187 protein-coding genes, 1 other RNA gene, 2 pseudogenes and 1 riboswitch (1 of these 191 cut by a window edge) are annotated in these 230,686 nt (G+C 67.7%); of the genes and pseudogenes, 85 read left to right on the forward strand and 105 right to left on the reverse strand.

Annotated elements, in window-relative coordinates; all coding sequences use genetic code 11:
- The 5 genes and pseudogenes from FHW78_RS13130 to FHW78_RS13150 form a co-directional block, all read right to left on the reverse strand.
- Positions 1–239: pseudogene (locus FHW78_RS13130) on the reverse strand (hypothetical protein); the annotation flags it as partial.
- A gap of 166 nt (positions 240–405) precedes the next feature.
- Complete coding sequence (locus FHW78_RS13135; RefSeq protein WP_183641446.1) at positions 406–13,974, reverse strand: filamentous haemagglutinin family protein; 13,569 nt, start codon at positions 13,972–13,974, stop codon at positions 406–408.
- Between the two features lie 398 nt (positions 13,975–14,372).
- Entirely contained in the window at positions 14,373–15,413 is a 1,041-nt protein-coding gene (locus FHW78_RS13140; RefSeq protein WP_183641449.1) for a DUF4880 domain-containing protein, read from the reverse strand.
- The gene (locus tag FHW78_RS13145) at positions 15,413–15,949 is read right to left on the reverse strand and encodes an RNA polymerase sigma factor (protein WP_183641452.1); all 537 of its coding nucleotides are present in this window, start codon (positions 15,947–15,949) and stop codon (positions 15,413–15,415) included. The genes FHW78_RS13140 and FHW78_RS13145 overlap by 1 nt, the downstream gene beginning before the upstream one ends.
- On the reverse strand, positions 15,946–16,614 hold the full coding sequence (locus FHW78_RS13150) for a secretin and TonB N terminus short domain protein (protein ID WP_183641455.1): 669 nt from the start codon (positions 16,612–16,614) through the stop codon (positions 15,946–15,948). Before FHW78_RS13150 ends, FHW78_RS13145 begins: the two co-directional genes overlap by 4 nt.
- Between FHW78_RS13150 and FHW78_RS13155 the strand changes: the two genes are divergently transcribed.
- On the forward strand, positions 16,604–16,765 hold the full coding sequence (locus FHW78_RS13155) for a hypothetical protein (protein ID WP_183641458.1): 162 nt from the start codon (positions 16,604–16,606) through the stop codon (positions 16,763–16,765). The two genes, FHW78_RS13150 and FHW78_RS13155, sit on opposite strands and share 11 nt — an antisense overlap.
- 6 nt (positions 16,766–16,771) lie before the next feature.
- Positions 16,772–17,209 (forward strand): hypothetical protein, encoded by a 438-nt coding sequence (locus tag FHW78_RS13160; protein ID WP_183641460.1) that lies wholly within the window; start codon positions 16,772–16,774, stop codon positions 17,207–17,209.
- 34 nt (positions 17,210–17,243) lie between these two features.
- On the opposite strand, the gene FHW78_RS13165 is transcribed toward FHW78_RS13160, so the two are convergent.
- Positions 17,244–17,783 carry a hypothetical protein gene (locus FHW78_RS13165; RefSeq protein ID WP_183641463.1) on the reverse strand — a complete coding sequence of 180 codons (540 nt, stop codon included), beginning with the start codon at positions 17,781–17,783 and terminating at the stop codon, positions 17,244–17,246.
- A 191-nt stretch (positions 17,784–17,974) separates the two neighbouring features.
- Between FHW78_RS13165 and FHW78_RS13170 the strand changes: the two genes are divergently transcribed.
- Positions 17,975–19,627 carry a GMC family oxidoreductase gene (locus tag FHW78_RS13170; RefSeq protein ID WP_318289023.1) on the forward strand — a complete coding sequence of 551 codons (1,653 nt, stop codon included), beginning with the start codon at positions 17,975–17,977 and terminating at the stop codon, positions 19,625–19,627.
- A 15-nt stretch (positions 19,628–19,642) separates the two neighbouring features.
- Here FHW78_RS13170 and FHW78_RS13175 read toward each other — a convergent pair whose 3' ends face one another.
- The 5 genes from FHW78_RS13175 to FHW78_RS13195 form a co-directional block, all read right to left on the reverse strand.
- Positions 19,643–21,007 carry an acetate kinase gene (locus FHW78_RS13175; protein ID WP_183641466.1) on the reverse strand — a complete coding sequence of 455 codons (1,365 nt, stop codon included), beginning with the start codon at positions 21,005–21,007 and terminating at the stop codon, positions 19,643–19,645.
- A gap of 26 nt (positions 21,008–21,033) precedes the next feature.
- Positions 21,034–21,543: a hypothetical protein gene (locus FHW78_RS13180; RefSeq protein WP_183641469.1), complete on the reverse strand. Its 510-nt coding sequence runs from the start codon at positions 21,541–21,543 to the stop codon at positions 21,034–21,036.
- Between the two features lies 1 nt (position 21,544).
- Positions 21,545–22,237 carry a C39 family peptidase gene (locus FHW78_RS13185; protein ID WP_328805227.1) on the reverse strand — a complete coding sequence of 231 codons (693 nt, stop codon included), beginning with the start codon at positions 22,235–22,237 and terminating at the stop codon, positions 21,545–21,547.
- Positions 22,234–22,716: a hypothetical protein gene (locus tag FHW78_RS19990; protein ID WP_225562229.1), complete on the reverse strand. Its 483-nt coding sequence runs from the start codon at positions 22,714–22,716 to the stop codon at positions 22,234–22,236. Before FHW78_RS19990 ends, FHW78_RS13185 begins: the two co-directional genes overlap by 4 nt.
- 135 nt (positions 22,717–22,851) lie before the next feature.
- The gene (locus FHW78_RS13195) at positions 22,852–24,030 is read right to left on the reverse strand and encodes a hypothetical protein (protein ID WP_218533993.1); all 1,179 of its coding nucleotides are present in this window, start codon (positions 24,028–24,030) and stop codon (positions 22,852–22,854) included.
- Between the two features lie 366 nt (positions 24,031–24,396).
- A riboswitch (Fluoride riboswitch) is annotated at positions 24,397–24,462 on the forward strand.
- A 49-nt stretch (positions 24,463–24,511) separates the two neighbouring features.
- On the opposite strand from FHW78_RS13195, the gene crcB reads away from it, so the two are divergent.
- Positions 24,512–24,904 (forward strand): fluoride efflux transporter CrcB, encoded by a 393-nt coding sequence (gene crcB / locus FHW78_RS13200; protein WP_218533992.1) that lies wholly within the window; start codon positions 24,512–24,514, stop codon positions 24,902–24,904.
- Between the two features lie 33 nt (positions 24,905–24,937).
- Here crcB and FHW78_RS13205 read toward each other — a convergent pair whose 3' ends face one another.
- From FHW78_RS13205 to FHW78_RS13215, 3 genes are all read right to left on the reverse strand, one after another.
- Complete coding sequence (locus FHW78_RS13205) at positions 24,938–26,239, reverse strand: replication-associated recombination protein A (protein WP_183644648.1); 1,302 nt, start codon at positions 26,237–26,239, stop codon at positions 24,938–24,940.
- A 198-nt stretch (positions 26,240–26,437) separates the two neighbouring features.
- The gene (gene lolA, locus FHW78_RS13210; protein ID WP_183641475.1) at positions 26,438–27,064 is read right to left on the reverse strand and encodes an outer membrane lipoprotein chaperone LolA; all 627 of its coding nucleotides are present in this window, start codon (positions 27,062–27,064) and stop codon (positions 26,438–26,440) included.
- A 139-nt stretch (positions 27,065–27,203) separates the two neighbouring features.
- Positions 27,204–29,570: a DNA translocase FtsK gene (locus tag FHW78_RS13215; RefSeq protein WP_318289015.1), complete on the reverse strand. Its 2,367-nt coding sequence runs from the start codon at positions 29,568–29,570 to the stop codon at positions 27,204–27,206.
- A 321-nt stretch (positions 29,571–29,891) separates the two neighbouring features.
- Here FHW78_RS13215 and trxB point away from each other — a divergent pair, with 321 nt between their 5' ends.
- The 5 genes from trxB (at position 29,892) to infA (ending at position 33,507) form a co-directional block, all read left to right on the forward strand.
- Complete coding sequence (gene trxB, locus FHW78_RS13220) at positions 29,892–30,845, forward strand: thioredoxin-disulfide reductase (RefSeq protein ID WP_141452944.1); 954 nt, start codon at positions 29,892–29,894, stop codon at positions 30,843–30,845.
- A complete protein-coding gene (locus FHW78_RS13225) occupies positions 30,845–31,264 on the forward strand; it encodes a GNAT family N-acetyltransferase (protein ID WP_183641485.1) in 420 nt (139 codons plus the stop codon). The genes trxB and FHW78_RS13225 overlap by 1 nt, the downstream gene beginning before the upstream one ends.
- Positions 31,265–31,268: 4 nt before the next feature.
- The gene (locus tag FHW78_RS13230; protein ID WP_183641487.1) at positions 31,269–32,408 is read left to right on the forward strand and encodes a GNAT family N-acetyltransferase; all 1,140 of its coding nucleotides are present in this window, start codon (positions 31,269–31,271) and stop codon (positions 32,406–32,408) included.
- Positions 32,409–32,455: 47 nt separating this feature from the next.
- Positions 32,456–33,202, forward strand: a complete 747-nt coding sequence (gene aat, locus FHW78_RS13235) for a leucyl/phenylalanyl-tRNA--protein transferase (RefSeq protein WP_183641489.1) — start codon at positions 32,456–32,458, stop codon at positions 33,200–33,202.
- Between the two features lie 86 nt (positions 33,203–33,288).
- Complete coding sequence (gene infA / locus FHW78_RS13240; RefSeq protein WP_079726088.1) at positions 33,289–33,507, forward strand: translation initiation factor IF-1; 219 nt, start codon at positions 33,289–33,291, stop codon at positions 33,505–33,507.
- Positions 33,508–33,677: 170 nt separating this feature from the next.
- Here infA and clpA read toward each other — a convergent pair whose 3' ends face one another.
- Positions 33,678–35,960 (reverse strand): ATP-dependent Clp protease ATP-binding subunit ClpA, encoded by a 2,283-nt coding sequence (gene clpA / locus FHW78_RS13245; protein WP_183641491.1) that lies wholly within the window; start codon positions 35,958–35,960, stop codon positions 33,678–33,680.
- 124 nt (positions 35,961–36,084) lie between these two features.
- Positions 36,085–36,405 carry an ATP-dependent Clp protease adapter ClpS gene (clpS, locus tag FHW78_RS13250; RefSeq protein WP_141452949.1) on the reverse strand — a complete coding sequence of 107 codons (321 nt, stop codon included), beginning with the start codon at positions 36,403–36,405 and terminating at the stop codon, positions 36,085–36,087.
- A gap of 77 nt (positions 36,406–36,482) precedes the next feature.
- On the opposite strand from clpS, the gene FHW78_RS13255 reads away from it, so the two are divergent.
- Genes FHW78_RS13255 through hflD form a run of 4 tightly spaced genes read left to right on the forward strand, consistent with a single transcriptional unit; the run spans position 36,483 to position 39,171 of the window.
- Positions 36,483–36,968, forward strand: a complete 486-nt coding sequence (locus tag FHW78_RS13255) for a hypothetical protein (protein ID WP_183641493.1) — start codon at positions 36,483–36,485, stop codon at positions 36,966–36,968.
- Positions 36,969–36,983: 15 nt separating this feature from the next.
- Positions 36,984–37,448, forward strand: coding sequence for an NUDIX hydrolase (locus tag FHW78_RS13260; protein ID WP_183641496.1), 465 nt, complete (start codon positions 36,984–36,986; stop codon positions 37,446–37,448).
- Positions 37,445–38,563: a tRNA 2-thiouridine(34) synthase MnmA gene (mnmA, locus tag FHW78_RS13265; protein WP_183641498.1), complete on the forward strand. Its 1,119-nt coding sequence runs from the start codon at positions 37,445–37,447 to the stop codon at positions 38,561–38,563. The genes FHW78_RS13260 and mnmA overlap by 4 nt, the downstream gene beginning before the upstream one ends.
- Complete coding sequence (gene hflD / locus FHW78_RS13270) at positions 38,560–39,171, forward strand: high frequency lysogenization protein HflD (protein ID WP_183641499.1); 612 nt, start codon at positions 38,560–38,562, stop codon at positions 39,169–39,171. Before mnmA ends, hflD begins: the two co-directional genes overlap by 4 nt.
- A 29-nt stretch (positions 39,172–39,200) precedes the next feature.
- On the opposite strand, the gene FHW78_RS13275 is transcribed toward hflD, so the two are convergent.
- Positions 39,201–40,709 (reverse strand): MFS transporter, encoded by a 1,509-nt coding sequence (locus tag FHW78_RS13275; RefSeq protein ID WP_183641501.1) that lies wholly within the window; start codon positions 40,707–40,709, stop codon positions 39,201–39,203.
- Between the two features lie 148 nt (positions 40,710–40,857).
- Between FHW78_RS13275 and FHW78_RS13280 the strand changes: the two genes are divergently transcribed.
- Positions 40,858–41,700, forward strand: a complete 843-nt coding sequence (locus tag FHW78_RS13280; protein WP_183641503.1) for a LysR family transcriptional regulator — start codon at positions 40,858–40,860, stop codon at positions 41,698–41,700.
- A 96-nt stretch (positions 41,701–41,796) separates the two neighbouring features.
- On the opposite strand, the gene acnB is transcribed toward FHW78_RS13280, so the two are convergent.
- The 8 genes from acnB to FHW78_RS13320 all read right to left on the reverse strand — a co-directional run bounded on the left by acnB (position 41,797) and on the right by FHW78_RS13320 (position 50,612).
- On the reverse strand, positions 41,797–44,400 hold the full coding sequence (gene acnB / locus FHW78_RS13285) for a bifunctional aconitate hydratase 2/2-methylisocitrate dehydratase (RefSeq protein ID WP_183641505.1): 2,604 nt from the start codon (positions 44,398–44,400) through the stop codon (positions 41,797–41,799).
- A 46-nt stretch (positions 44,401–44,446) separates the two neighbouring features.
- The gene (locus FHW78_RS13290) at positions 44,447–44,851 is read right to left on the reverse strand and encodes a type II toxin-antitoxin system VapC family toxin (protein ID WP_141452957.1); all 405 of its coding nucleotides are present in this window, start codon (positions 44,849–44,851) and stop codon (positions 44,447–44,449) included.
- Between the two features lie 10 nt (positions 44,852–44,861).
- The gene (locus FHW78_RS13295) at positions 44,862–45,107 is read right to left on the reverse strand and encodes an AbrB/MazE/SpoVT family DNA-binding domain-containing protein (RefSeq protein ID WP_183641508.1); all 246 of its coding nucleotides are present in this window, start codon (positions 45,105–45,107) and stop codon (positions 44,862–44,864) included.
- 113 nt (positions 45,108–45,220) lie between these two features.
- Positions 45,221–46,663, reverse strand: coding sequence for a porin (locus FHW78_RS13300; protein WP_183641510.1), 1,443 nt, complete (start codon positions 46,661–46,663; stop codon positions 45,221–45,223).
- 99 nt (positions 46,664–46,762) lie between these two features.
- Positions 46,763–47,536, reverse strand: a complete 774-nt coding sequence (locus FHW78_RS13305; protein WP_183641513.1) for an ABC transporter permease — start codon at positions 47,534–47,536, stop codon at positions 46,763–46,765.
- Positions 47,520–48,368, reverse strand: a complete 849-nt coding sequence (locus FHW78_RS13310) for an ABC transporter ATP-binding protein (protein ID WP_218533991.1) — start codon at positions 48,366–48,368, stop codon at positions 47,520–47,522. The genes FHW78_RS13305 and FHW78_RS13310 overlap by 17 nt, the downstream gene beginning before the upstream one ends.
- Positions 48,369–48,393: 25 nt before the next feature.
- Positions 48,394–49,443 (reverse strand): ABC transporter substrate-binding protein, encoded by a 1,050-nt coding sequence (locus FHW78_RS13315; RefSeq protein WP_255443297.1) that lies wholly within the window; start codon positions 49,441–49,443, stop codon positions 48,394–48,396.
- 53 nt (positions 49,444–49,496) lie between these two features.
- Positions 49,497–50,612 (reverse strand): 4-oxalomesaconate tautomerase, encoded by a 1,116-nt coding sequence (locus tag FHW78_RS13320; RefSeq protein ID WP_183641515.1) that lies wholly within the window; start codon positions 50,610–50,612, stop codon positions 49,497–49,499.
- Positions 50,613–50,703: 91 nt separating this feature from the next.
- On the opposite strand from FHW78_RS13320, the gene FHW78_RS13325 reads away from it, so the two are divergent.
- The 3 genes from FHW78_RS13325 to FHW78_RS13335 all read left to right on the forward strand — a co-directional run bounded on the left by FHW78_RS13325 (position 50,704) and on the right by FHW78_RS13335 (position 55,715).
- Positions 50,704–51,603, forward strand: a complete 900-nt coding sequence (locus tag FHW78_RS13325) for a LysR family transcriptional regulator (protein ID WP_183641518.1) — start codon at positions 50,704–50,706, stop codon at positions 51,601–51,603.
- A gap of 213 nt (positions 51,604–51,816) precedes the next feature.
- A complete protein-coding gene (acnA, locus tag FHW78_RS13330; RefSeq protein WP_183641521.1) occupies positions 51,817–54,576 on the forward strand; it encodes an aconitate hydratase AcnA in 2,760 nt (919 codons plus the stop codon).
- 698 nt (positions 54,577–55,274) lie between these two features.
- Complete coding sequence (locus FHW78_RS13335) at positions 55,275–55,715, forward strand: hypothetical protein (RefSeq protein WP_183641523.1); 441 nt, start codon at positions 55,275–55,277, stop codon at positions 55,713–55,715.
- Between the two features lie 10 nt (positions 55,716–55,725).
- Here FHW78_RS13335 and FHW78_RS13340 read toward each other — a convergent pair whose 3' ends face one another.
- Positions 55,726–56,178: a nuclear transport factor 2 family protein gene (locus FHW78_RS13340; protein ID WP_225562227.1), complete on the reverse strand. Its 453-nt coding sequence runs from the start codon at positions 56,176–56,178 to the stop codon at positions 55,726–55,728.
- A 132-nt stretch (positions 56,179–56,310) separates the two neighbouring features.
- Here FHW78_RS13340 and FHW78_RS13345 point away from each other — a divergent pair, with 132 nt between their 5' ends.
- Both FHW78_RS13345 and FHW78_RS13350 read left to right on the forward strand, forming a co-directional pair.
- Positions 56,311–58,002: a long-chain fatty acid--CoA ligase gene (locus tag FHW78_RS13345; RefSeq protein WP_183641525.1), complete on the forward strand. Its 1,692-nt coding sequence runs from the start codon at positions 56,311–56,313 to the stop codon at positions 58,000–58,002.
- 232 nt (positions 58,003–58,234) lie between these two features.
- The gene (locus FHW78_RS13350) at positions 58,235–59,101 is read left to right on the forward strand and encodes a crotonase/enoyl-CoA hydratase family protein (protein WP_183641527.1); all 867 of its coding nucleotides are present in this window, start codon (positions 58,235–58,237) and stop codon (positions 59,099–59,101) included.
- 120 nt (positions 59,102–59,221) lie between these two features.
- Here the strand turns inward: FHW78_RS13350 and FHW78_RS13355 are convergent, their stop codons facing one another.
- The 4 genes from FHW78_RS13355 to prfB all read right to left on the reverse strand — a co-directional run bounded on the left by FHW78_RS13355 (position 59,222) and on the right by prfB (position 65,616).
- Positions 59,222–61,414 carry an ATP-binding protein gene (locus FHW78_RS13355; protein WP_183641529.1) on the reverse strand — a complete coding sequence of 731 codons (2,193 nt, stop codon included), beginning with the start codon at positions 61,412–61,414 and terminating at the stop codon, positions 59,222–59,224.
- A gap of 3 nt (positions 61,415–61,417) precedes the next feature.
- Complete coding sequence (locus FHW78_RS13360) at positions 61,418–62,503, reverse strand: two-component system response regulator (protein ID WP_225562299.1); 1,086 nt, start codon at positions 62,501–62,503, stop codon at positions 61,418–61,420.
- Positions 62,504–62,883: 380 nt separating this feature from the next.
- Positions 62,884–64,407 carry a lysine--tRNA ligase gene (gene lysS, locus FHW78_RS13365; protein WP_183641534.1) on the reverse strand — a complete coding sequence of 508 codons (1,524 nt, stop codon included), beginning with the start codon at positions 64,405–64,407 and terminating at the stop codon, positions 62,884–62,886.
- Between the two features lie 83 nt (positions 64,408–64,490).
- A protein-coding gene (gene prfB / locus FHW78_RS13370; RefSeq protein WP_183641536.1) for a peptide chain release factor 2 occupies positions 64,491–65,616 on the reverse strand; the annotation gives its coding sequence in 2 pieces (ribosomal slippage) (positions 64,491–65,540 and positions 65,542–65,616; 1,125 coding nt in all).
- A gap of 158 nt (positions 65,617–65,774) precedes the next feature.
- On the opposite strand from prfB, the gene FHW78_RS13375 reads away from it, so the two are divergent.
- Positions 65,775–66,410, forward strand: coding sequence for a hypothetical protein (locus tag FHW78_RS13375; RefSeq protein WP_183641538.1), 636 nt, complete (start codon positions 65,775–65,777; stop codon positions 66,408–66,410).
- A 102-nt stretch (positions 66,411–66,512) separates the two neighbouring features.
- Here the strand turns inward: FHW78_RS13375 and FHW78_RS13380 are convergent, their stop codons facing one another.
- A complete protein-coding gene (locus FHW78_RS13380) occupies positions 66,513–68,420 on the reverse strand; it encodes a S8 family peptidase (protein ID WP_183641540.1) in 1,908 nt (635 codons plus the stop codon).
- A 117-nt stretch (positions 68,421–68,537) separates the two neighbouring features.
- Positions 68,538–73,436: an ESPR-type extended signal peptide-containing protein gene (locus FHW78_RS13385; RefSeq protein WP_183641541.1), complete on the reverse strand. Its 4,899-nt coding sequence runs from the start codon at positions 73,434–73,436 to the stop codon at positions 68,538–68,540.
- A gap of 293 nt (positions 73,437–73,729) precedes the next feature.
- Here FHW78_RS13385 and FHW78_RS13390 point away from each other — a divergent pair, with 293 nt between their 5' ends.
- Positions 73,730–75,133 (forward strand): ATP-binding protein, encoded by a 1,404-nt coding sequence (locus FHW78_RS13390; RefSeq protein WP_183641543.1) that lies wholly within the window; start codon positions 73,730–73,732, stop codon positions 75,131–75,133.
- A 45-nt stretch (positions 75,134–75,178) separates the two neighbouring features.
- Here FHW78_RS13390 and FHW78_RS13395 read toward each other — a convergent pair whose 3' ends face one another.
- From FHW78_RS13395 to hrcA, 23 genes are all read right to left on the reverse strand, one after another.
- Positions 75,179–75,874, reverse strand: coding sequence for a response regulator transcription factor (locus FHW78_RS13395; RefSeq protein WP_255443298.1), 696 nt, complete (start codon positions 75,872–75,874; stop codon positions 75,179–75,181).
- A 242-nt stretch (positions 75,875–76,116) separates the two neighbouring features.
- Positions 76,117–76,998 carry a LytTR family DNA-binding domain-containing protein gene (locus FHW78_RS13400; protein WP_183641545.1) on the reverse strand — a complete coding sequence of 294 codons (882 nt, stop codon included), beginning with the start codon at positions 76,996–76,998 and terminating at the stop codon, positions 76,117–76,119.
- 37 nt (positions 76,999–77,035) lie between these two features.
- Positions 77,036–78,760: a single-stranded-DNA-specific exonuclease RecJ gene (recJ, locus tag FHW78_RS13405; RefSeq protein WP_183641547.1), complete on the reverse strand. Its 1,725-nt coding sequence runs from the start codon at positions 78,758–78,760 to the stop codon at positions 77,036–77,038.
- A complete protein-coding gene (locus tag FHW78_RS13410) occupies positions 78,757–79,701 on the reverse strand; it encodes a phosphoglycerate mutase (RefSeq protein WP_183641549.1) in 945 nt (314 codons plus the stop codon). The genes recJ and FHW78_RS13410 overlap by 4 nt, the downstream gene beginning before the upstream one ends.
- 8 nt (positions 79,702–79,709) lie before the next feature.
- On the reverse strand, positions 79,710–80,174 hold the full coding sequence (gene greA / locus FHW78_RS13415) for a transcription elongation factor GreA (protein WP_181444083.1): 465 nt from the start codon (positions 80,172–80,174) through the stop codon (positions 79,710–79,712).
- Positions 80,175–80,182: 8 nt separating this feature from the next.
- Positions 80,183–83,425: a carbamoyl-phosphate synthase large subunit gene (gene carB / locus FHW78_RS13420; RefSeq protein ID WP_183641557.1), complete on the reverse strand. Its 3,243-nt coding sequence runs from the start codon at positions 83,423–83,425 to the stop codon at positions 80,183–80,185.
- Between the two features lie 4 nt (positions 83,426–83,429).
- Positions 83,430–84,041, reverse strand: coding sequence for a hypothetical protein (locus FHW78_RS13425; protein ID WP_183641559.1), 612 nt, complete (start codon positions 84,039–84,041; stop codon positions 83,430–83,432).
- Positions 84,038–85,165 (reverse strand): glutamine-hydrolyzing carbamoyl-phosphate synthase small subunit, encoded by a 1,128-nt coding sequence (carA, locus tag FHW78_RS13430; RefSeq protein WP_183641569.1) that lies wholly within the window; start codon positions 85,163–85,165, stop codon positions 84,038–84,040. Before carA ends, FHW78_RS13425 begins: the two co-directional genes overlap by 4 nt.
- Positions 85,166–85,405: 240 nt before the next feature.
- Positions 85,406–87,259 (reverse strand): carboxypeptidase regulatory-like domain-containing protein, encoded by a 1,854-nt coding sequence (locus FHW78_RS13435; RefSeq protein ID WP_183641571.1) that lies wholly within the window; start codon positions 87,257–87,259, stop codon positions 85,406–85,408.
- A complete protein-coding gene (locus tag FHW78_RS13440) occupies positions 87,256–89,403 on the reverse strand; it encodes a DUF4175 domain-containing protein (protein WP_183641573.1) in 2,148 nt (715 codons plus the stop codon). Before FHW78_RS13440 ends, FHW78_RS13435 begins: the two co-directional genes overlap by 4 nt.
- Positions 89,400–90,563 (reverse strand): BatA domain-containing protein, encoded by a 1,164-nt coding sequence (locus FHW78_RS13445; protein ID WP_183641575.1) that lies wholly within the window; start codon positions 90,561–90,563, stop codon positions 89,400–89,402. Before FHW78_RS13445 ends, FHW78_RS13440 begins: the two co-directional genes overlap by 4 nt.
- Positions 90,560–91,456 (reverse strand): DUF58 domain-containing protein, encoded by an 897-nt coding sequence (locus tag FHW78_RS13450; RefSeq protein WP_183641577.1) that lies wholly within the window; start codon positions 91,454–91,456, stop codon positions 90,560–90,562. Before FHW78_RS13450 ends, FHW78_RS13445 begins: the two co-directional genes overlap by 4 nt.
- A gap of 13 nt (positions 91,457–91,469) precedes the next feature.
- On the reverse strand, positions 91,470–92,465 hold the full coding sequence (locus FHW78_RS13455; protein WP_183641579.1) for a MoxR family ATPase: 996 nt from the start codon (positions 92,463–92,465) through the stop codon (positions 91,470–91,472).
- Between the two features lie 61 nt (positions 92,466–92,526).
- A complete protein-coding gene (locus tag FHW78_RS13460) occupies positions 92,527–93,231 on the reverse strand; it encodes a DUF4159 domain-containing protein (RefSeq protein ID WP_183641581.1) in 705 nt (234 codons plus the stop codon).
- Between the two features lie 190 nt (positions 93,232–93,421).
- Positions 93,422–94,756, reverse strand: coding sequence for a TldD/PmbA family protein (locus tag FHW78_RS13465; protein ID WP_183641584.1), 1,335 nt, complete (start codon positions 94,754–94,756; stop codon positions 93,422–93,424).
- Between the two features lie 97 nt (positions 94,757–94,853).
- A complete protein-coding gene (locus FHW78_RS13470) occupies positions 94,854–96,488 on the reverse strand; it encodes a TldD/PmbA family protein (RefSeq protein ID WP_183641586.1) in 1,635 nt (544 codons plus the stop codon).
- 374 nt (positions 96,489–96,862) lie between these two features.
- A complete protein-coding gene (dapB, locus tag FHW78_RS13475) occupies positions 96,863–97,582 on the reverse strand; it encodes a 4-hydroxy-tetrahydrodipicolinate reductase (RefSeq protein ID WP_183641588.1) in 720 nt (239 codons plus the stop codon).
- A 146-nt stretch (positions 97,583–97,728) separates the two neighbouring features.
- A complete protein-coding gene (locus tag FHW78_RS13480) occupies positions 97,729–98,922 on the reverse strand; it encodes a PLP-dependent aminotransferase family protein (protein WP_183641590.1) in 1,194 nt (397 codons plus the stop codon).
- A 67-nt stretch (positions 98,923–98,989) separates the two neighbouring features.
- A complete protein-coding gene (locus FHW78_RS13485; protein ID WP_183641593.1) occupies positions 98,990–100,105 on the reverse strand; it encodes a prephenate dehydrogenase in 1,116 nt (371 codons plus the stop codon).
- Positions 100,106–100,158: 53 nt separating this feature from the next.
- Positions 100,159–101,274, reverse strand: a complete 1,116-nt coding sequence (gene dnaJ, locus FHW78_RS13490; protein ID WP_183641595.1) for a molecular chaperone DnaJ — start codon at positions 101,272–101,274, stop codon at positions 100,159–100,161.
- A gap of 129 nt (positions 101,275–101,403) precedes the next feature.
- Complete coding sequence (gene dnaK / locus FHW78_RS13495) at positions 101,404–103,326, reverse strand: molecular chaperone DnaK (protein ID WP_141452993.1); 1,923 nt, start codon at positions 103,324–103,326, stop codon at positions 101,404–101,406.
- Positions 103,327–103,434: 108 nt separating this feature from the next.
- Positions 103,435–103,953: a nucleotide exchange factor GrpE gene (gene grpE / locus FHW78_RS13500; protein ID WP_183641597.1), complete on the reverse strand. Its 519-nt coding sequence runs from the start codon at positions 103,951–103,953 to the stop codon at positions 103,435–103,437.
- A 42-nt stretch (positions 103,954–103,995) separates the two neighbouring features.
- Complete coding sequence (hrcA, locus tag FHW78_RS13505; RefSeq protein ID WP_183641599.1) at positions 103,996–105,048, reverse strand: heat-inducible transcriptional repressor HrcA; 1,053 nt, start codon at positions 105,046–105,048, stop codon at positions 103,996–103,998.
- Between the two features lie 121 nt (positions 105,049–105,169).
- Between hrcA and FHW78_RS13510 the strand changes: the two genes are divergently transcribed.
- Entirely contained in the window at positions 105,170–105,628 is a 459-nt protein-coding gene (locus tag FHW78_RS13510) for a DUF2269 family protein (protein WP_183641601.1), read from the forward strand.
- A gap of 82 nt (positions 105,629–105,710) precedes the next feature.
- Complete coding sequence (gene recN, locus FHW78_RS13515) at positions 105,711–107,381, forward strand: DNA repair protein RecN (RefSeq protein WP_183641603.1); 1,671 nt, start codon at positions 105,711–105,713, stop codon at positions 107,379–107,381.
- 118 nt (positions 107,382–107,499) lie between these two features.
- Here recN and fur read toward each other — a convergent pair whose 3' ends face one another.
- Complete coding sequence (gene fur / locus FHW78_RS13520) at positions 107,500–107,904, reverse strand: ferric iron uptake transcriptional regulator (protein ID WP_181444074.1); 405 nt, start codon at positions 107,902–107,904, stop codon at positions 107,500–107,502.
- A gap of 105 nt (positions 107,905–108,009) precedes the next feature.
- On the opposite strand from fur, the gene bamE reads away from it, so the two are divergent.
- The gene (gene bamE, locus FHW78_RS13525; protein ID WP_141452999.1) at positions 108,010–108,408 is read left to right on the forward strand and encodes an outer membrane protein assembly factor BamE; all 399 of its coding nucleotides are present in this window, start codon (positions 108,010–108,012) and stop codon (positions 108,406–108,408) included.
- 12 nt (positions 108,409–108,420) lie between these two features.
- On the opposite strand, the gene FHW78_RS13530 is transcribed toward bamE, so the two are convergent.
- Positions 108,421–108,675 (reverse strand): RnfH family protein, encoded by a 255-nt coding sequence (locus FHW78_RS13530; protein WP_183641605.1) that lies wholly within the window; start codon positions 108,673–108,675, stop codon positions 108,421–108,423.
- A gap of 1 nt (position 108,676) precedes the next feature.
- Positions 108,677–109,105, reverse strand: coding sequence for a type II toxin-antitoxin system RatA family toxin (locus tag FHW78_RS13535; RefSeq protein ID WP_141453001.1), 429 nt, complete (start codon positions 109,103–109,105; stop codon positions 108,677–108,679).
- Positions 109,106–109,145: 40 nt separating this feature from the next.
- On the opposite strand from FHW78_RS13535, the gene smpB reads away from it, so the two are divergent.
- A complete protein-coding gene (smpB, locus tag FHW78_RS13540) occupies positions 109,146–109,634 on the forward strand; it encodes an SsrA-binding protein SmpB (RefSeq protein WP_141453002.1) in 489 nt (162 codons plus the stop codon).
- 258 nt (positions 109,635–109,892) lie between these two features.
- Positions 109,893–110,246, forward strand: a transfer-messenger RNA (tmRNA) gene (gene ssrA / locus FHW78_RS13545).
- Positions 110,247–110,300: 54 nt separating this feature from the next.
- On the opposite strand, the gene FHW78_RS13550 is transcribed toward ssrA, so the two are convergent.
- The 3 genes from FHW78_RS13550 to FHW78_RS13560 all read right to left on the reverse strand — a co-directional run bounded on the left by FHW78_RS13550 (position 110,301) and on the right by FHW78_RS13560 (position 112,344).
- Positions 110,301–110,717, reverse strand: a complete 417-nt coding sequence (locus FHW78_RS13550) for a low affinity iron permease family protein (RefSeq protein ID WP_183641607.1) — start codon at positions 110,715–110,717, stop codon at positions 110,301–110,303.
- Between the two features lie 141 nt (positions 110,718–110,858).
- Positions 110,859–111,656: a nucleotidyltransferase domain-containing protein gene (locus tag FHW78_RS13555; RefSeq protein WP_183641609.1), complete on the reverse strand. Its 798-nt coding sequence runs from the start codon at positions 111,654–111,656 to the stop codon at positions 110,859–110,861.
- A 40-nt stretch (positions 111,657–111,696) separates the two neighbouring features.
- A complete protein-coding gene (locus FHW78_RS13560; protein WP_255443299.1) occupies positions 111,697–112,344 on the reverse strand; it encodes a DUF2306 domain-containing protein in 648 nt (215 codons plus the stop codon).
- A 255-nt stretch (positions 112,345–112,599) separates the two neighbouring features.
- On the opposite strand from FHW78_RS13560, the gene FHW78_RS13565 reads away from it, so the two are divergent.
- Positions 112,600–112,986, forward strand: coding sequence for a hypothetical protein (locus FHW78_RS13565; RefSeq protein WP_183641611.1), 387 nt, complete (start codon positions 112,600–112,602; stop codon positions 112,984–112,986).
- 34 nt (positions 112,987–113,020) lie between these two features.
- Here the strand turns inward: FHW78_RS13565 and FHW78_RS13570 are convergent, their stop codons facing one another.
- From FHW78_RS13570 to FHW78_RS13585, 4 genes are all read right to left on the reverse strand, one after another.
- Positions 113,021–113,359 carry a hypothetical protein gene (locus FHW78_RS13570; RefSeq protein WP_183641613.1) on the reverse strand — a complete coding sequence of 113 codons (339 nt, stop codon included), beginning with the start codon at positions 113,357–113,359 and terminating at the stop codon, positions 113,021–113,023.
- Positions 113,360–113,599: 240 nt separating this feature from the next.
- Positions 113,600–113,875 (reverse strand): chaperone modulator CbpM, encoded by a 276-nt coding sequence (locus FHW78_RS13575; protein ID WP_218533989.1) that lies wholly within the window; start codon positions 113,873–113,875, stop codon positions 113,600–113,602.
- Positions 113,872–114,786, reverse strand: a complete 915-nt coding sequence (locus FHW78_RS20185) for a DnaJ C-terminal domain-containing protein (protein WP_183641614.1) — start codon at positions 114,784–114,786, stop codon at positions 113,872–113,874. The genes FHW78_RS13575 and FHW78_RS20185 overlap by 4 nt, the downstream gene beginning before the upstream one ends.
- Positions 114,783–117,089: an FdhF/YdeP family oxidoreductase gene (locus FHW78_RS13585; RefSeq protein ID WP_183641616.1), complete on the reverse strand. Its 2,307-nt coding sequence runs from the start codon at positions 117,087–117,089 to the stop codon at positions 114,783–114,785. Before FHW78_RS13585 ends, FHW78_RS20185 begins: the two co-directional genes overlap by 4 nt.
- Before the next feature lie 177 nt (positions 117,090–117,266).
- Between FHW78_RS13585 and fdhD the strand changes: the two genes are divergently transcribed.
- Positions 117,267–118,106 carry a formate dehydrogenase accessory sulfurtransferase FdhD gene (gene fdhD, locus FHW78_RS13590; protein ID WP_183641619.1) on the forward strand — a complete coding sequence of 280 codons (840 nt, stop codon included), beginning with the start codon at positions 117,267–117,269 and terminating at the stop codon, positions 118,104–118,106.
- Positions 118,107–118,137: 31 nt separating this feature from the next.
- A complete protein-coding gene (locus tag FHW78_RS13595) occupies positions 118,138–119,073 on the forward strand; it encodes a Dyp-type peroxidase (RefSeq protein WP_183641621.1) in 936 nt (311 codons plus the stop codon).
- Positions 119,074–119,088: 15 nt separating this feature from the next.
- Here the strand turns inward: FHW78_RS13595 and FHW78_RS13600 are convergent, their stop codons facing one another.
- Positions 119,089–119,463, reverse strand: a complete 375-nt coding sequence (locus FHW78_RS13600) for a cupin domain-containing protein (RefSeq protein WP_183641623.1) — start codon at positions 119,461–119,463, stop codon at positions 119,089–119,091.
- A gap of 78 nt (positions 119,464–119,541) precedes the next feature.
- Here FHW78_RS13600 and FHW78_RS13605 point away from each other — a divergent pair, with 78 nt between their 5' ends.
- Positions 119,542–120,171, forward strand: coding sequence for a TetR/AcrR family transcriptional regulator (locus FHW78_RS13605; protein ID WP_183641625.1), 630 nt, complete (start codon positions 119,542–119,544; stop codon positions 120,169–120,171).
- A gap of 3 nt (positions 120,172–120,174) precedes the next feature.
- On the opposite strand, the gene FHW78_RS13610 is transcribed toward FHW78_RS13605, so the two are convergent.
- The 8 genes from FHW78_RS13610 to FHW78_RS13645 form a co-directional block, all read right to left on the reverse strand.
- Entirely contained in the window at positions 120,175–120,711 is a 537-nt protein-coding gene (locus FHW78_RS13610) for a DUF4199 domain-containing protein (protein ID WP_183641627.1), read from the reverse strand.
- Between the two features lie 119 nt (positions 120,712–120,830).
- Entirely contained in the window at positions 120,831–121,259 is a 429-nt protein-coding gene (locus FHW78_RS20105) for a response regulator transcription factor (protein WP_305076300.1), read from the reverse strand.
- Positions 121,260–121,330: 71 nt separating this feature from the next.
- Complete coding sequence (locus FHW78_RS13620) at positions 121,331–121,897, reverse strand: alpha-ketoglutarate-dependent dioxygenase AlkB (protein ID WP_183641632.1); 567 nt, start codon at positions 121,895–121,897, stop codon at positions 121,331–121,333.
- Position 121,898: 1 nt separating this feature from the next.
- Complete coding sequence (locus FHW78_RS13625; RefSeq protein ID WP_183641634.1) at positions 121,899–125,135, reverse strand: error-prone DNA polymerase; 3,237 nt, start codon at positions 125,133–125,135, stop codon at positions 121,899–121,901.
- Positions 125,132–126,553, reverse strand: a complete 1,422-nt coding sequence (locus tag FHW78_RS13630; RefSeq protein WP_183641636.1) for a DNA polymerase Y family protein — start codon at positions 126,551–126,553, stop codon at positions 125,132–125,134. The genes FHW78_RS13625 and FHW78_RS13630 overlap by 4 nt, the downstream gene beginning before the upstream one ends.
- A 7-nt stretch (positions 126,554–126,560) precedes the next feature.
- On the reverse strand, positions 126,561–127,214 hold the full coding sequence (gene imuA, locus FHW78_RS13635; protein ID WP_183644668.1) for a translesion DNA synthesis-associated protein ImuA: 654 nt from the start codon (positions 127,212–127,214) through the stop codon (positions 126,561–126,563).
- Positions 127,190–127,807 carry a transcriptional repressor LexA gene (gene lexA, locus FHW78_RS13640; RefSeq protein WP_183641638.1) on the reverse strand — a complete coding sequence of 206 codons (618 nt, stop codon included), beginning with the start codon at positions 127,805–127,807 and terminating at the stop codon, positions 127,190–127,192. Before lexA ends, imuA begins: the two co-directional genes overlap by 25 nt.
- Before the next feature lie 69 nt (positions 127,808–127,876).
- Positions 127,877–128,803: a LysR family transcriptional regulator gene (locus tag FHW78_RS13645; RefSeq protein WP_183641640.1), complete on the reverse strand. Its 927-nt coding sequence runs from the start codon at positions 128,801–128,803 to the stop codon at positions 127,877–127,879.
- A gap of 104 nt (positions 128,804–128,907) precedes the next feature.
- On the opposite strand from FHW78_RS13645, the gene FHW78_RS13650 reads away from it, so the two are divergent.
- Genes FHW78_RS13650 through FHW78_RS13660 form a run of 3 tightly spaced genes read left to right on the forward strand, consistent with a single transcriptional unit; the run spans position 128,908 to position 130,945 of the window.
- The gene (locus FHW78_RS13650; RefSeq protein WP_183641642.1) at positions 128,908–129,543 is read left to right on the forward strand and encodes an NAD(P)H-binding protein; all 636 of its coding nucleotides are present in this window, start codon (positions 128,908–128,910) and stop codon (positions 129,541–129,543) included.
- Positions 129,544–129,569: 26 nt separating this feature from the next.
- Positions 129,570–129,977 (forward strand): hypothetical protein, encoded by a 408-nt coding sequence (locus tag FHW78_RS13655; RefSeq protein WP_183641644.1) that lies wholly within the window; start codon positions 129,570–129,572, stop codon positions 129,975–129,977.
- 29 nt (positions 129,978–130,006) lie between these two features.
- Positions 130,007–130,945 (forward strand): MBL fold metallo-hydrolase, encoded by a 939-nt coding sequence (locus FHW78_RS13660; protein ID WP_183641646.1) that lies wholly within the window; start codon positions 130,007–130,009, stop codon positions 130,943–130,945.
- A gap of 623 nt (positions 130,946–131,568) precedes the next feature.
- On the opposite strand, the gene FHW78_RS13665 is transcribed toward FHW78_RS13660, so the two are convergent.
- Entirely contained in the window at positions 131,569–133,941 is a 2,373-nt protein-coding gene (locus FHW78_RS13665; protein ID WP_183641648.1) for a Tex family protein, read from the reverse strand.
- 160 nt (positions 133,942–134,101) lie between these two features.
- Here FHW78_RS13665 and pip point away from each other — a divergent pair, with 160 nt between their 5' ends.
- On the forward strand, positions 134,102–135,055 hold the full coding sequence (gene pip / locus FHW78_RS13670; protein WP_183641651.1) for a prolyl aminopeptidase: 954 nt from the start codon (positions 134,102–134,104) through the stop codon (positions 135,053–135,055).
- Positions 135,056–135,060: 5 nt separating this feature from the next.
- On the forward strand, positions 135,061–135,546 hold the full coding sequence (locus FHW78_RS13675) for a hypothetical protein (protein ID WP_183641655.1): 486 nt from the start codon (positions 135,061–135,063) through the stop codon (positions 135,544–135,546).
- A 96-nt stretch (positions 135,547–135,642) separates the two neighbouring features.
- Here the strand turns inward: FHW78_RS13675 and FHW78_RS13680 are convergent, their stop codons facing one another.
- From FHW78_RS13680 to FHW78_RS13720, 9 genes are all read right to left on the reverse strand, one after another.
- Complete coding sequence (locus tag FHW78_RS13680) at positions 135,643–136,320, reverse strand: OmpA family protein (protein ID WP_183641658.1); 678 nt, start codon at positions 136,318–136,320, stop codon at positions 135,643–135,645.
- A 125-nt stretch (positions 136,321–136,445) separates the two neighbouring features.
- Positions 136,446–137,924 (reverse strand): wax ester/triacylglycerol synthase family O-acyltransferase, encoded by a 1,479-nt coding sequence (locus tag FHW78_RS13685; protein ID WP_183641661.1) that lies wholly within the window; start codon positions 137,922–137,924, stop codon positions 136,446–136,448.
- Between the two features lie 59 nt (positions 137,925–137,983).
- Complete coding sequence (locus FHW78_RS13690; protein ID WP_183641663.1) at positions 137,984–139,414, reverse strand: deoxyribodipyrimidine photo-lyase; 1,431 nt, start codon at positions 139,412–139,414, stop codon at positions 137,984–137,986.
- 8 nt (positions 139,415–139,422) lie between these two features.
- Positions 139,423–140,820 (reverse strand): replicative DNA helicase, encoded by a 1,398-nt coding sequence (locus FHW78_RS13695; protein ID WP_183641666.1) that lies wholly within the window; start codon positions 140,818–140,820, stop codon positions 139,423–139,425.
- A gap of 276 nt (positions 140,821–141,096) precedes the next feature.
- The gene (rplI, locus tag FHW78_RS13700; protein WP_183641669.1) at positions 141,097–141,546 is read right to left on the reverse strand and encodes a 50S ribosomal protein L9; all 450 of its coding nucleotides are present in this window, start codon (positions 141,544–141,546) and stop codon (positions 141,097–141,099) included.
- Positions 141,547–141,672: 126 nt separating this feature from the next.
- On the reverse strand, positions 141,673–141,903 hold the full coding sequence (gene rpsR, locus FHW78_RS13705; RefSeq protein ID WP_079726029.1) for a 30S ribosomal protein S18: 231 nt from the start codon (positions 141,901–141,903) through the stop codon (positions 141,673–141,675).
- 11 nt (positions 141,904–141,914) lie between these two features.
- Positions 141,915–142,343: a 30S ribosomal protein S6 gene (gene rpsF / locus FHW78_RS13710; RefSeq protein ID WP_141453032.1), complete on the reverse strand. Its 429-nt coding sequence runs from the start codon at positions 142,341–142,343 to the stop codon at positions 141,915–141,917.
- 343 nt (positions 142,344–142,686) lie between these two features.
- Entirely contained in the window at positions 142,687–144,495 is a 1,809-nt protein-coding gene (locus FHW78_RS13715; protein ID WP_183641672.1) for a DUF885 domain-containing protein, read from the reverse strand.
- 91 nt (positions 144,496–144,586) lie between these two features.
- On the reverse strand, positions 144,587–144,925 hold the full coding sequence (locus FHW78_RS13720) for an iron-sulfur cluster assembly accessory protein (protein WP_183641675.1): 339 nt from the start codon (positions 144,923–144,925) through the stop codon (positions 144,587–144,589).
- A gap of 111 nt (positions 144,926–145,036) precedes the next feature.
- Here FHW78_RS13720 and asnS point away from each other — a divergent pair, with 111 nt between their 5' ends.
- The 16 genes from asnS to FHW78_RS13800 all read left to right on the forward strand — a co-directional run bounded on the left by asnS (position 145,037) and on the right by FHW78_RS13800 (position 158,632).
- Positions 145,037–146,437 (forward strand): asparagine--tRNA ligase, encoded by a 1,401-nt coding sequence (asnS, locus tag FHW78_RS13725; RefSeq protein WP_183641678.1) that lies wholly within the window; start codon positions 145,037–145,039, stop codon positions 146,435–146,437.
- A gap of 19 nt (positions 146,438–146,456) precedes the next feature.
- Positions 146,457–146,762, forward strand: coding sequence for a hypothetical protein (locus FHW78_RS13730; RefSeq protein WP_183641680.1), 306 nt, complete (start codon positions 146,457–146,459; stop codon positions 146,760–146,762).
- A complete protein-coding gene (locus tag FHW78_RS13735; protein WP_183641684.1) occupies positions 146,759–147,067 on the forward strand; it encodes a hypothetical protein in 309 nt (102 codons plus the stop codon). Before FHW78_RS13730 ends, FHW78_RS13735 begins: the two co-directional genes overlap by 4 nt.
- A 10-nt stretch (positions 147,068–147,077) precedes the next feature.
- A complete protein-coding gene (locus tag FHW78_RS13740; RefSeq protein WP_183641687.1) occupies positions 147,078–147,710 on the forward strand; it encodes an FMN-binding negative transcriptional regulator in 633 nt (210 codons plus the stop codon).
- Positions 147,711–147,870: 160 nt separating this feature from the next.
- The gene (locus FHW78_RS13745; RefSeq protein WP_183641690.1) at positions 147,871–148,659 is read left to right on the forward strand and encodes an SDR family oxidoreductase; all 789 of its coding nucleotides are present in this window, start codon (positions 147,871–147,873) and stop codon (positions 148,657–148,659) included.
- A 73-nt stretch (positions 148,660–148,732) separates the two neighbouring features.
- Positions 148,733–150,160: an aldehyde dehydrogenase gene (locus FHW78_RS13750; RefSeq protein ID WP_183641693.1), complete on the forward strand. Its 1,428-nt coding sequence runs from the start codon at positions 148,733–148,735 to the stop codon at positions 150,158–150,160.
- A 120-nt stretch (positions 150,161–150,280) separates the two neighbouring features.
- The gene (gene can, locus FHW78_RS13755) at positions 150,281–150,955 is read left to right on the forward strand and encodes a carbonate dehydratase (protein WP_192197748.1); all 675 of its coding nucleotides are present in this window, start codon (positions 150,281–150,283) and stop codon (positions 150,953–150,955) included.
- The gene (locus FHW78_RS13760; protein ID WP_183641695.1) at positions 150,948–151,379 is read left to right on the forward strand and encodes a RidA family protein; all 432 of its coding nucleotides are present in this window, start codon (positions 150,948–150,950) and stop codon (positions 151,377–151,379) included. Before can ends, FHW78_RS13760 begins: the two co-directional genes overlap by 8 nt.
- 1 nt (position 151,380) lies before the next feature.
- A complete protein-coding gene (locus tag FHW78_RS13765) occupies positions 151,381–151,911 on the forward strand; it encodes a 3-hydroxyanthranilate 3,4-dioxygenase (protein ID WP_183641700.1) in 531 nt (176 codons plus the stop codon).
- A 7-nt stretch (positions 151,912–151,918) separates the two neighbouring features.
- The gene (locus tag FHW78_RS13770; RefSeq protein ID WP_183641703.1) at positions 151,919–152,929 is read left to right on the forward strand and encodes an amidohydrolase family protein; all 1,011 of its coding nucleotides are present in this window, start codon (positions 151,919–151,921) and stop codon (positions 152,927–152,929) included.
- Positions 152,930–152,932: 3 nt separating this feature from the next.
- Positions 152,933–153,310 (forward strand): 5-carboxymethyl-2-hydroxymuconate Delta-isomerase, encoded by a 378-nt coding sequence (locus FHW78_RS13775; RefSeq protein ID WP_183641707.1) that lies wholly within the window; start codon positions 152,933–152,935, stop codon positions 153,308–153,310.
- The gene (gene kynU, locus FHW78_RS13780) at positions 153,307–154,581 is read left to right on the forward strand and encodes a kynureninase (protein WP_183641710.1); all 1,275 of its coding nucleotides are present in this window, start codon (positions 153,307–153,309) and stop codon (positions 154,579–154,581) included. Before FHW78_RS13775 ends, kynU begins: the two co-directional genes overlap by 4 nt.
- 13 nt (positions 154,582–154,594) lie before the next feature.
- Positions 154,595–155,965: an NAD(P)/FAD-dependent oxidoreductase gene (locus FHW78_RS13785; protein ID WP_183641712.1), complete on the forward strand. Its 1,371-nt coding sequence runs from the start codon at positions 154,595–154,597 to the stop codon at positions 155,963–155,965.
- The gene (gene sbcB / locus FHW78_RS13790; protein ID WP_183641715.1) at positions 155,962–157,401 is read left to right on the forward strand and encodes an exodeoxyribonuclease I; all 1,440 of its coding nucleotides are present in this window, start codon (positions 155,962–155,964) and stop codon (positions 157,399–157,401) included. Before FHW78_RS13785 ends, sbcB begins: the two co-directional genes overlap by 4 nt.
- A complete protein-coding gene (locus FHW78_RS13795; RefSeq protein WP_183641718.1) occupies positions 157,398–158,084 on the forward strand; it encodes a DUF2461 domain-containing protein in 687 nt (228 codons plus the stop codon). The genes sbcB and FHW78_RS13795 overlap by 4 nt, the downstream gene beginning before the upstream one ends.
- A 2-nt stretch (positions 158,085–158,086) precedes the next feature.
- Positions 158,087–158,632 carry a DUF2939 domain-containing protein gene (locus tag FHW78_RS13800; RefSeq protein ID WP_183641721.1) on the forward strand — a complete coding sequence of 182 codons (546 nt, stop codon included), beginning with the start codon at positions 158,087–158,089 and terminating at the stop codon, positions 158,630–158,632.
- Positions 158,633–159,163: 531 nt separating this feature from the next.
- Here the strand turns inward: FHW78_RS13800 and FHW78_RS13805 are convergent.
- From FHW78_RS13805 to FHW78_RS13825, 5 genes are all read right to left on the reverse strand, one after another.
- Positions 159,164–159,892, reverse strand: a complete 729-nt coding sequence (locus FHW78_RS13805) for a transferase (RefSeq protein WP_343205570.1) — start codon at positions 159,890–159,892, stop codon at positions 159,164–159,166.
- Positions 159,889–160,806: a 5'-nucleotidase gene (locus FHW78_RS13810; protein ID WP_183641724.1), complete on the reverse strand. Its 918-nt coding sequence runs from the start codon at positions 160,804–160,806 to the stop codon at positions 159,889–159,891. Before FHW78_RS13810 ends, FHW78_RS13805 begins: the two co-directional genes overlap by 4 nt.
- A 62-nt stretch (positions 160,807–160,868) precedes the next feature.
- Positions 160,869–161,363, reverse strand: a complete 495-nt coding sequence (locus FHW78_RS13815; RefSeq protein WP_183641726.1) for a hypothetical protein — start codon at positions 161,361–161,363, stop codon at positions 160,869–160,871.
- Positions 161,364–161,478: 115 nt separating this feature from the next.
- On the reverse strand, positions 161,479–162,249 hold the full coding sequence (locus tag FHW78_RS13820; RefSeq protein WP_183641728.1) for an NAD kinase: 771 nt from the start codon (positions 162,247–162,249) through the stop codon (positions 161,479–161,481).
- A 138-nt stretch (positions 162,250–162,387) separates the two neighbouring features.
- On the reverse strand, positions 162,388–167,514 hold the full coding sequence (locus tag FHW78_RS13825) for an NAD-glutamate dehydrogenase domain-containing protein (protein WP_183641730.1): 5,127 nt from the start codon (positions 167,512–167,514) through the stop codon (positions 162,388–162,390).
- Positions 167,515–167,804: 290 nt separating this feature from the next.
- Here FHW78_RS13825 and FHW78_RS13830 point away from each other — a divergent pair, with 290 nt between their 5' ends.
- From FHW78_RS13830 to FHW78_RS13855, 6 genes are all read left to right on the forward strand, one after another.
- Positions 167,805–168,479 (forward strand): TetR/AcrR family transcriptional regulator, encoded by a 675-nt coding sequence (locus FHW78_RS13830; RefSeq protein WP_183641732.1) that lies wholly within the window; start codon positions 167,805–167,807, stop codon positions 168,477–168,479.
- A 15-nt stretch (positions 168,480–168,494) separates the two neighbouring features.
- Complete coding sequence (locus FHW78_RS13835; RefSeq protein ID WP_183641734.1) at positions 168,495–169,700, forward strand: efflux RND transporter periplasmic adaptor subunit; 1,206 nt, start codon at positions 168,495–168,497, stop codon at positions 169,698–169,700.
- Between the two features lie 12 nt (positions 169,701–169,712).
- The gene (locus FHW78_RS13840; RefSeq protein ID WP_183641737.1) at positions 169,713–172,877 is read left to right on the forward strand and encodes a multidrug efflux RND transporter permease subunit; all 3,165 of its coding nucleotides are present in this window, start codon (positions 169,713–169,715) and stop codon (positions 172,875–172,877) included.
- Between the two features lie 249 nt (positions 172,878–173,126).
- On the forward strand, positions 173,127–174,320 hold the full coding sequence (locus FHW78_RS13845) for an efflux RND transporter periplasmic adaptor subunit (RefSeq protein WP_183641740.1): 1,194 nt from the start codon (positions 173,127–173,129) through the stop codon (positions 174,318–174,320).
- Between the two features lie 13 nt (positions 174,321–174,333).
- Positions 174,334–177,507 (forward strand): efflux RND transporter permease subunit, encoded by a 3,174-nt coding sequence (locus tag FHW78_RS13850; RefSeq protein WP_183641743.1) that lies wholly within the window; start codon positions 174,334–174,336, stop codon positions 177,505–177,507.
- Between the two features lie 164 nt (positions 177,508–177,671).
- Positions 177,672–178,451, forward strand: coding sequence for a hypothetical protein (locus FHW78_RS13855; protein WP_183641746.1), 780 nt, complete (start codon positions 177,672–177,674; stop codon positions 178,449–178,451).
- 133 nt (positions 178,452–178,584) lie between these two features.
- Here FHW78_RS13855 and FHW78_RS13860 read toward each other — a convergent pair whose 3' ends face one another.
- Positions 178,585–179,733 carry an acyl-CoA dehydrogenase family protein gene (locus FHW78_RS13860; RefSeq protein ID WP_183641749.1) on the reverse strand — a complete coding sequence of 383 codons (1,149 nt, stop codon included), beginning with the start codon at positions 179,731–179,733 and terminating at the stop codon, positions 178,585–178,587.
- Between the two features lie 139 nt (positions 179,734–179,872).
- Between FHW78_RS13860 and FHW78_RS13865 the strand changes: the two genes are divergently transcribed.
- The 6 genes from FHW78_RS13865 (at position 179,873) to FHW78_RS13890 (ending at position 187,417) form a co-directional block, all read left to right on the forward strand.
- The gene (locus tag FHW78_RS13865) at positions 179,873–180,802 is read left to right on the forward strand and encodes a metalloregulator ArsR/SmtB family transcription factor (RefSeq protein ID WP_183641752.1); all 930 of its coding nucleotides are present in this window, start codon (positions 179,873–179,875) and stop codon (positions 180,800–180,802) included.
- Positions 180,799–181,887, forward strand: a complete 1,089-nt coding sequence (locus FHW78_RS13870; RefSeq protein WP_183641755.1) for a homocysteine S-methyltransferase family protein — start codon at positions 180,799–180,801, stop codon at positions 181,885–181,887. Before FHW78_RS13865 ends, FHW78_RS13870 begins: the two co-directional genes overlap by 4 nt.
- 8 nt (positions 181,888–181,895) lie before the next feature.
- Positions 181,896–182,495: a short chain dehydrogenase gene (locus FHW78_RS13875; RefSeq protein ID WP_183641758.1), complete on the forward strand. Its 600-nt coding sequence runs from the start codon at positions 181,896–181,898 to the stop codon at positions 182,493–182,495.
- A complete protein-coding gene (gene metH / locus FHW78_RS13880; protein WP_183641761.1) occupies positions 182,495–185,191 on the forward strand; it encodes a methionine synthase in 2,697 nt (898 codons plus the stop codon). Before FHW78_RS13875 ends, metH begins: the two co-directional genes overlap by 1 nt.
- 358 nt (positions 185,192–185,549) lie before the next feature.
- On the forward strand, positions 185,550–186,242 hold the full coding sequence (locus FHW78_RS13885) for a hypothetical protein (protein WP_183641764.1): 693 nt from the start codon (positions 185,550–185,552) through the stop codon (positions 186,240–186,242).
- 20 nt (positions 186,243–186,262) lie between these two features.
- Positions 186,263–187,417, forward strand: coding sequence for an MFS transporter (locus FHW78_RS13890; RefSeq protein WP_183644677.1), 1,155 nt, complete (start codon positions 186,263–186,265; stop codon positions 187,415–187,417).
- Here FHW78_RS13890 and FHW78_RS13895 read toward each other — a convergent pair.
- From FHW78_RS13895 to FHW78_RS13920, 6 genes are all read right to left on the reverse strand, one after another.
- Entirely contained in the window at positions 187,414–188,121 is a 708-nt protein-coding gene (locus FHW78_RS13895) for an alpha/beta hydrolase (protein WP_183641767.1), read from the reverse strand. The two genes, FHW78_RS13890 and FHW78_RS13895, sit on opposite strands and share 4 nt — an antisense overlap.
- An 8-nt stretch (positions 188,122–188,129) precedes the next feature.
- Complete coding sequence (locus FHW78_RS13900) at positions 188,130–188,762, reverse strand: DUF2058 family protein (RefSeq protein WP_183641770.1); 633 nt, start codon at positions 188,760–188,762, stop codon at positions 188,130–188,132.
- A 57-nt stretch (positions 188,763–188,819) separates the two neighbouring features.
- The gene (locus tag FHW78_RS13905; protein ID WP_141453069.1) at positions 188,820–189,053 is read right to left on the reverse strand and encodes a SlyX family protein; all 234 of its coding nucleotides are present in this window, start codon (positions 189,051–189,053) and stop codon (positions 188,820–188,822) included.
- A complete protein-coding gene (locus FHW78_RS13910; RefSeq protein ID WP_183641773.1) occupies positions 189,043–190,395 on the reverse strand; it encodes a UDP-glucose/GDP-mannose dehydrogenase family protein in 1,353 nt (450 codons plus the stop codon). The genes FHW78_RS13905 and FHW78_RS13910 overlap by 11 nt, the downstream gene beginning before the upstream one ends.
- Before the next feature lie 31 nt (positions 190,396–190,426).
- Entirely contained in the window at positions 190,427–191,362 is a 936-nt protein-coding gene (locus FHW78_RS13915; protein WP_183641776.1) for an FKBP-type peptidyl-prolyl cis-trans isomerase, read from the reverse strand.
- 79 nt (positions 191,363–191,441) lie between these two features.
- Complete coding sequence (locus FHW78_RS13920) at positions 191,442–191,975, reverse strand: glutathione peroxidase (RefSeq protein WP_183644681.1); 534 nt, start codon at positions 191,973–191,975, stop codon at positions 191,442–191,444.
- A gap of 159 nt (positions 191,976–192,134) precedes the next feature.
- On the opposite strand from FHW78_RS13920, the gene FHW78_RS13925 reads away from it, so the two are divergent.
- The 8 genes from FHW78_RS13925 to FHW78_RS13960 all read left to right on the forward strand — a co-directional run bounded on the left by FHW78_RS13925 (position 192,135) and on the right by FHW78_RS13960 (position 198,326).
- Entirely contained in the window at positions 192,135–192,389 is a 255-nt protein-coding gene (locus FHW78_RS13925) for a hypothetical protein (protein WP_183641779.1), read from the forward strand.
- Between the two features lie 3 nt (positions 192,390–192,392).
- Positions 192,393–192,755: a GntR family transcriptional regulator gene (locus FHW78_RS13930; protein WP_183641782.1), complete on the forward strand. Its 363-nt coding sequence runs from the start codon at positions 192,393–192,395 to the stop codon at positions 192,753–192,755.
- Positions 192,755–193,630: an ABC transporter ATP-binding protein gene (locus FHW78_RS13935; protein WP_183641784.1), complete on the forward strand. Its 876-nt coding sequence runs from the start codon at positions 192,755–192,757 to the stop codon at positions 193,628–193,630. The genes FHW78_RS13930 and FHW78_RS13935 overlap by 1 nt, the downstream gene beginning before the upstream one ends.
- Positions 193,627–194,622 carry an ABC-2 transporter permease gene (locus tag FHW78_RS13940; RefSeq protein WP_183641789.1) on the forward strand — a complete coding sequence of 332 codons (996 nt, stop codon included), beginning with the start codon at positions 193,627–193,629 and terminating at the stop codon, positions 194,620–194,622. Before FHW78_RS13935 ends, FHW78_RS13940 begins: the two co-directional genes overlap by 4 nt.
- A gap of 71 nt (positions 194,623–194,693) precedes the next feature.
- On the forward strand, positions 194,694–195,536 hold the full coding sequence (locus FHW78_RS13945) for a hypothetical protein (protein ID WP_183641792.1): 843 nt from the start codon (positions 194,694–194,696) through the stop codon (positions 195,534–195,536).
- Between the two features lie 11 nt (positions 195,537–195,547).
- Positions 195,548–196,087 carry a DUF2884 family protein gene (locus FHW78_RS13950; protein WP_183641795.1) on the forward strand — a complete coding sequence of 180 codons (540 nt, stop codon included), beginning with the start codon at positions 195,548–195,550 and terminating at the stop codon, positions 196,085–196,087.
- A gap of 81 nt (positions 196,088–196,168) precedes the next feature.
- Positions 196,169–197,395, forward strand: a complete 1,227-nt coding sequence (locus FHW78_RS13955) for a serine hydrolase domain-containing protein (protein WP_225562224.1) — start codon at positions 196,169–196,171, stop codon at positions 197,393–197,395.
- Positions 197,396–197,480: 85 nt separating this feature from the next.
- Positions 197,481–198,326, forward strand: coding sequence for a DUF2268 domain-containing putative Zn-dependent protease (locus FHW78_RS13960; protein ID WP_183641798.1), 846 nt, complete (start codon positions 197,481–197,483; stop codon positions 198,324–198,326).
- Positions 198,327–198,420: 94 nt separating this feature from the next.
- On the opposite strand, the pseudogene FHW78_RS13965 reads toward FHW78_RS13960, so the two are convergent.
- A pseudogene (locus FHW78_RS13965) lies at positions 198,421–199,866 on the reverse strand (class II fumarate hydratase); the annotation flags it as partial.
- A 139-nt stretch (positions 199,867–200,005) separates the two neighbouring features.
- Between FHW78_RS13965 and purB the strand changes: the two are divergent.
- The 12 genes from purB to pilH all read left to right on the forward strand — a co-directional run bounded on the left by purB (position 200,006) and on the right by pilH (position 213,247).
- Positions 200,006–201,373 carry an adenylosuccinate lyase gene (purB, locus tag FHW78_RS13970; protein WP_183641804.1) on the forward strand — a complete coding sequence of 456 codons (1,368 nt, stop codon included), beginning with the start codon at positions 200,006–200,008 and terminating at the stop codon, positions 201,371–201,373.
- A 42-nt stretch (positions 201,374–201,415) separates the two neighbouring features.
- A complete protein-coding gene (locus tag FHW78_RS13975; RefSeq protein WP_183641808.1) occupies positions 201,416–201,814 on the forward strand; it encodes a VOC family protein in 399 nt (132 codons plus the stop codon).
- Positions 201,811–202,731 carry a subclass B3 metallo-beta-lactamase gene (gene bla, locus FHW78_RS13980; RefSeq protein ID WP_183641811.1) on the forward strand — a complete coding sequence of 307 codons (921 nt, stop codon included), beginning with the start codon at positions 201,811–201,813 and terminating at the stop codon, positions 202,729–202,731. The genes FHW78_RS13975 and bla overlap by 4 nt, the downstream gene beginning before the upstream one ends.
- Positions 202,728–203,906: a cupin domain-containing protein gene (locus FHW78_RS13985; protein WP_183641814.1), complete on the forward strand. Its 1,179-nt coding sequence runs from the start codon at positions 202,728–202,730 to the stop codon at positions 203,904–203,906. The genes bla and FHW78_RS13985 overlap by 4 nt, the downstream gene beginning before the upstream one ends.
- A gap of 38 nt (positions 203,907–203,944) precedes the next feature.
- Positions 203,945–204,811 (forward strand): GNAT family N-acetyltransferase, encoded by an 867-nt coding sequence (locus FHW78_RS13990; RefSeq protein WP_255443360.1) that lies wholly within the window; start codon positions 203,945–203,947, stop codon positions 204,809–204,811.
- Between the two features lie 222 nt (positions 204,812–205,033).
- Complete coding sequence (locus FHW78_RS13995; protein WP_183641817.1) at positions 205,034–207,865, forward strand: 2-oxoglutarate dehydrogenase E1 component; 2,832 nt, start codon at positions 205,034–205,036, stop codon at positions 207,863–207,865.
- Positions 207,866–207,925: 60 nt separating this feature from the next.
- On the forward strand, positions 207,926–209,140 hold the full coding sequence (gene sucB, locus FHW78_RS14000; protein WP_183641820.1) for a dihydrolipoyllysine-residue succinyltransferase: 1,215 nt from the start codon (positions 207,926–207,928) through the stop codon (positions 209,138–209,140).
- A 109-nt stretch (positions 209,141–209,249) separates the two neighbouring features.
- On the forward strand, positions 209,250–210,686 hold the full coding sequence (lpdA, locus tag FHW78_RS14005; protein WP_183641823.1) for a dihydrolipoyl dehydrogenase: 1,437 nt from the start codon (positions 209,250–209,252) through the stop codon (positions 210,684–210,686).
- A gap of 135 nt (positions 210,687–210,821) precedes the next feature.
- The gene (locus tag FHW78_RS14010) at positions 210,822–211,415 is read left to right on the forward strand and encodes a TIGR00730 family Rossman fold protein (protein WP_183641826.1); all 594 of its coding nucleotides are present in this window, start codon (positions 210,822–210,824) and stop codon (positions 211,413–211,415) included.
- Positions 211,416–211,487: 72 nt separating this feature from the next.
- Positions 211,488–211,631 (forward strand): hypothetical protein, encoded by a 144-nt coding sequence (locus tag FHW78_RS20190; protein WP_343205571.1) that lies wholly within the window; start codon positions 211,488–211,490, stop codon positions 211,629–211,631.
- Positions 211,632–211,752: 121 nt separating this feature from the next.
- Positions 211,753–212,745: a YhdH/YhfP family quinone oxidoreductase gene (locus tag FHW78_RS14015; RefSeq protein WP_183641828.1), complete on the forward strand. Its 993-nt coding sequence runs from the start codon at positions 211,753–211,755 to the stop codon at positions 212,743–212,745.
- A gap of 109 nt (positions 212,746–212,854) precedes the next feature.
- Positions 212,855–213,247, forward strand: coding sequence for a twitching motility response regulator PilH (gene pilH, locus FHW78_RS14020; protein ID WP_141453090.1), 393 nt, complete (start codon positions 212,855–212,857; stop codon positions 213,245–213,247).
- A 164-nt stretch (positions 213,248–213,411) separates the two neighbouring features.
- On the opposite strand, the gene FHW78_RS14025 is transcribed toward pilH, so the two are convergent.
- Positions 213,412–214,299, reverse strand: a complete 888-nt coding sequence (locus tag FHW78_RS14025) for a DnaJ C-terminal domain-containing protein (protein WP_183641831.1) — start codon at positions 214,297–214,299, stop codon at positions 213,412–213,414.
- Between the two features lie 241 nt (positions 214,300–214,540).
- Between FHW78_RS14025 and FHW78_RS14030 the strand changes: the two genes are divergently transcribed.
- Together FHW78_RS14030 and FHW78_RS14035 are read left to right on the forward strand one after the other, a co-directional pair.
- Positions 214,541–215,020, forward strand: coding sequence for a peroxiredoxin (locus tag FHW78_RS14030; RefSeq protein WP_183641834.1), 480 nt, complete (start codon positions 214,541–214,543; stop codon positions 215,018–215,020).
- 8 nt (positions 215,021–215,028) lie between these two features.
- Positions 215,029–215,757 carry a hypothetical protein gene (locus FHW78_RS14035; RefSeq protein ID WP_183641838.1) on the forward strand — a complete coding sequence of 243 codons (729 nt, stop codon included), beginning with the start codon at positions 215,029–215,031 and terminating at the stop codon, positions 215,755–215,757.
- 31 nt (positions 215,758–215,788) lie between these two features.
- Here FHW78_RS14035 and pbpC read toward each other — a convergent pair whose 3' ends face one another.
- From pbpC to ligA, 7 genes are all read right to left on the reverse strand, one after another.
- Positions 215,789–218,161, reverse strand: coding sequence for a penicillin-binding protein 1C (gene pbpC / locus FHW78_RS14040; protein WP_255443302.1), 2,373 nt, complete (start codon positions 218,159–218,161; stop codon positions 215,789–215,791).
- Positions 218,162–218,333: 172 nt separating this feature from the next.
- Positions 218,334–223,268 (reverse strand): alpha-2-macroglobulin, encoded by a 4,935-nt coding sequence (locus FHW78_RS14045; RefSeq protein ID WP_183641843.1) that lies wholly within the window; start codon positions 223,266–223,268, stop codon positions 218,334–218,336.
- A gap of 125 nt (positions 223,269–223,393) precedes the next feature.
- A complete protein-coding gene (gene gyrA / locus FHW78_RS14050; protein ID WP_183641846.1) occupies positions 223,394–226,090 on the reverse strand; it encodes a DNA gyrase subunit A in 2,697 nt (898 codons plus the stop codon).
- 276 nt (positions 226,091–226,366) lie between these two features.
- Positions 226,367–227,422: an S-methyl-5-thioribose-1-phosphate isomerase gene (gene mtnA, locus FHW78_RS14055; RefSeq protein WP_183641849.1), complete on the reverse strand. Its 1,056-nt coding sequence runs from the start codon at positions 227,420–227,422 to the stop codon at positions 226,367–226,369.
- Positions 227,423–227,515: 93 nt separating this feature from the next.
- Positions 227,516–228,307, reverse strand: a complete 792-nt coding sequence (locus tag FHW78_RS14060) for a DUF3011 domain-containing protein (RefSeq protein WP_225562222.1) — start codon at positions 228,305–228,307, stop codon at positions 227,516–227,518.
- Between the two features lie 111 nt (positions 228,308–228,418).
- Positions 228,419–229,387: an EF-P lysine aminoacylase EpmA gene (gene epmA / locus FHW78_RS14065; protein ID WP_183641852.1), complete on the reverse strand. Its 969-nt coding sequence runs from the start codon at positions 229,385–229,387 to the stop codon at positions 228,419–228,421.
- On the reverse strand, positions 229,384–230,686 hold the 3' portion of the coding sequence (ligA, locus tag FHW78_RS14070; RefSeq protein ID WP_183641855.1) for an NAD-dependent DNA ligase LigA. Its footprint extends 1,043 nt past the window's final position; the window shows 1,303 of its 2,346 coding nt (coding positions 1,044–2,346); the start codon falls outside the window, past its right edge; its stop codon occupies positions 229,384–229,386. Before ligA ends, epmA begins: the two co-directional genes overlap by 4 nt.

Here is a 230,686-nt window from a genome sequence, read left to right on the forward strand (position 1 = left end):
CCCGGGCCCAGGTACGGCATCACCGCCTGCTCAATCTCCCGCGCCGCCAGCACGCTGTTGCCGCGCACCCGGTACTCCTGGATGCTCACCCGCTGCGGCGGCGCGCTCGACGACGCCGGTGCCTCTGACGCGGTGGGTACAGCGGACGGCGTCGGATCCTGCGCGACCGCGGATGTGCTGGCGGCCAGCAGGCACAGGGTCAACGGCGCCAGCCTCGGCGCCTTCTTGTCTGGGAACATCGGTCGGGTTCTCAATGCGTAAGGAAGGGCGAAAGCGAATCGGCAGCGACCTTCATCCGATGACGCCGCTGCATGGGCGGTGGCGTCATCGAGACCAGCGGCAGCGGGATTGCCGGATTGCGGAGCGTGCGGACGAATCCGGTCCCCATCGGGCGTCGTTTCATTCTCAATGCCGTCCTTGACGCGGGTTTGACGGTGCCGGGCGCTTGCGCGGTTCCACCGCGGGATCGCCCATGCTCACCTGCACCACGCTGTTGGCGTCGTAGTCCTCGCCTTCGCCACCGCGCGGCGCGGCGCCGCTGGCGTCGGCGCCGAAGCCGAGCACCTGCACGCTGATCACCGACGGACGATTCCGCGCGTTCTGCCGCTTGACCACGTCCTGCGCCGCCTGCACCGCGCTGGTGGCGGCAGAACTGGCGTTGGACAGCGCGCTGACGTTCACCGCCGCAACCACCGGGATACCCTTGGCCTCGCCCTGCACCTGGATGTTCTCGGCGTTGACCACCCGCAGCGCGGCCAGGTTGACGTTGCCGGAAACGCGGATGCCCGCCTCGCCCGCGTCGATGGTGCCCAGCGGCGCGATCAGATCCACGTCGCCGGGCGGCACTTCCGCGATCGGATTGAGCGTGGCGATGCCCGCGCCGGTGTTCGGCGTGGTGGGCGACAGCGAAACATTGCCGATGGCGTCATAGGCGCGACGCTGCGGCGTGTACACGATGGTGGTCTTGCTGCCGCGGCCGGCGTTGATGTCGCCCTCCGCCGACCACGCCAGGATGTTGCCGCCGAAGGTGGTGAAGATGCGACTCTGGCCCAGCAGGATGCTGCCCTGCGAGTACATGTTGATGTCGCCATCGCCCTGGGTCAGCACGCCGGAACCTTCCGCCGGGGTGAATCCGCCATCCACGCCGACCAGCGTGCGGCCGCCGGGCACCAGCAGGTTGATGTCGCCGCCGAAGTCGGTATGGATGCCGGCATCGAGGACCTTGTAGAACGGCACGCTGCCGGGACGGCCGCGCGCGAACCATTCGTCCTCGCGGATGTAGCTCTGGCCCGGCCGGGGGCGTGCGGAGGGCGTCTCGCCGAAGGTCTCGTAGTACAAGGCGCTGCTGAACATCGTCAGGCCACCCTCGTAACGGATGGCGTTGCCGGCACTGTCCTTCGCCGGCAGCAGCGTGGCGATCGCCTCGCGTCCGCGCAGGTAGCTGCCTTCGCGCGGGCCGCCGTCCTGGTTGTACTCGCGACCGGCCGTCTTCAGTTCGTTGTAATAGGCATTGCGCAGGAACACGCGTTGCTGCTCCGGCGGCAACGCGGCGAAGAAGGCGCGCGCGTCCATGCCGGCGGCGTCGAAGTGCAGGCCCAGGCCGTTGGCGCCGCCGAAACGCGCGGTGAGCCAGTTGACCAGGTGCAGATCGCTCTCGCGCTGGAACTCGCGCGTCAGGTTGCGGTTGCTTGCGCTCTTGCCTGCTGCCAGCGCGGTGTTGCGGACCTGATCCAGCTCGGCCTGCTTTTCGAGCATGAATGTTGTCGCGCCGGCCTCGTCTCCGGTGTAGCCGAACTCGCGCGCCAGCCACTGCGCCAGGGTCAGGCTGCCGTCGTAGATGCGCACCGCCTTGCCGGACTGATCGCCCAGCGGGCGTTCCGGATCGGCCTGGTTCGCCGGGTCCAGGTAGCGCGCCGCGAAGGCCGCCCAGTCCGCACCGTGCTCGCCTACCCCGGCCATGACGGTGATGCCGGCGCCGCTGCCCCGATCACCCGGAGTAACGTTGTAGACCGGCCCGATGCTGCGCAATTCGGCCTTGTCGGCCATGTACACGTCGCGGCCGGCGGTGAGTTCCAATTCGCCGGGGCCGGCGATGTAGAAGGAGCTGAAGCGGATGTCCCGTCCCGCCTCGACCACCGACACGTCGTCGGCGCTGGTGTGCACGATCAGATTGCCGCGCGAGGTGCCGGTGCCGACGTAATTCGGCTTGTGTGGCGCGGAAAGGTCGAGGGTCGTCGGGACACCGAACCAGCCGAGCGCGCCCGTCTCCTGCCCGTAGTTCTGGCCAAGCGTATCGAACTGGCCCAACTGGGTGCCCGCGTTGACGATGTCGCGGCCGGCGCGGACCGCGACCGCGCCACCGCCGTCGTACCAGGACGGATAGTTGCCGCGCTCCCCGGTATGCAGGCCACGATAGACGATGCCGCCAAGCTGCAGCCCCACCAGATCCCCTTCCACCGCGTAGTAACGCGCGGGCTGGCGACCCGCGTACACATGGCCCGACGCGGTGGGCGGCGTGAACGAGAACAGCGGATAGGCCTGCGAAGTACCGAGCGGCCCGTCGTGACCGAAGGCGAACAGTGCCGACGGTGCCAGCGCATCGGGACTGACGTTGTGCCAGACGCGACGCCCGTACCAGACGTTGTCATCAAAGCCGACGAAACCGGGATTGAAGGGGCTGGGCAAGCGGGTCGGATCCGCACCCGACACCGAGAAGCCATTGCCGCCCGCGTAGATGGAATCGCGCGCCAGCAATTCGAGCTGGCCGGCGCTTTCGACCACGAAACGCCCGTCCACCGGCGAAGGCGCCAGGACCACGCCGTTGGCGAGGCCGTTGATGCCATAGAACAGACTGCCGCTGGCGGCGACCGCACGCACGGTCGAGGGATAGATGAAATTGCCGTCGGTGGCCTGGAAGTCACTGAAGCTGCCGCGATCCAGTTCACCCAGGGTCGGGGTCAGGTTGCCGCCGGCGGCGAACAGGTCGACCGCGGTGGAAGGTGTCCACAGCGAGAACCAGTTCCAGCCGCCACCATCGTGCAGCGTGTCGTTGATCCGGTACGGGGATCCGCCGTGGAACTGCGGCACCCGGCCACCGTCGGCGGCGCCGGTCAGGACCAGATCGCCGCGCGTATCGATGCGCGCGGTGGCGTCGCCCAGCACCAGCAACGGACCGCCACCGGAGGTCGCCGCCGTCGCGGTGTACACGTCGTTGGCGCGCGACTCCTTGGGATCCATGCCGCCATGGCGAAGTTCGACGCCGCCGACCGCTCCGGCTTCCATGCGCAGCGCGCCGCGCAGGTTGGTGAAGCTGCCGTTGAGGTCCAGGCGGTGGACGTTGTTGGCCGGGAAGGTATTGGCTTCCGGAACCAGGTTGCCGACGGGGAAGCTGCGCTCGTACGGATCAGGGTTCAGGCCCCCGCCGATGCGGATATCCAGATCGCCACCGCCGGTCTGTACCAGTTCACCGGACGCGGTCACCCGACCGGTGCTGGCCACCGCCAGGTTCACGCCCTGGCTGCGGGCGATCACGTAGCCCTTGTCGCCGCGTCCCTGAAGCATGCCGGCGTCACCGCCGGTTTCCAGCAGCAGGTTGCCGCCTCCCAGCGTGCCGAAACCGGTGAACGCCATCATTCGTGGCATGCCTTCGAATCCGGACATGCCGTTATCCCGGTTCGACGCGATGTAGGTGCCGAAGTTGATCCACCATGCCGTGGCCACGTTGCCGCCGGCATCGCCGACGCTGCCGCTGCCCTGCCGCCACAGCCAGTTGCCGATCGATGCGCTGCCGGTGAGCGGGCCATTCCGGTAACCGAGCGCATCCGGGCGAATCACGGCCGTTGTTTTGCCGACGCTGTCGCCCATGATGTCCCCGCGTGCGCGCAGCAGCAGGTTGCCACCGGCCTCCGGGAACCACGCCTGGTACAGACTCTGGCTGCCGCCGTCGACCAGATGTTCGAACAGGTCGCCGCCACTTGGCCCCAGGATGGTCCCATCCACGACCGCGCCCCGCGGCAGGTTGAACGGCTCGCTGCCATCGGCCGCGGTGATGCGCGCCGACGGCGTGCCGGCGGTGTAGACGCCGTACAGCGACGTGGTCAGGATGTCGTCGCCGGACACCAGCTTCAGATCACCGGTGCCGGTGCGCACCACACTGGCCAGTTGCTCGCGCACCGGCAACGTGTAGTAATCCATGTCCGGCGGCGTGGCAGGCGTGACCAGCGCGGAGAGATCGCCATAACCCCAGAGGTTCAGCTCGCCCGCGTCGACACCGATGATGCCCAGCAGCTGAAGTTCCTCGACTTCCGCGGGCGTAATCACCGCGCCGGCGATGATCGGGAACGAGTAACCGAACATCGACAGCAGGTCGACGAATTCCTGGTGGGGCGCATCGCCCCAGCGATACACCGCCGGAGAACCCGTACCCGGTACCGGCAACTGCTGCATGCCCATGCCGTAATGGTTGTCGGACAGACGCAGACCGCCGGTTCGCTCACGCGCGACCGCCAGGCGGTCCGCCGCATCCGGATCGGCGCCACCCACCAGGGTGATGTCCCAGGACTGCGATCCGGCCGCGAGCATCGGCGCCAGTGCCCATTGGAGTCCCTGATGGCCATCCGCGTCCTTGTCGCGCAGGTCGACGGTTTGCACGTCACCCGGCAACTTGACTTCGGTCTCGCTGGGGATGAAAGCCCCCTTGGCCAGCGCCAGATCGGCGGCCAGTGCCACGCCGGAACCGCGCGAAGGCGCCGGCAGCGCGATACCGGCCGGCCAGATCATTTCGCCCAGTCGCGCCGCCGTCGGCAGTCGCAGGCCCGCGCCGAGGTGGGTATTGGCCGGCAACGTGACCGTGTCGGCCAGCACCGTGCCCGCCGCGTACAGCAGAGTGCCGCCGGCATCGAACACGGGGCCGCCCAGCACGGTGCCGCGCGCCAGCGTCAACGGCTGCGCCAGCGTCGCTTCCGCTGGCAGTTGGGTGCCCGCGGCCACTTCCATGCCGACGATGCGCACGTCGTAATTGAGCACTTTGCCGGAGGGGAACACAGTACCGGCCACCAGCGTGACCTTGCCGCCATGCGGCACGACCACGTCGGCGCCGTGCGGCTGCCGCCCCTTGGTCAGGATCCAGCCCTGATCGTCGAAGCCGGGGCTCAGGCGCGAGCCGTCGAAGCCGTCGCTGATGCTGCCGAACACTTCCAGATCGCCGCGCGCGCGGATCACCAGCGCGCCGGCTTCGCCGGAACCGCGCGTGGCGGTCTGCTGCGAATGCGGATTGACGCTGGCGTAGCGGTAGCCGGACAGATCCAGATCGCCATCCACGTGCAGGTTGCCATCCGGATTGATGGCCGGATCCGTGCTGCTGACGATCTGCACGCCCGGGCGCAGATGGAACTGATCGCGATAGCCACGCAGGCCGGCCAGGCGATGCTCCATCAGATCCGCGTTGCCGAGGGCGGCGGTGATGAATGCCGTGTTCTGCCCGTGCAGGCGGTCCAGATAGTCCTGGTCGATGATCTGGTAGCTGCCGCCGTCGGTGGTGGCATCCACGCCGGGCCGGGCGCTGTCGTCACTGGTGAAAGCGTTGACGGTGATGGTCTTGGCGCCTTCGATGGCGATGTCGCCGCGGGCATCGATGGCGACATCGTCGCCGCCGATGCGCGGCGCGTTGAGCGCCACCGTGCCATAGCCACGATCGGCACCTGCCACCCGCAGATCCATACGTGCGCCGCTGTCGATCCGCAACAGGCCGGCACCGGAATCCACCTCGATGACCGCGCGGTTGGGCGCCTCGATGACCTGACCGTAGCTGTCCCGGCGCAGCACGTCGGCACTGGCATCCAGCACCGCGCCGCCGGTCAGGGTGACGCCATCGCGCGCGGCCAGGCGGATGCTGCCCGCCTGTTCGCCGCTGGCATCGATGACGCCATCGACCGTGAGATGCCCTTTGTCGAGCGAGACATTGACTTCATGGGCCTTGATCTCGTTGCCCACGACCAGATCACCCTCGCCCAGCCGGAAGCTGCGCGCACCGGTGACGCCATCGGCGGTCAGCCGCGCGTTGAGCCCGCCGAAATCTGCGATGTGCAGGCCATGCACGTCGATGCGACCGGCCATGAACGGCACCTCGGTGCCACCGGCGTCGTAGTGGCCGCTGCTGGCGCCGAGGATGCGACCGGCCAGGTCCACCGTGCCGGCCTGGGCGAACGCGCCCAGCTTGCCGGCGCGATTGAAGCGCGCCGACAGATCGATCTGCGCACCCGCGGACTGGCGGACGTCACCGGTGCGGCTTTCCAGCACCACGTCGCCGCCCCAGCTGTACTTGCTGACATCGAAGAATTCGAGCTTGCGTCCGGCCAGATCAAGCCGTGCGGCATCCCCCAGCACCACGTCGTCCTGCGCGCTCAGGGTGAGCTTGCCGCTCGGCAGCCACGCCAGTCCGTCGAACAGCAGCCGGCCGCCGCGGCTGTCCAGCGCGATCTCGGCGCCGAGCGCATCGCTGGCCACTGCCGGCGCCACGCCACCAGTTCCGGTCACGCGCACATCGCCACCGGCGGTGATCCGGTTGACCGAACCCGCCGCGCCGGTCAACAGCGGCGTGCTGATGTTGAGATCACCGCCGTGATAGGTGAACGCCTTGGCGGCCGGATCCCACGCGCCCTGCGACTGGTACACCGACAGCGTCCCCTTGTGCGAGGCGGTGACCCGTTCACTCGCGTTGAGGTTCACGCCGGCGAAGCCAAGCGTCATCCGGTCGTAGCTGCGCACCGTATCCGGCTGGCTCTTGGTCGCATGGCCGAAGTCGATCACCCGCGCATCGACCGTCAGCTGCCCGCTGCCAGTGCCGGGGCCCTGCGCGACCACGTTGCCACCCGCCAGCCGCGATCCGGTCCAGACCAGGGTGTCGGTATGGATGCGCGCCACGTCGCCGGCATCGCCGTAGCCGTAGATCGCCGGTGCACCGAGGACCAGTTGCTCCAGCGCGGACTTGCCGGTGACCGGATTGAAGGTGGACAGGCTGACCGACCCGTAGAAGTTGATCGATTCGCGCACCGTCAGCGCAAGGTTCTGCAACGCGGGCGCGCCATTGCGGGTATCGCCGAGCAGCAACCGGTCCAGGACCTGCTGGTTGAGGGTCATGCCGGCGGGCAGCGCGCCGCGCGCCGCGGCGTCGGCCAGCGCGGCCTGGCTGCCCACATTGATGCCGCCCACCGCCAGCACCAGGTTGCGGGTCCCGTAGCGCACCTCGTCGCCCAGCACGAAGCGGTTGTCGGTCGCGGTGGCGATCGTGCCTTCGGAATAGAGCCGGGTTTCACCCGCGCAGCTTCCCCCCGCCGCGCACACGCCAATCTCGATCGCGCCGGCGCCGCCGCCGTCCGAATTGGGCGCGTCCGGTGCCAGCAGGTCGAGCGCACCATTGGAAACCGCCAGCACGGAGTTCTGGCCGGGGGTATACACGTAGCCCTGTTCGGCTCCCAGCGTCGAAGCTCCCTTGCCGAGCGTATTGATGCCGGCGCCCTGCTCCAGCGTGATCGCGCCGTCCACCCGGCTGCTGATCAGGAAGACGTCGGTGCCCTCCAGCACCGCGCCCTCGCGCAGCACGATGTTTGCCGTCGAGTTGCCGAAGATGCCGATCTGGTTGGCCCGCTGCTGGCTGCCGGTGTGATCCCGCTGCGTGCTGGTCAGGCGTCCGCCAATGACCAGGCGCGCGCCACCGAGGGCGTTGAGTTCGCTGGCATGGATCGAAACGCCGGTGAAGCCCTCGGTGGGCGCGGCGCCGTCGGCCAGGATTTCATAGTTCCGCGCGTACCAGAGATTGGTCAGGCTGCCGTGCCCGCCCTGCTCGGGCTTTGCCAGCACGGTGGCGTCAAAGCGCAGCGAGGGTTCGCCGCGCGAACCTTCCTCGCTTCGTTCGATCAGGCGCAGGCTGATGGCCTTGGCATCGCGCTCCAGCAGCGCACGCGGGACTCCGTCGCGCGCGGCGCTGTCGATGGCGAATTGCGCGTAGCTGGTCTCGTTGTATTGCGAATAGCTGCGCAGGGTGTCGGCCGAGGTCAGGATGACCTGGGTCGGCAGCACGTCGCGCAGGCCGGTATTGGCGGTTCCCAGCTGCGCCGCCGCGCTCCAGGAGCCGTTGCGCATCGCGGTGGTGCTGCCGAACGAGGCCGCGGAATTGGCCAAGCCGTTGATCTCGACACGGAAAGCGCCCGGCAGCAACGCATAGGTCGAAGGCAGCAGCGTGTAGGTGCCCGGCGGCAGGCCAGGCACGCCGGCACCGATGGTGATCTGGCGACCCAGCGCCGGCGCACCGGCGCCCTGCTCTCCTCCCACCGGGGCCTGTCCCGCCTGCACGCCCGGGACGATCGCATAGACCGGATTGGTCGACAGGCCCGGCAAGGTGAAACCGCTGCCATCGGCGGCCATCTGCACCAACGGATGCAGGCGCGCGTCGGTGGAGCCGCCACGGCCGGACAGGAATGCGGCACCGGCAAGTTCACCGCCACCGGACAGATCCACCGTTGCCCCGGCCTGTGCGTTCACCGCATGGCTCTGGAACTCGACCTTCGGCTCGTTGCCGAGTCCGCGGAATTCGACGTCGGTGCCTTCGTACTGATAGACCAATCCATCGACGGTGCCGCCGTAGGGCATGATCAGGCCGCGTGCGCTGACCGAGGTGACGCTGCCTGGCAACAGGTTGACCAGACCTGTCTTGCCGTTGCTGTCCGCACTGCCGAGCGTAATGCTGCCCAGCGGTGCCCGCAGCACGCCGCCCTGGTTGACGGTGGCGGCGGCGAAGCTCATGGCGCCGAACACGCTGTAAGGCATTGGCGGCAGTTCGCTGCCGACCCGGGCGATGTCGAGACGACTGTCCGGGTCGTAGTACTGCTCCAGATTGTTCCACTGGTTGACACGGCTGCGCAGGCCGACGACGACGTTGCCATTGCCGTAGATCTGGCGGGCTTCCAGCAAGGTGTCGCCGGGCGAGAACAGCTTGGCGCCGCGCAGGCGCAGGTCGCCGCGGCTGTGCAGTTGCAGCGCCTCGAACGCGTCGCGCCGGACTTCCAGCGGCGTGCCGCTGTTGTGGATGATCGCGCCATTGGCGCCCATGCCGACTTCGCCGACGATGTCGATCAGATCCGCATCCAGGCGCAGCGCGGAGCCTTCGGCGATGCCGGGCACGCCCAGGGTGCCATTGCCGGCGCTGATGTTGCGCGAACCGAACACTGGATTCGGCATCATCTCGCCATCGCCCTGGCGGCGCGTGGAGCCGGACAGTCGCAGGTACGGCGCGGCGAGGGTCACCCGGCTGTCGCGGGCGGCATCGGCACCCAGTCCGATGCCGCTGGCAGTGAGATACAGGGCTTGCCGCATGCGCAGGTCAATGTCGCCGGCGAAGCTCAGCAAGCCGTTGACGTGCAGCGCGGTGGTGTCGAATCCGCCCGCGTGGATCGCGTCCACGCCATAGCGGGCCCGGCCATAGACCAGACTCTCGTGCATCTGCCCGACTTCGGCGTCGTCGGCCAGTCCGCTGCCGCCGTAGTTCTGCTCCAGCAGCAGCTCGCGCGGCACGCGCACGGCGTCGTCGACGTCATCCCCCAGGTAATCCCAGCGCCCCACTTCGCGGTAAAGCGGGGTTTCCAGATTCAGTGCGAGAGTACCGCCGGCCGCACCGGCACCGCCCGCGGCCGCGCGCAGTTGGCCGTCGATATACAGGCCATTGCTCGCGCTCAGCGCGATCACGCCGCCATGACTGGGAATCAGTGTGCCGCCGAGGCCGGGCAGATCCAGCGTCGCCTGGGCACCGGACGCCTCCAGTCGCGCGCCGCGACGCACCACCAGGAACGCGTCCACAGCGTTGAATTCGCGCGCCTCCAGGTCATGGCGCGCGCCGATTTCGATGGTGCCGCCGTCGAGCACCTGGCCGAAGCGGCGCCCGTTCGCGTCGACGCCGGTGTAGGCGCGTCCGGACACATCCAGGACCGCGTCGTCGCCGATCCAGATCGAGCGTCCGTTCGGCTTCCCGTTCGGCCGGTTCCTGTCGAGGCCCTGCCCCCACGCGCCGGGCAGGATGGAAATGCGCCCGCCATGCGCCCGCAGTTCGCCCTCGATGGTGATCTGGTCGTTGCCGGTCAAGGTGATCGATTGCCCCGGATCCACCTCGATGCGGCTGTCCTTGCCCATCTCCAGCACGCCATTGGCGTAGATCGAACCGGCCGTGAGCGACAGGCTCGCGCCCCGGCGCAGCGTGGTCCGGCCCTGGTCGGGATCGTCGGCCTGCGTCGGCGGCAGCCATACCGACAGCGCTTCCGAGGGGTCCGCGCCGCTCGCGATCCGGCGCGCGGTGTCGCGGTCGTAGTCAAGCAGCGGCATCAGCACCGACAGTTCGGTGCCCGGCTGCACCAAAACACCGTCGCGACCATGGATCGCATAGGCACCAAAACCGGACTGGAACAGCGCCCCGTCCAATGCCAGGAAGGACTGCACTTCGACGGTCTCGGGCCAGGCGGTGCCGGGCGGAATGCGCTGGCCGCGCGGCACCACGATGTCGGTGGCGGCGATGCTGCCGCCCTGGTACGTCGCCGTATACGCGGTGATCGGCAAGCCATCCGGGAACACGTCGCGCGGCACCACGTAGCCCGCTTCCAGTTCGGTGATGGCGTGCAGCACGGTGCCGGCGGGCAGCACGGTGCCGGCGTACTGGTAGGTGCCATTGGCGAGCAGCACCGCGGTCGGCAAGCGCCACTCGGCCTGCAACGTCACCGGATTGGCTTCGCTGATCAGCGGGCGGGTGCGCACCGGCACCGGCTGGTCGCCCAGCACGCGGGTCATGACGACCGAGAAGTCCATCGGAATCGGCTGCCCGGCCGGGATCACGTAGTCGTTTGCCAGGCGCAGCGGCAGATCGCTGGTTTCACCGGCCTCCAACTGCTCGATGATCTGCGGGACGCCGTCACCGATGCTGACCAGGGTGCCATGCTCGATGTCGAGCCGACCGCCGCCCTTGACGCCATGGCCCCGTAAGCTGCCGTCGAGCGACAACACGCCGGCGCCGCCGGTCAGGCCGGCCGCCAGGCTCACGTTGCCGCCGCGACCGCCATGCAGGCGGTCGTCCGCGCCCAGGGTGGCGCCGGACGAAACGTCGATCAGGCTGTCCTTGCCCAGCACCACGTTGCCGTCGCTGCGCAACGACACGCTGCCGCCATCCACGTACGGCAGGCCGCCGATGGCGAGAGGATCGTGCTGGCGGTTGTTCCACAGGCCGCGTGCGTCCAGGGTGACTCCGTCGGCCAGGTTCGTCTGGCGCGCATAACCGGGCGGCGTGACTTCGCTGATCGCGGTTTCCTGCCAGCTGCCGCCCTCGGCGCTGATGTGGCGGACGACCATGTTGCCCAGGCGGATGCTGCCGCTGCGTGCGGTCAGGTCCGCATTGACGTCCACCTGGCTGGCGTGCAGCGCGATTTCGCCGCCGGGCGATACGGTCAGGGCTTCGTCCACGCGCACGCCACCGCGCGCATAGACCTCCAGCCCCCCCAATCCCTGACGGTTCAACCAGTCCGCGTCCAGCGCGATCCGGCCCGCCTCCGGTTCGGCGCCCGATGCCGCTTCGCCGATCGTCACCGCGCTGACCACCGCGTCGGGCGAATAGCGCAGATCGCCGGTGTCCTTGTCGTACACCGGGCGATGGCTGCCGATGATCAGGCTGGCGCCGCGTGCGGCGGCGGTCTGCGCCTGCTGGTAACCATCCAGCGTCGCATCACGCGCCCGCTGCTGGCGATCGCCCTGGAAGGTGGTGCCTTCGACGTCGCCTTCGAGTACCGCGCCCCGGGTCGCGACCACCAGCTTGCCGGCGTCGCGTCCCACCACGTAGCCGCCTTCCAGGCGCGTCCGCGGTGCGATCAGCGGGTTGTAGTAGTAGGACGTGGTCTGCGAACCCCAGCGTTCGTGCAGATCCTCGAAGCCCTTGTACAGGCCGGTGTAGAGAAGATCACCCGGCGCGTTCGACGCGTTGTAGAGCTTGCCGTCGGCGCCCTTGAGGAAGGTCTGGTTGACCCAGCCGGTCTGCACGTCCAGGGTGCCGCCGGACAGGTTGATGTGCGAACCCTGGCGGGTCACCATCTCGCCGCCGCTGAATTGCACGGTGCCACCCTGCGCCGACCATTCACCGATGCCGTGGCCGGTGACGCCCAGGTAGCCGCCGACTTCCAGCAGGCCGCCGGCGGTGTACCAGCGATCGGTTTCGTAGCCGTTGGTGCCGGCCGGCACCAGCACCAGATCGCGCCGATCCAGCCAGATGTTGCTGTTGTTGAGGCTCTTGTCGTCGCGGTTGCCGGACGCGTCGCGCTGCTCGTTGCCCTGTACGTTGATCAGGACATTGTTGGCTTCCATCGCGATGCGCACGCCGACCGCGCCGGACACGTCGATGCGCGCGCCATCGGCGACGGTCGACCGGCCCGCCGCGTCCACCAGCACCTGGCCACCGGTGGCCAGGGTCAGCGACTGGCCCTGGAAATCGACGTCGCCACCGGAACTGATCCGGATCAGCGACTGGTCGCGTCGGTGGGTGGCATTGCCGTCCGGCTTGTCGGTGTCCCGCACGAGGGTTTCGCGCTGCACGTCCAGGGCGGTGGTCGCGCTTTCGTCCAGCACCACCGCGGTGGTGCTGTCCTTGTCCAGGACGATGCGGCTGTCTGCGTCGGTGGCATCGCTGGTCAAATGGACCGTGCCGCGGGTGTGCACGGAAGTGGTCGCGATCACCGCGCCCTGCTGGCGGACTTCGTGGCCGACCAGGCTGATGTCGCCGGTGGTGGCCTGGATCAGACCGGTGTTGGTGACCATGCCGGTCGCTGGCGCACTGCCCTCGGTGCCGGTGCCGGAAGTTGCCGGCAGGCGCAGGGTCGAGACCAGATTGCCGCGCGTGGTCGAGGCCTGGTTGCCATCGGTGTCCATGCCCTTGCGGATGACGAACGCGTCGCCCGCGGCCAGCGTGGTCTGGCCGTTGGCGGTGGCGATCTGCCCATGGTTTTGCACCTGCTGGCCCACCAGCAGCACGTAGCCGCCGCCTTCGGTCACCGAAGTGGGCACATGCGTGCTGATCCGCGCACCTTGCTCCACGGTGACGGCACCGGTTGCCGCACCATGCTGGAAACTGCTGGCGGTGGAGGTCAGATCGTTGGCGAAGGTGGGAATGAAGTCCTTGCCCTGCGCCTGGCTGTACAGCCCGCTGCGGAACTGCGCATCGGTCATGCCGACCGCGGACGCGGCCAGGTTCTTGACGTTCACCTGGCTGGTGCCGTTGAACACCACGCCATTGCGGTTGATCAGGAACACCGTGCCATCGGCCTTGATCTGGCCCTGGATCTGCGACGGCCGCGCACTTGGATCGTTGATCCGGTTGAGCACCGACCACGCCGCATCCTGCTTGAAATCGACAGTGGTGTTGCGGCCGACGTTGAAGGTCTCCCAGTTGAGGATGGCCTTATCGGCGGTCTGCTCGATGGTGACGGTGGTCTTGCCGTCCGCCACCTGCTGGGTCGGATCCTTGGCGTTGTGCCAGCCGCGGGTCAGCGCGTCCTGATCAACCTTCAGCCCCCCCTCGCCCAGACCGTCGGGAACGGTGGGCGCGCGCAGGCTGGCGGCGTCGCGCGCCGCCTGCTGCAGCCGCTGCTGCATGGCGATGGCCTGCGCGGCGGTGGCCAGGTTCTCGATCGAGGTCTTGAGCTTGTCGCGCGCCTCGCGGTTCTGTTGTTCCGGCCGCGGCAGGTTGCTCGGCTGCCCGTTGGGAAGGCGCCCGGACTGGGCCGCCGACTGCTGGTTGGCCCCCTTGTTGGCGAACCAGGCCGCGCTGAACGCCTGCTGCGCACTGGCGGTTCCGATCATGCCGCCGGCGACCAGCAACGCGGTGATCGCGTGCGCCAGCGGCTTGATGCCCAAGCCATCGACCGTGGAAGGAGTGCGCGTGCGCTGCGGCTGATTCACCATTGTTTCCACCCGTGGAATGTCGTTCGCTGGATGCACTTCCCGCCTTCCCGCGTCCGTCTCCGGATCATCGCGTTGGAATGGGTTGTGCTCGTTACGATGGGTAAGACCGACGGGGCCGGTGACGACTGAACTGCTGAAACAAAAAATTCATGCACGCGAAAATGGGCGGCAACTCGCCGGATGAATTTCATGTTTCTGTCATCTACACCTGCTAATGACTGCATTGGGTAGACGCGCACGATGATCGTCCGCGAAAGATGCATGGCTTCGAATGGGCCCGTGCGGACGAGCGAATCGGCGTGCACGCGAGCGCGCCACGCCCTCGATGCAGGCGCATTCGTGGATTCGAGCGCGGAATTAGAAAGGCGCGGCATCACCGTCGCCCGGCCATGCGTTCAGCCCAACAGGGTCACGCCAGCAGGCATCTGCACCACCCGCGCGCCGTAGACGTCCTTGACCAGATCGAGGAAGGTGTCGGCCTGCCGGATCGGAATGCGCGCCTGCACGGTGCGCCGGCCCAGTTCGGCGCGGGTGATGAGGATTCGGCCCGGCCGGTAGCGGTTGATCTCGTCGACCACCCGCGCCAGCGGTTCGTTGTCGAACACTAGGAAACCATGCCGCCATGCGTCCACCCGCAACGTGTCCACCGGCGCCACCGACGCGATCCGGCGTTCCGCCAGCCGCGCCTGCCACGAGGGACCCAGCACCACTGCGCGTCCGCCCTGCTCCACCCGCGCCTGTCCGGACAGGCAGGTGATTCGACGATCCTCGGCGACACAACGCAGGTTGACGCGCGATCCCGGCGCCAGCGTGACCAGGCCATCGCCAACCCGCACGCGCAGCGGCGAGGCCGGTGATTCGGGCGTGCGGAATTGTGCTTCGCCCTGGACCAGTTCCAGCAGTTCGTTGCCGGCGCCGCCTTCGCGGCTGAGCGCGGTGCGCGCGCCCATCGCCACCTTCACTCCGGCCATGTCGATGTCACGCAATTCGCCCACGGCGGTGCGATAGTCGGCGGCGGCTTCCTCCCAGCCCGGCCACAGGCCAAGCGGCGGACGCGCGATCAACCAGCCCGCCGTGGCCGCCACCGCGCCGCCCAGGAACGCACGCCGGCCCATCCGCATCGCGCGCGGACGCCGGCCATCGCGATGCGTGCCGGCAGGCGGCAATGCCGCGACGCCCGCGCTGTTCGCTTCGACTGCCGCGGGCACCGTCATGGCGGTGGTGGCCGCCAATGCCGCGGCCGGCGCCAGCGCGTTCCATAGCCGGCGCGCCTCGGTGAACGCACGCACGTGCGCCGGCTCGGCCTTGCACCATTGGCGGAACGCATCGGCGTCGGCGGCCGTGGCCTGGCCGGACTGGAGGCGCAGCAGCCACGCCTGCGCCTGTTCGCGCAGTTCGCATTCCCGGGAAGCGGATTCGACCGGTTTCATATTCATCACGACTGTTTTCCCGCGCCGGGACCGAACCGCTGCACGACCCGGCGGTCCAGCCGGTCCGCGCAGTGCTGCAACGCCTTCTTCAGATCCTTGCCGACCATGCGCAGGGAAATGCCGTGGCGGGCGGCGATGGCGTCGAGCGGTTCCTGTTCCACCCGCGCTGCCAGCAGGATCGCCCGCTGGCGGCGCGGCAACTCCTGCAAGGCTTCCGCCAGCGCGGCGATATCGGCCTGGCCCAGCGCGACGATCGCCGGATCCTGCTCGTCGATCACTTCGTCCATCAAGGCGTCGATTTCCAACCCGGTCAGGATCCGCGACTGCGCCACGCGCTGATCGGCGGCGGCGTTGATCGCCATCCGGAACAGGTAGGCCATGGGATTGCGTTCCGGCTGCGCGGCCTCGCGCATCCGTTCCACCCGCAGCCAGGTTTCCTGCAGGGCATCCAGCGCCAGATCGTCCGAACCCAGCCGCCGACGCAACCGCCGACGGAATTCCTCGTAGTGATCCAGCAACAGTACCCGCAGACCGGCACTCATCGTTCCCGCCCCCGGCATGGCGGCGTGGACTGGCCGGTTTCCGGCAACAGGGTCAGGGTGATCGGTTGCGGCAGATCCGGCGGCAGGCCGATCAACGTAAGATCCGCCAGGCGTGCCAGGATCGCGGCGTCGCGAAGGACATCGCCACTGGATTCGCTGATTTCCGCTTGCCGGATGCGGCCGCTCGCATCGAGCCGGAACCGGATCGCGGCGCGATAGCCGCCGGGCCGGGTCGATTCGTCGCCGCACAGCGCGTCTTCCAGCGAGCGCTGGAGAATGCGCGCGCCACGGCGGCGCGCGGCGGCGTCCTGGTTGTCGGTGGCCGCCGGCGCGATGGTTTCCGGCGCGGGCTCGTCCATCGCGGCGTCGGCACCCGACATCACCAGGGTAAACGCATCGTCGCCGACGAAGCGCGGGGTCAATCCGGTTCCCACCAGCATCCTCCGCAGGGCCTCGTCATCGCGATAGCGGCCAATCACTTCTGCCGAATGCAGATTGGCCAGCAGTCGCGCATCGACCAGCACCGCCAGCCCGGTGATCCGTCCGTAGGCCTGCAAGGCGCGATCCAGCGGCTGCGCCGACACATTGAAGTCATGCGATGCGTCCGGTCCCCTCGCCGCCGCGCCGAACGATGCCAGCGCGGCGGCCAGCAGCATGGCAAGCATCGGCATTCGCCGCGCGGTCGGCGCGCGCACGCAGGCGGCGAAGGGTTCAGCGGTCGTTCCGCAAGTAGCTGTCATCAAACTGCAGGCAGAACGCGCCAGTATCGAAACGCCGAGCACGGCACACTATTCCGCCTTCGTTGCAGTCCGGTGACACGCCATGAATCCGCTCCGGCCCCGTCTTTCCCCGCATCGCCTGTTGCCATTCGCGGCGGCGCTGCTCGTTTCCTCCGCGCTGGCCGCCGAACCGCAGGCGACGCAGATACCCGCCACGCCACCGGCGACCGACTCCGCATCGACACCGGCGCCCGCCAAATCCGCCAAGCCCGCCGACACCCGCTGCGTCGACGTGGAAGTGAATGGCGAGCGCGTGCCCGACTACGCGTGCCTGGGACAACTGATGACCTCGCCCACGCCGCCCGCCTCCCCCGATGCGAACCTCACCGGTTCCGAGCGCATCGTGCGCCAGCCGCCCACCAAGCTAGGCCTGGCCAATCGCGCCGCCACCCAGCAGCGGATGGGCAACACTTTCGGCACGTCGACCCAGCCGCAGCGACCACCGCCGCCGTCGCCCAAGCCGGTGATTCCCGGACGCTGAGCGATTGCGCCAGGCAAGCGACGCGACGGATGCCTCAGAGTGAGGTGCCGCTGGTGCCCGCGTGGGCACCCGGCCCCGCCGGCTCCATCGGTTCCGCCGATTCGCGCAGCGACAGGCCCAGTACCAACGGCTGGCGCATGTCGGCGGGCGGTTGCGCCAGCGGCGGCTGCAACAACGATTCGAGCGCGGCGTCCGCTTCCGCGTCGCCCAGCGAGGTGAACTCGCTGCGGATGATTCGGCCATTGGCCGCGATCCACAGCTTCACCACCACCGGATCCTGCCGCTGCGGCAGGCTGGCGGAACGTTCCATCCAGTCGTGCAATTGATTGGCGGGAACGCTGTCCTCGCCCAGCCTACGTTGCAGTTCGGTGCCGGCTTGCTGCGCATACGCCAGCCAGTGCTGGGGAACCGGATCCTGTGCGGCGGCCCCGACCGTGGCGCCAAGCGTGGTCCAGGCTATGGCCGCACCCAGCAGGCGCCGCAGCCAGCCGCCCGTTCCGTTTCGCGTCGTGTCGGCACCCGCCTGCGGTTGCGGCGTCGGCCGGTCTTTCCTTTCGTCTTGCAGGCCGTTCATCGGCGGATTCCCGTTCCAAACCCAATGACTCTGCCTGCCTTGCATGACAGGGAGATGGCGGCCAGGAATCGACGCGGTGGCCTGCCTTTGCCGCACTTCGCGTAACAGTCCTAGTGTGCCGGCCCTTCCCGGCTGGTCGAGGCGATTCCGATGAGGAAGCCACGCAACCGTCGCAAGCGGAAGGCCCGGGCGTGTTGATCGACTATCGCCACGCCGCGACGCCCGACGACTTCGATGCTCACCTGTGCATCGTGGGCGCCGGACCCGCCGGCATCGCCATCGCGCGCCACTACCTCGACACGGCGGTCCGTGTCTGCCTGCTGGTGGGCGGCGGCATGGCCGGCGATGCCGAGACCCAGGACCTCTACGCGGGCGATTCGATCGGCAATCCGCAACTGGATCCCGCCGCCAGCCGCCTGCGCGCATTCGGTGGCAGTACCAATGCCTGGGGCGGCGGTTGCATCCCGTTGAGCCGGATGGATCTCGCCGCGCGTGATTGGGTGCCGCACAGCGGCTGGCCGATCTCCTATGCCGAACTGGAACCCCATTACGCCCGCGCGCGCGATCTGCTCGCCATCGACGGGCACGACTTCGAGGCGGGCGGTTTCCTGAGCGCACCGGCGCGGCGCCCGCCAAGTTTCAAGGGCGATCGCCTGGTCAACCGCAATTTCGTGCTCAGTCCGGTATTTTTCGGGCAAGCCTATCGCGCCGAACTGGAGCGCGCGCCCAACATCCAGGTGGTACTGCACGCCAACGTGCTGGAACTGCTGTCCGATGCGGGTGGCGAGCACGTGCATGCCGCCCGCATCGGCTCACTGCAAGGCAAGCGCGGCCAGGTGCGCGCGCATCGCTACGTGTTGGCCTGCGGCGGCATCGAGAACGCGCGCCTGCTGCTGTTGTCGAACTCGTCCGTGCCGCACGGGTTGGGCAACGAACAGGACCTGGTCGGACGCTACTTCATGGATCACCCACGTGGCCGGCTGGGCACGCTGCATGCGCGCGCGGTCACCCCGCTTACCCGTCCCTACGATCGTTCCGGGGGCAAGGGTCCCACGCCGGTATTCCCCGAACTGTGCCTGTCCGAGGACGCGATGCGTGCCCATCGCATGCTCAGCGGACGCGTGCGGCCGGTGGCGGTGGAAGGCCAGGTGCCGCGCGGCATCCACGCGGCGCGGCGATTGCGTTCGGCGCTGCGCAAACCACGTCCCGACGAGGGAGGTTCGCTGGAAGGCCAGATGTCGCAGGCGCTGCGCTTCGGCAGCGGCAACGAGGCACCGCCGCCTCCTCAGGAGAACCTCGCCCGCCTCGCCCTGCAACTGGCGCCAGGCATGGGCGATCTGGCGCGCGGCATGTTCAACCGGCTGACCGATCGCCCGATCGTTCCGCCCGACCATGTCGATGTCGTCGGCTATTTCGAACAGGCGCCCAATCCCGACAGCCGGGTGCGCCTGGGCGACGATCTGGACCCGCTCGGTCAACGCCGCGTGCGCGTGGACTGGCGGCTGACGCCGCTCGACTGGCACACCTACCGGACCGCCACGCACCTGTTCGGCGAGGAACTGGCGCGGGCCTGTGGCGGACGTTTCCAGGCCGACGCCTGGCTGCACGACGAACGCGCGCCGCAGTTGCAGGGCACCGCCCACCACATGGGCACCACCCGCATGGCCGATGACCCCGCCGATGGCGTGGTCGATCGGAACCTGCGCGTGCATGGCGTGGACAATCTGCACGTCGCCGGCAGTTCGGTGTTTCCGACCGGTGGCTGGGCCTTTCCCACCTTCACCCTGGTCGCGCTCAGCATGCGCCTGGCCGAACACCTGCGCGACTGCCTGTTCCTGCTGTAGCCGTCCGACCCGTACTCAGAAGGTAATCGGCACGCGCGCGGTGAAGCTCACATCCGGCGTGTCCCGGGTCAGTCCGGCGCCCAGCGCGACATTGAGCGAAACCCTGTCGCTGAAGCGATAGGTGCCGCCGAGCAGCAACGTGGCCAGGGTCACCCGCACCGCGCCGGCCACGTCGCGGCCGTTCTGCTGGGTCTTGCCGACCACGTTCATGTCGTAACCGATACTGATGGCGGCTTTCTCGTTGAGCGCCAGGCCCATGCCCAGGTTGAAACCGATGATGTCGCCGGCTTCGATGTCGCCCAGCGGCTCGCGCTGTCCGTCGACGAGCAGGCGCGAGACATTGCGCCGCTTGAAATTGTGCAGGTAGCTCAAGCTGCCGAAGAACACCACCGGGTCCGAGGGATACAGCCAGGTCACGCCCGGCTGCAGCGCTTCGAAACCGCTGCCGGTGGGAAGCTCCAGCGGCAGGCCGGTGCCGGTGGTGTTGCCCACGCAACGGGTCACGCAATCGGTGACCACGTCGAACAGGTCCTTGCCGGTGCGACTTTTGTAGCGCAGCCAGCCGATGTAGAACGCCTTGTCCGGGCCACCGCGGTTGATCTGGTAGCGCGCGGTCAGTTCGGCATCGCCGATGCCATTGCCGCTGGCGTTGAACACGCGGTCCTGCGCCGATCCGGTGAAGATTTCGCGACTGACGGTGTCGCCGTCGAGGTAGACATACGGCAGCTTGGCTTCCAGCTCGAAGCGCCGGTTGAGGCCGTAGCGTCCGGTCAGGGTCGCCACCGCGGTGGTGGTCTTGACCTGGCGCACGTCGATCAGCCCGATCAGGATCGCGGGAATCACGGTGTAACCGACCAGTGCGACGCGATCGTTCGCCGAATAGCCGTACTGCAGGGAGGGTTCCAGCACGAACTTTCCGGGCGGCGTCAGCACGCCGGGCTGGTCGAAGATCTGCGCCACCTCCGGCGGACGCGAATCGGATTCGGGGGCCTGCCCCACCGGCTGCGGGGCGGGCCGCGCGGCCGGGGTGGCCTGCGCCGGCGCGCTCTGCGCGGCGAGCACCGGTGCCTGTCCGAGCACCGGCATCACCGCCGGCGCGGGGGCGCCGCGCGCACGCGCGTTCGCCAGGACTTCCTCGTTGAGCGCCGACTGCAATTGAGCCAGCGCCTGCTGCTGTTGCTCAAGCGCCCGCCGGGTCTGCTCCAGCTGGCGCGTCTGTTCGTTGATCTGGCGTTGCAGGCCATCCAGCCGCTCCTCGCCATCGCCGGGTGGTTGCGCGCCCGTGACGGGGGCCTCCTGCGCCCAGGCCGTACCGCCCGTCAACGCGAGGACCAGGGCAAGAACCAGCGGCTTGCGGCGAGCATTCGACGTCCGTTTCATCGGGTGTCTCCTTGGCGATGGTGGTTTCAGCGCGTACCGGCCGTGCCGTTGAGGGCGTCCTGCAGTGCTCCCCCGGCGTTGATGCCCTGGAAGGCACCCAGCACCGGGCTGTCGATCTCCAGGCGGGTGATGGTGGTGATGCGCTGGTCATCCAGGGTGTTCTGGATCACCACGCCGCCGGGCAGGCGCATCGGCTCGAAACGGTTGCCGTCGCCGCGCTGGATCACGATGCCCTGGCTGAACTCGCCCAACGCGCGCGCCTCCTCCGCACTCAGCCGCGACAGATCGGCCACCCGCACCGCGGTGCTGGCCGCCAGTTCACCGTTGACGTACACCACCCGCTCGATACCGAACGACAGGGTCGCGCCGGACGGCAACTGGAAGCCGCCGCGCATGCCGTCCAGCCGCGCCGGATCGATCGGTGTCCACTCGGCGCCCAAGCCATTCCCGTCATCGCCGCGCGCGCCCAGCGGCGCGGCCGCCGCGGGCAGCAGCACGGCCAGCGCGAGCAGGCTCGAAAACAATGCTCTGTCCATGTCAGATGTCTCCCGGACCGCGTCGTGGCACCGCGATGCCGCGCAGGCCATCGCGCTGGATACCGATATCCAGCGGGGCCGGCGGGGCTGTGCGCCAGTCGCGTTCCTGGTTGAAGCGCGCCTGCGCGCGCCGGTTGTGGATGACGAACAGCACGCGGTTGTCCCACAGCGCCTCGAACCGCGACTTGGGCATCGCCCGCGTGCCGCGTGCCGGATCACCCAGCAGCACGCGTCCGTTCTTCAATCCCTTGACCACCACGAAATGGCGATAGCCGCGATCGTTCAACAGCACGATCGCCGGCACGCCTTCCTCCTGCAGTTTCTCCAGCGGCAGTTCGAAACCGTCCGCCTCGAATCCCTGCGACTGCAGATAGCGGCGCATGTCCAGCAGCGAGAAACCCTCCTTGCGGATGCGCGCCTGGTCGCCGTAGGTGTACATGCGCACGAACACGTCCTGTTCGCTGACCGCATGGCCATACTGGAACGTCAGCAGGGTCGCGGTCGCCGCCGAACCGCAACTGAAATCGAACTGCTGGGGGATGGTGGTGCGGAAGCGGGCTTCCTTCAGGCTGGTCACCCGCACCTGGTACGCACCACCTGGCGCGCGCACGTCCATGTCCGCCGCGGCCGCCGGCGCGCCGCCACAAGCCAATGCGGCGATGGCCAGCGCCACGGCGGCGCGGGCGGCGTTCACCGCGCGGGATCCGCGAAATTCACTGTCACCACCATCGCGTTCTGGATGAGCACGTTGGTGCCGGTGTTCTGGATGACCGTGTTGATGCCGTTGGCATTGTCGAAGGCGCCCTGGGTGATGGTGTTTCCACCGCTGTCGATGTGATGCGCGGTGTTGCCGTCGACGGTGCCGTCGACATCGATGACGACCACACTGCCGTGGTCATCCTCGCCACCGCGCATGCCGGCCAGTCGCGCCACGTCCACCGGTGCGCCGATGTCACTGACCGGACGCGGTTTCACCACCAGCCAGCTCGCCGGCGGGTCGATGGCCGAGACCGGAATTTCCGGCATCGCCGGGGCGGTTCCGGTTGCAGGGGCGACGGGTTCATCCGCCGCGGCCCTGCCGCTTCCTCCGGCGAAAAGCGCGAACAACACGAACAGCAAGGCGGGTGCGGCGCGCTGGCGCCGCACGAAGCGATATCGGGTCTGCATGGTCATGCTCCCTTGCCATGCGTTCCATCCAGGCACGCCCTTGCCACGCGCCCCCTGTCGATCCCGCCGCGGGGGCGGCGGGATCGTCCTGCGCATGGCACGCGGAGCCGCCGAAGCGGCCCCGGCGCGCCCGGGGAGCGCTTACGGACCTACGGTCAGGTTGGCCTGCACGGTGATGCCCTGCTGGATCAGCGACGCGACGCCGCTGTTCTGCGCAGCCACCATCACACCGGCGGCCGATTGGCCGACGCTGCTCATGGTGTTGGACATGTTGAAGGTGCCCGCGTCGTTGGCGACGGAGCCACCCATGCCGCCGGCACCGCCGGTCGCACCGTTGCCGACGCCGCCGTTGCCGACACCGCCGTTGCCATCGCCGCCCGTGCCGCCTTCGGCACCGACCGCGCCCATCGCGCCGTCGCCGGCGGTGGCGTCGCCATTGCTGGCCGTGGACGAAGCGCTGCCATTGGTGGCGTCGCCGTTGGTGGCCGAGCCGCCCGCACCGCCGTCACCCGCGGTCGCGGTCAGGCTGCCGCCCGCGCCACCGGTCGCGGTGCCGTCGCCGCCGGTACCGGTGGCCGAACCACCCGTACCCGCGCCCGCCGTCGCGCTGCTGGATCCACCCGTCGCGGTCGCACCACCGGAGGTGCCGTCGCCGCCGGTCGCCGTGCTGGTGCCACCCGTGGCCGCACCCGCGCCGCGCTCGCGCACGCGTCCGGCATTGGAGCTGGCATCGCCACCCGCCGCGCCATCGGCCGCGAGCGTGTCGCCGCTGCCGCTGGCGGCATCGCCGCCCCAGCCGCCGCTGGCGCCACCGCCCCAGCCACCGGCCGCACCGGCGTCGCCGCCACGGCCGCCGCGGTTGTGATCGGCGCGTCCGCCGTTGCCGCCATTGCCGGCCACCGCGTCACCGACCGACGCGCCGCCGTTGCTGACATCGCCGGCGCTGGCGCTGCCGTTGATGGCATCGCCACCGCTGCCGCCGCTGCCGCCGGCACCGCCGTTGCCGCCGCGTCCGCCGTTGCCTTCACCGCCATAACCGTCACCACCGTAACCAGCGCCACCGCGTCCGCCACTTCCACCGTTGGCATCGCCCCAGTTCTTGGCGACGTTGCCGATGTCATGCACGGTCACCCCGCTGACGGAGCCGATGAGCTTGGTTTCGGCCACCGCCTTGCTGTGGTTGAACGCGTTGGAGAAAGTGGCGGTCGCCGTCCCGCCATTGTTGGCGGCGGCCGTGCCGTAGCCATCGGCATACGCCACGCCGTCGTTGTTGCGATTGTCGCCGTCGTGGGTGCTGCTGTCGGTGGCGTCGAAGTCCACCGCGACGAGCGTATCGGCCCCAGGTCCGTTTTCCGTGTTGGTTGCCTGTGCGAAAGCCTGTCCCGTGAGACCAAGTCCGAGTAACACTGCAGATGCAATGAGAGTCTTACGCGTGCACATGATTTATCTCCTGAGTCGTTCTGGCGCCCAGGGGAGGCGCTAAAAAACGACGTTGGTCACGCTCACACAGGAAACGTTAGTCAGCCGGGGGGTGTTTGTTAGGGTTTCGTTAACCGTCATGCCGCTCGTCTGCCGCCGAATACGCCCCCTGACGCGCCGACAATCGGTTGCCGGATCAAGCCGATAGGCGCCGTTCTTGCGTATCGTCCGAAGTCTTCGACGGACCTCGGCGGCGATGCTAGGCTGTGCGCCCCGGGAGATGGCATGCCTCCCCGAACCGCCGGCGCGCCGGCTGATGATGCCTACCGAAACCCGCAATCCGGGGCGGTGGGCATGCGCCATCGCTCCCTTTCTGGAGAAGTTGGCGATGCATTCCTTCCTGGCCGTTGCAGTGGGCGCCGCGCTCGGCGCGTGGGCGCGTTGGGGCCTGAGCGTCTGGCTCAATCCGCAGCATGCGCAGATGCCGCTCGGCACGCTCGCCGCCAACCTGATCGGCGGCTACGCGATCGGCGTGGCGATGGGCTGGCTGGCCCACCATCCGGCGCTGGCGCCGGAATGGCGCCTGTTCGTGATCACCGGTCTGCTCGGTGGACTGACCACCTTCTCCAGTTTTTCCGCCGAAGCCATGCAGCTGATCCTGCGGCTGCAGTACGGCTGGGCGTTCGCCCTCATCGCCGTGCACGTGCTGGGTTCGTTGCTGATGACCGGCCTGGGGTTGGTGACGGTGCGGCTGCTGCGCGGCTTGACGGGTTGATTCCCCACATCCGGACAATGCATTCCCGCCCGCTTACTTGCGGGGTTTGCCCGCCCTCGCCTCGCGCCTGGCCTCGCGCAGGCGATCGAGTTTTTCCTTGAGTTTGATTTCCAGCCCGCGTTCGACCGGTTCGTAGTACACGCGCTCCCCCATCGCATCGGGAAACGCGGTCTGGTCCAGCGCGATGCCGCCTTCGGCATCGTGGTCGTACTGGTAGCCGCCGCCGTAGCCAAGCTGCTTCATCAGTTTGGTCGGGGCGTTGCGCAGGTGCAGCGGCACCTCCTGGGTGCCGTGTTCGCGCACGTCCTGCCTGGCCATCCCGAAGGCCTTGTAGCCGGCGTTCGATTTGGCCGTGCTGGCCAGGTAGATCGCCACCTGCGCCAGCGCCAGATCGCCTTCCGGACTGCCCAATCGCTCATAGGTGTCCCAAGCATCCACCGCCATCTGCAGCGCGCGCGGATCCGCCAGGCCGATGTCCTCCACCGCCATCCGGGTCAACCGCCGCGCCAGATAGACCGGGTCGCAACCACCGTCCAGCATCCGCGCCAGCCAGTACAGCGCGCCATCCGGATTGGAACTGCGGATGGATTTGTGCAGTGCCGAGATCTGGTCGTAGAACTGCTCGCCACCCTTGTCGAAACGGCGCGTGCGATCGGCCAGCACCTGCTGCAGGGTCTGCGGGGTGATGGTGTTGTCCTCGCCCGTCGCCAGTTCGGCGGCGATCTCCAGCAGGGTCAGCGCGCGGCGCACGTCGCCATCGGCGGCGCCGGCGATTTCACCCAGCGCCTCATCGCTGGCCTGCAGGTCCTGCCCGCCCAGGCCGCGTTCCCCGTCATCCACCGCCCGCCGCAGCGCGTGGCGGATGTCATCGGCCGAGACCGCCTCCATCACGTGCACGCGGCAGCGCGAGAGCAATGCCGAGTTCAGTTCGAAGGACGGGTTCTCGGTGGTCGCGCCGACGAACAGGATGGTGCCGCGCTCGATGTGCGGCAGGAACGCGTCCTGCTGGCCCTTGTTGAAGCGGTGCACCTCGTCCACGAACAGCACGGTGCGCCGCCCTTCGGCGAAACGCTGCGCCGCCTCGGCCAGCACCGCGCGCACGTCCGGCAACCCGGACAGCACAGCGGAAATGGCCTGGAACTCGGCATCGGCGTACTGCGCCAGCAGCAGCGCCAGGGTGGTCTTGCCGCAGCCCGGCGGTCCCCACAGGATCATCGAATGCACGCGCCCGGACTCGACCGCGCGGCGCAGCGCGCTGCCGGGCGCGAGCAGCCGGCGCTGCCCGACCATCTCGTCCAGGGTGCGTGGCCGCATGCGTTCGGCCAGCGGCCGCATCGCCGAGCGATCGACGCTCAGCAGATCCGCTTCCTGCGGGAACGGATTTCGTGTTTTCGGGGATCGTGCCACCCGCCGATTCTACCGTCCGCGCGGCGCATTCGCGCCGTTGAATCGGCCGGTGAAAATGAAAGGACCGGATTCCCGATGGGAACCCGGTCCTGGATGGTCCGGCGGATGCGTGCTTGCGGTAGCGGCTCAGGAACCGCCAACGACGTCCACGCCCGGACCCGGCGCGTACTTGAAGGTGCCGCCGGGGAACGACGGATTGCGCTTCCAGCCACTGAACTTGATGGTGGTGCGCTGGCCGACCGCGTCGATCACTTCCATCTGCGCCAGGCCCTTCCCATCAAAACCCAGCCGCGCGGACTGGAAGTTGGCGTCGCCTTCGCGCTTGGGGGTCAGGGTCAGCCATTCCAGGCCGCCCTGGTTGCCGGTTTCCTTGACGTTGAACTGCTGGTCCAGCTTGCCGGGATCGATCAGCGCCGACAGCGGGCTGTTCTGCTCCTCGATGCCCTGCTCGCGCACGGTGGCCTGCTTCAGATCCGGATCGTAGACCCACACCTGCTTGCCGTCGGCGACGATCAACTGCTCGTAGGGCTTGTTGTATTCCCAGCGGAACAGGCGCGGCGCGGACAGCGCGACGCGGCCATTGGAGGTTTCCTTGAGCTTGCCGCCGCCGTCATGGACCTGCTGGACGAACTGGCCGTCCAGGCCCTTGAGTCCGGTGGTGAAGGCCTTGAGCTGGTCGCGGGCGCCGGCGAAGGCGTTGCCGGCGAACAGCGCGGCGGCGATGAGGACGGCGGGACGGGCGATTCGAATCATGGCGTCTGCAAGGTCTGGGGTTCGGATTCGGCGCCGAGTGTGCCCCGGCGAGTCTGAATGAGGCGCATCGCGTTGGCCCGGATTCCGCACGCCATGAACCGGCGTTCAGGCTGCCGGCGCGCGAAGGTTTCCCGGCGCATCAACGGGGCGGCGGCGGCGCCAGCACCTGGCGATCGCCGTTGTGTTCCGGTGGCGACACCACCCCGGCCGCCTCCATCGCCTCGATCAGGCGGGCGGCGCGGTTGTAACCGATCTTCAGCCGGCGCTGCACGCCGGAGATGGACGCGCGCCGGCTCTCGGTGACGATGCGCACCGCCTCGTCGTAGAGCGGGTCGCTCTCGTCGCCGCCACCGCTGCTGGTTTCCGGCAGGCCGGTCGGTCCGACCACCACGCCATCGCCCATCGTCTGGATCTCCTCCAGCACGCCCTCGATGTAGTCGGCGGTGCCGGTGGCCTTGAGGTGCTCGACGACGCGGTGCACCTCGTCGTCGCTGACGAAGGCGCCGTGGATGCGCTCGGGCATCGCGGTGCCCGGCGGCAGGTACAGCATGTCGCCGTGGCCCAGCAGGGTCTCCGCGCCGGACTGGTCCAGGATGGTGCGCGAGTCGATTTTCGAGCTGACCTGGAACGCGATGCGGGTCGGGATGTTGGCCTTGATCAGGCCGGTGATCACGTCCACCGACGGACGCTGGGTGGCCAGGATCAAGTGGATGCCGGCGGCGCGCGCCTTCTGCGCCAGGCGGGCGATCAGTTCCTCGACCTTCTTGCCGACGATCATCATCATGTCGGCGAATTCGTCGATGAAGATGACGATGAACGGCAGCGGTTCCAGCGGGCGCGGCGCCTCCTCCAGATCCGGATTGGGCTTGAACAGCGGATCCATCAACGGCTGGCCGGCGTCCTGCGCGTCCTTGACCTTCTTGTTGAAGCCGGCCAGGTTGCGCACGCCCACCGCGCTCATCAGCTTGTAGCGGCGCTCCATCTCCGCCACGCACCAGCGCAGGCCGTTGGCGGCCTCCTTCATGTCGGTGACCACCGGCGCCAGCAGGTGCGGGATGCCCTGGTAGACGCTGAGTTCCAGCATCTTCGGGTCGATCATCAGCATCCGCAGTTCTTTCGGCGAGGCCTTGTACAGCAGGCTCAGCACCATCGCGTTGACCGCCACCGACTTGCCCGAGCCGGTGGTGCCGGCGACCAGCAGGTGCGGCATGCGCGCCAGGTCGGCCACGGTCGGGCGGCCGGCGATGTCCTTGCCCAGCGCCAGGGTCAGCGCGCTGCCGGACTTGTCGTATTCCTTCGAACGCAGCAGCTCGCTGAGGAAGATCATCTCGCGGCTGGTGTTGGGGATTTCCAGGCCGATCACCGACTTGCCCGGAATCACGTCGACCACGCGTACCGACTTCACGCTCAGGCCGCGAGCGATGTCCTTGTCCAGCGAACTGATCTGACTGACCTTCACGCCCGGCGCCGGTTCCATCTCGAAGCGGGTGATCACCGGGCCCGGATAGGCGCCGACCACCTGCGCGTCGATGCGGAAGTCCTTGAGCTTGAATTCGATCTGGCGCGACAGGGTTTCCAGGGTTTCCTCGGAATAGCCCTTGGTCTGCGGCTTGGGATCGTCCAGCAGCGACAACGGCGGCAAGCCGGAGGCGTCCCCGCCCGTACCATGGAACAGCGGGATCTGCTGCTCGCGCTTGGCCCGCTCGCTCTTCTCGATCACCGGTGCCGGCGGCGGTTCGATCTTCACCGGCTCGCGCTTGGCGCGCAGCACCGCGTCGGCGCGGCGCACTTCCTCGCGCTCTTCGCGCATCACCCGGGTCTGCTGCCATTCGGCGGCCTGCTGGCTGCCCTTGCGGAACATGCCCGGCAGCGCCAGCACGCCCTTGCCGATGCGCTCCATCACCGCGAACCAGGACAGGCCGGTGGCCAGGGTCACCGAGACCAGGAACAGCGCCAGCAGAAACAGGTTGCCGCCCAATCCACCGAAGCCGCTGAGCAGCGACTTGCCGACCAGGGTGCCGAGGATGCCGCCCGGCCCGTCGGAGAAATGCTGGGCCGGCACCCCGCGCAGGAACAGCAGGCCGGTGGAGGAAATCAGGAAGCCGACCATGCCGACCAGCCGCAGCGCCGGCCCCAGATCCGCTTCGCCGTCACCATCGGTGTCCATGCCGAACAACGCGATCCAGGCGACCGCGCCGAGGATCACCGGCAGCAGGAACGCGACATAACCGCACAACGACAGCAGCAGCGCCGACAGCCATGCGCCGACCTTGCCGCCCCAGTTCTGGATCGGCGCGGTGACGCTGCCCGCCTGCGACCAGCTGGGATCGTCCGGCGAATACGAGAACAGGCTGGCGAAGAGATAGAGCAGCAGCGGCGCGATCACGATCAACGCGAGATCGCGCCACAGGCGTTGCCGGCGCGGATTCGCCGTCGCGGTTGCCTGCTTGCGCGCGGCCGCGTTGGCGCCCTTGCCCTTGCCGTTTTCGGATGCTGGTTTCGCCACCTTTCGATGAGACCTTAGGAATATGCCATTAGTCTTTGATAATAAACGAAACATTGGCAGATTTCAGCCCTCGGAATCACGCCGTCTCGGCGTCCGGCCCGGGAAAGCCCGCAGAAAAAAAGGCGCTACCGTGGCGCCCTGTCGCTGATCGCCAGCCTGTCGCCGGGCCGTGGCCCGCGTGCCGCTCGCGTGTTGTTGCGCATCACCGCATTCCATCCGCGCGCCTTGATCGAACCTGATCACACCCGCACTCTATGTCGCCTGCGACGGCGTGCCAGCCGTTGCAATCGCAAGGCCAATCCACCTTCTCCGCGAGTATACATGAGCACTTCGAAGCACTGCCGCCTGTTGATCCTGGGCTCCGGCCCGGCCGGCTGGACCGCCGCCGTCTACGCGGCCCGCGCCAACCTCAAGCCCGTCGTCATCACCGGTCTGCAGCAGGGCGGCCAGCTGATGACCACCACCGAGGTGGACAACTGGCCCGGCGACGCCCACGGCCTGATGGGTCCGGACCTGATGGCGCGCATGCAGGCCCACGCCGAGCGCTTCGACACCGAAGTCATCTTCGACCACATCCACACCGCCGACCTGGGCCAGCGTCCGTTCAAGCTCATCGGCGACAACGGCGAATACACCGCCGACGCGCTCATCCTGGCCACCGGCGCCACCGCCAAGTACCTGGGCCTGCCTTCGGAAGAGGCCTTCAAGGGCCGCGGCGTGTCCGCCTGCGCCACCTGCGACGGCTTCTTCTACCGCGACCAGGACGTGGCCGTGGTCGGCGGCGGCAACACCGCCGTCGAGGAAGCCCTGTACCTGGCCAACATCGCCCGCAAGGTCTACCTGGTGCATCGCCGCGACACCCTGCGCGCGGAGAAAATCATGCAGGACAAGCTGTTCGCCAAAATCCAGGCCGGCAAGATTGAGCCGGTCTGGCACCACACCGTGGACGAGGTGCTGGGCAACGAGGCCGGCGTGACCGGCCTGCGGGTCAAGTCGGTGCAGGACGGCAGCACCCGCGACCTGGACGTGCACGGCTTCTTCGTGGCGATCGGCCACACCCCCAACACCAGCCTGTTCGAGGGCCAGTTGGGGATGAACAACGGCTACCTGACCATCAAGTCGGGGCTGGACGGCGGCGCCACCGCCACCACCGTGCCGGGCGTGTTCGCCGCCGGCGACGTGGCCGACCAGCACTACCGCCAGGCGATCACCTCGGCCGGCTTCGGCTGCATGGCCGCGCTGGACGCCGAGCGGTTCCTCGACAAGGACGCCTGATGCTGCGCATCAGCGCGGACCCGGCGGAGCTGGATTTCGAACGGGTCCACGCGTTCCTGCGCGATTCCTACTGGGCGGCGGGCATTCCCGCCGCCACCCTGCGCCGTGCGCTGGATCACTCGATCTGCTATTGCGGTTTCCTCGACGGCTCGCAGATCGCCTTCGCGCGCGCGGTGACCGATCAGGCCACCTTCGCGTACCTCGCCGACGTGTTCGTCGACGAGGCCCATCGCGGCCAGGGTCATGGCCGCGCCATCGTGCGCGCACTGCTGGATGATCCGCGCCTGCAAGGGCTGCGCCGGCTGCACCTGGTCACCCGCGACATGCAGCCGCTGTACGCCGGATTCGGATTCGAGGCGCTGAGCCAGCCGGAGCGGCACATGCAGAAGCACGATCCGGACGTCTACCGCGGCGGCTGAAACCGTGTCCGCCCCTCCCCGTCTCCGCCTGCTCGAGGATCTGTCGGCGATTCCCGCCGCCGCGTGGGACGCGCTGCACGATGGCCGCAATCCGTTCGTCTCGCACGCATTTCTGGCCGGGCTGGAACGGCACGGCTGCGTGCGCGCGGACTGGGGCTGGACGCCACGCCACGCGACGCTGTGGGAAGGCGACACGCTGGTCGCGGCGGCACCGGCGTACCTGAAGGACAATTCGCACGGCGAGTTCGTGTTCGATCATGCCTGGGCACAGGCGTACGCGCGCTATGGACGCGATTACTTCCCAAAGTGGCTGTGCGCGGTGCCCTATTCGCCCGTGACCGGCCCGCGCCTGCTGGCGCCCACCGCCGCCTCGCGCCGGCAATTGATCGACGCACTGGCCGAACGCGCGGACGAGGACGGGCTGTCCTCGGTGCATGTCAATTTCCATCCGCAGGCGGAAGACGCCGCGTTCGACCCGACCTGGCTGTCCCGCACCGACGTGCAGTACCACTGGCGCAACGACGCCGGCTGGACGGATTTCGACGCCTTCCTGGCCGCCTTCGACCACAAGCACCGCAAGAACATCCGCCAGGAGCGCGCGCGGGTCGCGCGTGCCGGCGTGACCTTCCGGACCGTCCATGGCGGCGATGCCAATGACGCCGAGCTGGACGCCATGTTCGGCTTCTACCTGCAGACCTTCCACGACTACGGCAATTCGCCCGCGCTGACCGGCGAGTTCTTCCACCATCTGGCCCGGGCCCTGCCACGCCAACTGGTGCTGTTCCTGGCCGAACGCGACGGCGAAGCCATCGCCGGTGCGCTGTGCCTGCGCGGCGGCGACACCCTGTACGGGCGCTACTGGGGCTGCCGCCAGAACCTGCCGGGCCTGCATTTCGAGACCTGCTACTACCAGGGCATCGAATACTGCCTGCGCGAGGGCCTGCGGGTGTTCGAACCCGGCGCGCAGGGCGAGCACAAGATCGCGCGCGGCTTCCTGCCGGTGTTCGTGCGCAGCCGCCACCGCATCGCCGATCCTGCGTTCGCCGAGGCGCTGGGCCGCTGGTGCGAGGAGGAAACCCTGGCGGTGCGCCGTTACGCCGCCACCCTGGCCGCGCATTCGCCATTCAAGGCCAGCGCGCGCTGAACCCGACCACGTGGCGACATGCCGCGCCCGATGCCGATAATGTCGCGATGAGCCAGCGTCCCTTCCTGCTCGCGCCCGAACCCGACGCGCCGTTTCCGCCGGCGGAGCTCGCCCTGCGCCAACCCGACGGCCTGCTGGCGGTCGGCGGCGACCTGAGCCTGCCGCGGCTGCTCAACGCCTACCGCGGCGGCATCTTTCCCTGGTTCTCGGAGGGCCAGCCGCTGCTGTGGTGGTCGCCGGACCCGCGCATGGTGTTCCGCACCGACCGGCTGCATCTCGCCTCGCGGTTCCGGCGCGGCCTGCGCCGCTCGACCTGGCGGGTCCGCGCCGATACCGCCTTCGAGTCGGTGATCGCCGAGTGCGCCACCCGTCCGCGTCCGGGCCAGGATGGCACCTGGATCACTCCATCCATGCAGGACGCCTACGTGGCCCTGCACCGGGCGGGCCATGCGCATTCCATCGAGGTGTTCGACGGCGCCCGCCTGGTCGGTGGCCTGTACGGGGTGGCCATCGGCCGGATGTTCTTCGGCGAGAGCATGTTCAGCGCGGACAGCGGCGGTTCCAAGGTCGCCATCGCCGCACTCGCCCATACCCTGCACGGCTGGGGCTGGCCGCTGATCGATGCGCAGGTGGAGAACCCGCACCTGTTGAGCCTGGGCGCCGAGCGTCTCCCGCGCGCCGGGTTCCTGCACCAGATCCGCGGCCTGGTGGACCAGCCCGAGCCGACGGCGGCCTGGACCACTCGCTTTGGCGAGTTTCCCGCCGCCCGAATGGCGGACGCCACCGGGCATTAACGGTATTTTTGCGCGCGGCGCCTCAGCGGCGTACAATGGCGGACTTTATCGCCCTGGCCGTCTCCGGCCGCACAGCACAGGTCTGCATGTCGAAAGACGACTCCATCGAATTTGAAGGCACCGTTACCGAAACGCTGCCCAACACCATGTTCCGGGTCAAGCTGGAAAACGGGCATGAAATCATCGCCCACATTTCCGGTCGCATGCGCAAGAACTACATCCGCATCCTGACCGGCGACAAGGTCAAGGTCGAAATGACCCCCTATGACCTGACCAAGGGTCGCATCACGTATCGCATGAAGTAATTACGATAAGCTTTTGATTAAAAAGGGCGCCTTTGGCGCCCTTTTTGTTTTTGACGTCTGGCGCATCGGCGGCGGCCCGGTCCCCCGCCCCGCACCCGGCAACAAAAAAGCCGGAGCGTGGCCGCTCCGGCTTCGAACGAGCCATCCCGTCACCGGGACGGACTCCGGCCTCAGACCGTCACCGGCAACAGCTTCTCCGGTTCGGCCTGGGTTTCCACCACCAGTTCGCCGTCGCGCACGTCGATGCTGACCCGGCCGCCGTTGATCAGCTTGCCGAACAACAGTTCGTCCGCCAGCGGGCGCTTGACCTTGTCCTGGATCAGGCGCGCCATCGGGCGCGCGCCCATCAGCGGATCGAAACCGTGCTGGGCCAGCCAGTCGCGCGCCGCCGGCGTCGCCGACAGGCTGACGTGCTTCTCCTGCAGCAACATCTCCAGTTCGATCAGGAACTTGTCCACCACCCGCAGGATGTGGTCGAAGCCCAGCGCCTGGAACTGCACCACCGCGTCGAGGCGGTTGCGGAATTCCGGGGTGAAGCTGCGGCGGATGACCTCCATCGCGTCGGTCGAATGATCCTGCTGGGTGAAGCCGATCGAACGCCGCGAGGCCTGGGTCGCGCCGGCGTTGGTGGTCATCACCAGGATCACGTTCTTGAAGTTGGCCTCGCGGCCGTTGGTGTCGGTGAGCACGCCGCGATCCATCACCTGCAACAGGATGTTGAAGATGTCCGGATGCGCCTTCTCGACCTCGTCCAGCAGCAGCACGCAGTGCGGGGTCTTGACGATCTTCTCGGTCAGCAGGCCGCCCTGGTCGAAACCGACATAACCCGGGGGCGCGCCGATCAGGCGGCTCACCGAATGCGGTTCCATGTACTCGGACATGTCGAAGCGGACCAGCTCGATGCCCAGTTGCAGCGCCAGTTGCTTGGTCACCTCGGTCTTGCCCACGCCGGTGGGACCGGAGAACAAGAAATTGCCGATCGGCTTGTCCGGATTGCCCAGCCCCGAACGGGCCAGCTTGATCGCCGACGCCAGGGTCTCGATGGCCGGATCCTGACCGAAGATCACCATCTTCAGGTTGCGCTCCAGGTGCTGCAGCACGTCCTTGTCGGACGAGGTGACCTGCTTGGCCGGGATGCGCGCCATCTTCGCCACGATGGTCTCGATTTCCTCGATGTCGATCAGATCCTTGCGCTGGCCTTCCGGCAGCAGCCGCTGGCGGGCGCCGGCCTCGTCGATCACGTCGATGGCCTTGTCCGGCAGCAGGCGGTCGCCGATGTGCTTGACCGACAGATCCACCGCGGCCTGCAGCGCCTCGTCGGCGTAGGTGACGCCATGATGGGCCTCGTAGCGGGGCTTCAGGCCCTGCAGGATCTGGAACGCCTCGCCCACGGTCGGCTCGACGATGTCGATCTTCTGGAAGCGCCGCGCCAATGCGCGATCCTTCTCGAAGATGCCGCGGTATTCCTGGAACGTGGTCGAACCGATGCAGCGCAGTTCGCCCGACGCCAGCGCCGGCTTGATCAGGTTGCTGGCATCCATGGTGCCGCCGCTGGCCGAACCGGCGCCGATGATCGTGTGGATCTCGTCGATGAACAGGATTGCGCCGGGAATCTTGCGGATCGCCGCCAACACACCCTTCAGGCGCTTCTCGAAATCACCGCGGTACTTGGTCCCGGCGACCAGTGCGCCCAGGTCCAGCGAGTAGATGGTGGCGTCCAGCAGGACCTCCGGCACCTCGCCGTCCACGATGCGCTTGGCCAGGCCCTCGGCCAGGGCGGTCTTGCCCACGCCGGCCTCGCCCACGTAGAGCGGATTGTTCTTGCGGCGGCGGCACAGCACCTGGATGGTCCGCTCGATCTCGTCGGCGCGCCCGACCAGCGGATCGATCTTGCCCTGCCGGGCCAGGTCGTTGAGGTTGCTGGCGAACTCGGTCAGGGCATCGCCCTTGCCGTCGCCCTCGCCGGCCTCGGTCTTGCCGCCCTCGCCCTCGTGGGCGCCCTGGGCCTCGCCGTCCTCGCCCTGCTTGGCGATGCCGTGGGACAGGTAATTCACCACATCCAGGCGGGTGACGTCCTGCTGGTTGAGGAAATAGACCGCGTGCGAGTCCTTCTCGCCGAAGATCGCCACCAGCACGTTGGCGCCGGTGACCTCCTTCTTGCCCGAGGACTGCACGTGGTAGACCGCGCGCTGGAGCACCCGCTGGAAGCCCAGGGTGGGCTGGGTGTCGCGGCCGTCATCCTCGGCCAGGCGGGACACCGAGGCCTCGATGGCCTGTTCCAGTTCCTGCTGCAGGCGGCCGGAATCGGCGCCACACGCCTTCAGCACCGCCTGCGCGGACGGGTTCTCCAACAGCGAGAGCAGCAGGTGCTCCACCGTCATGAACTCGTGCCGTGCTTCGCGGGCGCGCTTGTAGCACTGGCCGATGGTTTGCTCGAGATCTTTGCTGAACATGGTCGCCTCCGGGGCCGATGCCGACAATATGCGGCCTGAGGGGTGGATTTCCATCACCCATCCGGATTTCAGTGTTCAGGAATCGTTGCCTTGCAAGGGCCGGCGGCGCCCAAACATCAAAACCTCAGGACTTCTCCATCGTGCACAGCAGCGGGTGCTGGTTCACCCGCGAAAATTCGTTGACCTGGGCCACCTTGGATTCTGCCACCTCGCGGGTGTAGACCCCGCAGACGGCGCGGCCCCGGGTGTGGACGTGCAGCATGATCTGGGTGGCCTTTTCCAGGTCCATGCCGAAGAACTGTTGCAGGACCACCACGACGAAATCCATCGGGGTGTAATCATCGTTGAGCAGCACCACCTGGTAGAGCGGCGGCGGCGCCACCTCCGGTTTTCCGGTTTCCACCAGGACGGCGTGGTCGCGTTCGTTTTCATGCTTGCGGGACATGTGGCAATTATACGGATTGGACGCCCAACGAGCTTGCACGCACAATTAACCCCTTTCCCCCAATGGACTGCCCGCTGATGAAATACGCCGCCCTTGCCCTCGTCCTCGCCGCCGTCGCGGGCCTGCCCGCCGCGCACGCCGCCGATGCCGATCCGGCCATCGCCAAGCAACTCAAGGGGCTCGGCTACGAGTACGAGGTGGACGAGGATGGCGACTACAAGCTGCTGATGGCCACCGGCGACAACGACGAGCGCAGCCAGATCGTCTATATCCGCTCGACCGTGGAGACCTACGGCAAGCACCGGGTCCGCGAGCTGTGGTCGTATGCCTACCAGTCGCCGAGCGAATCGCTGCCGGCGGTGGTCGCCAACCGCCTGCTGGACGCTTCCAACGCGCTGATCCTCGGTTCCTGGGTCAAGCAGGATCGCAGCGCCGTCTACGTGGTCAAGCTGCCGGCCGACGCCAGCACCGAACTGCTGGAAGACGCCATTTCCGCCGCCGCCGTTTCGGCCGACGCGATGGAAGTCGAACTGGCCGAAGATCCGGCTTCCGACGACTATTGATTCCGGGATGCGCCCATGAGCTATCGCGAAGGCCGGTTCTGGCAACCCGACGTGACCGTCGCCACCATCGTGGTGCGTGACGGCCGCCTGCTCATGGTCGAGGAACGCGCCCAGGGCCGGCTGGTGTTCAACCAGCCCGCCGGCCACCTGGAACCGGACGAGACCCTGCTCGACGCCGCCCTGCGCGAGACCCGCGAGGAAACCGGCTGGGACGTGCGCCTGACCGCGTTCGTCGGCGCCTACCAGTGGAAGGCCACCGAAACCGGCCGCCACTACCTGCGCTTCGCCTTCGCCGCCGAGCCGGTGCGCCACGATCCGGAGCGCGCGCTGGACGAAGGCATCGTCCAGACCCACTGGCTGACCCCGGCCGAGCTGCAACAGGCGCAGGCGCGCCATCGCAGTCCGCTGGTGTGGCAGGCGGTCGAGGATTACCTGGGCGGCCGCCGCTACCCGCTGGACATGCTCCACCACCTGGCATGAGCACGCCGCGCGTCATCGTCGGGGTCTCGGGCGGGGTCGACTCGTCGGTGGCGGCGCTGCGCCTGGTCCAGACCGGTGAATCCGTGGCCGGACTGTTCATGCAGAACTGGGCCGACGACGGCAGCGGCGAATGCCGGGCCGAGGATGATCGCCGCGACGCGGTGGCCGTGTGCGGCCGGCTCGGGATTCCGTTTCATTTCCGCGATTTCTCCGCCGAGTACTGGCAGGGCGTGTTCGAACATTTCCTCGCCGAATACGCCGCCGGCCGCACACCCAATCCGGATGTGCTGTGCAACCGCGAGGTCAAGTTCAAGCATTTCCTCGATGCTGCGCGCGAACTGGGCGCCGAGAAGATCGCCACCGGCCACTACGCGCGCATCGGTTTCCATGGCGGACGTTGGCAGTTGCTGCGCGGCATCGACCGCGGCAAGGACCAGAGCTACTTCCTGCACCAGTTGGGCCAGGAACAGTTGTCGGTGACCCTGTTCCCGATCGGGGAAATGCAGAAGCAGGATCTGCGCGCGGTCGCACGCGAGGCCGGCCTGCCGACCCACGACAAGAAGGATTCCACCGGCATCTGCTTCATCGGCGAGCGCGATTTCCGCGAGTTCCTCGGCCGCTACCTGCCCGCCCGCCGCGGCGAGATGCGGGATCCGCAGGGGCAGCGCATCGGCGAGCATCCGGGGGTGTTCTATTTCACCCTCGGCCAGCGCGAGGGCCTGCAGATCGGCGGCGTGCGCGGGCGTCCCGCCGCGCCCTGGTACGTGGTCGGCAAGGACGTGGCCAACAACATCCTGTACGTGGACCAGGACACCCTGAGTCCCTACCTGCAATCGAACCGGCTGTGGTCCGAGCCGGCCCACTGGACCACCGGCGGTGCGCCGTCCACGCGCTTCGAGTGCACCGCGCAGACACGCTACCGCCAGGCCGACGAGCCCTGCTCGGTGACGGTCGCCGACGATGGCCGGCTGGAGGTCGCGTTCGCGCGGCCGCAGCGTGCGGTCACGCCCGGCCAGTCGGTGGTGCTGTATGACGGCGACGTCTGCCTCGGCGGCGCGGTCATCGCCGCCACCGACGCCCCCCTGGAACGAAGAATCGCGGAGCAAGCGGCTTGAGCAACCAGTTTTCCGAACGTGTCCTGGCCCTGGCCGGACTGGCGCAGGCGCTGCACCAGGTCCGCCGCATTGCCGAGACCGGCCATTCCGAAGCCGCCGTGGTGCAGACCGCGCTGGACAGCGTGTTCCGCCTGGACGCCGTCGACACGGCGGGCGTGTTTGGCCGCGCCTCCGAACTGAATCCCGGCCTGCGCCTGCTGCGCGGTTACCTGACCGGCGAGAACAAGGAAGACACCCTGCCCCGCCTGGGCATGGCGGTGCTGCAGCTGGAGCGTCGCTTCATCCGCCGCAACGATCTGATCGATGCGATCGGACAGGGCGTGGAGAAGCTGTCCCCGCAATCCGGCCAGCTCGGCAGCACCCACCCGGAAGTGATCGCCGCGCTCGGCAACCTCTACGCCGAAACCCTCAGCCAGTTGCGCCCGCGGGTGATGGTCCAGGGCAATCCGCATTACCTCGGCCAGCCCGGCGTGGTCGCCGAAATCCGCGCGATCCTGCTGGCGGCGGTGCGCGCGGCGGTGCTGTGGCGGCAACTGGGCGGCAGCTACTGGGACTTCCTGTTCTCGCGCCGCGCGATGGCCGCGGCCGTCGACGGCTGGTTGAACTGAGGGCTGGTTGAACGGGGCAGGCCGCCGGCTCAGCCGGCGCAGGTGGCCCGCCGGTTCCGTCCCGCGGCCGGCACGCCGAACAGCACCAGGCTGGCGAACGCGAGCAGGCACACGCTCAGCCCGCCATACAGGGTGATCCAGCCGAATCCGTGCGCCAGCGCGGCCGGCGCCGCCGCAATCCCGGCCACGTCACCCGCGGCGATCCGCTCGGCCAGCACGCGCAGGTTCGCCGCCTCGCCCGCGTCAGTAGTCATCCCTCCCAGGCCCGACTGCACGCCGCGCACCAGCAGCAGGCCCATCAGGGCGATGTTGACCGCCAGCGAGATCAGGCGCGCGCTCATGTCCAGGCCCGATGCCATGCCGGCGCGATCCGGCGATACCGAACCGGTGGTGGTGTTGGTGACCGGCGTGTTGGTGATGCCCAGGCCGATGCCGGCGACCAGTGCGCCCGGCAACACACTCCACAGTCCCGGCTCGCTCGCGCCCACGCCCCAGTGCATCAGCAGGAAGCCGGCACCGATGGTGAACAATCCGCCCGGTATCACCAGGCCGGGCCGGTAACGCAGCGACAAGCGCTCGCCCACCGGCGGGAACACCAGCGCGGGCAAGGTATACGCGAGCAGCGCCACGCCCGAGGCCAGTTCGCCCAGGCCGAGCACGCCATGGAAGTACAGCGGCAGGTACACCATCAGCGGCCAGAAACTGAAGTTCATGCCCATCGATCCCAGCAGAGCGCCCGAAAACTCGCGGTTGCGCAGCACCGAGAAGTCGAACATCGGATGCGGCACCCGCCGCTCCACCACGATGAACATCGCCAGGAAGAACACGGTCGCCGCCAGCACGCCCAGCGATGCCGGTCGCGCGAATCCCATCTCGCCGCCCTGGGTCAGGTAGAACGCCAAGCCCAGCACCGCCAGCGACAGCGACACCATCCCGGCCCAGTCGAGCCGGCGTGCCTGCGGATCCCGCGATTCCTCCACGCTCGTCAGCACCAGCAGCAGGGTCAGCGCGGCGATCGGGCCGTGCACCAGGAAAACCCAGGTCCAGTCGGACACGGCCACGATCACGCCACCGATCAGCGGTCCGAAGCCCAGCCCGAAACCGAATACCACGCCCCATGCCGCGAACGCCTTGCCGCGCTCGCGGCCATCACGGAACTGGTGCGAAAGGATCGCCAGCATGCAGATCAGCAGCACGCCGCCGCTCATGCCCTGCAGGGCGCGCGCCACGATCAACGTCGTCACGTCGCCCGCCAGTCCGCACATCACCGAGCTGGCACCGAACAACAGGCCGCTGATCAGGAACACCCGCCGGCGGCCGAACCGGTCGGCCAGCGCGCCGGCCGCCATCAGTACCGTGGTGCTGGCGATGGTGTAGGCATTCATCACCCACTGCATCTGCCGGAAATCGCCTCCCAGCACCCGCTCCAGGGTCGGCAGGATGACCGGCACGCTGGAGATTTCCAGGCCGAACATCAGCGAGGCGAGGCAGACGGCGAACAGCGCCGTCCTGTTCCGGGAAGACAGGGAAGCGGACATGGGGGCTCCAGTGGACAGGGCCGCGGGCAGCCTCCACAAAGGGAGGCGGAGCGGCCACTCGGGACGTGGAGCCATTGTCGGAAACCCCATTAAATGAGGGAAATGATTTAATTTATTCCCATCCAGTAATTTTCGTCATTGGTTAGTCATGGACTTCGACCCCTCCCTGCTGCGCGCCTTCATCGCGGTCACCGAGACCGGCGGGTTCACCCGCGCCGCCGAGCGCCTGCACCTGACCCAGTCGGCGATCAGCCACCAGATCCGCCGGCTGGAGGAACAGGTCGGGCGTCCCCTGCTCCACCGCACCACCCGTCGCCTGACCCTGACCGAGGATGGCGAGGAATTCCTCAGCCACGCCCAGCGCATCCTCGATGCGTCCGACGCGCTGACCCGGCGCTTCCATCTCTCGCCGGTGTCCGGCGTGATCCGCTTCGGCGTGGCCGATACCTACCTGGGTTCGCGCCTGCCCACCCTGCTGGGCCAGTTCGCGCGCAGCCATCCGTGCGTGCGGCTGGAGGTGAATGTCTCCTCCAGCCCGGATTTCCGCGCGATGGTCGCCGCCGGCGAACTCGACATGGCGGTGGTGCTGGCCGAACCGGGCCAGGATGAGGATCTGCTGTTGCGCAGCACCCAGTTCGTCTGGAGTGCGGCGGACAACTTCGCGCCGCCCGCCGGCGATTCGTTGCCGCTCGCGTTCGCGCCCTCGCCCTGCCTGCGCCGTCAGATTGGCCTGGCCGCGCTGGAGCGCGCCGCCCAGCCCTGGCATTTCACCTTCACCTCGGCCAGCAACGAGGGCCTGCGCGCGGCGACGCTGGCCGGGCTGGGCGTGGCGGTGATGACGAAAACCGAACTGGTGCCGGGCCTGAAGATCGTCAACGACGAACTGGGCCTGCCGGCATTGCCGAAGGCCGAGTACGTGCTGGTGCGCCGCCCCGGCGAGCAGACCGCGGCGGACGAGGAGTTCGTGCGGCTGCTGCGCGACCATTCGTGATCGCGCGTCGATGCGCAGTGGCGGAAGACACCTTCCCGGCAACGAAAAACCCCGGCTTTCGCCGGGGTTTTCGCATGGCAACCACCACCTGGCCGCTTACGCGGCGACGGTGTCCGCCACGTCCTTGTAGTCGGCGATCTGATCGAAGTTCATGTAGCGGTAGATCTGATCGCCGTTGGCGTTGATGACGCCGATGTCGGCCATGTACTCGGCCTTGGTCGGGATGCGGCCCAGGCGCGAGCAGATCGCCGCCAGTTCCGCCGAACCCAGGTAGACGTTCGAGTTCTTGCCCAGGCGGTTGGGGAAGTTGCGGGTGCTGGTGGAGAACACGGTGGCGCCCTCCTTCACCTGCGCCTGGTTGCCCATGCACAGCGAGCAGCCCGGCATTTCCATGCGTGCGCCGGCGGTGCCGAAAGTGCCGTAGTGGCCTTCCTTGGTCAGCTCGGCGGCATCCATCTTGGTCGGCGGCGCGACCCACAGCTTGGTCGGGATGTCGCGCTTGCCTTCCAGCAGCTTGGACGCGGCGCGGAAGTGGCCGATGTTGGTCATGCACGAACCGATGAACACTTCGTCGATGACCGCGCCGGACACTTCCGACAGGGTCTTCACGTCGTCCGGATCGTTCGGGCAGGCCACGATCGGCTCGTGCACGTCGGCCAGGTCGATTTCGATGACCGCCGCGTACTCGGCGTCGGCATCGCCCTTGAGCAGTTGCGGGTCGGCCAGCCAGGCTTCCATTGCCTTGATGCGGCGCTGCAGGCTGCGTGGATCCTGGTAACCCTCGGCGATCATCCACTTCAGCAGCGTGATGTTGCTGTTGATGTACTCGATGATCGGTTCCTTGTTGAGGTGCACCGTGCAGCCGGCGGCCGAGCGCTCGGCCGAGGCATCGGACAGTTCGAACGCCTGTTCGACCTTCAGATCCGGCAGGCCTTCGATTTCCAGGATGCGGCCGGAGAAGATGTTCTTCTTGCCCTGCTTGGCGACCGTCAGCAGGCCCTGCTTGATGGCGTACAGCGGAATCGCGTTGACCAGATCGCGCAGGGTCACGCCCGGCTGCATCTGGCCCTTGAAGCGGACCAGCACCGACTCGGGCATGTCCAGCGGCATCACCCCGGTGGCGGCGGCGAAGGCGACCAGGCCCGAGCCAGCCGGGAATGAGATGCCCACCGGGAAGCGGGTGTGCGAGTCGCCGCCGGTGCCGACGGTGTCGGGCAGCAGCATGCGGTTGAGCCAGCTGTGGATCACGCCGTCGCCCGGACGCAGCGAGATGCCGCCGCGGTTGCTGATGAAGGCCGGCAGTTCGTGGTGGGTCTTGACGTCGACCGGCTTCGGATAGGCGGCGGTGTGGCAGAACGACTGCATCACCAGATCCGCGGAGAAGCCCAGGCAGGCCAGATCCTTCAGTTCGTCGCGGGTCATCGGGCCGGTGGTGTCCTGCGAACCCACCGAGGTCATCTTCGGCTCGCAATAGGTGCCCGGGCGGATGCCCGGCTGCACGCCGTTGACTTCGGGCAGACCGCAGGCGCGGCCGACCATCTTCTGCGCCAGGGTGTAGCCCTTGCCGGTGTCGGCGGGGTTCTGCGGCAGGCGGAACAGGGTCGATGCCGGCAGGCCCAGCGCCTCGCGCGCCTTGGCGGTCAGGCCGCGGCCGATGATCAGCGGGATGCGGCCACCGGCGCGCACTTCGTCGAACAGCACGTCGCTCTTGACCTGGAACTCGGCGATCACCTCGCCGTTCTTCAGCGCCTTGCCTTCATACGGACGCAGCTCGACCACGTCGCCCATGTCCATCTTCGACACGTCCAGTTCGATCGGCAGCGCGCCGGCATCTTCCATCGTGTTGTAGAAGATCGGGGCGATCTTGCTGCCCAGGCAGACGCCGCCGAAACGCTTGTTCGGAATGAACGGGATGTCCTCGCCGGTCCACCACAGCACCGAGTTGGTGGCCGACTTGCGGCTGGAGCCGGTGCCGACCACGTCGCCGACGTAGGCGACCGGATGGCCCTTTTCGGTCAGCGACTGGATGAACGCGATCGGGCCGCGCTTGCCGTCTTCTTCCGGGGTGAAGGGTGCGCCGTCGCGCTTGTTCTTCAGCATCGCCAGCGCGTGCATCGGGATGTCCGGGCGGGTGGTCGCGTCCGGCGCCGGCGACAGGTCGTCGGTGTTGGTCTCGCCCGGCACCTTGAACACGGTGACGGTCAGCGACTGCGGCACTTCCGGACGGCTGGTGAACCATTCGGCGTCGGCCCAGCTCTGCAGCACCGACTGGGCATTGGCGTTGCCCTTCTGCGCCTTCTCCTGAACGTCGTGGAACGCGTCGAACATCAGCAGGGTGTGCTTGAGCGCGTTGGCGGCGATGGTGCCGACCAAGGCGTCGTCCAGCAGTTCCACCAGCGGATGGATGTTGTAGCCGCCGAGCATGGTGCCCAGCAGTTCGGTGGCGCGCTCGCGGCTGATCAGCGGGCATTGCTCGCTGCCGAAGGCGACTGCGGCCAGGTAGGAAGCCTTGACCTTGGCGGCGTCGTCGACGCCGGCGGGCACGCGATGGGTGATCAGGTCCAGCAGGAAGTCGCCCTCGCCGGCCGGCGGCGCCTTCAGCAGTTCGATGACCTCGGCGGTCTGCTGGGCCGACAGCGGCAGCGGCGGGATGCCCAGCGCGGCGCGCTCGGCTACGTGGTGGCGATAGGCTTCCAACATGGTGACTCCGGAATGCGGTGAGGTGACGGGAAACAACGGGTGGGACTTATTCCGCGGCGGGAACGATCAACTTCAGTCCCTTGAAGTATTCGCGGTAGAACCGATCGTCGCGGGTGATCAGGCCATTGCACTGGAGCAGCGCGTGGGCGCCGATCAGGAAATCGGGCGCGGCACGGTGGCTGGCACCGTCGCGCTGGCGGTGGCGGCGCTGCATCTCGCCGGCGCGCAGCGCCGACTTGGCTTCCAGCGCGCTGAAACGGATGCTCATCTCCTCCAGCACCGCCAGCGCCTCGGAACCATCGCGCAACGCGCTGCACACTTCGGCCAGCGCGACCTCGCAGATCACCACCGGTCCGGCGCTCAGGCATTGCCGCAGGCAGGCCTCGGCGGCGTCGGCCTGCGGACCGTCGGCCAGCAGGTCGATGAGGACGGAGGAATCCAGGGCGATCATCGCGTCGGCCTCACTGTTCCGGCGTCTCGCCGGGCGAGTGGCCGCGCAGGGCGCGCATGGCCGCGTCGGTGCTGTCGAAACCGTCCAGCTTGAACCGGCCGCGGGCGCGCGAGATGGCATCGTCCACGCTCTTGCGCAGGATGATCCGGCTGCCTTCCAGTTCGACCTTGAGCACGCTGCCCTTGGTCAGGCCCAGGGCGTCACGCACGGCCTTGGGCAGGGTGATCTGGCCACGCTCGGCGACGGTCGCTTCCATGGGCGGCTCCGGGAAAGTATGCACGAATTATACATACTTCCGGATGCATACCCAAGCGGACCCAGGCAACGGAAACGGGCCGTGAAGTCCGTCACACGGCCCTCGCCGCGAGGTCAGAACGCCAGTTGGAACCTCAGATTGACCGTATAGCCCCGATCCAGGCCCGGCCAGGCACCGGAACGGTTGTCGCTGCGCCAGCGCACCGCGTCCAGCATCACCCGGCTCCAGTCGTTCAGATACCAGTTGGTGCCGACGGTCCAGCCACTGCCCTGCCCGCCGCCGGGCAGATCCCGGTAGTCGGCCGCCTCGTAGCGGGCCTTCAGCTCCCACGCGCCCCCGCCTCCGGCGGTGACCGGATCGGCGACCTTCACCCGCCCCCAGGTGCCCGCCTTGGCCGAGTACGCCGGACCGGCGCCCCGCAGGAACCAGCCCATCGACAACGCGTGGGCGTCGTGATGCCGGTGATAGTCGCCACTGGCCTCGCGTCCCTTCAAGCCGCGCCGGCCCCATTCGGCATAGGCCCAGAACGGCCCGGAAAAGCCGGCCAGTTCCAGTCCATGGCCGTCGCCGCGCTCTGCCCCCTGCACGCGCCCGCTGCCGATCCGCACCTGATCGTTGAAGGGGCCGGCGACCGCCGCGCTGCGCAACACCCGCGCGGTGCCGCGGATCTCCTCGTGGAAGGCCCAGCCGCCCAGGTGGAGGGTGGCGGCGTCCGTGCGCACCGGGTTCCAGTGCGCCCGCAGCGCGTAGGTCAGTCCGTCGTTGCCGTCGCCCGGGTTATCCAGGCTGTTGCCGCTGACGTGCAGCGCGGCATGCCAGTTCGCGCCATGGATCTTCTGCATCACTCCCAATCCGAACGAACCGCGCTGCGGCATGATCACCGCACCGACCAGATTGCGGCTCTGGAACGGGGTGTTGGCGGTACTGCTGCTGCCATCCAGGCCGCGCTCGTTCAAGCGATGGCCGACGGAAAACTCGGCGTCATGCCCGAACAGGCGATGGTCGAAGGCCGCATACGCCGACTTCCACGCCACCGTGTTGCCGGCGAACTCCCCTTCCACCACGTAGCCCAGCAAGCCATGGCGACCTTCGACGCCCAGACGCGCGGAGCGGATTTCAGCACCGGACAGATTCCGCCCTGCGTGATCGGAGCCGCCGGTGGAGGAGGCATCGACGAAGAACCGGCCACGCGGGCGAAACCGCGCCTTGCCATCCGCGCTCGCGAATTCGGGAGCGCCCTTGGACCAGCTCACTTTCGGTTGCCGCGCCTGGTCGGCTTCGAGCGTGGCCAGTCGCGCCTCCACGGAACCGGCATCCTGTGCCTGTCCGGCTGGCGTACCCTCGCCCGTTGCGTCTTCAAGCGCGGCCAGTCGCGCTTCCAGCGTCGCGATGCGCTGCGATTGCTGCTCGATCAAGCGGACCAGTCCGACGTTCGATGCATCGGCGGAACCCGGGTGCCGGGCTGCTTCCTGCGCGCACGCCAGCAATGGCGCTCCAGTCAGGGCCAACGTGATCGCGGCCGCCAGCCGGCGGGTATTGCCCACAAGGTTCGTCATGGTCGGTTTCTCCAGGCAAGCCGCCACCCTCGGCATGGCTGCCGCCGGCAACGGTGGGAATGAGAGACCCGCGCCGGGACCGGCACGGGCCGGGAAACGTCAGCGGTTCGCGCCCTGCGCGTCGGGACGCCAGGTGATGAGCCGGTTCTCGGCGACATCGAGGATGCGATCGATCACCAGGACGAACATCGCCAGGATGACGATGCCGGCGAACACGCCGACCGCGTGGAAGTTGCCTTCGGCCTGCGCGATCAGATAACCCAGTCCGGCCGAGGCACCGAGATACTCGCCGATGATCGCGCCCACCACCGCGAAACCCACGGAAGTGCGCAGCGAGGACAGGATCCAGCTCGCGGCGGCCGGAAAGTACACATGGCGCAACAGATCACGCCGGCTGGCCCCGAGGATGCGCGCGTTCGCCAGCACGGTGGGATTGACCTCGCGCACGCCCTGCATCGCATTGAAGAAGGTGATGAAGAACACCAGCGTCACCGCCAGCGCCACCTTCGACCACAGGCCCAGGCCCAGCCACAGCACGAAGATCGGCGCCAGCACCACGCGCGGAATCGCGTTGAAGCTCTTGATGAAGGGATCGAGGATCCGCGCCGCGGTCCGGTTCAATCCCAGCCAGACGCCGCCGACCACGCCCAGCACGGTGCCGATGACATAGCCCAGCGCGGTCTCGGTCAGGGTCACCGACACGTGCTTGTAGAAGCCGGTGTCGCTCAACCATTCGTACATCTGTCCAACGATGTCCCAGGGCGCCGGGAAGAAGAACGGGTCGATGACCCGTGTGGCCACGCCGGCCTGCCAGCCCCCGAACACCACCACCACCAGGGCGGCCTGGATCAGCCGCTCAGTCCCCGTACGCATAGCTTTTCTCCACTTCGCCCCGCAGGCAGGCCCAGATGTCGCGATACAGATCGGTGAAGCGCGGATCCAGCTTGATCTCGGCCACGTTGCGCGGCCGTTCCAGCGGCACATGGAAACTCTCCACCACCCGGCTCCCGGGCCCCGACGCCAGCACCACCACCCGATCGCCCAGGGCAATGGCTTCTTCCAGATCATGGGTAATCAGGATCACCGAGCGCCGATCCTCCTGCCACAGGCGCAGCAGTTCGTTCTGCATGAGGTGGCGGGTATGGATGTCCAGCGCCGAGAACGGCTCGTCCATCAGGATCACCTTGGGCTTCACGATCAGCGCCTGCGCCATCTGCACGCGCTTGCGCTGTCCGCCCGAAAGCTGGTGCGGGTAGCGGTTTTCGAAACCGGACAGTCCGACCTTGGCCAGCCAATCGCGCGCGCGCCGGCCCCGTTCGACCGCGTGCACGCCGCGGAAACGCAGGCCCAGTTCGACGTTTTCCAGCGCGGTCTTCCACGGCAGCAGCGCATCCTGCTGGAACAGGTAGCCCACGCTGTCCTGCACGCCGGCCACCGCGCGCCCGTCGATGGCCACGCCGCCGGATGCCGGCGCCAGCAAGCCCGCCACCGCATTGAGGATGGTGCTCTTGCCGCAGCCCGTGGGGCCGACGATGGCCAGGAATTCGCCGTCGCCGACCCGGATGTCGACATCGCGCACGGCCACGAAGTCGCCGAACGCCATCGTCATCCGTTCGATCGCGACCATCGTGCGGGGTGGTTCGGCGACCGCGATGGCCGCCGCTGGCGCGTCCTGGTGCGGACGCGCCGGTGCAATTGCTGTCATGACATTGCCCTCCCAGACAAGATCGTCAGTGTTTCGCCGAGTCCTGCTCGACGAATCGGTTGGTATACGTACGCGCCAGATCGACCTTGGCCGCGGCGACATCGGGATTGAATTCGCAGAGTACGGCCAGTGGCGTGGCCATGTCGGCTTCCGTGAAGCGGCCGTCGACGGAGAAGATGCTGCGGGCCGCTTCCACCGCCTTGGCATAGGTGGCGCGATCGCCGGAGACGTAGCTGTCGGGAAGCGCGGCGACGATGGCGTCGGCGCTGCTTTCGGCGATGAACTTCAGGGCCCGCTGTTCGGCGCGGACGATCTTCCCGATGGCCTCGGGATTCGCATCGATGAAGGATTGCTGCGCGTACAGCACCGAAGTCGGATAGAGGCCGCCGTAGACCTCGCGCGCGCCCGCATCGCTGCGCGCGTCGATGAGGATCCGGCCGATGCCGCGCTCCTGGATCAGGGTCGCCGCCGGGTCGTAATTGACCAGCAGGTCGACCTTGCCCTGCTGCAGCGCGGCCACCGCCGCCGCGCCGGAACCCACGCCGATCAGCGACACTTCCGACACCGGGATGCCGTGCCGTTCCAGGTAATAGCGGACGAAGAAATCCGAGGACGACCCCGGCGCGGTGATGCCCACGCGCGCGCCACGGATGGTGTCCGGCCTGGCCGGATCGAAACGGCTGTCGTTGCCGCCGGCCAGCACCAGTCCGGAATTGCGCGACAGCAATACGAAGGCCGTGACCGACTTGCCCTTGGCCTGCATCTGGATGGTGTGATCGTAGAAACCCACCGCCACGTCGGTGGAACCGGCCACCAGCGCCTGCAGCACCTTGGAGCCGCCCTGGGCGAAGTTCTCGGTGCGCACCTTCAGGCCCTCGTCCTTGAAGTAGCCCTGGGCGTCGGCGATGAAGAACGGCAGGTTGTTGAGGTTGTAGGAACCGACGCTGATGCGCACTTCCTGCTCACCCTGCGCCGGCCTGCCGCCTTCCGCCCCGCCTCCCGGCGCGGATGCGCCACCGCAACCACCCAACAGCAACAGCGCCGTCGCGCCGATACCCAGCATTGTCTTGTACATGTTCCCCTCCCGGAGCGTTGGTGAATCGGAATGTGGCCGCGTCGCGGGCCGGCTCAGGCCGCCTGGCTGCGCCGCGCGTCCCGGCGCGACTCGTTGGCGAACACGCGGCCCTCGAACAGGCGTCGCGCCGTACGCACGACGCTGGCCACGACGGGCGCGTCCGGAGCGTCGCGCTCCAGCGTCACTTCCAGGCATCCGCCCGGATGTTCCAGCAGCAGCGGGCCGACGGTTTCCCTCCGTCCCGCCAGCGCATGCGCGACGGTACCGTCGGTCACGGTAGCGGTCGCGATGCCGACACCACCGGTGATGGCCAATGCGCTGTGGCATTGATGCGGCATGAAATAGCGCACCCGCAGCGCGGCGCCGGAGTCCGAACGCGACAGCAGCACCGGCTTGGGAATCACCCGTTCGCCGGCGTCGGCGATGCCCATCCGCCGGCCCGCCTCGATCCGGATGGCTTCCAGGCGGCGCAACAGCGCTGCGTCGGCATTCAACCGCGCCGGCGATTCATCGCCCGACAGGCCAAGGTCCGAGGCCTGCATCAGCACCATCGGAATCGCGCAGTCCACGCAACTGACATCCACGCCGTCGATCCGTTCGCGTGGCGTGCCGGTGGGCAACAGCGCGCCGGTGCGGGTTCCCGCCGCGTCCAGGAACGACAACGTGATCGGCGCGGCCTGCCCCGGCACACCGGCGATGCGGGTGTCGCCGCGATAGGACACCCTGCCCTGCGGGGTCTGCACGGTGGCGCGGATCAGCTTGCCGGTGTTGACGTTGTGGATGCACACCTGGGTCTGGGGATGGCGGGCGGCCACAAGACCGGCTTCAATCGCGAACGGCGCCACCGCCGCGAGCATGTTTCCGCAATTGGGACTGGTATCCACGATCTGGCGGTCATTCACCACCTGGGCGAACAGGTAATCGACGTCGGCATCCCGGCGACTGGCGCGATCGACGATGGCGACCTTGCTGGAGAGCGCGTTGCCGCCGCCGATGCCGTCAATCTGCAGTGGATGCCCGGCCCCCATCACCGCCAGCAGGATGCGGTCGCGCAGCGCCGGTTCCGTGGGCAGATCCGATGCGAGGAAGAACGGCCCCTTCGAGGTGCCGCCGCGCATGAGCACGCAAGGCAGGCTGAGCAGGTCATTCGAATCGACGGCCGGATCCATGCAAAAATCACATTAATTCAAGAACATGATTCGATACTGGCATGGGCACGGCCGATTTGAGAATTGCAAATTTTTCGATTATTGATAGGCCATGAGCATCAATTGCGAAATCCTCGACCTGCGTGCATTCCTGTTGGTGAGCGAAACCCGCAGCTTCCATCGTGCCGCGGAAACCCTGCATCTTTCCCAGCCCGCGCTCAGCCGGCGCATCCAGAAGCTCGAACAGAACGTCGGTGCCCCCTTGCTGGAGCGGACCACCCGCCATGTCGTGCCGACAGCGCTCGGGCAGGACCTGCTGCCGCTGGTGAGGCGACTCATCGAAGAGTTCGACGGCTCGCTGTTTTCATTGCGTGGCAGCGACCAGCATCGTGGCGGGCAGGTCACCATCGCCTGCCTGCCGACCGCGGCGTTCTACTTCCTGCCCAGCGTCATCGCGCGCTTCCAGCAGGACCATCCGCAGGTGCGCTTCCGCATCCTGGATCTTCCCGCCACCGAGGGTCTGCAATCGGTGGAACGCGGTGAAGTCGAGTTCGGCATCAACTTCATGGGGGCTTCGGATCCGGATCTGATTTTCGACACACTGGTGGAGGATCCGTTCGTGCTGGCCTGCCGGCGCGATCATCCGCTCGCCCGCAAGCGCAAGGTGAGCTGGAGCGACCTGGCGCCGCACCGGCTCATCACCGTGCACCGCACCAGCGGCAACCGCACCCTGCTCGATGGCGCGCTGGCGCGCGAGAACCTGCGGCTGAACTGGTTCTACGAGGTCACCCACCTGTCCACCTCGCTCGGGCTGGTCGAAGCCGGCGTCGGCATCTCGGTATTGCCGAAGATGGCCACGCCGCGCGGCGAACATGCCACCCTGGTGACGCGCCCGCTCGCCAATCCGGTGGTTTCGCGGACGATCGGCGTGGTGCGTCGCCGCGGCGCGCAGCTGTCACCGGTGGCCGAGGAGTTCCTGCATACCCTCAAGCGCCTCTGGAAGGGAGGATGAACATCCGGGGCCCCGTTCCGGCCCCGGATCTCGTGGCAAGCCCTTTCCGGCAACACTGCGATCCACCGCCGGCCCTTGCCTGATTCCATCTGCAACACCATTTGGGGGACAATGCCATGTGCCGCCCGCGGTTCCCCACGCCGGCGCCTGCGTCCCGCAAGCATTCGGTCCATGGCCGTTGCCATCGCCAGCATTCGCAAAGGAGCACCCCGCATGAGCGACTCTTTCTCCACCCGCAGCCGTCTCGACGTCAACGGCCAGTCCTATACCTACTTCAGCCTTCCTACGCTGGGCCGGCGCTTCGACATCGCCCGCCTGCCCTACTCCATGAAGATCCTGCTGGAGAACCTGCTGCGCTGCGAGGACGGGGTCAGCGTGACTCCCGAGCACATCGAGGCGGTCGCGAAATGGGATGCCACCCGCGAGCCGGACACCGAAATCGCGTTCATGCCGGCGCGCGTGGTCCTGCAGGACTTCACCGGCGTGCCCTGCGTGGTCGATCTGGCCGCGATGCGTGACGCGGTGGTGAAGCTGGGCGGCAATCCCGACCAGATCAACCCGCTGATCCCCTCCGAACTGGTCATCGACCACTCGGTCCAGGTGGACGTGTTCGGCAAGCCCGACGCGCTGGATCTGAACGGCAAGATCGAATTCGATCGCAACAAGGAACGCTACAGCTTCCTGCGCTGGGGCCAGAAGGCGTTCGACAACTTCAAGGTGGTGCCACCCAACACCGGCATCGTCCACCAGGTGAACCTGGAGAACCTCGCCCGGGTGGTGATGACCGCGCAGAAGGACGGCGAGACCCTCGCCTATCCGGACACCGTGTTCGGCACCGACTCGCACACCACGATGATCAACGGCATCGGCGTGCTGGGCTGGGGCGTCGGCGGCATCGAGGCCGAGGCGGCCATGCTCGGCCAGCCCTCCTCGATGCTGATCCCGCAGGTGGTCGGCTTCAAGCTGACCGGCAAGCTGCCCGAAGGCGCCACCGCCACGGACCTGGTGCTGACCGTCACCCAGATGCTGCGCAAGCTGGGCGTGGTCGGCAAGTTCGTCGAGTTCTACGGCGACGGCCTGCAGCACCTGCCGCTGGCCGACCGCGCCACCATCGGCAACATGGCGCCCGAGTACGGCGCCACCTGCGGCATCTTCCCGATCGACGCCGAGTCGCTGAACTACCTGCGCCTGTCCGGCCGCAGCGAGGCGCAGATCGCGCTGGTCGAGGCCTATGCGAAGGCGCAGGGCCTGTGGCACGACGCCGACAGCCCGCATGCGCAGTACAGCGCGACCCTGCACCTGGACATGGGCGACGTGAAGCCGTCGCTGGCCGGTCCCAAGCGTCCGCAGGATCGCGTGCTGCTGGAAGACGTGAAGCAGAACTTCCGCGACAACCTGCAGCCGTTCGCCGAGGCGCGCGACAAGCGCAGCGAGGCGATCTCCGATTTCGTCGCCGAGGGCGGCGGCTCGGCGGTGGGCAACGAGGCGCTGAGCCGCGGTTACGCCGACATCGAGACCGAAGGCCAGAAGGTCCGGCTGAAGGACGGCGCCGTCGTGATCGCCGCGATCACGTCCTGCACCAACACGTCCAATCCGGCGGTGATGATCGGCGCCGGCCTGCTGGCCCGCAACGCCGCGGCCAAGGGCCTGAACCGCAAGCCGTGGGTCAAGACCTCGTTGGGACCGGGCTCGCGCGTGGTCACCGACTACCTGGAAAAGGCCGGTGTTCTGGATGACCTGGAGAAGCTGGGCTTCTACGTGGTCGGCTACGGCTGCACCACCTGCATCGGCAACTCCGGCCCGTTGCCGGTGGAAGTCAGCGCGGGCATCGCCACCGGCGACCTGGTGGTGACGTCGGTGTTGTCGGGCAACCGCAACTTCGAAGGCCGCGTGCATCCGGAAGTGAAGATGAACTACCTGGCCTCGCCGCCGCTGGTGGTCGCCTACGCCATCGCCGGCACCACCGACATCGACCTGACCACCCAGCCGCTGGGCACCGGCAACGATGGCCAGCCGGTCTACCTGAAGGACATCTGGCCCAGCAACGGCGAGATCGGCGATTTCATCGCCCGCACCATTGGGCCGGAGATGTTCGCCAAGAACTACGCCGACGTGTTCAAGGGCGATACCCGCTGGAACACCATCGCTTCGCCCGATGGCGATCTGTACGCCTGGGATTCGGATTCGACCTACATCAAGAATCCGCCGTACTTCGAAGGCATGACGATGGCGACCGGCGGCATCGACGACGTGCATGGCGCGCGCGTGCTCGGCCTGTTCGGCGACTCGATCACCACCGACCACATCTCGCCGGCCGGCAACATCAAGAAGGATTCGCCCGCGGGTCGTTTCCTGATCTCGCGCGGCGTGCAGCCGGTGGATTTCAACAGCTACGGCAGCCGCCGCGGCAACGACGACGTGATGGTGCGCGGCACCTTCGCCAACATCCGCATCAAGAACCTGATGTTCGGCGGCGAGGAAGGCGGCAACACCCTGTACCACCCGCCGGGCGGCGGGACGCCGGAAAAGCTGTCGATCTACGACGCGGCGATGAAGTACAAGGCCGATGGCGTACCGCTGGTGGTGCTGGCCGGCAAGGAATACGGCACCGGCTCCTCGCGCGATTGGGCGGCCAAGGGCACCAACCTGCTGGGCGTGAAGGCGGTGTTCGCCGAGAGTTTCGAGCGCATCCACCGCTCCAACCTGGTCGGCATGGGCGTGCTGCCGCTGCAGTTCATCGACGGGCAGAACGCGCAGACCCTAGGACTGGACGGTTCGGAGGTGTTCGATATCGCCGGTTTGCAGGACGGCGCGTCGAAGGTGGCCACCGTCACCGCGCGCCGCGCCGACGGACAGGAGATCCGTTTCCAGGTCAAGGTGCTGCTGCTGACGCCGAAGGAAGTCGAGTACTTCCGCCATGGTGGCCTGCTGCACTACGTGCTCCGCCAGCTGGCGGCGCGCAAGGCGGCGTGAGCGGCGTGATCAGACGCTGAAACAACGGAAGCCCCGCCCCGCGAAGCACGCGGGGCGCTCTCCCGGCGCGCGAGCCATGGCTCGCAAACGCGCCGGTTTCGCCCGCCACGGTGGCCTGCTGCACTACGTGCTCCGCCAGCTGGCGGCGCGCAAGGCGGCTTGAACGAAACGGCGCCCGATGCTCCCACGAGCGTCGGGTGTCATTCTCTTCCCTGTAAGAGCGACGTGAGTCGCGACGGGTAAAGGCTGGCGGGTATTCCGGTCGCGACTTACGTCGCTCCTACGGGGGTGGTGTCTCTCTCTGTGGGAGCGACGTGAGTCGCGATGCTTTGCGTGCCGGCTATCGCGACTTACGTCGCTCCTACAAGGTGGGATGCAGCCAGATCTGCCTGGGTTTCTAATCGTGTCCCGACACATCCGCACAGCGGTTTCTGGTTTCAAGCAAGCGTGACTTGGGCGGACGCCGCTGTCTTCCCTGTAGGAGCGACGTGAGTCGCGACGGGTACGGGTGGATGGGCATCCCGGTCGCGACTGACGTCGCTCCTGCAGCGACAGGGTCTTTTCCGACAAGGCGGGTGACCGCCAGGACTGCGTGAGGATCAACTTACGGAAGATCCGCCCGGCGGTTGCCGGTTCCGGGCGGCTTCGGCGTGGCATCCGTTGACAGGACCGGATTCGCCGGTCCGCCGGGAAACATCATGCGTACCCCATCGTTGGCCGGCTGGTTCCTGCCGCTGGCGCTCGCCTGCATCCCGGCCGTACACGCTGTCGAGATCACCGGCATGAAGGATTTCCCGAACCTGCATGGCCGTTACGCGCCGGGCGGCGATTGCCAACGGCAACCGCGGATCGCCGTCGATGCCAGCGGTATGGTCTTCGAGCTCGAAGGACGCAGCGAACGGGTGGCGCGACTGGAGTACGCGGCCAGCTACGGCGGCAACTTCTACGAAGGCAGCAGCCAGTGGTTCTTTCCGTTCGGCCGCGAGGGCGCCTATCCGGTGCTGATGACCTTCAACGCGGACGAAAAGCCGGGGGTGCTGAGCTTGACGCCGCACGACGAGGGATACGCCGGTGGCCCGCCGCTGTCGCCGCGCAATCGTGCGCTGGTGGCCGGTTCCCCCTACCTGCGCTGCCGCTGACCCGGCAGGTTCACGGGCCCGCCTGCCACTCCGCGTAGTAAAGCCGCCAGTCGTCGCCATTCCGGCGCCAACCGGTGGTGACCCGATACGATTGGGCGCTGTCGGGGAGCCAACGCCCGCGACCGGAACCGGTCAGCAGTGCGTCGAAACGAATCGTCGCGGTGTCGCCCTGCAGGCTGACCTCCAGCGGCCCCGTGGTCACCCCGATACTGTCTCGGGCCAGCAATTGCGCGCGCAGCAGGTTGTGCAACGCAGCACGATCCATGCCCGCCGGGCCGGAGAAATCTTCGGCGACCCCGTCCATCGCCTCGGCCGGCTGGCGCTCTTCGACCGCCTGCTGCAAGGCCGCGAACTGATCACGCAGTTGCTGTTCCGGCGAGCTCCGGCTGCATCCGGCCAGTACCAGCATCACCGCCAGCATCGCGCCGATCCATCCGGGCAACGCAGCGTGCCGCCGCAGCATCGGGATTACGCCCTTCGCACCCTTCGCCTTTTCCATCCGGAACGGTATGCTCCCTGTCGTGGACCCCACGCGGCGCGCAGGCGCCGACACTGCAAACATACCCGAAGCATGGCCCTGGGGAGGGAGTAGAAGATGAGTCAAGACCGTCCGTGGTTCAAGAGCTATCCGGAAGGCGTTCCGCACGAGATTGATCTGGATGAATACCGCTCCATCGTCTCGGTGCTGGAGACGGCCATCGACCGCTACCGCAACCGTCCGGCGTTCTCGAACTTCGGCAAGAGCCTGACCTATGGCGAGATCGACACCCTCAGCAAGCAGTTCGCCGCGTACCTGCTCGGCGAGCTGAAACTGAAGAAGGGTGATCGGGTCGCGATCATGATGCCCAACTGCCTGCAGTACCCGGTCGCCATTTTCGGCGTGCTGCGTGCCGGCCTGACGGTGGTCAACGTCAATCCGATGTACACCCCGCGCGAACTGCGCCACCAGTTGTCCGATTCCGGCGCCAGCGTGCTGCTGGTCGTGGACAATTTCGGCAAGACCGTGCAGGAAGCCATTCCCGGACTGGCCTCGCTCAAGCAGGTAATCACCACCGGCCTGGGCGATCTGCTCGGCTTCCCGAAGGGACCGCTGATCAACTTCGTGCTCAAGTACGTCAAGAAGATGGTGCCCGATTACGACATCGCCGGCACGGTCCGCTTCAAGGACACGCTGACCCTGGGCCGCCTGCATGCCCTGCCCGATATCGACATCGCACCGGAAGACATCGCCTTCCTGCAATACACCGGCGGCACCACCGGCGTGGCCAAGGGCGCGATGCTGACCCATCGCAACATGGTCGCCAACATGCAGCAGGCTTCGGCCTGGATCGGCCGCGACGTCAAGGCCGACGGCGAGCTGATCGTCACCGCGCTGCCGCTTTACCACATCTTCGCGCTCACCGCGAACTGCCTGGTGTTCATGAAATTCGGCGCGGCCAACCACCTGATCACCAACCCGCGCGACATGCCGAACTTCGTCAAGGAGATCAGCAAGATCCAGTTCACCGCGATCACCGGCGTCAACACGCTGTTCAACGGCCTGTTGAACACGCCCGGCTTCGACCAGGTCGATTTCTCGCGCCTGCACCTGACCCTCGGCGGCGGCATGGCGGTGCAGCGCGCCGTGGCCGATCGCTGGAAGAAGGTCACCGGGATCACCCTGGTGGAAGCCTATGGCCTGACCGAAACCGCGCCGGCGGCCTGCATCAACCCGATGGATCTGAAGGACTACAACGGCGCCATCGGCCTGCCCATCCCCTCCACCGACGCCTGCCTCAAGGACGACGACGGCAACCTGGTCGCGCTCGGCGAGGTCGGCGAACTGTGCATCAAGGGGCCGCAGGTGATGCGCGGCTACTGGCAGCGTCCGGAGGAGACCGCCAAGGTCATCGACGCCGAGGGCTGGCTGCATACCGGCGACATGGCCAAGATGGATGCCGAGGGCTTCTTCTATATCGTCGATCGCAAGAAGGACATGATCCTGGTGTCCGGCTTCAACGTGTACCCCAACGAGGTGGAGGACGTCATCGCCGGCCTGGAAGGCGTGCTGGAAGTGGCCGCCATCGGCGTGCCGGACGAACGCTCGGGCGAGGCGGTCAAGGTATTCGTGGTCAAGAAGGACCCGGCCCTGACCGAAGAGAAGATCAAGGCGTACTGCCGGGACAACCTGACCGGGTACAAGCAGCCCCGCTACATCGAATTCCGGACCGAGCTCCCGAAGACCAACGTCGGGAAAATCCTCCGCAAGGAGCTCCGGGAGCCGCCCCAGACCGGGGCCACCCACTGAAATCGGAAGGCCGGCGCAAGCCGGCCTTTCTTTTTGTCCGTCAAAACTTTAGGGTTAAATTTGAGATTTTCATCACATTTATGAACGATGGGAAGGGATAAATGCTGTCCCCGACCGGTCAGTCAGTGTGCGTCGTCTTTTCACTATCCGTTCAGGTGTAGCATCGCGCCGTGCCCAGCACGTCCCCAATACCAATCCCCACACCATCGGCCACAGGCCACCAGGAGTCGTCATGAACAACGTCGAAAAACTTCAGCGCACCCGCAATTTCTCCACCATCCGCGTGGAGTCCGCGCCCGATGGCAACAGCCATTGGATGTACATGCACAACGACGCTGGCAAGGGTTCCCGGCCGTGCTTCCGCAGCGAACTGCTGGATGAAATGTGGAGCTTCACCTCTTCGATCACCCTGCGCGAGAGCGAGCGCCAGTCCGGTCGCCTGCGCCATTTCGTGCTGGCCTCGTCCGCGCCGGCGTTCAACCTCGGCGGCGACCTGGATCTGTTCGCCAAGCTGATCCGCAGCAACGACCGCGAACACCTGCTGTCGTACGCCCGCCGTTGCATCGATGGCGTGTACACCCTGCACACCGGACTGGGCGGCGACGTGCGCACGATCGCGCTGCTGCAGGGCGACGCGCTGGGCGGTGGCCTTGAGATGGCGCTGGCCTGCCACACCATCGTCGCCGAGGAAGGCGTCGAAATGGGCCTGCCGGAAGTCCTGTTCGGACTGTTCCCGGGCATGGGCGCCTATTCGTTCCTGTGCAAGCGCGTCTCGCCGCAACTGGCCGAACGCATCATCCTGGAAGGCAACATGTATTCCAGCGAGGAGTTCCACAAGATGGGCATCGTCGACATCCTGGTGCCGAAGGGCCAGGGCGAAGCCGCCGTGCAGGATCTGATCCGCCAGCAGCAGCGTGCGCCCTACTCCCACCTGGCGATGAACACGGTGCGCGGCCTGGCCCAGCGGGTCAGCTACGACGAGCTGATGAACATCACCGAAGTGTGGGTCGATACCGCGCTGGCGCTGGGCGACAAGTCCCTGCGGATGATGGAGCGCATCGTGCGCGCGCAGGAAAAGCGTGCCATGCAGGCCGCCTGATCGACGATCGAATCGCAGCCAACTACAGGGGGCGGGGACGGCGCGATGCTTCCCCGGATGGCGGGACGGCCGTGGCCGCCCGCCTGAGCCATCCCCTTTCAGCCATCACGCAACCGCCGATCAGTTGCGCTCGTGGCTGCCGTGATCGGGCGAATGGCGTGACCGTTCGCGTGCTTCCAGCGCCGCCCTGCCCTGGGCCAGATAGGAATTCACCGCCGCCAGGCGTTGCCGCCACTCGCGCGCGATCTGCCAGTCGGCCAGGCGCATCAGTTCACTCGCCGCCGCCGCCAGCTTGATCAGGCCCAGGTTGCTGGCCACGCCCTTCAGCGCATGCGCGTGATCGCGCAGGTGTTCGCCCTGGCCATGTTCCATCGCGTGCGCCATCGCGCCGATGCAACCGTCGGCATCGTTGAGGCACTGCGCGATGAATTCGCGCTCGAAGGCTTCGCCCATGCCCAGCGCGCCGAGTTCGTCCAGCACGGTCATGTCGAGGATCTCGTCGCCCGCCCGCATCGCGGTGGTCGGCACCGGCGCCTGCGTCTGTGCCTGCGAAGTGATCGAACCATTGGTGGCGATTTCCGCCAGCGTATCCAGCAGGCGGGTCGCCACCACCGGCTTGGCCAGGAACGCGCGGGCACCCGCGCGTTCGCAGTTGCGGATGGCGTCCGGGGTGACGTCGGCGCTCAGGATCACCACCGGCGTGCGCTGGCCGGAGCCGGCTTCCATCACCCGCAGTTGCTTCAACAGATCCAGGCCGCTGACATCGGGCATGTGCAGATCGCAGATGACCGCATCGTAGTCGAAGGAATCCAGGGCGTTGAGCACGTCCTCGCCGCCATTGACGCAGGTCACCCGGTGACCGGCCTTCTGCAGCAGGCGCTGCACGACCATCCGGTTCGCCTCGTGATCGTCGGCGACCAGGATCTGCATGCTGCGCACCCGCGCGCGATGACGCAGGAACGGATCGGAGAACGCGATGATGTTTTCGGCGCCGGGCTTGGCGTTGGCGTCGTCGAGCCAGTTCGCCGGCACCTGGATGGCCGGGGTGATCTCGCGCGGCTGCACGGCTTCGAACGGCAATTCCACCCAGAACGAGCTGCCACGCTGTTCGCTGCTCTCGAAACCGATGGTGCCGCCCATCGCCTCGGTCAGGCCCTTGGCGATGGTCGTGCCCAGGCCGGTACCACCATAGCGGCGCGCCAGGCTGACGTCGGCCTGCTCGAAGGCCTCGAACAGGCGTTCGCGGACCGAGGCGGGAATGCCGATGCCGGTATCGGTGACGGTGAAGCGCAGCCGGTTCGGACTGCCGGCCAGGGCGACCTGCAGGCGCACTTCGCCCTTGTCGGTGAACTTGACCGCGTTGCCGGCCAGGTTCAGCAGGACCTGGCGCAGGTGTCCGGAATCGCCGCGCAGCACCGCGGGCACGTCGTCGTCGAAGTGCACTTCGTAGTTGAGCTGCTTGCCGCGCGCCTGCGGCAGCAGGATCAGGCCGATGCTCTCGACCAGCTCGCGCGGCGAGAAATCGACCACGTTGAGCTTGAGTTTTCCGGCCTCGATGGCCGAGATGTCGAGCACGTCCTCCACCAGCGCCAGCAGGCTGCGGGTGGAAGCCTGGATGGTCGACAGGCATTCGCGCTGTTCGCTGTCCAGGCGGGTGGTCGCCAGCAGTTCGGACATGCCGGCCAGGCCATTGAGCGGCGTGCGGAATTCATGGCTCATGTTGGCCAGGAAGCGGCTCTTGGCCTCGTTGGCCCGGCGCGCTTCCTCGGTGGCGCGGGTCAGATCGCGCAGCAGGCCGGACAGGTACATCGGGACCGCGATCAGGCCGACCCACAGGCCCAGGCCGAGATTGAGGTTCTGCTGCCAGTACGGGCTGACCATCAGCACGATACCGAAGCTGATACAGGCCGAGGCCACCGCGCCGAGCAGATAGCGGTTGCCGTAGCGCAGGCCGTTGCCGACCGTCACCCACATCAGGATCACGTACAGCCAGGCCAGCGGCTCGCCCTTGAGCACCATCGCCACGGTCATCAGGCCGTAGTCGGTGAGCATGCCGATGACCCGGCGGACGTGCGACTTGCCCGGCTCCAGCAGGATCGCGATGAACAGCATGAGGCCGATCGCGGCACCGACCCCGCTCATGGTCGCGGACCAGCGGTACACGTCCGGCGGCAGCGTGCCATACAGGGCGGCGACGCCCATGTAGACGATCACGCCGGTGAAGATGATCACGCGGATCGCCGTCTGGCCGTGCTCACTGTCCGGCCGGTTGGCCAGACGATGCTTGATCCATGAGACCAGATTGCGTTCCATGACTCATTCCATCCCTGGACGGCTCTGCACCGTCGAGTAGCGCTCGCAGATGTCGTCCAGACGTTCCCGCCCGCGGATGAGCGCATCCACGCAGGAGGGGTCGAACAGGCGGCCGCGCTGGGCGTACAGGTACGCCAGCGCCGCGTCCTTCTCCCAGGCCTTCTTGTAGGGCCGGGGCGAGATCAGCGCGTCGAACACGTCCGCAACCGCCACTATCCTGGCTTCCAACGGAATCTCGTCGCCGACCAGGCCATCAGGATAGCCGCTGCCGTCGTAACGCTCATGGTGGCGCAGCGCGATGATCGCGCCGGTCTGGATGAAACGGTTCTGGCTGCCGGACAGCAACTGGTGGCCGATCTTGGGATGCCGGCGCATGACGTCGGTCTCGTCCTCGGTCAGCGGACCGGGCTTCATCAGCACCGAATCGGGAATGGCGATCTTGCCCATGTCGTGCAGCGGCGCGGCCAGCTCGATGGCGCGGACCTCGTCTTCCGGCAGGCCCAGTTCGTCGGCGATCAGCGCCGCCACGTGGGCCATGCGCTCCAGGTAGGCGCTGGTGCCGCTGTCGCGGTACTCGATGGCGCGGGCCAGCCGCGACAGGGTTTCGCGTTCGCGCTCCTCGACCTCGTGCATGCTCGACAGCAGGCGCTGTTCCAGCGACAGGGCCCGTTGCTTGACGTTCTCGGACTGCTGGCGCAGTTGCAGCAGGTTGCGGCAACGGGCGCGCAGTTCGCGCGGGCGGACCGGCTTGACCAGGAAATCGATGACGCCGGCTTCCAGCGCCGCCTGCCGGATCGGCTCGTCGCCGACCACGGTGATCAGGATGATGGGAATGTCGCGGTGCAGCGGCAGCCGGCGGAAGCGACGGGCGAATTCCAGTCCGTCCATGCCCGGCATGCGGTAGTCCAGCAGCAGCAGATCGGTGCGGTTCTTCTCACACCATTCGAGCGCGACCTGGGGATCCCCGAAGTCGTGCACGCTCAGTTCCGAGGCAATGTCCTCGATTACATGGCGCAGCATCGTGCGCGCCGAAGTCTGGTCATCGACGATGACGATATTCAAAGCGCTTCCCGCCCCTTGTGGCCACATGAAGTGACTGTCGGGCAAGGATACTCCGGCGATGGCTGCGCTGGCATCTAGCATGGGAACCGTTTCCTGCGTGTATCGCTGACCACTGCTGCGGGGTCCGCGGCCGTTGGCGGGGTCATGAACCCGACGCCGGACCACGGAGCGTGGGATTTTTGACGCAGAAAGCGTGCCAGTGCGGTTCAGGTCGCCGACGGAACCGGAAAATCGGGATAGTAGTCACATAAAACGCCCGCAGGGCGGGCGTTTCGTGGGAAACGGATGGGCGGTTCCGGCGGCCGGAGGGGAGCCGCACGCCAGGTCCGGACATGGCGGGTGACGGGTTCCGGGCAGGCAAATCGCCCCAGCGCGTCACCTGGCCTGTCGCGGCGCGACCGTTCGCGTCAGCCGTGGTGTTCCGGACGCATGTACGGGAACAGCAACACGTCGCGGATCGAATCCGAACCGGTCAGCAGCATCACCAGCCGGTCGATGCCGATGCCCAGCCCACCGGTCGGCGGCAGGCCCACTTCCAGCGCCCGGATGTAGTCGGCGTCGTAGTGCATGGCCTCGTCGTCGCCGCCCTCCTTGGCCGCCACCTGGGCCTGGAACCGGGCCGCCTGGTCTTCCGGATCGTTGAGCTCCGAGAAGCCGTTGGCCAGCTCCTTGCCGTTGATGAACAGTTCGAAGCGATCGGTGTAGCCCGGGTCGCGATCGTTGGCGCGGGCCAGCGGCGAGACCTCGACCGGATGATCGGTGATGAAGGTCGGCTGGATCAGGGTGTGCTCGACGGTCTTCTCGAAGATCTCCAGCAACAGCTTGCCCCAGCCGTAGGACGGCTTGACCGCGATCTTCAGGCGCTGGCAATGGCTCGCCAGCGCTTCGCGATCGGTGCAGTCGGCCAGGCTGATCTCCGGATTGTGGTGGCGAACCGCCTCGTCCATCCGCCAGCGGCGGAACGCCGGCTCCAGATCGATGGCCTGCCCTTCCCAGCTCACCGCACCCGTGCCCAGCACTTCATGGGCGACATCGCGGATCACCGATTCGGTCAGATCCATGATCTCGTTGTACGTGGCATAGGCCTCGTACAGTTCCAGCATGGTGAATTCGGGATTGTGGCGGGTACTGACGCCCTCGTTGCGGAAGTTGCGGTTGATCTCGTAGACGCGTTCCAGGCCGCCGACCACCAGCCGCTTGAGGTACAGCTCCGGCGCCACCCGCAGGTAGAGATCCATGTCCAGCGCGTTGTGATGGGTCACGAACGGCTTGGCCGCGGCGCCACCGGGGATGTAATGCATCATCGGCGTTTCCACTTCCAGGAAGCGGCGCGCGTCCAGCCATTCGCGGATCGCGCGGATGATGCGCGAGCGCTTGATGAAGACGTCGCGCGCCTCCGGGGTGACGATCAGGTCCACGTAGCGCTGGCGATAGCGCTGCTCGACGTCGGAAAGGCCGTGCCACTTGTCCGGCAGCGGGCGCAGCGCCTTGGTCAGCAGGCGCAACTGGTCGGCCTTGACCGACAGCTCGCCGGTCTTGGTGCGGGTCAGCGCGCCCTCGGCGGCGACGATGTCGCCGATGTCCCAGCCCTTGAAGGCGTCGTAGGTGTCACCCAGCGCATTGGCTTGCAGGAACAGCTGCAGGCGGCCGGATTCGTCCTGGATCTGCACGAAGCTGGCCTTGCCCATCACCCGCTTGGCCATCAGCCGGCCGGCGACGCTGACCCGGCGGTTGGCCGCCTCCAGGCTCTCGGCGGTCCACAGCTCGCCATCGGCGTACTGGGCCTGGAGATCGCCGGCGTAATCGGCGCGGCGGAAATCGTTCGGATAGGCGATGCCCTGCCCGCGCAGCGCCGTCAGTTTCGCGCGGCGCTCGGCGATGAGGCTGTTCTCGTCGGCGTGGGGCGTCGGCACGGGGGGCTGTTCGGTCATGGCGGGATAGGGATTGGGATGGGGAAACGTGGTGGATGCGGCCGGGACCGCGGGATCGGGCGGGACGCCGCCCCGCCCGGTGATTATGCGTCGATGCGTTTGGCGCCGGCTTCCAGGCCTGCCTTCAGGCTGGCTTCCAGGAATTCGTCCAGGTCGCCGTCCAGCACCTTCTGGGTGTCGGTGCGCTCGATGCCGGTGCGCAGATCCTTGATCCGGCTCTGGTCGAGCACGTAGTTGCGGATCTGGCTGCCCCAGCCGATGTCGGCCTTGGTCGCTTCCAGCGCGTTCTTCTCGGCGTTGCGCTTCTGGATCTCGATCTCGTACAGCTTGGCCTTCAGCATCTTCATCGCGCGATCGCGGTTGGCGTGCTGGCTGCGCTCGGTCTGGCAAGCCACCACCACGCCGCTGGGCACGTGGGTGATGCGCACGGCCGATTCGGTCTTGTTGACGTGCTGGCCACCGGCGCCCGAGGAGCGGTAGACGTCGGTCTTCAGGTCGGCCGGATTGATCTCGATGTCGATGTTGTCGTCGACTTCCGGCGCCACGAACACCGAGGTGAAGCTGGTGTGGCGGCGGTTGTCCGAATCGAACGGCGACTTGCGCACCAGCCGGTGCACGCCGATCTCGGTCTTCAGCCAGCCGTAGGCGTAGTCGCCCTCGACCCGGAAGGTCGCCGACTTGATGCCGGCCACTTCACCGTCGCTGGCTTCCATCAGTTCGACCTTCCAGCCGCGCGATTCGGCCCAGCGCAGGTACATGCGCAGCAGGATTTCGGCCCAGTCCTGGGCCTCGGTGCCGCCGGCGCCGGCCTGGATGTCGACGAAGGCGTTGGCGCTGTCCATCTCGCCGGAGAACATGCGCTGGAATTCCAGCTTGTCCACCCGGCCGGCGAAGCGCTCCACGTCCTCGACCACCGCCTGCGCGGTTTCCTCGTCGTTCTCGCTCTCGGCCAGTTCCAGCAGTTCGCTGGAGCCGATCAGCCCCTCGTCGATCTCGCGGATGCCGTTGACGGTCTTGTCCAGCAGCGAGCGCTCGCGGCCCAGTTGCTGGGCGTATTCGGGGTTGTTCCAGATATCGGGGCTTTCCAGCTCCCGGTTCACTTCTTCCAGGCGTTCGCGCTTGGAATCGTAGTCAAAGATACCCCCGTAGCGAAACCAGCCGGCTCTGCAGGTCGGCAATGCGCTGGCGGATGGGGTTCAGTTCGATCATGGCGGGAGGTGGGGGGCACACAGAGGAACCGGGGATTGTAACAAGCCGCCGCCGACCCCGCCCGCCCGAAACGTGGAGCGGCGGCTTCTGGGAGCATTCCTATGGGGCCGGGCCGCCGCCCGACCCAGAATCTCCGCTTTTCCGAATCCCGATCCGTCATGAAATCGAAGTTCCGCCCCATCCTCGCGCCAGCGTTGTTGGCGCTGCTGGCCGCCGGCTGCGCCGGAAACGTGCGCTGGAGGCACCCTGCCCCCGACGAAGCCCTGCTCCGCCAGATGCTGTCGGACATCAACGGTTTCCACGTCACCGGACACGGGGGCCGCGAGGACAATACCCTGCTGTCGCCAGAGCGGGCCGGCGCCATCCTGGCGCGGCAGCAGGTTCCCGACGAGGACACCCCGCCGTTCCAGTTCACCGAAGTCAGCGGCCGTGTCATCACCATCCGCGGCTATGGTCAATTCATTCCCGCGGGTAACCTGTCCCAACCCCGGCGCCGCCACCTGTACCACTATCGCGGAGAACTGACCCACGCCGCCTATGCGCTTCGGCACATGGCCCCAGCGGCATGCGATCTGAGGCTGTATACGAAGCCGCAGGCTCTGGAATTCACCTGGATTGACGGCAGCACCGGTCACGGCGTTACCCAGGCGATGGAGTTCGACGGCGAGCTCAGCGCGAATTGCTATTACGTGGAGACGGAAGGAAACGGCTCGCCGATACGCTACGACATCCTCCAGGGCTACCAGCCCTACGCGCGCAAGCGCGGCCGCGTCCTTTCGATCAAGATGTTCTGAACGACGCTCGCGCCGGTGGCCTCGCCGCATGAGCAAAGCCCCTCGCGACCGGAGATCGGAGTGCGGGCGGATGACGCCGATGCGCCACCCGCCCGCCGGCCATCAATACAGCCCCATCACCGATACGCCTCCGAAGGCGGTTTCGCCGACGACGCGCAGGTAGTAGGTTCCCGGCGCCGGGTTGGTGATCAGTACCGCTTCGCTGTTTCCGGGTTTGACCGACTTGCGGTCGTATAGCGTCGTCGTGGGTACCCGCTCGCGCGCCACGTAGATCGACACATCGCCGCTGCCGCCGTAGCTGCGCAGGTTGAGGCTGGTCCGACCCGCCGGCACCACGATGCGATACAGCAGCGAGTCGCCCGCCGCGCCGGTCTGCGCGGTCAGGGCAACGCGATTGCTGAGCAGTTCACCCTCGTCTTCCGGAATCTCCTGGGTCGCCGCCTGTACCGCGGCGGTGGCGTCGACAATCCCTGGCCCCTGCGGCTTGCTGACCGGCGGCGGCACGGTGAAGGGCTTCACGGTGCCCTTCAGCAATTGCTTGACCTGCTCGGGCGTGAGCGGCGGACGACCGGCGGCGTTCGCCGCGGCCTGCATCAGCGCGACCACGCCGGCCACGTGCGGACTGGCCATCGAGGTACCGATCATGCCCATCAGGCGATCGCCCTCCGGACTCGGCACCGGCGCCTGGGTGCCGGCATTGCCGAGCGACCAGATCCAGCGATCATCCGGATCCGATCCGCTGGTGGCATTGCCGCCCGGCGCGGTGACCGTGACGGAGGCGCCGTAGTTGGAGAACCATGAGCGCGCGCCGTCGATGCCGTTGGCGCCCACGGTGATCACGCCCTTGCAACTGGCCGGCGAATAGAACCCGGCATCGGCGTCGTCGTTGCCGGCGGCCACCACCACGGTGACGCCGCGCGCCACCGCGCCATCGATCGCCTCCTGGGTCGCCGGGTCCTGGCTGCAGGAACCGCTGCCGCCCAGGCTGAGGTTGACCACTTCCGCGGGATCGGAATTGTCGGGCACGCCGTCGACATGGCCGCCGGAGGCCCACACGATGGCGTCGCTGATGTCCGAGGTGTAGCCGCCACCATGGCCCAGCACGCGCACCGGCTGGACCTTGGCACCGAACGCCACGCCCGCCAGGCCCGCGCCATTGTTGGTGGTGGCCGCGACCGTGCCGGCCACGTGGGTGCCATGGAAGGAACTGGGATCGCCGCCGTACCAGTCGCCGGGATCGTGCGCGTCGGGATCGCGGCCGTCGCCATCGCCGCCGACTTCCGGGTCATGCACGAAGTCGTAGCCCGGCACGATGTTGGCATTGAGGTCGGCATGGTCCAGGTAGCCGGTATCGAGCACCGCCACCACCACGCCGTCGCCGTGGCTGAGGTCCCAGGCCGCGGGCATGCCGATGCCGGCGGTGGGATGGGTGTAGTGCCATTGCAGATCGAAGCGCGGGTCATCGGGGATGAAATCCAGCCGGTGCTTGATGTAGTCCGGCTGGGCGTACTTCACCGCCGGATCGGCGCGCAGTTCCGCCAGCAGGGCGTCGGCCTCGCCGCGGCTGAGTTTTCGCGACAACCGGACCACGTCGGCACCACTCGCCATCCGGCGAAGATGCTGTACGTCCAACGCGGCGGCACCTCGCGCCGAAGCGCGCGGGCCGGCCACGCCCGCGCGCCGCGCGGCGGCCTGCACCGCATCGCGCACGGAAGCGCCGCTGAGGACGGCGCGTGCGCCATCACGCTGGCGCACGATGAAGCGATCGAATCCGGATTGCGCGGGCGCCCCGGGCAGCATGCTTTTGCCGCGCGACGCGGTCGACGCCCCGGGGACGGCGGGACCCTGCATGGCGCCGCCGCTGGTCGAAGCGGTCGTGGCCAGCGTGCTGAGGCCCGCAGGTGGCCAGGGCGTGCCACCGGTCAGGTAGCCCGATGCGAATGCCGACAGGGCGGCCACCACCGCGGTGGCCAGGGTGCCGGTGCAGATGATGCGGGTGCTCTTTTTCATTGCGTTCTCCGGAAGGATTCAGGGACCGGGCGCGGCCGGCGGGGCTTGGCCCGCCGGCGACGCGCCGTGACAGGAAACAGGTGATGCGGATGCGGTACGGCGAACGTCGCTGGATGCCTACAGGTCGATACCGAAGCCGATGCCGGCCGACGATTCATCGCTGCTGAAGGCACCGCCGATGCTCAGCGAAGCGCGCTCGCCCAACGGACGCGAGTAGCCCACCGACAGCGCGCTTTCGCCGTCCTGCCAACCGGCACCCACCGCGACGCGTCCGCGCGAGCTGCGGCTGTTGGCCGCGTTGATCGCCATGTTCAACATCGCCGCGCTCATCGCGCCCTGGCGATTGATACGCTCGTCCTGCCGGTTCAGGCGGTGATCGAGTTCGCCACGCAGGCCGCTGAACTCGTCGCTGAGCGCCTTCACCCGGCTGTCGGTGTAGGCGTTGGCCGAGGTCAGGGTCTTGGTCGCGGTCGCGTCGGTGTAGGCGTTGGCGCTGGCGACTGTTTCGGCGTCCGGCGCCGCGCTCACCGGCGGCGCGGCGGCGGCCGGCGGAGATCCGGCGGTGCCTGCCGCCGTTTCAATGGGCCCCGGCGACACGGGCGCGGCCGACGCGGTGGACGCGCCGCCGCCACTGGCGACGCCTACCGTTTCTTCCTGGCCGGGAGACGCCGACGCGACAGCGCCGCCCTCTGGCTTGCCAGGCTCCTTGCCGGGCGAGTTGCCATTGCCGGCGTTGCCGCTGTTACCCGGCTTCTGCTCCAGTTGATCCACCCGGGTGTTGAGCCCGTCGATCGCGCCGTCCAGCGCCCCCAGCGCATCGCCGACGTTGTAGTAGCTCCCGCCCTGGATGCCGTAGACAGGTCCGACCAGGCCGTTCGGGCCCATCGAGGCGCCACCGCCCAGCGCCTGCGCCATGCCATCGCCAACCTGGAACAGTTGGCCTCCGTTGACGGCTTCGCGGCTGCCGGCCGCCAGGCGGCCGTCGGCGACATTGCCGATGACGGTGCCTTCCGCGCCCGCCAGGGTCAGCGAGTCCTTGTCCTCGTCGTCGTACTTCACCGCCGAGGCCAGTTCTTCATCGACTTCGCCCACTGCGGCGTTCAACTGTCCGACATTGACCGCATCGGTGTCGGCACTGCCCGCCCCGACGTGCGTGATCTGGCGCTCGCCGCCCGCCACGCCCACCGAAACGCTGCCGGCGCGATCGGCGATCGAGCCCGCGCCCAATGCCACCGCATTCGCGGCGGTGACCCGGGCACGCGCACCGATCGCGGTGCCATCCTGGGCACTGTCGGCCACCCGCGCGTCGTAGCCCAGCGCGGTGGCGGCCTGCGCGCGTGCCTGCGCATTGGAGCCCACCGCGGTCGCGGTCGCCGCGATCGCCTGGGTATTGGCGCCCAGCGCGGTCGCGTTGGTCGCGGTGGCGCGCGCGTTGTTGCCGAAGGCCGACGCGCTGATCTTTCCCGCCTGGCTGCCAGCGCCCACCGCGGTGGTGCCATTGGCACCCGCCGCCGCCCCTTCGCCCGCGGCCAGCGCGCCCTGGCCATTGACCCGGGCATCGTCGCTGCCATCCCGGTTGCCGCTGGACTTGAAGTAGTGGCTGGCCTGGCTGCCGGCATCCGCCACCGCGTCGAGCTGCGCCTTGTTCACCGCATCGGTGGCTTCGGTGCCGGCCGCCACGTTGGTGATCTGGCGATCGATGGCCGCGTGCACGGTGCCGCCGGCGTCGGTCCAGTCATGCGCCGCGCCGACCGACACGCTGTTGGCGCGATCGGCCAGCGATCCTTCGCCCAACGCGACCGAGTTGGCCGCGTCCGGCGTGGTCCAGGCGTTGGCACCGAGCACCGTGGCGCGATCGGCCTGGGCGAAGCTGTTGAAGCCCAGCGAGGTCGCCGAGCCGCCGATGGCCCAGCTCTCCGCGCCGACGGCCGTGGTGTGGTCGCCCACCAGTTCGCTGTCCCAGTACGAACCGGCGTAGGCACCCGCGCCCAGCGCGGTGCTGTACTTGCCGGTGGCGCCGGCCGAACTGAAGGAGCCTTCGGAGAAGCCGCCCAACGCGGTACTGAACAGACCCGTGGCTGCCGCGTTCTCGCCCACCGCCGTGCCGTTGGTGGAGACATAGACGTTCTCGCCGGTTTCCTCGTCGAATTGCCAGTAGCCGGACGTGGCTCCCGCGCCGATCGCCACGCCACCGCCACCGGCGGTCGCGCCCGCGCCGACGGTGGTCGAGTTCCAACCTTCGGCAAAGGCACCCACGCCCACGGCCGTGGCCTGCCACGCCGACGCGGTCGCGAATGCGCCCAGCGCGGTGGCGAACGGCGCGTCGGCCAGCGAGTTTCCACCCACCGCAGTGGACAGGAAGCCGTTGTTCTGGGCGCCGGCCCCCACCGAGACGCCCATCGCGCCGTTGGAAACCGCACTCGGGCCAACCGCCACCGATCCGCCGCCGTTGGCCTGCGCGCCGTTGCCGGCAGCGAAACTGTCATCGCCCTCGGCCAATGCGTTGCTGCCGATCGCCGCACTGTTGGCACCGTTGGCGATCGCGCCATAACCGGTGGCGGTGCTCTGGTCGCCCACCGCGTTGGCACCGGTACCGAAAGCCGAGGATCCCTGTCCGAGCGCCAGGCTGGAGCCGCCCACGGCAGTCGCGTGATCGCCCACGGCGTTGCTCTGGTAGCCGATCGCGGTGCTTTCCACGCCGCCCGCCACGGCGTTGGCACCCACCGCGGCGGCGTGCTCGGCGTCGGCGATCGCCGCGTCGCTGCCATCGCCCGCGCCCTCGGCCGCCAGGTAGTGGTTGGCATCGCCCACGCTGTCGGCCACCGCATCCAGCTGCGCCTTGTTCACCGCGTCGGTGGCTTCGGTACCCGCCGCCACATTGGTGATCTGGCGATCGATCGCGGCGAAGGTATTGCCGTATTGATCCGTCCACGCCTGCGCCGCACCGACCGATACGGTGTTGGCGCGATCACCGGTGCTGGAACCATGGCCCAGGGCGACGCTGTTGTCCGCGGTCGCCGAGGTGTACGAACCCACCGCGGTGCTGTTGTCCGCCATCGCCCAGGCGTTGGAACCCAGCGCGGCCGCGCCGTTGCCAAAGCCGTAGCTGTTGTAGCCGACCGAAGTGGCTTCCTCGCCGGTGGACCAGCTTTCGCGGCCCAGGGCGACGCCGTTGAGGCCGGTCAGGGTGTTGTTGCCCACCGAAACGCCACCTTCGCCGGCCTTGGCCTGCACGCCGACGCCGGTACCGGCAATGCCGGTGATGGTGCCCTGGCCGACCGCCACGGATACGTCGGCGGCCTGCGCACCGGCGCCGAGCGCGGTGGCGAACAGGCCGTTCGCCCAGCTGCCCGCGCCCAGCGCGGTGGCCTTCCAGCCACTGCCCACGGCGCCGGCGCCGAACGCCGAACTCTCGCGGCCGTCGGCCCAGGCGAACATGCCCGCGGCGGTCGCGAACAGCCCGTTGGCTTCCGATTGCCCTCCCAGCGCCATCGCGCCCAGGCCTTGCGCCAATGCCTGGTTGCCTATCGCCACCCCGCTGCCATGCAATGCGCTGGCGGCATTGCCTATGGCCACCGAGGCGCCACCTTCCGCATTGGCGCCATGGCCCTGGGCGACGGCGTCACCGCCATTGGCGACGCTGCCGTAGCCGCTGGCCACGCTGTGGTCGCCAATGGCATTCGCGCCGGTGCCGAACGCCGAGGAACCCTGGCCCAGCGCCAGGCTGGAGCCACCGGCGGCCGTGCTGTAGTCGCCAGCCGCCTGGCTCTGGTAACCGTAGGCACTGCTCTCGGCGCCGCTGGCCACGCTGTACGCACCGGTGGCGGTGCTCGATTCGCCCGCGGCCATGCTCTGCGCGCCGGTGGCGGTGGCGTTGTTGCCCAGCGCACTGGCGTGATCGCCGATGGCCTGCGCGCCGATGCCGCTGGCACCGGCGGCATTGCCGATGGCGGTGGCGTTCTGGCCTTCGGCGAAAGTGGCCTCGCCGACATCGGGCTCGCCGTCGCCGTCCAGATCCACCCATTCGCTGCCGCCGATGGCGATGGTGCCCTCCCCGGTGGCGGCGGCATTGTTGCCCACCGCCACCGCGCGCGCGCCGTAGGCCAGGCTGTTGCCACCGATGCCGACACTGCCGCCGCCCACCGCGGTGGCGTAGCCGCCGACGGCGACGCCGAAATCGCCGGCCACGGCCCGCGAGTTGGCGCCGAGCGCGACACCCGCTTCGCCATTGGCGCCGGCATTGAAGCCGCCCACCAGGCTGCCGTCGCCATACGCCTGCGCGGCACCGCCGATGGCGGTGGATCCCATGCCGGCCGCGGTGCTCAGCGCGCCAATCGCGGTGGCCGCCTGCTCGGCCGTGGCTTCGGCGCTCGCGCCCACCGCGGTATTGCCGAAGCCCGCGGCAAGCGAGCTCTGTCCCAGCGCGGTGCTGGCATCGCCATAGGCGAACGCGCCCTGGCCGAATGCGCTGGCACCGATGCCGTAGGCGACGCTTTGCCCGCCGACCGCGGTCGCGGCGTTGCTGGCCGCCCAACTGCTGTCGCCCATCGCCATGGTGTAATCGCCCTCGGCCTTGGCGCCGGATCCCATCGCGATGGCGCTGTAGCCGTTGGCCACCGCCTGCACCGGTCCCTCGATCTCGGGTGTCCACGGCAGATCCTGCGGTCCGGTGATCTTGAGGAAATAGAGATCGAGGATGGACGGTACCGCGCCGGCCGCAGCCATCGTCGGCGTCGCGGTCTGATCGCATTGCCGCGCATCCGTGCCGCTGTCATTCGCGGAGACCTGGTTTGCGCATTCGTCGGCGCCCACGGCGGACGCCGGCGCGTCCGTATCGTCAGCGAACGCGGGGGGCGCGCCGAGCGCGATCAGCAAGGCGGATGTAATCAGCCCGATCCCCGCACCGGATCCGGAGCGGCGGCGCGCATCGCGCTTGCCGCGTGCCGAAGCCAGTTCCGAGGTCACCACCAGCGCCTGCCTGGCATGGCTCCATACACGACAGAAAATCTTGTTCATCTCGATCTCCGCTCCTGCTTTGTCATTTCGATAGGCAAGCCACGCCCGTCGGCCCAGGGCATGCGGAAAATCCGCGTGCGGCCGTCGCATCGCATTGCCGTGTGGATGGGTGGCGCGCCCTGCCCCGGGCTTGCCGCTGGATGGAACTGCGCGTCGTCTGCAACGCCGCCGGGCTGACCGCGAAACTAAGTTGCGCGCGCCGGCGTTGTCACGCTCGCGTTCTCGCCGAATAATCACCGATATCTCACCGGCGGCAGCGGATGCTGGTGGCACCCGCCTGCGGGCATGCAGGCATGCAAAGGAGTCCCGTCCTGTCGACCCCCGCCGTTTCGCCTGACACCCTTTGGGGTTCCCTCGCGCACTGGCTGCGCAGCGCGCCCGTCGCCGATGCCGTCGACCGGCGCAATGCGCCGGCCATGCAGTTGCTGCTGATGTTCTACGGCACCGCGTTGCCGGCCAACTGGGCCTGGCATCTTTCGTCGCGGCCGATACCGCCCGGCTGGGCCATCGTCCTGCTGCTGGACTTCGCCACCGCGGCGCTGGCCCTGCTGTGCGTGGGATTGATCCGGCGTGGTCATTTCCGTCCCGCCATCACCCTGTTCCTCGGCGCGCTGCTGTTCTCGCTGGCGCTGGCTTTCCACAAACTGGGCGCGCAGGCGCAGCTCATCGATCAGACCGCGGTGATCCTGTGCCTGGTGATTTCCGGCCTGGTGCTGGGCCGGCGCGCGCTCTGGACCGTATTCGCGCTGTTGCTGGCGGTGTTCGCGATCGGCTTCGCCACCGACGCGCAGAACATCGCCAGGGGGCCGCAATGGGTCAGCAATGCGCTACGCAACGCGCCCTCGCTGGTGATCAGCTACCTGATCATCACCGCGATCCTGGATCGGGCGGTCACCGCGCTGCGCGAAAGCCTGCACGACGCCAATGCACGCGGCCGGGAACTGCAGGAGGAGATGGCGCGACGCGAGCGCGCGCAGAACCAGCTCATCCACGCACAGAAGATGGAAGCCAGCGGCCGCCTGGCCAGCGGCGTCGCGCACGATTTCAACAACGTCCTGGGCGTGATCCGGGGCTTCGCCGCGCAACGCCATCGCGCCCTCGACCTCGCCGATCCCCTCGCCCGCAGCGCGAGCCTGGAAGCGGCGCTGGAAGGCGTGGAGGAAGCCGCGGAGCGCGGAACGGCGGTCACCCGCAAACTGCTTGGTTTCAGTCGCAATGATCGCCTGCGCATCGAGACTTTCGATGTCCGCGACGCCATTGACGGCATGCGGCCGATGCTGCGCCAGTTGTTCCCCGCTTCGATCAGGCTGGAGCTCGCCGCCAGCGGCGAAGCCTTGCCCGTGCACCTGGATCGCAGCGAGTTCGAGCTGATGATCCTCAACATCGCCGCCAATGCGCGCGATGCCATGCCCGAGGGCGGGCGTTTCCTGATCTCCGCCGTCCGCCAGGACGATCTGGTGAGGATCGATCTCGGCGACAGCGGCCAGGGCATGTCCGCGCAGGTCCGCGCGCACGTGTTCGAGCCGTTCTTCAGCACCAAGCCCAGCAGCACCGGAACCGGCCTGGGCCTGTCCATCGTGCATGACCTCGTCAACGCGGTCGGCGGCGACATCGAAGTCGACAGCGCCCCCGGCCTGGGCACGACCTTCACGATCCGGTTGCCGTGGGCCGGCGTCGGTACCGACCACGCGGTCTGAGTCGGCGGGACGGGGCGAGGCATCGCACCGCGCCGCACGCGGGTTTCAGTGCGCCACCAGCACGTAGCCTTCGCCGTGCACGGCATTGAGTGGCAGTGGTTCGCCGCAGATGTTGGCGACCTTGCGGCGCAATCGATAGATCAGCGAATCCAGTCGGTGCGGGTCGAAATCGTAGACGTTGTCGGTCAGCGCGGCCACCAGTTGATCACGGGTGACGAGTTGGCCCGGCGCGGCGGTCAGGCGCTCCACCACCCGGCGTTCGGTGCGGGTCAACGCGACCGTTCCCCCGGCAGGCGACAGCAGGCACCAACCACCCTCGTCCAGTTGCCACGCCCCACGTATGGCCGGCGCGGCCGCCCGCACCGGCGCCACACCCTGCAGGCGCCGCAGCAGGCTGTACAGGGTGGCGGCCAGCAATTCCACTTCCACGGGTTTGGCCAGGTACGCGTCCGCCCCCTGGCTGAGGCCGCGCACGCGATCCAGGGTCTCGGCGCGCCCGGTCAACATGACGATGCCGATATGCGGAAACGCTTCGCGCAGTTCGCGTGCGACCGTGAAACCGTCGGCATCGGGCAGGCCAACGTCCAATACCGCGATGTCGTAGCGGTGCCTCGCCAGATGCACGTGCAGCGCCGCGGCCGAATCCATGCCGGTGACCGCGAAGCCGAACCCCGCCAATCCCGGCAACAGTATCCGCTCGCGCAACAGCGCATCGTCCTCCAGCAAGGCCACGGAGGGCATTGCGTGCTCCATCGGGGCCGTCATGGCCATCTTCGATTCCCCCTGTCCCGCCATCCCGAATCGACCGTAGCGGAAAGTTCGTTCGCGATGCATGAAGAAAGTGCACGCTTCCGCACACCTGCGCGCAACCGATGGGATTTCAGGGCTGAATCTTGACCAAGCACACAGTCGTTTCGTGAACGTCGCTCGATGCGGCGAAACGAAAGCCTGCCAGCCATCTGCTTTCGCACAGGTGCGCGCGCTTAGCCGGGATCCGCTCCGGTGCGGCTGCGCAGATCGGCCCGATAGCGCCGGCTGCACGGCAACGCGGTCGCGTCCTTGAGATGAATGCGCGCATCGCCGGTATCCAGCGGTTCGATGGAAGCCACCTGATCCAGGTTCACGATATAACTGCGGTGGATGCGGGCAAAGCGCGCCGGGTCCAGCTTGGCCTCGATGCCGGCGATGGTGCTGCGCAGCGGATAGTCGTGGCCGCGCACGCGCAGGTTGACGTAGTTGCCCGCCGCCTGCGCCCATTCGATGTCGCTGGCCGCGACCAGGAACTCGCGGCCCAGCTTGCGGACCAGGAACCGTTCCGGCCGTTCCACCGGCTCCAGCGGCGGGCCTTCGTCGGGCACATCGAGCAGGCTGGCCTCGCCCTGCCAGCGGCGCAGCAGGAAACGGTAGACCTCGATGGTCGCGACCGCCCAGATGAACGTGCGTATGTCCTTGAGGTACTCGTAGAAGAATTCGCGCGCCCAGGGACCGAAGTCGTACTCCGAGCCCTGCCAGCGATAGGCCAGCACCCGCAGCGCGACCATGCCCGCCACGTGCAGCAGCGAGTACACCACGCTGGCCAGCAGGTACCAGGGCAACTGCCGCCGCAGGGTATCCCAGTGCAGCGGGAAACGGCGGGTGAACGCGACCACCGCCGGCACCAGCGCCAGCAGCACGATGCCGCTGGAACTTTCCCAGACCACCGGTTCCCAGTCCGCGATCCGCAAGCGGGCCCGATGGACATCCATCACCGTGGTGATGCTGTTGCCGACCACGTTGACCAGGATGCCGATTACCCAGAAGCCGACTTCAAGGCTGCGGCGCCAAGGCTGGAAACGGCGGTAGAGCGTGTCGGAGGAAGATGCCATTGGCGCATTGTAGGTGCGTGCGCCCCCGTGCGCCCCGCTACGGCAGCGCCACCCAGTGGCGAACCAGCAACTGGATTCCCCGGCGATCCTGGTAGTCGTCGGTGTCGAGCTGAAAGACGGCGTGGACGCGCCTCGGTCTTGCCTGTTCACGCCAACCGCCGAACTGGATGGCGCCCAGCGGCTGCGCGCGCCCGGGCAGGCGCAGCGAGAACTTCAGGTGTTTCGCGCCGACCACGCGCCAGTCGATCACCTCGAACTCGCCGTCGAACAGCGGCTCGGGAAAGCCCTGACCCCAGGGCCCGCCGTCGCGCAGCGCCTCGGCGTGGGCGCGGTCGAACTCTTCCGGCAGCAGTTCGCCGTCGCTCAGCCATTCGGCCTGCAGCAGGCTATCGTCCAGCCAGCGCGTGGCGACGTCGCGGAACGCGATCTCGAAGGCCGCCAGGTTCGCCTGCGCCAGGCTCAGGCCGGCGGCCATCGCGTGGCCGCCGAATTTCTCGATCAGGCCCGGATGCGTCGCATCGACCGCCGCCAGCGCGTCGCGCATATGGAAGCCGGGAATCGAACGCGCCGAGCCCCGCAATGAGCTCGCGCCAGGTTCGGCCGGCGCGAAGGCGATGACCGGGCGATGCAGGCCATCCTTGATCCGCGAGGCGACCAGCCCGACCACGCCGGGATGCCACTCGGGATCGAACAGGCACAGCGCCAGCGGCGGTTCGGCTTCCACCGCCGCGAGCTTCGCCAGCGCAATCTGCGCCTCGTCGACCATCTGCTGCTGGACGCCGCGCCGCTCGGCGTTGATTTCGTTGAGGGTGGCGGCCATCCCACGCGCCTGCTCCGAGTCATCGCAGAGCAGGCATTCGATGCCCAGCGACATGTCCTCCAGGCGTCCGGCGGCGTTGAGCCGTGGCGCGATCGCGAAACCGATGTCGGACGCGGTCAGATGGCGGGCATCGCGGCCGGCGACCTCGATCAGGGCGTGCAGGCCCGCGCTGCCCTGCCCGCCGCGCAGGCGCCGCAGGCCGGCGCCGACCAGGGCCCGGTTGTTGCTGTCCAGCGGCACCAGATCCGCCACCGTGCCGACCGCGACCAGATCCAGCAGCGGGGTCAGGTCCGGTTCGCCTTGCGGCCATCGGCCGCTTTCGCGCAAACGGCGACGCAGCGCGAGCAGCACGTAGAAGGCCACGCCCACGCCGGCCAGCGCCTTGCTGGGGAAGCCGTCCTCGCGCAGGTTGGGATTGACGATGGCATCGGCCGGCGGCAGCGTCTCGCCGGGCAGATGGTGGTCGGTCACCAGCACCTGCCAGCCCTGCGCGCGCGCGCGCGCAATGCCCGCATGGCAGGCGATGCCGTGGTCGACAGTGACCAGCAGTTCGGGTTGCAGCGTCGCCAGTTCGTCCACCAGCGAGGGCGACAGGCCGTAGCCATGCGCCATCCGGTTGGGCACCGTCGCGGTGACCCGCGCCGCGCCCAACGCGCGCAAACCTCGCACCATCAAGGCGCACGCGGTCGCGCCATCGCAATCGAAATCGCCGACCACCACGATGTGCCGACCTTCGTCGATGGCCGCCTGCAGCAGGCGACCGGCGGCATCGAGGCCGCCGAGCGCATCGGGGGGCAACAGTTGCGCCAGGCGCGGCTGCGCCCCGGCGGCGGCACTGACACCGCGACCGGCGTACACGCGTCGCAGCAAGGGCAGGATCTGCGCCGGCCATTCGCCGGCGACCACTGCTTCCCGCCGGCGGATCCGGGGCGAAGGGGTCACGCCGTCAGCCCGGCGGCCGCGCCGTCCAGGCGCGTCAACGGACGACGCCAGAAGCGCCAGCGTTGATCGCGGCGCAGGGTGAAGCGCTCGCCGTCCTCGAAGTCCAGTTCCAGCGCAAGCAGTTCGCCGCGCGCCAGCGCGGCCAGCAGGGGTTGCAGGGCGTCGCGCGCGAACACCTCCGGCTGGCGCAGGTGGCGCAGATCGATGAGCGCGTCGACCGCGCCGCCCTCGCCTTCGGCGGTCACGCCGGCTGCGAGCGCGAGCGCGCGCAATAGCGTGTCCTGTCCCTTGACCTGGCGGAACCGGGTACCCACCGACTGCGGCAGGCGTCCGCCGCCCCAGAACCACAGGGAATTCACCGGGGCCTTGCCCGCAGCCACGCGGCGCGCGTTCCACGGATGGTTGTGCAGCACGATCTGCGCCTCGGTCAGCAACGCGCGCCAGCGGCGGCCGTCGTCGCCCTCGGGCAGATGCGCGAACAGGTCATCGCCGAGCACGTCGCCGATCGGCGCGAACGCCGGCAGCCGCGCATCCGGCGGCAGGCGCAGGTACCAGCGCGAAGGTTGTGGCGCATCCAGCAGCACGCCGGCATCGCCGAACAGCGGCTTCAATGCCGGCAGCAACTGCGCGGTGTCCTCGGCGTCCAGCGCCAATGCCTCGCCGTAGGCGAGCATGCGCGCGCCATTCATGTCCGGCGACACGCGCGCGGGATCCGCGCGCAGCCAGGTGGCGCCTTCGGCATCGCCGGCATCCAATTGCCGGGTCAGCGCCGCCACCGGCCAGTGATCGGGCACCAGCCGGAAGTGCCGGCGCAGTTGTTCCCGCTCGCCCGCGTCCAGCGTCTGGCGATCCGCTCGCCCCAGCGCCCTCGCCACCTCGTCGGGCAGGCGTTGGCCGGCCAGGCGGGCGCGGGTGGGCAGCAACAGGGTGGCGGTCGCCATCGCCCGGGTCAGTCGGTGTAGCTGACGCCGACGATTTCGTACTCGCGCTGGCCGGCCGGCGCGTCGATGGTGACCGCGTCACCTTCGTGCTTGCCGATCAACGCGCGGGCCAGCGGCGAGGAGATCGCGATCAGGCCCTGCTTGATGTCCGCCTCCAGGTCGCCCACGACCTGGTAGCGCTTCTCCTCGTCGGTCTCCACGTCGGCCAGCGTCACCGTCGCGCCGAACACGATGCGCGAACCGGCGTTGAGCTTGGTGACGTCGATGATCTCCGAGTGCGAAAGCTCGCTCTCCAGCTGCTTGATGCGGCCTTCGATGAATCCCTGCTGCTCGCGCGCGGCGTGGTATTCGGCGTTTTCCTTCAGATCGCCGTGCGCGCGCGCCTCGGCGATCGCGGTGATGACTTCCGGCCGCTTCACCGTCTTCAGCAGATCCAGTTCCTGGCGCAGCCGCTGCGCGCCCTTCATGGTCAATGGTGCTCTCACCCTTGCAGCTCCTTGTGCAGTTCCTGCAGGGCCCAGACCGGGCCCGTACCGCGGAATTCCAGCGAATGCACCAGCGCCCGGGCGCCGGCGATCGTGGTCGAGTAGGTGACGCGATGCTGGAGGGCCTCGCGCCGGATGGAGAAGGAGTCGGCGATGGCCTGCCGCCCTTCGGTGGTGTTGACGATATACACGATCTCGCCGTTCTTGATCAGGTCGACGATATGCGGACGGCCCTCGACCACCTTGTTGATCTGCTCGCAGGCGAAGCCGTGCTCGCGCAGCCACGCCGCCGTGCCCTGGGTGGCGACCAGGCTGAAGCCGCGCTCGACCAGCGCCTGGGCGACCGGCAGCACGCGCTTCTTGTCCGGATCACGCACCGACACGAACGCCTTGCCCGGCTGCGGCGCCTTGATGCCGCCGGCTTCCTGCGCGCGCGCCATCGCCGCGCCGAAGCTGCGGCCCACGCCCATCACCTCGCCGGTGGAGCGCATTTCCGGGCCGAGAATCGGATCCACGCCCTGGAACTTGGCGAACGGGAAGATCGCCTCCTTCACCGAGTAGTAGTCAGGCACGATCTCGGCGGTGGCGCCCTGCTCTTCCAGGGTTCGACCAGCCATGCAGCGCGCGGCGATCTTGGCCAGCGCCATGCCGGTGGCCTTGGACACGAACGGCACCGTGCGCGAGGCGCGCGGGTTCACTTCCAGCAGGTAGACGGTGTCGTCGCCGTCGTCGTTGGACTGGATGGCGAACTGGGTGTTCATCAGGCCGACCACGTTCAATGCCTTGGCCAGTTCCACCACCTGCCGGCGCAGCTCGTCCTGGGTCTTCGCGGACAGCGAGTACGGCGGCAGCGAGCAGGACGAGTCGCCCGAATGCACGCCGGCTTCCTCGATATGTTCCATCACGCCGCCGATCAGCACCTTGCCGGTGCGGTCGGCGATGATGTCCACGTCCACTTCGACCGCGTTGTCGAGGAAGCGATCCAGCAGCACCGGCGAGTCATTGGACACCTTGACCGCGTCGCGCACGTAGCGCGCCAGGTCGGACTCGCCGTAGACGATTTCCATCGCCCGGCCGCCCAGCACGTAGGACGGACGCACCACCAGCGGATAGCCGATCTCGCGGGCCAGCGCCAGCGCCTGCTCGTCGGTGCGGGCGGTGCGGTTCGGCGGCTGCTTCAGGCCCAGTTTCTCGACCAGTTGCTGGAAGCGCTCGCGGTCCTCGGCCAGGTCGATCGAATCGGGCGAGGTGCCGATGACCGGCACGCCGTTGGCTTCCAGCGCGCGCGCCAGCTTCAGCGGGGTCTGGCCGCCGTACTGGACGATCACGCCCTTGGGCTGTTCCAGCTCGACGATGGCCAGCACGTCTTCCAGCGTCAGCGGCTCGAAGTACAGGCGGTCGGAGGTGTCATAGTCGGTCGAGACGGTTTCCGGGTTGCAGTTGACCATGATGGTCTCGTACCCGTCCTCGCGCAGGGCGAGCGCCGCGTGCACGCAGCAGTAGTCGAACTCGATGCCCTGGCCGATGCGGTTGGGACCGCCGCCGAGGATCATGATCTTGTCGCGCGAGGTCGGCTCGGCTTCGCACTCGTCCTCGTAGGTGGAGTACAGGTAGGCGGTACCGGTGGCGAACTCGGCCGCGCACGAGTCGACCCGCTTGTACACCGGCTTCACGCCCAGCGCCTTGCGCAGCACGCGCACGGCGGCCTCGTCGGTGCCGGCCAGCTGGGCCAGGCGTGCGTCGGAGAAGCCCATCCGCTTCAGCCGGCGCATGCGGCGCGCGTCCAGCGAGCCCAGGCCATCGGCGGCGATCTGCTTCTCGTCGGCGATGATTTCCTCGATCTGGTCGAGGAACCACGGATCGATGAACGACAGCGCGTGGACCTGCTCCACGCTCATGCCGGCACGGAACGCATCGGCCACATGGAACAGGCGTTCCGGGCCCGGCGACTTCAGTTCGCGGCGCAGCTGGGCCAGATCGTCCTCGCTGGACAGATCCAGGCCGGTCGGGTCGAGGCCCACCTTGCCGGTCTCCAGCCCGCGCAGCGCCTTCTGCAAGGATTCCTGGAACGTGCGGCCCATCGCCATCACCTCGCCCACCGACTTCATCTGGGTGGTCAGGCGGGCATCGGCCTGCGGGAACTTCTCGAACGCGAAGCGCGGAATCTTGGTGACGACGTAATCGATCGTCGGCTCGAACGAGGCCGGGGTCTTGCCGCCGGTGATCTCGTTCTTCAGTTCGTCCAGCGTGTAGCCGACCGCCAGCTTGGCCGCGACCTTGGCGATCGGGAAGCCGGTGGCCTTGGAGGCCAGCGCCGAGGAACGCGACACGCGCGGGTTCATCTCGATGACCACCACGCGGCCGGTCTGCGCATTGACGCCGAACTGCACGTTGGAACCACCGGTGTCCACGCCGATCTTGCGCAGCACCGCGATGGAGGCATCGCGCAGGCGCTGGTATTCCTTGTCGGTCAGGGTCTGCGCCGGCGCCACGGTGATCGAATCACCCGTGTGCACGCCCATCGGATCCAGGTTCTCGATGGAGCAGACGATGATGCAGTTGTCCGCGGTGTCGCGGACCACTTCCATCTCGAATTCCTTCCAGCCCAGCACCGATTCCTCGACCAGCACTTCGGTGGTCGGCGACAGTTCCAGGCCACGGGTGACGATGTCGATCAGTTCCTCGCGGTTGTAGGCAATGCCGCCGCCGCTGCCGCCCAGGGTGAAGCTGGGGCGGATGATGGTCGGGTAGCCGACGCGGGCCTGGATCTCGATCGCTTCTTCCAGGGTGTGGGCAACCGCGGCGCGCGGGCACTCCAGGCCGATTTCACCCATCGCCACGCGGAACAGCTCGCGGTCCTCGGCCATGCGGATGGCTTCGCGCGACGCGCCAATCAGTTCGACGCCGTACTTTTCCAGCACCCCGTGGTCGGCCAGGTCCAGCGCGCAGTTCAGCGCGGTCTGCCCGCCCATGGTCGGCAGCAGCGCGTCGGGCTTTTCCTTGGCGATGATCTTCTCGACCGTCTGCCAGTTGATCGGCTCGATGTAGACCGCATCGGCCATTTCCGGGTCGGTCATGATGGTGGCGGGGTTGCTGTTGACCAGCACCACCCGGTAACCCTCCTCGCGCAGCGCCTTGCAGGCCTGGGCGCCGGAATAGTCGAACTCGCACGCCTGGCCGATGACGATCGGGCCGGCGCCGATGATGAGGATGGTCTTTATGTCGGTGCGCTTGGGCATGGGCTTACTCGAAGAATTTCGGGGGGATGCCGCAGGCATCGGAGATTTCGGTGGCCATCGCCGCCAGTTGGGCATCGCTGGCCGAGGGCTGGTCCTCATCCTGATCGGTGAATTCACCGTAGCCGGACAGCTCGCGCAGGCGGCGGTACTGCGAACCGTAGGCGAAGGTCATGAAGGACACGAGCCGATCCGGCGGCATGCTGCTCGGGTCGAATCCCTGCCCTTCCCCGGCCAGCGCGTTGTCGATGGAAAATCCACCCAGTTCCTTCATCGTGTCGCCGGCGCCTTCGTCCAGCAGCTTCAGCGCGGCCTGGAACTCGTCCGGCGCCTGGTCGGCGTAGGCATCGACGGCGCGCCGCTTGCGGGCCACGAACGCCGGCCGGGCGACCTGCTGGCTGAAGCAGGCGCGCTGCTTGCCATCCAGTTCCGTCTCCAGCGCCTTCGGATCCTTTTCCATCAACTGGGCGAAGATGCGATGGATCGGGAACATGTCGACCAGATACTCGGTCATCCGCTCGCGGGCCACGGCATCGACCGTGGCCGGCGCGGCCGCGGCGGTGCCGGCGCTGGCCAGCAATCCCGCGGCCAGCAGGAGACGCAGCCGCACACGGCTCACGCCGCGCGTTCCATGCTGGCGACGAAGCGGTCGAACAGCGGCGAGACGTCATGCGGGCCGGGCGAGGCTTCCGGGTGGCCCTGGAAGGAAAACGCCGGCGCGTCGGTCAATTCGATGCCCTGGTTGGTGCCATCGAACAGCGAGCGGTGGATGACCCGCACGTTGGCCGGCAGGCTGGACTCGTCGACCGCGAAGCCGTGGTTCTGCGAGGTGATCATCACCCGGCCGGAATCCAGGTCCTGCACCGGATGATTGGCGCCGTGGTGGCCGTGGCCCATCTTGAGGGTCTTGGCGCCGGCGGCCAGCGCCAGCAGCTGATGGCCCAGGCAGATGCCGAAAGTCGGGATTTTCTTCGCCACGAACTCGCGGATGGCGGCAATCGCGTAATCGCAGGGTTCCGGGTCGCCGGGGCCGTTGGACAGGAAGATGCCATCCGGATTCAGCGCCAGCGCGTCGGTGGCCGACGTCTGCGCCGGCACCACCGTCACCTCGCAGCCGCGTTCGGCCAGCATGCGCAGGATGTTGTGCTTGACGCCGAAGTCATAGGCCACGACCTTGAACTTCGGTTCGGCGTGGACGAACTCGCCGCGATCCAGATCCAGCTGGCCGTCCTTCCAGGCGTAGCGTTCGGTGGTGGACACCACCTTGGCCAGATCCATGCCCTTCAGGCCGGGGAACTTGCGCGCCGCTTCCAGCGCCTTGTCCACGTCCACGTCCGCGCCGGCCATCAGCGCGCCGTTCTGGGCGCCGCGGTCGCGCAGGATGCGGGTGAGCTTGCGGGTGTCGATGCCGGCGATGGCGACGATGCCGCGGGCGATCAGCCACTCCGGCAGCGCCACCTGGCTGCGCCAGCTGCTGGGCCGGCGCGGTACGTCGCGCACGATCAGGCCGGCGCCCCAGACCTGGCGCGCTTCGTCGTCCTGGTCGGTGCAGCCGGTGTTGCCGATGTGGGGATAGGTCAGGGTGACCAGCTGGCGGGCGTAGGACGGGTCGGTCAGGATTTCCTGGTAACCGGTCATCGCGGTGTTGAACACCACTTCGCCAACGGAAAGGCCGTCTGCGCCTACGGATTCGCCCTCGAATACGGTGCCGTCTTCGAGTACGAGGATTGCGGGTTGAGTCACGGGGTTCGCCTTGGGGTGGAGGAACCCTGCCCCTCCGACTTGCGGCTGCAAGAAACCGCGGACTCGGCGTTTTTCCGGTCCGGGGCGGTAGGTAACAGGCGAGCGGGAATTATACGGGCGAGCCCCCGCCCGCGCTACAGTTTTTTGACCGATCCACACGCCGTCCGCCGGCGGCGCGCCCGCTGTTCAGTCTGCGGGCGCGCGGGAAAGGCCGCTTTCACGGGGACCGCGTTTCCTGCGTCAGGGCGCCTCCGCGCCGTCCGCTCGCGACGTCCCGGCCGGCACCGGACGCCCCAGGCGCGAGCGCTCGAACCACCACAGCACGCCGGCGAAACACAGCCACCCCAGCCACCACGGCCAGGCGCTGCCGCGCCGCTCCGGCACGCCGCCGGTGGCCGCCACGCGCGCGGGCCGGTCACCGACCAGCCGCAGGGTGGCCTCGCGCAATGCCATCGCCCGCAAACCAGGCGCCTCGCCGGGCGCGCGGACCGCGAACGGCCATTCCGCCTCGCCCATGCGGAGCCGATGCCATCCCCCGCGCGTGGGCCAATAGCCGGCACAGCCCGCCGCACCACCGGCGGGATCCGGCAACAGGGTCGCGACGGCACCATCGGGCGCGATCACCCGCGCCTGGCCGGTGATGCCGCACACGCGCACGCGCTGACCGGCGCGTGCATCCTGTTCGAACACCGGTGCGGCGCCACCGCGCGCGCGCGCCAGGGTGGCGAAGGTTCCGCTCCACAGTTCCGCGTGCAGATCGTCGCGGCCGGCGAGCGTCAACCGGTAGGTGTCGGTCAGGGGCCACACGCCGATCCGGCCGCGTCCCTCCGCCCGCCAGCTCGCCAGCGATTTTCCCGCGGCGTCACGCACCAGGGAGACCGCGTCGGCGCTGTCATCGCGCAGATTGCGCCGGCTCAATGCCGGCGCGCCGATGGCGTCGGTATCGACCGGCGTGTCCCGGCTGCCGGCGCCCTGGCGTGCGCGCAGGCCGTCGTCATCGCGTTCGGGAACCACCAGTCGGACTTCGTTGCCGTCGCCGCCTCCGGACACCGCCAGGCCCAGTGCCCGCAGTTGCCGGCGGGAGCCGTCCGACAACGGTCCTTCCACCCGCAGCAGCACGCCCAATCCTGCGCGCACGGCGGTCACCAGCGCCGTGCGCGACCCATCACCCAGCGTGGCCCAGCTGCGATCGTCGAGCACCAGCAGGTCGAAGCGTTCGAAGGTGGCGGCGTTCAACGCGAGCGGCGCATCGCCCAGTTGCATGCCCGCGCCGACCTGGATCTGGACGTGCGGCGTCATCCCCGCATCGACCATCCAGCGACGCAGGTATTTCAGTTCGGGATTGGGCGCGGCGGCCAGCACCAGCACGCGTGGCGGCGGTTCGCCCGCCACCCGGATCGGCACCTCCACGGTCTCCACCGCACGGCGCGATCGATCGGACAACCGCAGGCGGAACCCCACTTGTCCCGGCGCGCGCGCGGTGCCGCCGACGCTGAAGTCACCTGTCGCCGACGGCGTCGCCGCATCCACCCGGCGGCCGGCCGGATCCAGCAGTTCCACCACCCCGCCCTCCAGCGCGTGCACGCGGCCGGTGACGACGAATGCGGCGCCGGGCGCAACCTGCGCCAGCGCGTCCAGGCGGACCAGCCCGCGCGGCAACGGCGTGGCGGCGAAGCGCAGGCTGTAGTCGCGTGCGGCTTCGAGATCTCGCGGTTCCAGGCCGGCGCCGACGACATGGAGTTGTCGCATGCCCGGATACCGCCGCAGCGCGGTGGCCAGATCCGGTACCCTTTCCGCATCCGGCGTGGCGGGCGCTTCAGGGAGTGCGATCACCCCATCGCCCAGAACGCGCGCGGTGCGCGGTGCCTGCGCACCGGCGGTGAGCACGGTCAGGGTGCCGCGCTGGCCTGGAACCGTTGGCGGCATCAGCGCGAAGTACAGCAGCAGCGCGTAAACCGGCTGCGCCAGCAACAGCACCAGCAGACGCCAGCGGCGCGCGGGTTCGGACGCACGCCGCTGCCACCAGAACAGGCGCGCGATGGCGAGCACGGCGGCGAGCGCGAGCAAACCCGCCAGCAGCATGGCCGGGGTCATGGCGCCCGCTCCCGTCGCAACCCATCCAGGTAGCGTTCGCCGGCGGCATCGGTGGCACGGCGTTGCACCTGTGCCGGCGGACGCGCCAGCACCGGCCACAACCGTTCGCGCAGGCGCTGGCGGCAGGCCAGGCAGGCCGGATCGCCGCGCACCGCGTCGATGGCGGCGAACAGCGACAGCGGATCGGCCACGCGGGTTTCGTTGTCGCGCAGCCAACGTTGCAGCGCGTCGAGATCCGGCGCGGCGCCTTTTGTTCCCTCCGCGGCCTCTTCCAGCGCCTTCCATGCAGCGGCGGGCACCGCGTCGCCCGTCGCCGCCGGCGCGATGGCGAGTTCGCGGCGCGCCAGTCCGTCGCGCTTGCCGGTGAGCCGGCGGCTTTCGTCGATGGGCGGCAGTTCCGGTCCCACCCGCGCCAGGTAGATGCGACTGGCCTGCTGCACTTCCTTGATGTAGCCCAGCGCCTTGTAGGCGAACGGCAGCGCCTGATCCGGACGTCCCTGGCGCAGGTGCAGCTCCGATTGCCACATCTGGTCCAGCGCCTGCTTCAGCGTCGCGCGGGTTTCGGGATCCAGCAGGGTCGCCGCTTCGGCGTGATCGTGGGTATGGCCGTATTCGGCCAGCACGTCCTGTTCCCGGCCCATGCCTTGCGGTGCCTCCGCGGAAACGGGTGCGGATGCGGTGTCGCCATGATCGTGGCCGTCGTCGTCGTGATGCGTTTCTTCGGCGTCGTTGGTCGGCGGCGGCTCGGGCTCGCCTTCGGCCTCCTCGCCCAGGAACTGGCCGTAACGCAGTCGCAGGATGCGCTGGTCCACGCCGATTTCGTCCGAACGCCGCAGGAAGCGATCCGCGGCGAGCCGGCGCTTGTCCTTCTGCAGGGCCTCGGCGTCGAGGATGATCTGGCGCTGGCTGCGGAAGTAGGCCGGCAGCACCTTCTTGACCATCCCTTCCAGCGCGCCGCTCTCGTTGCCCGCATCGGCGGGCCAGCGCAGGATCAGGCCGGGACTGCGCGCGGACTGCGGCCGTGGCTGGCGGTTGTCCGCCACCGTCAGCTGGACGATCAGATCGTCACCGACCGCGAAACCCGCCTCCGCCAGATCCAGCGCGATGTCGAAGCGCCGCGCGGTCGCGGCGCCCTTGCCGGCCACGACCCGCGTGCGTTCGCGGAACTGGATGTTCTCGCCGCTGCCCTGCGCCAGGGTCACCCGCAACTGCGCCTGCGCGGCGACGCCATGGTCGTCCTTCACCTCGAAGGACAGCGGCCAGCGACGCTGTCCCGGCGCCAGCAGGCTGAGGCCGCGATCCGGCGCCAGCACCGTGATCTGCGGCGGGCGATCGGCAATGGCGTCGATGCGATGCAGGCGAGGTGCGGGCTGCGCGGGCACGCCCTGCGGCAACACCCGGTACAGCACCGACTGGTCCAGGGTCATGCTAGCGGTCCAGAGATCGCCGTCGCGGGTCAGCGCGATGCGCCGGCCCTGATGGAAAACCAGTTCGGCCGCGGCCGGCTGCGGGGCGAAGCGCAGCGTCCAGGTCAGGCGGGAACCGGCCGGCGCGCGGGTGTCCAGGCGGGCTTCGTCGCGTGCGGTTTGCCGTGTATAGGCGGGCGGGACGATGCGCAGCTGCTGTCCGACCAGGCGCGGGACGCCGGCGACCACCGGCACTTGTTCGTCACTGGGCGCGAGCCTGGCCTGCGTCGGCTTCGGCGTCGGCCACGCCAGCAGCAGCGTGGCCGCCAGCAGGCCACCGGCCCAGCCCGCGATCAGCCAGCGCCGCGACCAGGCAGGCCGCAGTGCGGACGCGGGCACCGAGGCCAGGCGCGGTTGCAAGCGCGCGCGCTGCAAGCGCTGCAACGGATTCAGCCGCGCCGGTTCGGCGAACAGCAGATCGCTGCTGTCCTCCATCTCGCCGCGCGCGTCCAGCCGTTCCACCAGCCAATGCGCATCGAACCGGCGCGCGCGCCAGGCGGCCATCGTCGCCAGCAACACCGCGCCAGCCACGCCGGCGATCAGCACCACGCTGGCGCCACCGCATCGCCAGCCCGACAGCATCGCCACCGCCAGCCACGGCAACCCGGCCAGTGCGGTATCGAGGACCGCGCGCCGTCGCGCGGTGGCCAGCAGACCTGGCAGCACGGCTGAACTCATGGCGCGGCGCTCCGCCTGCGCGAGGTCGCCCAGCCACGTTCCAGTACCAGCAACAGCGCTATCAACATCGTCAGCCAGGGCTGCAGATCGCGGGGCGCTTGCGGATAGGCCGCCGCGCCGGACAGCGGTGCGTAGTCACGCGCGGCCACCCGCGCAGGCGCCGGCATCGGCTCGGCGAACAGTTCGCGCAGCCGCGCCGGAAACACCGGTTCCAGCAGTTGCGGCATGACCGAAGGCTGCAACGGACGGGTGAAGCGCAGTACGCGTCCCTGCCCCAGCGCGCCACCCTCGACGATCGTCGCGCCGGTTTCGTCGGTCCAGTAGGGCGTCATCGCGCCGACATCGCCGATCCGTGCCTGTGCATCCAGCAATGCCGTGCCGCCCGCAGCGATCCATCGGCGAATCGCCGGGGGAACCTCGCCCGGCGCCAGCCAGATCAATGCACGTGCATCGCCGGCCAATGGCTGCCCGGTATCCGCCACCGAGATTCGGGTCGCGATCGCGGTTCCGCCACTCCAGCTCTCGATCGCCGCGCGCAGGTAGCGCAGCGCGTCCTGCCGAGCTGGCGCATGACGCACGGACAGAACGGGCGGCTCGGTCGCGCCGCGCTGGAACGCCGATGGCGGCAAACGCGGCAGCTCGCGCCAGTCGACGGCGCGCGACAGCCGCGGGCGCTCACCGTCCGCGCCATCGAACCAGGCGGGCATCACCACCGTCAGCGCGACCTCCGGCGGCAGATCCGCATCCAGTTCGCGCAGCAGGCTGGCGGTGGGTGCCGGCGAAGCCGGCGCGGGCGAATCCAGGGGTGGAAATCCCGGCGCCAGCCAACGCGATTCCGAATCCGTTCCGCCCCACTGGCGCGCGACGCTCGCGTCCACCTCCGGCGACACCACGACCCACGGCGTTCCGCCATGCACGCCTTGCAGGACCGGCCGCGCCAGCCACAGCGCGAGCAGGGCCAGCAGCAGCAGGCGCAGGAGCAGCAACCCGCGTTCGTCGAAGCGGATGCGATGGCGTGGGCGCGGCTTCTGGCGCAGCCAGCGCAGCGCGGCGAAATCGGTCGGACGCTGTTCGCTGCGCCGCGCCAGATGAACCAGCAGCGGCAGCAGCAGCGCGCCGAGGGCCGCCAGCGCGGCGGGCAGCAGCAACGCCAGACTCATGCGTATTCCGCCGCGTCACGCGCGCCGAACAGCCGTCGCAGCGGCAGATCCAGTGGCTGATCCAGGAAGTGCTCGGCATGGCGGATGCCGCTGGCATCCAGGCGCGCCTTGAGCGCGCGCTGGGCTCCGGTAAAACGCGCCAGATAGTCGGCGCGCATCGCCGCGCCATCGCCCAGCAGTTCCTCGCCGGTTTCCGGATCCCGGAAACGGTGGCCGCCGGTGAACGGAAAATCGCGCTCCTCCACGGTGAGCAGGGTGATCACCAGCACCTCGCGCCGCGCCGCCGCCAGGCGCTCGGCGATGGCCACGCTGGCCTCGTCGAAGCAATCGCCCAGCAGCACCACCAAATCACCGGCGCCGATGCGCTCCCACAGCGGGGTAAGCTGTTCCGGCTCGGGAAACGCCCCCTGCGCGGCCAGGCCGTGCAGTTCCAGCAGCAGGCGATCGCGCTGGCGGATGCCGGTGGCCGGCGCGACCAGCCGCAGCCCGTCCGCACGCAAGGCCACCAGTCCGAACCGGTCGCCTTGCCGCAGCGCCAGTTCGCCCAGGCAGGCCGCCAGCGCCTTGGCCGCATGCAACCGCGACCAGCCGGGATTCGCGCAGTCCGCCTGCGCCATCGAGGCACTGGCGTCTATCAGGATCCACAGCGCCAGCGGGCTTTCGCGTTCGGCCTCGCGCACGAAGAAGCGATCCGAACGCGCGTACAGTTTCCAGTCGATCTGGCGCGGTTCGTCGCCCGGCTCGTAGGCGCGGTACTGGGCGAACTCCAGCCCCGCCCCGCGGCTGCGGCTGCGATGCAGGCCGATGCCCTGCCCGCCGATCGCGCGACGCGAGGTCAGCCGCAGATCCTTCAGGCGGCTCCGTACCTCGGGCGGGATCGGGTCGTACGACATCGGAGGTGGACGGTCAGGACCGTGCCAGCGGCACGTCACGCAGCAGCGCGGCAATCACGTCGTCGGCGCTCTTCTGCTCGGCTTCGGCGGCGAACGACAACAGCAGGCGATGGCGCATCACCGGCGCGGCCAGCGCGGCGACGTCCTCGCGGGTCGCGGCCAGGCGCCCGTGCAGCAGCGCCCGCGCCTTGGCAGCCAGCACCAGCGACTGCCCGGCGCGCGGACCGGCGCCCCATTTGACGTACTTGCGCACTTCCTCCGGCGCGCCATCGGCGGGGCGGCTCGCGCGCACCAGCCGGGTGATCCAGCGCAGCAGGTCCTCGCCCAGGTGGACCTGGCGCACGTACCGCTGCAGCATCAGCACGTCCGTGCCCTGCATCACCCGCGGCACTTCGCCCAACTGGCTGCCGGTGGTCTGCAGCAGGATGTCGTGCTCCTCCTGCTCGCTGGGATAGTCCACCCTGATGTGCAGCAGGAAGCGGTCCAACTGCGCTTCGGGCAGCGGATAGGTGCCGGCCTGCTCCAGCGGATTCTGGGTCGCGAGCACGAAGAACGGCGTCGGCAGCGCGTGGGTGACGCCGGCATAGCTGACGGTGCGTTCCTGCATCGCTTCCAGCAGCGCGGCCTGGGTCTTGGGCGGGGTGCGGTTGAGTTCGTCGGCCAGCAGCAGGTTCGTGAACACCGGACCGGGCTGGAAACGGAAGCGACGATGGCCGGTGCCGTGTTCCTCCTCCAGCAGTTCGGTGCCGAGGATGTCGCTGGGCATCAGATCGGGAGTGAACTGCACGCGCCGGAACTGCAGTTCCAGCGCCTGCCCCAGGGTCCTCACCAGCAAGGTCTTGCCCAATCCCGGCACGCCTTCGAGCAGGCAGTGGCCGCCGGCCAGCAGGCCGATCAACAGCTGCTCGACCACGGCTTCCTGGCCGACGATGGCGCGGCCGATGGCGTCGCGCAGAGAGGCCAGCCGATCCAGTTGCGCCCGGATGTCGGTTTCGGAAAGTTCGCTCATCGGAAATCCCGTGGAGAAGAGAGGCGGCAGGACCACGACCGCGCGGTGGCGAAGGTCCGGTTCATGAGTTCAGCGCGTACATGACGATATTGACCGCGAATCTGGTGTTGTCCTCGGCCAGGAACCGCTTGTTGCGCCAGTCGTAGTCCCATTCGCAACCATAGTCCTTGTTGCTGTAGAGCACGCCCAGGCGGCCATTGATTTCGATGCCCTGCAGGTACTCGTGGACCAGATCATCGCCCCAGCCATTGAGTTCGAAGCCGGTGGCCGGGGGACCATCGAAGGTGAAGAAGCTGCGGTACAGGGGATGTTGGTTCGGCAGCTTCTTCATCGCCTTCGCCCCGAAGATCGAGGCCATCTGCGCCTCGAACGACTTGGCGAACAGGCCATCGATGTCGTGGTTGCAGTCGTCCACGAATACAAAGCCGCCGTTGCGCACGTACCGCTCGAAGTTGCGCCGCTCGGCGGGATTGAATTCGACCAGCTTGTGCCCGGCCAGGTAACAGAATGGCGCCGACAGCACCCGCGGATCGGACAGCGCCAGCACGTGTTCCTTCGGATCCACCCGCAATTGGGTGTAGTCGATCAGCGACGTGATCAGGTTGGCCGGCATGCGCTGATCCACGTCCCAGTCGCCTGAGTCGTAGCGCAGGCGGGTGAACCAGAAATCGTAGACGGGCGCCGCCCGTGCCGCGCGGGGCGAAGCGCCGAGCAGCGCACCGGCGAGGCCGCCGGCCATCAGGCGCAGGAACTCGGCACGGGTCATGCCCGCGCCCCCGTCGCCCATGCCGCCGTGCCTTCACGCACAAGCGGAAGGCGCGGCGGGGACAAGGCGGAATCCATCAACGGCACGGGCATCTCGGAACGATACGGAATTGCGGACGCCGGCCTGTCGCGGGAAGACGCCTCCCCGCCCGCGCGGCCCCCTCCCGCCACCGGGAGAGGACGCGAACGGTTCAAACCGCGTCGGACAGCGAGGTGAAGGTGAAGTCGCGCAGCTTCATCGGCGGGATCATCATCACGAACGAGGATTCGTCACCGGCCACGCGCACCGGTTTGCCGAGTTCCTCGATGTTGTTGAGCATGATCACCGGCGACTCGTTGAAGCGGAAATTCTTCACCGGGTACTTGATCTCGCCGTTCTCGATGTAGAAGGTGCCGTCGCGGGTCAGTCCGGTCAGCAGCACGGTCTGCGGGTCGACCAGGCGGATGTACCAGGTGCGGGTGACCAGGATGCCCTTCTGGGTGCTCTTCACCAGTTCGGCCGTGGACTTGTCGCCGCCGGCCATCAGCAGGTTGCCGGGCGAGCCGACCGCGCGCTTGCCCTGCTTCTGCGCCCAGAAGCGCGAGTAGTCCAGGTTGGCGATCTTGCCGTTCTCGACGATCGCCATCTTCTCGCGCGGCAAGTTCTCGCCATCCCACGGCAGCACCGGCGCGTCCGGATGCCAGGGATCGGCGGTCAGGTTCACCCGCGGGTCATAGACCTGCTCGCCCAGCTTGTTGCCGCCGCCCTTCTTGGACAGGAAGCTGCGGCCCTCGTCGGCCTGGCGCGCGTCGAAGAAATTCATCATGAAGGAGATCAGGCCCGCGGCCGCGGCCGGTTCCAGGATCACGGTGTACTTGCCCGGCTCCAGCGCTTTGGCATCGGCCGATTCGCTGGCCTTGCGCATGGCGGTGCGGATGTCGCTGTCGGCCTTGAACGCATTGGCGTCCTTCAGGTTGCGGCCGACCCAGCCGGACCCGCGTCCGTCCTCGGTGCGCACGGTGCAGGTGTAGTCGAAGCTGGTGGCGCGCTGGTAGCCGAAGTTGCCCTTGCTGTTGGCGAAGGCGACGAAACTCTGGCCGTCCTCAAGGAAACCGGCGGCGATCAACTTCTCCGCCTTGCAGGGATCGATGGACGCCTTGGCCACCTCGGCGCGGAATTCCGGCGTGATCGCGGCGGTGGATTCGCTGAAGGTGGGACTGGCCTGGTAGGCCTGCTTGTCGATGGCCGGCATGAACTCGGGATTCTCCGGCGCCAGCCGGGCCAGATCCTCGGCACGGCGGACCACGCGTTCCAGCGCGGCATCGTCGAACTCGTTGATGGTCGCCACGCCCACGCGCTTGCCGAACGCCACCTGCACCGCCAGATCGGCGTTGCTGACGATGCCGCTGGTGGACACGTCATTGAGCGCGAAGCGGATGTTGCCGCTGATGCTGCCGCTCAGGCTTGCCGTGCACTCGTCGGCCTTGGATAGCGCGATGACCTTGTCCAGGATGGCCTTGGCCTGCGCTTCGGTAAGGATGCTCATGTTCTGGGATTCTCTCGTAGAGCGGAGCGCGCTCCGCTGCCTTTCGCTGTCGGGGACCTCGGGGTTCGGCGGAGCCGGGCAAGCCCGGCTCCACGCCTCAACCCAGGCTGCGGGCGGTATTGATCACGTTGATGCCGTTGAAACGCGCGGTGGAGGAACCGTGCGAGACCGCCGACACCTGTCCGGGCTGGCCCTTGCCGTCGAAGAACGAACCGCCCAGGCGGTAATCGCTTTCGTCGCACACCGCCGCGCAGGCGTTCCAGAACTCCGGCGTGCGGATCTGGTAGGCCACGTCCTCGATCTGCTGGGTGATCTTGCCGTTCTTGATTTCGTAGAACAGCTGGCCGCCGAACTGCGCGTTGTAGCGCTGCTGGTCGATGGAGAACGAACCGTCGCCGATGATGTAGATGCCGTTCTCGACATCCTTGATCATGTCCGCCACGCTCAGCTTCTGCTTGCCCGGCTGCAGCGAGACGTTGGCCATGCGCTGGAACTGCACGCTCGACCAGGAGTCGGCATAGCAGCAGCCGTCCGATTCGGTCTTGCCGAGGATGTGCGCCTGATCGCGGATGGTCTGGTAGTCGACCAGCTTGCCGTCGGTGATCAGGTTCCAGCGCTTGGTCTTCACGCCTTCGTCGTCGTAGCCCACCGCGCCCAGGCTGCCGGGCTGGACCTTGTCGGCGAAGAGGGTGACCTTGTCGCTGCCGTACTGGAACGCCGCCTCGCGCTTGTCCAGGGTGGCGAAGCTGGTGCCGGCGTAGTTGGCCTCGTAGCCCAGCACGCGGTCCAGCTCCAGCGGGTGGCCGACCGATTCGTGGATGGTCAGCCAGGTATGCGAGGGATCCAGCACCAGATCGTACTTGCCGGGCTTCACCGAAGGCGCCTTGAGCTTGGCGCGCGCCTGCCTGGCCGCGGCGATGGCGTCTTCCTTCATGTCGTAGGACAGGCCGTAGTTGACCACGCCGTTTGGCGAGGTCACCTTGCCGGAGGCGTCGCCGTCCAGGTATTCGAAGCCCATGCCCATCGGCGCGGACAGACCGTCGCGGGTGCGGAACTTGCCGCTGGCCTTGTCGATGGCGGTGACGGTCATCGGCACCCAGATGCGGTGGATGTCCTGGTCGATGTAGGAACCATCGGTGCTGGCGAAGTACTTCTGTTCGTTGACCAGGAACAGCATCGAGTTGACGAAATCCGCGCCGGCGTTGATCGCGGCGGCGTTGACGCCCAGCAGCAGATCCGCCTTGTCCTTGATCGGCACCGCCATCGCGTTCTTGCGGATAGGCGTCTTCCACGCCACCTCGCCCACGCCCGGCGTGGCCGCCAGTTGCACCGGCTTGCCCTGCACCTTGCTGTTGGCCTTGGCGATCGCGGCGGCCTGCTGCGCGGCCTTCGCCACGCCCTGCGCGGTCAGCTCGTGGGTGGCGGCGAAACCCCAGGCGCCGTTGGCGATCACGCGGATGCCGACACCGGTGGACTCGGTGTTGACCACGTTCTGCACCTTGTCCTCGCGGGTGATCACGAACTGGCGCAGGTAGCGTCCGATGCGCACGTCGCAGTAGCTGGCGCCCGCCTCCTTGGCCGCGGTCATGGCGGTGTCGGCCAGGCGCTTCTTCAGGCCGACATCGAGGGAGGTCTGCAATTCCTCGGCGGCGATGGCCTTGCCGAAGTAGGCCGGCAGCATCAGGCCGCCGAGGCTGAGGCCGCTGTAGGCCAGGAAGTCACGTCTGCGCAAGGCTTGCTCTCCAGCGATGAGCCCCGCAGCGCGGAGCTGGAACGGAACGGAATGAAGCGGGACGAAGCGGAATTGCGATGTGGCGGGTGCGTGCCGGATTCTTGCCGGTGGCTGAATGGTCCGTCAAATGACTTTCGGCATAGAAGCGATGCCTTCCGGCGCAATTCCCTCGGCCGCCGCGGCGAGGTGGTCCCGGCTTCGCATCGCAGCGTCCGCCCGCGTCCGTGGACGCAAGCGGCGCGCATGGTTCATCGCACCCGCGAGCGGCGGAGCGCGCGGTCGGCGATGCGAAAGCGACTCCGCTTCCCGGTTTCGTTTCCACGCGCGCCACGCCCGTCCCCGCAGGCGGATGGCTCGCTCATGCGGGCAAAGGCTCAGTCGAGCAGATCGCGGACGCGATATTGACCGGCTGCGCGGCCGGCCAGGCGCCCGGCCACATGCAGGGCGCCGCGCGCGAAGATGTCTCGGTTGGTGGCACGGTGGACCAGTTCGATGCGTTCACCCAGGCCGGTGAACTGCACCAGATGCTCGCCGACGATGTCGCCGGCACGCAGGCTGGCGTAATGCACCGGTGCGCCGGTCGAACCGGCCGCCTCGCCCAGCGTCAGCGCGGTGCCCGAGGGCGCGTCCTTCTTGTGGACGTGGTGGGATTCGACCACGTCGCAATCCCAACCGCCCAGCGCGGCGGCGGCGCGTTCGACAAGTTCGGTCAGCACCGCCACGCCCAGGCTGAAGTTGGAGGCCCACACCAGCGGGATCCGGCCGGCCGCCTGCGCCAGCGCTTGCCGCTGCTCCTCGTCCAGACCGGTGGTGCCGGACACCAGCGCCGCGCCGCGCTGCACGCACAGCGCCAGCACCGGGTCGAAACCCTCGGGCAGGCTGAAATCGATGGCCACGTCGAACGCCGGCACGCCGCCCAGCTCACTGGCGGCGAAATACGGCACGCCTTCCACCACCCGCTGCGCGGGCGATTTGCGCATCACCGCCGCGACCACCTGCAACCGCTGCGGCTGTTCGGCGGCCAGGCGCAACAGGGCCTGGCCCATGCGCCCGGAGGCGCCGTGGATGAGGATGCGGGTGGGTGTGGTTTCCATGCCCGGCATGGTAGCCGAGCCGGCCCCATGGGCGAAGATGGCGGCCTGCTTTCCTTGTGGGAGCGACGTGAGTCGCGAACGGGCCGCCAGGACTTCCTGGGTATCGCGACTCACGTCGCTCCCACAGGGCGCCCTACAGGGATGCCTCACGCCACCGCGGCAGCGATTTCCTCGCGCACCAGGGTGCCCAGCCGCGCCATGCCCTGCTCGATCTTTTCGGCCGACACGGTCACGAACGACAGCCGCAGGGTGTTCGGTTGCGGATCGACCGCGAAGAACGGCGCGCCCGGCACGAATGCGACATTCTGTTCGATCGCCCGGGCCAGCAGCGCGCCGGCGTCTACGCCTTCCGGCAGCGTGACCCAGATGAACATGCCGCCGGCCGGGCGGTTCCATTTCGCCTCGGCGGGGAAATGGCGCTGCAACGCGGACAGCATCAGTTCGCACTGATCGCCGTAGAGCTTGCGGATCTCGGGAATGTGGCGATCCAGGAACCCGCCCTGCACCGCCTCGAACACGATCCGCTGCGAGAACGACGGGGTATGCAGATCCGCCGCCTGCTTGGCCTGCACCAGCTTGGCGTGCAGCGGTTCGGGCGCGATCAGATAGCCCAGCCGCAGGCCCGGCGCCAGCACCTTGGAGAACGACCCCATGTAGACCACGTTGTCCGGATCCATCGACAGCAGGCTGGGCAACTGTTCGCCCCGGTAACTCAGCTCGCCGTACGGGTCATCCTCGACCACCAGCACACCGGCGGCGCGGGCTCGCGCGATCAGCGCGCGCCGGCGTTCCAGCGGCAGGCGCCGGCCGGTCGGGTTCTGGAAATTCGGCAGGCAGTACATGAAGCGGCCGCCGCGCAGTTGCGCCTCGTCCAGCGCATCCACCACGATGCCCTCGTCGTCGCTGCGCATCGACGAGAACGCCGGCTGGAACAGCGAGAACGCCTGCAGCGCGCCGAGATAACTGGGCGTTTCCACCAGCACCTTGCTGCCCTCGTCGATCAGCACCTTGCCCAGCAGATCCAGGCCCTGCTGCGAACCGGTGATGATCAGCACCTGGCCGGGGCGGACGGTCACGCCATCGCGGCTGTGGCGCGCGGCCACCCATTCGCGCAGCGGAGTGAAGCCTTCGGTCGGTCCGTACTGCAACGCGGCCTGCGGCGCCTCGGCAAACACCTTGTCGGTGGCCTCCTGCATGCGCGCGATCGGAAACGTGGCCGGCGACGGCAATCCGCCCGCGAAGGAAATGACTTCCGGACGTTCGGTGACCTTGAGGATTTCGCGGATCGCCGAACTGGTCAGCGCCTGCGCACGGCGGGACAGGGTGAAATGGCTGTTCATCGGCGCAGTGTAACGGGGATATCGGCGCGTGCCGTTTCGCACTGCGCCAATACGCCGCCGTACCGCGTCAGCGGCCGGCGGCCAGCACCCGGCCGATGCCGCTGGCGTCGATTTCCGCCGCCGCGCGGCGCAGGCCGTCCGCGTCCACGTCCGCATCGAAGCCGATACGGAAATGCACCTCGCCCTCCGGGGTGCGCGAGGAGTGGATCGACGACAGGCTCACGCCGTGCCGTTCGAACACGTGCAGCAGCGCCCGCAGCGAACCGGGACGATCCTCCGGCAGATGCACGCTCATCGACTGCGCGCCGGCCAGGTCGGCCAGCAGGTAGCCCAAGCGCTCGTAGCTGTAGTTGCCGTCGGCCAGCGCCCGCGCGCCCAGCGCTTCCCGGTTGCCGTCCAGGAATTCCTCGCGGAATGCCGCGCGCGCGGCGTCGCTCCCCTCGCCCACCAGCGCCGCCATCCGGCCAATCTGCGCGTGCAGCGCGGTGAGGATTTCATGCGCGTGCGGATTGCCGAACTGGATGTCCTCGTAGATCGCCGGATTCAGCGACAGGATGCGCGACAGGATCGCCGCGTCCATCTCGAAGGAGGCCGAACGGAACGGCAGCAGTTCGGCCAGCGCGCCAACCGCCGGGGCCTGTCCGCGCAGCACGCCGGCCTGGGCCAGGTGGCTGGCATGCACCATCGCCTGCACCAGCGCCATGATCCGATCATGCTGCTCGGGTTCGGCGTGGACGTACTCGCCTTCCAGCGCGCGCAGCAGCGCGTCCAGCCAGGGACGCCAGCCCTCCAGCCGCGCCTCGCAGACCACCGTCACCCGGCCCTTCAGGGTCGGCGCCTTGGGCGGCGCGGTCATCGGATGCAGGCCGACCACCTCGGCGCGCGAATGCAGCATCGCGGCGATGGGCGCGGCCTTGATCGAAGTGACGTCCAGCCACAGCTTGCCGGCTTCCGTGCCGGCGGCCAGCTCCACGTAGCGCCCGATGATCGCGGCGGTATGCCGGATCGGCGCGGAGAAAATCAGCACATCGGCGCGCTGCGCCAGTTCGGCTTCCGGCAGCGAAGCGGGATCCGCCGGGTCGTGTCCGATCACCGCCAGCCCCATCCGGGTCTCGAAGAAGCGGCGCAGCCAGCGCCCGTAGGCGCCGGCGCTGCCGACGATGCCGATCAGGGGTGGGGACACGAAAAAGGGCTCCTTGGGGGAGCCCTCATTCTAGGTCAGAGCGTCGGCGTGGATCAGGACGTCATGCGATCCCAGAAACCTTTCACGCCATCCAGGAAGGTCGCCGACTTCGGCGAGTGCTTGCGCGCCTCGTCGCCGACGAAGGTCGCCTCGAACTTTTCCAGCAACTCGCGCTGTTCGCTGGTCAGGTTGACCGGGGTTTCCACCACCACGCGGCAATACAGATCGCCTTCGCTGCGGCTGCGCACCGACTTGACGCCCTTGCCGCGCAGGCGGAACAGCTTGCCGGTCTGGGTTTCGGCGGGAATGCGGATCTCCGCCTCGCCGTTGAGCGTGGGCACGCGCACGGTATCGCCCAGCGCCGCCTGCGAAATCCGGATCGGCACCTCGCAATGCAGATCGTCGCCATCGCGCTGGAAGATCTCGTGCTCGCGCACGCGCACTTCCACGTACAGATCGCCCGGCGGGGTGCCCGGCGGTCCCGCCTCGCCCTCGCCGGTCAGGCGGATGCGATCGCCGTTGTCCACGCCGGCCGGAATCTTGACCGACAGGACCTTCTCTTCCTCCACGCGACCGGCGCCATGGCAGGTCTTGCAGGGATTCTTGATGGTCTGGCCACGGCCGCCGCAGGCCGGACAGGTCTGCTGCATGGCGAAGATGCCGCGCTGCATGCGCACGTTGCCACGGCCGCCGCAGGTGGCGCAGGTTTCGACCTGGCCGTCCTCCGAGCCCGAGCCATGGCAGGGTTCGCAGGCCACCAGGGTGGGAATCTCGATGCGCTTCTCGATGCCGGCCACGGCCTCCTCGAGATCCAGCTCCATCACGTAGCCGATGTCGGCGCCGCGACGGGCGGCGCGCGCGCCACCGCCGCCAAAGATGTTGCCGAAGATGTCGCCGAAGATGTCGCCCATGTCCGGCCCGCCGGCGCCACCACCGCCCATGCCGTGCTCGAAGGCCGCATGGCCGTGGGCATCGTAGGCGCGGCGCTTGGCGCCGTCCGACAACACCTCGTAGGCCTCCTTGCACTCCTTGAACGACGCCTCGGCGGCCTTGTCGCCGGGATTGCGATCCGGATGGAACTTCATCGCGCAGCGGCGATAAGCCTTCTTCAGCTCGTCATCGCTGGCGGTGCGGGCCACGCCCAGGACTTCGTAGTAATCGCGTTTCATCGGCAAGCAGGGATTGGAGATTCGGGATTGGGGATGGCGGACAGCATCGCAACTTCAGATACCGGAAGGGGATCCGGAAACCGGAAACGCCGTTTCCGAATCCCGAATCCCCATTCCCGATTCCCGGACTTACTTCTTGTCGTCCTTGACTTCGGTGAACTCGGCGTCGACCACGTCGTCGCCGGCGGGCTGCGCGCCCGGGGCGGCGCCGGCGTCGGCGCCGGGCTGCTGGCCGGAAGCGGCGGCCGCGTACAGCGACTGGCCGGCCTCCTCCAGCGCCTTGGACTTGGCCTCGATCTGCGCCTTGTCATCGCTCTTCATCGCCGTTTCCAGCTCGGCGATGGCGCCCTCGACCCGGCCGATCACGTCGCCCGGCACCTTGCTGCCATGCTCGGTGATGGCGGTGCGGGTGGCGTGCAGCAGGCCGTCGGCGTGGTTGCGTGCCTGCACCAGTTCGTGGAACTTCTTGTCCTCGTCGCGATGCGCTTCGGCATCGGCGACCATGCGCTGGATCTCTTCCTCGGACAGGCCCGAACCGGCCTTGATCTCGACCTTCTGTTCCTTGTTGGTCTTCTTGTCCTTGGCCGAGACATGCAGGATGCCGTTGGCGTCGATGTCGAACGACACCTCGATCTGCGGCAGGCCGCGCGGCGAGGGATCGATGCCGGCCAGATCGAAGCGGGCCAGCGACTTGTTGAAGCGGGCCTGTTCGCGCTCGCCCTGCAGCACGTGCACGGTCACCGCGGACTGGTTGTCCTCGGCCGTGGAGAAGGTCTGCGAGGCCTTGGTCGGGATGGTGGTGTTCTTTTCGATGATCTTGGTGAACACGCCGCCCAGGGTCTCGATGCCCAGGCTCAGCGGGGTCACGTCCAGCAGCAGCACGTCCTTGACGTCGCCGGCCAGCACGCCGCCCTGGATCGCGGCGCCCAGCGCCACGGCCTCGTCGGGATTGACGTCCTTGCGCGGTTCCTTGCCGAAGAACTCGGCCACCGCCTGCTGCACCTTCGGCATGCGGGTCTGGCCGCCGACCAGGATCACCTCGCTGATCTCGCTGGCGCGCAGGCCAGCGTCGTTCAGCGCGATGCGGCACGGCTCGATGCTCTTCTTGATCAGGTCTTCCACCAGCGCTTCCAGCTTGGCGCGGGTCAGCTTGATGTTCAGGTGCTTGGGACCGGACGCGTCGGCGGTGATGTACGGCAGGTTGACTTCGGTCTGCTGCGAGCTGGACAGCTCGATCTTGGCGCGCTCTGCGGCGTCCTTCAGGCGCTGCAGGGCCAGCGGATCCTTGCGCAGGTCGATGCCCTGGTCCTTCTGGAACTCTTCCACCAGGTAGTCGATGACGCGCTTGTCGAAGTCTTCGCCGCCCAGGAAGGTGTCGCCGTTGGTGGCCAGCACCTCGAACTGCTTCTCGCCGTCGACGTTGGCAATCTCGATGATCGACACGTCGAAGGTGCCGCCGCCCAGATCGTACACGGCGATCTTGCGATCGGTGCCGTCGGCCTTGTCCAGGCCATAGGCCAGCGCCGCCGCGGTCGGCTCGTTGATGATGCGCTTGACGTCCAGGCCGGCGATCTTGCCGGCGTCCTTGGTCGCCTGGCGCTGGCTGTCGTTGAAGTAGGCCGGCACGGTGATGACCGCCTCGGTGACCGTCTCGCCCAGGAAGGCTTCGGCGGTCTTCTTCATCTTCTCCAGGATGCGCGCGGAGATTTCCTGCGCGGACAGCTTCTTGCCGTCGGCGGTCGCCACCCAGGCGTCGCCGTTGTCGTGCTGGACGATGGAGTACGGCACCAGGCCGATGTCCTTCTGCACTTCGGCGTCGGTGAACTTGCGGCCGATCAGGCGCTTCACCGCGAAGAAGGTGTTCTTGGGGTTGGTGACGGCCTGGCGCTTGGCCGAGGCGCCCACCAGGACTTCGCCGTCCTTGGTGTAGGCGACGATGGAGGGGGTGGTGCGGTCGCCTTCGGAATTCTCGATGACGCGTGCCTTGCCGCCTTCCATGATCGCCACGCACGAATTGGTCGTGCCCAGGTCGATGCCGATGATCTTGCCCATTGTCGGGTTCGCTCCCTAAAAAGTGTCTGTCTTGGTCCGGCGCTGCGCCGGGGATGGTCTGGATGTGGGGTCCGGCCGGCGCGGTTCAAGCGCCGGCGGCCCGGGCATTCAGTCCTGCCTGGCCACCACCACCAGCGCGGGGCGCAGCAGGCGGTCGTTGAGCAGGTAGCCCTTCTGGAACACCTGCACCACGCTGCCGGGTGCGGCGCCGGGAGCGTCGGCCTGGCTGATGGCCTGGTGGTGTTCGGGATTGAACGGCGCGCCGACCGGGTCGAGCACGGTCAGGCCGTTGTCGCCGGCGACCTTCAACAACTGCCGGTAGGTCAGCTCCAGCCCCTCGCGCAGCGGATTGGCCTCGCCGCCGGCCGCGGCCAGCCCGGCGTCCAGGCTGTCGAAGACCGGCAGCAGGTCGCCCAACAGGCGTTCGTTGGCGAACTTGCGCGCCATCTCGATGTCGCGCGCCACCCGCTTGCGCTGGTTCTCTAGGTCGGCCCGCTCCAGCAGCGAGGCGGCCCGCAGTTGGTCCACTTCGTTGCGGAGGGTTTCCAACTCGGCGATCAGGGGGTTGTCGGCTTCTTGGGGTTCGGGCGTCTGGCCCAGTTCGGAATCGTGTTCGTTTTGGCTCATCTCGGGTCCCGTCGCGGCGGTTCCTGCCGCATGACAGGCCACTTATTGGGACGGGCTGTCGGGATTCAAGGCTGCCCCCAGCGCATCGGCCGCCGCCTGGACCACCGGGATCACCCGGTCGTAGGCCATCCGGGTCGGGCCGATCACCCCCAGCACCCCCAGCACCTGCCCACCGGCCATGTACGGGGCGGTGACCACCGAAACGCTGTCGTGGCGGGCCAGGCCGGTGTCCTCACCGATGAAGATCCGCACCCCCGGCGCGCGCAGGGTGCGCTCCAGCAACTGCAGGATCTCGCGCTTGCGGGCGAAGGTCTCGAACAGGTCGCGCAGGCGTTCCAGGTCCGACAGGTCCTGCACGCTCATCAGCCGGGTCTGGCCGGCCAGCACCACGTCGTCGCCGGGCGGCGCCAGCGCCTGCTCGGCCAGATCCACCGCCTGCGCCAGCAGCCCTTCCATCTCGCTGCGGGCGTCGCGCAGCTCGCGCAACAGGGTCGCGCGGATGTCGGCCAGCGGACGGCCGGCGAAATGGGTGTTCAGGTAGTTGGCGATCCGCTCCAGCTCCGAACGGTCGTAGACCCGGCGTGGCTCGATGACCCGGTTCTGCACGTCGTTGTCGGCGAACACCAGGATCGCCATCACCCGGCGCCCGTCCAGCGGCACGAAGTCGATGTAGCGGAAGGCGAACTGCTCGCGCCGGGGCGCGCTCACCACCCCGACGAAATGGGTCATCGCCGACAGCAGTTCCGAGGCATTGCCCAGCAGCGCCTGGGTGCCTGCCCCGGCGGGTAGTTCGGCGCGCAGGCGGGTGATCTCGCCCTCGCCCAGCGACTTCACCTGGACCAGGCTGTCCACGAACACGCGGTAGCCCTGGGCGGTGGGAATCCGTCCGGCGGAGGTATGCGGCGAGCTCAGCAGGCCCACTTCCTCCAGCTCCGCCAGGATGTTGCGGATGGTGGCCGGGCTCACGTCCAGCCCGGCCGAACGCGCCAGGGTCTGCGAACCGACCGGCTCGCCGTCGCGGATGTAACGGGAGATCAGCGCCCGCAGCAATTGGCGGGCACGGGGATCCAGCGGAGCGTCGGCGGATGCGGACATCATCGGCGAATAGATAGCCGCATCGCCCGGCGACCGCAAGCATTGAAGTGACTTCCGGCCCCTTGGCGACGGCCGGCCGGTGCGCGTCAATGGCCTTCCCGCACGGACCGATCCCGCCGCCATGGCCTATCTGCTGTTCAAGTTGCTGCACATCGTCGCCGTGGTGCTGTTCCTGGGCAACGTCACCACCGGCGTGTTCTGGGTGCGCCACGCCGCCCGTCACCGTTCCCCGCCGCACCTGGCCGAGGCGATGGCCGGGGTCATCCGCAGCGATCGGGTATTCACGGTGCCGGCGGTGCTGGTGATCATCGCCAGCGGCGGCCTGGCCGCCTGGTTGGGCGGTTGGCCACTGCTGCGCACTGGCTGGCTCGGTCTGGGCATCGGCCTGTTCGTGCTGTCCGGACTGGTGTTCGCCGCGCTGGCGCCGCTGCAGCACCGCCTGCAGGTGCTGGCCGCGCGCGCCGATACCCGCTGGGAGGATTGCCAACCGCTGCTGCGCCGCTGGAACCGCATCGGCCTCGCCAGCCTGCTGCCGGCCTGGCTGGCGCTGGCGGCGATGGTACTGAAGCTGCCCGCGTAGTCCGTCGCGGCTCCTGCGACGGCGCGCCCCGATGCTGGCGCCGCGTGCCATGCGTGTCATGGCTGGCCCTTACAATACGAACATGCTCAGACACCTCGCGATCAAGGATTTCGCCGTCGTCCGCGCCACCGAACTGGAATTCGGCCCCGGCATGACCGTCATTTCCGGAGAAACCGGCGCCGGCAAGTCGCTGCTGGTGGATGCCCTGGGTTTCCTGTCCGGCCTGCGCGCCGACAGCGGCGTGGTCCGCCACGGCGCCGAACGCGCCGAACTGTCGGCCGAATTCGCCATCGAGGCCAATGCGCCGGCACTGGCATGGCTGCGCGAACAGGAACTGGACGACGAACTGGCCTGCCAGTTGCGCCGGGTGATCCGCGCCGACGGCGGTTCGCGCGCCTGGATCAACGGCCGCAGCGTGACCCTCGGACAGTTGTCCGACCTGGCCGGGCGGCTGGTGGAAATCCATGGGCAGCACGAACACCAGGCGTTGATGGACAAGGCCAGCCAGCGCGACCTGCTGGACGGCCATGCCCGCAACGCGACCGAACGGCAGGCGGTGGCGGCCGCCGCCGACCGCTGGTCCGAACTGCTGCGGGAACGCGAGCATCTGTCCCGCCAGGGCGACGTGTCCGACCGCATCAACTACCTGGAGCACCAACTCGGCGAACTGGCGCACGAGGACCTGGCCCCAGCCAGCATCGAGAACCTGCTGGCCGGACATCGCCGCCAGGCCCACGCCGCCGGCCTCATCCAGGCCTGCGAGGCGGCGCTGGCGCGGCTGGGCGACGACGAATCGCCTTCCCTGTCCCGGCAATTGCAGCAGACCCGCGGCGAACTGGCGCGACTGGTGCAGCACGAGCCGCGCCTGGCCGAAATCGACGGCATGCTGGAAAGCGCGCACATCCAGATTGACGAGGCGCTCGGCCTGCTCGGCCAGGTCCGCGACGATCTCGACGCGGATCCGGAACAGTTCGAGGAACTGGAGCGCCGACTCGGCCGCATCCACGATCTGGCCCGCAAGCACCGCACCACACCGGACGATCTGGCGCGCGTGCGCGACGCCATCGCCACCGAACTGGACAGCCTGCGCGGCGCCGGCGAACGCCTGCTCAGCCTCAACAAGGACATCGAGGCCGCCCGCGAAAGCTGGAAATCGGCCGCCGCCCGGCTCACCCGCAGCCGCCAGCGCGCCGCCCGCGAACTCGGCAAGACCACCACCGCGCTGATTGCCGAACTCGGCATGGGCGGCGGCCGCTTCGAAATCGCGTTGGAACCCAACGAAGGCGACCGTCCCGACCCGGCCGGTGCCGAGCGGGTCGAGTTCCTGGTCGCCGCCAATGCCGGCCAACCGCCCCGCCCGCTGCGCAAGGTCGCTTCCGGCGGCGAACTCTCGCGCATCTCGCTGGCGATCGAGGTCGCAGCGCTGGGCGTGGACGCGGTGCCGACCATGGTGTTCGACGAAGTGGACTCCGGTATCGGCGGCGCGGTCGCCGACATCGTCGGCAAGAAACTGCGCGCGCTCGGCGCCCAGCGGCAGGTGCTGTGCGTGACCCACCTGCCGCAGGTCGCCGCGCAGGGCCACGCCCACTACCGGGTCAGCAAGGCCCCGGTCGACGGCATGACCCAGAGCGCGGTCGAAGTACTGACCGCCCGCCAGCGCGAGGAAGAGCTGGCGCGCATGCTAGGCGGCGTCGAGGTCAGCAAGGAAGCCCACGCCGCGGCCAAGCGGTTGCTGGCCGACGTCGCGGGCTGAGGAATCCGTTCGCACGCCCTTTTCGGGCGTCCCGGTTTCGGTCGGGACACCCGTGGAAGGGCGGAAAGGGCTCGCCGCCGGGAGGCCGCTCCCACTGCGGCTTCAGGCGTTGCGGGGTTCAGCGCTTCTTGCGCACGTACAGGACCAGCGAGTGTTCTTCCAGCAGGTAACCGTGCTTGGCGGCGATTTCGCGCTGCAGCTTCTCGATTTCCGGGCTTTCGAATTCGATGATCTTGCCGGTGTCCACGTCCACCATGTGGTCGTGGTGGCCACCGCGGTCCAGTTCGTAGACGGCCTGGCCGCCCTCGAAGTTGTGCTTCAGCACCAGGCCGGCGGCCTCGAACTGGGTCAGCACGCGGTACACCGTGGCCAGGCCAATCTCGTCGCCGTGTTCCAGCAACTGGCGATAGATGTCTTCGGCGCTCAGGTGATGCTGCGAGGTTTTCTGCTCCAGCAGTTCCAGGATGCGCATCCGCGGGTGGGTGACCTTGAGGCCAACCTTGCGAAGTTCTTGGGATTCCATATCGGCGTCTCCGTTCATAACCGGTTTAGCGCCGGCTGCCTGAAGCTGGGTTGCGGCGGTCGCCGGAAGTGTATCATCGGCATGTTTTCCACCTGTAGCCGTCCCATGCGCAAACTCCTGCTGGTCGCCGCCCTCGCCTCCCTGACTGCCGGCTGCGGCATCCTCTACAAGCAGCCGATCTACCAGGGCAACCTGCTGGACAAGGCCGCGGTGGATCAATTGCAGGTGGGCCAGAGCAAGCAGCAGGTGCAGGCGCTGATCGGCAGCCCGTCCATCGCCGATCCCTTCCACTCCCAGCGCTGGGACTACGCGGCCAGCGAGCGCACCAACCGCCGCGGCACCACCGAGGTCAAGACGCTGACCCTGCACTTCCAGGGCGACACGCTGGCCAGCTGGGAAGGCGAATACTTCCCCGAAAACGACCTGCAGCTGGCTTCGGACGTGCGCAAGTTCGGTCCCAACCTGGCCAAGGACAAGAAGAAGGGCGGCCGCGGCGGCCGCTGAGCCGGTCCGGCGCTAGTCCTTGCGGGCGCGGCGTCGCCGCGCTTCCTTGGGGTCCACCGTCAGGGGCCTCAGCAGTTCCACCCGATCCCCCTCGCGCAGGGCTGTCTCGGCCCGCGCCACCACGCCGTGGATGGCATAGCCGGTGATGTCCGGGTCGCCGGCGAATCCGGCCAGCCGCACCGCGTCGGCCAGTTGCGCGCCATCCGGCAATTCCACCGTTACCGTGTCGAAACGGTGCGGCCAGGCGCGGATGACCTCGACCTTCATCTCACTCGCCGCGGTCGGCCACGCGCACGAAGTCGTCCACCATGCGGTCGGCCAGTCCCTGGAAACCCAGGGTCAGCGCCGGCAGCAGCAGGCGGCTGGAGGGTTCGAATTCCAGGGTCAGGCTGACCTTGCAGGCGCTTTCGTCCAGCGCGTGGAATTCCCACTGCCCGTGCAGCTTGCGGAACGGCCCGTCGACCAGCTTCATGTCGATGCGGTGCGGACGGTCCAGGGTGTTCTCGGTGGTGAACCAGGTGCTCAGCGAACCCAGCCCCAGGTCCAGCCGGGCCACCAGCCGCTGCTCGCCGGTCTCGATGATTTCGGCGCCGCGGCACCAGTCGAAGCGGCGGGGATAGGCGGGGATATCGTTGACCAGGTCGAACATGCGGCTGGCGGCGTGTTCGACCAGGGCGCTGCGGCGGATGGTTTGCATTTGACTCGCTTGTGGTTCCGCCTTCGGCGACAATAAACGGATGGGCAAGAAACCGGACAAGAATAAAGCAACTGGCACGATCGCGTTGAACAAGCGCGCCCGCCACGAGTACCACCTGGAGGAACGCCTCGAGGCGGGGCTGGCGTTGCAGGGCTGGGAGCTCAAGGCCATCCGCGCCGGCCGGGCCAACATCACCGAGGCCTACGCGACCATCCGCCATGGCGAGATCTTCCTGTTCGGTTCGCAGATCACCCCGCTGATCCAGGCCTCCACCCACGTGGTCGCCGACGACCGCCGCACCCGCAAGATGCTGCTGCACCGGCGCGAAATCGACCGCTTGATCGGCAAGGTCGAGCGCGACGGCTACACCCTGGTGCCCACTTCGCTCTACTGGAAGGGCAACAAGGTCAAGGCCGAAATCGCCCTGGCCAAGGGCAAGCAGACCCACGACAAGCGCGCCGCCAGCAAGGAACGCGACTGGGCCCGCGAAAAATCGCGCGTGATGCGCCAGCACAACCGCGACGCCTGATTCGAGTGGTGATTCTTGTGGGAGCGACGTCAGTCGCGACCGTGCGAACAGCCCCTCCAGCCAAGAACCTCATGAACGGATCGTGCCCCGGTCAGGACATGTCGGCCCGGAATCCCGGTCGCGACTCACGTCGCTCCTACGGAGGCGGCACGACGCCCCTCACCCCGCTAACCGCCCGTTGACCGCCGCGCCGTCACGAGCTTGTAACCACCCCACCCCGCCCCTACACTGTCGCGGTCAGGAAACATTCTGGCTCCCGGGGGTGCACTGGCTTCGACGGGGGTTGCGAAGTTGCCTGGTGCATGCCGAGGGGGCAGCTTTCCTCGTTAATCCAGCGGCAAAACTCTAGTTGCCAACGACGACAACTACGCTCTCGCCGCTTAAGGCGTAAGCCCCGAAACTGCTTGTGTCCGTGCTCGCAGCGTAGGGTCATTATCACGGAATCGCCGGGGGCCGCTGCCTGTCAGCTCCCGGTCAACCTCTAACAGGCTGGTCCTGGGGTGCGCTTTGCCCACCGTGCTGCCACAGGACGAGACTTAACGGCGGGATAAGCATGTAGTACCGGGGATGGAGTGCCTTCGGACGGCGGTTCAATTCCGCCCACCTCCACCATTCACAGGAAAAGGCCCGCTTCGGCGGGCTTTTTCTTTTCCGTCCAGAAGCGGGCTAATGATCGGCCTGCGTCCGGCCGTGTTCCCGCCGGCGCTGGCGCGCGTCCTTCGCCTTCTGCGCCATCGCTTCGTAGTGCGCGCGCAGGCGTTCCAGTTCGGATTCTTCCAGTTCTTCCAGATCCAGTAGCTCGTTGTTCGCGCGCGAGGTCACGTGGATGAGTTCATCCAGCTTGATCTGCATCGCCTGGGTGTCGCGGTTCTGGGTGTTCTGGATCAGGAACACCATCAGGAAGGTGATGATGGTGGTGCCGGTGTTGATCACCAGTTGCCAGGTATCGCTGAATCCGAACAAGGGGCCACTGACCGCCCAGGCGATGACCACTGCCAGCGCCAGTCCGAAACATGCGGGGCGACCGGTGAAGGTGGAGGCCTGCTTGGCCAGGCGGGTGAAGGTGGAAGTCGAATTGTTCATGGCCGTTTTCCGGTTGCCGATGCTGCGCGGGACTGTGAAGGCACCCGCATATGCAACCGGTGAAGGAAGACCGTGCCTCTTGCCGTTGTTCCCCGGTGCGAGAGCGGCCGGACCATTCGAAACGCTTCCCGGCCGTTCCGCTCAAGTCCGAACGACTGTACTTTCGAGAAATTCCAGCAGTGCCCCGGGCATGTGGACCACGGTCTCGCGCGGTGGCTCGTCGTCGCGAAGATCAAGGTAAATTCCCGCTGCGGCGGACAGGGCATCGCGGATCGAATCGGCGTCATGGGTAGCCGCCGTACGTACCAACAGCTCGCTGGCCGCGCTATCCGATATTTCCATTCGCCGTATGCCCCGCTGCGCGCGCCCGGCCCTGCGATGAAGCATCGGCCCCAATACCTGATCGCGGAAAAAGGCGAGCATCCCCATGGCCTCGAACAGTTCGCCGCGCCCCAGCTTGGCCGCGCCGTAATGCAGCCAGATCCAGGCCCGCTGCTCGAACCATTCCGGGGAGCGCTCGGGCCAATGGATGACCGCCGCGTCGAGTCTGGCTTCGATATCGGCGGCGTCGCGGGCGAACAGCACCGCGGGTCGTTCTACGAGCCGGCCCAGATCTTCCGCAACGATGAATTTGAGATCCACATGGAGCAAGGGAGGACCGTAAAGACAGATGAGCAACCTCGGTTCGCCGACATGCTCTCCACTGAAAGCTGACAGCAGGTCGCCCAGGCTTTCCGCGAACTGCCTGCGCGTGGCCATGACCTCGGAAGACCCGCCAGACTCCACGACCACCACGAAATCCAGATCCGAATAGCGGTCGAAGCCGCCGTGGACATAGGAACCGCCCGCAAGCAGGGCCTTCAGCCGCGGATCACGGGAAACCCCGGCCCGTACCCTTTCGACAAACGCCTGGTGCTGTGGGGGAAGCATTCCGCTCATGTCCGGCGCTCGAAGGACACGGGCCAAAGCCGGATTGCAATCATGCGGATTCGACTTCCGGGTTGCTGCGGAGCGTGCGTCCGGGAAATCCGCGCGGCGCCTGCATCCCGCGCATCAAGGACACGCCCGCTCCGTACACCAGCAACGGCGCGGCCCAGCTCAACCACAGCAGCGTCGGGATCATCACCATCGGCGAAGCGAGTTCCATCATGCCGGGAATCCGGACCAGCGCCCGGAAGGTGATCGGCGCCAGCGTCACCAGGTAGCAGCCGATCATCCATCGCCGGTGCACGTCCACCTGTCCACGGCGGATGGCGCGATAGCCCAGGAAGGCGGTGACCAGCCAGGCCAGCGCGGTGGCGCCGAATGCGGTGCGTATCGCGGCCGGCGCAGGGCTGGTCAGGATCAGTCCCACCGCGCCCACGCAGGCGACCAGCATGCCCAGCAGGAAGGTCCGGCCGATCCAGCGATGCACCCGCGGCCAGGTGCGGCGAAGTTGCGGCAGGAACTGCAGTGCGCCCAGCAGGACCGTCAGCGCGCCACCACCGATATGCGTCCACAGCCACTCGCGCCGGGTCCAGAACATGCCGTAGCTGCCGGCATTCAGTTGGGTGTACTTCTGGTAGGCGATGGAGAGGAACTCGAAGGCCGCGAGTGAGACCATCAACCACGCCACGGCGAGCGACATGATTTTCAGAAGGTAGCTGTGCGGGTATGGAGTCCGGACCTGGGTTTCTGAAGACATGCGGGTGCCGCCGACGGGAGCCATGGTCAGCCTAGCGCAATGCCTCCGAACCAGACAGCGGCGTGTTCAGGTGGCAGGCCGAAGCAGTTGTCCATTGTTGATGCCATCGTGCCGACGTAGGATGAGGTGTGCCAGGGGAGCCCGAAATGAGCAAGGTGCTTGCCTGGATCTCCTGTTCTGCCAGAGGAGGGGGCCTGCTTGGACGCTATTTCATTGTTTATCGTCGGCATGGGGGCCATTGCCATGCTGGCGGTGGCGGCTTGGTTCGCCTGGCTCGTTGCCTGGCGCTCCGACATGCCGATGAGTGCCCGCCGTTCCTTCATCCTGGTTTGCCTGCTGTTGTCGTTCGGATTTTTCATGCTTGCAGGCGTGGCCTTCCTCCCACTTGGCCTGGCGGATGTCTTTGTTGTCCCTCAGTGGGCCGCCGGCAATCACGAACGGACGGCCATCGCGGTCCATTTCCTGTCCGAATACGGTCCGATCACCGCATGCCTGATCGCGGGGTTGCTGGCATCGTTCATCGTGCCCCTGAAGCTGCGGCATGTCTGGCCGCAGATGCGTCTCGTCATGCGTGGCGGCAAGTAGCCGGCGGACAAGCCTAACCCCGCGCGCACCCGCATCAGGATGCGGAGCCAGGCCGCCCTTCCATTCCACTGGGATCGGCCGACAGCAAGTCTTCATGCAGCATGAAGACGTCGTTGCCGTCGACGCCGGGGTCGCCGATGGCGTAGAGCGTCGAGAACACCGCCTCGTAGGCCGTGTTCCGCATCAGCAGGCAGATGTCCCGGGGATCGGCTCCGAGAGCAAGCAGCCGCTCGAGGGCCGGTCCGCTGTCGGCCAGCGGATCATCCGGTCGCTGTTTGGCATGGGCGATCACCTGGGCCAAACCATCCGGCCTGAGCTGGATGTTGATTACCTCGGCCCAGAGGTGTGCCAGGAGTTCTTCGCGAGTGGACATGATGTTCCTGTGGTTCGTGGGGTGGGTTCACACCGGGCCATGGGGATCGGGCATGCGGTTCATCGGTATTGGGCCCTGCCGCGAAGAGCCAATCCCCCTCGGTCCCCCTTCTTCGAAGGGGGAGGCAAAGCGGGCATGCGGGATTGGACGGAGTGCTGATCAGCATGCGGAGGCGGAGCCGCGACGCGCCGTGTCCCCATGTCCGCAGTAAGTCCATTCGCGCAGATGTACGGACCTTCCCTACTCGCCCTTGATCTCCCCGCGCAGTCGCGCGAGGAGGCGGCGCAGCCCGTGGATCTGGTCGATGAGATGCAGGGCAACGTCGATGCCTTCCTCGTTCACGCCCAGATCGTCGGAAAGGTCGCGTACCAGATAGGCGCGGGCGACGTCGATTTCGGTCAGTTCGACGCGGCTGGCGGTCCGCGCGGGCGTGATCCAGGCCTTCTCGATCCACACGGTCAGCGTTTCGCGGCGGATGCCGGATTGGCTCAGGAATTCTTCCAGATCGATGTTCATGCCTGCGGTTCCTCGCGGGGATGATGGCCCTGCCCTGCGTGCCATCCGGAGACGAAGTCCTTCAGTTCGGGATCGCCGCCCTTGGGCAGCACGATGCGCAGGCGGACGTACTCGTCGCCTCGCCCGCCGCCCCGGCGCGGCATGCCGTGGCCCTTCACCCGCAGCCGGCTGCTGCCGTCGGAGCCCGGCGGCACGTTCAGGTCCACGTGTCCGGTGGGAGTGGGCACGCGAATCGGCCCGCCCAGCACCGCTTCGCGCAACGAGATGGGCACTTCCAGGCCAAGATCCTCGCCGTCCTGGCTGAAACGGGGATCCGGCATCACGTCCAGTTCGATCAGCGCGTCGCCCGGCTGGCCCTGCTCGCCGCCGGGCGCGCCCTTGCCGCGCAGCCGCAAAGTCTGCCCCGGTACGATCCCGGCCGGCACGGTGACGTCCAGGGTATCGCCGGTGGGCAGCGTCAGCCGGGTCCGGGTGCCGTTGATGGCGTCGGCCAGGCTGATCGGCAGGCGGTAGTGCATGTCCTGTCCGCGCCGGTGCGCGCGCGCCTGCGCGCTGCGCCGGAGCAGTTCGGCGAACGGGTCATCGCCTTCGGCGAAATCCGCGTAGGCGGCATGGTCGGTGTCGTTGCCGTAGGCATGGCCGTGATCGGCGCCGGCATAGTCGCGATAGTAGCGATGCTGCGGCCGTTCGGCGCCGGTTTCGTCGATCTCGCCGGCGTCGTAGCGCTTGCGCTGCTCCGCGTCCCCGAGCAGGCGGTAGGCGACGGCGACGTCCTTGAAGCGGTCCTCGGCCGCCTTGTCGCCGGGATTGAGGTCCGGGTGCAGCTTGCGCGCCAATCGCCGGTAGGCCTTCTTGATCTCGTCGGCCGAAGCGCTCGCCGGGACGCCCAGGATCTCGTAGGGATTGCTCACGCGCCAGCCTCCGCTTGCGCCGCCGCCGGCGCATCCATCGCGATCACGCGCACCGGTATCGACTTGGCCGCCGGCGTGCCGCTGATGCGATCGTGATAATCCAGCGGCAGCAACGGATTCAGTTCCGGGTAGTAGCCGGCCACCGAGCCGCGCGGCATCGGATAGTCGAGCACCGTAAGCCCCTCGACGCGGCGCTGCCGGCCATCGGTGCTGAAGGTTTCCAGCGCGACCTGCTGTTCCGGCCGCAGCCCGCGCTCGCGGCGATCCTCCTCGTTCATGAACAGGACCATGCGATCGTTGTACACGCCGCGGTAGCGATCGTTGTAGCTGTAGATGGTGGTGTTGAACTGATCGTGCGAACGCACGGTGGCCAATCGCAGCATCGACGGATCCGCGACCTGATCATTCACTTCCAGCCCCGGCAGCGGCAGGAAGTTGGCCTTGCCATTGGGCGTGAGCCAGACCCGCCGGCGTGGCGCGACATCCAGATGGAAGCCCTTCGGGGCGCGGATGCGCTCGACGAAGCCGGCATACAATGCCGGATAGACATCGGCGATGCGCGCGCGGACGAGATCGTAATCCACCGCGTAGTCGGCCCAGGGAATCCGGCTGTCCGGCAGCGTCGCCATCGCCATCCGGCAGACGATCTCCACCTCCGGCAACAGTTGCGGACTGGCCGGTTCCAGCACCCCGCGCGAGGCGGTGACGTTGGACATCGAGTCCTCGATGGTGACGAACTGCTCGCCGGCGGCGGTCTGGATGCGTTCCGAGCGTGCGATCACCGGCAGGATCAGCGCCTCCCTGCCGTGCACCAGATGACCGCGGTTCAACTTGGTGGTGATGCCCACGGTGAGGTCGAGCTTGCGCATGGCCGCATACGCCTGTTCGGTGTCGGGCACGGCACGCACGAAGTTGCCGCCCAGGCCGATGAACACCTTGGCGGTACCGTCCATCATCGCGGCGATGGACTCGACGGTGTGGTGACCGTGCGCGCGCGGCGGTTCGAAACCGAACACCTCGCCCACCCGGTCCAGATACGCCGCCGATGGCTTCTCGTCGATGCCGACGGTGCGATCGCCCTGCACGTTGGAGTGGCCGCGAATCGGCGAAATCCCCGCGCCGGGCCGGCCGAAATTGCCGCGCAGGAACAGCAGGTTGGCGACCTGCTGGACCAGCCGCGAGCCTTGCTGGTGCTGGGTGAGTCCCATGCCGTAGCAGATGATGGTGGCGTCGGAGCGGATGTAGATTTCCGCGCAACGGCGAATCTGTTCCTCCGCCACGCCGGACACCCGCACGATGTCCGCCCAGTCCAGGGACAGGATTTCCTCGCGGACCGCTTCCAGGCCCGTCGTGTGCTCGCGCAGGAACTCGTGATCCAGCACCGGCTCGCCCGCCGCCTCGCGTTCGAACAGCACCTTCATCATGCCCTTGAGCAGCGCCAGGTCGCCGCCGATGCGGACATGCACGAACTCGCTGGAGATCTCCGTCGATCCGAACGTCGCCATCTGCACCACGTCCTGCGGTTCGGTGAACCGGATCAGGGCGCGCTCGGGCATCGGGTTGACCGCGACGATGGGAATGCCGCGTTTCCGCGCCTCGACCAGGTGGGTCATCATCCGCGGCGAGTTGGTGCCGGTGTTCTGGCCGATCACGAAGATCGCCTCGGCGTGCTCGAAATCCTCCAGCACCACCGTGCCCTTGCCCACCCCAATGGCCGGCGGCAAGCCGCGGCTGGTCGGCTCGTGGCACATGTTGGAACAGTCGGGAAAATTGTTGGTGCCAAACTGGCGGACGAAGATCGCGTACAGGAACGCCGCCTCGTTCGGCGTGCGCCCTGACGTGTAGAACTCGGCTTCGTGCGGGCTCTTCAGCCCCCGCAGATGGCGCCCGATGATCTCGAAGGCGGTGTCCCAGTCGCAGGGTACGTAGTGATCCGTGGCGGCGTCGTAGCGCATGGGCTCGGTCAGCCGGCCCTGCATCTCCAGCCAGTAGTCCGACTGTTCCATCAATTCGGACACGCTGTGCCGGGCGAAGAACTCGCGGGTCACCCGCGCCTGGGTCGCCTCGAAGGCCAGCGCCTTCACGCCGTTCTCGCAGAACTCCAGCTTCTTGGTGCAGTCGGCGTCCGGAAACGCGCAACTCGGGCACTTGAAGCCGCCGGGCTGGTTCATCGCCAGCAGCGCGCGCGAGCCCTTGCTGACCACGCTCTGTTCCAGCAGCACCTTGGCGGTCGCGGCGGCCGCGCCCCAGCCGCCCGCCGGCTGGTGGTAGGGCTTGTAGCGGGGAGGTTTCTGCGCGCTCATGACCCGATACCTCCATATGCGAACCGTCGCGGCCAGTTAAGCACTTTACGCCGTCCCGCTCCACCTCGCCGCGATGAAACGGATGAGCTACGCTGCGACGGTTCGTCCGCGGCCGGTTGTTCCATCCGGTGGCCGGCGAACGAAATGGAAATTGCCAGCCAGCGGAAATGAAACGCCATGCCCGAACGCGGTGACGCCCCGCCTTCCGCCACCTCCGGGTGGGTGGATCGGCATGTCCTGCGTCGCCAGGGCGATGCCACCGAGGCGGTGCTGGATCGGCTTGCCGAGGAAATGCCGGTGGCCATGCGCTACAACGGCCGGCCGTTCGCGGTGATGATGGCGTCGCCCTGCGATCTGGACGATTTCGCGCTGGGGTTCTCGCTGAGCGAGGGCCTGATTACCGCGCCCGGACAACTGCTGGGCGTCCGCACGCACTGGCAGCTGGAAGGCATCGAGCTGGCAATGACCGTCGCCGACGGCGCGCCCGCCGCGACCCTAGACGAAGGCGATTCACGCTGGCTGCCCGGCCGTGGCGGCTGCGGCCTGTGCGGAACGCGCCAGTTGGAGGATGTGGTGCGTCCCGCCGCCCCGATCACGCACACGCCCAGCTTCACCGTCGAGGCGTTGCGGCGGGCACTGGCGGCGCTCGACGCGCACCAGCCCATGAACGCCGCCACCGGCTCCACCCACGCCGCCGCCTGGACCGACGCCGGGGGCGACATCCTGCGGGTGCGCGAGGATGTCGGCCGGCACAATGCACTGGACAAGCTGATCGGCGCGATGACGCGCGCCGGCGATGATCCGGCGACCGGCATGTTGGTGATCTCCAGCCGCGCCAGCTACGAGATGGTGACCAAGGCCGCCCGCGCCGGCATCGGCTTCATCGCCGCCGTGTCCGCGCCCACGGCGCTGGCGATCGAACTGGCACGCGGGGCCAACGTCTGCCTGATCGGTTTCGCGCGCGGCGACGGCTGCAATCTCTATACCTTTCCCGAACGCCTCGTGGCCTCGCCGTGAGCCTGTTCCTCCTCTTTCCGCAGGAGATGTCGTGCAACCCATCCTGGCCCAGCCCGTCACCGCGCCGCTGACCCGCGCCGCGATTTTCCTGGTCGTCACCCTGGCGCGCGGAGACGCGCCGGCGCAGGCCTGCCGCGCCCTGTGCGCCGATCTGGGCGGGCTGGTACGCGCCATCGGCTCGCGCGTGCCCGACGCGGCGCTGTCGTGCGTGCTGGGAATCGGCTCGGACGCCTGGGACGGACTGTTCGGCGCGCCGCGTCCGCGCGAACTGCATCCGTTCCGCGAGATCAACGGCCGGCACCACGCCGTCGCCACGCCCGGCGACCTGCTGTTCCACATCCGCGCCGCCCGCCAGGATCTGTGCTTCGAACTGGCCACCCACATCATGCGGCGGCTGGGCGACGCGGTGACCGGCGCGGACGAGGTCCACGGCTTCACCTATTTCGACAACCGGGATCTGATCGGCTTCGTCGATGGCACCGAGAATCCGGTCGGCCAGGCAGCGCTGGATGCCACCCTGGTCGGCGCCGAGGATCCCGTCTTCGCCGGCGGCAGCTATGTCATCGTGCAGAAGTACCTGCATGACCTGCGCGGCTGGAACGCGGTGCCCGAAGCCGAGCAGGAAAAAATCGTCGGCCGCAGCAAGCAGTCGAACATCGAACTGGACGACGCGACCAAGCCCAGCTACGCCCACAACGCGCTGACCTCGCTGGTCGAGGATGGCCGCGAACTGGAAATCCTGCGCGACAACATGTCCTTCGGCGACGCCGCCAAGGGCGAATTTGGCACCTACTTCATCGGCTACGCCTGCTCTCCCTCGCGCATCGAGAAGATGCTGGAGAACATGTTCATCGGCAACCCGCCCGGCAACTACGATCGCCTGCTGGATTTCAGCACCGCGGTGACCGGCGCGCTGTTCTTCGTGCCTTCGGCGGAATTCCTGGAGAAGGCGGCGGGAGCGGATTGAGCGCGGGAGGACGCCTCACTCGTACCTGCGATCCTCTGTCCCCACCCGCGGCGTCACGCACAGCATCCGGCCCGGCGACAGCACCTGCAGGCGGTGCCAGTTGTCTTTCGGTATGACGCAGGCGTCGGGCGCGATCACCCTGGCCGTGGTTTCTTCCCCGCCTTCCGGGGCCAGCGTCACCGCGATTCCGCCTTCCAGCACGTAGAGGATCTTGTCGCCCCCGGGATGGCGTTCCCAGAAGCGCGCGTCCACCGACGGCTCATCAACGATATCGATCAACGCCACCATCCATTCGGATGTCGCCTCGCTCAGCCTGGCCAGCGGGATATCGGACGCGCGGCGGGTATCGTCGAAACCGACCACGCGTTCCTGTGGATCAAACGTCAGCATGGTTTGTGCGCCTGATGAAAGCATGCATAGAATGTGAGTCATCGCTCGCCTTGTCTACTCGCTTTTCCGTCGACCGCCATGGCCCGCAAACCCGCCACGAAACCACGCAAAACCGCCAGCCAGGAACGTTCCCGCGCCACCGTGGACGCGCTGCTGGAAGCCACCGCTCGCATTCTGGTCAAGGAAGGCTACGACCGCGCCAGCACCAATCGCATCGCCCAGGCGGCCGGCGTGAGCATCGGTTCGCTGTACCAGTACTACCCGAGCAAGGAAGCGCTGGTCGCAGGCGTGATCGGCCAGCACATGCAGGAGATGATGCAGCGCATCCGCGACGCATTGGCCCGGGTGGCGCAGGAGCCATTGGATCTGGCCACCCGCGAACTGGTGCGGGTGATGATCGACGCGCATCGCATCAATCCCCGCCTGCACCGGGTGCTGGTCGAACAGACCCCGCGGGTGGGACTGCTGGAGAACATCGAGGCCATCGATCGTGAGGTCTACGCGCTCATCCGCCTGTACCTGGAAAGCCACCGCGAGGAGCTGCGGGTGCAGGATCTGGACACGGCGACCTTCATCGCCGTGTCCACGGTGGAAGCACTGACCCACGCGGCGGTGGTGCTGCGGCCGGAAATGGTGTCCGGCGATCGCGCGGACGCCTACATCGACGAGGTCACCGCACTGCTGGTGCGCTACCTGCGCAAGGCCTGAGCCTCATCCCAGCCGCGCCGGCAGGACGCGCGGGTTGCGCAGGATGGCGGCCGAAATCAGCGAGACCAGCACGCCGACGGGGAAAATTTCAATGAACGTCATCGGCAGCCGGAACAGCGGATTGGCGTACTGCGCCTTGAACGTCTCCATGTCGGCGGCCAGTCTGGCCAGTGCTTCGGGACTGGCGCCCTTGGCCTTCTGCGCCTCGATCATCGCCCTGGCATAGGTGTCGGCGAAGTCCAGGCCGCTGATCGCCAGCGCCGCCTCCCAGGACAGCATGTAGATCAGGCTGGCGATGAAGCTCACGCCCAGGCCCAGGCCGAATGCCGGCCAGAACCGGATCACCCCACCCAGTTCGCGATCCCGGTGGCGCTTGATGGCCAGGAACACCAGGCTCAGCGCCACCAGCATGGTCAGGTAGCCGATCGCCATGCTGTAGCCGGACGGAATGGCGTCCTGCACGGTCAGCACGATGAGGGACAGGACGCCGCCGGCAATCAGGCCGGCGAGCAGGCCATAGGACAGGATTCTGCGCAGCATGGGACACCTCTCGGGTCGGGAATGGCGGCGTCATTGGGCGGCCCGGCCCGGCGTGCGGCAATCGGCCAAACGGGTGATTCGGCCCGTTTCCGCCCAAGGATGGCATGCGATCCACCTATTCAGGGAACCAGCCCCAGTTCGCGCGCGCGCCGCACCGCCTCGGTACGCCGGCGCGCACCCAGCTTTTCGTACAGCCGGGCCACGTGGGTCTTCACCGTGCTGGGCGCGATGTGCAGCTCGCGGGCGATTTCCTTGTTGGAGCGTCCCGCCGCAAGTTCCAGCAGCACCGCCCGTTCGCGATCGCTGATGCCCAGGCTGTCCTGCGCCCGCGGGTTGCCGTCGAAGGCCGGTGGGCGATGGCGGCCAGCGAACAGGCGGGCGCCGACGAACACCCCCAGCACGAGGAAGGCCAGCGCGATCAGGCCAATGTAGAAGTCGTCCCAATGGGTGCGTGCCAGCCGCTGGTAATCCAGCCATTGCAGGCCGATCGCCGCCAGCGCCAGCGCCACGCCGTACACGGCGGTCCGCTTCCAGTTTCGGGATGGCATCCGGGCGTGTCGGCGGCTCATGCCGGCGGATTGTCCGGCAATGCCGGCCCTGGTGAAAGGCGCCACAGGGACTAGGGCCGGACCCGGAACACCGCGCTGATGCGCGGCGCCTGCGGGCGGCGGGTCTTGGGAATGCCGTGTTCGTGGGTGAGCTGGGAGGCGTGGCTCATGCTGAGCAGGCTACCCGGCAACAGATCGATGGCGATGGCCTTGTGCCCCTCGCCCTTGCGCTTGATCAGCATGCGGCGCGGCGCGCCCAGCGAGACCAGGGTGATCGGATGGCCTTCGCGCAGGATGTGCAGCTTGTCGCTGTGCATGGCGACGCTGTCGTGACCGTCGCGGTAGAGGTTCATGCCCACCCGGCTGTAGGGCGCGGGCACCACGGCCTGCACCCGCGCCAGCATCTCGGCCAGCGGCAGGTCCTCGGGCAAGGCGTCGAGATCATAGCTGGCGAGCAGGCGTGGTACGTCCACCACCTTCTCGTACATGGGCCGTTGCAGGTGGGTCCAGTTGGCGCCCGCCTGCAGGGCCTGGAACCACCGCCACGCCCGTGCCTCGTCGATGAAATCCGGCCAGTAGCGGATGCCGCCCTGGGCATCGTCGGCCAATTGCTGCATGGGCGTGGCGAACAGATCCATCTCAGTGGAAGTCCCGCGAGGGGGTGACCAGGTCGCCCAGCCAGTCGCTCATGTCGCGCAACTGGGCGGCGATGAGGTGCTGCACGCCGTCCACGTGCTCCCAGCGTCCGCGCACCGACAGCAGGCGCGCGCCCAGCAGGGCCTTGCGCTGGCGCGCAGCCAGGTGCGGCCAGACCACCACGTTGACCACGCCGTGCTCGTCTTCCAGGGTCACGAAGATGACCCCGCTGGCGGTGCCCGGCCGCTGCCGCTGGGTGACGATGCCGGCGGCATGCACACCACGCCCGTGCGGCATGTCCTGCAACTGGCGCGAATCCAGTACCCGCTCGCCCTGCAACCGTGGACGCAGCAGCGCCAGCGGATGCGTGCGCAGGGTCAGTCCCAGCGCGCGGTAATCCGACAGCACGTCCTCGCCGGTGCGCGGCGCCGGCAGCGCGATGGCGCCCTCGTCCGGGCTGCCGGGCAGCAGCGGCCGCTGGCGCTCGATGCCGGCCACCGCCCAGCGCGCGGCGTGGCGGTTTCCGGCCAGCGCTTCCAGCGCGCCGGCTTCGGCCAGCGCATGCCGGGCCTTTTCATCCAGCCGCGCGCGCAGGCACAGATCGCGCACGTCGCGGAACGGCTGGCGCGTGCGGGCGGCGACGATCGCATTCGCCATCGCCTCCGACAATCCGCTGATCTGGCGCATGCCCAGCCGGATCGCCGGCTGGCCGGCGTCATCCTCGTCGCCCATGCGGAAACGCCCGCCTTCCAGCGTGCAGTCCCAGTCGCTGTGCAGCACGTCGACCGGCCGCACCTCGACCGGCAGGCGCCCGCCCCGCCCGCGCCGCGCGTCCTGCACGATCTGGCTGGGCGAATAGAAGCCCATCGGTTGCGCGTTGAGCAGCGCGCAGGTGAAGGCGGCCGGCTCGTGCCGCTTCAGCCAGCTGCTGATGTAGACCAACTTGGCGAACGAGGCCGCGTGGCTCTGCGGGAAGCCATAGGAGCCGAAGCCCTTGATCTGTTCGAAGATCTGGTCGATGAATTCGGAGGAGTAGTTCTTGCCCTCCATCAGCTCGCGGATGCGTGCCCGATGCGGCTCCATGTCGCCGCCGCGCCCCCAGGCCGCCATCGAGCGGCGCAGCCCGTCGGCTTCGGCTTCCGTGTAGCCGGCGTGGATCACCAGTTCCATCACCTGTTCCTGGAACAACGGAATGCCCAAGGTATCTTTGAGAATTTCCTTGATGCCTTCGGAGGGATAGACCACCGGGTCTTTACCCTGCCGTCGCCGCAGGTAGGGATGCACCATGCCACCCTGAATCGGACCCGGGCGAACGATGGCGACTTCGATCACCAGATCGTAGAACCACTTCGGCTTCAACCGCGGCAGCATGCTCATCTGCGCGCGCGATTCGATCTGGAAAACGCCAACCGTGTCGGCGGCCTGGATGAGGTCGTAGGTTCCGGCGTCATCGCCAGGTATCCGGGCCAAGTCAATGACGCAACCACGATGTTCCTCGATCAGCTTCACCGCCTTCTGGATGCAGGTCAGCATGCCCAGCGCCAGGCAGTCGACCTTGAGCAGCTTCATGGTTTCCAGATCGTCCTTGTCCCACTGGATGATGGTGCGGTCGTCCATGGACGCGTTCTCCACCGGCACCACCGTGGACAGCGGCGCGTCGCTGATCACGAATCCGCCGACGTGCTGGGAAAGATGGCGCGGATGCCCGCGCAGCATCGCGGTCACCGCCAGCACCCGCGCGATCAGCGGATTGTCCGGGTCGAAACCGGCCTCGCGCAGGCGCTGCTCCATCGGCGTTTCGCCGTTTCCCCAGCCGTAGCAGTCGGCCAGCAATGCAATCTGATCCGGCGGCAGGCCGAACACCTTGGCGACATCGCGCACCGCGCTCTTGCCGCGATAGCGGATCACCGTGGCGGCGATGGCCGCGCGCTCGCGGCCATACTTGTTGTAGACGTACTGGAGCACCTCCTCGCGCCGCGCATGCTCGAAGTCCACGTCGATGTCCGGCGGCTCGTCGCGGTTCTCCGACAGGAATCGCGCCATCAGCAGGCGGGTCTCGTCGGGATTGACCACGGTGATGCCCAGCGCGAAACAGACCGCCGAATTGGCCGAGGAGCCGCGTCCCTGGCAGAGGATGTCCTGCGATTTGGCGAAACGGACAATGTCCTCGACGGTCAGGAAGAACGCTTCGTATTTCTTCTTTTCGATGAGCGCCAGTTCGCCGTCGATCTGCCGTCTGACCTTGTCGGGCGTACCCTCCGGCCAGCGTTCGCGCATGCCACGCTCGGTCAGTTCACGCAGCCAGGTGGTCGGCGTGTGGCCTTCCGGCACCAGTTCAACGGGATAGCGGTATTCCAGTTGGTCCAGATGGAAGATGCAGCGCCGCGCCAGTTGAACCGCCGCCTCCAGCAAGGCCGCCGGATAGATGTTGCCCAGTGCGCGCCGCGTGCGCAGATGGCGTTCGCCGTTGCGGAACAGATGCTCTCCGCATTCGGCCAGTGGCAGACCCTGGCGGATCGCGGTCATGGTGTCCTGCAGGACGCGCCGGCGGCGCACGTCCATGTGCACGTCGCCGGCGGCCACCGGCGTCATGCCCTGCTCCACCGCCAATGCCAGCAGCTGTTGCAGGCGGGCATCGTCGTCCTCGTCGCGGTGCAGTTCCACCGCCAGGAACGCGCGTTCGCCGAATACCCGTTGCAGCCACCTTCCCTGTTCCGGTTCCGGCGCGCGCGCCGGCAGCCACAGCGCGAACAGTCCGCACTCGTCTTCGCACAGCACGCTTTCCACGTCCTGACGGGTGAGCCGGTAGCGTCCCTTGGTGGTGGCGCGCCGGCCCACGGTGATCAGCCGGCACAGTTGCGTGTAGCCGCGATGGTTTTCCACCAGCAGCACCAGCCGCAGGCCGTCGAGCAACCGGAACTCGCTGCCCACCACCAGTTTCAAATCGGTGGCCTCCGAGGCTTCCAACGCCCGCACGATGCCCGCCAGCGAGCATTCGTCGGTGATCGCCAGCGCCTCGTAGCCGCAAAGCTTGGCCCGTGCGAACAATTCCTCCGCGCTGGCCGCGCCGCGCAGGAAGGAGAAATCCGACAGGCAATGCAGTTCGGCATAGGCCGGCAGATCGTCGGCGACGACGGTGTCGTCGTTGGCTGCCGCCAGTCCCAGCCGCTGCGCGACTTCCCAGGCGCGCGGCGGGCGGCCGCCGGGCGAGTCGGTATCGCGTTCCTGTTCGCGGCTCATGCGAACCACCCGTGCAGCATCCAGTGTTCCCGCTCGCCCGGCGGCGCGAACGCCCAGGCGCGTTGGCCCTGCGAGGTTTCCAGCACGTAGTAGTCGCGCCGGGCGTCTTCACCATCCCACCAGCCACTTTCCAGCCGCTCCGGTCCGGACAGGATGCGCGGACGCGGATCCCGCAGCGGTATCGGCTGCGGCAACAGCCAGGCCGGGCGCGGCGGACGCGCGGGCGCCGGCGTGATGTCCACATGATCGCCGCCACGCAGTCGCCGCCACGCCCGCTCCGGACGCGGATCGCCGGTGGGCGTCACCTGGTGGACCGCGTCGTCGCCCAGCCGCGCGCGCAGGCGTTCGCGCAATTGCGGCCAGGGCAGCGTCTGCTGCGCGCGCAGGTCGAACAGGTCCCGGACGGTCGGCACGAACGGCGGCAACTCGCGCGCCAGCAGGCGCACCGCCACCACCGGCGCGGGAATCGACACCCGTTCGAGCCGGTTGCGGGTCAGTTCGAACAGCATCGCCGGCTCGCGTTCGGCTGACAGCAGCCCCACCTCCACGTCGGTATGGCCTTGCTCGTGCTCCAGCCGCAGCAGGAACCGCTGCACGCCGCCGTCGCGGATCGACAGGTAAGTGCACAGATCGCCGATCAGGCGACGCAGCGGGAACAGCAGCGCGGTGTGGCTTTCCACTTCGTAGCCCAGTTCCACCCGCGCGTCGAAATAATCCGGCGGCGCGTAATGGACCAGCGGATCGTCGGCCTCGCCATACAGGCGATCCAGATGTTCCAGCACTTCCAGGCCGAAGCGCCGGCGCAGGCTGTCGCGCGGCAGGCCGCGCAGGGTGCGTAGATCGCGGATACCCATGCGGTGCAGGCGCTCGCCGGCATCGTCGGGCAGCACCGCGCGCCGGATCGGCACGCGATCCAGCACCTCGTTCATGCCCGGCGCCTGCATCATCGCCAGGCCGTCGCGCAGGCCGGCGAACACGCGCGCCGCGCGCGGCGTCGGCGCCAGCGCGATGCGATGGCTGAAGCCGAGCGCGTGCAGTTCCTCGCGCAGGCGTGCCTCGAACCGTGGCCACGGGCCCAGCAGGCGGAAACTGGCGCGCACTTCCAGCACCAGGCAGCCAGGCCATTGCGCGCTCACCAGCGAGCTGTGGCGATAGGCCCATGCGGCCAAGAAGCGGTGCCAGCGCGCTTCGGCCTGCGGTTCGTACTCGGCCAGCGCCAGATCCGGCAGCAGCGCGTACGCGGCGGTCAGCCGCATGCCCGCCCGCAGGCCCGCCTGCGCGGCCGCGGCGTTGACGGCATGCAGCGTGCGCAGTTGCGCCGGTCCGGTCACCAGCGCCAATGGCGCGTCGGGATCGGGGCAACGGCGAAGGACGGCGTCCAGCGCCAGCTGCGGCAGCAAGATGCAGGCCCAGAGCATGCGCGACTCACGAACCGGTCCAGGCGAACGCCTGCGCGGGTGGATGCCCGCCGCGGCATTTGCGCACGTGCCAAGCGCCGGCCGCGCCGCCTCTTTCGCGCGCGTATTCCAGCCGCAGCGATGCCGGCGAGGCGTTGAGCGCATGCCGGCGATCCCGTAGCGCGAAACCCAGGCAATCGCCACTGTCGGCCGCCACCTGCAAGCGCCGCAAGGCGCGTCCATCGGCGGTCGCCGGCCAGCCGAGCACCGCGGCGCAGGCACCGCTGCGCAGGCACTGCTCGAAGGCCCACAAGGCATCGCGCGGCGCGGCCTCGACCAGATGCAGGTGCGCCAGTTCCACGCCGCCCGCCTGCCAGGCCGGCGCGTAGGCCAGATACGGCGGCGCGATCAGCACCACCTCGTTCCCCGCGCGGGTCAGCCGCGCCAGCGTGGGCATCAGCAGTTCGATCTCGCCCACGCCATCGGCCGGCAGCAGCAGTTCGGTGAGCGCGCCGCGCGGCCAGCCGCCCTGCGGCAGCAGGCGATCCAGCGCGGCATGGCCGGTGCTCTCGCTGTCGGCCGGAGCGACGGCGCTGCGTCCCGCGTGCCACAGTGTCTGCGCGGCCAGCAGGGATTCCAGGGCGACGACGCTGCCCATCAGTCGCGCCGGATCAAACCGCAGTACAGCCCCTCGATGGCGAAATCCTCGTCGGGATCCGGATCGATCGGTGCATGGCCGGCGCTGCGCGGCAGCAGCCGCAGTTCGGTGGCGGTGTGGTGCAGCCGCTTGATGGTGATGCCGGCGTCGCCGAGCCGGGCCACCACCGTCTGTCCGTGATGCGCGTCGGGCGTGATGCGCACGCCGACCAGATCGCCATCGAGGATGCCGTCGTCGCGCATCGAGTCGCCCTGCACGCGCAACAGGTAATCCGGACGCATGCGGAACAGCGCCGCGTCCACGTGCAGGAATGCCTCGGTCTCGCCATCGTTGAGGATCGGTTGTCCGGCCGCGACCCGCCCCACCAGCGGCAGGCTGATCACGTCGTCGCGATCCGGTCGCGGTTCGATCAGGCGGATGCCGCGCGGCCGGCTGGGATCGCGGCTCAGGTAGCCCTTCTTCTCCAGCGCATCGAGGTGCTTGAACACCGCGCTGACATGGCCGATGCCGACCGCGGCGCCGATTTCCTGCAGGGTCGGCGCGCTGCCGGTCTCGGCCAGGTGCTGGCGCACGGCTTCCAGGACGGCGGCTTGGCGATGGGTCAGGGTCAGGCTCACACGAGAATCTTTTCACCTAATCAGGTGAAAGCCAATGGTGAAAACCTGAATTGGACCCGCCGCCTTCCCTCAGCCGGGCCCCGCCGGGAACAGATCCCGATCCCACTCCGGTTCCTCGCCGAAGCGCCCGGCCAGGAAGTCCAGGAACGAGCGCACCAGCGGCGGCATCAGCCGGCGGGTGGCGTAGACACCGAAGATGCCCATCGGCGGAATGTCGTAGTCCGGCAGCACCGCGACCAGTTCGCCGCGCGCCAGGTAGCCGGCCGCCTGGTAGGTCGGCAGCATGGCGATGCCGCCGCCGTTGCGCACCGCCTGCAGCAGCACGCTGGCCTCGTTGGCGCTGATGCCGCCGCCGACCGCGACCGCCACCTCGCGGCCATCGCGGCGCAGGTGCCAGAGGCTCTTGCCGACGAAGTGATGGGTCAGGCAGTCGTGCGCGGCCAGATCCTCCGCGCGCACCGGCGCGCCACGCCGGGCCAGGTAATCCGGCGAGGCGCACAGCAGCGAACGGCAGGTGGTCAACCGGCGGGCAATCAGGTTCGGATCCAGTTCGTGGCTGATGCGAATGGCCAGATCCACCCGCTCCTCGATCAGGTTGACCGTGCGATCCAGCAGCAGCATGTCGATGCGCACGCCCGGATGCCGGCCGACGTAGTCGACCACCGCCGCGGCCAATTGGCTCTGTCCGAACGAAGTGCTGCAGGTCAGCCGCAGTTGCCCATGCAACGGCGCGTCGGTGTCGCTGGCGACCGCCGCCTGCAGGTCGGCCCCCAGTTCCAGCAGCTTGCGGCAGCGCTCCAGCGCCTGCTCGCCCGGCGTGGTCAGGCTGATCCGGCGGGTGGTGCGATGGAACAGGCGCACGCCCAGCCAGTCCTCCAGTTCGGCCAGATAGCGGGTGACCATCGCCCGCGACATGTCCAGCGCCTCGGCGGCGGCGGTCAGGCTGCCGCGCTCGGCGACCTCGACGAATACCCCCATTGCGGTCATCCGGTCCATGACTTGCTCGATTCATGCAACAAACAAGTGCCTTATACGCGGTTTTTCGTCCGCTTTCAGCCCACTACAGTGACTCCACTTTCCCACCTCATCCGGAGTCCACCATGAAAATCGCCCTCGCCGCCGCCACCGGCAAAATCGGCCGCCAGATCGCGGCCCAGGCCATCGCCCGCGGCCATGACGTCACCGCCATCGTCCGCCGCGACACCGATCTGCCGCCGGAACTGGACGGCGCCCGCATCGTCATCGCCCCGCTGGACGATGCCGACGCCCTGGTCGCCGCCGTGCGTGGCCATGACGTGCTGGCCAGCGCCTACGGTCCGCAACCCGGCGCCGAATCCAGCCTCGCCGACGTCAGCGATGCCCTGATCGCCGCCGCCCGCGAGGCCGGCATCCCGCGCGTGGTGGTGGTCGGCGGTGCCGGCAGCCTGGAAGTGGCGCCCGGCGTGCAGTTGGTCGACGTGCCGGATTTCCCCGCCGCCTACAAGCCGGTCGCACTGGCCCACCGTGATGCGCTCAAGCGTTACCAGGCCGCCGACGATCTGGCCTGGACGTTCTTCTCGCCGGCCGCGGAAATCGGCCCGGGCGAGGCGCGCGGGCAATTCCGCACCCAGGTCGGCGCGCTGCTGGCCGATGCCGACGGCAAGAGCGCCATCAGCTACGCCGACTATGCCGAGGCTTTCGTCGCCGAACTCGAACAGGCGCGCCACCCGCGCCAGATCATCACCGCGGCCTACTGATTCCGCCGACTAACCGGAGCATTCCCATGCGAAGCATCTTCCTGTTCGCGCTGGCGCTGTCAGGCGCCCTGAGCGGTTGCCAGAACCTGCCGGCGCATGCCGGAAGCAGCTTGGCCGATACAGATGTTTTTCCCGCGACCGGCCATATCTATCGCGTCGATTTCGGCAGCGGCAACGCCTTCGACATCGACTTCACCTCCGACCACAGCATGACCTTCACCAAGCTGCAGCCACCCTCGCGGGGCCAGGTGGAAACCATCCGTTTCGATCACCGGCGGATCCGCGAAGGCCTGTACCTGGTGCGCTGGCAGGAAGCGGACCGGACCACGGTCGTGCACCTGGAAGACTTCGCGCGGGAACGGGTGTACACCCACATCACCCGTCCCGACGGCAGTTTCTTCAGCGGCGAATCCACCCTCACCCGCGTCCATTGAACGCGTCCATCGAGCAGGAGACGATGTCCATGAAACCCCTTGTCCTGAAATCCGCGGGCGCGTTGGCGCTCACCGTGTCGCTGGCCGCCTGCGGTGGCCAGGCACCATCGAGCGCCGACACGCCCGTGGTCGAAGCTCCCAAAGCGACCGAACCGGTCGCCGAACCGCTGAAGCTGGAGGTCTACAACCCCGGCCCGGATGGCATCTTCGCGGTGTCCTCCGTGCTGGTCACCGGCCGCGAAGACGCCGTGCTCATCGACGCGCAGTTCTCCACCGCCGACGCGGCGAAACTGGTCGAACGGATCAAGGCATCCGGCAAGCGGCTGACCACGATCTACATCAGCCATGGCGATCCGGATTTCTACTTCGGTCTGGAGACATTGAAAGCCGCTTTCCCGGACGCGAAGATCCTGGCCACGCCACAGACCATCGCCCACATCCGCGAAACCAGCACGGGCAAGCTGGCGCACTGGGGTCCGATTCTCGGCGCCGGCGCGCCGAAACAGATCGTCATGCCCGAGCCGCTGGCCGGCGATCGCCTGGACCTGGAAGGCCGGGAACTGCAAATCATCGGTCTGGACGGGCCCACGCCGGATCGCAGCGTCGTCTGGATTCCCTCGATCCGCGCGGTGGTTGGCGGCATCCCGGTGATCGCCGGTGAACATGTGTGGATGGCAGATACCCAGACGCCGCAATCGCATGCCGACTGGCTGGCCATGCTGGATCGGATTGCCGCGCTGAAGCCGGAGACAGTGATCCCGGGCCACTTCGAACCAAACGCGCCGCAGGGCCTGGACGCGGTGCGCTTCACCGCCGACTACATCCGCGCCTACGACGAGGAAACGGCCAAGGCGAAGGATTCCGCCGCGCTGATCGCGGCGATGAAGACACGCTACCCGCAACTGGGCGGCGTTTCCTCGCTGGAACTGAGCGCCAAGGTCAGCAAGGGCGAGATGCGCTGGCCTTAAATGGCACCGCCCTGCTCCCGCTTGCAGGAGCAGGTGGCGCGAAGCGTCGGATGAGGACGCCTTTCGCACGATGCCGCTCTGTCGGCTTGCCCCCATCCGCCTTCGGCACCTTCCCCCGCAAGCGGGGGAAGGGATCATCCAATACTGGGTCGCAAGACCATCTGGCTGCGGACGCAAGTGGATAGCATCAGTTATATCCGCAACATGCCCTTCCCCCGCTTGCGAGGGAAGGTGGTGCGAAGCGCCGGATGGGGCGCTCTTCGCGCGATGCCACCCTGCCGGTTTGCCCCCATCCGCCTTCGGCACCTTCCCCCGCAAGCGGGGGAAGGGAGCATCCAATGCCGGGTCGGAAGACCATCTGACCGCGGATGCAAGCGGATAGCGTCAGTTACATCCGCAACATGCCCTTCCCACGCTTGCGGGGGAAGGGATCATCCAATGCTGGATCGCAAGACCATCTGGCTGCGGACGCAAGCGGATAGCGTCAGTTACATCCGCAACATGCCCTTCCCACGCTTGCGGGGGAAGGTGGCGCGAAGCGCCGGATGGGGGCGCCCTTCGCGCGATGCCACCCTGCCGGTTTGCCTTCACCCGCCTTCGGCAATTCCATCAAGCACGAGGCATCAATCCTTCCCGCGCGCCCGCGCAAAAGCCGCGGCCAGCGCATTGTCGGCGGGAGGCGCCGACGGACGCGACGCACCGCCCTGCCCGCGCCCGCCACCATCGCGGCCGTTGCGCGGACCGCTTCCGCCTCCATTGTTCCCACGCGCACCTTGCGCACCACGCTCCTCGCGCACAGGCGGCGGTGTGTCGTCCAGGCGCCGGGTCAACGCGATGCGCTTGCGCGGGATGTCCACTTCCAGCACCCGTACCTTGACGATGTCACCGGCCTTGACCACTTCGCGAGGATCCTTGACGTAGCGATCGGCCAGCGCGGAGATATGGATCAGGCCGTCCTGGTGCACGCCTATGTCGACGAAGGCGCCGAACGCGGCCACGTTGCTGATCACCCCTTCCAGGATCATGCCCGGCTTGAGGTCCTTGATGTCCTCCACGCCGTCGGCGAAGCGCGCGGCCTTGAACTCGGGACGCGGATCGCGGCCAGGCTTCTCCAGTTCCTTGAGGATGTCGCGCACGGTCGGCACGCCGAACTTCTCGTCGGTGTACTCCTCGGCGCGCACGCCGCGCAGGAAGCCGGCGTCTCCGATGATCTGCTTCACCTCCCGGCCGCATTTGGCCAGGATGCGCTCGACCACCGGATAGGCTTCCGGATGCACCGAGGACGCGTCGAGCGGCTGGTCGCCGTCGGCGATGCGCAGGAAGCCGGCGCACTGCTCGAAGGTCTTCTCGCCCAGGCGCGGCACCTTCAGCAGTTCCTTGCGCGACTTGAACGCGCCGTTGGCGTCGCGATAGACCACGATGTTGTCGGCCACGCTGGAGGACAGGCCCGATACGCGGGTCAGCAGCGCCGCCGAGGCGGTGTTCACGTCCACGCCGACCGCGTTCACGCAGTCCTCGACCTTGGCGTCCAGCGCGCGTGCCAGCCGGAACTGATCGACGTCGTGCTGGTACTGGCCCACGCCGATTGCCTTGGGCTCGATCTTCACCAGTTCGGCCAGCGGATCCTGCAGGCGACGGGCGATCGACACCGCGCCGCGCAGGCTCACGTCCAGGCCGGGGAATTCGCGGGCGGCGAACTCGGAAGCCGAATACACCGACGCGCCGGCCTCGCTGACCACGATCTTCTGCATCTTCAGTTCCGGCGCCAGCTTGATCAGATCGCCGGCCAGCTTGTCGGTCTCGCGGCTGGCGGTGCCGTTACCGATCGAGATCAGTTCCACCTGGTGCTTGATGCACAGCGCGCGCAGCACGTGCAGCGACTGATCCCATTGGCGCTTGGGCTCATGCGGATAGATGGTGGCGGTATCGACCAGCTTGCCGGTGCGATCCACCACCGCCACCTTCACGCCGGTGCGCAGGCCCGGGTCCAGGCCCAGCACGGCCTTGGGACCGGCCGGCGCGGCCAGCAGCAGATCCTTCAGGTTGTCACCGAACACCGCGATGGCTTCGGCCTCGGCCTTCTCGCGTGCCTGGTTGAACAGATCCAGCAGCAAGTGCATGTGCAGCTTGGCGCGCCAGGTCAGCCGGCACGCATCCAGCAGCCACTTGTCGGCCGGACGGCCCTGCGCGGCGACGCCGGCATGCTTGGCCACCCGCCCCTCGGCCAGCAGGTGACCCGCTTCGGCTTCGTTGCCGGGATCCAGATCCAGCAGCAGGATTTCCTCGCGGCGCGCGCGGAACAGCGCCAGCAGCCGGTGCGAGGGAATCTTCGCCAGCGATTCGGCGTGGTCGAAATAGTCGCGGTACTTGGCGCCCTCGTTTTCCTTGCCATCGGCCACGCGCGCGCGGATCACCCCGACCTCGTGCATCCAGTCGCGCAGTTCGCCGACCAGTGCGGCGTTCTCGCCCCAGCGCTCCATCAGGATCGCACGGGCACCTTCCAGCGCCGCCTTGACGTCGGCCACGCCCTTCTCCGCATCCACGTAGGCGGCGGCGACGGCTTCCGGCACCTGCGAGGGATCGGCCAGCAGGCCGTCGGCCAACGGCTCCAGCCCGGCCTCGCGCGCGATCTGGGCGCGGGTGCGGCGCTTGGGCTTGTACGGCAGGTACAGATCCTCCAGCCGCGCCTTGCTGTCGGCGGCTTCGATGTCGGCGCGCAGTTCGTCGGTCAGCTTGCCCTGCTCCTCGATGCTCGCCAGCACCGCGGCGCGGCGATCCTCCAGCTCGCGCAGGTAGGTCAGGCGCGTTTCCAGATTGCGCAGTTGGGTGTCGTCCAGCCCGCCGGTGACTTCCTTGCGGTAGCGCGCGATGAAGGGGACGGTGGCGCCTTCGTCGAGCAGCGCGATGGCGGCCTGTGCCTGCGAGGTCTGGGCGCCGATCTCGGTGGCGATGGTCCGGGCGATCTGCAGGGCCAGCTTCGGATTCTTGTCTTGCATTGCTTCCGTCGAAAAAGACCCGGGCGTCCGGGTGGGATGCCGATTGTGGCAACCCCGGACCGCGCGCGAAACGGGTTGACAGGCGAGTAAATTCAGCTCATGCCCATGGCCGGAGACGCGCCTGCGCTATCCTTCGCGCAAACGTAAAAGGATCCCGCACGTGCGCGAGCTGTACCCCGAGATCGAGCCCTACCGCACCCAGCGGCTGGCCGTGGACGACCTGCATACGCTGTACATCGAGGAATGCGGCAATCCGGACGGCCTGCCGGTGCTGTTCCTGCACGGCGGTCCCGGCGCCGGCCTGTCCGCCTACCATCGGCGCTTCTTCGATCCGGCGCGCTATCGCATCGTGCTGTTCGACCAGCGCGGCGCCGGCCGTTCCACCCCGTCTGCGGAACTGCGCGACAACACCACCTGGCACCTGGTCGCCGACATCGAGCGGATCCGCGAGCACTTCGGCATCGATCGCTGGGTCGTGTTCGGCGGTTCGTGGGGCTCCACGCTGTCGCTGGCCTATGCGCAGGCGCATCCGGATCGCGTGCTCGGCCTGGTGCTGCGCGGCATCTTCCTTGGCCGGCCTGGCGAACTGCGCTGGTTCAACGAACTCGACGGCGGCGCACGCTGGATCTTCCCGGAACGCTGGGAACGCTACCTGGCCTACATCCCCGAGCCTGAGCGCGACGAGATGGTCGAAGCCTACTGGCGGCGCCTGGACGGCCCGGATCCCGCGGTCCGGCTGGAGGCCGCGCGCGCGTGGAGCGACTGGGAGGGCGGCAGCACCACCCTGCTCCACGATCCCGCCGAAGCCGGCAACTTCGAGGATCCGAAGGTGGCGGTCAGCGTCGCCCGCGCCGAGGCCCACTATTTCCGCCACAACGTGTTCCTGGAACCGGACCAGTTGCTGCGCGGCGTCGACCGCATCCGCCACATCCCCGCCTCCATCGTGCACGGCCGCTACGACATCATCTGCCCGATGAAGAGCGCCCACGATCTGGCGCAGGCGTGGCCGGAAGCCGATCTGCGGGTGGTGCTGGCGGGCCACAGCGCCGCGGATCCGGCCATCGTCGACGCGCTGGTGCAGGCCACCGACGCGCTGGCCGACCGCTTCGCCTGAGCGGCATGCGCCGACACTTCAAGACCCTCTCCGATGGCACGCTGATCGAATTCGATCGCGGCCAGTTCGACGACTGGTGCGTCTACCTGACGCCACCGGGCGCATCGCGCTTCGCCCCGCGCGATGCCTGGTATTTCGGCGAATTGCAGGCGTTGGCGGCGCGCCACGGCGCCTACCGCCTGTACGAGGATTTCGTGCGCGTATACGACCGCACCAGCGCGCAGGCCAGTCCCGCCGTGCTGGCCTGGATCACCGGCCTGTCCGCCGCCTATGGCGAGGACGCCTTGTTGGTGGATCAGCTGTTCACCATCCTCTACGCGGGCATGGTCGCCGAGGAGAACAAGGTCAACGGCCCGCTTGGCCGGCGGATCAAGCGGCTCGGCATGTACCAGGCACTGATCGAAGGCATGCCGGCCAGCGAGGCGGCGAACTACAGCCGCAACGTCGATGCCAGGCGACTGGATGGCGAATGCCGGCGGCGCGGATTCTGATCTTCCCGCGGGCGTGTGCAATCGCGGCGGAAGACGCAAACAGAAAGGGCCGCTTGCGCGGCCCTTTCCTCTTTCATTCCGCGAATGCCGCGATGCTCAGGAACGCACCGGCAGCACCCGGATCTCGACGCGGCGGTTGAGCGCGCGGCCGGAATCGGTGTCGTTGCTGGCAATCGGATAGCGCTTGCCCATGCCGACGATCTCGAAGCGCTCGCGCATCACGCCCTGGCCGATCAGGTAGTTGCCGACCGACGCGGCGCGCTGTTCGGACAGCCGCTGGTTGACCGCATCGCTGCCGATGCTGTCGGTATGCCCGGTCACTTCCACGATGGTCTGGTTGTACTCGGACAGGGTGCGGGCAACGTTGTTGAGCGCCGGGTAGAACTGCGGCTTCAGGTCCGCCTTGCCGAAATCGAAGGTCACGCCGTCCGGCAGGTTGAGCTTGATCACGTCGCCATCGCGGCTGACGTCGATGCCGGTGCCCGCGGTCTGGCGGCGCAGTTCGGCTTCCTGGCGATCCTGGTAGGCACCGATGGAACCACCGGCCAGGCCACCGACGCCCGCGCCAATCAGCGCGCGCTGGCGACGATCGGTCGCATCCTTGCCGCTCAGCAGGCCGACCGCCGCGCCGATGCCGGCACCGATCAGCGCACCGGTGCGGGTGCGGTTGGGATCATTGGGATCGTTGGTCTGGCCGGTATAGCTGGCGCAGGAACTCAACACCACCGCGGCGCCAAGCGCGATCAGCGTGGTCTTGACGGTGTACTTGTTCATGGACATCTCCTCGTCGTGTGGGAACGCATCCCGCCAAATCATTCAGCGTCGGCGAAAAATACCGAGTCCGTTCTGTCTGATAGCTAAAGCGCCGTGAAGATCCGGAAAAGCATGCACCTTCCTGTTCAGCTTGCTGGCGCGGTTTGCTCCAGCATCGACTCGGCCGCGCCGGCGTCGAGGGTGTAATCCCAGTTCCCCATCAGCGCCAGGTACAGCAGCTTCTCGAACTCCGGCCCGAAACGGCGGATCACCGCGTCGGGATCCGGGACCAGCTTCGCGTCGGCGATCAGGCCGAAGTGCACGCGGCCGTTGTAGCTGAGGATGGATACGCCGATGCCGATGGAACCGGTCTGCGGCACCCAGAACATCATGTCGCGCACCCGGCTGCCGCCCATGTAGAGCGGTTGCTGCGGCCCGGGCACGTTGGTGGCCACCGCGGTGGCCTTGCGGCTGAAGAGCTCCAGCGCGACGCCCTGCAAAGCCGCCGGCGCCATTCCGAGTGCCGCAAGAAGTCCAAATGCAACAATGGCTTGGCGAGAGTTTTTCAAGTTGTTCATGCAATTGGCGACCCGCTCCACCCGGCGGATCGGATTGGCCTCGCCGACCGGCAGATCCAGGAACACCAGGCCGAAATGGTTGCCCAGCTTGCGCGCGTGTTCCAGCGGCCGCAGGTTGACCGGCACGGTCGCGCGCAGGGTCACGCCATCGACGTTCTCGCCGCGTTCGAGCAGGTAACTGCGCAGCGCGCCGGCCGCGGTGGCCATCAGCACATCATTGACGGTGCAGTCGCAGGCGCGCCCCACCGCCTTGACCTCTTCCAGATCCAGCGGCTCGGCCCACGCTACCCGCTTGCTCACGCCCAACGGCCCGCGCAGCAGCGTGGGCGGATCGTCGGACAGCGCCAGTGCCGCCAGCAGCTCGCGGCCGATTTCGCCGCCCTCCTTCGCCAGCATCGTCGCCAGGGTCGGATCCCGGTACATTTCCATGCCCTTGCCGAGCATCTTGCCGCCGAGCTTGACGTAGCGATCAATCGCGCCGACCCGGCGCACCACTTCCACGCCATCCTGCTTGAGCCAGGCGGCGCGTAGTTCGCTGCCGCGATCCGGTTTGCGGGTGGTGTCGGTCAGCGACAGCAGCACCTGCACCAGCGCGATGCCGTCGGCATAGCTGTGGTGGATGCGCGCCACCAGCGCGGAGCCGCCGCGATAACGCTCGACCAGGTGGAACTGCCAGAGCGGTTTGGTCTTGTCCAGGGGCGTGGACGCCATTTGGCTGACGAAGCGTTCCAGCGCGCGTTTTTCCGATTGCGGATCGCTGCGACCGGGCAGCGCGGACAGGCGCACGTGCCAGTCGATGTCGAAATTCGTGTCTTCCACCCAGGCCGCGCCGGCGGCGGTGTCGACCGCCTTCTGGAGGAAGCGCGGATAGGCGAGGAAGCGCTTGCGGATCACCTGCTTGAGCCGCTCCAGCGTCATCGGCTCGTCGAACATCAACACGCCGGTGATCATCATCGGATTGGTCGGCCGGCACATCCGCAGCCAGGCGGTATCCACCCGCGACATCGCCTCGCGGCGCGGCTTGCCCGGCCCTTTCTTGGTCGCCATGCTGCCCTCCCTTCGCTGCGTTCGAGTGAAGCACGCGGCGGCGAAAGGCGTCAACGCGGCTAGCCGCCGCTGGCCCGGTACGCGGCCAGCGCGGCTTCGCGGCCTTCGGCCAGGTCCACCAGCGGCGCGGCGGGATAGTCCGGTGCCAGCCGCGCGGCGAGCGCCGGCGATTCCCACGGTGCGAAGCGGGCCGGTGGCGGCAGTCCGCGCAGTTCCGGCACCCAGCGGGCGATGTAATCCCCGTGCGGGTCGAACCGGCGCGCCTGGGCGACCGGATTGAACACGCGGAAATACGGCGCCGCGTCGGCACCGGTGCCGGCGGTCCATTGCCAGCCCAGGGTGTTGTTGGCCAGGTCGGCATCGACCAGCGTGTCCCAGAACCAGCGCGCGCCATGCAACCAGTGCAGGCGCAGGTGCTTGGTCAGGAAGCTGGCGACGATCATCCGTACCCGGTTGTGCATGTAGCCGGTGGCCCACAACTCGCGCATGCCGGCATCGACGATGGGCACGCCGGTGCGTCCGCGCTGCCAGGCCGCCAGAACGCCGGCCCCGGGGGTGGCCCAATCGAATCCATCGAAGCGCGGATTGAGATTGCGTTCGGCGGTGTGCGGGAAGTGATGCAGCAGGTGCCAGGCGAACTCTCGCCAGCCCAGTTCGCGCAGATAGGCTTCGACGTCGGCGGCGTTGGCCGCCGTGCGCGCCTGCTCCAGCGCGGCGGCGATGCGCCACGGCGCGATCTCGCCAAAGTGCAGATGCGGCGACAATCGCGAGGTTCCCACCCGGTCCGGCCGATCGCGGTCCTCGCGGTAGCCGCGCAAGGCGCCCTCGATGAACACTTCCAGCGCTTCCGCCGCGCCGGCTTCGCCGGGCTGCCACTGATCCCAGAATCCCCGATCCCAGCCGATGGCCGGGGCCAGTCCCAGCGCTTCCAGCGGCACACCGGCCGCCACGTCGTGCGCCGGCAACCGCGCCGGTGCGCGCCATCGATCCCGCCAGCGCGGAGCGAGCGCCTCCCAGCGCGCCCGCGCATTGCGCCAAAACGGCGTGAACACCCGGTACGGCGTGCCCTGCCCGGTCGCCAGATCCCAGGGCTCGAACAGCAGGCTGCCGTTGGCGCTTTCCACCCGCAATCCCTGCCCGCGCAGTCGCTTCTTCAGCGCGGCGTCGCGCGGCTGGGTCGCCGGTTCGTATTTGCGGTTCCAGAACACCGCGCGCGCGCCGCTGTCGCGTAACAGCGCCTGCAACGCCGCGTCGGACGGACCGGTGCGCAGATGCAGCGCGGAGCCACGTGTGCGCAGGTCGGTGTCCAGTGCGCGCAGCGAACGATGCCGCCACGCATCCGACGCCGCGCCGGGGAGCCAACCGCCCTCTTCGTCCGGTGCATGGATGTACACCGGCACCGGCGTGTAGCCCTCCTCCAGCGCCATCCGCAGCGCCGGGTTGTCGTCCAGGCGCAGATCGTTGCGGAACCAGACCAGGGCGAGCGGCATCGTGGCGCTTATTCGAAGCTGCCGATCGAATCGTGGGACAGGTTGTCGAAGCGGGTGTACTCGCCGAAGAACTTCAGCTTGCACGAGCCGGTCGGGCCGCTACGCTGCTTGCCGATGATGATTTCGGCCAGGCCCTTGTCCGGCGAGTTTTCCTTGTTGTAGTAGTCGTCGCGGTAGATGAACACGATCATGTCCGCGTCCTGCTCGATGGCGCCGGATTCGCGCAGGTCGGCCATCACCGGGCGCTTGTCGGTACGCGTTTCCAGCGAGCGGTTGAGCTGGGACAGCGCGATCACCGGCACGTTCAGTTCCTTGGCCAGGCCCTTGAGCGAGCGCGAAATCTCGGAAATCTCGGTCGCGCGGTTCTCGCTGTTGCCGGGCACGGACATCAGCTGCAGGTAGTCGATGACCACCAGGCCCAGGTCGTGCTCGCGCTTGAGCCGGCGCGATTTGGAGCGCAGCACCTCCGGCGACAGGCCGGGCGTGTCGTCGATGAAGATCTTGGTTTCCTTGAGCATCCGGATCGCGCTGGTGACGCGGCTCCAGTCCTCGTCTTCCAGTTGGCCGGTGCGCAGGCGGGTCGCGTTGATGCGGCCGTTGGAGGAAATCAGGCGCAGCGCCAGCTGGGCCGCGGACATTTCCATCGAGAACACCGCCACCGCCTTCTTCGACTTGATGGCGGCGAACTCGGCGATGTTCAGGGCGAAGGTGGTCTTGCCCATGGCCGGACGCGCGGCCAGGATGATCAGGTCGGTCGGCTGCAGGCCGGCGGTCATCTGATCGAAGTCGGTGTAGCCGGTCGGCAGGCCGGTGACGTTGCCGCCGTTCTCGAAGCGGTGCTGCAGGACCTCGAAGGCGTCCTTCAACGCCGAATTCATGCCGACGAAATCGGTGCGTCCGCGCGCGCCGGCCTCGGCGATGGCGAACACCTTCTGCTCTGCCACGGCCAGCAGTTCGGCGCTCTCGCGGCCCTCGGGCAGGAAGGCGTCGTTGACGATGCCGGTGCCGACGTCGATGAGCTGGCGCATCACCGCCTTGTCGCGGACGATTTCCGCATAGGCCACGATGTTGGCGGCGGATGGCGTGGAACTGGCCAGTTCCACCAGGTAGGCGCCGCCGGCGACCTGCTCCAGGTGTCCCTGCGATTCGAACCATTCGCCCAGGGTCACCGCATCGTAGGGACGATTGCGTTCGGCCAGTTCGCTGATGGCGCGGTAGATCAGCTGGTGATCGCGCCGGTAGAAATCGTTGTCGGTGAGCTTGTCGTTGATCCGGTCATAGGCTTCCGGCGCCAGCATCAGGCCGCCCAGCACCGCCTGTTCCGCCTCGATGGAGTGCGGCGGCACCCGCAACTGTTCGATACGCGCATCCTGCGGGTCGTTGCGGAAACCTTGGCGGGCGGACATGGGGGTGACGGACTCCTGTGACCGGTGCGGGACGAACGGAACGGGACTGGTCATGGTAGTCGCTCCACCGCAGGGTGGTTGCAGATAACCATGTGGATAACCGGTGGGAATCTCAGCAGCTGAGACCCGGCCGGTGAAGGAAGCAGTGCGCCGACGGACGGCAACGTGATGCCCGCGCGCTCCGTTCGACGAGACGTGTCTGGAGACAACACGTCGGAATACAAATGGAAACGGGCGCCGCGAGGCGCCCGTTCCGGTACCGCATGGCCCGGGTTATCAGGCTTCGGCTTCGACGACCACCTTGATGGGGGTTTCGACGTCGGCATGCAGCTTGGCGATGACTTCGAACTCGCCGATGTTGCGGATCGGGCCTTCGCCCATCACCACTTCGCTCTTTTCCAGCGGCAGGCCGGCGGCGGTGAACGCGTCGGCGATGTCGCGCGGGCCGACCGAACCGAACAGCTTGCCTTCGGTCGAAGCGTTGGCCTTGATGGTCACGCTGGCGCCTTCCAGCTTGGCGCGGCGGCCTTCGGCCTCATCGTGCACGGACTTGGCCTTGGCTTCGTACTCGGCGCGCTTGGCTTCGAACTCGGCCAGGTTGGCGGCGGTCGCCGGCACGGCCTTGCCCTGCGGGACCAGGTAGTTGCGGCCGTAGCCGGGCTTCACGTTGACCTTGTCGCCGAGGACGCCGAGGTTGGTGACTTTCTGCAGAAGAATCAGTTCCATCGTATTGCTCCGTATTCGTTAGCGGGGTTTGCCCGCAGCGTGGGCTGTCCGAATGACAGTGAAGAAAGGAACCTCCCTTGCGGGGAGGCTCCACCGCCGGGCGCCTGGGCGCCCGGCCATCGACGCTTACACGTCGTGGTTGTCCGTGTACGGGATCAGCGCCAGGAAACGCGCGCGCTTGACCGCCGTGGCCAGCTGGCGCTGGTAGCGGGACTTGGTGCCGGTGACGCGGCTCGGGACGATCTTGCCGGTCTCGGTCAGGTACTGGCGCAGGGTGTTGAGATCCTTGTAGTCGATCTCTTTCACGCCTTCGGCCGTGAACTTGCAGAACTTGCGGCGACGGAAGAACTTGGACATGGGGGTGCTCCTTAAGCGGCTTCAGCGTTGTCGGAGGATTCGGCGGCGGCTTCGTTGCTCTCGCCTTCGTCGTCATCGCGACGGCGACGCTCGCCACGCTCCGACTTCTCACCCTTCTCGTCCTTGTTCTTCATGATCAGGGACTGCTCGGTGTCGGCGCCATCGCGCTTGATCACCAGGTGACGCAGGATCGCGTCGTTGAAGCGGAAGGTTTCCACCAGCTCGTTCAGCACGGCCTGGTCGGCCTCGATGTTGAGCAGGACGTAGTGGGCCTTCACCAGGTTCTGGATCGGGTAGGCCAGCTGGCGGCGGCCCCAGTCTTCCAGACGGTGGATCTTGCCGTTGCCGTTCTCGATCAAGCCCTTGTAGCGCTCGATCATCGCCGGCACCTGCTCGCTCTGGTCCGGGTGGACCAGGAATACGACTTCATAGTGACGCATCGTTTTTACCTTTCGGATGTGGGCCCGGCGGCCTCGCGGCGCCGGGCGGGACAGCCCCCCGTCGCCCGGATGGGCGCGGTGGAGCAAGGACCCCGTTGCCCGCATGGGCGTCAGGGAGCTGGAAATTATGGCAGGTCAATGACTTGCAGGCAAATGGAGAGGCAGGCGGCGATAACGGGAAGCCCTCGGCGTAGGAACGCGGCATCCGCGATGGATATCGGGTCTCCGTGAAATCACTCTAAAAACATCCAGTTAATATTTGATTTTTCTTATTTTTTACTGTGATTCATGGTGTTGCGTGGCCGCGGAAATGGGTTCCAGCATTCGCCGGGACGACGGGGCTTCAGCGGCCGGCATTCCCGGTGCGCTCCCTCGGGCCATTGCCGGCTTCAGCGCCCATCTGCTCCTGGATCCACGCGTCGATGCGCTTCTCCAGCGCCTCCAGCGGTACCGAGCCGGTGTTGAGGACCTCGTCGTTGAAGTCGCGCAGGTCGAACTTCGGGCCCAGTGCCCTGGCCGAGCGCTCGCGCAGCTCGGAGATCTTCAACTGGCCGATCTTGTAGGCCAGCGCCTGGCCCGGCCAGGCGATGTAGCGGTCGATCTCGTTGACGATGTCCTGGTCGGTCTTGGCGGCGTTGTCCTTGAAATAGGCGATGGCCTTCTCGCGGCTCCAGCCCATCGAGTGCATGCCGGTGTCCACCACCAGCCGCACCGCCCGCCACATGTCGTAGGTCAACTGGCCGAAGCGGTCGTAAGGGTCGTCGTACAGGCCCATGTCGTAGCCCAGCCGCTCGGCGTACAGGCCCCAGCCCTCGCCGTAGGCGACGAAATAGGCGGTCTTGCGGAACATCGGCAGGTCCGGCAGTTCGATGCCGCGCGCCATCTGGAAATGGTGGCCGGGCACCGCCTCGTGCAGCGACAGTGCCATCATTTCCCACTTCGGCCGGGTCTCGGGCTTGTACAGGTTGACGTAGTAATAGCCGGCGCGGCTGCCGTCGGCGGCGCCGGGCTGGTAGTAGGCGGTGGTCGTGTCGGGCGCGGCGTTGTCCGGGATGGGGCGCACGCCGTAGGGCAGCCGGGGAATGGTATGGAACGCCTTCACCAGTTCCGGGTCGATCCGCTTGGACAGCGCCTGGTACGCCTCCAGCAGTTCGGCCGGAGTCTTGTAGAAGTATTTCGGGTCGCTGCGCAGGTGGTCGAAGAAGGCGTGCAGGTCCCCCTTGAAGCCGACCTGCGCCTTGATTTTCTCCATCTCGGCACGGATGCGCGCGACCTCCTTCAGGCCCATGTCGTGGATCTGCCGCGGCGTCAGCGGCGTGGTCGTGTAATACGCCGCCATGGCGGCATAGAAGTCCTGCCCGTCCGGCAGGTCGGTGGCGGCGATGCTGGCGCGGCTGGCCGGCAGGTAGGTCTGGTTGAAATACGCCTGCAGCTTGCGGTAGGCCGGCACCACCTCGGCGCTGATGACCTGCCGGGCTTCGCGCTGCAGGCCGGCGCGATCGGCCTCGGGCACGCTGTCGGCGAACTTCAGGAACGGGCGGTAGAACGGGCTCTTCGACGGGTCGTCGACGATCTGCGCGGCGATCTGCGCCGGCACGCGTTGCATCAGCACCTTGGGCGGCATGTAGCCTTCGGCCACGCCCTGCTGCATCAGCGCCAGGGTCTGGTCGATCAGGGTGTCCAGGCTGGCCAGGCGCGCGATCCAGTTGCGATAGTCCTGTGTGCTGGCGAACGGCACCACCTCGGCCATGCCGTCGGCCAGTTGCACCCCGCCCTGGTGGCCGATCGGTTGCAGGTATTCCTTGAAGCGCTGGCGGGAGACCGCCTGCTGCAGGTTCCATTCGAAAGTGTCGTAGTTGAGCTGGTCAGCCGGCGACAGGCCCTCGCGGCCGATGGCGTGCAGTTTTTCCAGCGCGGCCCGATCGTTGGCCTCGATGCGGGCGATGGCGTCCAGGCTGCGGTCGCTCCAGCGGTCGTTGTAGCGGTTGTCGCCGTTGTAGCTGGCGTTCTCGGGGCTTTCGCGCAGGCCGCGTTCCCACTCGGCGGCGAACAGCGCCTCCAGCGCCGCGTGCTTGTCGGTCGCGGGTTGCGCGCGCAGCGGCGCGGCCACGGTGACGGCCGCCAACGCGGCCAGCATCAGTGAACGGAACATCGACGGCTCCCTGTGCGAAAGCCGGCAAGCTTAACGTCTGCCCCGCTCCACCGGCAGTGCCGCGGCGGGAACCCGGATCAAGCGGCGTCGATCAGGCGGCGTCGGCCTGGGTGGTGAAGCTTTCGCCGCAGCCACACTCGGCGGTGGCGTTGGGATTGCGGAACAGGAAGGTTTCACCCAGGCCCTGCTTGGCGAAGTCGATTTCGGTGCCGTCCACCAGCGCCAGGCTTTGCGCGTCAACGTAGATGCGCACGCCCTCGAACTCGAACACGGTGTCGCCCTCGCGCTCCTCGCGGGCCAGATCGGCGACATGGCCCCAACCGGAGCAGCCAGTGCGGGCAACGCCGAAACGCAGGCCCAGCGCACCCGGCGTCTGCTCGACGAAACGCTGCACGCGCTCCAGGGCGACGGGGGTCAGGGTGATGGCCATGCATTCCTCCAGGCGGGACGTCGATTATAGGCCGTGGACGAGCCGCTGGGCCCGTCGCTCCGGTAAACTCCACCGTTCCATAAATAGTCCTGTTACGGAAGGATTCAAGTCATGACGGTGGTGAGCGTCGAACATGCGCTGGCGGGCAAGATCCCGGCCGGCGGCGAGGTCACGGTACGCGGCTGGGTGCGCACGCGGCGCGATTCCAAGGCGGGCCTGTCCTTCGTGAATGTCAGCGACGGCTCCTGCTTCGCCGCCATCCAGGTGGTGTCGCCCAGCGACCTGGACAACTACGAATCCGAAATCAAGCGCCTGACCGCCGGCTGCGCGGTGGTCGCCACCGGCACCCTGGTGCCCTCGCAGGGCCAGGGCCAGAGCTTCGAGATCCAGGCCAGCCGGATCGAGGTGGTCGGCTGGGTCGAGGACCCGGAAACCTATCCGATCCAGCCCAAGGCCCATTCGCTGGAGTTCCTGCGCGAGGTCGCCCACCTGCGTCCGCGGACCAACCTGTTCGGCGCGGTCACCCGCATCCGCAACTGCCTGGCCCAGGCCGTGCACCGCTTCTTCCACGAGCGCGGCTTCTACTGGATCAGCACGCCGATCATCACCACCTCCGACGCCGAGGGCGCCGGCCAGATGTTCCGCGTGTCCACCCTGGACATGGCCAACCTGCCGCGCGACGGCAAGGGCGCGGTGGATTTCTCGCGCGACTTCTTCGGCAAGGAAACCTTCCTGACCGTGTCCGGCCAGCTCAATGTCGAGGCCTACTGCCTGTCGCTGAGCAAGGTCTACACCTTCGGGCCGACCTTCCGCGCCGAGAACAGCAACACCACCCGCCACCTGGCCGAGTTCTGGATGATCGAGCCGGAGATCGCCTTCGCCGATCTGGCCGCCGACGCCGACCTGGCCGAGGACTTCCTCAAGTACCTGTTCCGCGCGGTGCTGGACGAACGCGGCGACGACATGGCGTTCATCGCCGAGCGCGTGCAGCCGGACGCCATCACCCGCCTGGAAACCTTCATCAACGCGCCGTTCGAGCGCATCGACTACACCGATGCGATCGGCCTGCTGCAGAAATCCGGCAAGAAGTTCGACTTCCCGGTCGAATGGGGCCTGGACCTGCAGACCGAGCACGAGCGTTGGCTGACCGAGCAGCACGTCGGCCGCCCGGTGGTGGTGATGAACTACCCCGAACACATCAAGGCCTTCTACATGCGCCTGAACGACGACGGCAAGACCGTCGCGGCCATGGACGTGCTGGCCCCGGGCATCGGCGAGATCATCGGCGGCAGCCAGCGCGAGGAGCGCCTGGACGTGCTGGACGCGCGCATGGCGCAGTTCGGCCTGGATCCGGCCCATTACGGCTGGTACCGCGACTTCCGCCGCTACGGCACGGTGCCGCACGCCGGCTTCGGCCTGGGTTTCGAGCGGCTGGTGGTCTACGTCTGCGGCCTGACCAACATCCGCGACGCCATTCCCTATCCGCGCGCGCCCGGCAGCGCCGAGTTCTGAGCCGGAGCGGATTGCAACGATGCTGCTGTTCTTTGCCCTGTGTTTTGTCGGCGTCGCCATCGCCGGCTTCTGCGCGTTCGTGATCTTCTGGCCGCTCACGCTGGTGCATATCCGGGATCGGCATGCCGCGCTCGGCGGCCAGTGGGGCGAAGGCGCTTTCCTCAAGCCGATCGCGCTGCGCTGGCTGCTGGCGCGCGGCTACCTGCCGCTGCGCGACAGTTCGCTCAGCGGCCTGGCCGCGCCGGCGCGCATTTCGCTGCTGGTGATCTTCGTTGCCCTGGTGTCGTCGGGGTTGCTGACGGTGTTCTCGCTGGTGCTCAAATGAACGATTCGATCCATGACGCCTGGTACGTCGCCTCGCTCGGCCGGACCCTGATCTGGGCCCGCCTGCGGGTGCTGGAGGCCGGCACCGCGCAGGTGCTGGACAGCGATGGCAACACCCTGACCTACGACAGCGAGGACAGCGCCCGCGCGGCGCTGTTCGACGCCGAGTTCGTCGCCTACGACGGACTGGACGAGGAAGACGCGCTGCAGCGTGGTTTCTCGCTGGATGAAGTCAGCCCGCCGCGTGCCGACAGCGACGACGCGCTGCCCGCGCAGATGGTGCAACAGCTCGGCGGCCGGGCCTGATCGGGCGCGCATGTACACCCCGCGCGCCTTCGCCGAGACCGACCTGGGGGAACTGGACCGGCTGATCGCGCGCGACGCCTTCGTCACCCTGATCACCACCGACGCCGACGGCGCGCCGTTCGCCAGCCATCTGCCCGTGCTGTACGCGCGCGACGGCGAACGCATCCTCATCGAGGGCCATTGGGCGCGGCCCAACCCGCAGGCGCGGCACGCCGGCCCTGCCCTGCTGATCGTGCACGGCCCGCACGCCTATCTTTCGCCCGGCTGGTATCCGGACAAGGAAACCGCCGCGCGCGTGCCGACCTGGAACTACGCGATCGCGCACCTGTACGGCACGCTGGAACCCACCGAGGACACCACCGCGCTCGCCGGCATCGTGGCTCGTCTGAGCCAGGCCAACGAGGCACGGGTGGGCAAGGACTGGCGGTTCGAACCCGAGCGCCAGGATCACGCCAGCCAATTGCGCGGCATCATCGGTTTCCGCTTCCGGGTCGAACGGATCGAACTGAAGTTCAAACTGAGCCAGAACCATCCCGAAGCCAATGTCCGCGGCGCCGCCGCCGGCCTGCGCGAACAGGACGACCCGAACGCCCACGAAATCGCCACGCGGATGCTGGACCGCCTGGCTCGCCGCGCCGACTGAACACACCCCGCCCTCTTCCCTGTAGGAGCGACGTCAGTCGCGACCGGAAGAATCGCCAACGGTTCGGCCTTCGCTCGTCCCTGCACGGCGGTCGCGACTGACGTCGCTCCTACAGGATGGCAATCGGTAGACTGCGGGTTCGGCATATCGAGGAACGTCGATGGATCTGAACCTGTCCGGTCGTCACGCGCTGGTCTGCGGCGCCTCAGAAGGCATCGGCCGCGCGGTGGCGCATGAGTTGGCGCTGCTCGGCGCCAGCGTCACCCTGTTGGCGCGACGGGCCGAGGTGCTGGCGGACGTCGCGGCGGACCTGCCGACGGTCGCCTCGGGCCAATCGCACGATTGGCTGGCCGCGGATCTGGCCGATCCCGCCGGGCTGCGCGCGGGCGCCGAGGCGCTGGTGGCCCGATCCCCCGTGCACATCCTGGTCAACAACACCGGCGGTCCGCCGGGCGGACGCGCCATCGATGCCGACGCGAGTGCCTATCTCGACGCGTTCCAGCGCCATCTGCTGGCCAACCAGTTGCTGGCCGGCCTGGTGGTCCCGGGCATGCGGGACGCCGGCTGGGGCCGCATCGTGAACGTGGTATCCACCTCGGTGAAGGAGCCCATTCCCAACCTGGGCGTGTCCAACACCATCCGCGGCGCGGTGGCGTCCTGGGCCAAGACCCTGTCGCGCGAACTCGGCGCCGACGGCATCACCGTCAACAACGTGCTGCCGGGCTATACCCGCACTCGCCGCCTGCAGCAGATCCTTGACGATCGCAGCGCCGCCAGTGGCAAGGACGAAGCCGTCGTGGCCGCCGGCATGCTGGCCACGGTGCCGGCCGGCCGCTTCGCCGATCCGGTCGAAGTCGCCGCGGCCATCGCCTTCCTGGCCTCGCCCGCCGCCGGTTACATCAGCGGCGTCAGCCTGGCGGTGGACGGCGGACGCATGCAATCCATCTGAGGACTCCGGCGGCGGTTCCCGCGCCGACCGCAATGCAGCAGGCCGTCGACACGGGCCGGGTTAAGCTTGCGCCATGCTATCGCTGACCCACTGGATCGACGGCCAGCCGCAGGCGGCCCGCAACGGCGGCTGGCGCGCGGTGCATGCGCCCGCCGACACCCGCGAATACGCACGCCTCGCCGATGGCGACGAGGCCGACGTGGAGGCGGCCGTGCAGGCGGCGACCCGCGCCTGGCCTGCGTGGTCGTCGCTGCGCGGTTCCGAACGCGCGGCCTGGCTGGAACGCCTGGCATCGGCGCTCGAGTCCCGCCTGGAAGCGTTCGCCCAGGCCGAGTCCCGGGACGGCGGCAAGCCGATCCGGCTGGCGCGCCAGATCGAGATTCCCCGCGCGATCGCCAACCTGCGTTTCTTCGCCCACGCGGCCACCCAGATCGGCAGCGAGGCGCACCACGGCGAGGCGGGCCTGAACTACACCCTGCGCCAGCCCCTCGGAGTGGTCGCCACGATCTCGCCCTGGAACCTGCCGCTGTACCTGTTCACCTGGAAGATCGCGCCCGCGCTGGCCGCCGGCAACACCGTGGTCGCCAAGCCCTCGGAGGTCACGCCGCTGACCGCGACGATGCTGGGCGAACTGGCCGCGGAGATCGGCTTTCCGGCCGGCGTGCTGAACATCGTGCACGGCACCGGTCCGCGGGTCGGAGAGCCGCTGGTGCTGCATCCACGGATCAAGGCGGTGTCCTTCACCGGCAGCACCGGGGTCGGCCAGCGCATCGCCGCCCTGGCCGGCCCGCAGTTGAAGAAGATCTCGCTGGAACTGGGTGGCAAGAACCCGACCCTGGTGTTCGCCGACAGCGATTGGCGCAACCAGTTGGACACGCTGGTGCGTTCGGCGTTCCAGAACTCCGGGCAGATCTGCCTGTGCGGCTCGCGCCTGCTGGTGGAGCGTGCCATTTACGACGAGTTCCGCGAGGCCTTCAGCGCCCGCGCCGCCGCGCTGCGGGTTGGCGATCCCGCCGACGAGGCCACCGATCTCGGCCCGTTGGTGTCGCAGGCGCATCACGACAAGGTCACCGCCTGCATCGCCCGCGCCCGCATCGAAGGCGGCCGCTTCCTGCTGGGAGGCGAGGCGTCGGCGCGCGGCGGCTGGTTCGTGGAACCCGTCCTGATAGAAGGGCTGGGACCGGACAGCGCCAGCAACCGCGAGGAAATCTTCGGGCCGGTGGCGACCCTGCAGGCGTTCGATGACGACGCGCAGGCGCTGGCGCTGGCCAACGCGGGCGATTATGGGCTGGCCGCGATGATCTGGACCCGCGACCTCGACCGCGCCCACCGCATGGCCGCGCGGCTGCGTGCCGGCATCGTCTGGATCAACACCTGGCTGATGCGTGATCTGCGCACCCCGTTCGGCGGCATGGGCCGGTCCGGGTTGGGCCGCGAAGGCGGCATGGAGGCGATGCGGTTTTTCACCGAGGCGCGGAATGTCTGCATCGCCACCGGCTGAAACCCCGCTTCCCCGCCATCCGGCGCACGGCCGGCTGCTGACGATCGCCGGCGATGGGCGCAAACTACGCGGTGGACCGCCGAGCGCTCCACCCTCCCCCGCCAGAACCGGAAACCGCCCGTGAGTGATAGCGAACTCGAAAACCTGCTGCGCAACAACCGTGAATGGGCCGAACGGATCAAGCACGAGGATCCCGGCTTCTTCAAACGCCTGTCGCAGCAGCAGTCGCCGCGCTACCTGTGGATCGGCTGCTCCGATTCGCGCGTGCCCGCCAACCAGATCCTGGGGCTGGACCCGGGCGAGGTGTTCGTCCATCGCAACATCGCCAACGTCATGTCGCATGGCGATCTCAATTGCCTGTCGGTGATCCAGTTCGCGGTCGACATCCTCAAGGTCGAGCACATCCTGCTGGTCGGCCACTACGGCTGCGGCGGCGTGCACGCGGCGATGACCGGCGCCCGGGTCGGCCTGGCCGACAACTGGCTGCGCCACGTCGCCGACGTGGCCACCAAGCATGCCGTCCGCCTGGCCGAGGAGGACACCGAGTCGCTGCGCCACGCCCGCCTGTGCGAACTGAACGTGATCGAGCAGGTGTTCAACGTCTGCCAGACCACCGTGGTCCAGGACGCCTGGGCGCGCAACCAGCCGCTGACCGTGCACGGCTGGGTCTACAGCCTGTTCGACGGCCGCGTGCGCGAACTGGGCATGGACGTGGACGCCGCCGACCGCCTGCACCCGACCTACGAACAGGCGCTGGCGCGGATGCCCGCGCGCGGGGACCGTCGCGATGGGTGAAGGCATCCGGACCACGACGGCACCCGTGCCGGTCGGCGCGTATCCGCACGCGCGCCGGGTCGGCCCGTTGCTGTTCCTGTCCGGCATCGGCCCGCGCGATCCGGCCACCGACACCATTCCCGGCAACGATTACTTCGCCGACGGCCGCGTGCGCGGCTACGACATCCAGGCGCAGGCGCGCGCGGTGTTCGCCAACGTGCGCGCGGTGCTGGAAGCCAGCGGCGCGCGCTGGGAGGATCTGGTCGACGTGACCGTCTACCTCACCGACATGGCCCGCGACTTCAAGGCCTACAACCAGGTTTGGGCCGAGTATTTCCCGGACGCGGCGCGCGCGCCCTGCCGCACCACCCTGGGCATCACCGCCCTGCCCACGCCCATCGCCATCGAACTCAAGTGCGTCGCCGCCTTGCCCGAGGAACGCTGACATGCTGCCCGGACCGATCAACCTGCTGGCCTGGATCGAGGAACACCGCCACCTGCTCAAGCCGCCGGTCGGCAACAAGGTGATCTACGCGGGCGACTTCATCGTCATGGTGGTCGGCGGCCCCAACCAGCGCACCGACTTCCACTACGACGAAGGACCGGAATGGTTCTACCAGCTCGAAGGCGAGATGGTGCTGAAGATCCAGGAAGACGGCGCAGTGCGCGATATCCCGATCCGCGCCGGCGAGATCTTCCTGCTGCCGCCGCGCGTGCCGCATTCCCCGCAGCGGATGCCCGACTCGGTCGGCCTGGTGATCGAACGCCGGCGGCTGCCGCACGAACAAGATGGGCTGCTGTGGTACTGCGAGCGCTGCAATCACAAGCTGTACGAGGAGTACTTCATCCTGAAGAACATCGAGACGGATTTCCCACCGGTGTTCGACCGCTTCTATTCCTCGCAAGCGCACCGGACCTGCACGCAGTGCGGGCACCTGAACCCGGCACCCGGCAAGTACGTGATGGCGGATACCTGAGCGCTCCATGCTGAAGATCGACACCCACGCCCACTTCCTGCCGCGCGACTGGCCCGATCTGGCCGGCAAGTACGGCGACAACCGCTTCCCGGTCATCCACCACGGCGATGACGGCCGCCACCGCATCTACAAGGACGGGCGTTTTTTCCGCGAGATCTGGCCCAAGACCTGGGATCCGGTGGAGCGCATCGCCGACTACGCCAAGTTCGGCGTGCAGGTGCAGGTGATCAGCACGGTGCCGGTGATGTTCAGCTACTGGGCCAAGCCACACCAGGCGCTGGAACTGCACCAGGCGCTCAATGATCACACCGCCGCGGCCTGCCGCGACTACCCGCGCCACTACGCCGGTATCGGCACCGTGCCGCTGCAGTCACCACGGCTGGCGGTGCAGGAACTGGAGCGCTGCATGGATCAGCTCGGCCTGCAGGGCGTGCAGATCGGCAGCCACGTCAACGACTGGAACCTCGACGCGCCGGAACTGTTCGAGTTCTTCCAGGCCGCCAGCGAACTCGGCGCCGCGATACTGGTGCATCCCTGGGACATGATGGGCGCGGCCTCCATGCCCAAGTACTGGCTGCCCTGGCTGGTCGGCATGCCGGCCGAGCAGTCGCGCGCGGCCTGCTGCCTGATCTTCGGCGGCGTGCTGGAACGCCTGCCCGGCCTCAAGGTCTGCTTCGCCCACGGCGGCGGCAGCTTCCCCTACACCATCGGCCGCATCGAACACGGCTTCAACATGCGTCCGGATCTGGTCGCCACCGACAACCACCGCAACCCGCGCGAGTACCTGGACCGGGTCTACTTCGATTCATGGGTGGCCGATCCGCGCGCGCTGCGCTACCTGCTGGACACCGTCGGCATCGACCGGGTGATGCTGGGCACCGACTATCCGTTTCCGCTGGGCGAGCAGGAGCCCGGCGCCGGCATCGCCGCGCTGGCCCTGGGCGAAGCCGAACAGGCCCGCCTCTACCACGGCACCGCGCTGGAATGGCTGGGCCTGTCGCGGCAACGGTTCGACTGACCCATGCCGCACCTGACCCTGCAATACACCGACAACCTCGTCCTGGACGCGCGCGCGCTGTTGTCTCGGCTCAACCAGGTCCTGCTCGACAGCGGGCATTTCAACGAGGAAGCGATCAAGAGCCGCGCCGTCGCGCTGTCCGACTTTCTGGTCGGCACCGACGCCGATGCCGCGCGCGCGTTCGTCCATGCACGCCTGCGCATCCTTCCCGGCCGTGACGAGGCCGTGCGCGCGCAGTTGTCCGAGGCGCTGCTGCACGCGCTGCGCACGCACCTTCCGGCGGGGTCGCACGCCCTGCAGATCTGCGCGGAAGTCGGCGAACTTCCGGCCAGCTACCGCAAGACCACCGTTCCTCCCATCTCTTCACCGGCCTCTTCATGACCGACGCGCTGTCCCGTACCCATGCCATCGCCCTCGATGCCGCCGACCCGCTGCGCGCCCTGCGCAACGAGTTCCTGATTCCGAAGCACAAGCACAACGAGCAGCTCTATTTCTGCGGCAACTCGCTGGGCCTGCAACCGCGCGGCGCGCGCAAGTACGTGCAGGAGGTACTGGACAAGTGGGCCGAGCAGGCGGTGGAGGGTCACTTCACCGAGCCGGCGCAGTGGATGACCTACCACGAGCTGGTCCGCGACGGGCTGGCGAAAGTGGTCGGCGCGCAGCCGACCGAGGTCGTGGCGATGAACTCGCTGACCGCCAATCTGCACCTGATGATGGTCAGCTTCTACCGGCCCACCGCCGAGCGTCCGGCCATCCTGATGGAAGCCGGCGCGTTCCCGTCCGACCGCCACGCGCTGGAATCGCAGGTGCGTTTCCATGGCTTCGACCCGGCGCGCGATCTGATCGAGCTGGAACCGGATCAACCCGACGGCACGCTGTCGATGCAGGCCATCGAGCGCGCCATCGGCGAGCATGGCCATCGCCTGGCCCTGGTGCTGTGGCCGGGCATCCAGTATCGAACCGGACAGGCGTTCGACCTGGCGGAAATCACCCGCCTCGGCCACGCGCAGGGCGCGTTGGTCGGGTTCGACCTGGCCCACGCGGCCGGCAACCTGCCGGTGCAGCTGCACGCCAGTGGCGCCGACTTCGCGGTGTGGTGCCACTACAAGTACATGAACGCCGGGCCGGGCGCGGTCGCCGGCTGTTTCGTGCATGAGCGGCACGCGCACACGGACCGCCCGCGCTTCGCCGGCTGGTGGGGCCACCAGAAGGAAAGCCGGTTCAGGATGGCACCCGAGTTCGTGCCCACGCCCGGCGCCGACGGCTGGCAGCTCAGCAATCCTCCGATCCTGGGCCTGGCCCCGTTGCGCGCCTCGCTGGAACTGATCGCGCAGGCCGGCGGCATGGCCGCGCTGCGCGCCAAGTCGGAAAAACTGACCGGCTTCCTGGAGGCGCTCATCCGCGCCCGCGTCGGCGACGCGCTGCAGATCGTCACGCCCGCCGATCCGGCCCAGCGCGGCGCGCAGTTGTCGCTGCGGGTGGTGGGCGGCCGCGAGCGCGGGCGCGACCTGTTCGAATACCTGGCGTCGGTCGGCACGATTGGCGACTGGCGCGAACCGGACGTGATCCGGATCTCGCCGACCCCGCTGTACAACCGTTTCATGGACGTCTACCGCTTCGTCGAGGAAGTGGAGACCTGGCGCGGCGTCTGACCGGAGCAACCCCTTGAACGCATCCAACGACCGTTCCCTCACCATCATCGGCGCCGGCCTGGCCGGCGCGCTGCTGGCGACCCTGCTGGCCCGCAAGGGCTGGCAGGTGGACGTGTACGAAAAACGCGGCGACCCGCGCGTCAAAGGCTACGGCGGCGGCCGGTCGATCAACCTGGCCCTGGCCGAGCGCGGCCGCCACGCGCTGCGCCAGGCCGACGCCGACGAGGCGGTGATGAAGCAGGCGGTGATGATGCGCGGGCGCATGGTCCACCCGCGCGACGGCCAGCCGCAGTTGCAGCGCTACGGTCGCGACGATTCGGAAGTGATCTGGTCGGTGCACCGCGGCGATCTCAACATCACCCTGCTCGACCTGGCCGAACAGGCCGGCGCTTCGCTGCATTTCCACCGCCAGCTGGACACGGTGGATTTTCAGGACCGGGTGGCCACCTTCATCGATGATCGCGACGGCGGCCGCCATCCCATCGACTTCCGTTCGCTGGTCGGCGCCGACGGCGCCGGTTCGTCGCTGCGCGCGGCGATGCGGCTGCGCACCGATCTCGGCGAGCGCACCGATTTCCTCGACCACTCCTACAAGGAACTGGAAATCCCGCCAGCGGCCGACGGGGGCTTCCAGATCGAACCCAACGCCCTGCACATCTGGCCGCGCGGCCACTACATGTGCATCGCCCTGCCCAACGACGAAAAGACCTTCACCGTCACCCTGTTCCTGCCCAACCACGGCGATCCCGGTTTCGACACCGTGCACACGCCGGCGCAGGCGCACGCGCTGTTCGAACGCGACTTCCCCGATGCGGTGCCGCTGATCCCGCACCTGGAAGAGGACTGGCACCGCAACCCGGTCGGCCTGCTGGCCACCCTGTACCTGGACCGCTGGTACATCGACGACCGCGCGGTCCTGCTCGGTGACGCCGCCCACGCGATGGTGCCGTTCCACGGCCAGGGCATGAACTGCGCCTTCGAGGACTGCGTGGCGCTGGCCGAGCAACTGGAGCGCCACGGGGAACGCGCCGAGGCGTTCGCCGCGTTCCAGCGCGAGCGCCAGCCCAATGCGCGCGCGATCCAGGAAATGGCGCTGGAGAACTACGTGGAAATGCGCGACAAGGTGGACGACGCGGCGTTCCTGCTCCAGCGCGAGCTGGAACGGACCCTGCAGGAGCGCCATCCGGGCCGCTTCGTGCCGCACTACACCATGGTCACCTTCCTGCGCATTCCCTATCGGGTCGCGCTGGAGCGCAGCATCGTCCAGCGCGAACTGCTGGTCGCCGCCACCCGGGGACTGGAACGCCTGGATCAGGTGGACTGGGCGCGGGTGGATGCCGAAGTGATCCGTCGCCTGCAACCGCTGGAGGCGGAAGCGCGGTGAGCGCCAGCTTCCTGTTCTACGATCTGGAGACCTTCGGCGCGGATCCGCGCCGTACCCGCATCGCCCAGTTCGCCGCCCAGCGCACCGATGCGGAGCTGAATCCGATCGAGGATCCGATCGATTTCTTCGTCCAGCCCGCCGACGATCTGCTGCCCTCGCCCACCGCCACGCTGATCACCGGCATCACCCCGCAGCAGGCCGCGCGCCAGGGCGTCAACGAGGCGGCGGCGTTCGCCCGCATCGCCGACGAGATGTCGCGGCCGGATACCTGCACGCTGGGCTACAACTCGCTGCGCTTCGATGACGAGTTCGTCCGCCACGGCCTGTTCCGCAACTTCTTCGACCCCTACGAGCGCGAATGGCGCGGAGGAAATTCGCGCTGGGATCTGCTGGACGTGATGCGGCTGACCCACGCACTGCGCCCGGACGGCATCGTCTGGCCGCAGCGCGAGGATGGCGTCACCTCGTTCCGGCTGGAACACCTCGCGCTGGCCAACCATGTCCGCCAGGGCGATGCGCACGAGGCGCTGTCCGACGTGCGCGCGACCATCGGCATGGCCCGGCGGATGCGCCAGGCGCAACCCCGCCTGTGGGAATACGCGCTGAAACTGCGCGACAAGCGCTTCGCCGCCAGCCTGCTGGACACGGTGGCGATGACCCCGGTCCTGCACATCTCCCAGCGCTATCCGGCCAGCCGCATGTGCGCGGCGCTGGTGCTGCCGCTGGCGCGCCATCCGCAATACGACAACCGCATCATCGTGTACGACCTGGATGCCGACCCGGATCCGCTGCTGCACCTGGCACCGGAAGCCATCGCCGATCGCCTGTACACGCCCGCGGCGGATCTGCCGCCGGGTGAATCGCGCATTCCGCTGAAGGAAATCCACCTGAACAAGGCACCGGTGCTGGTCGCCCTGGCACACCTGCGCGATGCCGACTTCGAACGCCTGCGCATCGACCTGCTGATCACCGAGGCCAATGCCATCCGCCTGCGCGCGGCCGGACCGGCGCTGGCCGAGAAGGTGCGCCGCGTGTTCGCCGGCGAACGCGAGTTCGCCGTGCCCGATGTCGATGCCTCGCTGTATGGCGGTTTCCTTGGCGACGGCGACCGCCGCCGGTTTCCCGATCTGCGCGCCACCCCGCCGGAACTGCTGGGCCAGCGCGACTTCGGTTTCCGCGACCCGCGCCTGCCGGAACTGCTGTTCCGCTACCGCGCGCGCAACTGGCCGGCCACCTTGACCGCCGACGAACGCCTGCGCTGGGACGATTACCGCCGCCGGCGCCTGATCGGCGACAGTGGGCTTTCCGAGTACGGTTTCGAAAGTTTCCACGCTGAAATCGCCGCGCTGCGCGCGGCCCCCACCACCGACGGCCCGAAGCAGGCCCTGCTCGACCAGTTGCAGGCCTGGGGCCGGGATCTGGAGCAGAGCCTGTGAGCAGTTATTTTTCCGACGCCAGTTTCAAGTTCCTGCGCGGACTGGCGCGGCACAACGACAAGACCTGGTTCGCCGCGCACAAGGCGCAGTACGAGGAGCACGTCAAGGAACCGTTCCTGCGCCTGCTGACCGATCTGCAACCGGATCTGGCGCAGGTCAGCGAACATTTCCGTTCCGATCCGAAGACGGTCGGTGGTTCGCTGTTCCGGATCTACCGCGACGCCCGCTTCTCCACCGACAAGTCGCCCTACAAACCCTGGCAGGGCGCACGCCTGTACCACGAACGCCGCAAGCAGGTGCCGGCGCCGTCGTTCTACATCCACCTGCAGCCGGGCGAATGCTTCGTCGGCGCCGGGTTGTGGCATCCGGAGCCGGATACCCAGCGCCGGGTGCGCCAGTTCATCTTCGACAATCCCGGCAGCTGGAAAGCCGCCGCGCACGCGCCGAAGTTCCGCCGGCGCTTCGACTTCGAGGAAAGCGAGATGCTGACCCGGCCGCCGCGCGGGTTTCCGGCCGAGTTCGAATTCATCGACGATCTCAAGCACAAGAACTTCGTGTTCTGGCGTTCGCTGGACGACAGCGTGATGACCGGACCGAAACTGCGCCAGGTGCTGGCCGCCGACCTGGCCGCGCTGGCGCCGTTCGTAGACTACCTGTGCGCGGCCCTGGACCTGGAGTTCTAGCCATGAAGAAGTGGATCGCCCTGGCCGTCCTGCTGATCGCCGGTTTGCTCGGCTACCTCGCCGCGGGCCCCTACCTGGCGATCCACGGCATCCGCCAGGCGCTGGCCGAACAGGACACCGCCAAGCTGGAACGCCACGTGGACTTCCCCGCCCTGCGGGTCAACCTGCGCGCGCAGGTGGAAGACCAACTGGCCCGCCGCGCCGGCCCCGGGTTCCAGTCCAGCCTGCTCGGCGCGTTCGCGCTGTCGGTGGCGAACAACGTCATCGGCAGCGGCGTCGACACGATGGTCACGCCGCTGGGCATCGGCGCCATCCTGCAGGGCCGTTCGATGTGGAAGAAGGCGGTCGGCGACACCGTCGGCGGCGATACCCATGCGCCACCGGTACCCGCGGATCCGCTGAAGGACGCCAAGCATCGTTTCGAATCCCTCTCGCGCTTCACCGCGACCATCCACGACGAGGACGGCCGCCCGGTCGTCTGCGTGTTCACCCGCCAGGGCCTGCGCTGGCGGCTCACCGACATCCGCCTGCCCCTGGACGGCCCGTAGAGCGGAGCTTGCTCCGCTTTCCCGGCCGTCCAGCACGTCCGAACGCCCAAGCCCCCAGCCGAGCAAGCTCGGCTCCACAACCCGGCGTAGAGCGGAGCTTGCTCCGCTTCCCCGGCTGTCCAGCACGTCCGAACGCCCAGGCATCCCAGCTGAGCAAGCTCGGCTCTACAACCCGGCGTAGAGCGGAACTTGCTCCGCTTTCCCGCCTGTCCAACGCGTCCGAACGCCAGGCATCCCCAGCCGAGCAAGCTCGGCTCTACAACCCGGCGTAGAGCGGAACTTGCTCCGCTTTCCCGCCTGTCCAACGCGTCCGAACGCCAGGCATCCCCAGCCGAGCAAGCTCGGCTCTACAACCCGGCGTAGAGCGGAGCTTGCTCCGCTTTCCGGCCGTCCAACATGTTCGAACGCCCAGACATCCCCAGCCGAGCAAGCTCGGCTCTACACACCGGCGTAGAGCGGAGCTTGCTCCGCTTCCTCGTATATCCAACGTGCCCGAACGCCCCACCAGCCAAGCAAGCCCGGCTCCAAGGGTCAGCGATCGCGCGGCTGCCAATCCCGGCGTGCGCGCGCCAGGCGCAGGAACCGTGCGGCCAGTTGCCAACGCGCCGCGCGCGGCAGGCGCGCCAGCTCCTCGCGGGGATCGGCAACGACACCGCCCGGCTGCCAGGCGAACGCGATCCGGTTGCTCATGCGGGGTTCCTCCAGCGCCAGCACGCGTCCGCCAAAGCTGCGCCGCATCCGCACCAGATGCCGGCGCGCGTCGGTGGCGTAGAGATTGACCGCCATCGCCCCGCCTTCGGCCAGCGCATCCCGGCAGTCGTCGTAGAACGCCTGGGTCGAGACCGAGGGCGAGATGCCCTCCGCCTCGTAGGCATCCACGAGCAGCAGATCATAGGCGCCACGACGCTGGCGCAGCATCGCCGCGCCGTCTCCCAGCCGGGCCTGGAAGCGCCCGCTGTTGGCGGGAACGCGGAAGGCATCGCGCAACGCCAGCACGCGGACATCGCTTTCGAACGCCTCGATGGAAGCTTCCGGCAGGTGCCGATGGCAGAACTTGGCCTGGGATCCGCCGCCCAGCCCGATGATTCCGATCCGTGGCGGCCGCGGGCGCAGCAGCAGCGCGGCCAGCATGGTGCGGGTGTAGCCGACCTGAAGCAAGTCCGGCCACCAGGTCAGCATGCGGCTCTGGGTCACGTCGCGATTGAATTGCAGCGTGGTGTACCACCAGCCGCGATGGACCCGGGGGGCGCCTTCGTTCACGGCGCCGGATCGTTGGCCACGCCGTGCGGGACGTGGCCGGCGGCCACGTGCGGGCGTGCGCTGTCGATGTTGTGCTGGGAATCGTCGAAGAAGATGTCGGCGCCGAAGGCGTCCAGGAATGGCCCCTTGTGACGTCCGCCCAGGAACAGCGCTTCGTCCAGGCGCACGCCCCACTCGCGCAGCGTGCGGATGACCCGTTCGTGCGCCGGCGCCGAACGGGCGGTAACCAGCGCGGTGCGAATCGGCGAGTGCTCGCCGGCCGGGAACATTTCCTGCAACTGGTGCAGTGCCGACAGGAAGCCCTTGAACGGTCCGCCCGACAGCGGCGCGCGCGCATTCTCGCGTTCGTGCCGGCCGAACGCTTCCACGCCCTGCTCGCGCGAAATCCGCTCGCTCTCGTCGCCGAAGATCACCGCGTCGCCATCGAAGGCGATCCGCAACTGGTCCTCGTGGCGCTGCCGGTGCGCCTGCGCCGGCAGGATGGTGGCCGCGGCGATGCCATGCTCCAGCGAACGCCGTACCGAATCCGGGTTGGCGGACAGGAACAGGTCCGCCCCGAACGGCCGGATGTAAGGCCAGGTCGGCTCGCCGGAGGTGAACACCGCGCGCACGATGCCCAGGCCGTGGTGCTGGATGGAATTGAAGATGCGCAGGCCGGTGTCGGCGGAATTGCGCGACAGCAGGATGACCTCCACCCGCGGCGTGTCGTCGGGCGCGCCGGCATTCAGCGCCAGCAGCTTGCGCACCACCGGGAACGCGACGCCCGGCGCGAGCACGTCGTCCTCGTGCTTGCGCTGGTGGTCGCTGTAGGCATCCACGCCCTGGCGTTCGAACAGCGCGTGGCTGTCCTCCAGATCGAACAGGGCGCGCGATGTCACCGCGACGGTCAACAGGCGGGGGGTATTGTCGGCCATGCGCACAGTATCCGCCATCGCGGGGCTTCCCCGCGAGCCGGCCCCGCCCCGCCCGCCGCCGCTCAATCCTCGGTCGAATCCACCATGAAGCGCGCGGGCGGACCACGCCGGTAATCGCGGGTCACCGCACGCACCTCGACCTCCATGCGCAGCGGCTTCTGCTGCGCGGGCGCGTCATCCGGCCACAGGAACAGCAGTTCGGCGCGGCGGCTGTTGCTGATCACCCGTACCGGTTCGGCCGGAAACACCGCATAGCTGGTGTCCGCCGAAACCACCCGGAACTCGAAACCGATGTCTTCCAGTCCGTAATCGCCGCGCGGCCAGTCCAGGCGCACCCCCAGCAGGCCCGAACCGTCGCAGGTGCCGGCCATGCCGCCCAGCCCGCGGGTAATCTCGGTGACCTTCAGTTCCGGCGCGCGCAACGTGTCTTCCGGCGCGTCCGTGGGCGTGGCCCCGGCCTGCAGTTCGAAAGGCGCCATGTGCGTGTTCAGTCCGCACGCCTGCACGCCCTGCGCGGGCAACAGCGCGCAAAGCCCCCACAACCACCAGTGTTTCATCCCCTGACTCCTGTTCGGCATCGGACTACCCCGTCCGCACTCCTCCCGGTGCCGGACGGCCCTGACGTTGCTTGCTGCATGGCGGCGTCCCCACGCCGCTTCCCCGCACCGCCCGTTACACCACGAACTGTTCGCTGAGGATACGTTCCTCCAGATTGTGCTCCGGGTCAAACAACAGGGTCACGGTTCGGTCCTGCGATTCGCGGATCGTCACCTCCACCACGTCGCGGACTTCGTGCGAGTCGGCGGTGGCGCTGACCGGCCGCTTGTACGGGTCCAGCACCCGGAACCGCACCTCGGTGTTCGCGCGCAGGATCGCGCCGCGCCAGCGGCGCGGGCGGAAAGGCGCGATCGGGGTCAGCGCGATCGTGCTCGAACCCAGCGGCAGGATCGGACCATGCGCGGAGAAGTTGTAGGCGGTGCTGCCGGCCGGCGTGGCGGTCAGCACGCCGTCGCAGATCAGTTCGTCCAGCCGGGTCTGTCCGTTCAGATCGATGCGGATGTGCGCGGCCTGGCGGGTCTGGCGCAGCAGCGAGACCTCGTTGTAGGCCAGCGAGCCGGTACTGGCGCCGGATTCGGTCAGCGCCAGCATCTCCAGCGGCCGCAGCTTGGCCGGCTCGGCCTGGGCGAGCCGGTCCAGCAGATCCTCGCTGCGGTACTGGTTCATCAGGAACCCGACCGTTCCCAGCTTCATGCCGAACACCGGTTTGCCCAGGCTACCGTGCCGATGCAGGGTCTGCAGCATGAAGCCGTCGCCGCCGAGCGCGCACAGCACGTCGGCTTCCTGCGGATCCTGGCTGCCGTGCAGGGCGGTCAGTTCGGCCAGCGCGCGCTGCGCTTCGGCGGCCGGACTGGCGAGAAAGGCGATGCGGGGCGTCTGGCTCATCCCGGGTTCCTGGTGGCTTGCCGGAGAGGATAACGGCAGAAGCCCGGGATTGGATGACCGCGATGCCATCCGTTCCGGGCCGCGCAAAAAAACAGGCCGGGTTGCCCCGGCCTGTTTTCGCCATCACGAGCGCCGCGATCAGCCCTGCGCGGCCAACTGGCCCAGTCGCTGCACGGCCACCGAAGCGGTCGGATAGTCCAGCGTCTTCTGCGCGGCCAGCTCGTTGAGCATGGCCAGGGTGAAGCGCAGGCCGGCGTCACCGCGCTGCAGCCATGCCTGGACCTTGGCGTCGGCGGTGTTGCCGGGCATCGACAGCACCTGCGAGGTCAGCGTGCGCTGGTGGTTGGTCAGCTCGTCGCGCAGCACGCCACGGGCCACCGCATGCCAGCGCCCGTCGACCTTCAGCGCGTCGACCTGATCCACCAGCCACGGCAGGTGCAGGGCTTCGCCCAGGCGGTAGTGGACCTTCGACACCTCGACCGGCTTGAGCTTGCGGGCACGCGCCAGTTCGATGATGTCGCAGGATGGCTCCAGGTACGGCAGCGCCGCCAACTGGCCCGCGAGGCCGGCCGGCAGGCCCTTGTCCTTCCAGGTCTGCAGGCTGGCGTTGTACGCCGGACGCAGCGAGTCCGGCAGCACGCCGTCGGCGGCCCGGATCTCGTTGAAGCCGTCGTAGTAGCGCTCCACCGCGGTGGCGATCGCCGGGATTGGACCCTGGCGGGTCAGCAACCAGCGGGTGAAGGTACGCTGCACCGACCAGATCACCTGCAACGCGTCGATCTGTACCGACTCCGGCACCTTGCCGTCGAGAGCGTCGATCTGCACCCACAGCTCACGCGCGTCCAGCGTCTCGCGGGTGATGGTGAAGGCCTTGGCGACCTCCGCCGGGCTGCGGCCGGTGTCCTCCTGCATGCGCAGCAGGAAGGTCGCGCCCATCCGGTTGATGGTGGTGTTGGTCACCGCGGTGGCGATGATTTCGCGCTTCAGGCGGTGCTTCTCCATGTCCGCGGCGTACTTCTTCTGCAGCGGCTTGGGGAAGTAGCGCTGCAGTTCCTTGGACAGGTACGGATCTTCCGGGATGTCCGAATCCAGCAATTGCTGGAACGCCACCAGCTTGGAGTACGACAGCAGCACCGCCAGTTCCGGCCGGGTCATGCCCTGCCCGCGCGCCTTGCGCTCGGCCAGTTCCGCATCCGAGGGCAGGTACTCGATCTGGCGATCCAGCAGGCCCTGGGATTCCAGGGTCTGGATGAAGTGCTGCTTGGAACCCAGGCGCGCCGCGCTCATCCGCTCCATCAGGCTGAGCGCCTGGTTCTGGCGGTAGTTGTCCCACAGCACCAACTGGGCGACCTCGTCGGTCATGTCCGCCAGCAACTTGTTGCGGGCATCCATGCGCAGCTTCTTCTCCTGCACCACGCCGTTGAGCAGGATCTTGATGTTCACCTCGTGATCCGAGGTGTCCACGCCGGCGGAGTTGTCGATGAAGTCGGTGTTGAGCAGCACGCCATGCTGGGCGGCCTCGATGCGGCCCAACTGGGTCAGACCCAGGTTGCCGCCCTCGCCGACCACCTTGCAGCGCAGGTCGCGCCCGTCCACGCGCAGGCCATTGTTGGCGCGGTCGCCGACATCGGCGTTGGTCTCGCTGCTGGCCTTGACATAGGTGCCGATGCCGCCATTCCACAGCAGGTCGACCGGCGACTTCAGGATCGCGCTCATCAGTTCGTTGGGCGACAGCGACTTCACGCCGTCAGCCAGGCCCAGCACCTCGCGCACCTGCGGAGTGATCTCGATCGACTTGGCGGTACGCGGATGGATGCCGCCGCCCTTGGAGATCAGCTTGGTGTCGTAATCGGCCCAGCTGGAACGCGGCAGCTTGAACAGGCGCTGGCGCTCCTGGAAGCTGCGCGCCGCTTCCGGCGACGGGTCCAGGAAGATGTGGCGATGATCGAACGCGGCCACCAGGCGGATGTGCGGCGACAGCAGCATGCCGTTGCCGAACACGTCGCCGGACATGTCGCCGATGCCCACGCAGGTGAAGTCCTGGGTCTGCGAATCGCGGCCCAACGCGCGGAAATGGCGCTTGACCGATTCCCAGGCGCCGCGCGCGGTGATGCCCATGCCCTTGTGGTCATAGCCAACCGAACCGCCGGAGGCGAACGCGTCGCCCAGCCAGAAGTTGTGGGCGATGGCCAGGCCATTGGCGATGTCGGAGAACGTCGCCGTGCCCTTGTCGGCGGCGACCACCAGGTACGGATCGTCCTGATCGTGGCGGACCACGTTCAGCGGCGGAACGATCTTGCCGCCGACGATGTTGTCGGTGATGTCCAGCAGGCCCTGGATGAACATCTTGTAGCAGGCGATGCCTTCGGCCAGCACCGCGTCGCGATCTCCCCCCACCGGCGGACGCTTGACGAAGAAACCGCCCTTCGCGCCGACCGGCACGATCACGGTGTTCTTCACCATCTGCGCCTTGACCAGGCCCAGCACCTCGGTGCGGAAATCCTCGCGGCGATCCGACCAGCGCAGGCCGCCGCGGGCGACCGGGCCGAACCGCAGGTGCACGCCTTCCACGCGCGGGCCGTACACGAAGATCTCGCGATACGGACGCGGCTTGGGCAGATCCGGCACCTTGGCCGAATCGAACTTGAAGGCGATCGTGTGGGCCGGCTGGCCATCCACGCCAATCTGGTAGTAGCTGGTGCGCAGGGTCGCCTCGATGGCGCCGATGAAACCGCGCAGGATGCGGTCCTCATCCAGGCTGGACACGCGATCCATCAGCTTGAGCAGCGCCTTGTGGGTCGCCTCGACCTGTTCCTCGCGCTTGCCGCCACGGGCGTCCAGCACCGGTTGCAATGCCGTCAGCGTGGCTTCGTCGCCCTGCGCCAACGCGCGCAACTGGGCGGCGAAACGCTCCTGGCCGGCCTTGATTTCGGCCTTGCTCTCATGGCCGACCGCCGGATCGAAACGCGCCTCGAACAGTTCGACCAGCAGGCGAGCGAGCAGCGGGTAACGGTTCAGCGTCTCCTCGACGTAGCTCTGCGAGAACGGCACGCCGGTCTGCAGCAGGTACTTGCAGTAACCACGCAGCATCGCGATCTGGCGCCAGGCCAGGCTCGCGCCGAGCACCAGCCGGTTGAAGCCGTCGTTCTCGGCGTCGCCGTGCCAGATCCGGGCAAAGGCTTCCTCGAACTGCGCGTGCAGGCGATCGGTATCGATCGCGCCGCCCACCGCTTCCACCTCGAACTCCTGGATGTAGACCGGCTCGGCGGCCTCCAGCCGGAACGGGTGTTCGGAGATGACCCGCAGGCCCATGTTCTCCATCAGCGGCAGCGCGTCCGACAGCGGAATATCGGCCTGCTGGCGATACAGGTTGAGCCGCAACCGGCCCTCGCCGGCGCGCGCGCGGCGCGAGCGGTGCAGGCTCAGGCGCAGCGCGTCCGGACCGTCGAGCGCGGCCAGGTTCTCCACGTCGTTGGCGGCGAATTCCGGTGACACCGTTTCGATGTAGCCGGCCGGCAGCGCGCGGCCGAAACGGCTCATCAGCTTCAGGCCCTCGCCTTCGCCGTGGCGCGCGATCAGCGTCTCGCGCAAATCGTCCTGCCAGTTGCGCAGCAGGTGGGCGATGTCGGCTTCCAGCGCGGCGGTGTCGACGTCGATCTGCTCGCCGGCCTTCGGGCGGATGGTGAGGTGCAGCTGCGCCAGCGGCGACTCGCCCAGTTGCACGTTGGTGTCGACGTACTCGCCATGCAGGGCCTGCTTCAACAGCGCCTCGATGCGCAGGCGCACGTCGGTGTTGAAGCGATCGCGCGGGATGTACACCAGCGCGGAGAAGAAGCGGCCATAGCGATCACGGCGCAGGAACAGCTTGCTGCGCACGCGCTCCTGCAGGCCGAGGATGCCCATCGCGGTGCGGTTGAGTTCTTCCTCGCTGGACTGGAACAGTTCCTCGCGCGGCAGGGTTTCCAGGATGTGGCGCAACGCCTTGCCGCTGTGGCTGCTCGGCGACAGGCCGGAATTGCGCATCACGAATTCATGGCGCTCGCGCACCAGCGGGATTTCCCACGGACGGCGGTTGTAGGCGCTGGACGTGTACAGGCCGATGAAGCGCTGCTCGGCGATCGGGGTGCCCTTGGCGTCGAATTCCAGCACGCCGATGTAGTCCATGTTGCCCGGGCGATGCACGTTCGAGCGGCGGTTGGTCTTGGTCAGGATCAATGCATCGACCGAACCGGATTGCGGCATGTAGTGCGCGGCCAGGGTCTTGACGCTGCGCGGCGTCGAGGCGTCGTCGCCCCGCAGCAGGCCCAGGCCACTGTCTTCCACCGCACGCAGGATGCCGTCGCCATTGCCCTTCTCCACGCGGTACTCGCGGTAGCCGAAGAAGGTGAAGTGGTCATTGGCGGCCCAGCGCAGGAATTCCTGCGCCTCGTGGCGGCCGGCGTCGCTGATCGGCAGGCGGCGGGTGGCCAGGTCGTCGGCCAGCGTGAGCATCTTCTCGCGCATCACGCTCCAGTCGCGGACGATCGCGCGCACTTCTCCCAGCACCTGGCGAATGCGCTGTTCGATGCGCGGCATGTCGCCGGCCTGCTGGCGATCGATCTCCAGCACCATCAGCGATTCCGGCTTGCCCTCGCCCACCGCGGTCGCCTTGCCGGCCTTGTCGCGGGTGAAACGCACCAGCGGGTGGCCCAGTACGTGCACGCCCACGCCCATCTCCGCCAGCGCCATGCTGACCGAGTCGACCAGGAACGGCATGTCGTCGTTGATGATCTGCAGCACGGTGTGCGGCGCTTCCCAGCCATTGGCCTGGGCGGTGGCGTTGAACACGCGCACGTTGGCGGTGCCGGGCTTGCGCGCCCGCGCGAATTCCAGCATGTCGGCGGCGATGGCCGCCCAGATTTCCGGTGCGTGGTGCGGATACTCGTCATCCGCCATCCGCTTGTAGAACGCTTCGGTGAAGGCCAGCGCCTCGGCCTGACGCGCCGCCGGCACGCGCTTGCGGATGGCCGCGTAAATCGGCTCCAGCGAGAACACCGCCGGCCCCTTGCCCGCGCTGCCCGCCGGGATGGTCTTGACCGCCTTGCTGGTCTTGCTGGCCGCGGCCTTGCCCGCTGCCCCCGCGGCCTTGGCCGCGCCGGTCTCCGGTCGGGCAGCCACCTTCTTGGTCGGGGTCTTCTTCGGCGTCACCGCCTTGGCGGACTTGGCCGCGGCCGGTTTGGGCTTCTGTTTCTTCGGGGCTTTCTTGGAGCTGCGCACAGCGTTCATGCAGATGGAGACTCTACGATTGGTAGTCGAATGGTCATTGTATCCCCCGTCGCCATGACAAAACTTGTTGCGCGGCGTCATAAGAAGGGGTTGCAAAGCACTAGACGAAGGACTAGGCGATTTGCCTCATCGGTGATTCCCGGTGCGATGACGGAGCCATGCGCATGCCGATGGAATCCCCATCGGGGAACCTCTGGCGCCTCCAGCATGAATGGCGCCCTTTGCACACACGCCAAGCCGCCTTTCAAGCCTGTTCAAATTCTAAACTGGACGGTATAGTCCAACGCCTTATGTCGTCCGTCCTCCCCTCCTTCGCCGCGATCCAGCGACGGCAACGCGTGCACGCGGCCGTCCGCGAGTTGCTGGCCGAACAGGGATTCCGGATCAGCATGGACGCGGTGGCCGCCCGGGCCGGCTGCTCCAAGCAGACCCTGTATGCCCAGTTCGGCAGCAAGCAGGCGCTCCTGCGCAGCATGATCGACGAGCACCTGGACCTGACCACCGTTCGCCTGGAGGACGGTCCCGGTACCGGCAACGATGTCCGCGGGACCCTGCTCGCCTTCGCGATGGAGCATCTGGCCCACCTGTGCGATCCTTCGGTGGTCGCAACCAGCCAGTTGCTCACCGCGGAGGCCCACCAGTTTCCCGAAGAGGCGAAAGCGCTGTACCGGGACGGTTGCGAGCGGCTGACGGAACGGCTTGCCCGCTGGCTCGCCTCGGCCATGGAACGCGGCCTGCTGAAGCAGGACGATCCGCACCTGGCGGCCGAGTTGCTGTTGAGCATGATTACCGGCCTTGATTTCGAACGGCAGCGCTTCGCCGTACCGCATCGACGCAGCCTCGCGGCCCGCCGCCGCTGGGCCGAGTTCGCCGTCGACGGGTTCCTCCGCGCCTTCCCGCCCGCCATCGGCAGGGCGGCGGCGGCGGACGCCCCCTCTATACCCCCCCAAGAATTCCAAATCTGACACGGAGCTCCACCGATGACCGCCCCCGTCCGTTCCGTCGCCCTTTGCTGTGCCCTCGCACTGGCACTGGCTGCCTGCAGCAAGAACCAGGAACAGCCGCAGATGCCGCCACCCGAAGTCGGTGTGGTCAAGGCCAATCCGCAGACCGTGCCGCTGGAGCGTGATCTGGTCGGCCGGTTGTCCCCGGTCCGCAGTTCCGACGTGCGCGCCCGCGTCTCCGGCGTGCTGGTCAAGCGCGTGTACCAGGAAGGCACCGACGTGAAGGAAGGCCAGGTGCTGTTCCAGATCGATCCGGCGCCGCTGCGCGCTTCGCTTAGCGCGGCGCAGGCCAACCTGGCCTCGGCGCAGGCGACCTACGCCAACGCCAAGGTCTCCGCCGATCGCGCCCGCCAGCTGGCGCCGCAGAAGTTCGTGTCCAAATCCGACCTGGACAACGCCGAGGCCGCCGAACGCAGTGCCGCCGCCGCGGTCCAGCAGGCCCGCGCCAACGTCGAGACCGCACGCATCAACCTGGGCTACGCCAGCGTCACCGCGCCGATTTCCGGCCGTGCGGGCAAGCAGCAGGTGACCGAGGGCGCGCTGGTCGGCCAGGGTGAAGCCACCCTGCTGACCACCGTCGATCAGCTCGATCCGCTGTACGTCAACTTCTCGATCAGCGCGGCCGAACTGGAAGCGCTGCGCAGTGCCCAGAGCGGAGGCAACGTGCAGTTGTCCGACACCGGCACCGCCCAGGTCCAGGTCAAGCTCGCCGACGGTACGATCTACGACCAGCCGGGCACCCTGGATTTCTCCGGCGTGGTGGTGGATCCCGCCACCGGCAGCGTCTCGCTGCGCGCTACCCTGCCCAACCCGGATCGCAAGCTGCTGCCCGGCGCCTTCGTCACCCTGCGCGCCACCCTGGGCCAGCAGAACAATGCCTTCTTGATCCCGCAGGGCGCGATCCAGCGCGACACCCAGGGCGCCTATGCGATGGTCGTCGGCCAGGACGGCAAGGTCGTGCGCAAGCCGGTGGATGCCAAGCAGGCCGTCGGCGCCAACTGGCTGATCACCAGCGGCCTGGCCGCCGGTGACCAGGTCGTCGTGGACGGACTGCAGAAGGTTCGCGAAGGCGCTCCCGCCAAGCCCGTGACCGCCGGCGCCAAGCCGGCACAGCCGGGGGCCGCGGCGGGCCAGAAGCCCGCGGCCGCCGAAGGCGCGAAGCCGGAAGGCAAGGCCGAATAAGGATCCGCCCCCATGCCCAAGTTTTTCATCAACCATCCGGTCTTCGCCTGGGTCGTGTCGATCCTGATCTCGCTCGCGGGCGTGATCTCGATCCTCAACCTGGGCGTGGAGTCCTATCCCTCCATCGCCCCGCCGCAGGTGACGGTCAGCGCGAGCTATCCCGGCGCCAGCGCCGAGACCACCGAGCGCTCGGTGACCCAGGTCATCGAACAACAGCTCACCGGTATCGACAACCTGCTGTATTTCAGTTCCACGTCGAGCTCTTCCGGTCGCGCGACGGTCACCCTGACCTTCCAGACCGGCACCGACGCCGACATCGCCCAGGTCCAGGTGCAGAACAAGGTCGCGCTGGCGACCCCGCGCCTGCCGTCCGAGGTGACCGCGCAGGGCGTGGTGGTGGCCAAGGCCAACGCCGGCTTCCTGATGGTGGTGGGCCTTCAGTCGGACAATCCGGCGGTGGATCGCAACCACCTCAACGACATCCTGGCCTCGCGCGTGCTTGACCAGGTCTCGCGCATCCCCGGCGTCGGCAGCACCCAGCACTTCGGTTCCGAGTACGCCATGAACCTTTGGCTGGATCCGGGCAAGCTGCAGGGCTACAACCTGTCCTCCAGCGAGGTGCTGGCGGCGGTCAAGGGCCAGAACGTGCAGTTCGCCGCCGGTTCGGTCGGTTCCGATCCGGCGCCCGAGGGCCAGGCGTTCACCGCGACCGTGTCGGCCGAGGGCCGGTTCACCTCGCCCGAGCAGTTCGAGAACATCATCCTGCGCGCCAACAGCGACGGTTCCACCGTGCGCCTGAAGGACGTGGCGCGGGTCGAGTTCGGCGCCCAGAACTACGGCTTCGACACCCAGTACAACGGCAAGCCGGTCGGCGCCTTCGCCATCCAGCTGCTGCCGGGCGCCAACGCGCTGAACGTGGCCGAGGCCGTGCGCACCAAGATGGACGAGCTGCAGCCCAGCTTCCCGCAGGGCGTGTCCTGGTTCTCGCCGTATGACACCACCACCTTCGTGACCATCTCGATCGAGGAAGTCGTCAAGACCCTGTTCGAGGCGATCCTGCTGGTGTTCCTGGTGATGCTGATCTTCCTGCAGAACTTCCGCGCCACCATCATCCCCACCCTGGTCATCCCGGTCGCCCTGCTGGGCACGTTCTGGGGCCTGAGCGTCATCGGCTTCACCATCAACCAGCTGACCATGTTCGCGCTGGTGCTGGCGATCGGCATCGTGGTGGACGATGCGATCGTGGTGATCGAGAACGTCGAGCGCATCATGGCGGAAGAGAAACTGCCGCCGCGCGAGGCCACCATCAAGGCGATGGATCAGATCACCGGCGCGGTCATCGCGATCACCGTGGTCCTGGCGGCGGTATTCATCCCGTCCGCGCTGCAGGGCGGCGCCTCGGGCGAGATCTACAAGCAGTTCGCGCTGACCATCGCCATCTCGATGGCGTTCTCGGCGTTCCTCGCGCTGGGCTTCACTCCGGCGCTGTGCGCCAGCTTCCTCAAGCAGCACGAGCATGACAGCCACGAGAAGAAGAACATCGTCTTCCGCCTGTTCGAGAAGTACTACGCCAAGGTCGAGAAGACCTACGTCGGCCACATCGGCGCGGCAATCCGGCATACCCCGCGCTGGATGGTGGTGTTCGCGCTGCTGACCGTGCTGTGCGGCTTCCTGTTCACCCGCATCCCGAGCAGCTTCCTGCCCGAGGAAGACCAGGGCTACGCGCTGGCGATCGTGCAGTTGCCACCGGGCAACACCATGAGCAAGACCAATGAGGTGTTCACCCAGATCCGCGGCACCCTCAGCCAGATGGAGGGCTTCGAGGGGATGATGCAGGTGTCCGGCTTCAGCTTCCTGGGCCAAGGCGAGAACGTCGGCATGGCGTTCATCAAGCTCAAGCCGTGGGACGAGCGCGAGGTCGTGGTCACCGACTTCATCCAGCAGGCCAATGGCGCGCTGTATGGCATCAAGGGCGCGCAGATCTTCGTGGTCAACCTGCCCACCGTGCAGGGCCTGGGCCAGTTCGGCGGCTTCGACATGTGGCTGCAGGATCGCAGCGGCGCCGGCGAGGCCGCACTGCTGGCCGCCCGCAACACCCTGCTCGGCAAGGCGGCACAGGACAAGACCCTGGTCGGCGTGCGCCCGAACACCCTGGAAAACGCCCCGCAGCTGCAGCTCAGCGTGGACCGCGTGCAGGCCCAGGCGATGGGACTGTCGGTGGGCGACATCTACACCTCGATCCAGCTGATGCTGGCCCCGGTGTACGTCAACGACTTCTTCTATCAGGGCCGTATCAAGCGCGTGAACATGCGCGCCGATGCTCCATACCGCACGGGCGCCGAGTCACTGGGCCGCATCTACACGCCCAGCAGCCTGCAGACCGACGCCAGCGGCGGACGCGCGATGATCCCGCTGTCCACCGTGGTCCATTCGGAGATGGGTTCGGTGCCGCCGTCGCTGTCGCGCTACAACGGCTATGCCGCCGTCAACATCAACGGCGCGGCCGCTCCGGGCAGTTCCTCCGGCCAGGCGATGACCACGATGGAGAACATCGTGACCAACGATCTGCCGCAGGGCTTCGGCTATGACTGGAGCGGCATGTCGTACCAGGAAATCCTGGCCGGCAACAGCGCCACGCTGCTGATGGTGCTGTCGATCGTGGTGGTGTTCCTGTGCCTGGCCGCCCTGTACGAGAGCTGGTCGATTCCGGTGGCGGTGCTGCTGGTGGTGCCGCTGGGCGCCCTGGGCGCGCTGGCCTTCACCATGATGCGCGGCCTGTCGAACGACATCTTCTTCAAGATCGGCCTGATCACCATCATCGGCCTGGCCGCCAAGAACGCCATCCTGATCGTCGAGTTCGCGGTCATGGAGCGCAAGATGGGCAAGACCCTGCGGGATGCGGTGATCACCGCCGCCCACCTGCGTTTCCGCCCGATCCTGATGACCTCGTTCGCGTTCATCATGGGCGTGCTGCCGATGGCGATCTCGTCCGGCGCCGGCGCCAATGCCCGCCACGCCATCGGTACCGGCGTGATCGGCGGCATGCTGGCGGCGACGTTCCTGGGCCTGCTGCTGATTCCGGTGTTCTTCGTCGCGGTGCGGCGCGTGCTCGGCGACAAGATGGACGAGCCGTCCCGCGAGTACCTGGAGGCGCACGACGCGCCCACCTCGCGCTGACGCCGCCAAGGCGCGCCAACGCACACGGAAACCCCGGCCTGGCCGGGGTTTTCCGTTTCTGGCGGATGCGATTCAAGGCATGCGCGGTGCAGTCGCCATTTTTGTAATGGCCATTATTTAACGCGCGGGAGGTGACTTCCTTCCCTTCCGGCGTCCCGTCTCATCCCGTGATAATCGCGCGATCCAAGATGTCGATCCGGGCCCCGCCCGTTCGTCGTCTTCCTGAATCCCCCACCATCGATGCCCGCCATGACACGGAACGCCACTGCACGGAAACCTCCTTCCACCACCCGCCGCATGGTCCTGATGCTGCTGGGCGTGATCCTGATCTTCGGTGGCGTGTTCGCCATCAAGGCGTTCATGAACCAGGGCATGAACCAGTTCTTCGACAACATGCCCCAGCCGGCCTCCACCGTGACCGACTGGACCGCCAAGCGGGAACGCTGGGTCGATGCCCAGCAGGCGGTAGGCACGTTCGTCGCCATCCAGGGCACCGACGTGACCACCGAGGCCGGTGGCGTGGTGCGCGAGCTTTCGATCAACGTCGGCCAGCCGGTCAAGGCAGGCGCGGTGCTGGCGCGGTTGAATACGGCCAATGAACTGGCGGTGCTGCGTTCGCTGGAAGCTTCCGCCAAGCTGGCCGCCGTCCAACGCGATCGCTGGCAGGCGCTGGCCCGCGACAAGCTGGTCTCGCAGGCCGATGCCGAGGAGCGCAGCACCCAGGCCGCGACCGCGCAGGCCCAGGTCGAGGCGCAGCGCGCCCTGATCGCGCAGAAGACCATCACCGCGCCGTTCAGCGGCGTGCTCGGCATCCGCAAGGTCAGCCTGGGCCAGTACCTGAGCCCGGGCGACGCGATCGTCACCCTGCAGACGCTGGATCCGATCTACCTCGACTTCACCCTGCCCGAGCAACGCGTCGGACAGGTGACCCGCGGCAGCCGGATCCGTGCCACGGTCGATGCGCTCCCCGGCCAGGTGTTCGAGGGCGAAGTCACCGCGGTGGAACCGCTGGTCGATGTGGCCACCCGCAACTTCAAGGTCCAGGCGACCCTGGTCAATCCCGACGGCGCATTGCGTCCGGGCACCTTCGCCCATGTCGGCTTCGATACCGGCAGTGCGCAGGACGTGGTGGTGGTGCCGCAGACCGCGGTCAGCTTCAATCCCTACGGCAACGCGGTCTACGTGATCCAGGAAATCGCCCGTGCCAAGGGCGAGACCGACATGCAGGGCAAGCCGTTGACCGGCAAGAAGCTGATCGTCAAGCAGCGCTTCGTCAAGACCGGCGCCACCCGTGGTGACCTGATCGCGATCACCGAGGGCCTCAAGGCCGGCGAACGGGTCGCGACCACGGGCCTGCTGAAGCTGCGCAACGACGCCGAGGTGGTGGTCAACAACAAGGTCCAGCCGAGCGCCAACGCCGCGCCGGCTCCGGAAAACCGTTGACGGAGACCCGGCGATGAAATTCACCGACATCTTCATCAACAAACCGGTGCTGGCGGTCGTCGTCAGCCTGTTCATCCTGCTGTTCGGGCTGCGCTCGTTCACCGAGTTGAACGTGCGCCAGTATCCGGAACTGCGCAACGCGGTGGTCAACATCAGCACCACCTACTACGGTGCCGATGCCGACCTGATCCAGGGCTTCATCACCACCCCGCTCGAACGCGAGGTCGCCAGCGCCGAGGGCATCGAGTACCTCAGTTCGACCAGTTCGGCCGGCGTCAGCCTGATCCAGGCTTACATCCGCCTGGATCAGGATCCGAACGAAGCGCTGACCCAGATCGCCGCCAAGGTCAACAAGATGCGTGGCCAGCTGCCGCCGGAGTCCGAGGACCCGGTGATCGACTTGCAGCAGGGCCAGCAGATCGCGGCGATGTACGTGTCGTTCGCTTCCGAGACCCTGGACAACAACCAGATCACCGACTACCTGACCCGCGTCGTCCAGCCCAAGCTGGTGACCGTGTCCGGCGTGCAGCGCGCCGACATCCTCGGCGCCGGCACCTTCGCCATGCGCGTCTGGCTGAAGCCCGACCGGATGACCGCGCTGCGGGTCACCGCCAGCGATGTCGCCAACGCCCTGCAGAACAACAACGTGCTGTCGGCGGTGGGTTCGACCAAGGGCGAGATGGTCGCGATCGACATGACCGCACGCACCGATCTGCGCAACGCGGACGAGTTCCGCCGCCTGATCGTGCGCGAGGAGAACGGCGCGATCGTCCGCCTGGGCGACGTCGCGGACGTGGTCCTGGGCTCGGAGAATTACGGTACATCGGTGCGCATCAACGGCGAAGCGGCGACCTTCATGGGCATCTTCGTCGCCCCGGACGCCAACTCGCTGGACGTGATCAAGGAAGTGCGCAAGCTGTGGGACGGTGAAATCGTGCCGCAGCTGCCGGAAGGCATCAAGGCGACGATTCCCTACGACAGCACCGAGTCCATCCAGGATGCCATCGACGAGGTGGTCAGCACGATCGTGGAAGCGGTGATCATCGTGATCGTGGTGATCTTCCTGTTCCTGGGCTCGCTGCGCAGCGTGCTGATTCCGGCGGTGACCGTGCCGCTGTCGCTGGTCGGCGCGCTGTTCCTGATGCTGCTGATGGGCTTCACCATCAACCTGCTGACCCTGCTGGCGATGGTGCTGGCGATCGGCATCGTGGTGGACGACGCCATCATCGTGCTGGAGAACATCCATCGCCACATCGAGGAAGGCATGTCGCCCTATGACGCCTCGATCAAGGGCGCGCGCGAACTGGCCTGGCCGGTGGTGGCGATGACCACCACCCTGGTCGCGGTCTATCTGCCGATCGGTTTCCAGGGCGGCCTGACCGGCGTGCTGTTCACCGAGTTCGCCTTCACCCTGGCCGGATCGGTGCTGCTGTCGGGCGTGATCGCCCTGACCCTCAGCCCGATGATGTGCGCCAAGATCCTCAAGCCGCACAGCGCCGGCGGCAAGGGCAAGCTGGAGAAGTGGCTGGACGCCCGCTTCGAGACCCTGCACCGCAGCTACCAGCGTCGCCTGCACGGCACCCTGGAAACCAAGGCGGTGATCGGCATCTTCGGCCTGCTGGTGCTCGCCTCGTGCGCCTTCCTGTACACCTCCGCGCCGCAGGAACCGGCGCCGCTGGAAGACGAAGGCTTCATCTTCTCCATCGCCAGCGCCGATCCCTACTCCACGCTGGACTACGTGGAGCGATACACCGAGGAAGTCACCACGATTGCCAAGGGCGTGCCCGAGATCCAGGACTACTTCCTGTTCAACGGCGGTTTCGGCGGCAGCGGTGGCGGCGCCAGTCCCAGCGCCATGGCCGGCTTCGTGCTCAAGCCCTGGAGCCAGCGCGAGCGTTCGACCAAGGCGGTGCTGGAGCAGGAACTGCAGCCGAAGATGAGCGGCGTCAGCGGCCTGAACGTGTTCGCGCTGGTGCCCCCGTCCCTGCCCAGCGCGGGCGGCGACGGCGGTGGCGAGTTCATCATCGGCGGCGTGGGCGAGCTGAGCCAGCTCAACGAGCTGGCCGACACCATCCTGCAGAAGGCCATGGCCAGCAAGCGCTTCATCTTCCTGGACAAGGACCTGAAGATCGACAAGCCGCGCATCGAGGTGGAGATCAACCGCGACAAGGCGGCCAGCCTGGGCATCGACATGCGGACGCTCGCGGCCGACATGTCGGCCATGCTGTCGGGTGGCTATACCAACCGCTTCGCGATGCAGAACCGCTCTTACCTGGTGATTCCGCAGGTGCAGCGCAACGATCGCCTCAACGCCAGCGATCTCGAGAACTACTACACCCGCACCCGCGACGGCGAACTGGTGCCGCTGTCGACCATCGTGACCCTGAAGGAAAGCGCGCAGCCGCAGTCGCTCAAGCGCTTCCAGCAGCTCAATGCGGTGTCGATCACGTTCGCGCCGCGTCCCGGCGTCAGCAAGGGCGAAGCCCTGGCCATCCTGGACCAGGCCGCCAAGGAAGTGCTGCCGCAGGGCTACTCGGTCGACTACGCCGGCGAATCGCGCCAGTTCAAGCAGGAGGGTTCGGCGATGCTGATGACCCTGGTGCTGGCCCTGATCGTGATCTTCCTGGTGCTGTCGGCGCAGTTCGAGAGCTTCCGCGACGCACTGATCATGCTGCTGACCGTGCCGATGGCGATCTGCGGCGCGTTGCTGACCTTGAACGTGCTGGCGCTGGCCGCGCAGATCCTGCAGATGATGGGTATCGAGGCCTTCCCCGGGATGAGCATCAACATCTACACCCAGGTGGGCCTGGTGACGCTGGTGGGCGTGATCTCCAAGCACGGCATCCTGATCGTGGAGTTCGCCAACAAGCTGCAACTCGAACGTGGCCTGTCCAAGCGCGAGGCCATCGAGGAAGCGGCCGCCATCCGCCTGCGCCCGGTGTTGATGACCACCGCCGCGCTGGTGTTCGCGATGATCCCGCTGCTGATCGCCACCGGCCCGGGCGCCGCGTCGCGGTTCTCGATGGGCGTTGTGATCGCCTCGGGCATGACCATCGGCACCATGTTCACCCTGTTCGTGCTGCCGGCGTTCTACCTGTACCTGGCCCGCGACCATTCCCGTGAACGTGCCCATGCGGGAGAAACCGCTCCGCCGGCCCTGCCCAGCGAACCCGCGCCCGGGCACTGAAAGACGACGAATCCGTCGTGATTGCAAGGAAAAGCCCCGGCCATGCCGGGGCTTTTTCATTTGTGTACCCGCTGGATCGCGAGGCGGTTTGGGAATCCTCCGATGGTGTGGGCTGGCGCACTGGCACAGGCTGGCATCTCCTTTCCCCGCTTCCACCCGACACCATGTCCCACGAATCCCGGCGCCGCCGGTCGGTCTCCGGCCGGGTGCTTCTGCTGCTGGCCATGATGCTGCCGGTACTCATCCCCGGAACGGCAATTGCGCGGACGATTTACGGCAGCGCCACCGGCCATGGTTACGCTGAGTTGTTCGCCGGGCAGCCCGGCCGCGTGTTCACCGCGCCGGCCTACTCGGAACGGGGGCATTCGGTCCGCAATATCCACGTCAGCAAGGAGGAGTACGGCCGGGAGAAAATCGAGGATCCGCGTGCGCGCTTCCAGCCGTACATCGATGGCCAGGACGTCGACGTGTGGCTTGCGTACGATGGCGTCACGGTGGGTGAACGCAGCTTTCGTTTCGACGACGCACGGACATTCGGCGAAGAGACGTCCGCAACGCATCACCCGATGTACGCCGACCTGCACGTGGCACCGCGCCACGGTGATCGCCCGGCCCTGTTCTGCATCGAAAGCCATCCCGGCGACGAGGATGCCGGTGTCTCCGAGATTCCGCTCTTCCTGCTCGTCGACCCATTGTCGGCGCGGGCCCGACTGTATCGCCTGCCTGGGCTGTTTACCTCCTGCGCGGCCGTGACCGCCACGCCGGATGGACAACTCTCGTTCCCCGCCGTCCACCGTGTCCGCGATGAAAACGGGCAGCCTATCGGCGCCCGCCTAATCGACCATCGCATCGACGGGGAACGCTTCGTGGAGACCGGACGCCTCCGCACGGTCCGCTTCGTCGATCCGCCCGACCCATTCCGGTTCGTTGTCGATTCCGATTGATTCCGGCCTTCCATCGACGATCGGGCGGTTTGCCGGCGCGGTTCGGCAGTACCGGGCCATGAAAAAACCCCGGCAAGCCGGGGTTTCTCATCCGGGTCCTTCCGTCCCTTGGGAGCGGAAAGGCGCGGCCGGCTCAGCGCAGGCCGGTTTCGTTGCGGGCGATGACCAGGCGCTGGATTTCGCTGGTGCCTTCGTAGATTTCGGTGATCTTGGCGTCGCGGAAGTAGCGCTCCAGCGGCATTTCCTTGGAGTAGCCCATGCCGCCGTGGATCTGCACGGCCTGGTGGGTGATCCACATCGCCGCCTCGGAGGCGGTCAGCTTGGCAATCGCCGCCTCGTTGCTGAAACGCTGGTCCTGGCCCTTCACCCAGGCCGCGCGCAGGGTCAACAGCAGCGCAGCGTCCAGCTTGCACTTCATGTCGGCGATCTTGGCCTGGGTCATCTGGAAGGTGCCAATCGGCGCACCGAAGGCCTTGCGCTCCTTCACATAGGTGATCGTCGCCTCATAGGCTGCTCGGGCCACGCCGATCGCCTGCGAGGCGATGCCGATGCGTCCGGCGTCCAGCACCCCCATCGCGATCTTGAAGCCCTCGCCTTCGGCGCCCAGCACATCCTCGGCAGCCACCACGTAGTCGGTGAACTCGATTTCGCAAGTGGCCGAAGCGCGGATGCCGAGCTTGGGTTCGGTCTTGCCGCGGTGGAAGCCCGCCTTGTCGGTATCGACCAGGAACGCGGTGATGCCGCGCGCGCCCTTGTCCGGTTCGCTCATCGCGAACAGCACGATGTACTTGGCGACCGGTCCGGAGGTGATCCAGCTCTTCTTGCCGTTGATCACGTAGCTGCCGTCGGCCTGCTTGAGCGCGCGGCAGCGCATGGCGGTGGCGTCGGAACCGGACTGCGGCTCGGTCAGCGCGAAGGCGCCGATTTCCTTGCCTTCGGCAATCGCGCGCACGTACTTCTGCTTCTGCGCTTCGGTGCCGAACTTGAGGATGCCGTTGCAGAACAGCGAGTTGTTCACCGACATGATGGTCGAGTGGGCCGCGTCACCGGCGGCGATCTCGACCATCGCCAGCACGTAGGCAATCGGGTCCATGCCGGCGCCGCCGTACTCGGTCGGCACTTCGATGCCCATCAGGCCGTTCTCACCGAGCAGGCGGATGTTCTCCAGCGGGAATTCGCCGGTCTTGTCGTGGTGCTCCGCACTGGGGGCGATCTTTTCCTGGGCAATCCGGCGCGCCACGTCCTGGATCATCAACTGCTCTTCGGTGAATGCGAAATCCACGGCTAAAACCCCTCACTCCAAAATATTTTGAATACCAATTGTAACCCGGCGACCCCACACCATGCGCTGGCGTATGTGCCGCTTGACCGGACCCGGCGTCAGGCGGAAAATATCTCTATATCGCGATAGGAAGATATTTATGGATCTGGAAGCCTGGTCGAGCCGACTCAAGGTCTTCGCCGATGCGACCCGCGTGCGCCTGCTGGCCCTGCTGGCCGGCGAGGAACTGACCGTGGCCGAGCTCTCCGCCATCACCCAGCTCGCCCAGCCCCGCGTGTCCACCCACCTGGCCAAACTCAAGGAAGCCGGCCTGGTGCGCGACCGGCGCGCCGGCGTGTCCGCCTATTATCGCTTCGACGAGGACAAACTGGACCCGGCCCAGCGGGACTTGTGGCGGGCCCTGAAAGAAGGCAGCGACGATCCCCTGCTGCGCCAGGACGCCGAGCGCCTGCCGGCGGTGCTGGCCAGCCGCGCCGCCGACCAGAACTGGGCCGACTCGGTGGCCGGCGACATGGAACGCCATTATTCCCCCGGCCGCACCTGGGAGGCACTGGCGCGAACCGCCCTGCCCCTGCTGGAAACCGGCGACGTGCTCGACATCGCCTCCGGCGATGGCGTGCTGGCGGAACTGCTGTCGCCGCATTCGCACCGCTATGTCTGCATCGATACCAGCGCCCGCGTGGTCGCCGCCGCCGGCGAGCGGTTGCGCCGCTTTCCCAATGTGGAAGTCCGCGAGGGCGACATGCACGCCCTGCCCTTCAAGGACGGCAGTTTCGATCTGGTGGTGCTGATGCATGCACTGACCTATGCCAGCAAGCCGGCCCAGGCGGTCGCCGAAGCCGCGCGCGTGCTGCGCAAGGGCGGGCGCCTGCTGTTGAGCAGCCTGGGCAAGCACGAGCATCGCGCCGTGGTCGAATCCTACGGCCACGTCAATCTCGGCTTCACCGAGAAGGAACTGCGCAAGTTCGCCGAAAAGGCCGGGCTGCAGATCGTGAGCGCCGAGACCGTCACCCGCGAACGCCGTCCGCCGCATTTCGAAGTCATTTCCCTGCTGGGAGTCAAACCATGAACACCCTTCCCTGGCTGCACCCGCAGCGCGTGCGGTTGCTGCTCGACGCCCTCGAGCAACGCATCCTGATCATCGACGGCGCGATGGGCACCATGATCCAGCGCCACGGCCTGCAGGAAGCCGATTATCGCGGCGAGCGGTTCGTGGACGGCTTCGACAGCCGGCAGCCGGAAAATGGACACGGCCCCGGTTGCGGCCATGATCTGAAGGGCAACAACGACCTGCTGCTGCTGACCAAACCCGAGGTCATCGCCGGTGTGCATACCGCGTACCTGGAAGCCGGCGCGGATCTGGTCGAGACCAATACCTTCAACGCGACCGCGGTCAGCCAGGCCGACTACCACCTGGAACACCTGGTCTACGAATTGAACAAGGCCGGCGCACAGGTCGCGCGCGCGTGTTGCGATGAGGTCGAAGCGAAGACGCCGGACAAGCCGCGTTTCGTCATCGGCGTGCTCGGCCCGACCAGCCGCACCGCCTCGATCAGCCCCGACGTCAATGATCCGGGTTTCCGCAACACCAGCTTCGACGAACTGCGCGCCACCTACCGCGAGGCCATCGACGGCCTGATCGACGGTGGCGCGGATTGCCTGATGGTGGAAACCATCTTCGACACCCTCAACGCCAAGGCCGCGCTGTTCGCCATCGAGGAAGCCTTCGACGCCCGTGGCGCGCGCCTGCCGATCATGATCTCCGGCACCATCACAGACGCGTCCGGACGCACTCTGTCCGGGCAGACCGCGGAAGCGTTCTACACCTCCATGGCACACAGCCGCCCGCTGTCCATCGGCCTGAACTGCGCGTTGGGCGCGCGCGATCTGCGCGAGCACGTGGAAACCCTGGCCAACGTGGCCGACGGCTACGTCAGTGCCCACCCCAACGCCGGCCTGCCCAACGCCTTCGGCGAATACGACGAGACGCCGGAGGAAATGGCGGCCACGTTGAAGGAATTCGCCCAGTCCGGCCTGCTGAACCTGGTGGGCGGCTGCTGCGGCACCTCGCCCGCGCACATCCAGGCCATCGCCCAGGCGGTGGCGGGAATTCCACCGCGGCGCCTGAGGCAGCCGCTGGCCCGGGCGGCCTGAGCGCGCGCATGAAGATTCTCGTGGTGGGGGCCAGCGGCGCCCTGGGACGCGCGGTGGCTCGGCATCTGGGCGAGCGTCACCAGGTGATCACCGCGGGCCGCAACAGCGGCGAGCATCGCGTCGATCTGCGCGATGACGCCAGCGTGGGCGCCCTGTTCGCCGCGACCGGACAGCTCGACGCCATCGTCAGCGCCGCCGGCAGCGTGCATTTCGGTCCGCTGGACGGGATGACCGCCGCCCAGTTCGACACCGGCCTGCAGGACAAGCTGCTCGGCCAGGTGCGGCTGGCGCTCATCGGCCAGCATCATCTGCGGGATGGCGGCTCGATCACGCTGACCACCGGCATCCTCGCCGAGCAGCCGATCCGCCAGGGCGCCAACGCCACCGCGGTCAATGCCGCGGTCGAGGGCTTCGTCCGCGCCGCCGCCTGCGAACTGCCGCGCGGACTGCGCATCAACGCCGTCAGCCCCACTGTGCTCAGCGAAGCCTGGGACGCCTACGCCGATTTCTTCCCCGGCTTCGAGCCGGTTTCCGCCGCCCGCGCCGCGCTGGCCTTCCAGCGCAGCATCGAAGGCGTGCAGACAGGACAGGTCTACAAGGTCTGGTAATGGACAACAACACATCCCCGCCCCGCTATACCCGCCTCTCCGGGCTCGAACCGCTGGTCATCACCCCGGACCTGCTGTTCGTCAACGTCGGCGAACGCACCAACGTCACCGGCAGCGCGCAGTTCCGCAAGCTGGTCAAGGAAGAGCGCTACGAGGAGGCGGTCGAGGTCGCACGCCAGCAGGTCGCCAGCGGCGCGCAGATCCTCGACGTCAACATGGACGAGGGCCTGATCGATTCCGAGAAGGCGATGAGCCGCTTCCTCAACCTGATCGCCTCCGAGCCGGACATCGCCCGCATCCCGGTGATGGTCGACTCCTCCAAGTGGACCGTCATCGAGGCCGGCCTGAAATGCCTGCAGGGCAAGGGCGTGGTCAACTCCATCTCGCTGAAGGAAGGCGAGGAAGCCTTCATCGAGCACGCCCGCAAGGTACTGCGCTATGGCGCGGCCGCCGTGGTCATGGCGTTCGACGAAACCGGCCAGGCCGATACCTGCGAGCGCAAGGTGGAGATCTGCACGCGCGCCTACCGGATCCTGACCGAGCAGGTCGGCTTCCCGCCGGAAGACATCATCTTCGATCCCAACATCTTCGCGGTCGCGACCGGCATCGAGGAACACGACAACTACGCGGTGGACTTCATCGAGGCCACCCGCATCATCAAGCGCACGCTGCCGCACTGCCATGTGTCCGGCGGCGTCTCCAACGTCTCGTTCTCCTTCCGCGGCAACGAGACCGTGCGCCAGGCCATCCACTCGGTGTTCCTGTACCACGCCATCCAGGCGGGCATGGACATGGGCATCGTCAACGCCGGCGCGATGCCGATCTATGACGACCTGGACCCGGAACTGCGCGAGCGGGTGGAAGACGTCATCCTCAACCGCCGCAGCGACGCGACCGAGCGGTTGCTGGAAATCGCCGACCGCTACAAGGGCAAGAAGGGCGAAAGCAAGACCGAGGATCTGGCCTGGCGCGGCAAGCCGGTGCGCGAGCGCCTGGCGCACGCGCTGGTGCACGGCATCGATGCGTTCGTCGAGGAAGACACCGAGGAAGCGCGGCAGCAGGCGACACGGCCGCTGGACGTGATCGAAGGTCCGCTGATGGACGGCATGAACGTGGTCGGCGATCTGTTCGGCGCCGGCAAGATGTTCCTGCCGCAGGTGGTGAAGTCGGCGCGGGTCATGAAGAAGGCCGTGGCCTACCTGCTGCCGTTCATCGAGGCGGAAAAACTGAAGACCGGCGACGCCGGCAAGTCCAACGGCAAGATCGTGATGGCCACGGTCAAGGGCGACGTCCACGACATCGGCAAGAACATCGTCGGTGTGGTCCTGGCCTGCAACAACTTCGAGGTGGTCGACCTGGGCGTGATGGTGCCGGCGCAGAAGATCCTCGACACCGCCCGTGCCGAGAACGCCGACATCATCGGCCTGTCCGGCCTGATCACGCCTTCGCTGGAGGAAATGACCCATGTCGCCCGCGAGATGCAGCGCCAGGGTTTTTCCATGCCGCTGCTGATCGGCGGCGCGACCACGTCGCGCGCGCATACCGCGCTGAAGATCGATCCGCACTACGACGCACCGACCGTCTGGGTGAAGGACGCCTCGCGCGCGGTCGGCGTGGCGCAATCGCTGATTTCGCGCGACATGCGCGCGGCCTTCGTCGCCGCCAACGACGCCGACTATGCCGAGATCCGGCAGCGCCACCGCAACCGTGGCGACGCCAAGCGGCTGGTTTCGCTGGAGAAGGCGCGCGGGCAGAAGTTCGACGGCGGCTGGGACACTTACGACCCGCCCGCGCCACGCCAGCCCGGCATCACCGCGCTGGACGACTATCCGCTGGCCGAACTGGTCGAATACATCGACTGGACGCCGTTCTTCCAGGCGTGGGAACTGGCCGGCAAGTATCCGGCCATCCTGACCGACGAGGTCGTTGGCCCGCAGGCCAGCGAGTTGTACCGCGATGCGCGCGCGATGCTGGACCGGATCATCCGCGAGCGCTGGCTGACCGCGCGCGGCGTGTTCGGCCTGTGGCCGGCGCAGTCGACCGGCGACGACGTCGTCATCCAGACCGAAGGGGGTCCGCAGACCCTGCATTTCCTGCGCCAGCAGGTCGACAAGCCGGTCGAACGCCCTGACTTCTGCCTGGCCGATTTCATCGCGCCGCAGGCATCGGGCAAGGCCGACTGGATCGGCATGTTCGCGGTCACCGCCGGTATCGGCATCGACGAGCACGTGGCGCGCTTCGAGGCCGATCACGACGACTACAACGCGATCCTGCTCAAGGCGCTGGCCGACCGCCTGGCCGAAGCCTTCGCCGAGCGCCTGCACCAGCGCGTGCGCACCGAGTTCTGGGGCTTTGCCGCCGACGAATCACTGGACAACGACGCGCTGATCGCCGAGGGCTACCGCGGCATCCGTCCCGCGCCCGGGTATCCGGCCTGCCCGGAGCACAGCGAGAAGGCCACGCTGTTCCGGCTGCTCGATGCCGGTTCGAATGCCGGCATGACCCTGACCGAAAGCTTCGCCATGCTGCCGACCGCGGCGGTATCGGGGTACTACTTCAGCCATCCGCAGAGCCAGTACTTCGTGGTCGGCCGGCTGTCCAAGGAGCAGGTTGCCGACTATGCGCGCCGCAAGGGCGTGGACTTGGTCCAGGCCGAGCGCTGGTTGGCATCGAATCTGGATTACGACCCGGAATAGGGCCGGGATTCGGGATGACCGGCCATGCGGCCGTTGAAAGCCGGGATTCGGGATTCGGGAATCGGGAATCGGGAATCGGGAATCGGGAATCGGGAATCGGGAAAGGCTCGGCTTTTGCCTCCCCCTTTGCAAAAGGGGGATTGAGGGGGATTTGCTTTTCGCGCAAAGAGCCAATCCCCCGTCATCTGCTCCGCAGGTGCCCGCCCCCTTTTTCGCTTTCAACAGCCGAATGGCTGGTCAAGGGGGCTACCTGCGCCTTGTGGAACAACAGGGTTGGAAAGCACGCCGCATCATGCCGCGGCAAGCTCGTCCAGCGCGCATCGTTTAGGATCCGCGTTCCCTACCGCATCGCCTCCGCATGGACGCTGCCCAGAGCACCAACGCCGCCTTCCTGCTCAAGCATGCCGCGCCCGGGCGCATCGGCCTCTCCGGCGGGCGTGACTGGATCAACAAGCTGATCCGCAAGGCGCAGGGGCCGTTGACGGGCGATGGCCATCGCAGCCTGTGGTCGCACGCATTCATCTTCATGGAACAGCGCGTGGACGGGCACTGGTGGGTACTGGAGTCGGATCTGGATCTGCGCTACCGCCAGATTCGCCTCGGCGTGCAGGAAAACCGGCTGGCCCGCTATTTCGACGAGGAGACGTTCCCCAACCTCGCCGTGCTGGACTTCGGACTGGACGAGACCCAGATCCGGCAGGTGCAGGTCGCCGGGCTGGAACTGCTGGCCGGCTTGTCCAGCTATTCGCTGGGCGAACTGGTCGGCACGCTGTTCGCCCTGCACAGTACGCGCCTGCGCCAACGCGACAATCTGCTGGCCAAGGAAGGCGCGCTGTACTGTTCGGCGCTGGTCCAGCACTGCTATGCCGCCGCCGGACTGGAATTCGTTCCCGGCGTGCCGGGCAAGAACGTGGCCCCGCACGACCTCTACGATTCGCCGCTGCCGCACCAGAGCCATTCGCTGATCCGGGATCTGGGCATCTCGCGCCTGCGCCGGCTGGCGCACGGCACCCGCGAACTGCTGGCTGCCCCCGTGCAGGATCTGCTGTGACACCGTCCGCCGCCGTTCCGATGGCGCGGCTGTCCAGCTTCTATCTCGCGTACTACGCCGCACTGGGTGCGTTCTCGCCCTACTGGAGCCTGTTCCTGCAATCGCGTGGCATGCAGGTCGGCGCAATCAGCGTACTGATGAGCCTGTGGTATGCCACCCGCATACTCGCGCCCAGCACCTGGACCACGCTGGCGGCACGTTCGCCGCGCCCCATCCGCTGGCTGCACCTGGGATGCTGGCTGACCCTGCTGGCGTTCGCGCTCTTCCTGCTGCCGCTGGGATTCACCGGCCTGTTCGTGGTGATGTGCGCGTTCTGCTTCGCCTACAACGCGGTGATGCCGCAATTCGAATCGATCACCCTGGGCCATCTCGCCGCGCAGCCGCATCGCTACGGCCAGGTGCGGGTCTGGGGTTCGATCGGCTTCATCATGGTGGTGTCCTCGTACGGGCCACTGCTCGACCGTTTCGGTGCCGGCAGCCTGCCCTGGCTGATGCTGCCGCTGCTGGCCGCGCTGCTGGCCTCGGCCTACGCCAACCATTACGAGCATCCGCCGCGGGAAGCGGATTCCCCGGACCAGGCCGGTTTCCGGGCACGCCTGAAGCAACCTGCGGTGCGCGCGTTCTTCGTCGCCGCCTTCCTCATCCAGATCTCGTTCGGCCCCTACTACACCTTCTTCGCCATCTATTTGAGCGAGCACGGCTACTCCGCCTCCCGCCTGGGCCTGTTCTGGACGGTCGGCGTACTCGCCGAGATCGGGGTGTTCTTCCTGTCGGCGCGGATTTTCCGGCGTTGGGACGCGGGCAAGGTGATGGCGGTGGCGATGCTCAGCGCCGCTCTGCGCTGGTGGGCGACCGCGCTCTGGCCGGACAACGCCTGGCTGCTGGGACTGGCGCAAATCACCCATGCGCTCAACTTCGGCGGGTTCTTCGCCGCCGCGATGCAACTGCTCGCCCGGTTCTTCCCCGGTCGGCTCAATGGCCATGGCCAGGGCGTGTTCTATGGCCTCTCCTCCGGCATTGGCGGCGTGGCCGGCGCCCTGATCGCCGGTCAGTTGTGGCGCTTCAGCGGCTCCGTGGCGTTCGCGGCCGCGGGTGGCTTCGCCCTGCTCGCCGCGCTCATCGCCTGGCGCTGGCTGGTGCCCCCACGCGCCACCGCCCATCCTGCGGTGGGCTAGGCAAGCCCTCGCCGTTCGAGGAATCCGGTAATCGCCGCGACGGCGGCGTCGGTGGCGACCTGGAACAGGAAATGCGGCGCGTCGATCCGGCGCAACTCGGCATCCCGCGCCAGTTGAAGCACCTGGTTCCCGGCCCACCGGCCGATGAGGCGATCCCGCGTCCCTTGCAGATACAGCACCGGCACTTGCAGGCTCGCCAGCGCCTTCCCCGCGTCGCTGCGCAGTGCCGCCAGCGCGCGGCGGCGCAGCACTTCCGTCGGGATAGTCCGCAGTACCGCCTGCAATTCCGCCCTCAGTTCGCCACCCGCGCCGCGACCGGCAAGCATCCGTTCCAGCAACAGGCCGGGCGGCAGCGTCGCCGGCAGATGTTCCAGCACACCAGCCAACAGGCGACTGGCCGGCAACGGCGAGGACACGAAGCTCGCGGCCAGCACCAGCGCGCGCAGTCCCTGCGGGAATCGGCCCGCGAGCTCGGCCGCCAGCGGTCCCGCGAAGGATTCGGCGATCAGGACGAAGTCGCGGTCCCGGGGCAACTGCGGTGCGAGCGCGTCGGCCAACGGCGAATAGCCGTCGAACCGGCGGCTGTCATAGGCCAGCGTGCGGACCTCGAAATCCGCGTCCAGGCGTCGGGCCAGATTCCGGTAAAGGCGCCCGGTGCCATCCAGGCCGGGCAGCAGGCACAGCGTCGGCGCCCGCGTGTTCACCGGACGGCTTACCAGACCAGATCGTCGGGTACCTGGAATTTGGGATCCGCGTAGGGATCGGCTTCGGCCGGCGCATCGGGATCGACCTTCAACGCGACCGCAGGCGCGAACGTGGCCTCGGCCTGCGCCAGCACATCCGCGCTCACCAGCAGGTAACGGCCATTCAACTGGACCACGCCCAGTTCGCCCGCATTGAGCGCCTTGAGCTGGGCTTCGTTGACATAGATGCGCTTGATCTTGCCGCCATACGGAAAATGCCGCGCGATTTCCGCCGCGGGATCATTCAGCGCCTGATCCTTCAGCAGGGTTTCCAGTCGCGCCTTGGCCTCGCGGCGCAGGCGCGCCTCTTCCTGCTTCTGGCGTTCGGTCTCGATACGCTCGTCCTTTTCCTTCTGCGCGCGGATCGCGTAGGCCTTGGCGAGATCGATGTCGCCCTCGCGCTTGCCGCCCTTGCCCTGGCCTGCCGGCGGATGCGGCTTGCCGGGCCTGCCGCCCGACTTCCCCTTGTTGGCCTGTCCCGGCTTGCCGGGATGCCTGCCGTGGGGCTTGTTGGGATGCTGGCCGGCCTGCGGCTTGCGCTCGGGTTTCGGCGCGGGCTTGAAGCCCAGGCCGAGGAGTTGATCGCGGAGGGAATCGCTCATTGCGGGAAATTCGGCGGTGAACACAGCGCGCCCGTGGCGGGCGCGGTGCCAAGCGTATCAATAATGCGGCGGCGGCGGCTCGTCGGCGGGATCGGCGTACAGTTCGCCCCGCAGCTTGCGCAGGTCCGACAACAGGTTCATCAGCAGCTCGGTGTTGCGCCCGCTCTCGGCGCGGGCGTCGGCCAGGGCCTCGCTCAGCTCGGCCATGGCCTGCTCCTGGAAGGTCAGGCGTGTCTCCAGTTCGACCAGGCGCTGTTCCAGCCGGTCCTGCGCGAACAGGTCACTCGGCATGGATGGAACGTCCGCGGCCGATGCCGTAGTACGCGAGGCCGGCCTGTTCGACTTCGGCCGGCTCGTAGAGATTGCGGCCGTCGAAAATCACCGCGTCCTTGAGCAGGCTCTTGAGCCGGGAGAAATCCGGGCTGCGGAACTGCTTCCATTCGGTCACCACCACCAGCGCATCGGCACCGTCCAGCGCGGACGCGGCGGAGTCGCACAGCACCAGATCATCGCGCTCGCCGAAGATGCGGCGCGCTTCATGGCTGGCTTCCGGATCGTAGGCGCGGACCTTGGCGCCGCCCTCCCACAACTGCGCCAGCAGGCGACGGCTGGAAGCTTCGCGCATGTCGTCGGTGTTGGGCTTGAATGCCAGTCCCCACACCGCGAAGGTGCGACCGCGCACGCCCTCGTCCTCGCCACGGTCGTAGTGGCGCTGGATCAGTTCGTACAGGTGTCCCTTCTGGGCGTCGTTGACCTCTTCCACGGCGTCGAGCAGGCGCGGCGTGTAGCCATGCTGCTGGGCGGTGCGGGCCAGCGCCTGCACGTCCTTGGGGAAGCAGGAACCGCCATAACCGGCGCCCGGATAGATGAAATACCAGCCGATGCGCGGATCCGAGCCGATGCCCTGGCGGACATGCTCGACGTCGGCGCCGACACGCTCGGCGATGTTGGCGATCTCGTTCATGAAACTGATCTTGGTCGCCAGCATCGCGTTGGCCGCGTACTTGGTCAGTTCCGCCGAACGCACGTCCATCACCACGATGCGCTCGTGGTTGCGGTTGAATGGCGCGTACAGGCGCTTGAGCTTCTCGACCGCGGCCGGATTGTTGGCGCCGATGACGATGCGGTCCGGGCGCATGCAGTCCTTGACCGCGTCGCCCTCCTTCAGGAATTCCGGGTTGGAGACCACATCGAACGGGATCTCCACGCCGCGCTTTTGCAGCTCCGCCTGGATCGCGTCACCCACGCGATCGGCGGTGCCGACCGGCACCGTCGACTTGTCGACCACCACGGTCGGCCGCTGGATGTGCTGGCCGATGGTGCGGGCCACCGCCAGCACGTATTGCAGATCCGCGCTGCCATCCTCGTCCGGCGGCGTGCCCACGGCGATGAAGATCACCTCGCCGTGCGCGATCGCTTCGGCCGCGTCGGTGGTGAAACGCAGGCGGCCGGCGGCATGGTTGGCCTTGACCATCGGCTCCAGCCCCGGCTCGTAGATCGGGATGACACCGTTGTTCAGGCCTTCGACCTTGGCGGCATCGATATCGACGCAGATGATGTCGTGGCCGACCTCGGCCAGACAGGTACCTGTCACCAGGCCGACGTAACCGGTGCCGAAGATCGCTACTCGCATGCTGGAATTCCGTTGTGGGGGAGAACGGGCTTTATTGCAGGATGCCCATCAACTCAACGTCAAAAGTAAGCGTGGCGTCCGGCCCGATCTTGCCGCCGGGCGCGCCTTCCTTGCCGTAGGCGAGGTCGCCGGGAATCCAGAAACGGTACTTGGCGCCGACGGGCATCAGCGAAACGCCCTCGGTCCAGCCGGGGATCACCTGGTTCAGGCCAAACTCAGCCGGCTGGCCACGATCGTAGGAACTGTCGAATACGGTGCCGTCCAGCAACGCGCCGACATAGTTCACGCGCACTCGGCTGCTCGGGGTCGGACGCGCGCCGTTGCCTTCGCGCAGCACCATGTACTGCAGGCCCGACGGCGTGGTGATCACGCCCTTCTTGGCCTTGTTCTCGGCCAGGAACTTGCTGCCTTCGTTGCGGTTGCGCTGCGCGCTCTCGCTCTGCCGGCGGATCATGAAGGCTTCCATCGTCGCCTTCGCGTCTTCGGCGGTCAGCAGCGGCTTGGCGCTCTTGTCCAGCGCGGTGCGCATGCCCTGCATCACCACCGCCATGTCCAGATCCTGCTTCAGCGGGGCCAGCGACGGTCCCACCATGTAGCTGCCCAGCATCAGGCCGACCTTGTCCTTGGCTACGGCCGGCGGCGGGCTGCCCGGCGGCATGCCCGGGATCTGCTGGCCCTGGCTGGCGGCCAGGTTGATGCGCAGCGCCTGGTCGGTGGCCTGCGCCTCTTCCTGGCTGATCAGCGGCTTGCCACCGTCCATCGCGTTCTTCATGGCGCGCTCGAACGCGGCCAGGTCAATGAACTTCGCAATCGGTTCGAACGATTGGCCCAGATCCAGGCCGACCGAGTAGCTGACCTTTTCGCGCTCATTCGTCAGCGCGGTTTTTTCCTGTGCAGACACGCTGCCTCCCAGCATCGAAAAAGTGATTGCCACAACCGCGGCGAAACCGCGCACCGACCGCTTCATCCCTCGACTCCTCGCAACTTGCCGCGATGGCGGCACCAATCCCGTATTGTCGCACGCAAGCCGCGGCCGCGCGCAGGGTTCAACGCCGCGCCGCCTTCAGTTCGCGCTCGATGGCGGCCACCAGCGCCGGGTCATCCGGCTTGATCTTGCTGGGGAAATTCGCCACCACCCGGCCATCGCGCGCGACCAGGTACTTGTGGAAATTCCAGCCCGGCGCGACGCCGGTGGCCTGGCTGAGCGAGCGATACAACGGCGTGGTTTCCGGGCCGATCACATGCACCTTCTCGAACATCGGGAACTTGACCCCGTAGGTCAGCGTGCAGAACTCCTGGATCTGCTGCTCGTTGCCGGGTTCCTGGCCCTTGAAATCATTGGACGGAAAGCCAAGCACCGCGAATCCGCGCCCGGCGTACTTCCGGTGCAGCGCTTCCAGGCCCTCATACTGCGGCGTGAAGCCGCATTTGCTGGCGGTGTTGACGATCAGCAGGACCTGCCCGGCGTACTTCTCGTTCAGCCGGACCGGGGTCTTGCCGGCCAGCGGCCGATAGCTGACGTCCAGCAGCCCGGCGGCCCAGACGCTTCCCGCCGCCACCAAAGCGACGATTAAAGTCATGTTTTTCAGCCACTTGCGCTTCATCTGGAGTTCCTGCCGGTCGGGGGCGAGAAGTATGCCTTCAGTTGGGTTACGAAACGGCGCCCGGGTAGTTGACGGCCTGTGTTCTGGTGTTATAGTTACATACAACACCACTCGCCCAATGAAGGGGGAGACGCAATGAAACCGAAACTGCTCAATACGCTGTCCGGCCTGGCGGCCAGTGGCGCCCTCCTGACCCTGGGTCTGCTGATGGGCACCACCGGGACCCGCCAGCGGAATGTCATGGAAGGCAGTCCTTTGGCCGGCGTCGATTCCACCATCGAAGCCGCGGCCGCCGCCGAGGATGCGCAGGTCCACCCGCGCCGCCGCGCCCGCGCCACGCTGTCGATGCCCTATTTCTCATTCGCGCAGTCGCTGCGCCCACGGGGTTGAGCCATGGTCAACATCCAGTGGAGCGACGGTGCTCCCATCTACCGCCAACTGAAGGATCGGGTGATCGCCATGATGCTAGACGGAGTTCTGAAACCGGGCGACGCCCTCCCCTCCGTCCGCCAGGTGGCGGCCGAGTACCAGCTCAATCCGATCACCGTCTCGCGCGCCTACCAGGAACTGGCCGACGAGGCGCTGGTGGAGAAGCGCCGCGGGCTGGGCATGTTCGTCACCGACGAGGCTTCCAAGAAGTTGCTCAAGAGCGAACGCGAGCGCTTCCTGCACGATGAATGGCCGGCCGTGGCCCAGCGCATCGAACGCCTGGGGCTGTCGATCGAGGAACTGCTGCAAGTCAAGGGGAACAAGTGATGAGCGCCGTGATTTCCAATCCCGTGGTGACCGCCCAGGGCCTGCGCAAGGCCTACCGGAGCAAGCTGGCGCTGGACAACACCAGCTTCCAGATCGAGGCCGGCAAGATCATCGGCCTGATTGGCCCCAACGGCGCCGGCAAGACCACCGCGCTGAAGGCCATCCTCGGGCTGACCCCGTTCGAGGGCGACCTGAAGGTGCTGGGCCTGGATCCGCGCAAGCAGCGTGGCCAGTTGATGAACGACGTGTGCTTCATCGCCGACGTGGCGGTGCTGCCGCGCTGGATGCGGGTTCGTGAGGCCATCGATTTCGTGGCCGGCGTGCATCCCCGCTTCGACCGCGCAAAATGCGAGCGTTTCCTGGCCAACACCCAGTTGCGCCCGGACCTGCGGGTCCGCGAGATGTCCAAGGGCATGATCGTGCAGTTGCACCTGGCCCTGGTGATGGCGATCGACGCCCGCCTGCTGGTGCTGGACGAGCCGACCCTCGGCCTGGACATCCTCTATCGCAAGCAGTTCTACCAGCGCCTGCTGGAGGACTACTTCGACGAGCAGAAGACCATCATCGTCACCACCCATCAGGTCGAGGAGATCGAACACATCCTCACCGACGTGATGTTCATCCGCGACGGCCGGATCGTGCTGACCGCGCAGATGGACGAGGTGGCCGAGCGCTACACGGAGTTGCTGGTCTCTTCCGACAAGGTCGAACAGGCGCGCGCCCTGAACCCCATCGACGAACGCGGCCTGCCATTCGGCAAGAGCGTTTTCCTGTATGACGGCATCGACCGCGGCCGGCTCGCCGAACTGGGCGAGACGCGCAATCCCGGCCTGGCCGATCTGTTCGTCGCCATCATGAAAGGAACCTACGCATGAACACCGCCACCACTGTGCATGCCACCAAGGGCTCCGCCTTCAAGTGGCTGTTGAAACGGGAGTTCTGGGAAAACCGCGGCGGCTTCCTGTGGGCGCCGGTGATCACCGGCGCCATCATCACCGTGCTGTCCTTCATCGCCGCCATGATCGGGGTCATCAAGTTCTTCCAGGTGAAGAACGACATGGACTTCAACATGAACGTGGACGGTGACATGCTGGATCACGTCCGCCAGATCGGCCAGGTCGGCGACGGCATCCTGATGGGCGGCATGGGCCTGACCCAGATCGTGCTGGCGTTCGTGGTGTTCTTCTACGCCCTGGGCACCCTGCACGACGATCGCCGTGATCGCAGCATCCTGTTCTGGAAGTCGCTGCCCGTCACCGATACCCAGATGGTGCTGTCGAAGGCGACCTGGGCCCTGTTCCTGGGACCGCTGCTGGCCATCGGCATCGGCGTGCTGGTCGGCGTGGCGCTGTGGATCATCGCCGCCAGCGCGATGGGCATCATGGGCGTACCGGGTGGCTGGGCGATGTTCACCCATTCGCATCCGCTGAGCATCATCGCCAACGTGCTGTCGACCCTGCCGATCTACCTGTTCTGGGCGCTGCCCGCGGTGGGCTGGCTGATGTTCTGCTCGGCCTGGGCGCGCAGCAAGCCGTTCCTGTGGGCGGTGCTGATTCCGGTGCTGGCCTGCGTGATCATCAGCATGCTGGGCATCCTGGGCATCGACATCCCGTATGGCCCGCTCTGGTACACCGTGGTCTATCGCGGCCTGCTGAGTGTGGTGCCGGGAACCTGGTCACCGCTGAACCTGACCAACGACCAGTTGGCCGGCCAGAACGTCAACACCCCCGACGACCTGGTGCGGATGATGAACCTGGGCAACAACTGGCAGGTCTTCGGTACTGCCGACCTGTGGATCGGCGCGGTCATCGGCGCCGGCCTGATCGCCGCCGCCATCTACCTGCGCCGCTGGCGCGACAGCGAGTGATCCGGCCCGGGCGGCGGCGCCACGCCGCCGCCCACCCGGTCAACCACCCGCGTTCCGTACGGAGGATTCCCATGCACCGTGTTTTCCTGTCGCTGCCCGTCCTGGCCGTTGCCATCGCCATCGCGGCCCCGGCAATCGCCGCCGAAGACAATTGCAAGCACACCGAGCCCCGCCAACTGGACCTGGACATCGGCGATGCCAAGGCCGTGGTGTTCGACGTGGCCTCGCATGACCTGAAACTGGTGGCCCGCTCCGGCAACCACCACGGACTGCGGGGCCGGGCCTGCGCCTCCGACGCCAAGCTGCTGCCGCAGTTGTCCGTCACCCAGCGCCGCGAGGGCGACAAGCTGGTGGTGCTCCTGCGACGCGAAGGCCGGAGCCAGGGCATCTTCTTCAGCAAGAACTACGCCTACCTGGAACTCGACGGCAGCGTGCCCGACAACATGCCGGTCCAGCTCAAGGTCGGGTCGGGGGACGCGGAGGTACGCGGTGCCGCCATCGTCAGCGCCGACGTCGGCTCCGGCGACGCGGTGATCCGCGAAACCCGCGGGCTGGTCGCCTTCGATGTCGGGTCCGGCGATGTCGAAGTCGATGGCGCCGGCTCGCTGAAAGGCATCAGCATCGGCTCCGGCGACGCGCAGGCGCGCCACGTCCGCGGGCCGGTCAGCATCGGCACCATCGGTTCGGGCGATTTCGACCTCGAGGATGGCCAGGGCCGGGTCGAGATCGAATCCATCGGCTCCGGCGATGCCGAGCTGTCCCGCATCGGCGGCGACGTTGTCATCGGCAGCGTCGGTTCCGGCAATGTCGGCGCGCGCGAAGTCCGCGGCGGCCTGAGCGTGCGTTCCGTCGGCAGCGGCTCGATCGATCATTCCGGCGTCGCCGGCACCGTTTCCCTTCCCCGTCGCCATTGAGGAATTCCGCCATGCGCACTCCGTCCCTTTCCGCCAGCCTGGGCGTCGGCCTGGTCCTGGCCCTCTCGCTGGCCGCCTGCAAGCCGCAGGCCAGCATCGACAATGGCAACGGCAAGATCGCCCGCTTCGGCGACGGCGAACTCACCATCAACGCCGATGGTTATCCCAAGGCCAGGATCGGCGCCAACGGCGACCTGGTCATCGACGGCAAGGCGGTGGCGCTGACACCGGATCAGCGCAAGCTGGTCTCGGCCTACTACGGCGAACTGGAAGGCATCACCCAGGCCGGCATCGCGGTCGGCAAGCAGGGCGCCAAGATGGCCGGCAAGGCGGTCGGAGCGGCGATCAGCGGCGTGATCAGCGGCAACACCGACGACATCGACGCGCGGATGGACGCCGAGGCCAAGAAGATCGAGGCCGAGGCGAACAAGATCTGCACACGCCTGACCGGACTGCGCACCGCCCAGGACGCGCTGGCGGCGCAGGTGCCGGCGTTCCGTCCCTACGCCAACCTGGATCAGCAAGACATCGACGACTGCGGCAAGGACTGATCCTTCCGCAGGACCGGTCATTTTCCCGCCGCGGCAAGGGGTTTGCCGCGGCGGTTCCACGACAAGACGCGAGGCCGAACCATGAAAGGGATGTGGTCGCTGTTGTTGTGCCTGTGCACCGTCGCCGTCCCCGTTGCGGGCATGGCCGCGGAAAGCGTCCCCGACCCGGTCGAAACGCTGATGCGGGAGGCCCGCGTGACCGGCCTCGCACTGGCCGTCATTCATGACGGCAAGGTGGCCGAGTTGAAGACCTACGGCCTGCGCGACGTCGAACGGAACCTGCCGCTGACGCCCGATACCACGATGTACGCCGCTTCGCTCACCAAGGGCGCATTCGCGTACGCGGTGATGGGGCTGGTGCGGGACGGGCGGCTGGATCTGGATCGCTCCATCGCCGACTACCTGCCCCGCCCGCTGCCGGAGTACGAGAAGTACGCCGATCTGGCCGGCGACGAACGCTGGCGGCGACTGACCCCGCGCATGCTGCTGGCACATACCGCTGGCTTCCCGAATTTCCGGTTCTTCACTCCGCAAGGCTACGACGAACACGCGAAGCTGGCCTTCGCGTTCGACCCCGGCAGCCGTTTCGCCTACTCCGGCGAGGGCATCAACCTGCTGCAGTTCGTGATCGAGCATGGCCTGGGCGTCGATGTCGGCACGCTGATGCAGGAACGGGTATTCGATCGCTTCGGCATGCGCGGAAGCGGCATGACCTGGCGCGACGCGTTCGCCGCCAACCTGGCGCAGGGCTACGACGAGGACGGGGAATCCCTCGGCCACAAGCAGCGCGGCGCGGTGCGGGCCGCCGGTTCGATGGATACCACCCTGCGCGATTTCGCGGCGTTCCTGGCCGGCCTGTCGCGCAACGAGGGGCTGGATGCCGGGACGCGCGACGAATTGTTCGGCACGCAGGTGCGCATCGATTCGGTCCAGCAGTTCCCCACCCTGTCCACCGAGACCACCACCGACAACGCGGCGATCGAACTGGCCTACGGGCTCGGCTGGAGCGTGTACCGGACGCAGGAAGGCCGGGCGTTCTTCAAGGGCGGGCATGACGACGGCACCCGCAACATCGCGGTGTGCGTGCGCGACGGGCGTGACTGCCTGCTGCTGATGAGCAACAGCTCCAATGCCGACAGCATTTTCCCCTATCTCATCGAGTACAAGCTGGGACCGGTCTGCTTTCCCTGGTACTGGCAAAGCTACCTGCCCTACGACCATCCTGAATTGCGCGCGCCGGATGCCAATGCGCAACCGCATCCCCCCTGCACCGGTTGGCCGCTGCCCGCCAAGGTTGCCTCCCGATGACCATTCGCCCACGCCGGGTCACACCCGCGAGCCCCGCGCGTCCTGATCTCCGGACGCATCCCGCGCCGCTCTTCCAGGACTTCCCATGAAACGTCGACTTCCGCTGCTGCTGTCCCTGCTCGTGCCCGGTTTGGCGATCGCCGGCGAGCCCATCGATTTCCACTACACCAACCCGCAGGTGCTGGCGGCCACCGATGCCAAGGCCGTCGGCGACGCCTGGTTCGCCCGCTGCGCGTCAGGCGGCCAGTTCGCGGACCTGGCGCGCGGCTACGCGCCGGATCCGCGCCTGACCCGCGAACAGCGCGAATCGGCCGAGAAGGGCTTCGATCGGGCCCGTTTCGAAAAAATCGCCCAATCCACCTATGACCGCGTGGTCGCCGATCTGCCGCAGGGCCGGCTGACGCTGTGCGTGGATTTCACCGCTCCGGACGACGCGTTCACGCGTGATCGCATGCAGGGCGTGATCGCGCTGACCGCCGGCAGCGGCAAAGTCGTCGTCAAGCTGCATCCACAGGCTGACTGGGCGAAGCTGCTGCCGTACGTGCTCGCGCACGAGCTCCATCACAGCTACTGGGCGCAGGAGCAGTTCCATCCGGATGCCGCGTTCACCCTCGCCGACTATCTGGTGTTCGAAGGCCGCGCCGATTACTACGCCAACCAGGTGTTCGGCGCGCACCCGGCGCCGTGGATCCACGCCCTGGACGACGCCCAGTACAGCGCGACCCTGGCCGCGTTCCGTCCCAACCTGGGCGAGACCTCTCCACAGGTATTGATGGGCTCGATGTTCGGCAATCCGCAGGCCGGTATCCCGATGTGGGCGGGCTACTCGGTGGGTCACCGTCTGGTCGCCGCGCGCCTGGACGGCAAGCCACACGACTGGGCGGCCATCACCGCGATGAAGGCCGCCGAGTTCATTCCCGCGGCGGAATGATCCGGTCTGAAGATCCGGCCATATGACGCCACCGCGGTGGGGGGGGGGGCGCCCCCCCCCCCCCCCCCCCGCCCCGGGGGGGGGGGGGGGGGCCCCCCCCCCCCCCACCGCCCGGCTTGCCGTGGATGCCGCCCTTGGCGAGCACGGCCGGATCCAGCAACGGCTTCAGCACTTTCTCCGGCAGGCCGGTGACCTCGCGCGCCACGTCGAGCACCGCGCGATTCTCCTTGTAGGCCTGCTTGGCGATGGCCGCGCCCTTCTCGTAGCCGATCACCGGGTTCAGCGCGGTCACCAGGATCGGATTGCGATCCAGTGCCCGCCTGACGTTGTCCTCACGCACCTTGAGTCCGTCGATGGCGGTGTCGGCGAGCAGGCGCGACACATTCGCCAGCAGCTGGATCGAATCCAGCAGGTTGGCCGCGATCAATGGCAGGGTCACGTTGAGCTGGAAGTTGCCGGTCTGCCCGGCCACCGTGATCGCGGTGTGGTGGCCCATCACCTGCGCGCACACCATCACGGTCGCTTCTGGAATCACCGGATTGACCTTGCCCGGCATGATCGAGCTGCCCGGCTGCAGGGCCGGCAGTTCGATCTCGCCCAGGCCGGCCAGCGGCCCGGCGTTCATCCAGCGCAGATCGTTGGCGATCTTGGTCAGCGCCACGGCCAGTGCGCTGAGTTGGCCGGACAGTTCGACCGCGTCGTCCTGCGCCGCCAGCCCTTCGAACTTGTTGCCGGCGCTCTCGAACCGCGCGCCGGTCTGCTTCGACAGCGCCTTCGCGACCCGCGCGCCGAAACGCGGATCGGCGTTGATGCCGGTGCCGATCGCGGTCCCGCCCAGCGGCAGCCGGCGCAGCCGCTTGAGGCTGTCGGCGATGCGCTCCTCGGCCGAGGCCAATTGCGCCGACCAGGCCGAGAACTCCTGGGCGAAGGTCAGCGGCATCGCGTCCATCAGGTGGGTGCGGCCGGTCTTGACGATCCTGCCGAGCGCCTTGCCACGTCGATCGATGGTCCGGCGCAGGTGTTTCACCGCCGGCAACAGGTCTTCCAGCACGGCCAGTTGCGCGGAGACGCGGATGGCGGTGGGAATGACGTCGTTGGAACTCTGGCCCAGGTTGACGTGATCATTCGGATGCACGCCCTTGCGCCCGGCCTTGCCGGAACGGTTGGCGAGCGCGGCAATGACCTCGTTGGCATTCATGTTCGACGAGGTGCCCGAACCGGTCTGGTAGATGTCGATCGGGAAGTGCGCGTCGTGTTCGCCGGCGGCCACTTCCAGCGCGGCGGCACGGATGGCCCGGGCGGTAACCTGCGGCAACAGGTCCAGGCTGGCGTTGACCTCGGCGGCGGCAGCCTTGATCAGCCCCAGCGCGCGGATGAAGCCGCGCGGCATCGGCCGGCCTGAAATCGGGAAGTTCTGCACCGCGCGCTGGGTCTGCGCGCCCCAGAGGGCGTCGGCGGGCACCCGCAGCTCGCCCATGCTGTCCCGTTCCACCCGGGTCCGTTCGTCGCGGGCCGCACCCGCCTTGGTTTTCCTGCTCATCAGCGCCTCCTGTGGGGATGGTCTACGGCTGGCGCCGGGTGGTGGAACCGGCTGCTTGCGAGGGCCGCCAGCATACGCCAGGCCGGCCGGAGGCCGTCTCGCGGTAAACTAGAACGCTCCTTTTCAGCCCCACGCCCCCATGTCGGAATCCGCCCTGCTCGCCCTGTCCCCGCTCGATGGCCGCTACGCCGGCAAGGTCGACGCCCTGCGTCCCATCTTTTCCGAGTACGGGCTGATCCGGGCGCGGATCAAGGTGGAGGTCGAATGGCTGCTGGCGCTGACCGCCGAGCCCGGCATCGTCGAACTGCCGGCCTTCTCCGACGCGGCGGCCACCCGCCTGCGCGCGCTGGCCGACGGTTTCTCGGTTGCCGACGCCGCCCGGGTCAAGGAGATCGAGCGCACCACCAACCATGACGTCAAGGCGGTGGAGTACTTCATCAAGGAGCGCCTGAAGGACGACGCCGAGCTCGCCCCGGCGCTGGAGTTCGTCCATTTCGCCTGCACCAGCGAGGACATCAACAACCTCAGCTACGGCCTGATGCTGGAACAGGCCCGCCGCGAGGTGCTGCTGCCGTCGCTGGACGCCGTCGCGGCCTCGCTGCGCGCGCTGGCCCACGCCCAGGCCGGCCAGCCGATGCTCTCGCGCACCCACGGCCAGACCGCCTCGCCGACCACCCTGGGCAAGGAAATCGCCAACGTGGTCGCACGCCTGGAACGCCAGCGCCGGCAGATCGCGGCGGTCGAGCTGACCGGCAAGATCAACGGCGCGGTCGGCAACTACAACGCCCACATCGCCAGCTATCCGGACGTGGACTGGCCGGCGTTCGCGCAGCGTTTCGTCGAGAGCCTGGGCCTGGTCTTCAATCCCTACACCACCCAGATCGAGCCGCACGACAACGTGGCCGAAATCGGCGACGCCGCACGCCGCGCCAACATCATCCTGATCGACCTGGCCCGCGACATCTGGGGCTACATCTCGCTGGGCTACTTCAAGCAGAAGCTCAAGGAAGGCGAAGTCGGCTCCTCGACCATGCCGCACAAGGTCAATCCAATCGACTTCGAGAATGCCGAAGGCAACTTCGGCCTGGCCAACGCGCTGTTCGAGCATTTCAGCGCCAAGCTGCCGATCAGCCGCTGGCAGCGCGACCTCACCGATTCCACCGTGCTGCGCGCGCTCGGCACCGCCTTCGGCCACAGCCAGGTGGCGCTGGACTCGCTGGCCAAGGGCCTGGGCAAGCTGGAAGTGAACCCGCAGCGTCTGGACGCCGACCTCGACGCGGCCTGGGAAGTGCTGGCCGAAGCCGTGCAGACGGTGATGCGCCGCCACGGCCTGCCCAATCCGTACGAACAGCTCAAGGCGCTGACCCGCGGCCAGGGCATCACCGCCGACTCGATGCGCGCCTTCATCGAATCGCTGGAACTGCCCGCCGACGCCAAGCAGCGCCTGCGCGACATGACGCCGGGCAGCTACACCGGACTGGCCGAAACACTGGCCCGGAAGATCTGAGGCCGCCCGGATCCCGCACGCCGACTCCGCAGGACCGCTCCCATGCAACTGCTGATCAATCTCGACGTGCCGGATCTGGAAGCCGCCGAAGCGCTGTACCGGCAGGCGTTCGGCCTGACCACCGGACGCCGCTTCGGCGACGACGTGGTGGAACTGCTGGGCGCGCAGGCGCCCATCTACCTGATCCGCGCCGCCGCCGATACCGAGGGTGCTCCCGGCTCGCGCCGCCACTACGACCGCCATTGGACGCCGATGCACCTGGACGTGGTGGTCGAGGATCTGGACACCGCGCTGGCCACCGCCGTCCAGGCCGGCCTCCAACCCGAAACCTCCATCCGCGAAGCCCGCTGGGGCCGCATCGTGCGCCTGGCCGATCCGTTCGGCCACGGCTGGTGCCTGTTGCAGTTCGTTGGCCGCGGTTACGACGAGATCGCCACATGAAGCCATTTCCGCCGAGGATATCCATCCCGGCCGCCGCGTTCCTGCTGCTGGCCGCCCTGCCCGCCGGCCGGGCCTGGGCGGACGATGCCCCCGCCTGCCCGGCCGAGCCGCGCTGGGACGACCCGGCCAGGCCGCTGCGCCTGCATGGCAATACCTGGTTCGTGGGCACCTGCGGCATCAGCGCGTTGCTGATCACCTCGCCGCAGGGGCATGTCCTCATCGACAGCGGCACCGCCGCGGGCGGGCGCCAGGTGCTGGCCAACATCCGCACGCTCGGATTCCGCCCGGAAGACGTGCGCGCCATCGTGATCTCGCACGAGCATTTCGATCATGTCGGCGGCCTGGCCGATCTGCAGCGCGCCACCGGCGCGCCGGTACTGGCGCGCGAACCGGCCGCCGCCACGCTGCGACGCGGCGCCAATGACCGCAGCGATCCCCAGTTCGGGCAACTCGAATCCTTCACTCCCATCGCCGACGTACGCACCATCGGCGACGGGGAAACCGTCACCGTCGGCCCGCTGTCGCTGAAATCCATCCCCACGCCGGGCCATACCCCGGGCGCGGCGTCCTGGACCTGGCGCTCCTGCGACGGCGGCGAATGCCGCCAGTTCGTCTATGCCGACAGTCTCTCCGCGTTCTCCACCGACCAGTACCGCTTCGGCGACGAGCAGGCCCATCCCGGTTACGTCGCCGCCTTCCGGCAGGCCCTGGATCGGGTTGCCGCGCTGGACTGCGACATCCTGGTGACGCCGCATCCGTCCGCCAGCCGTCTGTGGTCGCGCGTCGGCCCCGGCGCCAACGAACCGCTCGCGAACACCAACGCCTGCCGCGCCTACGCGCAGTCCGCGCGCGAACGCCTGGACAAGCGCCTGGCCGAAGAAGCCGCCCCCGCTCCCGCAAACTCCCCACGCCCATGATCGAAGTCCACGCCACCGCCAAGCATTTCCTCGGCATGCCCGCCGCGCGTTTCCTCAGCGAGTACTGGCAGAAGAAGCCGCTGCTGATCCGCAACGCGTTCCCGCATTTCCAGTCGCCCATCCAGCCGGACGACCTGGCCGGACTGGCCTGCGAGGAAGGCGCGCTCTCGCGCATCGTCATGCACGATCGCGAACGCGACGCCTGGACCCTGCGCACCGGCCCGTTCCAGGAAGAGGAATTCCCCGGCATGCCGCACCACGACTGGACCCTGCTGGTGCAGGACGTGGACAAGTGGGATCCGGACGTGCGCGCGTTGCTGGCGCATTTCGATTTCCTGCCGCGCTGGCGGCTGGACGACATCATGATCAGCTTCGCCGCCACCGGCGGCTCGGTCGGCGCGCACGTGGATCAGTACGACGTGTTCCTGCTGCAGGCGCAGGGCCAGCGCCGCTGGCAGATCGACGCCGGCGAGAATCCGCCGCTCGGCTTCCGCGACGACGTCGAGCTCAAGCTGCTGCGCGAGTTCACGCCCACCCACGACTGGGTGCTGGATCCGGGCGACATGCTGTACCTGCCGCCGGCCGTGCCCCACCACGGCGTGGCGGTGAATCCGTGCCTGACCATCTCCGTGGGCATGCGCGCGCCCTCCTCGGCCGAACTGATCAGCGACTACCTCGACACCCTGGTCGCCGATGCCGACGACCGCCTGCGCTACCACGACGAGGACCTGGCGCCGCCGCGCGATCCCAACGAAATCGACGCCGCGGCGATGGCCCGCGTGGTCGAAGCGCTGAATGCGCTGCGGATGAACGATCCGGATCGCCTGGGCGACTGGTTCGGCCGTTTCATCACCACCTACCGTGCCGCCGGCGATGTCGCGCCCGCGCCGGAACAGCGCTCGCGGATCGAAATCGAATGGGATCTCGAACACGGCGCACGGCTGTACCGCCATCCGTTCTCGCGGCTGGCCTGGCGGCGCGCGCGCAAGGGCGCGACCCTGTTCTGTTCGGGCCACGACTACCCGATGCCGGTGGCGGACGCGCGCACCCTGGCCGCGGCGGAGACGCTTGACGGCCACGGCTACGCCGGCCTGTCGGCCACCGGTCGCGACGCGGTGATGGCGCTGCTCGCCCAGGGTCACTACCAGCTGGTGCTGGCCGGGGAAGAGGATTGAACACCGCCGGCTTCCGGGTCGAGCCGGTCGAGTACGCCCTGCAGCGGGACGACCTGCTGCGGGTGCGCGAGATGGTGTTCGTACAGGAACAACGGGTGCCGCTGGAAGAGGAACGCGACGCCATGGATCCGCTCTGCCGGCACGTACTGGCGCGCGATGACGCCGGCCGGCCCATCGGTACCGGGCGACTGACCCCGGAACACCGGATCGGCCGGATGGCGGTCCTGCGGGAATGGCGCGGGCGCGGCGTCGGCGACGCCCTGCTGGCCGCACTGCTGGCCGAGGCCCGCAAGCGCCATCTGCCGGAGCTGACCCTCAACGCCCAGGTCAGTGCCGAAGCCTTCTATGCCCGGCACGGCTTCGTACCCTACGGTCCACGGTTCCACGAGGCCGGAATCGAGCACCAGGCCATGCGCCGGCGCCTGGACGGCGCCACCGCCATCGAGGATCTGGCCGGGGCCAGGGCCACCCTGCTGGCCCTGGCCAGCGGCAGCCGGCGCCAGCTGCGGATCTACAGCCGGGACCTGGAGCCGGGCCTGTTCGACGCCCCGGAGGTGCTGGACGCCCTGCGCCGGCTGGCCACCCGCCCCGGCGCGGTGGAAGTCCAGATCCTGCTGCAGGACGCCGGCACTCCCCAGCGCCGGCAGGCACCGCTGCTGCCGCTGGCCCAGCGCCTGCCCAGCGTGTTCCTGTTCCGCGAAGTGCACGATCCGGTGGACCGCAACTATCCCTCGGCCTATGTCGTCAGCGACGCCGATGGCTACTACTTCCGCCCGCTGGGGCACCGTTTCGACGGCGAAGCGGACCTGGACGCGGCCGGCCGCGCGCGCCAGTTGCGCGAGGAATTCGCCCACGTGTGGGAACGCTCACGCCCCTGCACCGAGTATCGCGCGCTGGGACTGTAGCCTTCTCCTCGCGAGGTTGCGGAAATCCGCGGGAATCGCGTCGATTGTGTCCGGTTCGTCATCCGCGTGGCCCAGACTGCGCCTTTAGTCCAATACCTTTATGCCCCGTTCCCGCCTTGCGGGTATAATTTTGGGGTTGTCTTCCGCCCGCGCGGGCCCACATCGAATCCGCCGACCCCGTCCCTCCAAGACCATTCCGACAGCAAGTACCCCATCGCCATCGTGGACAATCTCCTGAAGCAGTTTGCGCAATCCTCGCAACTCAACGGAGGCAATGCCTCCTACGTCGAAGACCTGTACGAGCAATACCTGGTTGACCCGGACAGTGTGGGTCCCAAATGGAAGGCCTACTTCGACGGTTTCAAGGGCCGCGAGGCCGGTGACGTGCCCCACTCGGTGGTCATCGAACAGATTGCCGCGGCCTCGCGCCAGGCGGCGAACAATGGCCATGTGGCGGCCCCGGCCGGTGGCGACGAGCGCGAGCGCAATGTCGGCCGCCTGATCACCGCCTACCGTTCGCGCGGCCACCTGGGCGCCAACCTGGATCCGCTGGGCCTGAGCCCGCCGATGAATCCGCCGGATCTCGGCCTGGCCTTCCATGACCTGTCCGACAAGGATCTGGACAGCGAATTCAGCACCGGCAACGTGGCCGGCCAGCCGCGCATGAAACTGCGCGACCTGCTGACCCGCCTGAAGGCCGCCTACACCGGCTCGATCGGCGCCGAATTCATGCATATCTCCGAGGTCGAGCAGCGCCAGTGGCTGTACCAGCGGCTGGAAGCGGCCGCCGGCAACTATGGCCTGGACGCGGCGGCCAAGCAGCGCACCCTGGAGCGGCTGACCGCCGCCGAGGGTCTGGAGCGCTACCTGCACACCAAGTACGTCGGCCAGAAGCGCTTCTCGCTGGAAGGCGGCGATTCGCTGATCCCGCTGCTGGATACGCTCATCCACCGCGCCGGTGCCGGCGCGGTCAAGGACATCGTGGTCGGCATGGCCCACCGCGGCCGCCTCAACGTGCTGGTCAACACCCTGGGCAAGAGCCCGCGCAAGCTGTTCGACGAGTTCGAGGGCAAGTTCGAGCACGACAACAGCCTGGCGCATGCCGGCGACGTGAAGTACCACATGGGCTTCTCGGCCGACATCGCCACCCCGGGCGGTCCGGTCCATCTGGCGCTGGCCTTCAACCCCTCGCACCTGGAAATCGTCGATCCGGTCGTGGCCGGCAGCGTGCGTTCGCGCCAGGAGCGCCGCAACGACACCTCCCGCCAGGCGGTGCTGCCGATCATCATGCACGGCGACGCGGCGTTCGCCGGCCAGGGCGTGGTGATGGAACTGTTCCAGATGTCGCAGGCGCGCGGTTTCGCGGTCGGCGGCACCCTGCATGTCGTGATCAACAACCAGATCGGCTTCACCACCAGCGCTCGCGACGACGCCCGCTCCACCCTGTACTGCACCGACGTGGCCAAGATGATCGGCGCACCGGTGCTGCACGTGAACGGCGACGACCCGGAAGCGGTGGTGTTCTGCGCCAACCTGGCCTACGAGTTCCGCCAGCAGTTCAAGAAGGACGTGGTCATCGACCTGGTCTGCTATCGCCGCCATGGCCACAACGAGGCCGACGAGCCGGCGGCGACCCAGCCGCTGATGTACCAGACCATCCGCAAGCACCCGACCACCCGCGAGCTGTACGCGGCCAAGCTGGAAGGCGCCGGCGTGCTCCCCGCCGAAGGCGGCAAGGCGCTGGTCGATCAGTATCGCAACAAGCTGGATTCGGGCGAATACACCACCGAGCTGGCCAAGCAGAAGGGCGACGAACTGGCGATCGACTGGTCGAAGTACGTGTCCGGCAAGCTCAGCGATCCGGTCGACACCAAGGTCAAGCGCAAGGCGCTGGATTCGCTGGCCAAGATCATCAACACCATTCCCTCGGGCGTGTCGCTGCACCCGCGCGTGGCCAAGATCTATGAAGACCGCGCCAAGATGGCCGCCGGCGATCTGCCGGGCGACTGGGGCTTCGCCGAAAACCTGGCCTACGCCACCCTGCTGGCGGAAGGCAACGGCCTGCGCCTGGTCGGCCAGGATGCGGGCCGCGGCACCTTCTTCCATCGCCACGCGATCCTGCACGATCAGAAGACCGACAGCTATTTCCTGCCGCTGCGGCAGCTGGTGGAATCGCCGGAGCAGGCCACGATCATCGATTCGCTGCTCAGCGAAGAAGCGGTGATGGCGTTCGAATACGGCTTCTCCACCACCGATCCCAACACCCTGTGCATCTGGGAAGCGCAGTTCGGCGACTTCGCCAACGGCGCGCAGGTGGTGATCGACCAGTTCATCGCCGCCGGCGAGGCCAAGTGGGGGCGCGTCAGCGGTCTGACCCTGCTGCTTCCGCACGGCTACGAAGGCCAGGGTCCCGAGCACAGCTCGGCCCGCCTGGAGCGCTTCCTGCAGTTGTGCGCGCTGGAGAACATGCTGGTCTGCGTGCCGACCACGCCTGCCCAGGCCTACCACATGCTGCGCCGGCAGATGCGCATGACCACCCGCAAGCCGCTGGTGGTGATGACGCCCAAGTCGCTGCTGCGCCACAAGCTGGCCGTCTCCACCCTGGACGAACTGGCCAACGGCGAGTTCCAGCACCTGATCCCGGACAAGGCCGCCGACCCGAAGAAGGTCAAGCGCGTCGTGCTGTGCTCGGGCAAGGTCTACTACGACCTGCTGGAAGACCAGCAGAAGCGTGGCCAGGACGACGTCGCGCTGGTCCGCATCGAACAGCTGTATCCGTTCCCGCGTCCGCAGCTGGCCGCCGAGCTCAAGCGCTTCGGCAAGGCAACCGACGTGGTCTGGTGCCAGGAAGAGCCGCAGAACCAGGGCGCGTGGTACCAGATCCGCCACCATCTCAACGCCTGCCTGGGCGAGAAGCAGAGCCTGCACTACGCCGGCCGCCCGCGCTCGCCCTCGCCCGCCGCCGGTCATTTCGCCGAGCACGTCGAGGAACAGCTGAAGCTGGTCGCCGACGCGCTGGTCAACAAGTTCGAAAACGACGTGGTCGCCGAGTAAGCGGCGCCCGCATTCCATCCTTCAAAGCACGCCACCAAAAAAAACAGGACGCCTCCATCCATGGCCACTGAAGTCAAAGTTCCGGTTCTCCCCGAATCCGTCTCCGACGCCACCATCGCCACCTGGCACAAGAAGGTTGGTGACGCGGTCAAGCGCGATGAGAACCTCCTGGATCTGGAAACCGACAAGGTCGTACTGGAAGTGCCGTCCCCGGTCGACGGCGTGATCAAGGAAATCAAGTTCAAGGAAGGCGACACCGTGACCAGCCAGCAGTTGCTGGCGATCATCGAGGAAGGCGCGGTCGCCGCCGCCGCGCCGGCTCCGGCCGCCGAGGCCCCCAAGGCCGAAGCACCGAAGGCCGAGGCTCCCGCTGCCGCACCGGCGCCGGCCGCCAAGTCCGCTCCGGCCCCGGCCGCCGCCGGCGTCGAAAGCCTGCCGCCCGGCGCCCGCTTCACCGCCGTCACCCAGGGCATCGATCCGGCGCAGGTGGAAGGCACCGGCCGCCGCGGCGCGGTGACCAAGGAAGACCTGGTCAACTACGCCAGCGGCAAGACCGCCGGCGTGTCCGGCGGCGCACGTCCGGAAGAGCGCGTGCCGATGACCCGCATCCGCGCCCGCATCGCCGAGCGCCTGATGCAGTCCAAGAACTCCATCGCCATGCTGACCTCGTTCAACGAGGTCAACCTGGGCAAGGTCATGGCGATGCGCAAGGAACTGGGCGAATCGTTCGAGAAGGCCAACGGCATCAAGCTCGGCTTCATGAGCTTCTTCGCCAAGGCCGCCGCCAACGCGCTTCAGCGCCATCCGGTGGTCAACGCCTCGGTCGACGGCAACGACATCATCTACCACGGCTACGCCGACATCTCGATCGCCGTGTCCACCGACAAGGGCCTGGTCACGCCGGTGCTGCGCAACGTCGAGCGCCAGAGCTTCGCCGACATCGAAAAGGGCATCGCCGACTACGCCAAGAAGGCGCGTGACGGCAAGCTGGGCCTGGAGGATCTGCAGGGCGGCACCTTCACCATCACCAACGGCGGCACCTTCGGTTCGCTGATGTCCACCCCGATCGTCAACCCGCCGCAGAGCGCCATCCTCGGCATGCACGCGATCAAGGAACGCGCCATCGTCGAGAACGGCCAGGTCGTGGCCGCGCCGATGATGTACATCGCGCTGTCCTACGATCACCGCATCATCGACGGCAAGGACGCGGTGCTGTTCCTGGTCGACATCAAGAACCAGCTGGAAAATCCGCACCGCATGCTGCTTGGCATGTAAGCGCCGGGATTGGGGATTCGTGATTCGGGATTCGCAGGAGCGACAAGCGCCTGCTTCCGCTTTCGACGAATCCCCACTCCCCAATCCCGAATCCCATTGAGCGAATGAAATGAGCGAACAATTCGACGTCGTCGTCATCGGTGCCGGTCCCGCCGGCTATCACGCCGCCATCCGCGCCGCGCAGCTGGGCATGAAGGTCGCCTGCATCGATGCCGCGCTGGGCAAGGACGGCAAGCCGGCCCTGGGCGGCACCTGCCTGCGCGTGGGCTGCGTGCCCTCCAAGGCGCTGCTGGACAGCTCGCGCCAGTTCTACAACCTGCAGCACCTGTTCGGCGAGCACGGCATCAGCACCAAGGACGCCAAGATCGACGTCGCCACGATGGTGGGCCGCAAGGACAAGATCGTTAAGCAGTTCACCGGCGGCATCGCGATGCTGTTCAAGGCCAACAAGATCACCCCGTTCTACGGCTTCGGCCAGCTGCAGCCGGGCAACGTGGTCAAGGTCAAGCAGCATGACGGCAGCGAAGTCGAGCTCAAGGGCACCAACGTGATCCTGGCGGCCGGTTCGGATTCCATCGAACTGCCGTTCGCCAAGTTCGACAACGAATACATCGTCGACAACGTCGGCGCGCTCGACTTCACCGCCGTGCCTAAGCGCCTGGCCGTGATCGGCGCCGGCGTGATCGGCCTGGAACTGGGCAGCGTGTGGAAGCGCCTGGGCGCCGAAGTCACCATCCTGGAAGCCCTCCCCGATTTCCTCGCCGTCGCCGATGCCGAAGTGGCCAAGACCGCGGCGCGCGAATTCAAGAAGCAGGGCTTGGATATCCGCCTCGGCGCCAAGGTCAGCAAGACCGAAATCACCGGCAAGGGCAAGACCAAGGAAGTCGTGGTCACCTACACCGATGCGGAAGGCGAGAAGACCCTGACCGTGGACAAGCTGCTGGTGGCCGTGGGCCGCCGCGCCGCCACCAAGGGCGTGCTGGCCGACGGTACCGGCGTGAAGCTCAACGAGCGCGGCCAGATCGAGGTCGACGAGCATTGCCACACCGGCGTCGACGGCGTCTGGGCGATCGGCGACTGCGTGCGTGGCCCGATGCTGGCGCACAAGGGTTTCGAGGAAGGCATCGCGGTGGCCGAACTGATCGCCGGCCTGCCCGGCCACGTCAACTTCGACACCGTGCCGTGGGTCATCTACACCGAACCGGAAATCGCCTGGGTCGGCAAGACCGAGCAGCAGCTCAAGGCCGAAGGCACCCCGTACAAGACCGGCAGCTTCCCGTTCGCCGCGATTGCCCGTGCCGTCGCGATGGGCGAGCCGGCCGGCTTCGTCAAGGTCATCGCCCACGCCGAAACCGATCGCGTGCTGGGCCTGCACCTGGTCGGCGTCGGCGTGTCGGAACTGGTGCACGAAGGTGTGCTGACCATGGAGTTCAACGGCTCGGCCGACGACCTGGCCCGCATCTGCCACGCCCATCCGACCCTGTCCGAGGCCATCCACGACGCCGCCATGGCGGTGGACAAGCGTTCGATCCACAAGGCCAATTGATGAGAGCCGGGATTCGGGGATGGGGATTGGGGATTCGCCGAGCGCATTCCCTCACCTGACCGAATCCCAATGCGGACGCCGGGCATTGCTCGGCGTTTGCTTTTTACGAATCCCCCATCCCGAATCACGAATCCCATGCGCAGTATCTGTGTCTATTGCGGCTCCAACGCCGGCAGCAAGCCCCTCTACGCCGAACGCGCGGTCGCGCTGGGTGATCGCATCGCCCGCGAGGGACTGCAACTGGTCTATGGCGGCGGCAACGTCGGCCTGATGGGCATCGTCGCCGACGCGGTGCTGGCCGGTGGTGGCGAAGTGGTTGGCGTGATTCCGGAGCAACTGGTCAACTGGGAAGTCGCGCACAAGGGCGTGACCCGGCTGGAAGTGGTCGCCAACATGCACGAGCGCAAGAAGCGCATGTTCGACCTGTCCGACGCCTTCGTCGCCCTGCCCGGCGGCTTCGGCACCTTGGACGAGATGTTCGAAATGCTGACCTGGCGCCAGCTCGGCATCGGCGACAAACCCTGCGCCTTCCTGGACGTCGATGGCTTCTATGCGCCGCTGATGGGCATGATCGACCGCATGGTCGAAGAGCGCTTCCTGCACCCGGATCAGCGCGAGGACCTGTGGCACGGCGAGGACCTCGGCGCGATGTTCGACTGGATGAAGGCCTATCAGCCGGCCCAGGCGTCGAAATGGATGGACGAGAAGCGGCGCAAGTCGCTGCGCTGAGGCGCCCCCCGGGAACGGATTCCCTGCGTCTGCCTTCCGGCTAGCCGACCACGGGGAACGCTCCACATCGGCGTGACATCCCACCTGCCCGGACGCATCTGGCAGCACAAACACGCTCAGGTTGACGGCTTCACCCGCCGCTGCCGGGTCCATACTTTGGTCTGGTACGAAGTCCACGGCACGATGGAATCTGCCATCCTGCGGGAAAAGCATTGAAGGCCTGGAAGCGGATCTGGAAGATCCAGCTCATCGAGGATGCCAACCCCCAGTGGCGGGATCTGTATCCGGACATCCTCCCATCCACCCGTCCAGATTTCCGGAACCGGAGCGTCCCCACATGACCCTGCCCACCTCGTTCAACGCCTTCCGCATCCATAACGACGATCGCGGCTACCGCAGCGGCATCGAATCGATTTCGCTGGACGATCTGAATCCCGGCGAGGTGGTGATCAAGACCGCGTACTCCTCGGTGAACTTCAAGGATGCGCTGGCCGGCACCGGCGAAGGCAAGATCCTGCGGCGGTTCCCGCTGGTCGGCGGCATCGACGTGGCCGGGCACGTGGTGGCCTCCACTGATCCGGCGTTTCATGAGGGCGACGAGGTGCTGGTGACCGGCTGCGGCCTCAGCGAAACCCGCGACGGTGGCTACGGTGAATACGCCCGGCTGGAAGCAAAGTGGGTGATTCCCTTGCCCAAGGGACTGAGCCTGCGCGAAAGCATGATCCTGGGCACCGCCGGCTTCACCGCCGCGCTGGCCCTGTACCGGATGCGGGACAACCGGCAGACGCCGGATCTGGGACCACTGGCGGTCACCGGCGCGACCGGCGGCGTGGGCACGCTGGCGGTGAACATCTTCAGCCGCGCCGGCTACGAGGTGCACGCCATCAGCGGCAAGCCAGAACACGCGGACTTCCTGAAATCGCTCGGCGCCACCGAGGTACTGGGACGCGATGCGCTGGCCACCCGGCGGCCGATGGAATCGGCGCGTTTCGGCGGAGGACTGGACAACGTGGGCGGAGCGATGCTGGCCAGCCTGCTGGCGCAGACCGTGCCCTACGGCAATGTCGCCAGCGCGGGCCTGGCCGCGACCGCCGAACTGGACATCACGGTCATGCCGTTCATCATCCGGGGCGTATCGCTCGTCGGCGTGGCTTCGGCCGGCACCGCGCGCGCCATCCGGGACGACATCTGGCGGCATTTGGCCGACGACTGGAAACCGGCCCGCCTGGAGGCCATCTGCACCCGCGAAACCACGCTGGAAGGGCTGCCGGATGTGTTCAGGAACATGCTTTCCGGGGGTTCGTTCGGCCGTACCCTGGTCACTTTCTGAGGCCGTCGGGGTCCGCCCGACGGCGTGTCCGGGAACGCCCCCGTTTCTTTCTCCCGGGCCCGCTCCTACAATCGGTGCGGGGATAATTTGGGGACACTCGGGGAACTCCATGGCACGCATTCTGATCGTCGACGATTCACCTTCGCAGTTGCTGGGCATCCAGCGCATCGTCGAAAAACTGGGGCACGAGTCCCTCACCGCCGAGGACGGCGCCGCGGGCGTGGAAGTGGCCAAGCGCGAGCTGCCGGACATGGTGCTGATGGACGTGGTGATGCCGAACCTCAACGGGTTCCAGGCCACCCGCACGCTGAGCCGCGAGGCCAGCACCAAGCACATCCCGGTGATCCTGGTGACCACCAAGGACCAGGACACCGACCGCATGTGGGGCCTGCGCCAGGGCGCCAAGGCCTACCTGACCAAGCCGTTCTCCGAGGACGAACTGGCCGAGGTCATCGAGCGCGTGTTCAACGCGCGCGAACTGCCGGAACCGCCCGCGGCCTGATTCGCCCGCATTCAAACGTGATGAAGAAAAGCAGGCCACGGCCTGCTTTTCTTTATTTGGGGGATGCGCGCATCCGTCTCATCTTGTGGGAGCGACGTCAGTCGCGATAGGCGACCGACTGGCAATCCGCGAATCGCGACTGACGTCGCTCCCACAAGAGGTTGCTACGGCTTCTCGCCGAAAGCCCGGGCCAGATCGCGATAGGCTTCCTGCTGCTCCTCGCTGGTGGCGCGCGGCGCGGTGATTTCCAGTTCGACGATTTGATCGCCCGCCGGATTGCCCGGCAGTCCACGGCCGCGCAGGCGCAGCTTGCGCCCGGCTTCCGAGTCCGGCGGAATCTTCACCTCGACCTCGCCGCCCAGGGTCGGCACGGTCATCGAGGCGCCCAGCGCCGCCTGCCAGGGCGCCACCGGCAGCACATAGATGATGTTGCGGCCATCGACCTCGAATTGCGGGTGCGCGGCGTACTCGATTTCCAGCAGCAGATTGCCGCCGCTGCCACCCTGCCCGGCCAGGCGGATGACCTGGCCCGGCTTGATGCCCTTGGGCACCTTGACTTCGAGCTGACGGCCATTGACGTTCACCCGCACGCTGCCGCCGTCGTGGACCGCCTGCAACGGCACCGCCAGCTTGGCGCGCGAGTCGCGCGGCGCGTGCGGTCCCCGCGCCTGCGCGCCGTCAGCGCGTCCACGCCGTCCGAAAAGACCCTCGAAGAAGTCGCTGAAGCCACCGCCACCGCCGGTGCTGCCGAAAACCTCGTCGAAGTCGAAATTCTGCCCGCCATAACCGCCCTGGCCGAAATCCGGCGGCGGCCGGAACTCTTCGCCCGGGCGGTAGCCGCGCGCGCGCACCTGGTCATAGGCCGCGCGCTTCTGCGGATCCCGCAGCGCCTCGTAGGCCTCGTTGACCGCCTTGAACTGATCTTCCGCGCCGGCTTCCTTGCTGACGTCGGGATGGTACTTGCGCGCCAGCCGCCGGTACGCCGTCTTGATCTCGGCGTCGCCGGCGGTCGGTTCAACGCCCAGTACCGCGTAGTAATCCTTGAATTGCATCGGGTCTCCATTGGAAAACCGCGCCGGCCGGCCACCGGCTGGACACGGAGGCCCGCGAAGCGGGCGCCACGCGTCAATTCTAGCGGCTGTCGCGCCGCTTGCCGGGCCCGGCGGCCTTCGGCTCCGGACACGAATGCCTGCCCGTGGCCGCCATGGGCCATCACACTCTTTTCAGGCACGTAACGTCCCCATCGACCGGGCGGGCTAAACTCCATTCAGCCTTCCTCACCAGGACCCGACCATGACCATCCAGATTGGCGAACAAATCCCCGAAGTCATCCTCAAGCGCATCCGCGAGGGCGTCGAGACCATCGACACCCGCGCGCTGTTCGAGGGCCGCAAGGCCGTGCTGTTCGCGGTGCCCGGCGCGTTCACCCCGACCTGTTCGGAAAAGCACCTGCCCAGCTTCGTCCAGCACTTCGAGGATTTCCGCAAGCGCGGCATTGAAGTGTTCTGCGTGTCGGTCAACGATCCGTTCGTCATGCAGGCATGGGGCAAGGCCCAGCACGTGCCCGATGGCCTGCAGATGCTCGCCGACGGCAATGCCGACCTGGTCAAGGCGCTCGGCCTGGAGATGGACGCCAGCAGCTACGGCATGGGCATCCGCGCGCGCCGCTTCGCGCTCTATGCCGAGGACGGCGTGGTCCGCAACCTCTTCATCGAGGCACCCGGCGAATACAAGGTGTCCTCGGCCGAACACGTGCTGGCGAACATCGGCTGAGCGGCTCCATGCGTCCGCGGGAGCTGGCGCTGCACGCGCGGTTGGCTGCGCGTGTTTCCGCGCCACGCCTGCAGATGGCGGTCATGGTCGCCATCACCGCGCTCTCCGGCTTCCTGGCCTCGGTGCTCCTTGCCGCAGCCGGCATGGATTCCATGTGGTTGCGCTATCCCGTCTGCGTCGGCATCGCCTATCTGGTGTTCCTGACGCAAATCCGGCTCTGGCGTCGATGGCGTGAAGCAGACGTACCGGGGATCGAGGGTCCGAGCGGCTCATCCAACGGGGAAAGCCATGGCACTCCGGATTGGTCCGGTTCCGGTGGCAGCTCCGGTGGCGCCGGGGCCAGCGCACGGTTCGAGGCTCCCTCGACGACGGGCGCAGGCGGCATGGACGCGGAGGCGGTGGACATGGCCATTCCCGATGCGAGCCTCGATATTGAACATGTCTGGATACTGCCCCTGCTCGGCATCCTGGCCGGCGTGCTGATTGCGCTCGTCTGGGTGGTCTGGAGCTCTCCCATGTTGCTGTCGGAACTTGCTCTCGACGCGGTTCTCTCCACTGGGCTGTACCGCAAGCTGAGACGAACTCCGGCCGAAGATTGGCTTTACACGACGCTGCGTCACACCGGTTGGCCTTTTGTGACCGCGTTGTTGTGTTCCTTTGTCTTGGGCGTGGCCTTGCATGCCATCGCCCCCGGTTCGACGACATTGGGTGAAGTATTCGCCATCAAGCAAAGGTGAAGTTGTACCAGGTGGGCATGACCAGACGACGCTAGTTCAAGATATTGAAATCCACCCGCGTCCATGCGCCGCTGTCGGCCAGCGCCGTCAGTGTGTGCTGGCCCGGTTGCTCGAAGTCGCGCACGAACGGGCGTGCGCCCTGGGTCTCGGCGATCCACTTTCCGTCCAGCAGCCATTGCACGCGGGCTTCGGTGCCGAGCGCGCGCAACTGCAGGCGCACGCCGTGTTCGCTGCCCGGCGCGCGCGCCAGGGTGGCGCGGTCGTTGATGCCATCGATGCGCAGTTCTTCCGCTGCTTCGCGGCCATCGTCCACGCAATCCGGCGACAGTGCCGGCAGGCGCGATTGCGCGCGGGTCTGCGCACCCAGCCACGGCGAGGCCAGCGCCGGCCAGCGGGCGATGCGTCGGGTCTGCGATGCATGCGGGCGCGCGCATTCGGCGGACAGGCGCAGGCCGGTTGTCGCGTCCACCTCGAACACTTCGGTACCCGCGCTCCAGCGGCGCGCGTCGCGCTCGGCCAGGGTGGGCGGCGTCGCGCCATCGAGCGTCCATGCCTTCATCCGTCGCTGGCACAGTTCCGGCGCGTCGGCTTCCGGCGGCAGGCCCAGCGGCCAGCAGATCTCGGTTTCGGCGACGTTCGCCGGTGGCGGCGAGGCGGCGGCGTCACCGCGCGCGCGCGGCAGGCTGTCGATGATCTCGAACATCAGCGGCAACGCGGTGACCGCGCCGTATTGTCCCGGCAACGGCGTCCCGTCCGGCCTGCCGACCCACACGCCGACGGTATGGCGGCGCGTGCTGCCCAGCGCCCACGCATCGCGGAAGCCGTAGCTGGTGCCGGTCTTCCACGCCACCCGCGGACGCATCGCGGTGTCGAACGCGCCCTGCCCGTAGCCGGGCCGCGGGTGCGATTCCAGGATCTCGCGGATGATCCATGCCGCGCCGGGCGACACCAGCCGGCGGTCCTCGCGCACATCCAGCGGCGTGTAGCGCACCCGCCCCGCCAGGCCGCCGCGGTTGAATGCTGCGAACGCACCGACCAGATCTTCCAGGCGCGCACCGGTACCGCCAAGAATCAGCGCGAGGTTCGGTGATGCGCCGCGCGGATACTTCAAGGCGATGCCGGCATTGGCCAGGCGCGCGGAAAAACGCGCCGGCCCGACCCGGTCCAGCAGATCCACCGCCGGCACGTTGAGCGACAGCCGCAGGGCTTCCGCCGCACCGATCGGACCGTTGAAGGCGGCGTCGAAATTGCCGGGCCGATAACCGCCGAATGACTGCGGCGCATCGACCAGCAGGCTTTCGGAATGGATCAGGCCGTCATCCAGCGCCAGTCCGTACAGGAACGGCTTGAGGGTCGATCCCGGCGAACGCCACGCCTGCACCATGTCGACGTGGCCCAGGCGTTCCTTGTCGCCGAACGTCACCGAACCGACGTAGGCGCGCGCTTCCATGCTGGCGTTGTCGATCACCAGCAGCGCCGCCGAGGTACGTGCCGGCAGTTGCGAGAAGTAGGCCGCCACCCGCTCCTCCAGGGTGCGTTGCAGGTCGGCATCCACGGTCGATTCGATGCGCGCCGCGCGCGGTTGCCGCTGGCGCAGGCGCTCGGCGAGCAACGCCGCCGACAGCGGTGGCTGCAGGGAACGCGCCACCACCGGTTCGATCCGCGCTTCCTCCACCTGCGCCGGTGTCCACACGCCCAGCGCCACCATCCGCGCGAGCACCTTGTCGCGCGCCGCGCGCGCGGCATCGGGGTGACGATCCGGACGCAGGCGGCTGGGCGATTGCGGCAACACCGCCAGCAGTGCGGCCTCGGCCTGTGACAGGCGGGTGGCCGGCTTGCCGAGGTAGGCCCAGCTGGCCGCCTCCACGCCTTCGATGGTGCCGCCGAACGGCGCACGCTCCAGGTACAGCGACAGGATCTCGCGCTTGGACAGGTGCGCTTCCAGTTGCAGCGCGCGCAGCAACTGCTTGAGCTTGCCCCAGGGCGTGCGCGAATGCGGATCCAGGATCCGTGCCACCTGCATGGTCAGGGTCGAGCCGCCGGACACGATCCGTCCGCGTCGCAGCCATTGCCCGCCCGCCCGCAGCATCGCCCAGGGATTGACGCCGGGATGCTTCCAGAACCAGCGGTCCTCGTAGTTCAGCAGCGCGTCCAGATACAGCGGCGACACGCTATCCGGCGTGGCCGGATAGCGCCAGACACCGTCACGATCGGCGAACGCGCGCAGCGGCGTGCCGTCGCGCGCGACCACCAGGGTGCTGGTGTCGCGCGCCTTCGGCAGTGGCGGCGGAAACAGCAGGTCAAGCAACAGCAATGACGACAGCACGCCCACCGCGCCCCAGCGCAGCACGGCCGGCCAGCGCAGCGCGCGCAAGCGCCGCCAAGCGCGTTGCCAGCGGGACATCCTCGAACCAACCATCAGTCACGTATCACGTCAGTGGCCACATCCGCACCGCACATGGGCGGGCTGCCACCGCATCCACGGTCTCGGCCCTCCTCCCGTCCCGGGAAGCAGGGAACCGGCGTCGCTCGATTTCCGCCGCCCCGGTCCCGACTCCCCATTCCCGACTCCCGCCCTACGGCTGCACGACGGTGATTGTTCCCACCTTCGAGCGACCCACGCCACGGATATCCGGCCGGTACATGTCCTCGACCAGCGGCGGAGGCACGGTGTAGGTACCGGGCGTGACCGCGCGCACCAGGTAGAACACCTTGGCGGTGTCGCCGCTGTCCAGCTTCAGCGCGGCCACGTAGCGATCATCGCGAAACTCCTCGTGCTTCACGTCCGCCGCGCTGCCGCGATCGCTGACGCTGATGCCGTCGACCACCACGTCGGCCCATTGCTTGGCGTCACCCAGGTTGAAATTCTCAATCTCCAGGCCGGCGGGCAGCAGATCGGTGAACAGCGCGTCGGGCATGCTCGCATGCGGGGTGATGCTGACCCGGACGATCAGCGCCTCGCCCTCCTTCAGCGTGCCGCCGTTCCACTCCTTGCCGTCGGTGGTGTAGTAGCGCCGTTCGATGCCGATCTGGCGTTCGTCGGCGGCCGGCGGCGTGCGCGGGATGCCGCTGACATCCAGGCTGGCGTACAGCGGCGGCTGGCCTTCCGGCACGAAACGCGCGCCGCGCGCCAGCGCCGCGTGGTTCAGGCTGCGGCCGAACACCTTGCCCGGCGCGACGGTTTCGCTTTCGCCACCCAGGGTCCAGGTACCGGACACCAGCTTCTTCTGATCCACCATCAATGCCTTGCCCAGGCGCGCCAGCGCGACCTGCTCCTGCGTGCTCAGCCACAGCCAGCCGCTGTTGCGGCGGGCATCCAGTTCGCGGCCCAGCGACACCGCGCGGCGGTCGTACTCCGGCTTGGACAGCTTGCGCTCGTGGACCAGCGCGATCATCAACGCGTCATCGCGCAGGCGGGTGCCGTAGTCGCCCAGGTAGTCGGGGCGATCACCGTTCTTGGCGAAACCCTCGGCAATCGCCTTCGCGCCACGCGTCTTGTCGCCCTGCAGCGACAGTGCCAGGCCCAGGTGCACCAGCGGCAGGCCGGTCAGGCTCTTGTTGCGCTCGTTGTCGTACAGCGCGCGCAGCGTGCCCAGCGGCGCGCGATTGACCCGCGCCAGCGCGTAGCCGGCATAGGCCTGGTTGGCGAACTTGAGGTGATCGCGCTGCGAGTAGCCGTAGAACTGCGCGCCGCCGGCCAGCAGATCCTCGTTGAGGCGGTTGAGCGCCTTCTGCAGGACGTTGTCCGGCACGGCGAAGCCGCCTTCGCGCGCATCCAGCAGGAACTCGACCACGTACGGGGTCAGGCCCGGATTGACGTAGCCGTCGTCGCCCCACATCGAGAAATGGCCGTTGGCGACCTGCATCGAGGCCAGCCGGCCGAACGCGCCTTCCATGCGTTCGCGCCGCTTCTTCGCATCCAGCCCGCCGACGCCCAGAGACTTGGCGGTGGCATCATCCAGCTCCAGTGCCGCATAGCCCTTGCTGGTGGTCTGCTCGGCGCAGCCGTAGGGATACTCGAGCGCGCCCTGCAGGGCGCTGGCGAAGGGAATCGGCGGCAGCGCGCTGACCAGCATCCGCGCATTGACCGAGCCGGTCATCAATCCGTCGGCCAGTCCGGCCCCCATTTCCACCGGCGCCATGCTGTCCAGCACCAGCGTGCGCGAGCGCAGCACCGCCGGCCAGCCGGCGCGCACCGGCAGATCGTAGCGGCGATCGACCTTGAAGCCGTTGCCGTCCACCCGCACGCGCACCTTGGCGGTGGTGTAGCCCTCGCCCGCGGTGATCGGGAAGCTCAGGGTGGTCTTGGCATCGGTCGCCAGTTTCGCGCTGCGCGCGGATTCGCCGATCGACAGCGGGCCCTCGCCGTCCACCCGCACGCTGAATTCACCCGGCTTGCCGGTGAAGTTCTGCACGTCCAGGGTCACCATGCTGCGATCGCCCGGCGCCAGCACGCGCGGCAGGCTGGCTTCGGCCACGATCGGCGCGCGCACCAGCGTCTCGCGATCGCGGTTGCCGTAGCGCTCGTCCGAATACACCAGCGCCGACACCCGCAGGGTACCGTTGAAGTCGGGCACCTTCAGGCGGATGCGCGCGTTGCCCTTGGCGTCCAGCTTCACCGGACCGGCGAACAGGTCCACGGTCTGCACCCGCGAGGTCGGCCGCTTGGCCTGCGGCAGCGCGGTCAGCGCCATGTCGCCGCCGAAGCGGATCTTGGCGCTGCCGCCTTCGAAACTCTCGATCACGCGCCCGTAGATGTCGTACGCGTCCACGCCGAGACGGCGCTGGGCGAAGAACTGCGCGTTCGCGTCCGGCACCGGGAAGCGGGTGATGTTGAGGATGCCCACGTCCACCGCCGAGACGGTGACGTGCGCGGCCTTGCCGGCCAGTTCGGGCACGCTGACCGTCACCGGCAGCTCCTGCTCCGGGCGCATCTGCTTGGGCACGGCCAGGCCGACGGCGACGCGGCGCGCCTTGCGATCCATCGGCACGTGGGCCACGCCGACCGCGCGCGCCGGGGTGATCTTGCTCGGTGCGGATCCGCCGCGGAACACCAGCGCGGTGATGTAGACGTCGTGCCGCTCCCAGTCCTGGGTGACCGGAATGGAGAAGCGGCTGCCGGGCTTGGCATCGATCTCCTGCACGTACAGCATGCGATCGGCCTCGACCATCAGCAGGCCCTTGCCGGGGTGCGGTGGCGTCAGCGTCACCTGCAAGGTGTCACCGGCCTTGTAGCCGGTCTTGTCCAGCGCCAGCTTGACCTTGTCCGGTCGCGCATCCAGCCCGCGGTTCTGATCGTCCCAGCTCCAGCCGGCGCGGAACGGATAGCGGGTGGTCAGGCCGGACGCCGGATCGAACACGTCCAGCCGGTACTCGCCCCACTCCACCGGATAGTCGATGCGCGCGGCGGTGGCGCCGGCATCGATCACCTTGGTTTCCAGATTCTCGAAGCGGCGGGTGAAATCGTAGTCCCAGCCGCCATCCTCGTCGTAGTTCCAGTGATAGTCGCGGTGCTCGCGCACCAGCGTCGCCTTCAGGCCCTTGCCGGGCTGCGGCTTGCCGGCGGCATCCACCCGCATGATCTCGAAGCCGGCGTTGCTGTTGGCATCGGCGCCGTCCTTGTCGTCGAACAGCGGACGCACGCCGACCAGCGTGTTGGCCGGCCACATGACGCGCTTCAGGGTGCGCGTCACCGTGCGGCCACCGGTCTCGTAGACACTGCCCGAAACCACCGCCGCGACTGGCGTCACCGGCTTGACCTCGGCCGGCAGCGCGATCGCCTCGCGATAGACGCCCTTGTCATCGAATTTGGCATCGACGACGTCCTTGGCTTCCTTCGGCAACTCCACGGTGGGGTCGCCGAAGAAGTAGCCCGGCAGCGCTTCCACCGGATGCTGTTCCACCGCCACCGCCAATCGCGCGGTGAAGCGGTTGCCCGCCGCCGGCGCGCCATACAGGTATGCCGCCGTGGCCTGCAGTTGCAGCGGTTGTCCAGGCTTGAGCGTGGCCTGCCCGGTGCTGTCCAGATCCAGTTTCATCCGCTCGGGCAGGAATTCCTCGATCCGCAGGGTCATGCCCTGCACCGCTTCCTTGCTGGCCGGATCGGTACGGAACTCCACCTGCCAGCGACCGGTCGGCGCTTCCTGCGGGATGACCTGCTCGAAGTTGAAGTAGCCTTGCTCGCCCGGTTGCAGGCGGGTCTCGCGGAAGGTCTTGCCGTCGGGTTGTTTCAGCCGCAGGAAGATTGGCTGGGCCTTGACCGGACGGCCGTCGAAGTCGCGCAACAGGGCCGAAAGGCGCACGGTTTCGCCGGGACGATACAGGTCGCGGCCGGACCAGGCGAACACGTCGAACCAGGCCTGCTCCCGGCCGGCCACCGCGAATTCGGACAGGTCCAGCGCCGGCTGGTTGAACGGCAGCATCGATACGTCCTGGCCGCGCCGGGCGATCAGCACGTGGCCCGCATCCAGCGTGTACTTCAGCAGGGCATTGCCATTGCTGTCGGTCTTGCCGGTCAGGAAGGTCTCGCCCTTGGCGTCCAGCACCCGCAGTTCGACCCCGCCCACGGCGGCGCCATCGCGCAGCGATGCGGTGTGGACGAACAATTGATCCTTGTAGGCACGCGTATGCAGGCCCAGGTCGCTGACGGTGAAGAACGCGGTCTCGAAATCGCCGGCGAACTTGCCGGTGCGCTTCATCACCGCGAAATACAGGCCCGGCTCCTGCAGTTCCTTGATGTCCTGGATCGGCAGGTAGGTCAGCAGGCGCTCGTTCGGCTTGCCACCGAGCAGGAAGCGATTGACGTAGACCGGCTCGGCCAGCTGCGCGATCGGCGTGCTGTCGCCGTAATCGCTGTCCAGATCCCAGCTGCCGCGACGGCCGCCGCGCTGGTATTCGGAGAAGAACTTCGGCAACGATTTCTCGTTGACCCGCAGGAACTCGACATCGACTTCCTTGACGTTGATCGAGACCACCGGCAGGCCACGGCTCTCGCGCGCCGGCAGCACGCTGCCCTGCGAGGCGAAGCCCACCGCCGGATCCAGTTCGCCGGTGTGCACGCGCTGCTTGAGTTCCTTGCCCAGGCGGCTGCCATCGGCGGCCAGCAGGTCCGCGCGCACGATCACGTCGTAGTCCTTGGCCGCCTCCACCGACGGGAAGCGCAGGATCCTGCCCTTGTCGTCCAGCACCCAGCTGCCCTTGACGGTTTCGCCGTTGGCGCCGGCCACCGCCAGCAACTGGTCGAAGTCCTGCGAGCTCACCAGCGGTCGGCTGAACTCCAACGCGATCGCCAGGCTGCCGTCGTGCTGATCCGGATAGGCGCTGGCCAGCCCGAAGCCGACCACCTCCTGCCGCTGCGCCTGCACCGCCTCGCCGCTGGCCTCGGGCAGTTGCCCGGTGTCATTGCGCTTGCATCCGGCCAGCGCGCCTAGCGCCAACAGGCCGACGAAGAGTGCGCGCAGGCCGAAGGCACGCGCGCCGCGGAAGGAAGGAGCCAACGATTCCATGTGCATTTCCCTGATCCGGTCTTGGCGGCAGTATAGAACGCGGAACACGATGCTTTGGGGTCAGCGAAGCCAGGAACCGGAAAAGAAAAACCCCGGCAAGCCGGGGTTTCTCATCGCGTTGCCGACGGGCCTCAGGCCTGCGGCGGCGCGGCGGTGACATCGCCGGCTTCGGCGGTATCGATTTCGCCTTCCTCGTCCTCGTCCAGCGACGCGTCCAGGCGCTCAACCGCCTGCAGCACCTCGCCCTCGGACAGCCGCATCAGGGTCACGCCCTGGGTGTTGCGGCCGACGCGGGAGATTTCCGAAGCGCGGGTGCGCACCAGGGTGCCGCCATCGGAGATCAGCAGCACCTCGTCGCCGGCACGCAGCAGCACCGCGCCGATCAACTTGCCATTGCGCTCGCTGGTCTGGATGCCGATCACGCCCTGGGTGCCGCGGCCCTTGCGCGGGTATTCGGCCAGCGGGGTGCGCTTGCCATAGCCGTTCTCGGTCGCGGTCAGGATGTAGGCCACGTCGGCGTCGTCGGCGCCGGTTTCCAGCACCGCCTCCTCGCCGGTTTCGACCACGTCCTCGACGCCCTCTTCCTCGCCCTCGTCCACGCCACCGGCGGACTCGGAGACGATCAGGCTGACCACTTCCTCGCCCTCGGCCAGGCGGATGCCGCGCACGCCGGCGGCGGTGCGGCCCATCGAGCGCACCTTGTCCTCGGCGAAGCGGACGGTCTTGCCGTTGGAGGCGAACAGCAGCACGTCGTTGCCGCCATCGGTGAGCGCCACGCCGATCAGCGCGTCGCCCTCGTCCAGGCTGATGGCGATCTTGCCGCGGGCCAGGCGGAACGCGAACTCGGTCAGCGGGGTCTTCTTGACCGTGCCGCTGCGGGTGGCGAAGAACACGTAACGGCCTTCCTCGTAGGCGCGCACCGGCAACACCGCCTGGACCTTCTCGCCTTCCTCCAGCGGAATCCAGTTGATGATCGGGCGGCCGCGGGCATTGGAGCCGGCTTCCGGCAGCTGGTGCACCGGCAGCCAGAACACCTTGCCGCTGCTGGTGAAGGTCAGCAGGGTGTCATGGGTGTTGACCAGCCACAGCTGGTCGATGAAATCCTCTTCCTTGGTCGCCGCCGCGCTGCGGCCACGGCCGCCGCGGCGCTGGGCGCGGTAGGCGCTGACCGGCTGGCGCTTGGCGTAGCCGGCATGCGACAGGGTGACCACCACGTCTTCCGGGGCGATCAGGTCGAGGATGTCCAGATCCTCTTCGCTGTGGCGGATTTCACTGCGGCGCGCGTCGCCGAACTCGGCCTTGACGTTCAGCAGCTCGTCGCGGATGACCTGCAGCAGCACGTCGGGGTTTTCCAGGATGCGGATCAGGCCGGCGATGACCTCCAGCAGTTCCTTGTATTCCTCGGTCAGCTTTTCCTGTTCCAGGCCGGTCAGGCGATGCAGGCGCATCTCCAGGATCTGGGTGGCCTGCACGTCGGTGAGCTGGTAGGCGCCATCGACCAGGCCCACGCCCCTGGGCAGATCTTCCGGGCGCGAGGATTCGGCGCCGGCCGCCGACAGCAGCGCGCCGACCAGGCCCGGCGTCCAGGTCTTGGCCAGCATCCGCTCCTTGGCTTCCTGCGGGTTGGCCGAGGTCTTGATCAGCTCGATCATCTCGTCGATGTTGGCGAGCGCGACCGTCAGGCCTTCCAGGATGTGGGCGCGGGCGCGGGCCTTGCGCAGTTCGAAGATGGTCCGGCGGGTGACCACCTCGCGGCGGTGGCGCACGAACGCTTCCAGCATCTGCTTCAGGTTGAGCAGCTGCGGACGGCCGTCCACCAGCGCCACCATGTTGATGCCGAACACCGATTCCATCGGGGTCTGCGAATACAGGTTGTTCAGCACGACCTCGGCCGATTCGCCGCGCTTGACCTCGATGTAGATGCGCATGCCGTCCTTGTCGGACTCGTCGCGCAGCTCGCTGATGCCCTCCAGCCGCTTTTCCTTGACCAGCTCGGCGATCTTCTCGATCAGCCGCGCCTTGTTCACCTGGTAGGGAATCTCGGTGACGATGATGGCTTCGCGGCCGGTGCGGTCATCGACCTCGATGTCGGCCTTGGCGCGCATGCGCACGCGGCCGCGGCCGGTGCGGTAGCCGGCGATGATGCCGGCGGTGCCGTTGATCAGGCCCGCGGTCGGGAAATCCGGACCGGGGATGTACTGCATCAGCCCGTCGACGTCGATCTCGGGATCGTTGATCAGCGCGATCAGCCCGTCGATCACTTCCGACAGGTTGTGCGGCGGGATGTTGGTGGCCATGCCGACCGCGATGCCGGCCGAGCCGTTGACCAGCAGGTTCGGGAACCGGGTCGGCATGACCGTCGGCTCCAGTTCCTTCTCGTCGTAGTTGGGCTGGAAATCGACGGTTTCCTTGTCGATGTCCGCCATCAGTTCGTGGGTCAGGCGCGACATGCGCGCTTCGGTGTAACGCATCGCCGCGGCGCTGTCGCCGTCGACCGAACCGAAGTTGCCCTGCCCGTCCACCAGCAGGTAGCGCAGCGAGAACGGCTGGGCCATGCGCACCAGCGTGTCGTAGACCGACTGGTCGCCGTGCGGATGGTACTTACCGATCACGTCGCCAACGATACGCGCCGACTTGTAGTACGGCTTGTTGCTGTGCGCGCCCAGTTCGTTCATCGCGTACAACACACGTCGATGCACCGGCTTCAGGCCGTCCCGGACGTCCGGGAGGGCGCGCCCCACGATCACGCTCATGGCGTAATCGAGGTAGCTCTTGCGCATCTCGTCTTCGAGGTTGACGGGGATGATTTCCTTGGCGAGATCAGCCATTCGGGTTCCGTAGTCTCAGGTTTTTCGAGCCGAAACCGGCCTGCCGGGACGGAGCCGGCAACGCTAGCGCGGGCGGGGTTTCAGGCAGGTTTTTACAACCTGCGGAGTGTATCACAGGCGGGACTTTTCCGCCCGTTTTTCAGCCCCGAAACAAGCAGTTAGCCGGTCATCCGATGGCTCGCGGAGGGCATCGCGCCCGAGGCCGCCGGAGCGCCCCTGTCCCTGCCCGGGGCTCCCCCTCTCCGGACGCCGGCAAATGCCACCGGGCCGGCCGGTTCAGCCGAAAGCGGCCCGCATCTTCGCCAGCGTCGGCTGCTCCACCACGCCCTTCTCGGTCACGATGGCGTCGATCAGGCTGGCGGGGGTCACGTCGAACACCGGGTTCCAGGCGGCGATGCCCTCGGCCACCGTGCGGACGCCGCCAATGCCCAGCAATTCGCCGGGATCGCGTTCCTCGATTTCGATGGCGTCGCCGTCCGGCGTGGCCATGTCGACCGTGGACGACGGCGCCACCACCATGAAGCGCGCGCCGTGGTGGCGGGCGGCGATGGCGAGCTGGTAGGTACCGATCTTGTTGGCGGTGTCGCCGTTGGCGCAGATCCGATCCGCGCCCACCACGACCCACTGCACCGCGCCGGTCTTCAGCAGGTGCGAGGCGGCCGAGTCGGCGATGAGGGTGGCCGGAATGCCGTCCTGCTGCAGTTCCCACGCGGTCAGCCGGGCGCCCTGCTGCCAGGGCCGGGTTTCGCCGGCGAACACGCGGCCAATCCGGCCCTGTGCCACGCCCGCGCGGATCACGCCAAGCGCGGTGCCGAACCCGGCAGTGGCCAGCGAACCGGTATTGCAGTGGGTCAGCACGCCGCTGCCCGCCGGGATCAGGGCCGCGCCGAGTTCACCCATGTGGCGGTTGGCGGCCAGATCCTCGTCGGCGATGGCCTGTGCCTCGCGTTCCAGCACCGCGCGCCAGTCCGCGCCCGTTCCATGCAGCGCCGCGCGCATGCGCGCCAGCGCCCAGGCCAGGTTGACCGCGGTAGGGCGCGCCGCGTTGAGGCGTTGCAGCGCCGGTTCCAGCGCGGAGGCGGCCTGCGCGCCATCGGCGGCCTCGACCGCGCGCGCGGCCAGCACCACGCCCCAGGCGGCGGAAATACCGATTGCCGGCGCGCCGCGCACGGCCAGCGCGTGGATGGCCGCGGCGACCTCGTCGCTGGTCGCGCAGGTCAGGTATTCGACCACGAACGGCAGCTTGCGCTGGTCCAGCAGTTCCAGGGCGTCGCCGGTCCAGCGGATCGGACGGATGCGGTCGTAGCGGGCGTAGTCGAAGGCGTCGTTCATCGCGCCATTGTAGCGGCCAGAAAAAAGCCCCGCGCATGGCGGGGCCTTTTCCCTGGGGATGTTCCAGCGGATATGTTCCTGCGAGGTCCGCCGTCACCAGACCCGGAACTCGGCGCGGCAGCCGCCGCTGACCCAGATGCCGCCGCGATCCCAGCCCCAGCTGCGTCCTTCGATGCACGGGGATTTGGAGATCTGCCGCTCCACCCGGGCGCCGCGCCGGACATGGGCGTCGCAATGGCGGGTGCGGTTGTCGTTGGAATCGCAGCGCACGATCTGGTTGTTGCCGCCCCAGTTGCCGCCATTTCCGCCGTTCCAGCCACCGCCGCCGCGACCGCCGACCGCGAACTCGGCGCGGCAGCCGCGCGAGACCCAGATCTGATCGCGCTCACGGCCCCAGTTGTAGCCCTCGACGCAACGGGTCTTGGAGATCTGCCGATGCAGGCGCACGTAGCCGCCGCGCGGAATCGCGCAAGTGCGGTGGCGATCGTCGTTGGAATCGCAGCGGACAATCTGGTCGCCACCGTTTCCGTTCCAGCCTCCGCCATTCCAGCCACCACCGCCCCAACCGCCACCACCGCGCGTGCGGAACTCAGCGCGGCAGCCGCCGGTGACCCAGATGCCGGAGCGATCCCAGCCCCAATTGCGGCCCTCGGTGCAGTAGGTCTTGGACAGCCCGCGAATCAGTTCGACGCCGCCGCGGGTATCGGCCTGGCAATGGCGGTACTTGGCGTCCTGGGACTCGCAGCGGACGACCTGTCCATAGCCATCCCCCGGGTAGCCATAGCCGCGATCCTGGGCCGCCGCCGTCGCGGCCACGGAGCCCAGGGACAGCAGGGACAACAGCGGCAACATCCGATGCATGACGCGGATCGTGGCGTGCTTCATGGCGCGATCTTCCGTGGGTGGTGTTGGTGGAGAATCTACCGGACCATCATGAATGTGAACCCAAGAAACCGTTTCCGTTTTTGACGCTGCCAGAAGACGTTTGGCCGCCACTCAGGCTCGCGCGAAATCGAAGCAGAGCACGTCGGCGATGCGCGGCGTATCCAGCATCGCCATCAGCAGGCGATCCACCCCCAGGGCCACGCCCGCGCAGTCCGGAAAGCCGGCATCCAGCGCCGCCAGCAGGCGCGTATCGATGGCCGGCGCATCCTGCCCGCGGGCTTGGCGCACGGCGACGTCGCGAAGGAATCGCCTTGATTGTTCGGTGCCGTCGGCCAGTTCGTGATAGCCGTTGGCCACTTCCAGCGGCCCCAGGTAGATCTCGAAGCGCTCGGCCACCGGCAGCGCGTCAGCGCGCACGCGCGCCAGCGCGCATTGCGAGGCCGGATAGTCGTACAGCGCCAGCAGTTGGTCGGCCGGAAACGCCGGCTGCAGGCGATGGGTCATCAGCAGATCCAGCCAGTCGTCGCGGTCCAGCCCTTCGGGGTCGATGCGCACGTCCGCCAGCGCATTGCGCAGGACATCGATGTCGTCGAGCATCGGGTCGATGCCGAGCGACTCGCGATAGAGATCCCGGTACGCGACCCGGCGCAGGCGCAGGTCGCGGCCCACCAGCGCCAGGCATTCGCGCAGCAGTCCGGCGCACTCGTCGATCAGTTGCTGGTGATCCCAGCCGACCCGGTACCACTCCAGCATGGTGAACTCGGGGTTGTGCCGGCCGCCGGCTTCACCGTCGCGGAACACGCGTCCCAGTTCGTAGCAATCGCCCAGCCCCGCCGCCAGCAGTCGCTTGAGCGGAAATTCGGGCGAGGTGCGCAGCCAACGACGGCGCGGGCCGGCATCGACATGCCCGCCGAATTCCAGCGAGAACGAAGCGATGTTGGGAACGGTGTTGCCGGCCTGCGACATCACCGGCGTCTCTATTTCCATCACGTCGCGCGCGGCGAAGAACGCCCGCAGGGTGGCGTTCAAGCGGGCGCGCAGGCGGATGGCCTCGAACCGCGCCGAGGGCTGCCAGCTCATGCGTGCTTCGCCAGGAAAGCCAGCAGTTGCGCCTCGTCCCAGATTTCGATGCCCAGCTCCTGCGCTTTCGCCAGCTTGGAACCGGCGGCCTCGCCGGCCACCACCAGGCTGGTTTTCTTCGACACGCTGCCGGCGACCTTCGCGCCCAGCGCCTCGAGTTTCGCGCCCGCCTCGTCGCGGCTCATCGCCGCCAGCCCACCGGTCAGCACGACGGTCTTGCCTTCCAGCGGACCGGCCGGACCGGTGTCGCCTTCGGGCGTGATCGACAGCAGGTGTTCCACCACCTGGCCCGCGTGTGCCAGCAGCCTGGCGTGTTCGGGCGCTTCCAGCCAGGCCGCCAGCGCGTTGGCCGATTCGGACGGCAGGCCGGCGCTGACGAACTGGTGCGCCGGCGCGTCCACCAGCGCCTCCACGCGCGGGAACGCGGCGGCCAGTTGCTCGGCGCGCACGCGGGTGACCTTGGGGATTTCCAGATCCACCAGCAGCGCGGCCAAGCCGAGGTCGTCGCGCAGTTTCGGGTGCGGCGGGTGCGCGTCGGTGAGGGTGACGCCGCGCGACAGCAGATCGTCGATGACCTGCTGGTTGCCGGGCTGGTCGAAGAAATGGCCCAGCGAGCGCGCGACTTCGCCGCCGATGTCGGGCACGCGCTTGAACAGCGGCCACGGCATGCGCCGGATCAATTCCAGATCGCCGAACCACAGCGCCAACGCCTTGGCGGTGCTCTCGCCGACATGCTGGATGCCCAGCGCGAACAGGAAGCGCTCCAGCGTGGTCGTGCGGCTGTGGTCAATCGCCTCGATCAGGTTGTCCGCCCACTTGGTGGCGACCTTGCCCGCCTTCACCGTTTCCGGCGTGGTGCCGTCGCGCTCGTCGGCGCGGCGTTTCATCTCCAGCAGGTCATCCACCGTCAGCCGGTACAGGTCGGCCACCGAGGTGACATAGCCCAGATCGCTCAACACCTCGACGTAACGCTCGCCCAGGCCCTCGATGTCCATCGCGCGACGCGAGGCAAAGTGGCCGATGGCCTCCTTGCGCTGCGCGGCGCAGGTCAGTTCGCCGGAACAGCGCCAGACCGCCTCGCCTTCCTCGCGCACCACTTCCGAACCGCATACCGGGCACCGCGTGGGCATGGACCATGGCTGGGTACCGGGTGGGCGGCGCTCCAGCACCACCCTCACCACCTCCGGAATCACGTCGCCGGCGCGGCGGATGATCACGGTGTCGCCGTTGCGCACGTCCAGGCGGGCGATCTGATCGGCGTTGTGCAGGGTGGCGCGGGTGACGGTGACGCCGCCGACC

The organism is Pseudoxanthomonas sp. OG2 (assembly GCF_014192765.1).
Lineage (GTDB): Bacteria > Pseudomonadota > Gammaproteobacteria > Xanthomonadales > Xanthomonadaceae > Pseudoxanthomonas_A > Pseudoxanthomonas_A beigongshangi.

Bases quoted from the DNA above. Each gene is read 5' to 3' on its own strand.
- FHW78_RS13720 (WP_183641675.1), bottom strand. From the start codon at position 144,925: ATGGCCATCACCCTGACCCCCGTCGCCCTGGAGCGCGTGCAGCGTTTC.
- FHW78_RS13375 (WP_183641538.1), top strand. From the start codon at position 65,775: ATGAAATCGAAGTTCCGCCCCATCCTCGCGCCAGCGTTGTTGGCGCTG.
- FHW78_RS13645 (WP_183641640.1), bottom strand. From the start codon at position 128,803: ATGGACCGGATGACCGCAATGGGGGTATTCGTCGAGGTCGCCGAGCGC.
- rpsR (WP_079726029.1), bottom strand. From the start codon at position 141,903: ATGTCCAAGTTCTTCCGTCGCCGCAAGTTCTGCAAGTTCACGGCCGAA.
- FHW78_RS13765 (WP_183641700.1), top strand. From the start codon at position 151,381: ATGCTGCCCGGACCGATCAACCTGCTGGCCTGGATCGAGGAACACCGC.
- mtnA (WP_183641849.1), bottom strand. From the start codon at position 227,422: ATGAACGACGCCTTCGACTACGCCCGCTACGACCGCATCCGTCCGATC.
- gyrA (WP_183641846.1), bottom strand. From the start codon at position 226,090: ATGGCTGATCTCGCCAAGGAAATCATCCCCGTCAACCTCGAAGACGAG.
- FHW78_RS13675 (WP_183641655.1), top strand. From the start codon at position 135,061: ATGCGCCGACACTTCAAGACCCTCTCCGATGGCACGCTGATCGAATTC.
- FHW78_RS13760 (WP_183641695.1), top strand. From the start codon at position 150,948: ATGGGTGAAGGCATCCGGACCACGACGGCACCCGTGCCGGTCGGCGCG.
- FHW78_RS13440 (WP_183641573.1), bottom strand. From the start codon at position 89,403: ATGAGTTCAGCCGTGCTGCCAGGTCTGCTGGCCACCGCGCGACGGCGC.
- FHW78_RS13825 (WP_183641730.1), bottom strand. From the start codon at position 167,514: ATGAACGCTGTGCGCAGCTCCAAGAAAGCCCCGAAGAAACAGAAGCCC.
- epmA (WP_183641852.1), bottom strand. From the start codon at position 229,387: ATGAGCTGGCAGCCCTCGGCGCGGTTCGAGGCCATCCGCCTGCGCGCC.
- FHW78_RS13735 (WP_183641684.1), top strand. From the start codon at position 146,759: ATGAACGATTCGATCCATGACGCCTGGTACGTCGCCTCGCTCGGCCGG.
- dnaK (WP_141452993.1), bottom strand. From the start codon at position 103,326: ATGGGCAAGATCATCGGCATCGACCTGGGCACGACCAATTCGTGCGTG.
- FHW78_RS13625 (WP_183641634.1), bottom strand. From the start codon at position 125,135: ATGAGCCGCGAACAGGAACGCGATACCGACTCGCCCGGCGGCCGCCCG.
- acnA (WP_183641521.1), top strand. From the start codon at position 51,817: ATGAGCGACTCTTTCTCCACCCGCAGCCGTCTCGACGTCAACGGCCAG.
- metH (WP_183641761.1), top strand. From the start codon at position 182,495: ATGGACAACAACACATCCCCGCCCCGCTATACCCGCCTCTCCGGGCTC.
- FHW78_RS13680 (WP_183641658.1), bottom strand. From the start codon at position 136,320: ATGAACAAGTACACCGTCAAGACCACGCTGATCGCGCTTGGCGCCGCG.
- FHW78_RS14045 (WP_183641843.1), bottom strand. From the start codon at position 223,268: ATGCACATGGAATCGTTGGCTCCTTCCTTCCGCGGCGCGCGTGCCTTC.
- FHW78_RS13800 (WP_183641721.1), top strand. From the start codon at position 158,087: ATGAAGAAGTGGATCGCCCTGGCCGTCCTGCTGATCGCCGGTTTGCTC.
- FHW78_RS13175 (WP_183641466.1), bottom strand. From the start codon at position 21,007: ATGAAACGGACGTCGAATGCTCGCCGCAAGCCGCTGGTTCTTGCCCTG.
- FHW78_RS13535 (WP_141453001.1), bottom strand. From the start codon at position 109,105: ATGCAAACCATCCGCCGCAGCGCCCTGGTCGAACACGCCGCCAGCCGC.
- FHW78_RS13145 (WP_183641452.1), bottom strand. From the start codon at position 15,949: ATGAGTGCCGGTCTGCGGGTACTGTTGCTGGATCACTACGAGGAATTC.
- FHW78_RS13480 (WP_183641590.1), bottom strand. From the start codon at position 98,922: ATGAACAGCCATTTCACCCTGTCCCGCCGTGCGCAGGCGCTGACCAGT.
- FHW78_RS13715 (WP_183641672.1), bottom strand. From the start codon at position 144,495: ATGTTCCGTTCACTGATGCTGGCCGCGTTGGCGGCCGTCACCGTGGCC.
- FHW78_RS13770 (WP_183641703.1), top strand. From the start codon at position 151,919: ATGCTGAAGATCGACACCCACGCCCACTTCCTGCCGCGCGACTGGCCC.
- FHW78_RS13290 (WP_141452957.1), bottom strand. From the start codon at position 44,851: ATGATCGCCCTGGATTCCTCCGTCCTCATCGACCTGCTGGCCGACGGT.
- FHW78_RS13355 (WP_183641529.1), bottom strand. From the start codon at position 61,414: ATGGAACGCAATCTGGTCTCATGGATCAAGCATCGTCTGGCCAACCGG.
- FHW78_RS13395 (WP_255443298.1), bottom strand. From the start codon at position 75,874: ATGCCCTCCGTGGCCTTGCTGGAGGACGATGCGCTGTTGCGCGAGCGG.
- FHW78_RS13310 (WP_218533991.1), bottom strand. From the start codon at position 48,368: ATGACAGCAATTGCACCGGCGCGTCCGCACCAGGACGCGCCAGCGGCG.
- dnaJ (WP_183641595.1), bottom strand. From the start codon at position 101,274: ATGAAACGCGATTACTACGAAGTCCTGGGCGTGGCCCGCACCGCCAGC.
- FHW78_RS13400 (WP_183641545.1), bottom strand. From the start codon at position 76,998: ATGGCATCTTCCTCCGACACGCTCTACCGCCGTTTCCAGCCTTGGCGC.
- FHW78_RS13820 (WP_183641728.1), bottom strand. From the start codon at position 162,249: ATGAGCCAGACGCCCCGCATCGCCTTTCTCGCCAGTCCGGCCGCCGAA.
- FHW78_RS13935 (WP_183641784.1), top strand. From the start codon at position 192,755: ATGAGCGCCGTGATTTCCAATCCCGTGGTGACCGCCCAGGGCCTGCGC.
- FHW78_RS13180 (WP_183641469.1), bottom strand. From the start codon at position 21,543: ATGGACAGAGCATTGTTTTCGAGCCTGCTCGCGCTGGCCGTGCTGCTG.
- FHW78_RS13570 (WP_183641613.1), bottom strand. From the start codon at position 113,359: ATGTCCACTCGCGAAGAACTCCTGGCACACCTCTGGGCCGAGGTAATC.
- rplI (WP_183641669.1), bottom strand. From the start codon at position 141,546: ATGGAACTGATTCTTCTGCAGAAAGTCACCAACCTCGGCGTCCTCGGC.
- FHW78_RS20105 (WP_305076300.1), bottom strand. From the start codon at position 121,259: ATGCCATCCCGAAACTGGAAGCGGACCGCCGTGTACGGCGTGGCGCTG.
- aat (WP_183641489.1), top strand. From the start codon at position 32,456: ATGAGCCAGCGTCCCTTCCTGCTCGCGCCCGAACCCGACGCGCCGTTT.
- FHW78_RS13140 (WP_183641449.1), bottom strand. From the start codon at position 15,413: ATGAATATGAAACCGGTCGAATCCGCTTCCCGGGAATGCGAACTGCGC.
- FHW78_RS13855 (WP_183641746.1), top strand. From the start codon at position 177,672: ATGTCCCACGAATCCCGGCGCCGCCGGTCGGTCTCCGGCCGGGTGCTT.
- FHW78_RS13555 (WP_183641609.1), bottom strand. From the start codon at position 111,656: ATGAGCGGAATGCTTCCCCCACAGCACCAGGCGTTTGTCGAAAGGGTA.
- acnB (WP_183641505.1), bottom strand. From the start codon at position 44,400: ATGTTGGAAGCCTATCGCCACCACGTAGCCGAGCGCGCCGCGCTGGGC.
- FHW78_RS13455 (WP_183641579.1), bottom strand. From the start codon at position 92,465: ATGAGCGAACTTTCCGAAACCGACATCCGGGCGCAACTGGATCGGCTG.
- lolA (WP_183641475.1), bottom strand. From the start codon at position 27,064: ATGATTCGAATCGCCCGTCCCGCCGTCCTCATCGCCGCCGCGCTGTTC.
- carB (WP_183641557.1), bottom strand. From the start codon at position 83,425: ATGCCCAAGCGCACCGACATAAAGACCATCCTCATCATCGGCGCCGGC.
- FHW78_RS13510 (WP_183641601.1), top strand. From the start codon at position 105,170: ATGGCCTATCTGCTGTTCAAGTTGCTGCACATCGTCGCCGTGGTGCTG.
- FHW78_RS13550 (WP_183641607.1), bottom strand. From the start codon at position 110,717: ATGAACAATTCGACTTCCACCTTCACCCGCCTGGCCAAGCAGGCCTCC.
- FHW78_RS13465 (WP_183641584.1), bottom strand. From the start codon at position 94,756: ATGAGCATCCTTACCGAAGCGCAGGCCAAGGCCATCCTGGACAAGGTC.
- FHW78_RS13530 (WP_183641605.1), bottom strand. From the start codon at position 108,675: ATGAAGGTCGAGGTCATCCGCGCCTGGCCGCACCGTTTCGACACGGTA.
- FHW78_RS13315 (WP_255443297.1), bottom strand. From the start codon at position 49,443: ATGTACAAGACAATGCTGGGTATCGGCGCGACGGCGCTGTTGCTGTTG.
- FHW78_RS13870 (WP_183641755.1), top strand. From the start codon at position 180,799: ATGAACACCCTTCCCTGGCTGCACCCGCAGCGCGTGCGGTTGCTGCTC.
- FHW78_RS13840 (WP_183641737.1), top strand. From the start codon at position 169,713: ATGCCCAAGTTTTTCATCAACCATCCGGTCTTCGCCTGGGTCGTGTCG.
- FHW78_RS14015 (WP_183641828.1), top strand. From the start codon at position 211,753: ATGACCCTGCCCACCTCGTTCAACGCCTTCCGCATCCATAACGACGAT.
- FHW78_RS13930 (WP_183641782.1), top strand. From the start codon at position 192,393: ATGGTCAACATCCAGTGGAGCGACGGTGCTCCCATCTACCGCCAACTG.
- FHW78_RS13410 (WP_183641549.1), bottom strand. From the start codon at position 79,701: ATGGCGACCGCCACCCTGTTGCTGCCCACCCGCGCCCGCCTGGCCGGC.
- FHW78_RS13360 (WP_225562299.1), bottom strand. From the start codon at position 62,503: ATGTGGCCACAAGGGGCGGGAAGCGCTTTGAATATCGTCATCGTCGAT.
- fdhD (WP_183641619.1), top strand. From the start codon at position 117,267: ATGCCCGAACGCGGTGACGCCCCGCCTTCCGCCACCTCCGGGTGGGTG.
- FHW78_RS13900 (WP_183641770.1), bottom strand. From the start codon at position 188,762: ATGAGCGATTCCCTCCGCGATCAACTCCTCGGCCTGGGCTTCAAGCCC.
- FHW78_RS13660 (WP_183641646.1), top strand. From the start codon at position 130,007: ATGAAACCCCTTGTCCTGAAATCCGCGGGCGCGTTGGCGCTCACCGTG.
- FHW78_RS13925 (WP_183641779.1), top strand. From the start codon at position 192,135: ATGAAACCGAAACTGCTCAATACGCTGTCCGGCCTGGCGGCCAGTGGC.
- mnmA (WP_183641498.1), top strand. From the start codon at position 37,445: ATGAGCACGCCGCGCGTCATCGTCGGGGTCTCGGGCGGGGTCGACTCG.
- FHW78_RS13345 (WP_183641525.1), top strand. From the start codon at position 56,311: ATGAGTCAAGACCGTCCGTGGTTCAAGAGCTATCCGGAAGGCGTTCCG.
- FHW78_RS13985 (WP_183641814.1), top strand. From the start codon at position 202,728: ATGATCGAAGTCCACGCCACCGCCAAGCATTTCCTCGGCATGCCCGCC.
- FHW78_RS13205 (WP_183644648.1), bottom strand. From the start codon at position 26,239: ATGCGGCCGCTGGCCGAACGCATGCGGCCACGCACCCTGGACGAGATG.
- FHW78_RS13695 (WP_183641666.1), bottom strand. From the start codon at position 140,820: ATGTCCGCCCGCCAAGGTTTCCGCAACGACCCGCAGGATGCGCGTATC.
- FHW78_RS14035 (WP_183641838.1), top strand. From the start codon at position 215,029: ATGCGTCCGCGGGAGCTGGCGCTGCACGCGCGGTTGGCTGCGCGTGTT.
- FHW78_RS14025 (WP_183641831.1), bottom strand. From the start codon at position 214,299: ATGCAATTCAAGGATTACTACGCGGTACTGGGCGTTGAACCGACCGCC.
- pilH (WP_141453090.1), top strand. From the start codon at position 212,855: ATGGCACGCATTCTGATCGTCGACGATTCACCTTCGCAGTTGCTGGGC.
- trxB (WP_141452944.1), top strand. From the start codon at position 29,892: ATGAGCACTTCGAAGCACTGCCGCCTGTTGATCCTGGGCTCCGGCCCG.
- FHW78_RS13160 (WP_183641460.1), top strand. From the start codon at position 16,772: ATGAATCCGCTCCGGCCCCGTCTTTCCCCGCATCGCCTGTTGCCATTC.
- rpsF (WP_141453032.1), bottom strand. From the start codon at position 142,343: ATGCGTCACTATGAAGTCGTATTCCTGGTCCACCCGGACCAGAGCGAG.
- FHW78_RS13275 (WP_183641501.1), bottom strand. From the start codon at position 40,709: ATGTCCGCTTCCCTGTCTTCCCGGAACAGGACGGCGCTGTTCGCCGTC.
- FHW78_RS13280 (WP_183641503.1), top strand. From the start codon at position 40,858: ATGGACTTCGACCCCTCCCTGCTGCGCGCCTTCATCGCGGTCACCGAG.
- FHW78_RS13600 (WP_183641623.1), bottom strand. From the start codon at position 119,463: ATGCTGACGTTTGATCCACAGGAACGCGTGGTCGGTTTCGACGATACC.
- bla (WP_183641811.1), top strand. From the start codon at position 201,811: ATGAAGCCATTTCCGCCGAGGATATCCATCCCGGCCGCCGCGTTCCTG.
- FHW78_RS13865 (WP_183641752.1), top strand. From the start codon at position 179,873: ATGGATCTGGAAGCCTGGTCGAGCCGACTCAAGGTCTTCGCCGATGCG.
- FHW78_RS13940 (WP_183641789.1), top strand. From the start codon at position 193,627: ATGAACACCGCCACCACTGTGCATGCCACCAAGGGCTCCGCCTTCAAG.
- FHW78_RS13165 (WP_183641463.1), bottom strand. From the start codon at position 17,783: ATGAACGGCCTGCAAGACGAAAGGAAAGACCGGCCGACGCCGCAACCG.
- FHW78_RS13745 (WP_183641690.1), top strand. From the start codon at position 147,871: ATGGATCTGAACCTGTCCGGTCGTCACGCGCTGGTCTGCGGCGCCTCA.
- FHW78_RS13950 (WP_183641795.1), top strand. From the start codon at position 195,548: ATGCGCACTCCGTCCCTTTCCGCCAGCCTGGGCGTCGGCCTGGTCCTG.
- FHW78_RS13890 (WP_183644677.1), top strand. From the start codon at position 186,263: ATGGCGCGGCTGTCCAGCTTCTATCTCGCGTACTACGCCGCACTGGGT.
- FHW78_RS13340 (WP_225562227.1), bottom strand. From the start codon at position 56,178: ATGCTGCGGCGGCACGCTGCGTTGCCCGGATGGATCGGCGCGATGCTG.
- FHW78_RS13295 (WP_183641508.1), bottom strand. From the start codon at position 45,107: ATGGAAGCGACCGTCGCCGAGCGTGGCCAGATCACCCTGCCCAAGGCC.
- FHW78_RS13610 (WP_183641627.1), bottom strand. From the start codon at position 120,711: ATGCTGCGCAGAATCCTGTCCTATGGCCTGCTCGCCGGCCTGATTGCC.
- FHW78_RS13560 (WP_255443299.1), bottom strand. From the start codon at position 112,344: ATGTCGCTCGCCGTGGCGTGGTTGATGGTCTCACTCGCGGCCTTCGAG.
- FHW78_RS13450 (WP_183641577.1), bottom strand. From the start codon at position 91,456: ATGTCGTACGACCCGATCCCGCCCGAGGTACGGAGCCGCCTGAAGGAT.
- FHW78_RS13975 (WP_183641808.1), top strand. From the start codon at position 201,416: ATGCAACTGCTGATCAATCTCGACGTGCCGGATCTGGAAGCCGCCGAA.
- FHW78_RS13630 (WP_183641636.1), bottom strand. From the start codon at position 126,553: ATGCTCTGGGCCTGCATCTTGCTGCCGCAGCTGGCGCTGGACGCCGTC.
- clpS (WP_141452949.1), bottom strand. From the start codon at position 36,405: ATGTCCCGCAAGCATGAAAACGAACGCGACCACGCCGTCCTGGTGGAA.
- FHW78_RS13300 (WP_183641510.1), bottom strand. From the start codon at position 46,663: ATGACGAACCTTGTGGGCAATACCCGCCGGCTGGCGGCCGCGATCACG.
- FHW78_RS13350 (WP_183641527.1), top strand. From the start codon at position 58,235: ATGAACAACGTCGAAAAACTTCAGCGCACCCGCAATTTCTCCACCATC.
- FHW78_RS13155 (WP_183641458.1), top strand. From the start codon at position 16,604: ATGGCAAGCATCGGCATTCGCCGCGCGGTCGGCGCGCGCACGCAGGCG.
- FHW78_RS13320 (WP_183641515.1), bottom strand. From the start codon at position 50,612: ATGGATCCGGCCGTCGATTCGAATGACCTGCTCAGCCTGCCTTGCGTG.
- FHW78_RS13850 (WP_183641743.1), top strand. From the start codon at position 174,334: ATGAAATTCACCGACATCTTCATCAACAAACCGGTGCTGGCGGTCGTC.
- FHW78_RS13460 (WP_183641581.1), bottom strand. From the start codon at position 93,231: ATGACCCGTGCCGAGTTCCTGCGCCTGATGGCCGGCGGCCTCGCCGGT.
- FHW78_RS13380 (WP_183641540.1), bottom strand. From the start codon at position 68,420: ATGAAAAAGAGCACCCGCATCATCTGCACCGGCACCCTGGCCACCGCG.
- FHW78_RS13585 (WP_183641616.1), bottom strand. From the start codon at position 117,089: ATGAGCGCGCAGAAACCTCCCCGCTACAAGCCCTACCACCAGCCGGCG.
- FHW78_RS13775 (WP_183641707.1), top strand. From the start codon at position 152,933: ATGCCGCACCTGACCCTGCAATACACCGACAACCTCGTCCTGGACGCG.
- fur (WP_181444074.1), bottom strand. From the start codon at position 107,904: ATGGAATCCCAAGAACTTCGCAAGGTTGGCCTCAAGGTCACCCACCCG.
- FHW78_RS13815 (WP_183641726.1), bottom strand. From the start codon at position 161,363: ATGAAACACTGGTGGTTGTGGGGGCTTTGCGCGCTGTTGCCCGCGCAG.
- FHW78_RS14010 (WP_183641826.1), top strand. From the start codon at position 210,822: ATGCGCAGTATCTGTGTCTATTGCGGCTCCAACGCCGGCAGCAAGCCC.
- FHW78_RS13620 (WP_183641632.1), bottom strand. From the start codon at position 121,897: ATGGATCTGTTCGCCACGCCCATGCAGCAATTGGCCGACGATGCCCAG.
- FHW78_RS13385 (WP_183641541.1), bottom strand. From the start codon at position 73,436: ATGAACAAGATTTTCTGTCGTGTATGGAGCCATGCCAGGCAGGCGCTG.
- FHW78_RS13605 (WP_183641625.1), top strand. From the start codon at position 119,542: ATGGCCCGCAAACCCGCCACGAAACCACGCAAAACCGCCAGCCAGGAA.
- FHW78_RS13730 (WP_183641680.1), top strand. From the start codon at position 146,457: ATGCTGCTGTTCTTTGCCCTGTGTTTTGTCGGCGTCGCCATCGCCGGC.
- smpB (WP_141453002.1), top strand. From the start codon at position 109,146: ATGGGCAAGAAACCGGACAAGAATAAAGCAACTGGCACGATCGCGTTG.
- FHW78_RS13835 (WP_183641734.1), top strand. From the start codon at position 168,495: ATGACCGCCCCCGTCCGTTCCGTCGCCCTTTGCTGTGCCCTCGCACTG.
- pbpC (WP_255443302.1), bottom strand. From the start codon at position 218,161: ATGTCCCGCTGGCAACGCGCTTGGCGGCGCTTGCGCGCGCTGCGCTGG.
- FHW78_RS13920 (WP_183644681.1), bottom strand. From the start codon at position 191,975: ATGACTTTAATCGTCGCTTTGGTGGCGGCGGGAAGCGTCTGGGCCGCC.
- FHW78_RS13255 (WP_183641493.1), top strand. From the start codon at position 36,483: ATGAAATACGCCGCCCTTGCCCTCGTCCTCGCCGCCGTCGCGGGCCTG.
- recN (WP_183641603.1), top strand. From the start codon at position 105,711: ATGCTCAGACACCTCGCGATCAAGGATTTCGCCGTCGTCCGCGCCACC.
- FHW78_RS19990 (WP_225562229.1), bottom strand. From the start codon at position 22,716: ATGACCATGCAGACCCGATATCGCTTCGTGCGGCGCCAGCGCGCCGCA.
- FHW78_RS13665 (WP_183641648.1), bottom strand. From the start codon at position 133,941: ATGCAAGACAAGAATCCGAAGCTGGCCCTGCAGATCGCCCGGACCATC.
- FHW78_RS13335 (WP_183641523.1), top strand. From the start codon at position 55,275: ATGCGTACCCCATCGTTGGCCGGCTGGTTCCTGCCGCTGGCGCTCGCC.
- hrcA (WP_183641599.1), bottom strand. From the start codon at position 105,048: ATGTCCGCATCCGCCGACGCTCCGCTGGATCCCCGTGCCCGCCAATTG.
- FHW78_RS13305 (WP_183641513.1), bottom strand. From the start codon at position 47,536: ATGCGTACGGGGACTGAGCGGCTGATCCAGGCCGCCCTGGTGGTGGTG.
- FHW78_RS13225 (WP_183641485.1), top strand. From the start codon at position 30,845: ATGCTGCGCATCAGCGCGGACCCGGCGGAGCTGGATTTCGAACGGGTC.
- FHW78_RS13575 (WP_218533989.1), bottom strand. From the start codon at position 113,875: ATGAACATCGATCTGGAAGAATTCCTGAGCCAATCCGGCATCCGCCGC.
- purB (WP_183641804.1), top strand. From the start codon at position 200,006: ATGTCGGAATCCGCCCTGCTCGCCCTGTCCCCGCTCGATGGCCGCTAC.
- FHW78_RS14030 (WP_183641834.1), top strand. From the start codon at position 214,541: ATGACCATCCAGATTGGCGAACAAATCCCCGAAGTCATCCTCAAGCGC.
- FHW78_RS13750 (WP_183641693.1), top strand. From the start codon at position 148,733: ATGCTATCGCTGACCCACTGGATCGACGGCCAGCCGCAGGCGGCCCGC.
- FHW78_RS13325 (WP_183641518.1), top strand. From the start codon at position 50,704: ATGAGCATCAATTGCGAAATCCTCGACCTGCGTGCATTCCTGTTGGTG.
- FHW78_RS13915 (WP_183641776.1), bottom strand. From the start codon at position 191,362: ATGAAGCGGTCGGTGCGCGGTTTCGCCGCGGTTGTGGCAATCACTTTT.
- FHW78_RS13910 (WP_183641773.1), bottom strand. From the start codon at position 190,395: ATGCGAGTAGCGATCTTCGGCACCGGTTACGTCGGCCTGGTGACAGGT.
- FHW78_RS13875 (WP_183641758.1), top strand. From the start codon at position 181,896: ATGAAGATTCTCGTGGTGGGGGCCAGCGGCGCCCTGGGACGCGCGGTG.
- FHW78_RS13810 (WP_183641724.1), bottom strand. From the start codon at position 160,806: ATGGCCGACAATACCCCCCGCCTGTTGACCGTCGCGGTGACATCGCGC.
- kynU (WP_183641710.1), top strand. From the start codon at position 153,307: ATGACCGACGCGCTGTCCCGTACCCATGCCATCGCCCTCGATGCCGCC.
- lysS (WP_183641534.1), bottom strand. From the start codon at position 64,407: ATGACCGAACAGCCCCCCGTGCCGACGCCCCACGCCGACGAGAACAGC.
- infA (WP_079726088.1), top strand. From the start codon at position 33,289: ATGTCGAAAGACGACTCCATCGAATTTGAAGGCACCGTTACCGAAACG.
- FHW78_RS13650 (WP_183641642.1), top strand. From the start codon at position 128,908: ATGAAAATCGCCCTCGCCGCCGCCACCGGCAAAATCGGCCGCCAGATC.
- FHW78_RS13150 (WP_183641455.1), bottom strand. From the start codon at position 16,614: ATGCTTGCCATGCTGCTGGCCGCCGCGCTGGCATCGTTCGGCGCGGCG.
- FHW78_RS13390 (WP_183641543.1), top strand. From the start codon at position 73,730: ATGCAAAGGAGTCCCGTCCTGTCGACCCCCGCCGTTTCGCCTGACACC.
- FHW78_RS13260 (WP_183641496.1), top strand. From the start codon at position 36,984: ATGAGCTATCGCGAAGGCCGGTTCTGGCAACCCGACGTGACCGTCGCC.
- FHW78_RS13435 (WP_183641571.1), bottom strand. From the start codon at position 87,259: ATGACCCCGGCCATGCTGCTGGCGGGTTTGCTCGCGCTCGCCGCCGTG.
- FHW78_RS13685 (WP_183641661.1), bottom strand. From the start codon at position 137,924: ATGGCGACCAAGAAAGGGCCGGGCAAGCCGCGCCGCGAGGCGATGTCG.
- FHW78_RS13945 (WP_183641792.1), top strand. From the start codon at position 194,694: ATGCACCGTGTTTTCCTGTCGCTGCCCGTCCTGGCCGTTGCCATCGCC.
- asnS (WP_183641678.1), top strand. From the start codon at position 145,037: ATGACGGTGGTGAGCGTCGAACATGCGCTGGCGGGCAAGATCCCGGCC.
- sucB (WP_183641820.1), top strand. From the start codon at position 207,926: ATGGCCACTGAAGTCAAAGTTCCGGTTCTCCCCGAATCCGTCTCCGAC.
- FHW78_RS13740 (WP_183641687.1), top strand. From the start codon at position 147,078: ATGTACACCCCGCGCGCCTTCGCCGAGACCGACCTGGGGGAACTGGAC.
- FHW78_RS13955 (WP_225562224.1), top strand. From the start codon at position 196,169: ATGAAAGGGATGTGGTCGCTGTTGTTGTGCCTGTGCACCGTCGCCGTC.
- FHW78_RS13905 (WP_141453069.1), bottom strand. From the start codon at position 189,053: ATGCCGAGTGACCTGTTCGCGCAGGACCGGCTGGAACAGCGCCTGGTC.
- FHW78_RS13960 (WP_183641798.1), top strand. From the start codon at position 197,481: ATGAAACGTCGACTTCCGCTGCTGCTGTCCCTGCTCGTGCCCGGTTTG.
- FHW78_RS13445 (WP_183641575.1), bottom strand. From the start codon at position 90,563: ATGAGTCTGGCGTTGCTGCTGCCCGCCGCGCTGGCGGCCCTCGGCGCG.
- grpE (WP_183641597.1), bottom strand. From the start codon at position 103,953: ATGAGCCAAAACGAACACGATTCCGAACTGGGCCAGACGCCCGAACCC.
- FHW78_RS13830 (WP_183641732.1), top strand. From the start codon at position 167,805: ATGTCGTCCGTCCTCCCCTCCTTCGCCGCGATCCAGCGACGGCAACGC.
- FHW78_RS13845 (WP_183641740.1), top strand. From the start codon at position 173,127: ATGACACGGAACGCCACTGCACGGAAACCTCCTTCCACCACCCGCCGC.
- FHW78_RS13690 (WP_183641663.1), bottom strand. From the start codon at position 139,414: ATGCCGCTCGCCCTGGTCTGGTTCCGCAACGATCTGCGCCTGGACGAC.
- clpA (WP_183641491.1), bottom strand. From the start codon at position 35,960: ATGTTCAGCAAAGATCTCGAGCAAACCATCGGCCAGTGCTACAAGCGC.
- bamE (WP_141452999.1), top strand. From the start codon at position 108,010: ATGCGCAAACTCCTGCTGGTCGCCGCCCTCGCCTCCCTGACTGCCGGC.
- FHW78_RS13885 (WP_183641764.1), top strand. From the start codon at position 185,550: ATGGACGCTGCCCAGAGCACCAACGCCGCCTTCCTGCTCAAGCATGCC.
- dapB (WP_183641588.1), bottom strand. From the start codon at position 97,582: ATGGAAACCACACCCACCCGCATCCTCATCCACGGCGCCTCCGGGCGC.
- FHW78_RS13655 (WP_183641644.1), top strand. From the start codon at position 129,570: ATGCGAAGCATCTTCCTGTTCGCGCTGGCGCTGTCAGGCGCCCTGAGC.
- FHW78_RS14060 (WP_225562222.1), bottom strand. From the start codon at position 228,307: ATGAAGCACGCCACGATCCGCGTCATGCATCGGATGTTGCCGCTGTTG.
- lpdA (WP_183641823.1), top strand. From the start codon at position 209,250: ATGAGCGAACAATTCGACGTCGTCGTCATCGGTGCCGGTCCCGCCGGC.